The sequence below is a fragment of the Sutcliffiella horikoshii genome, assembly GCF_021991925.1.
Lineage (GTDB): Bacteria > Bacillota > Bacilli > Bacillales > Bacillaceae_I > Sutcliffiella_A > Sutcliffiella_A horikoshii_F.
The window spans coordinates 230,687-461,372 of sequence record NZ_RXZI01000002.1; the positions used below are offsets into that span (position 1 = coordinate 230,687).

219 protein-coding genes, 4 pseudogenes and 1 riboswitch (2 of these 224 cut by a window edge) are annotated in these 230,686 nt (G+C 42.1%); of the genes and pseudogenes, 192 read left to right on the forward strand and 31 right to left on the reverse strand.

Annotation, left to right across the window (positions count from 1 at the left end; genetic code table 11):
• The 6 genes from EKQ44_RS06535 to EKQ44_RS06560 all read left to right on the forward strand — a co-directional run.
• Window positions 1-637: the 3' portion of an acyl-CoA dehydrogenase gene (locus EKQ44_RS06535; protein ID WP_237662764.1), read on the forward strand. 500 nt of this gene lie to the left of the window's left edge; the window shows 637 of its 1,137 coding nt (coding positions 501-1,137); its start codon lies off the left edge, out of view; the stop codon is at window positions 635-637.
• Between the two features lie 450 nt (window positions 638-1,087).
• Window positions 1,088-2,227 carry an acyl-CoA dehydrogenase gene (locus tag EKQ44_RS06540; RefSeq protein ID WP_237662765.1) on the forward strand — a complete coding sequence of 380 codons (1,140 nt, stop codon included), beginning with the start codon at window positions 1,088-1,090 and terminating at the stop codon, window positions 2,225-2,227.
• A gap of 19 nt (window positions 2,228-2,246) precedes the next feature.
• Window positions 2,247-2,903, forward strand: coding sequence for a TetR/AcrR family transcriptional regulator (locus EKQ44_RS06545; protein WP_237663309.1), 657 nt, complete (start codon window positions 2,247-2,249; stop codon window positions 2,901-2,903).
• Window positions 2,881-6,132, forward strand: a complete 3,252-nt coding sequence (gene icmF, locus EKQ44_RS06550) for a fused isobutyryl-CoA mutase/GTPase IcmF (protein WP_237662766.1) — start codon at window positions 2,881-2,883, stop codon at window positions 6,130-6,132. Before EKQ44_RS06545 ends, icmF begins: the two co-directional genes overlap by 23 nt.
• A gap of 258 nt (window positions 6,133-6,390) precedes the next feature.
• Window positions 6,391-6,963, forward strand: coding sequence for a DNA-directed RNA polymerase subunit delta (rpoE, locus tag EKQ44_RS06555; protein WP_331254650.1), 573 nt, complete (start codon window positions 6,391-6,393; stop codon window positions 6,961-6,963).
• A 920-nt stretch (window positions 6,964-7,883) separates the two neighbouring features.
• Window positions 7,884-9,497 (forward strand): CTP synthase, encoded by a 1,614-nt coding sequence (locus EKQ44_RS06560; protein ID WP_237662767.1) that lies wholly within the window; start codon window positions 7,884-7,886, stop codon window positions 9,495-9,497.
• A gap of 53 nt (window positions 9,498-9,550) precedes the next feature.
• On the opposite strand, the gene EKQ44_RS06565 is transcribed toward EKQ44_RS06560, so the two are convergent.
• From EKQ44_RS06565 to EKQ44_RS06575, 3 genes are all read right to left on the reverse strand, one after another.
• Window positions 9,551-9,829, reverse strand: coding sequence for a toxin-antitoxin system YwqK family antitoxin (locus tag EKQ44_RS06565; RefSeq protein ID WP_237662768.1), 279 nt, complete (start codon window positions 9,827-9,829; stop codon window positions 9,551-9,553).
• Window positions 9,830-9,831: 2 nt separating this feature from the next.
• Window positions 9,832-10,377, reverse strand: coding sequence for a GNAT family N-acetyltransferase (locus EKQ44_RS21545; protein ID WP_237662769.1), 546 nt, complete (start codon window positions 10,375-10,377; stop codon window positions 9,832-9,834).
• 282 nt (window positions 10,378-10,659) lie between these two features.
• Complete coding sequence (locus EKQ44_RS06575) at window positions 10,660-11,202, reverse strand: DUF2529 domain-containing protein (RefSeq protein ID WP_237662770.1); 543 nt, start codon at window positions 11,200-11,202, stop codon at window positions 10,660-10,662.
• A gap of 338 nt (window positions 11,203-11,540) precedes the next feature.
• On the opposite strand from EKQ44_RS06575, the gene EKQ44_RS06580 reads away from it, so the two are divergent.
• The 11 genes from EKQ44_RS06580 to prmC all read left to right on the forward strand — a co-directional run bounded on the left by EKQ44_RS06580 (window position 11,541) and on the right by prmC (window position 23,057).
• Window positions 11,541-11,915 carry a response regulator gene (locus EKQ44_RS06580; protein ID WP_237662771.1) on the forward strand — a complete coding sequence of 125 codons (375 nt, stop codon included), beginning with the start codon at window positions 11,541-11,543 and terminating at the stop codon, window positions 11,913-11,915.
• A 259-nt stretch (window positions 11,916-12,174) separates the two neighbouring features.
• Complete coding sequence (locus tag EKQ44_RS06585) at window positions 12,175-13,032, forward strand: class II fructose-bisphosphate aldolase (protein ID WP_064099593.1); 858 nt, start codon at window positions 12,175-12,177, stop codon at window positions 13,030-13,032.
• Window positions 13,033-13,318: 286 nt separating this feature from the next.
• Complete coding sequence (fsa, locus tag EKQ44_RS06590) at window positions 13,319-13,963, forward strand: fructose-6-phosphate aldolase (RefSeq protein WP_237662772.1); 645 nt, start codon at window positions 13,319-13,321, stop codon at window positions 13,961-13,963.
• A gap of 260 nt (window positions 13,964-14,223) precedes the next feature.
• Window positions 14,224-15,516: a UDP-N-acetylglucosamine 1-carboxyvinyltransferase gene (locus EKQ44_RS06595; protein ID WP_237662773.1), complete on the forward strand. Its 1,293-nt coding sequence runs from the start codon at window positions 14,224-14,226 to the stop codon at window positions 15,514-15,516.
• 304 nt (window positions 15,517-15,820) lie between these two features.
• Window positions 15,821-16,789, forward strand: a complete 969-nt coding sequence (glpX, locus tag EKQ44_RS06600; protein ID WP_226681864.1) for a class II fructose-bisphosphatase — start codon at window positions 15,821-15,823, stop codon at window positions 16,787-16,789.
• Between the two features lie 646 nt (window positions 16,790-17,435).
• A complete protein-coding gene (gene rho / locus EKQ44_RS06605; RefSeq protein ID WP_237662774.1) occupies window positions 17,436-18,707 on the forward strand; it encodes a transcription termination factor Rho in 1,272 nt (423 codons plus the stop codon).
• 566 nt (window positions 18,708-19,273) lie between these two features.
• Window positions 19,274-19,519, forward strand: coding sequence for a type B 50S ribosomal protein L31 (locus EKQ44_RS06610; RefSeq protein WP_010200435.1), 246 nt, complete (start codon window positions 19,274-19,276; stop codon window positions 19,517-19,519).
• 130 nt (window positions 19,520-19,649) lie between these two features.
• Window positions 19,650-20,255, forward strand: coding sequence for a thymidine kinase (locus EKQ44_RS06615; RefSeq protein WP_237662775.1), 606 nt, complete (start codon window positions 19,650-19,652; stop codon window positions 20,253-20,255).
• A gap of 243 nt (window positions 20,256-20,498) precedes the next feature.
• A complete protein-coding gene (locus tag EKQ44_RS06620; protein WP_237662776.1) occupies window positions 20,499-20,936 on the forward strand; it encodes a hypothetical protein in 438 nt (145 codons plus the stop codon).
• A 172-nt stretch (window positions 20,937-21,108) separates the two neighbouring features.
• The gene (prfA, locus tag EKQ44_RS06625) at window positions 21,109-22,179 is read left to right on the forward strand and encodes a peptide chain release factor 1 (RefSeq protein ID WP_414491254.1); all 1,071 of its coding nucleotides are present in this window, start codon (window positions 21,109-21,111) and stop codon (window positions 22,177-22,179) included.
• Window positions 22,180-22,187: 8 nt separating this feature from the next.
• Window positions 22,188-23,057, forward strand: coding sequence for a peptide chain release factor N(5)-glutamine methyltransferase (prmC, locus tag EKQ44_RS06630; RefSeq protein ID WP_237663311.1), 870 nt, complete (start codon window positions 22,188-22,190; stop codon window positions 23,055-23,057).
• 128 nt (window positions 23,058-23,185) lie between these two features.
• Here the strand turns inward: prmC and EKQ44_RS06635 are convergent, their stop codons facing one another.
• Window positions 23,186-23,497: a hypothetical protein gene (locus tag EKQ44_RS06635; RefSeq protein ID WP_237662778.1), complete on the reverse strand. Its 312-nt coding sequence runs from the start codon at window positions 23,495-23,497 to the stop codon at window positions 23,186-23,188.
• Window positions 23,498-23,853: 356 nt separating this feature from the next.
• On the opposite strand from EKQ44_RS06635, the gene spoIIR reads away from it, so the two are divergent.
• The 3 genes from spoIIR to EKQ44_RS06650 all read left to right on the forward strand — a co-directional run bounded on the left by spoIIR (window position 23,854) and on the right by EKQ44_RS06650 (window position 26,379).
• The gene (gene spoIIR, locus EKQ44_RS06640) at window positions 23,854-24,549 is read left to right on the forward strand and encodes a stage II sporulation protein R (protein WP_237662779.1); all 696 of its coding nucleotides are present in this window, start codon (window positions 23,854-23,856) and stop codon (window positions 24,547-24,549) included.
• A gap of 66 nt (window positions 24,550-24,615) precedes the next feature.
• On the forward strand, window positions 24,616-25,056 hold the full coding sequence (locus tag EKQ44_RS06645; RefSeq protein WP_237662780.1) for a GNAT family N-acetyltransferase: 441 nt from the start codon (window positions 24,616-24,618) through the stop codon (window positions 25,054-25,056).
• A 267-nt stretch (window positions 25,057-25,323) separates the two neighbouring features.
• A complete protein-coding gene (locus EKQ44_RS06650; protein WP_237662781.1) occupies window positions 25,324-26,379 on the forward strand; it encodes an L-threonylcarbamoyladenylate synthase in 1,056 nt (351 codons plus the stop codon).
• A gap of 115 nt (window positions 26,380-26,494) precedes the next feature.
• Here EKQ44_RS06650 and EKQ44_RS06655 read toward each other — a convergent pair whose 3' ends face one another.
• The gene (locus EKQ44_RS06655; RefSeq protein ID WP_237662782.1) at window positions 26,495-26,821 is read right to left on the reverse strand and encodes a hypothetical protein; all 327 of its coding nucleotides are present in this window, start codon (window positions 26,819-26,821) and stop codon (window positions 26,495-26,497) included.
• A gap of 331 nt (window positions 26,822-27,152) precedes the next feature.
• On the opposite strand from EKQ44_RS06655, the gene EKQ44_RS06660 reads away from it, so the two are divergent.
• From EKQ44_RS06660 to EKQ44_RS06860, 41 genes are all read left to right on the forward strand, one after another.
• Complete coding sequence (locus EKQ44_RS06660; protein WP_237662783.1) at window positions 27,153-27,707, forward strand: manganese efflux pump MntP; 555 nt, start codon at window positions 27,153-27,155, stop codon at window positions 27,705-27,707.
• 94 nt (window positions 27,708-27,801) lie between these two features.
• On the forward strand, window positions 27,802-28,080 hold the full coding sequence (locus tag EKQ44_RS06665) for a hypothetical protein (protein ID WP_237662784.1): 279 nt from the start codon (window positions 27,802-27,804) through the stop codon (window positions 28,078-28,080).
• 140 nt (window positions 28,081-28,220) lie between these two features.
• Window positions 28,221-28,649 (forward strand): low molecular weight protein arginine phosphatase, encoded by a 429-nt coding sequence (locus tag EKQ44_RS06670; RefSeq protein ID WP_237662785.1) that lies wholly within the window; start codon window positions 28,221-28,223, stop codon window positions 28,647-28,649.
• Between the two features lie 59 nt (window positions 28,650-28,708).
• Window positions 28,709-29,998 carry a methyl-accepting chemotaxis protein gene (locus EKQ44_RS06675; RefSeq protein ID WP_237662786.1) on the forward strand — a complete coding sequence of 430 codons (1,290 nt, stop codon included), beginning with the start codon at window positions 28,709-28,711 and terminating at the stop codon, window positions 29,996-29,998.
• 515 nt (window positions 29,999-30,513) lie between these two features.
• On the forward strand, window positions 30,514-30,951 hold the full coding sequence (rpiB, locus tag EKQ44_RS06680; RefSeq protein ID WP_237662787.1) for a ribose 5-phosphate isomerase B: 438 nt from the start codon (window positions 30,514-30,516) through the stop codon (window positions 30,949-30,951).
• Between the two features lie 99 nt (window positions 30,952-31,050).
• Complete coding sequence (locus EKQ44_RS06685; protein ID WP_237662788.1) at window positions 31,051-31,620, forward strand: TIGR01440 family protein; 570 nt, start codon at window positions 31,051-31,053, stop codon at window positions 31,618-31,620.
• Window positions 31,621-31,856: 236 nt separating this feature from the next.
• On the forward strand, window positions 31,857-33,098 hold the full coding sequence (locus EKQ44_RS06690; protein ID WP_237662789.1) for a serine hydroxymethyltransferase: 1,242 nt from the start codon (window positions 31,857-31,859) through the stop codon (window positions 33,096-33,098).
• A 168-nt stretch (window positions 33,099-33,266) separates the two neighbouring features.
• The gene (upp, locus tag EKQ44_RS06695; protein ID WP_237662790.1) at window positions 33,267-33,896 is read left to right on the forward strand and encodes a uracil phosphoribosyltransferase; all 630 of its coding nucleotides are present in this window, start codon (window positions 33,267-33,269) and stop codon (window positions 33,894-33,896) included.
• 284 nt (window positions 33,897-34,180) lie between these two features.
• On the forward strand, window positions 34,181-36,520 hold the full coding sequence (locus EKQ44_RS06700; RefSeq protein WP_237662791.1) for a S8 family serine peptidase: 2,340 nt from the start codon (window positions 34,181-34,183) through the stop codon (window positions 36,518-36,520).
• A 449-nt stretch (window positions 36,521-36,969) separates the two neighbouring features.
• Entirely contained in the window at window positions 36,970-37,191 is a 222-nt protein-coding gene (locus EKQ44_RS06705; protein ID WP_063559278.1) for an AtpZ/AtpI family protein, read from the forward strand.
• Between the two features lie 2 nt (window positions 37,192-37,193).
• Window positions 37,194-37,580 carry an ATP synthase subunit I gene (locus tag EKQ44_RS06710; protein WP_237662792.1) on the forward strand — a complete coding sequence of 129 codons (387 nt, stop codon included), beginning with the start codon at window positions 37,194-37,196 and terminating at the stop codon, window positions 37,578-37,580.
• A 2-nt stretch (window positions 37,581-37,582) separates the two neighbouring features.
• A complete protein-coding gene (atpB, locus tag EKQ44_RS06715) occupies window positions 37,583-38,335 on the forward strand; it encodes a F0F1 ATP synthase subunit A (protein WP_237663312.1) in 753 nt (250 codons plus the stop codon).
• A 58-nt stretch (window positions 38,336-38,393) separates the two neighbouring features.
• Window positions 38,394-38,606, forward strand: a complete 213-nt coding sequence (gene atpE / locus EKQ44_RS06720; RefSeq protein WP_010200387.1) for a F0F1 ATP synthase subunit C — start codon at window positions 38,394-38,396, stop codon at window positions 38,604-38,606.
• 134 nt (window positions 38,607-38,740) lie between these two features.
• Window positions 38,741-39,286 (forward strand): F0F1 ATP synthase subunit B, encoded by a 546-nt coding sequence (gene atpF, locus EKQ44_RS06725; RefSeq protein WP_237662793.1) that lies wholly within the window; start codon window positions 38,741-38,743, stop codon window positions 39,284-39,286.
• Entirely contained in the window at window positions 39,283-39,825 is a 543-nt protein-coding gene (locus EKQ44_RS06730) for a F0F1 ATP synthase subunit delta (RefSeq protein WP_237662794.1), read from the forward strand. Before atpF ends, EKQ44_RS06730 begins: the two co-directional genes overlap by 4 nt.
• Window positions 39,826-39,843: 18 nt before the next feature.
• Entirely contained in the window at window positions 39,844-41,355 is a 1,512-nt protein-coding gene (gene atpA, locus EKQ44_RS06735; protein WP_237662795.1) for a F0F1 ATP synthase subunit alpha, read from the forward strand.
• Window positions 41,356-41,468: 113 nt separating this feature from the next.
• A complete protein-coding gene (locus tag EKQ44_RS06740) occupies window positions 41,469-42,329 on the forward strand; it encodes a F0F1 ATP synthase subunit gamma (RefSeq protein ID WP_237662796.1) in 861 nt (286 codons plus the stop codon).
• Window positions 42,330-42,378: 49 nt separating this feature from the next.
• On the forward strand, window positions 42,379-43,797 hold the full coding sequence (gene atpD, locus EKQ44_RS06745) for a F0F1 ATP synthase subunit beta (RefSeq protein ID WP_060664610.1): 1,419 nt from the start codon (window positions 42,379-42,381) through the stop codon (window positions 43,795-43,797).
• Between the two features lie 25 nt (window positions 43,798-43,822).
• Window positions 43,823-44,224 carry a F0F1 ATP synthase subunit epsilon gene (locus EKQ44_RS06750; RefSeq protein WP_237662797.1) on the forward strand — a complete coding sequence of 134 codons (402 nt, stop codon included), beginning with the start codon at window positions 43,823-43,825 and terminating at the stop codon, window positions 44,222-44,224.
• 884 nt (window positions 44,225-45,108) lie between these two features.
• Entirely contained in the window at window positions 45,109-45,483 is a 375-nt protein-coding gene (locus EKQ44_RS06755; protein WP_010200369.1) for an NADH-quinone oxidoreductase subunit A, read from the forward strand.
• Window positions 45,474-45,986, forward strand: a complete 513-nt coding sequence (locus EKQ44_RS06760; protein ID WP_010200368.1) for a NuoB/complex I 20 kDa subunit family protein — start codon at window positions 45,474-45,476, stop codon at window positions 45,984-45,986. Before EKQ44_RS06755 ends, EKQ44_RS06760 begins: the two co-directional genes overlap by 10 nt.
• 2 nt (window positions 45,987-45,988) lie before the next feature.
• Window positions 45,989-47,395, forward strand: coding sequence for an NADH-quinone oxidoreductase subunit C (locus tag EKQ44_RS06765; protein ID WP_237662798.1), 1,407 nt, complete (start codon window positions 45,989-45,991; stop codon window positions 47,393-47,395).
• Between the two features lie 3 nt (window positions 47,396-47,398).
• A complete protein-coding gene (locus tag EKQ44_RS06770; protein WP_237662799.1) occupies window positions 47,399-48,499 on the forward strand; it encodes an NADH-quinone oxidoreductase subunit D in 1,101 nt (366 codons plus the stop codon).
• Entirely contained in the window at window positions 48,499-49,509 is a 1,011-nt protein-coding gene (gene nuoH, locus EKQ44_RS06775; protein WP_237662800.1) for an NADH-quinone oxidoreductase subunit NuoH, read from the forward strand. Before EKQ44_RS06770 ends, nuoH begins: the two co-directional genes overlap by 1 nt.
• A 222-nt stretch (window positions 49,510-49,731) precedes the next feature.
• Window positions 49,732-50,151 carry an NADH-quinone oxidoreductase subunit NuoI gene (gene nuoI, locus EKQ44_RS06780; RefSeq protein ID WP_047970231.1) on the forward strand — a complete coding sequence of 140 codons (420 nt, stop codon included), beginning with the start codon at window positions 49,732-49,734 and terminating at the stop codon, window positions 50,149-50,151.
• Entirely contained in the window at window positions 50,148-50,687 is a 540-nt protein-coding gene (locus EKQ44_RS06785) for an NADH-quinone oxidoreductase subunit J (protein ID WP_237662801.1), read from the forward strand. Before nuoI ends, EKQ44_RS06785 begins: the two co-directional genes overlap by 4 nt.
• Window positions 50,684-50,998 carry an NADH-quinone oxidoreductase subunit NuoK gene (nuoK, locus tag EKQ44_RS06790; protein ID WP_010200357.1) on the forward strand — a complete coding sequence of 105 codons (315 nt, stop codon included), beginning with the start codon at window positions 50,684-50,686 and terminating at the stop codon, window positions 50,996-50,998. Before EKQ44_RS06785 ends, nuoK begins: the two co-directional genes overlap by 4 nt.
• Before the next feature lie 308 nt (window positions 50,999-51,306).
• Window positions 51,307-53,175, forward strand: coding sequence for an NADH-quinone oxidoreductase subunit L (nuoL, locus tag EKQ44_RS06795; protein WP_237662802.1), 1,869 nt, complete (start codon window positions 51,307-51,309; stop codon window positions 53,173-53,175).
• Window positions 53,172-54,710 (forward strand): NADH-quinone oxidoreductase subunit M, encoded by a 1,539-nt coding sequence (locus EKQ44_RS06800; RefSeq protein WP_237662803.1) that lies wholly within the window; start codon window positions 53,172-53,174, stop codon window positions 54,708-54,710. The genes nuoL and EKQ44_RS06800 overlap by 4 nt, the downstream gene beginning before the upstream one ends.
• A 7-nt stretch (window positions 54,711-54,717) precedes the next feature.
• Window positions 54,718-56,247, forward strand: coding sequence for an NADH-quinone oxidoreductase subunit NuoN (nuoN, locus tag EKQ44_RS06805; RefSeq protein ID WP_237662804.1), 1,530 nt, complete (start codon window positions 54,718-54,720; stop codon window positions 56,245-56,247).
• Window positions 56,248-56,381: 134 nt separating this feature from the next.
• Entirely contained in the window at window positions 56,382-56,612 is a 231-nt protein-coding gene (locus tag EKQ44_RS06810; protein ID WP_237662805.1) for a DUF1146 family protein, read from the forward strand.
• 285 nt (window positions 56,613-56,897) lie between these two features.
• A complete protein-coding gene (locus tag EKQ44_RS06815; RefSeq protein WP_237662806.1) occupies window positions 56,898-57,746 on the forward strand; it encodes a YwmB family TATA-box binding protein in 849 nt (282 codons plus the stop codon).
• Between the two features lie 32 nt (window positions 57,747-57,778).
• Window positions 57,779-59,083 carry a UDP-N-acetylglucosamine 1-carboxyvinyltransferase gene (murA, locus tag EKQ44_RS06820; protein ID WP_237662807.1) on the forward strand — a complete coding sequence of 435 codons (1,305 nt, stop codon included), beginning with the start codon at window positions 57,779-57,781 and terminating at the stop codon, window positions 59,081-59,083.
• A gap of 437 nt (window positions 59,084-59,520) precedes the next feature.
• Window positions 59,521-60,549 carry a stage II sporulation protein D gene (gene spoIID, locus EKQ44_RS06825; protein WP_237662808.1) on the forward strand — a complete coding sequence of 343 codons (1,029 nt, stop codon included), beginning with the start codon at window positions 59,521-59,523 and terminating at the stop codon, window positions 60,547-60,549.
• A gap of 248 nt (window positions 60,550-60,797) precedes the next feature.
• Window positions 60,798-61,649 carry a M23 family metallopeptidase gene (locus tag EKQ44_RS06830; protein WP_237662809.1) on the forward strand — a complete coding sequence of 284 codons (852 nt, stop codon included), beginning with the start codon at window positions 60,798-60,800 and terminating at the stop codon, window positions 61,647-61,649.
• A gap of 505 nt (window positions 61,650-62,154) precedes the next feature.
• A complete protein-coding gene (locus tag EKQ44_RS06835; RefSeq protein WP_237662810.1) occupies window positions 62,155-62,751 on the forward strand; it encodes a transposase in 597 nt (198 codons plus the stop codon).
• A gap of 58 nt (window positions 62,752-62,809) precedes the next feature.
• On the forward strand, window positions 62,810-64,426 hold the full coding sequence (locus tag EKQ44_RS06840; protein ID WP_237662811.1) for a gamma-glutamyltransferase family protein: 1,617 nt from the start codon (window positions 62,810-62,812) through the stop codon (window positions 64,424-64,426).
• A 98-nt stretch (window positions 64,427-64,524) separates the two neighbouring features.
• Window positions 64,525-65,088 carry a chromate transporter gene (locus EKQ44_RS06845; RefSeq protein ID WP_237662812.1) on the forward strand — a complete coding sequence of 188 codons (564 nt, stop codon included), beginning with the start codon at window positions 64,525-64,527 and terminating at the stop codon, window positions 65,086-65,088.
• On the forward strand, window positions 65,085-65,612 hold the full coding sequence (locus EKQ44_RS06850; RefSeq protein WP_237662813.1) for a chromate transporter: 528 nt from the start codon (window positions 65,085-65,087) through the stop codon (window positions 65,610-65,612). The genes EKQ44_RS06845 and EKQ44_RS06850 overlap by 4 nt, the downstream gene beginning before the upstream one ends.
• Before the next feature lie 83 nt (window positions 65,613-65,695).
• The gene (gene pcp / locus EKQ44_RS06855; RefSeq protein ID WP_237662814.1) at window positions 65,696-66,310 is read left to right on the forward strand and encodes a pyroglutamyl-peptidase I; all 615 of its coding nucleotides are present in this window, start codon (window positions 65,696-65,698) and stop codon (window positions 66,308-66,310) included.
• Window positions 66,311-66,480: 170 nt separating this feature from the next.
• Window positions 66,481-66,975 carry a hypothetical protein gene (locus tag EKQ44_RS06860; protein WP_237662815.1) on the forward strand — a complete coding sequence of 165 codons (495 nt, stop codon included), beginning with the start codon at window positions 66,481-66,483 and terminating at the stop codon, window positions 66,973-66,975.
• Window positions 66,976-67,108: 133 nt separating this feature from the next.
• Here EKQ44_RS06860 and EKQ44_RS06865 read toward each other — a convergent pair whose 3' ends face one another.
• Window positions 67,109-69,715 (reverse strand): calcium-translocating P-type ATPase, PMCA-type, encoded by a 2,607-nt coding sequence (locus EKQ44_RS06865; RefSeq protein ID WP_237662816.1) that lies wholly within the window; start codon window positions 69,713-69,715, stop codon window positions 67,109-67,111.
• Between the two features lie 644 nt (window positions 69,716-70,359).
• On the opposite strand from EKQ44_RS06865, the gene EKQ44_RS06870 reads away from it, so the two are divergent.
• From EKQ44_RS06870 to EKQ44_RS06885, 4 genes are all read left to right on the forward strand, one after another.
• Complete coding sequence (locus tag EKQ44_RS06870) at window positions 70,360-70,662, forward strand: DUF4212 domain-containing protein (protein ID WP_237662817.1); 303 nt, start codon at window positions 70,360-70,362, stop codon at window positions 70,660-70,662.
• 169 nt (window positions 70,663-70,831) lie between these two features.
• A complete protein-coding gene (locus tag EKQ44_RS06875; RefSeq protein ID WP_237662818.1) occupies window positions 70,832-72,484 on the forward strand; it encodes a sodium:solute symporter family protein in 1,653 nt (550 codons plus the stop codon).
• Window positions 72,485-72,553: 69 nt separating this feature from the next.
• The gene (locus EKQ44_RS06880; protein ID WP_237662819.1) at window positions 72,554-74,524 is read left to right on the forward strand and encodes a DUF294 nucleotidyltransferase-like domain-containing protein; all 1,971 of its coding nucleotides are present in this window, start codon (window positions 72,554-72,556) and stop codon (window positions 74,522-74,524) included.
• A 27-nt stretch (window positions 74,525-74,551) separates the two neighbouring features.
• On the forward strand, window positions 74,552-75,196 hold the full coding sequence (locus EKQ44_RS06885) for a 3'-5' exonuclease (protein WP_237662820.1): 645 nt from the start codon (window positions 74,552-74,554) through the stop codon (window positions 75,194-75,196).
• Window positions 75,197-75,241: 45 nt separating this feature from the next.
• On the opposite strand, the gene EKQ44_RS06890 is transcribed toward EKQ44_RS06885, so the two are convergent.
• On the reverse strand, window positions 75,242-75,580 hold the full coding sequence (locus tag EKQ44_RS06890) for a BsuPI-related putative proteinase inhibitor (protein WP_237662821.1): 339 nt from the start codon (window positions 75,578-75,580) through the stop codon (window positions 75,242-75,244).
• A 513-nt stretch (window positions 75,581-76,093) separates the two neighbouring features.
• On the opposite strand from EKQ44_RS06890, the gene spoIIID reads away from it, so the two are divergent.
• Entirely contained in the window at window positions 76,094-76,357 is a 264-nt protein-coding gene (gene spoIIID / locus EKQ44_RS06895; protein ID WP_063559319.1) for a sporulation transcriptional regulator SpoIIID, read from the forward strand.
• A 58-nt stretch (window positions 76,358-76,415) separates the two neighbouring features.
• Here spoIIID and EKQ44_RS06900 read toward each other — a convergent pair whose 3' ends face one another.
• Window positions 76,416-76,952: a zinc ribbon domain-containing protein gene (locus EKQ44_RS06900; protein ID WP_237662822.1), complete on the reverse strand. Its 537-nt coding sequence runs from the start codon at window positions 76,950-76,952 to the stop codon at window positions 76,416-76,418.
• A gap of 334 nt (window positions 76,953-77,286) precedes the next feature.
• On the opposite strand from EKQ44_RS06900, the gene mreB reads away from it, so the two are divergent.
• From mreB to EKQ44_RS06940, 8 genes are all read left to right on the forward strand, one after another.
• Window positions 77,287-78,288, forward strand: a complete 1,002-nt coding sequence (gene mreB / locus EKQ44_RS06905; RefSeq protein WP_237662823.1) for a rod shape-determining protein — start codon at window positions 77,287-77,289, stop codon at window positions 78,286-78,288.
• A gap of 234 nt (window positions 78,289-78,522) precedes the next feature.
• Complete coding sequence (locus tag EKQ44_RS06910; protein ID WP_237662824.1) at window positions 78,523-87,318, forward strand: leucine-rich repeat domain-containing protein; 8,796 nt, start codon at window positions 78,523-78,525, stop codon at window positions 87,316-87,318.
• A 62-nt stretch (window positions 87,319-87,380) separates the two neighbouring features.
• Window positions 87,381-87,635: a hypothetical protein gene (locus tag EKQ44_RS06915; RefSeq protein WP_237662825.1), complete on the forward strand. Its 255-nt coding sequence runs from the start codon at window positions 87,381-87,383 to the stop codon at window positions 87,633-87,635.
• Window positions 87,636-88,151: 516 nt separating this feature from the next.
• On the forward strand, window positions 88,152-88,973 hold the full coding sequence (locus EKQ44_RS06920; RefSeq protein ID WP_237662826.1) for a flagellar hook-basal body protein: 822 nt from the start codon (window positions 88,152-88,154) through the stop codon (window positions 88,971-88,973).
• Between the two features lie 29 nt (window positions 88,974-89,002).
• Window positions 89,003-89,839, forward strand: a complete 837-nt coding sequence (locus tag EKQ44_RS06925) for a flagellar hook-basal body protein (protein WP_237662827.1) — start codon at window positions 89,003-89,005, stop codon at window positions 89,837-89,839.
• A 31-nt stretch (window positions 89,840-89,870) separates the two neighbouring features.
• On the forward strand, window positions 89,871-90,173 hold the full coding sequence (locus EKQ44_RS06930; RefSeq protein ID WP_237662828.1) for a DNA-directed RNA polymerase subunit beta: 303 nt from the start codon (window positions 89,871-89,873) through the stop codon (window positions 90,171-90,173).
• Between the two features lie 79 nt (window positions 90,174-90,252).
• Window positions 90,253-90,684: a 3-hydroxyacyl-ACP dehydratase FabZ gene (gene fabZ, locus EKQ44_RS06935; protein WP_237662829.1), complete on the forward strand. Its 432-nt coding sequence runs from the start codon at window positions 90,253-90,255 to the stop codon at window positions 90,682-90,684.
• Window positions 90,685-90,803: 119 nt separating this feature from the next.
• Window positions 90,804-91,016, forward strand: coding sequence for a hypothetical protein (locus EKQ44_RS06940; RefSeq protein ID WP_237662830.1), 213 nt, complete (start codon window positions 90,804-90,806; stop codon window positions 91,014-91,016).
• Window positions 91,017-91,097: 81 nt separating this feature from the next.
• Here EKQ44_RS06940 and EKQ44_RS06945 read toward each other — a convergent pair whose 3' ends face one another.
• Window positions 91,098-91,562 carry a hypothetical protein gene (locus tag EKQ44_RS06945; RefSeq protein WP_237662831.1) on the reverse strand — a complete coding sequence of 155 codons (465 nt, stop codon included), beginning with the start codon at window positions 91,560-91,562 and terminating at the stop codon, window positions 91,098-91,100.
• A 290-nt stretch (window positions 91,563-91,852) separates the two neighbouring features.
• Between EKQ44_RS06945 and EKQ44_RS06950 the strand changes: the two genes are divergently transcribed.
• The 22 genes and pseudogenes from EKQ44_RS06950 (at window position 91,853) to EKQ44_RS07055 (ending at window position 113,678) form a co-directional block, all read left to right on the forward strand.
• On the forward strand, window positions 91,853-92,602 hold the full coding sequence (locus EKQ44_RS06950; RefSeq protein ID WP_237662832.1) for a YveK family protein: 750 nt from the start codon (window positions 91,853-91,855) through the stop codon (window positions 92,600-92,602).
• Complete coding sequence (locus EKQ44_RS06955; protein ID WP_269151578.1) at window positions 92,592-93,302, forward strand: CpsD/CapB family tyrosine-protein kinase; 711 nt, start codon at window positions 92,592-92,594, stop codon at window positions 93,300-93,302. The genes EKQ44_RS06950 and EKQ44_RS06955 overlap by 11 nt, the downstream gene beginning before the upstream one ends.
• A 93-nt stretch (window positions 93,303-93,395) precedes the next feature.
• Complete coding sequence (locus EKQ44_RS06960; RefSeq protein ID WP_237662833.1) at window positions 93,396-95,231, forward strand: polysaccharide biosynthesis protein; 1,836 nt, start codon at window positions 93,396-93,398, stop codon at window positions 95,229-95,231.
• Window positions 95,232-95,246: 15 nt separating this feature from the next.
• Window positions 95,247-96,140 (forward strand): annotated as a pseudogene (galU, locus tag EKQ44_RS06965) (UTP--glucose-1-phosphate uridylyltransferase GalU).
• 236 nt (window positions 96,141-96,376) lie between these two features.
• On the forward strand, window positions 96,377-97,057 hold the full coding sequence (locus EKQ44_RS06970) for a PIG-L deacetylase family protein (RefSeq protein WP_237662834.1): 681 nt from the start codon (window positions 96,377-96,379) through the stop codon (window positions 97,055-97,057).
• A 21-nt stretch (window positions 97,058-97,078) separates the two neighbouring features.
• The gene (locus EKQ44_RS06975; protein ID WP_237662835.1) at window positions 97,079-97,903 is read left to right on the forward strand and encodes a formyltransferase family protein; all 825 of its coding nucleotides are present in this window, start codon (window positions 97,079-97,081) and stop codon (window positions 97,901-97,903) included.
• Window positions 97,903-98,562, forward strand: coding sequence for a sugar transferase (locus EKQ44_RS06980; protein WP_237662836.1), 660 nt, complete (start codon window positions 97,903-97,905; stop codon window positions 98,560-98,562). The genes EKQ44_RS06975 and EKQ44_RS06980 overlap by 1 nt, the downstream gene beginning before the upstream one ends.
• Entirely contained in the window at window positions 98,559-99,434 is an 876-nt protein-coding gene (locus tag EKQ44_RS06985) for an NAD-dependent epimerase/dehydratase family protein (RefSeq protein WP_237662837.1), read from the forward strand. The genes EKQ44_RS06980 and EKQ44_RS06985 overlap by 4 nt, the downstream gene beginning before the upstream one ends.
• 1 nt (window position 99,435) lies before the next feature.
• Window positions 99,436-100,683 carry a glycosyltransferase family 4 protein gene (locus EKQ44_RS06990; RefSeq protein ID WP_237662838.1) on the forward strand — a complete coding sequence of 416 codons (1,248 nt, stop codon included), beginning with the start codon at window positions 99,436-99,438 and terminating at the stop codon, window positions 100,681-100,683.
• The gene (locus tag EKQ44_RS06995; protein ID WP_237662839.1) at window positions 100,673-101,692 is read left to right on the forward strand and encodes a nucleoside-diphosphate sugar epimerase/dehydratase; all 1,020 of its coding nucleotides are present in this window, start codon (window positions 100,673-100,675) and stop codon (window positions 101,690-101,692) included. The genes EKQ44_RS06990 and EKQ44_RS06995 overlap by 11 nt, the downstream gene beginning before the upstream one ends.
• Window positions 101,692-102,801 (forward strand): capsular polysaccharide biosynthesis protein CapF, encoded by a 1,110-nt coding sequence (locus tag EKQ44_RS07000; RefSeq protein ID WP_237663314.1) that lies wholly within the window; start codon window positions 101,692-101,694, stop codon window positions 102,799-102,801. Before EKQ44_RS06995 ends, EKQ44_RS07000 begins: the two co-directional genes overlap by 1 nt.
• A gap of 3 nt (window positions 102,802-102,804) precedes the next feature.
• Window positions 102,805-103,932: a non-hydrolyzing UDP-N-acetylglucosamine 2-epimerase gene (wecB, locus tag EKQ44_RS07005; protein WP_237662840.1), complete on the forward strand. Its 1,128-nt coding sequence runs from the start codon at window positions 102,805-102,807 to the stop codon at window positions 103,930-103,932.
• A complete protein-coding gene (locus EKQ44_RS07010) occupies window positions 103,929-105,131 on the forward strand; it encodes a glycosyltransferase family 4 protein (protein ID WP_237662841.1) in 1,203 nt (400 codons plus the stop codon). Before wecB ends, EKQ44_RS07010 begins: the two co-directional genes overlap by 4 nt.
• 360 nt (window positions 105,132-105,491) lie before the next feature.
• On the forward strand, window positions 105,492-106,454 hold the full coding sequence (locus EKQ44_RS07015; RefSeq protein ID WP_237662842.1) for an O-antigen polymerase: 963 nt from the start codon (window positions 105,492-105,494) through the stop codon (window positions 106,452-106,454).
• 37 nt (window positions 106,455-106,491) lie between these two features.
• On the forward strand, window positions 106,492-107,745 hold the full coding sequence (locus EKQ44_RS07020; protein ID WP_237662843.1) for an MATE family efflux transporter: 1,254 nt from the start codon (window positions 106,492-106,494) through the stop codon (window positions 107,743-107,745).
• A gap of 98 nt (window positions 107,746-107,843) precedes the next feature.
• Window positions 107,844-109,070, forward strand: coding sequence for a nucleotide sugar dehydrogenase (locus EKQ44_RS07025; protein ID WP_237662844.1), 1,227 nt, complete (start codon window positions 107,844-107,846; stop codon window positions 109,068-109,070).
• A gap of 83 nt (window positions 109,071-109,153) precedes the next feature.
• The gene (locus EKQ44_RS07030; protein ID WP_237662845.1) at window positions 109,154-109,390 is read left to right on the forward strand and encodes a hypothetical protein; all 237 of its coding nucleotides are present in this window, start codon (window positions 109,154-109,156) and stop codon (window positions 109,388-109,390) included.
• A 206-nt stretch (window positions 109,391-109,596) separates the two neighbouring features.
• Window positions 109,597-110,148 (forward strand): ATP-binding protein, encoded by a 552-nt coding sequence (locus EKQ44_RS07035; RefSeq protein ID WP_237662846.1) that lies wholly within the window; start codon window positions 109,597-109,599, stop codon window positions 110,146-110,148.
• 67 nt (window positions 110,149-110,215) lie between these two features.
• Complete coding sequence (locus EKQ44_RS07040) at window positions 110,216-111,157, forward strand: DUF4268 domain-containing protein (protein WP_237662847.1); 942 nt, start codon at window positions 110,216-110,218, stop codon at window positions 111,155-111,157.
• Between the two features lie 231 nt (window positions 111,158-111,388).
• A complete protein-coding gene (locus tag EKQ44_RS07045) occupies window positions 111,389-111,775 on the forward strand; it encodes a hypothetical protein (protein ID WP_237662848.1) in 387 nt (128 codons plus the stop codon).
• Window positions 111,776-113,172: 1,397 nt separating this feature from the next.
• A complete protein-coding gene (locus EKQ44_RS07050; RefSeq protein ID WP_237662849.1) occupies window positions 113,173-113,322 on the forward strand; it encodes a hypothetical protein in 150 nt (49 codons plus the stop codon).
• A gap of 65 nt (window positions 113,323-113,387) precedes the next feature.
• On the forward strand, window positions 113,388-113,678 hold the full coding sequence (locus EKQ44_RS07055; RefSeq protein ID WP_237662850.1) for a hypothetical protein: 291 nt from the start codon (window positions 113,388-113,390) through the stop codon (window positions 113,676-113,678).
• 254 nt (window positions 113,679-113,932) lie between these two features.
• On the opposite strand, the gene EKQ44_RS21625 is transcribed toward EKQ44_RS07055, so the two are convergent.
• Window positions 113,933-114,232 carry a competence protein ComK gene (locus tag EKQ44_RS21625; RefSeq protein WP_414491281.1) on the reverse strand — a complete coding sequence of 100 codons (300 nt, stop codon included), beginning with the start codon at window positions 114,230-114,232 and terminating at the stop codon, window positions 113,933-113,935.
• Window positions 114,233-114,580: 348 nt separating this feature from the next.
• Between EKQ44_RS21625 and EKQ44_RS07060 the strand changes: the two genes are divergently transcribed.
• From EKQ44_RS07060 to EKQ44_RS07070, 3 genes are all read left to right on the forward strand, one after another.
• Window positions 114,581-114,961, forward strand: a complete 381-nt coding sequence (locus EKQ44_RS07060; protein ID WP_237662851.1) for a hypothetical protein — start codon at window positions 114,581-114,583, stop codon at window positions 114,959-114,961.
• A gap of 396 nt (window positions 114,962-115,357) precedes the next feature.
• Window positions 115,358-116,899, forward strand: a complete 1,542-nt coding sequence (locus EKQ44_RS07065; RefSeq protein ID WP_237662852.1) for a YifB family Mg chelatase-like AAA ATPase — start codon at window positions 115,358-115,360, stop codon at window positions 116,897-116,899.
• Between the two features lie 17 nt (window positions 116,900-116,916).
• The gene (locus EKQ44_RS07070) at window positions 116,917-117,675 is read left to right on the forward strand and encodes a transposase (protein ID WP_237662853.1); all 759 of its coding nucleotides are present in this window, start codon (window positions 116,917-116,919) and stop codon (window positions 117,673-117,675) included.
• Between the two features lie 241 nt (window positions 117,676-117,916).
• On the opposite strand, the gene EKQ44_RS07075 is transcribed toward EKQ44_RS07070, so the two are convergent.
• Together EKQ44_RS07075 and EKQ44_RS07080 are read right to left on the reverse strand one after the other, a co-directional pair.
• Window positions 117,917-118,111: a hypothetical protein gene (locus tag EKQ44_RS07075; protein ID WP_237662854.1), complete on the reverse strand. Its 195-nt coding sequence runs from the start codon at window positions 118,109-118,111 to the stop codon at window positions 117,917-117,919.
• A gap of 71 nt (window positions 118,112-118,182) precedes the next feature.
• Window positions 118,183-118,713, reverse strand: a complete 531-nt coding sequence (locus tag EKQ44_RS07080) for a hypothetical protein (RefSeq protein ID WP_237662855.1) — start codon at window positions 118,711-118,713, stop codon at window positions 118,183-118,185.
• A gap of 426 nt (window positions 118,714-119,139) precedes the next feature.
• Between EKQ44_RS07080 and EKQ44_RS07085 the strand changes: the two genes are divergently transcribed.
• Window positions 119,140-120,306, forward strand: a complete 1,167-nt coding sequence (locus EKQ44_RS07085) for a nucleotide sugar dehydrogenase (RefSeq protein ID WP_237662856.1) — start codon at window positions 119,140-119,142, stop codon at window positions 120,304-120,306.
• A 513-nt stretch (window positions 120,307-120,819) separates the two neighbouring features.
• Here the strand turns inward: EKQ44_RS07085 and EKQ44_RS07090 are convergent.
• Both EKQ44_RS07090 and EKQ44_RS07095 read right to left on the reverse strand, forming a co-directional pair.
• Window positions 120,820-121,875, reverse strand: coding sequence for a YcxB family protein (locus EKQ44_RS07090; RefSeq protein ID WP_237662857.1), 1,056 nt, complete (start codon window positions 121,873-121,875; stop codon window positions 120,820-120,822).
• Window positions 121,876-122,294: 419 nt separating this feature from the next.
• Window positions 122,295-123,167 carry a helix-turn-helix domain-containing protein gene (locus tag EKQ44_RS07095; RefSeq protein WP_237662858.1) on the reverse strand — a complete coding sequence of 291 codons (873 nt, stop codon included), beginning with the start codon at window positions 123,165-123,167 and terminating at the stop codon, window positions 122,295-122,297.
• Between the two features lie 175 nt (window positions 123,168-123,342).
• Between EKQ44_RS07095 and EKQ44_RS07100 the strand changes: the two genes are divergently transcribed.
• The 3 genes from EKQ44_RS07100 to EKQ44_RS07110 all read left to right on the forward strand — a co-directional run bounded on the left by EKQ44_RS07100 (window position 123,343) and on the right by EKQ44_RS07110 (window position 125,697).
• Entirely contained in the window at window positions 123,343-123,495 is a 153-nt protein-coding gene (locus EKQ44_RS07100; protein WP_237662859.1) for a hypothetical protein, read from the forward strand.
• A 361-nt stretch (window positions 123,496-123,856) separates the two neighbouring features.
• A complete protein-coding gene (locus EKQ44_RS07105) occupies window positions 123,857-124,495 on the forward strand; it encodes a YiiX/YebB-like N1pC/P60 family cysteine hydrolase (protein ID WP_237662860.1) in 639 nt (212 codons plus the stop codon).
• A 131-nt stretch (window positions 124,496-124,626) separates the two neighbouring features.
• Window positions 124,627-125,697: a hypothetical protein gene (locus EKQ44_RS07110; protein ID WP_237662861.1), complete on the forward strand. Its 1,071-nt coding sequence runs from the start codon at window positions 124,627-124,629 to the stop codon at window positions 125,695-125,697.
• A 51-nt stretch (window positions 125,698-125,748) separates the two neighbouring features.
• Here the strand turns inward: EKQ44_RS07110 and EKQ44_RS07115 are convergent, their stop codons facing one another.
• Entirely contained in the window at window positions 125,749-128,073 is a 2,325-nt protein-coding gene (locus EKQ44_RS07115; RefSeq protein ID WP_237662862.1) for a glycerophosphodiester phosphodiesterase family protein, read from the reverse strand.
• 545 nt (window positions 128,074-128,618) lie between these two features.
• Here EKQ44_RS07115 and EKQ44_RS07120 point away from each other — a divergent pair.
• The 24 genes from EKQ44_RS07120 to EKQ44_RS07235 all read left to right on the forward strand — a co-directional run bounded on the left by EKQ44_RS07120 (window position 128,619) and on the right by EKQ44_RS07235 (window position 152,848).
• Window positions 128,619-129,641, forward strand: coding sequence for an extracellular solute-binding protein (locus tag EKQ44_RS07120; protein WP_237662863.1), 1,023 nt, complete (start codon window positions 128,619-128,621; stop codon window positions 129,639-129,641).
• A 27-nt stretch (window positions 129,642-129,668) separates the two neighbouring features.
• Complete coding sequence (locus EKQ44_RS07125) at window positions 129,669-130,793, forward strand: ABC transporter ATP-binding protein (protein ID WP_237662864.1); 1,125 nt, start codon at window positions 129,669-129,671, stop codon at window positions 130,791-130,793.
• Window positions 130,790-132,556, forward strand: a complete 1,767-nt coding sequence (locus EKQ44_RS07130) for an ABC transporter permease (protein ID WP_237662865.1) — start codon at window positions 130,790-130,792, stop codon at window positions 132,554-132,556. The genes EKQ44_RS07125 and EKQ44_RS07130 overlap by 4 nt, the downstream gene beginning before the upstream one ends.
• A 12-nt stretch (window positions 132,557-132,568) precedes the next feature.
• Window positions 132,569-133,354: an HAD-IIA family hydrolase gene (locus EKQ44_RS07135; protein ID WP_237662866.1), complete on the forward strand. Its 786-nt coding sequence runs from the start codon at window positions 132,569-132,571 to the stop codon at window positions 133,352-133,354.
• A gap of 17 nt (window positions 133,355-133,371) precedes the next feature.
• Window positions 133,372-133,941 (forward strand): glycerol-3-phosphate responsive antiterminator, encoded by a 570-nt coding sequence (locus tag EKQ44_RS07140; RefSeq protein WP_237662867.1) that lies wholly within the window; start codon window positions 133,372-133,374, stop codon window positions 133,939-133,941.
• A 98-nt stretch (window positions 133,942-134,039) separates the two neighbouring features.
• Window positions 134,040-134,987, forward strand: a complete 948-nt coding sequence (rbsK, locus tag EKQ44_RS07145; protein WP_414491259.1) for a ribokinase — start codon at window positions 134,040-134,042, stop codon at window positions 134,985-134,987.
• Window positions 134,988-135,251: 264 nt separating this feature from the next.
• A complete protein-coding gene (locus EKQ44_RS07150) occupies window positions 135,252-135,650 on the forward strand; it encodes a DUF2512 family protein (RefSeq protein ID WP_237662869.1) in 399 nt (132 codons plus the stop codon).
• Window positions 135,651-135,886: 236 nt separating this feature from the next.
• Window positions 135,887-136,579, forward strand: a complete 693-nt coding sequence (locus EKQ44_RS07155) for an EcsC family protein (protein WP_237662870.1) — start codon at window positions 135,887-135,889, stop codon at window positions 136,577-136,579.
• 181 nt (window positions 136,580-136,760) lie between these two features.
• A complete protein-coding gene (locus EKQ44_RS07160) occupies window positions 136,761-138,548 on the forward strand; it encodes a T7SS effector LXG polymorphic toxin (protein WP_237662871.1) in 1,788 nt (595 codons plus the stop codon).
• Entirely contained in the window at window positions 138,549-139,103 is a 555-nt protein-coding gene (locus EKQ44_RS07165) for an SMI1/KNR4 family protein (protein ID WP_237662872.1), read from the forward strand.
• 260 nt (window positions 139,104-139,363) lie between these two features.
• The gene (locus EKQ44_RS07170; RefSeq protein WP_237662873.1) at window positions 139,364-139,573 is read left to right on the forward strand and encodes a bacteriocin immunity protein; all 210 of its coding nucleotides are present in this window, start codon (window positions 139,364-139,366) and stop codon (window positions 139,571-139,573) included.
• An 87-nt stretch (window positions 139,574-139,660) separates the two neighbouring features.
• Window positions 139,661-140,134 (forward strand): DUF600 domain-containing protein, encoded by a 474-nt coding sequence (locus EKQ44_RS07175; RefSeq protein ID WP_237662874.1) that lies wholly within the window; start codon window positions 139,661-139,663, stop codon window positions 140,132-140,134.
• 93 nt (window positions 140,135-140,227) lie between these two features.
• Window positions 140,228-140,458 (forward strand): hypothetical protein, encoded by a 231-nt coding sequence (locus EKQ44_RS07180; RefSeq protein ID WP_237662875.1) that lies wholly within the window; start codon window positions 140,228-140,230, stop codon window positions 140,456-140,458.
• A 722-nt stretch (window positions 140,459-141,180) separates the two neighbouring features.
• On the forward strand, window positions 141,181-142,536 hold the full coding sequence (locus EKQ44_RS07185) for a trypsin-like peptidase domain-containing protein (protein ID WP_237662876.1): 1,356 nt from the start codon (window positions 141,181-141,183) through the stop codon (window positions 142,534-142,536).
• A gap of 162 nt (window positions 142,537-142,698) precedes the next feature.
• Window positions 142,699-143,454, forward strand: a complete 756-nt coding sequence (locus EKQ44_RS07190) for an NERD domain-containing protein (protein ID WP_237662877.1) — start codon at window positions 142,699-142,701, stop codon at window positions 143,452-143,454.
• A 399-nt stretch (window positions 143,455-143,853) separates the two neighbouring features.
• A complete protein-coding gene (locus EKQ44_RS07195; protein WP_237662878.1) occupies window positions 143,854-144,006 on the forward strand; it encodes a DUF1540 domain-containing protein in 153 nt (50 codons plus the stop codon).
• A 303-nt stretch (window positions 144,007-144,309) separates the two neighbouring features.
• A complete protein-coding gene (gene licT, locus EKQ44_RS07200) occupies window positions 144,310-145,140 on the forward strand; it encodes a BglG family transcription antiterminator LicT (protein ID WP_237662879.1) in 831 nt (276 codons plus the stop codon).
• A 141-nt stretch (window positions 145,141-145,281) separates the two neighbouring features.
• Window positions 145,282-147,231, forward strand: coding sequence for a beta-glucoside-specific PTS transporter subunit IIABC (locus EKQ44_RS07205; RefSeq protein WP_237662880.1), 1,950 nt, complete (start codon window positions 145,282-145,284; stop codon window positions 147,229-147,231).
• Window positions 147,232-147,303: 72 nt separating this feature from the next.
• The gene (locus tag EKQ44_RS07210; protein ID WP_237662881.1) at window positions 147,304-148,740 is read left to right on the forward strand and encodes a 6-phospho-beta-glucosidase; all 1,437 of its coding nucleotides are present in this window, start codon (window positions 147,304-147,306) and stop codon (window positions 148,738-148,740) included.
• Window positions 148,741-148,755: 15 nt separating this feature from the next.
• Window positions 148,756-150,195 (forward strand): glycoside hydrolase family 1 protein, encoded by a 1,440-nt coding sequence (locus EKQ44_RS07215; RefSeq protein ID WP_237662882.1) that lies wholly within the window; start codon window positions 148,756-148,758, stop codon window positions 150,193-150,195.
• Window positions 150,196-150,347: 152 nt separating this feature from the next.
• Window positions 150,348-150,920, forward strand: a complete 573-nt coding sequence (locus tag EKQ44_RS07220) for a TetR family transcriptional regulator (RefSeq protein ID WP_237663315.1) — start codon at window positions 150,348-150,350, stop codon at window positions 150,918-150,920.
• Between the two features lie 70 nt (window positions 150,921-150,990).
• Window positions 150,991-151,326: a DMT family transporter gene (locus EKQ44_RS07225; protein ID WP_237662883.1), complete on the forward strand. Its 336-nt coding sequence runs from the start codon at window positions 150,991-150,993 to the stop codon at window positions 151,324-151,326.
• Window position 151,327: 1 nt separating this feature from the next.
• The gene (locus EKQ44_RS07230; RefSeq protein WP_237662884.1) at window positions 151,328-151,642 is read left to right on the forward strand and encodes a DMT family transporter; all 315 of its coding nucleotides are present in this window, start codon (window positions 151,328-151,330) and stop codon (window positions 151,640-151,642) included.
• Window positions 151,643-151,750: 108 nt separating this feature from the next.
• Window positions 151,751-152,848: a plasmid pRiA4b ORF-3 family protein gene (locus tag EKQ44_RS07235; protein WP_237662885.1), complete on the forward strand. Its 1,098-nt coding sequence runs from the start codon at window positions 151,751-151,753 to the stop codon at window positions 152,846-152,848.
• 115 nt (window positions 152,849-152,963) lie between these two features.
• On the opposite strand, the gene EKQ44_RS07240 is transcribed toward EKQ44_RS07235, so the two are convergent.
• Together EKQ44_RS07240 and EKQ44_RS07245 are read right to left on the reverse strand one after the other, a co-directional pair.
• Window positions 152,964-153,734, reverse strand: coding sequence for a TerC family protein (locus EKQ44_RS07240; RefSeq protein ID WP_237662886.1), 771 nt, complete (start codon window positions 153,732-153,734; stop codon window positions 152,964-152,966).
• A 578-nt stretch (window positions 153,735-154,312) separates the two neighbouring features.
• On the reverse strand, window positions 154,313-154,657 hold the full coding sequence (locus EKQ44_RS07245) for a DUF3889 domain-containing protein (RefSeq protein WP_237662887.1): 345 nt from the start codon (window positions 154,655-154,657) through the stop codon (window positions 154,313-154,315).
• A 196-nt stretch (window positions 154,658-154,853) separates the two neighbouring features.
• Between EKQ44_RS07245 and EKQ44_RS07250 the strand changes: the two genes are divergently transcribed.
• Entirely contained in the window at window positions 154,854-155,531 is a 678-nt protein-coding gene (locus EKQ44_RS07250; RefSeq protein ID WP_237662888.1) for a hypothetical protein, read from the forward strand.
• 402 nt (window positions 155,532-155,933) lie between these two features.
• Here EKQ44_RS07250 and EKQ44_RS07255 read toward each other — a convergent pair whose 3' ends face one another.
• Window positions 155,934-156,860, reverse strand: a complete 927-nt coding sequence (locus tag EKQ44_RS07255) for a S66 peptidase family protein (RefSeq protein ID WP_237662889.1) — start codon at window positions 156,858-156,860, stop codon at window positions 155,934-155,936.
• 191 nt (window positions 156,861-157,051) lie between these two features.
• Here EKQ44_RS07255 and EKQ44_RS07260 point away from each other — a divergent pair, with 191 nt between their 5' ends.
• The 36 genes and pseudogenes from EKQ44_RS07260 to EKQ44_RS07435 all read left to right on the forward strand — a co-directional run bounded on the left by EKQ44_RS07260 (window position 157,052) and on the right by EKQ44_RS07435 (window position 182,369).
• Window positions 157,052-158,503 carry a spore germination protein gene (locus EKQ44_RS07260; RefSeq protein ID WP_237662890.1) on the forward strand — a complete coding sequence of 484 codons (1,452 nt, stop codon included), beginning with the start codon at window positions 157,052-157,054 and terminating at the stop codon, window positions 158,501-158,503.
• A gap of 103 nt (window positions 158,504-158,606) precedes the next feature.
• On the forward strand, window positions 158,607-159,155 hold the full coding sequence (locus tag EKQ44_RS07265) for a hypothetical protein (RefSeq protein ID WP_237662891.1): 549 nt from the start codon (window positions 158,607-158,609) through the stop codon (window positions 159,153-159,155).
• Window positions 159,156-159,187: 32 nt separating this feature from the next.
• Window positions 159,188-160,099: an RHS repeat domain-containing protein gene (locus EKQ44_RS21550; protein ID WP_237662892.1), complete on the forward strand. Its 912-nt coding sequence runs from the start codon at window positions 159,188-159,190 to the stop codon at window positions 160,097-160,099.
• Window positions 160,100-160,114: 15 nt separating this feature from the next.
• Window positions 160,115-160,219 (forward strand): annotated as a pseudogene (locus EKQ44_RS21630) (RHS repeat-associated core domain-containing protein); the annotation flags it as partial.
• An 84-nt stretch (window positions 160,220-160,303) separates the two neighbouring features.
• Window positions 160,304-160,942: a hypothetical protein gene (locus tag EKQ44_RS07275; protein WP_237662893.1), complete on the forward strand. Its 639-nt coding sequence runs from the start codon at window positions 160,304-160,306 to the stop codon at window positions 160,940-160,942.
• Between the two features lie 17 nt (window positions 160,943-160,959).
• The gene (locus EKQ44_RS07280; protein WP_237662894.1) at window positions 160,960-161,415 is read left to right on the forward strand and encodes a hypothetical protein; all 456 of its coding nucleotides are present in this window, start codon (window positions 160,960-160,962) and stop codon (window positions 161,413-161,415) included.
• A 297-nt stretch (window positions 161,416-161,712) separates the two neighbouring features.
• Window positions 161,713-162,705 carry a GH-E family nuclease gene (locus tag EKQ44_RS21555; protein ID WP_414491282.1) on the forward strand — a complete coding sequence of 331 codons (993 nt, stop codon included), beginning with the start codon at window positions 161,713-161,715 and terminating at the stop codon, window positions 162,703-162,705.
• Window positions 162,706-162,712: 7 nt separating this feature from the next.
• Complete coding sequence (locus EKQ44_RS07290; protein ID WP_237662895.1) at window positions 162,713-163,243, forward strand: ankyrin repeat domain-containing protein; 531 nt, start codon at window positions 162,713-162,715, stop codon at window positions 163,241-163,243.
• Window positions 163,240-163,560 (forward strand): immunity protein Imm33 domain-containing protein, encoded by a 321-nt coding sequence (locus EKQ44_RS07295; RefSeq protein ID WP_237662896.1) that lies wholly within the window; start codon window positions 163,240-163,242, stop codon window positions 163,558-163,560. Before EKQ44_RS07290 ends, EKQ44_RS07295 begins: the two co-directional genes overlap by 4 nt.
• Before the next feature lie 404 nt (window positions 163,561-163,964).
• Complete coding sequence (locus EKQ44_RS07300; RefSeq protein ID WP_237662897.1) at window positions 163,965-164,318, forward strand: hypothetical protein; 354 nt, start codon at window positions 163,965-163,967, stop codon at window positions 164,316-164,318.
• A gap of 196 nt (window positions 164,319-164,514) precedes the next feature.
• The gene (locus EKQ44_RS07305) at window positions 164,515-165,495 is read left to right on the forward strand and encodes an RHS repeat-associated core domain-containing protein (protein ID WP_331254652.1); all 981 of its coding nucleotides are present in this window, start codon (window positions 164,515-164,517) and stop codon (window positions 165,493-165,495) included.
• A 1-nt stretch (window position 165,496) separates the two neighbouring features.
• The gene (locus EKQ44_RS07310; RefSeq protein WP_237662898.1) at window positions 165,497-165,847 is read left to right on the forward strand and encodes a transposase; all 351 of its coding nucleotides are present in this window, start codon (window positions 165,497-165,499) and stop codon (window positions 165,845-165,847) included.
• A gap of 480 nt (window positions 165,848-166,327) precedes the next feature.
• Window positions 166,328-166,942 (forward strand): annotated as a pseudogene (locus EKQ44_RS07315) (RHS repeat-associated core domain-containing protein); the annotation flags it as partial.
• Window positions 166,939-167,226, forward strand: a complete 288-nt coding sequence (locus EKQ44_RS07320) for a hypothetical protein (RefSeq protein WP_237662899.1) — start codon at window positions 166,939-166,941, stop codon at window positions 167,224-167,226. The pseudogene EKQ44_RS07315 and the gene EKQ44_RS07320, both read left to right, overlap by 4 nt.
• Window positions 167,227-167,239: 13 nt before the next feature.
• Window positions 167,240-167,467 carry a DUF6572 domain-containing protein gene (locus tag EKQ44_RS07325; protein ID WP_237662900.1) on the forward strand — a complete coding sequence of 76 codons (228 nt, stop codon included), beginning with the start codon at window positions 167,240-167,242 and terminating at the stop codon, window positions 167,465-167,467.
• A 304-nt stretch (window positions 167,468-167,771) separates the two neighbouring features.
• The gene (locus tag EKQ44_RS21560) at window positions 167,772-168,743 is read left to right on the forward strand and encodes an AHH domain-containing protein (RefSeq protein WP_414491260.1); all 972 of its coding nucleotides are present in this window, start codon (window positions 167,772-167,774) and stop codon (window positions 168,741-168,743) included.
• Window positions 168,727-169,326, forward strand: a complete 600-nt coding sequence (locus EKQ44_RS07335; protein WP_237662901.1) for an imm11 family protein — start codon at window positions 168,727-168,729, stop codon at window positions 169,324-169,326. The genes EKQ44_RS21560 and EKQ44_RS07335 overlap by 17 nt, the downstream gene beginning before the upstream one ends.
• Window positions 169,327-169,617: 291 nt before the next feature.
• On the forward strand, window positions 169,618-169,773 hold the full coding sequence (locus tag EKQ44_RS07345) for a hypothetical protein (RefSeq protein ID WP_237662902.1): 156 nt from the start codon (window positions 169,618-169,620) through the stop codon (window positions 169,771-169,773).
• Window positions 169,774-169,920: 147 nt separating this feature from the next.
• Window positions 169,921-170,565: an rRNA methylase gene (locus EKQ44_RS07350; protein WP_237663321.1), complete on the forward strand. Its 645-nt coding sequence runs from the start codon at window positions 169,921-169,923 to the stop codon at window positions 170,563-170,565.
• 244 nt (window positions 170,566-170,809) lie between these two features.
• The gene (locus tag EKQ44_RS07355) at window positions 170,810-171,382 is read left to right on the forward strand and encodes a HEAT repeat domain-containing protein (protein ID WP_237662903.1); all 573 of its coding nucleotides are present in this window, start codon (window positions 170,810-170,812) and stop codon (window positions 171,380-171,382) included.
• A 537-nt stretch (window positions 171,383-171,919) separates the two neighbouring features.
• On the forward strand, window positions 171,920-172,543 hold the full coding sequence (locus tag EKQ44_RS07360; protein WP_237662904.1) for a S16 family serine protease: 624 nt from the start codon (window positions 171,920-171,922) through the stop codon (window positions 172,541-172,543).
• Window positions 172,527-172,937: a DUF3221 domain-containing protein gene (locus tag EKQ44_RS07365; RefSeq protein ID WP_237662905.1), complete on the forward strand. Its 411-nt coding sequence runs from the start codon at window positions 172,527-172,529 to the stop codon at window positions 172,935-172,937. Before EKQ44_RS07360 ends, EKQ44_RS07365 begins: the two co-directional genes overlap by 17 nt.
• Window positions 172,938-173,068: 131 nt before the next feature.
• A complete protein-coding gene (locus tag EKQ44_RS07370) occupies window positions 173,069-173,578 on the forward strand; it encodes a HEAT repeat domain-containing protein (protein ID WP_237662906.1) in 510 nt (169 codons plus the stop codon).
• A gap of 77 nt (window positions 173,579-173,655) precedes the next feature.
• Complete coding sequence (locus EKQ44_RS07375) at window positions 173,656-174,084, forward strand: Imm26 family immunity protein (RefSeq protein ID WP_237662907.1); 429 nt, start codon at window positions 173,656-173,658, stop codon at window positions 174,082-174,084.
• Between the two features lie 381 nt (window positions 174,085-174,465).
• On the forward strand, window positions 174,466-174,741 hold the full coding sequence (locus tag EKQ44_RS07380) for a hypothetical protein (RefSeq protein WP_237662908.1): 276 nt from the start codon (window positions 174,466-174,468) through the stop codon (window positions 174,739-174,741).
• A gap of 18 nt (window positions 174,742-174,759) precedes the next feature.
• Window positions 174,760-175,137, forward strand: a complete 378-nt coding sequence (locus EKQ44_RS07385) for a hypothetical protein (RefSeq protein WP_237662909.1) — start codon at window positions 174,760-174,762, stop codon at window positions 175,135-175,137.
• Between the two features lie 60 nt (window positions 175,138-175,197).
• The gene (locus EKQ44_RS07390) at window positions 175,198-175,668 is read left to right on the forward strand and encodes an Imm26 family immunity protein (protein WP_237662910.1); all 471 of its coding nucleotides are present in this window, start codon (window positions 175,198-175,200) and stop codon (window positions 175,666-175,668) included.
• A 104-nt stretch (window positions 175,669-175,772) separates the two neighbouring features.
• A complete protein-coding gene (locus EKQ44_RS07395; protein ID WP_237662911.1) occupies window positions 175,773-176,447 on the forward strand; it encodes a hypothetical protein in 675 nt (224 codons plus the stop codon).
• Complete coding sequence (locus tag EKQ44_RS07400; protein WP_237662912.1) at window positions 176,440-176,919, forward strand: ankyrin repeat domain-containing protein; 480 nt, start codon at window positions 176,440-176,442, stop codon at window positions 176,917-176,919. Before EKQ44_RS07395 ends, EKQ44_RS07400 begins: the two co-directional genes overlap by 8 nt.
• A 78-nt stretch (window positions 176,920-176,997) precedes the next feature.
• A complete protein-coding gene (locus EKQ44_RS07405) occupies window positions 176,998-177,507 on the forward strand; it encodes a nucleoside triphosphate pyrophosphohydrolase family protein (RefSeq protein ID WP_237662913.1) in 510 nt (169 codons plus the stop codon).
• Window positions 177,508-177,525: 18 nt separating this feature from the next.
• Window positions 177,526-178,227, forward strand: a complete 702-nt coding sequence (locus tag EKQ44_RS07410) for a hypothetical protein (protein WP_237662914.1) — start codon at window positions 177,526-177,528, stop codon at window positions 178,225-178,227.
• A gap of 103 nt (window positions 178,228-178,330) precedes the next feature.
• Window positions 178,331-178,705 (forward strand): hypothetical protein, encoded by a 375-nt coding sequence (locus EKQ44_RS07415; RefSeq protein ID WP_237662915.1) that lies wholly within the window; start codon window positions 178,331-178,333, stop codon window positions 178,703-178,705.
• A 44-nt stretch (window positions 178,706-178,749) separates the two neighbouring features.
• On the forward strand, window positions 178,750-179,553 hold the full coding sequence (locus tag EKQ44_RS07420) for a nucleotidyltransferase domain-containing protein (RefSeq protein ID WP_237662916.1): 804 nt from the start codon (window positions 178,750-178,752) through the stop codon (window positions 179,551-179,553).
• Window positions 179,554-179,580: 27 nt separating this feature from the next.
• Window positions 179,581-180,144 (forward strand): thioredoxin family protein, encoded by a 564-nt coding sequence (locus EKQ44_RS07425; RefSeq protein WP_237662917.1) that lies wholly within the window; start codon window positions 179,581-179,583, stop codon window positions 180,142-180,144.
• 184 nt (window positions 180,145-180,328) lie between these two features.
• Window positions 180,329-180,895, forward strand: a complete 567-nt coding sequence (locus EKQ44_RS07430) for an RNA polymerase sigma factor (protein WP_237662918.1) — start codon at window positions 180,329-180,331, stop codon at window positions 180,893-180,895.
• Window positions 180,876-182,369 carry an anti-sigma factor family protein gene (locus EKQ44_RS07435; RefSeq protein WP_237662919.1) on the forward strand — a complete coding sequence of 498 codons (1,494 nt, stop codon included), beginning with the start codon at window positions 180,876-180,878 and terminating at the stop codon, window positions 182,367-182,369. The genes EKQ44_RS07430 and EKQ44_RS07435 overlap by 20 nt, the downstream gene beginning before the upstream one ends.
• 264 nt (window positions 182,370-182,633) lie before the next feature.
• Here the strand turns inward: EKQ44_RS07435 and EKQ44_RS07440 are convergent, their stop codons facing one another.
• The 3 genes from EKQ44_RS07440 to EKQ44_RS07450 all read right to left on the reverse strand — a co-directional run bounded on the left by EKQ44_RS07440 (window position 182,634) and on the right by EKQ44_RS07450 (window position 184,592).
• Window positions 182,634-183,344: a MerR family transcriptional regulator gene (locus EKQ44_RS07440; RefSeq protein WP_237662920.1), complete on the reverse strand. Its 711-nt coding sequence runs from the start codon at window positions 183,342-183,344 to the stop codon at window positions 182,634-182,636.
• Between the two features lie 80 nt (window positions 183,345-183,424).
• Window positions 183,425-184,246, reverse strand: coding sequence for a hypothetical protein (locus tag EKQ44_RS07445; RefSeq protein WP_237662921.1), 822 nt, complete (start codon window positions 184,244-184,246; stop codon window positions 183,425-183,427).
• 199 nt (window positions 184,247-184,445) lie between these two features.
• On the reverse strand, window positions 184,446-184,592 hold the full coding sequence (locus tag EKQ44_RS07450; RefSeq protein WP_237662922.1) for a hypothetical protein: 147 nt from the start codon (window positions 184,590-184,592) through the stop codon (window positions 184,446-184,448).
• 323 nt (window positions 184,593-184,915) lie between these two features.
• Between EKQ44_RS07450 and EKQ44_RS07455 the strand changes: the two genes are divergently transcribed.
• The 16 genes from EKQ44_RS07455 (at window position 184,916) to EKQ44_RS07530 (ending at window position 200,013) form a co-directional block, all read left to right on the forward strand.
• Window positions 184,916-185,524: a hypothetical protein gene (locus EKQ44_RS07455; protein WP_237662923.1), complete on the forward strand. Its 609-nt coding sequence runs from the start codon at window positions 184,916-184,918 to the stop codon at window positions 185,522-185,524.
• Window positions 185,524-187,128: a DUF6792 domain-containing protein gene (locus tag EKQ44_RS07460; protein WP_237662924.1), complete on the forward strand. Its 1,605-nt coding sequence runs from the start codon at window positions 185,524-185,526 to the stop codon at window positions 187,126-187,128. The genes EKQ44_RS07455 and EKQ44_RS07460 overlap by 1 nt, the downstream gene beginning before the upstream one ends.
• The gene (locus EKQ44_RS07465; RefSeq protein ID WP_237662925.1) at window positions 187,125-187,445 is read left to right on the forward strand and encodes a hypothetical protein; all 321 of its coding nucleotides are present in this window, start codon (window positions 187,125-187,127) and stop codon (window positions 187,443-187,445) included. The genes EKQ44_RS07460 and EKQ44_RS07465 overlap by 4 nt, the downstream gene beginning before the upstream one ends.
• A gap of 113 nt (window positions 187,446-187,558) precedes the next feature.
• The gene (gene rarD, locus EKQ44_RS07470; RefSeq protein WP_237662926.1) at window positions 187,559-188,497 is read left to right on the forward strand and encodes an EamA family transporter RarD; all 939 of its coding nucleotides are present in this window, start codon (window positions 187,559-187,561) and stop codon (window positions 188,495-188,497) included.
• Window positions 188,498-188,647: 150 nt separating this feature from the next.
• Window positions 188,648-189,562 (forward strand): nuclease-related domain-containing protein, encoded by a 915-nt coding sequence (locus EKQ44_RS07475; RefSeq protein WP_237662927.1) that lies wholly within the window; start codon window positions 188,648-188,650, stop codon window positions 189,560-189,562.
• A 780-nt stretch (window positions 189,563-190,342) separates the two neighbouring features.
• On the forward strand, window positions 190,343-190,720 hold the full coding sequence (locus EKQ44_RS07480) for a nuclear transport factor 2 family protein (protein ID WP_237662928.1): 378 nt from the start codon (window positions 190,343-190,345) through the stop codon (window positions 190,718-190,720).
• Window positions 190,721-190,788: 68 nt separating this feature from the next.
• Window positions 190,789-191,244, forward strand: coding sequence for a hypothetical protein (locus tag EKQ44_RS07485; RefSeq protein WP_237662929.1), 456 nt, complete (start codon window positions 190,789-190,791; stop codon window positions 191,242-191,244).
• Window positions 191,245-191,337: 93 nt separating this feature from the next.
• Window positions 191,338-192,276, forward strand: a complete 939-nt coding sequence (yhfZ, locus tag EKQ44_RS07490) for a GntR family transcriptional regulator YhfZ (RefSeq protein WP_269151605.1) — start codon at window positions 191,338-191,340, stop codon at window positions 192,274-192,276.
• Window positions 192,277-192,420: 144 nt separating this feature from the next.
• Window positions 192,421-192,768, forward strand: coding sequence for a PRD domain-containing protein (locus EKQ44_RS07495; RefSeq protein ID WP_237662931.1), 348 nt, complete (start codon window positions 192,421-192,423; stop codon window positions 192,766-192,768).
• A gap of 24 nt (window positions 192,769-192,792) precedes the next feature.
• Complete coding sequence (locus EKQ44_RS07500; RefSeq protein WP_237662932.1) at window positions 192,793-193,152, forward strand: DUF2620 domain-containing protein; 360 nt, start codon at window positions 192,793-192,795, stop codon at window positions 193,150-193,152.
• 21 nt (window positions 193,153-193,173) lie between these two features.
• A complete protein-coding gene (locus EKQ44_RS07505; protein WP_237662933.1) occupies window positions 193,174-194,472 on the forward strand; it encodes a YhfT family protein in 1,299 nt (432 codons plus the stop codon).
• Between the two features lie 26 nt (window positions 194,473-194,498).
• Window positions 194,499-195,425: a phosphotriesterase family protein gene (locus tag EKQ44_RS07510; protein ID WP_237662934.1), complete on the forward strand. Its 927-nt coding sequence runs from the start codon at window positions 194,499-194,501 to the stop codon at window positions 195,423-195,425.
• Window positions 195,422-196,531: an aminotransferase class V-fold PLP-dependent enzyme gene (locus EKQ44_RS07515; RefSeq protein ID WP_237662935.1), complete on the forward strand. Its 1,110-nt coding sequence runs from the start codon at window positions 195,422-195,424 to the stop codon at window positions 196,529-196,531. Before EKQ44_RS07510 ends, EKQ44_RS07515 begins: the two co-directional genes overlap by 4 nt.
• A 6-nt stretch (window positions 196,532-196,537) precedes the next feature.
• Complete coding sequence (locus tag EKQ44_RS07520) at window positions 196,538-197,701, forward strand: YhfX family PLP-dependent enzyme (protein WP_237662936.1); 1,164 nt, start codon at window positions 196,538-196,540, stop codon at window positions 197,699-197,701.
• Between the two features lie 3 nt (window positions 197,702-197,704).
• A complete protein-coding gene (locus EKQ44_RS07525; RefSeq protein ID WP_237662937.1) occupies window positions 197,705-198,889 on the forward strand; it encodes a phosphopentomutase in 1,185 nt (394 codons plus the stop codon).
• 377 nt (window positions 198,890-199,266) lie between these two features.
• Window positions 199,267-200,013 (forward strand): coiled-coil domain-containing protein, encoded by a 747-nt coding sequence (locus tag EKQ44_RS07530; RefSeq protein WP_237662938.1) that lies wholly within the window; start codon window positions 199,267-199,269, stop codon window positions 200,011-200,013.
• Window positions 200,014-200,078: 65 nt separating this feature from the next.
• On the opposite strand, the gene EKQ44_RS07535 is transcribed toward EKQ44_RS07530, so the two are convergent.
• Window positions 200,079-200,357: a hypothetical protein gene (locus EKQ44_RS07535; RefSeq protein ID WP_237662939.1), complete on the reverse strand. Its 279-nt coding sequence runs from the start codon at window positions 200,355-200,357 to the stop codon at window positions 200,079-200,081.
• A gap of 548 nt (window positions 200,358-200,905) precedes the next feature.
• Between EKQ44_RS07535 and gloA2 the strand changes: the two are divergent.
• Both gloA2 and EKQ44_RS07545 read left to right on the forward strand, forming a co-directional pair.
• Window positions 200,906-201,291 (forward strand): annotated as a pseudogene (gene gloA2, locus EKQ44_RS07540) (SMU1112c/YaeR family gloxylase I-like metalloprotein).
• Between the two features lie 669 nt (window positions 201,292-201,960).
• Window positions 201,961-202,386: a DUF4064 domain-containing protein gene (locus EKQ44_RS07545; protein ID WP_237662940.1), complete on the forward strand. Its 426-nt coding sequence runs from the start codon at window positions 201,961-201,963 to the stop codon at window positions 202,384-202,386.
• A 347-nt stretch (window positions 202,387-202,733) separates the two neighbouring features.
• On the opposite strand, the gene EKQ44_RS07550 is transcribed toward EKQ44_RS07545, so the two are convergent.
• On the reverse strand, window positions 202,734-202,910 hold the full coding sequence (locus tag EKQ44_RS07550) for a hypothetical protein (RefSeq protein ID WP_237662941.1): 177 nt from the start codon (window positions 202,908-202,910) through the stop codon (window positions 202,734-202,736).
• Between the two features lie 41 nt (window positions 202,911-202,951).
• Window positions 202,952-203,045: riboswitch (cyclic di-GMP riboswitch) on the reverse strand.
• 106 nt (window positions 203,046-203,151) lie between these two features.
• The gene (locus EKQ44_RS07555) at window positions 203,152-204,183 is read right to left on the reverse strand and encodes an SEC-C metal-binding domain-containing protein (protein ID WP_237662942.1); all 1,032 of its coding nucleotides are present in this window, start codon (window positions 204,181-204,183) and stop codon (window positions 203,152-203,154) included.
• 472 nt (window positions 204,184-204,655) lie between these two features.
• Between EKQ44_RS07555 and EKQ44_RS07560 the strand changes: the two genes are divergently transcribed.
• Window positions 204,656-210,409 (forward strand): pullulanase, encoded by a 5,754-nt coding sequence (locus EKQ44_RS07560; protein ID WP_237662943.1) that lies wholly within the window; start codon window positions 204,656-204,658, stop codon window positions 210,407-210,409.
• 165 nt (window positions 210,410-210,574) lie between these two features.
• Here EKQ44_RS07560 and EKQ44_RS07565 read toward each other — a convergent pair whose 3' ends face one another.
• From EKQ44_RS07565 to EKQ44_RS07585, 5 genes are all read right to left on the reverse strand, one after another.
• Window positions 210,575-211,795 (reverse strand): ROK family transcriptional regulator, encoded by a 1,221-nt coding sequence (locus EKQ44_RS07565; RefSeq protein WP_237662944.1) that lies wholly within the window; start codon window positions 211,793-211,795, stop codon window positions 210,575-210,577.
• 68 nt (window positions 211,796-211,863) lie between these two features.
• Complete coding sequence (locus tag EKQ44_RS07570) at window positions 211,864-212,526, reverse strand: DUF624 domain-containing protein (protein WP_237662945.1); 663 nt, start codon at window positions 212,524-212,526, stop codon at window positions 211,864-211,866.
• A gap of 3 nt (window positions 212,527-212,529) precedes the next feature.
• Window positions 212,530-213,363, reverse strand: coding sequence for a carbohydrate ABC transporter permease (locus EKQ44_RS07575; protein WP_237662946.1), 834 nt, complete (start codon window positions 213,361-213,363; stop codon window positions 212,530-212,532).
• 17 nt (window positions 213,364-213,380) lie between these two features.
• Entirely contained in the window at window positions 213,381-214,310 is a 930-nt protein-coding gene (locus EKQ44_RS07580) for a carbohydrate ABC transporter permease (protein ID WP_237662947.1), read from the reverse strand.
• A gap of 67 nt (window positions 214,311-214,377) precedes the next feature.
• Window positions 214,378-215,634 (reverse strand): ABC transporter substrate-binding protein, encoded by a 1,257-nt coding sequence (locus EKQ44_RS07585; RefSeq protein WP_237662948.1) that lies wholly within the window; start codon window positions 215,632-215,634, stop codon window positions 214,378-214,380.
• 363 nt (window positions 215,635-215,997) lie between these two features.
• On the opposite strand from EKQ44_RS07585, the gene EKQ44_RS07590 reads away from it, so the two are divergent.
• The 8 genes from EKQ44_RS07590 to EKQ44_RS07625 all read left to right on the forward strand — a co-directional run bounded on the left by EKQ44_RS07590 (window position 215,998) and on the right by EKQ44_RS07625 (window position 226,342).
• Window positions 215,998-217,035 carry a family 43 glycosylhydrolase gene (locus EKQ44_RS07590; protein WP_237662949.1) on the forward strand — a complete coding sequence of 346 codons (1,038 nt, stop codon included), beginning with the start codon at window positions 215,998-216,000 and terminating at the stop codon, window positions 217,033-217,035.
• Between the two features lie 126 nt (window positions 217,036-217,161).
• Window positions 217,162-218,262, forward strand: coding sequence for a M24 family metallopeptidase (locus tag EKQ44_RS07595; protein WP_237662950.1), 1,101 nt, complete (start codon window positions 217,162-217,164; stop codon window positions 218,260-218,262).
• A 14-nt stretch (window positions 218,263-218,276) separates the two neighbouring features.
• On the forward strand, window positions 218,277-220,049 hold the full coding sequence (locus EKQ44_RS07600) for a glycoside hydrolase family 2 protein (protein ID WP_237662951.1): 1,773 nt from the start codon (window positions 218,277-218,279) through the stop codon (window positions 220,047-220,049).
• 1 nt (window position 220,050) lies between these two features.
• Window positions 220,051-221,469 carry a glycoside hydrolase family 43 protein gene (locus EKQ44_RS07605; RefSeq protein ID WP_237662952.1) on the forward strand — a complete coding sequence of 473 codons (1,419 nt, stop codon included), beginning with the start codon at window positions 220,051-220,053 and terminating at the stop codon, window positions 221,467-221,469.
• A 28-nt stretch (window positions 221,470-221,497) separates the two neighbouring features.
• Entirely contained in the window at window positions 221,498-222,670 is a 1,173-nt protein-coding gene (locus tag EKQ44_RS07610; RefSeq protein WP_237662953.1) for a galactokinase, read from the forward strand.
• Window positions 222,671-222,685: 15 nt separating this feature from the next.
• On the forward strand, window positions 222,686-223,675 hold the full coding sequence (gene galE, locus EKQ44_RS07615; protein ID WP_237662954.1) for a UDP-glucose 4-epimerase GalE: 990 nt from the start codon (window positions 222,686-222,688) through the stop codon (window positions 223,673-223,675).
• A 31-nt stretch (window positions 223,676-223,706) separates the two neighbouring features.
• Window positions 223,707-225,242 carry a UDP-glucose--hexose-1-phosphate uridylyltransferase gene (gene galT, locus EKQ44_RS07620; RefSeq protein ID WP_237662955.1) on the forward strand — a complete coding sequence of 512 codons (1,536 nt, stop codon included), beginning with the start codon at window positions 223,707-223,709 and terminating at the stop codon, window positions 225,240-225,242.
• A gap of 167 nt (window positions 225,243-225,409) precedes the next feature.
• Window positions 225,410-226,342, forward strand: coding sequence for a DMT family transporter (locus tag EKQ44_RS07625; RefSeq protein WP_237662956.1), 933 nt, complete (start codon window positions 225,410-225,412; stop codon window positions 226,340-226,342).
• Between the two features lie 98 nt (window positions 226,343-226,440).
• Here EKQ44_RS07625 and EKQ44_RS07630 read toward each other — a convergent pair whose 3' ends face one another.
• Complete coding sequence (locus EKQ44_RS07630) at window positions 226,441-229,272, reverse strand: leucine-rich repeat domain-containing protein (RefSeq protein ID WP_237662957.1); 2,832 nt, start codon at window positions 229,270-229,272, stop codon at window positions 226,441-226,443.
• A 317-nt stretch (window positions 229,273-229,589) separates the two neighbouring features.
• Window positions 229,590-230,114: a competence protein ComK gene (locus tag EKQ44_RS07635; protein ID WP_237662958.1), complete on the reverse strand. Its 525-nt coding sequence runs from the start codon at window positions 230,112-230,114 to the stop codon at window positions 229,590-229,592.
• Window positions 230,115-230,389: 275 nt separating this feature from the next.
• Between EKQ44_RS07635 and galU (EKQ44_RS07640) the strand changes: the two genes are divergently transcribed.
• On the forward strand, window positions 230,390-230,686 hold the start of the coding sequence (gene galU, locus EKQ44_RS07640; RefSeq protein ID WP_237662959.1) for a UTP--glucose-1-phosphate uridylyltransferase GalU. Its footprint extends 588 nt past the window's final position; the window shows 297 of its 885 coding nt (coding positions 1-297); it begins with the start codon at window positions 230,390-230,392; its stop codon lies beyond the right edge, outside the window.

Consider the following 230,686-nt stretch of genomic DNA (forward strand, 5'->3'; position numbering starts at 1 on the left):
TTTCGCATCTACCAATCCCGAGCTTGGAACAAAGGGAGTTTCCGCATTCATCGTGGAAAAGGACACTCCTGGATTTGTCATCGGAAAAGATGAGCACAAGATGGGCTTGCACGGCTCGAAAACGGTCCAGCTGACGTTTGAAGACGCGAAGGTTCCTGCGGCGAACCTGCTTGGTGCGGAAGGGGAAGGCTTCAAAATAGCGATGGCTAACCTTGACGTCGGCCGGATCGGCATCGCGGCACAGTCCCTTGGGATCGCCGAAGCGGCAGTACAGGCGGCAACGGCCTATGCAAAAGAGCGCGTCCAGTTCGGCAAGCCGATCGCAGCACAGCAGGGTGTTTCTTTTAAACTGGCAGACATGGCGACGGCGGTGGAAAGTGCGAGACTATTGACATACCGCGCTGCCAACCTACGTGCTTTGGGCAAGCCTTGCGGTAAGGAAGCCTCCATGGCAAAACTTTTCGCATCACAGACGGCGATGAATGTGGCGATCGAGGCGGTCCAGGTGTTCGGCGGCTACGGCTATACGAAAGATTATCCGGTCGAGCGCTATTTCCGTGACGCGAAGGTTTGTGAGATTTATGAGGGAACGAGCGAGATTCAGAGAATGGTGATCGGGAAGCATTTGATGAACTAATGGGGGACGGCCGTTGAAAGGTGGGGCGGCTTTTGCGAGTGTTAGTGAGTGAATTTTGCATTTTCTCAAGCCGTTCGAGGCCAAATGTCCGAAGATTTCCGGAAGTTGTCCAAAGTTTTTGAGAAGTTGACCGAAGATTTGGCAAAGTTGGCCGAAGTTTCAACGAAAGTGTCCGAACCAATTTTTCAAATGGCCGAACCACCCATCAAAGTTGTCCGAACACGCTCAAAGGGTGTCCAAACCACTGGTAAAAAACCATAAAAAGTGTCCAAAAGACCTTTTTAAATGTCCGAACGTTTTTTAAGTGCACGTAAACTAGCAAAAAAACCATAAAAAGTTGTAAAAACGACCACTAACGCCTCGTCCGGCTCCGCCCCGCTATTAGCGAAGCCCAGCCTATGGCGAGTGTGTGCGACGTCCAAAAAACTATATCATCGGGGGATGAAAAATATGAACTTTCAACTATCTGAAGAGCATGAAATGATTCGCAAAATGGTACGCGATTTTGCCAAGAACGAAGTGGAGCCGACAGCAGCGGAGCGTGACGAAGAAGAGCGCTTTGACATGGAAATTTTCAAAAAGATGGCAGACCTAGGACTTACGGGAATTCCGTTTCCGGAAGAGTACGGTGGGATCGGCAGTGACTACCTGGCGTATTGCATCGCGGTAGAGGAATTATCCCGAGTATGTGCGTCCACTGGTGTCACCCTTTCCGCGCACACATCACTTGCGAGCTGGCCGATCTACAAATATGGAACAGAAGAGCAGAAGCAGAAATACTTGGTGCCACTTGCGCAAGGAACGAGTATCGGCGGCTACGGCCTGACAGAACCGGGTTCCGGATCTGATGCAGGTGGAATGCGTACGACGGCAAAACTAGATGGTGACCATTATGTCCTGAACGGTTCGAAAATTTTCATCACAAATGGCGGAATTGCCGATATCTATGTGGTGTTTGCGGTGACAGATCCGTCCAGCAAGCATAAAGGAACGAGCGCGTTTATCGTGGAAGCGGACTTCCCTGGCTTCAGCGTTGGGAAAAAAGAACAAAAACTAGGCATTCGTTCCTCACCGACGACGGAAATCATTTTCGAAGACTGCCGCGTGCCAAAAGAAAACATGCTTGGAGCGGAAGGTGAAGGCTTCAAAGTGGCGATGACGACGCTTGATGGCGGTCGTAACGGGATTGCTGCACAGGCAGTGGGGATTGCACAAGGTGCACTTGATGCGGCTGTAGCTTATGCAAAAGAGCGCGTTCAGTTCGGGAAGCCAATCGCGGCACAGCAGGGTGTTTCTTTTAAACTGGCAGACATGGCGACTACGGTGGAAGCTTCAAGACTGCTTACCTACCAGGCTGCTTGGAGAGAATCCGAGGGCTTGAGCTATGGCTTGGAGTCTGCGATGTCCAAATTGTTTGCTGGTGACACAGCGATGAAGGTGACGACAGAAGCGGTTCAGGTATTTGGCGGCTATGGCTACACGAAGGACTACCCGGTAGAGCGCTATATGAGGGATGCGAAAATTACGCAAATCTATGAAGGAACACAAGAAATTCAACGTCTCGTAATCTCCAGAATGCTTACTAAGTAAGTAGGTGACGGACAGGATGATGAAAAAACGTCAAGTACATGCATCCGTAAAAGACGAGCGGCTGATCGAGAAGCGCCGTGACCAGATGATCAAAGGGGCGGTGAGCCTTTTTAAAGAAAAGGGCTTCCACCGCACGACAACAAGGGAAATTGCCAAAGAAGCCGGTTTTAGCATTGGCACACTTTATGAATATATCAGAACGAAGGAAGATGTCCTCTATCTTGTCTGTGACCGGATTTATGACCAGGTGGGGGAGCGTCTGCAGGAGGAGCTCGATATGAAGCGGGGGAACCTGGAGAGCTTGAAGTCTGCGATCCGGTACTATTTTCGCGTCATGGATGAAATGCAGGATGAGGTCCTTGTCATGTATCAGGAGGCAAAGTCGCTATCAAAAGATGCGCTTCCTTACGTGCTGAACAAGGAGCTTGCGATGGTGGCCATGTTTGAGCAGGTCATCCGTAACTGCATGACAGCAGAGGACATCGACATGAAAGAGCAGCAGATTCAATTGGTTGCCCATAATATTTTCGTACAGGGCCAGATGTGGGGATTCCGGCGCTGGGTGCTGCACAGGCACTTTGAGCTGGATGCCTACATCGAGGGCCAGATTGAAATTTTAGTGCACGGACTTACAAAGGGGGAGAATGTGAAACATGGAAGTATATCGTCCAACTAACCATATTCGTTTTGTGACAGCTTCAAGTCTATTTGATGGGCATGACGCCTCGATCAACATCATGCGCCGCATCATCCAGGCGAGCGGTGCCGAGGTCATCCACCTTGGCCACAACCGTTCCGTGGAAGAGATCGTGAACGCGGCGATCCAGGAGGATGTGCAGGGGATCGCGATTTCCTCTTATCAAGGGGGACATGTCGAATATTTTAAATATATGTATGATTTGCTGAAGGAAAAAGGTGCCTCTCACATCCGCATTTACGGCGGTGGCGGCGGGGTCATCATTCCTAGTGAGATAAAAGAACTGCATGCATACGGGATCGCGCGCATCTTTTCACCAGAGGATGGCCGCGAGCATGGATTGCAAGGCATGATCAACTCGATGCTGAAGGAATGTGACTTTGTGACGGTCAAATCCCTTGGTGATGAAGTGGAGCTTCTTGATGCCGATAATCATCAGGCGATTGCGAAACTGATTACGTTGTCCGAGCTTCAGGTGACTTCTGACGAAGAGGTGGCCGCAACGGCCCAAACAGCCCTTGCAAAGGTAAAAGAAAAGCAGAAAACCGTGCCGGTCCTTGGGATCACAGGTACAGGTGGTGCGGGGAAAAGCTCGCTTACCGATGAACTGATCCGCCGATTCATAAATGAAGTACCGGATAAGAAGGTAGCGATTCTCTCCATCGATCCGACGAAGCAGAAAACAGGTGGCGCATTGCTTGGAGACCGCATCCGCATGAACGCCATATTTAACCCGCGTGTTTATATGCGTTCGCTTGCAACCCGTGGTTCTCGTTCCGAGCTTTCCTTGGCGATCCAAGATGCGATTGCTGTGACGAAAGCGGCTGGTTTTGACTTGATCATTGTCGAGACGAGCGGAATCGGGCAGGGCGATGCCGGGATCACAGAGATCTGCGACATCTCGATGTATGTGATGACAAGCGAGTTCGGGGCACCTTCCCAGCTGGAAAAAATCGATATGATTGATTATGCAGATTTGATTGTCATTAACAAGTACGAGCGCAAAGGCTCGGAGGACGCGAAGCGCCAGGTGCAAAAGCAGTACCAACGCAGCCGTCTTTTATGGGATAAAGAATTGGATGAAATGCCGGTGTATGGCACGATTGCGAGCCAGTTCAATGACCTTGGGACGAACACGCTTTTCGCCGCGTTGCTTGAGTTGATGAATGAAAAGACAGGTTCTTCGTACGCGTCTAGCCTGCCGACTTCTAAAGATGTGGAAAAGCAGAATGTGATCATTCCGAATGATCGCCGCTATTATTTACGTGAGATCAGTGACACTGTCCGCAACTATCATAAGATGGCTGCTGAACAGGTCGAGTTAGCACGGAAATTGTTCCAGTTGGATGGGGCGATGGAAGCTGCCGGTGGTGCTGGAAACGAGGAGCTCGTTGCTTCACTAGCGGAGCTTCGCCGTGAATACGAGGAAAAACTGACGAGTGACTCCCGCAAAATTTTGGCTGGCTGGGAAGAGAAGAAGGAGAAATACTCCGGTGACCAGTTTGTCACAAAAATCCGTGACAAGGAAATTATCACAAAACTTACCACGAAAACCCTGTCCGGCTTAAAAATTCCAAAAGTGGTCCTGCCAAAATATGTGGACTATGGGGAGATTTTGAAGTGGGTATACCGCGAAAATGTACCTGGAGAATTCCCTTATACAGCAGGGGTGTTCCCGTTCAAACGTGAGGGCGAGGATCCGAAGCGCCAGTTTGCTGGAGAAGGCACACCTGAGCGCACAAACCGCCGCTTCCATTATTTAAGCAAGGATGACGATGCGAAGCGCTTAAGTACAGCATTCGATTCGGTTACCTTGTACGGGGAAGATCCGGCAGAACGTCCGGACATCTACGGGAAAGTCGGGAACAGCGGTGTGAGCATCTGTACCCTTGATGACATGAAAAAGTTATATGCAGGCTTTGACCTGTGTGCGCCTAGTACGTCTGTTTCGATGACCATTAACGGTCCGGCGCCTGTTATTTTGGCGATGTTTATGAACACGGCGATCGATCAGCAGGTGCAAAAGCGAGAAGAGGAGCTTGGACGTGTGTTATCGGTGGAAGAGTTTGCTGAAGTTCGTGCTGTGACCATGCAGACGGTGCGCGGAACGGTGCAGGCGGATATTTTAAAAGAAGACCAAGGCCAGAATACGTGCATTTTCTCGACGGAGTTTGCGCTTCGTGTGATGGGCGATATCCAGCAGTACTTTATCGATAAAAAAGTGCGCAATTACTATTCTGTTTCGATTTCTGGCTACCATATTGCTGAAGCTGGCGCGAATCCGATTACACAATTGGCGTTCACACTTGCCAATGGCTTCACCTATGTTGAGTACTACTTGAGCCGTGGCATGAAAATTGATGACTTTGCACCGAACTTATCGTTCTTCTTCAGTAACGGGCTTGATGCAGAATACACGGTGATCGGTCGCGTGGCACGCCGCATCTGGGCAACGGTCATGAAAAATAAATATGGTGCCAATGAGCGCAGCCAGAAGCTGAAGTATCATATTCAGACGTCCGGTCGTTCCTTGCACGCGCAGGAAATCGACTTCAATGATATCCGTACGACGCTGCAGGCCTTGATGGCGCTTCAGGACAACTGTAACTCGTTGCATACAAATGCCTATGATGAGGCGATTACAACGCCGACAGAAGAGTCTGTGCGCCGTGCGATGGCGATTCAGATGATCATCACAAAAGAACACGGATTGGCGAAAAATGAGAATCCATTACAGGGTGCCTTTGTGGTGGAAGAGCTGACAGATCTTGTGGAAGAAATGGTGCTGCAGGAGTTTGAACGCTTGAATGACCGCGGTGGCGTACTTGGTGCGATGGAAACGCAATATCAGCGTGGGAAGATCCAGGATGAGTCCATGTACTATGAGATGAAAAAACATACAGGGGAGCTTCCGATCATCGGGGTGAACACGTATAAAAATCCGAATCCACCTTCTGAAGACGATTTGAATGACATCGAGCTTGCCCGTTCGACGGAAGAGGAGAAGCAAACGCAGATCCGAAACCTTGCAGCGTTCCAAGAGCGAAATGCCGCGGAAGTGGAAGAGGCCTTGAAGAGATTGAAGCAGGTGGCCATAAGCGGAGGAAACATCTTTGAAGAACTGATGGAAACCGTCCGCGTCGCAAGCCTCGGCCAGATCACCACAGCCCTCTACGAAGTCGGCGGCCAATTCAGACGGAATATGTAATTAAGAAAAAAAGAAGCTAGGGAGACACAGGCTTCCCTGGCCAGGCTAACTATATAGAATTCGACGTGGAGAGAGAAATACCTTTGGGGGTCTGACCCCCCTTTGTTGTTTTTTTCTCTTTTTTATCCGTTTTTCAATTTTTTGAGGGAAAGATTTATTTTATGCTGGATTAAACATTGGTATTTTGTTTATAATGAGTGGTATGGATTTTTCTAGGAATTGCTATGATTATTGTCTTTTTACATATATAGAAAGGATGTGCAGACATTGGCATTAAACCATTTAACGGCAGAAGAAGTGCAAGAGATGTCATTGATCGAAATCGCTACTGCTTTATTTAACGAACAGAAGCAGTCTGTGACTTTTGGCGAACTAATTACGGAGATCAAGAAAATCACCGGTTTTACAGATGAAGATCTTAAGGGCAAGTTGTCTCAGTTCTATACGGACCTGAACATTGACGGCCGTTTCATTTGTATTGGAGAAAACCAATGGGGACTTCGTGCATGGTATCCTTATGATCAAATAGAAGAAGAAACAACCCCTCAGGTTAAGGCGAAGTCCAAAAAGAAGAAGAAGGCTGCAGATGAGGACGATATCGATGCAGACGAATTCGATGAGTTGGATGAAGAAGAATTGGAATTCGACGATTTGGATGATTATGAAGAGGATGAAGTCGAAGAGGAAGACTTTGACGATGCCGATGATGATGATGCAGACGAAGATGATGACGAAGAGTTTGAAGAAGACCTGATCGAAGACGACGAGTACGAACTTGAAGACGATGAGGAAGAAGAAGAAGTGGATGAGGATGAGGAAGAAAACCTTTAATCGCCACTAAAAAAACACTCCCCGGGACGAAACGCGGGGAGTGTTTTTTTAGGCTCTTTTCTCAAAGATTGTTGTTATTCACTAGTAAAAAGTCGGCAGTTGGACTTTTTACTGCTTAGATACTTTAAAAAATGGAACAAAATTTAGTGCGGAAGGGAAAAGAGCACGACATTAAGGTATATAACGAGTTGGTTCATAAGCGTAAAAGCAACAAAGTTTACGAAAAGAGCCTTTTTCTATTGAATCCACCAACAGTGGGAACTTTTTCTTTCATCATACGTAGAAAAGAAAAAGTAACCAAAGAGGGGGAGTATGGTGAAAAAACATACGACGTTAGGAAAAGTGACGTATTGGATTGGTTTTCTTTTTTTTATATTTGGTTTTTTTATCAGGTTTGAGATGCTGGACTACTTTGTCCTTGTCCCGAGCAGCTCGATAGCTACCGCGTATATTTTTATCGGCATTTCGCTCCTTTTATCGTCGAATTTCATGATTAAGGGGAAGAAGAGTGAAAATTCGTAAGTTGATTACAGTCCTTGACTTTTGCCCCTCAACTAGGTAGAATCTTTTTTGGGCTCCTTAAAAAAGGACACGTATGATTTGTTAAACATATACACGCTCCCCTTGCTGCAAATGCTGGCAAGTGGGGCGTTTTTTATTTTATTAGTGAATAAACATCCATATGCTGTACCTGAGAAATTAGGGGCAGCTTCATTTTTTAATGGCTGTTTTCGTAAACTTTATTGCTATTACGTATTTTTAAATCATCTAGTGAATAGCAACAATCTTTGAGAAAAGAGCCTTTTTAATAAATGAATTTCGTGTTTTTGACTAATGATAAAAATGTTAAATGCCTCTCAAGAAGCATGTTCGTTACTTATTACTATTTTTAAATAAAATTATTTCGAGGGGGAGACAGCATGACAAAGTATATTTTCGTAACAGGTGGCGTTGTGTCATCTCTAGGTAAAGGGATTACTGCTGCATCTTTGGGCAGATTGTTAAAAAATCGCGGATTGGACGTGACGATCCAGAAGTTTGATCCATATATCAACGTGGACCCAGGTACGATGAGTCCTTATCAGCATGGTGAGGTATTCGTGACAGGTGACGGTGCGGAAACAGATTTGGACTTAGGTCACTATGAGCGTTTCATCGACATCAACCTGAACAAATATTCCAACGTGACTACAGGGAAAATCTATTCCACTGTACTGAAGAAAGAGCGCCGCGGCGACTACTTGGGCGGAACAGTTCAGGTTATCCCACACATCACAAACGAAATTAAAGAGCGCGTGTTCCGTGCTGGCCGTGAGACAAATGCGGACGTAGTCATCACAGAGATCGGCGGGACAGTGGGGGACATCGAGTCACTTCCATACCTAGAGGCAATCCGCCAAATCAAGAGCGACATCGGTCGTGACAACGTGATGTACATCCACTGTACGCTTGTTCCTTACATCCGTGTGGCAGGCGAGTTGAAAACAAAGCCTACACAGCACAGTGTAAAAGAACTTCGCGGTCTTGGAATTCAACCAAACATCATCGTATTGCGTTCAGAAATGCCGATCTCCCAAGATATGAAAGATAAGATTGCCTTGTTCTGTGATATCGACGAGAAGGCAGTTATCGAATCTATCGATGCTGACACGCTTTACGAAGTGCCACTAGCTTATCAGGCGCAAAACATGGACAACATCGTGGTGGACCACCTGAAGCTGGAGGCAAAGGGTGAGGCAGACATGACCGAATGGACGGCACTTGTGAACAAGGTGAAAAACCTTTCCAAGAAAACGACAATCGCCCTTGTCGGAAAATATGTGGAGCTTCAGGATGCTTACCTATCTGTTGCAGAAGCGTTGCGTCATGCTGGATACGAGTACGATGCAGATGTGAAGATCAACTGGATCAACTCTGAAGAAGTAACAGCCGACAATGTGGACGAGCTATTGAACAGTGCGGACGGAATCCTTGTACCAGGTGGTTTCGGCGATCGTGGGGTAGAAGGGAAAATCGAAGCGATCCGCTATGCGCGTGAGAACAAGGTGCCATTCTTCGGTATCTGCCTTGGCATGCAGCTTGCTTCTGTCGAGTTTGCGCGTAACGTTCTTGGATTTGAAGGCGCACATTCCGCTGAGCTTAACCCGGAAACGCCATACCCAGTCATCGACCTTTTACCTGAACAAAAAGACATCGAGGACCTTGGCGGAACATTGCGCCTTGGATTATACCCTTGTAAGTTGAACGACGATTCCTTGGCACAAAAAGCTTACGCGGACGAAGTGGTCTATGAACGCCACCGTCACCGCTATGAGTTCAACAACCAATATCGTCAACAAATGGAAGAGCACGGATTCATCTTCTCCGGTACAAGCCCTGACGGCCGCCTGGTAGAAGTAATTGAGATCAAAGACCACCCATGGTTCCTTGCATCCCAATTCCATCCAGAATTCTCTTCCAGACCAAACCGCCCACAACCACTATTCCGCGACTTTGTGGCAGCATCTTTGAAAAATGCTGAGGTAATGGCGTAATTCTAAAGACATACAAAAAGCTCAGAGTTCCTATGCTCTGAGCTTTTTTCATATTATTTATCACGATTCGTGACTTTGTATTTCTCACCTTTGCCATCATAGGTGATCCATTCCCCAACAGGCTCGCCCTTCTCAAAATACCCAGACCGCTTGATGGTCCCATCGGCACGATACCACTCCCAATAGCCTTCTGGTTGATCCCCAGACAGTTTCCCCTTAGACCAAATGGTTTTGCCGTTTGCATGGTACTTTATTGTGTACCCATCGATCACTTCTAATGGTTTTTCTATTACTCCATTTTCCGTTTTTATATCACACTTTTTGTTTTCCATCCTTATCGCTTTGCCTCCCATTCATATAAACAATGCGCATCCACTATGTCTAATAGCTTAAACTCGTGCGTCTCATAAAACTCTCGGAGCTTCTCACTGCCCGCCACACAATCTAACCGAATCTTGTCATAGCCTAACTCTTCCACATGCTGCTTGATCCATCCCACGAGGTAGTCTCCAAGTCCCTCGCCTTTATATTCAAGAGCAACAGCTAGCTTATGTAGATAAACCGTACCCTGGGCATCCTCTTGTCCCCACAGGTGAACATCCCACTCTTCCTGCGTATCTGACAGCATAAAGGTAGCCGCCGCTTGAGGCGCGGGTGCAGCCTGATTCAGGTGGTTGCTCGTTACGTTTACCTTATAAAATGACCCCTTTGCCACGAGCTCTAAAATCTCCTCGTCCTCTTGTCCAGTAAGGAGGAAGCCCCACTGTTTGGAACCCTTCCGTTGTAAGTCAATAGCGCGGCTTTTCAGCAACTCTACTATTTGCGGCCCATCTCCGGGTGTCGCTTTATCTATTAACAAATATTGATTTAAATTTAACACTCTCGAAACCTCCCATGAAAAAATAACTTATGAGTTGTTTCGATAAATTTGGCCAATATCCTTTAAAATTTTTTTAAGATTACTCCCGGAGCATAGGACTGCCAATCCGAACGCCGCCTTACTTAGGGGGGAAACTAAGGAAACTGTCATCGTTGAGGCCAAACGGTGACAGAATAGTGGAGGAAAGTAGAGAGTGTCACCGAAGGAGCCGAACGCCGCCAAAGTAGGGGTTAACCTAAGAAAACTGCCACCGTACTAAATTGCGCTACCCAAAGTCTCTTCCTACTCCTGCTCCTCCAAAATCTCTGTTAAGGTAAAAGCCACCCCGTGGTAAACATATAAAGCCACCATACTGGAAGGGAAACCGAAACGTTCCCCATCATCACCAGGGATCAAAGGCTTCTTCAGTTTCATGTCGATATGTACATCGGCCAAATTTTCCAAGGTTTCCGCTTCTGTCGATTCCGTTGCATCAACCACCGTCGAAATTCCGACAATCTCAATGCCAAGCTCCTTCAATGCCTTTGCAGTACTGATTGCTTCTTCATCTGTCGAAAAACGGGACACAATCAACGCACGATCTGTATCCGTAAGATCGTGATAGCTGTCCAGGTCTGATAAAAGTTTAGCCCCTGCAAGCGGCTCCGCTCCCTCTGTCGCCTCCGCCTCGATCGCTTTCATTTCTTTCACTCCATGCACATAAATCCTTCCATCCCCGACAGCCGCCTGAGCAAGCAACCTAGCCGCATCCTCAAAGGCAAACTCCTCACTCGAACCAATCCTATTAAACACACCCTGCAACTGCGTCGTAAAAATCTTCAACATCCTAACCATCACACTCCATCACCAAATAAAATTACCTAAAATATCACTATTACCATTCCCCAAAACCCAACAAAAAGAAGGCAGTACGACATAAAGGGCAAAAATCCTAGAGGGGTCTGACCCCTTTTCGTTCCTCTTATTCCTACAAATTTCGACAACAACCAAGTCGGCCGGGGCCTTCTATGTCAAGGGGGAAAGTCCTGCCGGGGTCTGACCCCTTTTGAAAATTTCCTCACTCCCAAAAAATTTCCCGGTCGAAAAAGGAGGAAATAAGACTATTATAGTAGAATTAGGTGGGTGGATGGAAACGGATTGATTATTTTTAGAGATGGGGTGTTATGGTGGGTCAAAAATTACTGATTGTGGATGACCAGTATGGGATACGGATCTTGTTGAATGAAGTGTTCCAGAAGGAAGGTTATCAAACGTTTCAGGCAGCGAACGGTTACCAAGCATTAGATATCGTGGAAAAGCATTCACCGGACTTAGTATTGTTAGACATGAAGATCCCCGGGATGGACGGAATTGAGATTTTAAAGAGACTAAAAGCGATCAATTCCGATATCCAAGTCATCATCATGACCGCTTATGGAGAGTTGGATATGATTCAGGAATCCAAAGATCTCGGAGCGATTACGCATTTTGCCAAACCATTCGATATTGACGAAATCAGAGATGCGGTACGCAAAAACATGCCGCGTCACTCGGTCTGAAACGCAAGAATTCTTACTGAATATTAAAACATTTTAGGTGTTATCGCTTACATGGGAAAACGGCATGCTACAACAGTTGCCGTTTTTCTTCATAGTTGATATGCTAGGTGTTGGATAAAAATCAACCGTCAAGTTTTGACTTTGTTCCTCCCTTATACATAACTGGTTTTCCATTTGGTCAAGCTAGTTTTGATATGGGTGATATTTTACAAACGGAAAAACTTTTCGGAGTGAATATAATACGAAGGAGGATGTTATTATGCCTTTAGTTTCCATGACAGAAATGCTGAAAAAAGCAAATGCAGAAGGCTATGCGGTAGGTCAGTTCAACCTGAACAACCTAGAGTTCACACAGGCAATTCTACAAGCGGCACAGGAGGAGAATTCACCAGTTATCCTTGGTGTTTCTGAAGGTGCGGCTCGTTATATGGGTGGCTTCAAAACAATCGTAGCATTAGTGAAAGCGTTAATGGAAGAGTACGGTGTGACTGTACCTGTAGCGATTCACTTAGACCACGGTTCAAGCTATGAGTCTTGTGCAAAAGCGATCCACGCTGGATTTACTTCTGTAATGATCGATGCTTCTCACCATCCATTTGAGGAGAATATTGAAACAACTTCCAAAGTTGTAGAATTAGCACACTTCCACGGAGTTTCTGTTGAGGCAGAGCTTGGTGTTGTAGGTGGACAAGAAGATGACGTGATTGCGGATGGCGTAATCTATGCAGATCCACAAGAGTGTGAAGAGCTTGTAAAGCGCACAGGTATTGATTGCCTAGCTCCAGCTTTAGGTTCCGTCCACGGCCCTTACAAAGGCGAACCGAACCTTGGCTTCAAAGAGATGGAAGACATCAACAACCGTGCTGGTGTTCCTCTAGTACTTCACGGTGGAACTGGAATCCCTACGCATGACATCCAAAAAGCGATCTCTTTTGGGACAGCTAAAATCAATGTAAACACAGAAAACCAAATTGCATCTGCAAAAGCAGTTCGTGAAACACTTGCTGCGAAAACAGAAGAGTACGATCCTCGTAAATACCTAGGGCCTGCTCGCGACGCAATCAAAGATACAGTAAAAGGCAAAATGCGCGAATTTGGATCTTCCAACAAAGCGTAAATCTTAGTTCCCCCTGTTGATTGAAGAGCAAGGTGTGAGACTCCTGAGGGAGATAGCGGTAGCTTGAGACCCCGCAGGCGCAGCCGAGGAGGCTCAAGCATCGCCCCTAGGAAAGCGAGCACCTGGAACGGAAATCAACAGGAGTAACAACTGATACATTTATGTTTCAACCAACAAGATAATTCAACCAACAACAAGGCAACCATCACAGAACCGCCACACCAGGCGGTTTTGTTCTATTTCTCAATGAAAGCGTAAACAATAACGGCAAAAGGGAGAGACAAACATGAAATTTTTTATCGACACAGCGAACCTGGAAGAAATTAAAGAAGCGCATGCACTGGGGCTACTTGCGGGAGTAACGACAAACCCAAGCCTTGTGGCAAAAGAAAACATTTCCTTCGAAGACCGCCTACGCGAAATCACGGAATTCGTGGAGGGTTCTGTCAGTGCGGAAGTCATTGCACTTGATGCAGAAGGCATGATCGAAGAGGGGAAAGCACTTGCGGCAATCGCACCGAACATTACGGTGAAAGTGCCGATGACGCCAGATGGGTTGAAAGCGGTAAAAGCATTCAGTGACCTGAACATCAAAACAAACGTGACCCTCATTTTTAACGCCAATCAAGCATTGATGGCAGCGAGAGCGGGAGCTACTTATGTTTCTCCTTTCCTTGGACGCCTTGATGACATCGGACAAAATGGAATGGACCTTGTTTCCACCATTGCTGACATTTTCGCGATCCACGATATCCCAACGGAAATCATCGCAGCTTCCATCCGTCACCCGATGCACATTACGGAGGCTGCCCTAAAAGGGGCGCACATCGCGACCGTTCCTTACAAAGTGCTGATGCAACTCTTCGGACACCCGTTAACAGACCAAGGCATCGAGAAGTTCTTGGCTGACTGGAATAACCGCCAGCAATAAATTTTATAAAATAATTCGTACGCCCCTGCTGAAAATGAGCAGGGGTATTTTTTTATCTTTTTTTCGACAAAAAGGTTGTGTCGAATATAGGCGTATGGTATCAAATATTACGATTTCATAAAGAATCATGCTTTTTCATATATGAAAATAAATATTTCGTGTAAACTAATAGGTAACGTAAAATTTTACGATTGGTAATAATTGTGTATAATAGACAATAGCACTTTTGGAAACCAACCTCGCCTTGAAGGGAGAACTATATGGAAAAGTTAAAGATTCTTGGTGGTAATAAGTTAAATGGTACCGTACGCGTTAGTGGAGCGAAAAATAGTGCAGTGGCCTTGATCCCTGCAACCATTCTAGCGGACTCACCCGTTACGATCGAAGGGTTACCGCAAATATCAGATGTTGAAATTTTAAGCAGCCTGCTTGAGGAAATCGGCGGAAGCGTATCATTGGAAGGGGAAGACCTTACAGTCGATCCATCCAAAATGATTGCGATGCCTCTACCAAGCGGAAAAGTGAAAAAACTCCGTGCTTCCTATTATTTGATGGGAGCGATGCTTGGCCGCTTCAAGAAAGCGGTAGTCGGCCTGCCTGGTGGCTGTCATTTAGGCCCAAGACCGATTGATCAGCATATAAAAGGCTTTGAAGCCCTTGGAGCAGAAGTAACAAACGAACAAGGCGCCATCTACCTTCGCGCTGAAGAGCTAAGAGGGGCACGCATTTACCTTGATGTGGTAAGTGTCGGTGCAACGATCAACATCATGCTTGCAGCAGTAAAGGCAAAAGGCAGAACCATCATTGAAAATGCTGCAAAAGAACCTGAAATCATCGATGTGGCAACACTTCTAAGCAGCATGGGCGCAAAAATCAAAGGTGCCGGAACAGATGTCATCCGTATCGATGGCGTGGAAAACCTGCATGGTTGCAAACACACGATCATCCCTGACCGTATCGAAGCTGGTACATACATGATCATGGCTGCTGCAACCGGCGGCGAAATGATCATCGATAATGTCATCCCGACTCACATGGAGCCGCTGATCGCCAAGCTTCGTGAAATGGGCGTGAGCATTGATATCAACAACGACCAGGATCAGGTACTTGTCGTTCCTGGCGAAAAACTGAAGGCGGTTGACGTGAAAACGCTCGTCCATCCGGGCTTCCCGACCGACCTCCAGCAGCCGATGACAACCCTGCTGACAAAAGCAGAAGGCACAAGCATCGTGACCGACACGATCTATTCGGCCCGTTTCAAACACGTGGATGAACTGCGTCGTATGAACGGCCAGATCAAAGTGGAAGGCCGCTCTGCCATCATCAACGGCCCTGTCCAACTTCAAGGCGCCAAAGTAAAAGCAAGCGACCTCCGTGCAGGAGCGGCACTTGTCATTGCAGGCCTCTTGGCTGACGGACTGACGGAAGTGACTGGTCTTGAGCATATCGATCGTGGCTACAGCCACCTTGAAGAAAAGCTAGAAGGACTAGGTGCCACCATCTGGCGCGAAAAGCTGACAGAAGAAGAAATCGAGCAAATGCAGAATTCATAAATTTTTAGGAGAAAGAGGGAATCCAAGTGGGTTCCTTCTTTTTTGCGTTGCCACCTGTGCAATGAATTGCGGGGTGAAGGACTCTGTCTGGATGCTCCGCGAAAAGTGAACACCTAGGACGGAAGGTACCCGGAGTTGTCTATAAGCATCAAGTTTTGTTTTTTCACAATTCCACTTTCAAATCCCGACAAATGTGATATACTATTAACGAAAAGTATAGCACAATGCCTTTGGTTGCACAGACAACCTCCAGGCCTACCATAAAAAATAACTAGATTCATAGAACACAAAGGGAGTGGGACAAATGGAAAGAAGTTTATCCATGGAATTGATTCGAGTGACAGAAGCGGCGGCTTTATCATCTGCACGCTGGATGGGACGCGGAGACAAAGACAGTGCGGACGGTGCAGCTACTTCCGCCATGCGTGACGTTTTTGACACGGTGCCGATGAAAGGGACCGTCGTGATTGGTGAAGGGGAAATGGACGAAGCACCTATGCTCTATATCGGCGAAAAGCTTGGTACCGGCTATGGACCACGCGTCGACGTTGCTGTTGACCCGCTAGAAGGGACTAGCATCGTAGCATCAGGGGGCTGGAATGCACTGGCGGTACTTGCGATTGCCGATCATGGAAACCTGCTTCATGCACCGGATATGTACATGGATAAAATAGCCGTAGGTCCTGCTGCGGTCGGGAAAATTGATATTAACGCTTCTGTCACAGATAACCTGAGAGCGGTCGCAGAAGCGAAAAACAAGGATATCGAAGACGTAGTGGCTGTCATCTTGAACAGACCTCGCCACGAAAAAATCATCGCAGAACTTCGGGAGGCAGGCGCTCGTATCAAGCTGATTGACGATGGAGATGTTGCTGCAGCCATTAACACAGCGTTCGATCATACAGGTGTAGATATCCTGTTCGGTTCTGGTGGCGCACCGGAAGGCGTGATCGCTGCCGTCGCACTGAAATGTCTTGGAGGCGAAATCCAAGGAAAATTACTACCACAAAATGAAGAAGAATTAATTCGCTGCCGCAAGATGGGAATTGAAGACATCGATGCGGTCCTAAGAATGGAAGACCTTGTCCGCGGTGATGACGCGATTTTCGCTGCCACAGGCGTAACCGATGGCGAACTTCTTCGCGGAGTCCAGTTCAAAGGGACCAATGCAACTACCCACTCCGTCGTCATGCGTGCAAAATCAGGAACCGTCCGCTTCATCGATGGCCAGCATAACATTAAGAAAAAACCAAACTTGGTATTTAAGCCTTAATAAATAATAAGCGGTCAAGCAGAGTTACCCAGTCGATTGCAGTGCAAGGTGTGAGACTCCTGCGGGAATAAAGGTAGCTTGTGACCTCACAGCGAAGCGAGGAGGCTCAACCACCTTCCCGCGAAAAGCAAACACCTGGAACGAAAATCAACTGAGCGTCAAAGCGAAACCTTAATAAAACCGTAAATGGAACCTCCCATTTACGGTTTTCCAATATAAATACGTCAAAAAAACTTCCCACTCCTCGAATAGTGTACTAGAGATGACCTACCATTATCGACAGATTTAGAGGAAATACAAGAATATTCCCCAGAAAATAAACGGGACAATCAAAGCTTGTCTATAGAAAATAGTTGCTTAAAAGGGCATTTTGTGGGTAAAATAAACAATACTACGAGTATTTATGCAAAATCTACCTTATATCTTCCTAGCGATTCTTCTACATTTTCTTCATAAGGAGAGTTTATCCCACAAACACGAGGGAATCAGTCCTCACTTGGCATCCAATCCATTATCCAAACAAAGTGAAGCGACTCGCCGTATTTCCCATCCTTCGAACTTAAATTCAGCTTGAATCAGTGTTGGAAGACTTACAATTCATACGACCGTTACAACAATTAAACGAATAGAGTGGTGTTTTCTTTTTATGGATTTAACTATTTCTCACTTAGAAAATTTAAAACTAAAAGAATTATACGAGTTTGCCCGTCAGCACAAGGTTTCCTACTACAGCAAGCTGACCAAAAAAGAACTTATTTTTGCTATTTTAAAAGCTCAGGCTGAAAAAGACGGCCTGTTGTTCATGGAAGGGGTTTTAGAGGTCATCCAATCGGAAGGCTTCGGTTTCCTACGTCCAATCAACTATTCTCCAAGTTCAGAAGACATCTATATTTCCGCATCACAAATCCGTCGTTTTGACCTTCGAAATGGGGACAAGGTATCTGGAAAGGTGCGTCCTCCAAAAGAGAATGAGCGCTATTACGGACTTTTACATGTAGAAGCGGTGAACGGGGACGATCCGGAATCTGCAAAAGAACGTGTGCATTTCCCAGCTTTGACGCCTTTATATCCGGATCGCCAAATTGTGTTGGAAACAAAGCCTAAAGGCCTTTCCACACGTATCATGGACTTGATTGCACCGGTAGGTTTCGGTCAGCGAGGTCTAATCGTTGCCCCTCCTAAAGCTGGTAAAACGATGTTGATCAAGGAAATTGCGAACAGCATCACGACAAATCATCCGGAAGCGGAACTGATTGTCCTTTTGATCGACGAACGTCCTGAGGAAGTAACAGACATCGAGCGTTCCGTTGCTGGAGACGTGGTAAGCTCTACATTTGACGAAGTGCCTGAAAACCACATCAAAGTGGCTGAGCTTGTATTGGAGCGTGCACTTCGCCTTGTAGAGCACAAGCGTGACGTAATTATCCTGATGGACAGCATCACACGTCTGGCACGTGCGTACAACCTGGTCATCCCGCCAAGTGGACGTACACTTTCTGGTGGTATCGACCCAGCAGCATTCCACCGTCCAAAGCGTTTCTTCGGTGCTGCACGGAATATTGAAGAGGGTGGAAGCTTGACGATCCTTGCGACCGCACTTGTGGACACTGGTTCCCGTATGGATGATGTCATCTATGAGGAATTCAAAGGTACAGGTAACATGGAGCTGCATCTTGACCGTCAACTTGCAGAACGCCGTATCTTCCCGGCCATCGACATCCGTCGTTCCGGTACGCGTAAAGAAGAGCTTCTTATCCCGAAAGATCATCTGGATAAGCTATGGGCCATCCGCAAAACGATGTCCGACTCTCCGGATTTTGCAGAAAAACTATTGCGTAGACTTCGCCAGTCCAAGACAAATCAGGAATTCTTCGAAATGCTGGAAGAGGACCAAAAGGCTGGAACGGCAAAACGCTAACAATATAAAACTAATGCGCGCCCTGCTTCGGCGGGGGGCGTTTTGTATTTTTGTGAGGGAGGAGCGGAGTGTGTGAAAACGGAAATGTCCAAAGATTTGCCGTTTCTGTACAAACATTTTGCATTCTTGTCCAAAGATTTCGGTTACTTGTCCGAAGTTTCCTCTCAAATGTCCGAACGGAATTTTAAAATGTCGAAACCACCTGTAATTTTGACCGAACGTTCCTGTAGAATGTCCGAACCGACGTAAAAAGAGCTCTATGAATGTCCGAACAAGCGAGGTAAATGTCCGAACCCAGTTCCACCACCTCAAAATCGAGTAAAAAACACGAATATAATGCTCTTCCGCAAAAAAATGTCCGTCCAACCATCAACATCCCCCACAAGGAAAACATTGGCTACCCCACCTTTGCATATAACTCCAAAAGTAATCTTGCAAAACGTGTCATAAGTTGATATAATTTCATCAGTGTGTTTTTAAGATAAGTGATGGCGACCCAAGTGGTTGGTATCATTTGAATGATAACTCTGTTTCGAAAGACTCAGGGCGAAAAGGAGATGACAAGAATGAAAGCTGGAATTCACCCGGATTACCGTAAAGTTGTATTCATGGACATCAACACTAGTTTCAAATTCATCACAGGTTCTACGATGAAAACAAACGAAACTATTGAATGGGAAGACGGTACTACTTACCCTCTAATCAAAGTTGAGATCTCTTCTGATTCTCACCCATTCTACACTGGACGTCAGAAGCATGCTGCTGCTGATGGACGTGTTGAGCGTTTCAACAAAAAATACGGCCTTAAGTAATAAAGTAAAACAGGCAGGTTATCCTATATCTTGCCTGTTTTTTTACTTCTATTTTTACATAATTCAGTGCTTAGGTTCAGGTCGCTAAGCACTTTTTATACGTAAAATTTTCAAAAAGGAGAGGCCGTTTATGTATGTAATGAAGCATTCCGGTTGGGTGGAAGCGATTTGTGGCAGCATGTTTTCGGGTAAATCCGAAGAACTGATTCGCCGCATGAGACGTTCCCAATTTGCCAAGCAGGAAATTCAAGTATTTAAGCCAGCCATCGATAACCGTTATAGTGATGAAGCTGTTGTTTCCCACAATGGAACCTCCATCATTGCCATGCCAGTTCCAACGTCGCAATCGATTTTGGATCAGGTAGAAGAGAATACGGATGTTGTCGGCATTGATGAAGTGCAATTTTTCGATGATCAAATTGTGGAAGTGGTACAGGAATTGGCCAACAAAGGCTACTGTGTCATTGTTGCTGGACTAGATCAGGACTTCCGTGGAGAGCCGTTCGGAAAAATGCCGGAGCTTTTGGCAATAGCAGAATCCGTGACGAAGCTGCAAGCGGTTTGTGCCGTCTGTGGATCCCCTGCAAGCCGTACACAACGTTTGATCAATGGTGAACCGGCTTGTTACGATGACCCAATCATATTGGTGGGCGCTTCGGAATCATACGAACCTCGCTGTCGCCATCATCATGAAGTTCCTCACAAAGTGTCCGTACTGCAAGCAATGAAAAAATAATGAAGCTCTTTTCTCAAATATTGTAGCTATCATCAAGAAAAAAATTTACCGCTTTAGTTCATCCAATATGCAAGTGTTCTGATTCATACAAGCAGGAAAATAGCACGACAGTAACGTAGTCAACGGATGATACTAACATATTTATAAGCAACCATGTTTGCGAAAACAACCAATAATATTTCCTAAATTTAGTCCGTAAGATATAAGAAAAAGAGGATACGCTAAGAAACAGGAGGTGTTTGCATGAAACATGCAGTCCTGTTACTGGTGGTATGCTCTTTTTTTATTAGTGGATGCAGCGGCGAACAGCGCTTTGGCGCGAAGGAAGATTTCGATGGAGAGCGATTGATTGGTGTGAGGAACGATGATCAAGAGGGCTTTTATAGACGAGACCTCGATACAGAGGACTACAACACCAACCAAAATCCAAATTTCCTTGATCTCTCAGAAGACCGTCTCGACTATGGAGACGATCAAAATAAGTTTGTTGAAGTAATTGAGATGAACAGCGACCTTGAACCTGGACCCGTCTACATAACCGGAGACACGGCAAGAGTCACTGCCTATGCGCCAAGTGGCATCTCAAAAAAAGAAAAGAAACGTGTGCAAAAAGAGCTCAACGAAAAGTTTCTTGAGGTCACACCCCGCTACCACGTCAAGCTGACAATTAAAGAAAGATAAGCATGACTCGTTCTGAATTTTCGGGACGGGTTTTTCTTTTATAGGTGGGACTTCCAGCCAGTTCCGGCGATGATGGTTTTGACGCACTACTTAACGTATACTATAATTAGAATGTTGTAGATATAAAAATAATTACAGAATTGTTCTGTATACATTATAGAGGTGAATGCACGTGTTTGATCGTTTGCAGGCAGTAGAGATGCGTTATGAGAAATTGACGGAGCTATTGAGTGATCCGGAAGTCATCAGCGATACGAAAAAGCTGCGCGAGTACTCAAAAGAGCAGTCCGATATTCAGGAGACGGTGGAAGCATACCGTGAGTACAAGGCTGTCAAAGAACAGTTGGACGATGCGAAAGCGATGCTTGAAGATAAATTGGATGCCGATATGCGCGAGATGGTGAAAGAGGAGATTTCTGAGCTTGAAGAGCAACAGGAAAGCTTGGCAGAGCGCCTACATATTCTTCTTTTGCCAAAAGATCCGAACGACGACAAGAACGTAATCATGGAGATCCGCGGAGCAGCGGGTGGAGATGAGGCGGCGTTGTTTGCAGGCGATCTATACCGCATGTACAGCCGATATGCCGAGGCTCAAGGCTGGAAAACAGAAGTGATGGAAGCGGCGTCCACAGGGGTCGGCGGCTACAAGGAGATCATTTTCATGATCTCTGGTAAAGGGGCATACTCCAAGCTTAAATTTGAAAATGGCGCACACCGTGTGCAACGTGTTCCGGAAACGGAATCTGGCGGACGGATTCACACTTCAACTGCGACGGTTGCTGTATTGCCTGAGGCGGAAGAAGTTGAAATCGAAATCCATGACAAGGATATCCGCGTAGATACATTCGCATCGAGTGGGCCAGGTGGACAATCCGTTAACACGACGATGTCTGCCGTTCGTCTGACACATATCCCGACAAACACGGTGGTTTCCTGTCAAGACGAAAAATCACAGATCAAGAATAAAGAAAAAGCGATGAAAGTCCTTCGTGCCCGTGTGTACGATAAGTTCCAACGCGAAGTACAAGCTGAATATGATGCGAACCGTAAGCAGGCGGTAGGTACCGGTGACCGCTCCGAGCGAATTCGTACGTACAACTTCCCGCAAAATCGTGTAACCGATCACCGTATCGGCCTGACCATTCAAAAACTTGATCAGATCCTTCAAGGAAAGCTTCAAGAAGTCATTGACGCACTGATCATGGAAGACCAAGCGCTAAGAATGGAACAGATGGAGAAATGATGAAGGCCATGAAGGTGTACGAAGCCCTGAACTGGGCTTCTTCTTTTTTAAAAAAGAACGATCGCGACGAAAATGCGGGAGAATTGTTGTTGCGACACCATATGAAACTGGATCGTGCCCAGCTTTTTAGTAGAATGCAAGAAATGATGCCGATGGAGATGCAAAGCTCTTTCATTTTCAATGTGCATAAACATGTAGCTGGAATTCCAGTGCAGTACTTGATGGGAAAAGAGGATTTCTACGGCCGCAGCTTTTTTGTTAGTGAAGAAGTATTGATTCCAAGGCCGGAAACAGAAGAGCTTGTCGTCGGCGTGTTGGACCGGGTGAAAAAGCACTTTGGTGCTGGTTTTGAAGCTGATGCTGAAAAATTGAGCGTTGTGGATGTCGGGACAGGTAGTGGTGCCATTGCGATCACATTGGCGCTGGAAAATAGTCGCCTTTCGGTAAAGGCAACAGATATCGCCGGTGAATCCCTCGAAGTGGCGATAGATAATGCGGAAGCATTGGAGGCTGATGTAGAGTTTCTTCAAGGTGACTTGCTGCTTCCATTCATCGAACAGGATATCAAGGTGGATGTGGTCGTTTCCAATCCACCCTATATTCCGCAAAAAGAATACGAGGGGTTATCAACGGTCGTGAAGGATTTCGAACCTTACCGCGCATTGGTCGGCGGCGTGTCAGGCTTGGAATTCTATGAGCGTTTCATGGACGAGCTTCCAAAAGTGCTGAAAGAGCGCGCAATTGTGGCGTTTGAAGTAGGCATGGGACAAGGTGAAGACGTGAAAGGGTTGCTGGAAAAGACATTTCCTCATGCGACGGTGGAGGTTGTGCTGGACATCAACGGAAAAGATCGGATGGTATTTGCTGAGATAGGCTAAGTGAAGATAGGTTGTCTGAGTAGGTTCAAGTGAATAGAAGAAGGGAGCTGCACCTTGCTGCGGCTGGATTGGGCAAGGTGTGGTTGTTTATCGGTCGGCGGAAGCGTTTGGGTTTTTACGCCCCAGATTTATGCTTCCATCATAGCTCCGTCTTCCTGCTGGGGTCTGGCAAGTGTCAGGCCTCTATTTGTTTTTTCTTCAACGAACTTCACAAAAGCTTGGCGGATTTCTTCCTTTTTTTCCGCTGTGCACAAATTTATCAACTGGGACAGGTTCGAATCATAAGAGATGGAGCGATGGTAGTGATGGTAAAATGCTTTACCCGTCATCCATCTGCCGCCTACCAGAATTTCGAAAACGATAGGAATGCTGATGTGATTGAACGCACCCTTCATTTCTCCAATGCGAAATGCTTCAATGTTGCAAGTAAACGATCTCATAAAGCTATTCTTCCTTTCCAAAAATACATAAAATCTAAACTAACACGTCCTATTCATATACCCGCTCCCACCACCCTTAAAACCTCCAAACTAGCAAACTACCAAAACCAGTGAACTGGTGAATGGGGTTTCGACGTGGAAGGGAAAAATCCTTTGAGGGTCTGACCCCTTATTTTTCGACATCATCAATCCCGTCATCCCACTGGATTCCGCGTTCGACATGGGCGAGGGAATTCCTTCAGGGGTCTGACCCCTTTTTTAAATTTTTTTAGTTTTATCTCTCAACTTTTTGCATTTTAGTAGTTTAGGATTTTTGGTTTTTGCCTAGACTGTTTGCTAGAGGGGAGTTGGGGGATATGTTGAAGAAAAATAAAATTACTTTATATATAGTATTACTTTTTGTGGGGGCTTATCTTTCGCTTTTGGGAGAGCAGGCGACGGCTGGAGCGGACGTGAAGAATGGTGCGATGGTGATTCCGGATGAGGCGATCAGGCTTCGCATCCTGGCCAACAGTGATAACGAGCAGGATCAGGAGTTGAAACGGAAGATTCGTGACCGTGTAAACGAAGAGATCACGGTTTGGGTGGAAGGATTGACTTCGATGGAGAATGCTCGCGAAGTGATCACTGGCAACATGGATGAGATCGAACAGATCGTAGAAGAAGTTATGGCGGAAGAAGGCATGGTTCAGTCCTATAACGTCGATTTTGGCAGAGTGGACTTTCCAACAAAAATGTACGGCAAATTCATTTATCCTGCTGGGGATTATGAGGCAATCTTGATTACTCTTGGAAAAGGCACGGGAGCCAACTGGTGGTGCGTGCTATTCCCTCCATTATGTTTCTTGGACTTTTCAAATGGAGAGGCAACAGCAAGTCCTTTTGAAGAAGAGGAGACAGCGGAAGTGACGACGGTTGCAACTACAGTTAAAGCAGATGCTGCTGCAGAAAGTACACAAGAATTTATCGTGGACGAGGAACCAGAAGAAGTAGAAGTACAGTTCTTCCTAGTAGAACTTCTATCTTCTCTATGGAATAAAATTGCCGGATAAGGTTCTACTTTTTCACCTATCTCAATAGAGTAGTAATAGAAAAATTACTAGATGAGGTGAAAAAGTATGAAAATATTACGGTCTGCAACACAGGACGACCTTTGGGCATTACTGGTGTTTTTACGAAGAGCCAATATACATGTGGCTGGTTTGGAAGATAAAATAGAAGATTTTATCATTCTGGAAGAAGAGAATGAGGGTATTTGTGGAACAATAGGAATAGAAACGTACGGAAAAGCAGGGTTGTTGAGATCTCTCGTCATCGGGCCGGCTGTCAAACAGTTTCAGCTGTTGCAGATGTTCGAGCACACCCAACAGCACGCAAGAAAAAAGGGGCTTGAGCAGCTCTACCTAGTTACCAACAAAAACAACTTCATACAATTTTTCGAACTGCTCAACTTCTATCCACAACCTATACACACAGCACCACCAACCATGCTCGAATCCGACTTCTTTGCTGAAATCACCCAACAAGCGGACTGCACCTTGATGGTATGTGAACTTTAAAGGGGTCAGACCCCTTTCATCAAGCTAACGCATTAACGTATAGCGGGTCAGACCCCTTTCATCAAGCTAACGCATTAACGCACAGCGGGTCAGACCCTTTTTAAAACCCCTTTTTATCTTTAAATCCACAAAGTTATCCACGGAATGGACAGGCTTTATCCACAGTTTGTGGATAAGGCTTGTGTTATTTGTGGAAGTTCTTTATACTTTCAGGAGAAAAACCTTACATATTCACATGTTAATAGATTGTAGAATGAGGGATTATTTATGAATACGAAATTATGGGCTGTGGATAAAGAGAATCCGATTAAACATAGTTATCCACAGATCAAGCAGGCTGCTGACCTTTTAGAGCAGGGGGAAGTGGTGGCATTCCCAACGGAGACGGTATATGGACTTGGTGCGAATGCCTTGTCCGATCAAGCTGTATTAAAGATTTTTGAAGCGAAGGGACGTCCAAGTGACAACCCATTGATTGTGCATATAACGAAACAAGAGCAACTGACAGGACTTGTGGATAACTTGACGCAGACTGCCCATAAGTTAATGGACGCTTTCTGGCCTGGGCCGTTGACACTGGTTCTTCCTAAAAAGGAAGGGGTGTCTCAATATGTGACGGCTGGCCTTGATACACTTGCGGTCCGGATGCCGGATCACCCGGTAGCACGGGCGTTGATGGAGGTTTCTGGTCTGCCGCTGGCTGCTCCGAGCGCCAACTTGTCCGGTAAGCCGAGCCCTACTACTGCTGCACATGTGGCTGAGGATTTAACGGATAAAATAGCTGGAATTGTGGATGGAGGAGCAACAGGTGTCGGTCTCGAATCCACAGTTGTGGATTGTACAACAGAAATACCGGTTATTTTACGTCCGGGCGGGGTCACAAAGGAACAGCTGGAAGGGGTTGTGGGTAAGGTGGACGTTGATCCAGCACTGCTCACAGAATCATCCACAAGCAAACCGAAATCACCGGGGATGAAATATACCCACTACGCGCCGGTAGCGCCTGTGTTTTTGGTTGAGGGCAGTCAGCAGTTCCTGGAAGAGACTATCATCAAAGCTCAAAATGAAGGCAAAAAAGTAGGTTTCCTTGCAACGGAAGAGACGATTCTTAAAGCTGCTGGAATTAAGGAGCTTACTAGCATCGCATGTGGTACACAAGCGGACTTAACCACTGTGGCCGCGCGACTTTATGATGCACTGCGAGCGTTCAATTCAACAGACGTAGATATCATTTTCAGTGAGACGTTTTCAAAAACAGGAATGGGCACTGCAATCATGAACCGTCTGGAAAAAGCGGCTGGTCACAAAGTTATTAAAGAATAACCAAGGACATTCTAAATGCACTTTATCTCATTAATAAATGCACAAACTAACTTAAAAGCAAACAACGCTCAGAAGAACATTTTCTGGCGTTGTTTTTATTTCTCCAACTATTTAATTACCGGAACAATTTCGGTGTTGAAGCCCTTGACTCTAATTCATTTTTATTCTTATTTTTCAATAATGAATTCTGCTGTGTGCTTTGACTAGATGGTAAAGTAATATTTTTTGTAACGCAACTCGCTTGGAAATTATCATTAATTGTAAGAATGCCTTCCGTTATTAAAGGTACTCTTATGGTAAGGTTTTTAGTTTCAAAATCAAAATCTGTCTCTAGAGCACACTCATTGCATTCAACATTAGAGGATATAATTGCTCCAGAAAAAACATTGTAGATAAGGGTTAAACAAACTGGTTGAGCTAAATCATTTCTTATACAAGGCATTTAATCTCACCTCCTTTATTTATTACTTTTTATATATATTCATAATGGACAAGGTTGTATAATTCAGGCGACTAGAAACATAAAAATGTGTGAATGTATATAAAGAACCCAACTGGGAGTATGAAAAAAGTTATTGCCAATTTATATAGATTTCTCCACAATGTGGAACTGACTGATTACTAGGAATTAGTAGGTTCCTTTTTTTGTAGGGGAAAGGATCAGTGTCCTGTTTGTATTGCAAAAGCGGCCACTCCATGTGTCGCTCAATTTCCCATTCTAATCCGGATGGCTTGTGCATATCTTGAAGTAGACAAGTCCAGGGGGGCGGAGCATGACGATCATGGTTGGGGAATTCATGACACTTTTATTGATGGCAATAGCACTTGGGATGGACGCTTTTTCGGTTGGGCTTGGGATGGGCATGATCAAGCTGAGGCTCAGGCAGATCTTTTACATAGGAGTTACAATCGGGGTTTTTCATATTGTGATGCCGCTTGGCGGGATGGTGATCGGGAAAGTGCTGTCGCAGGAATTCGGTTCGATCGCGACGCTCATTGGCGGTTTGTTGCTGGTGATGCTCGGGCTGCAGATGATGTTTTCTTCTTTTAAAAAAGAGGACGGGCCGATGATCACGCCGGTCGGTGCGGGCCTGTTTATTTTTGCGTTGAGTGTGAGCTTGGATAGCTTTTCCGTTGGGCTGAGCCTTGGCATCTACGGGGCGAGGACGATGTTGACGATTCTGTTATTCGGTGCGGTGAGCATGCTGCTGACATGGATGGGTCTAATATTTGGAAGAAAGCTGCAGGGCTGGCTTGGATCTTATAGTGAGGCACTTGGGGGGAGCATTCTGCTGGGCTTTGGGATCAAGTTGTTATTTTTCACCTGAATCTGAAAAATTCTGTCGCAGGACTTTTTTACTAGGAGGAATATTTGTTCTCCGTGTAGAAAATAATGTATAGAAAAAGAAAGCGGGTGATCTCTTGGTCAACAATTGGAGAGAGGCTTATGCGAAAAGGGTTAAGCCGGTATTTTTCATACAGGCAATCGGGAGTGCTTTGATCCTTGGTCTGTTGGCAGTCAACTTTTTGGTGGAGTTCAATATGATGCAATTCAAGATAGTGTTCTGGTTGCTGGCTGTGATCAGCTTCGCCTTGGCAATGGAAGATGTGCAGCTGAAGAAGCAGAAATCGGTATATATTTTCAAGTTTTCCACGACACTTGTATATCTTGTTTTCCCGTTTTTATTATTTGGTACGTAAGAGGACCTGTTGTAGGTCTTTTTTTCGTTTTAGGCTTAAAAATTTCAGGCATCATGCCGACATAAGAAGGGAGAGTGTCTTTGTAACTATTTCTTCTTCTTTCTTTTTGTCTATAATAAGGAAAAAGGAGGAGTCAGGATATGAATATATTATTTGTGTGCACAGGCAATACGTGTCGGAGTCCAATGGCTGCCGCTATTATGGCAGGGCGTGATATAGAGGGTGTTGAGGTGAGGTCGGCTGGTGTGTTTGCCATGCCGGGGAGTGAGGCTTCAAGCCAGGCGAGGGAAGTGTTAAAGGAAAAATCCCTGCCGGTGGACCATCGTTCCTCCCAAGTTTCCAATGAACTCGTTGAGTGGGCGGACTATATTTTCACGATGACATCCCAGCATAAAATGCTATTGGAAAACAGTTATCCGCAAAGTGTGGGAAAGACGCATACACTAAAAGGGTTTGTAGAACAGCCGGGAGAGATATCAGACCCATTCGGAGGTTCTGTGGCCACATATCGCGAGACATTCGAGGAGCTTCAAGAGGTTATAGAATCAGTTTGGAAAAAAATAAAATAGCACTCATGCAGCGGGCGATGTAAAAAGAGAAAGCGTTCCTGCGTGAAGGAGGAACGACGATGGGGGAAAACGGGAAGTATAAGTTTGGTTTGCGCTACAAGCTCGTGTTGTTTACCACGATCTTAGCGGTCATCACCTATACGGTGAGTGGATTTTTCATTTATTTTTTAATCGATTATGTGGATGGGATTATGGGGGCGAACCTATTTACCGTCCTAACCTTGATTCTTGGGATCGTCTGGTCTGGGATCCTGGCGTTCTTCGCAGCGGGGTATATCACAAAACCGTTGCAGTCGCTTGAGGCAGTGGCACAAAAAGCAGCAAACGGAGATCTGTCAGAAGATGTGCCGGTATCCAATTCGCGGGATGAGATCAGCGCGGTCGGGACTGCGTTTAACCTGATGCTACATAACTTGCGGGATATGGTAAAAACCATCAACCAGACGTTTGAGAAAACGAATGAGAAGGTGGAAGAGATCAGTGAAGTGTCCATGCAGGCCTCCGAGCAGGCGGAAAGCATCTCCTTGACCATTGAAGAGATTGCCAAAGGTGCCGAAAGCTCTGCTTCAGCCATTCAGGACACGGCGGAATCAGTGGAAGAAGTCATCAAGATCGCGGATGAAGTCCATGAAAAAGCAACCTCTTCCCAGCAACTTTCAGAAGAAATGGTAAAAGATCTCGAAGAAAGCAAAGAGGTCATCCATTCTTTAGTATCCGGCATCCAAAAGCTGGCCGGTGAAAACCAGACATCCTTAAAGACAGTCGAGCGTCTTGAGAAAAATGCAAAAGAAGTAGAAAACATCATTTCACTTGTCGGCGATATTGCGGGTCAGACGAATCTATTGGCATTGAATGCCTCTATCGAAGCGGCACGTGCCGGTGAACATGGCCGTGGATTTGCCGTAGTTGCCGAGGAAGTGCGATCCCTTGCAGATGAGAGCGCCAAGGCAGTACAAGGCATTTCCGAACTTATCAAAAACATCCAAGAAGAAGTAAAAAATGTCGTCACGCAAATCACGGGTCAAGTAAAGGCCGCGAATGTCGAAGCGGAAAAAGGAACAGCCACGAACGAAGTGATCGCGGAAATGACCAACTCCGTATTGGAGGTGGCAGCTTCCGTCAAGCAGATCGCAAACCTTGTGGACCGCCAAATGGACAGCATCCAAACGACCGCACGCCAATCACAAGAAGTAGCGGCGATCGCAGAAGAAACCTCCGCCGGTGCAGAGGAAGTCACCGCGACAACCCATGACCAAGCAAGCATGATAGCAGATGTGGAAAAAATCTCTCAAGAACTTGCAGGACAAGCAAGCAACCTGAAACGAATGATCGCGAAGTTCAGGGTGTAGTTTTTATATGATAAAGGAAAGCCCGGGCGCCGCTGAAAAGGTGCCTGGGTTTTTTTGAGTTGTGATTGTATTTTGGGGAGATTCTACGGAAAAATACCTAAAAAAATGCGGGCTTTATGATAAGAAAATTCGGTTCGGACACTTTTCTACGTACTTCGGACATTTAACCGTACATTTAGTGGTATGTTCGGACAAAGTAGCGGTGAGGTTCGGACAATGATTTTTGTGGTTCGGTCAATTATCTGAAAACTTCGGTCAAGTTTCGAAATTCTTTGGACAACTTTCGGAAAACTTCGGTCAAAATCCTGAAATCTTCGGACATTTGGAGAACTCACTAGTTATAGTATGAATAAAGCAGCCCAACAATCATTCCCAAACCCGGCCCAGCGGAAAGCGAACACCTGGAAAGAGACAAGGGGTCAGAACGATACTAAAATGATAAACAACACAATGGATTTTTTCCCTGCTGGGGGGTAAGATGTACATATAACATCAAACGGACAGGGGATGAAAACATGAGAGTGGCTATTGCATCAGACCACGGTGGAATGAAAATCCGTGAAGAAATCAAAAGTTTATTGGAAGAGTTAAATATAGAGTTTGAAGACTTCGGATGTGAGTGTGAAACGTCCGTGGATTACCCAGACTACGCACAGCCAGTGGCTACAAAAGTGGCGGAGGGCGAATATGACCGCGGAATCCTGATTTGCGGAACAGGCATTGGGATGTCGATTGCGGCCAATAAAGTAAAGGGAATCCGTTGTGCGCTTGTGCATGATATGTTCAGCGCAAAAGCGACACGTGAGCACAATGACAGCAATGTGTTGGCAATGGGAGAGCGTGTGATTGGACCGGGACTGGCCCGTGAAATCGCAAAAATCTGGCTGACTACAGAATTTGAAGGCGGCCGCCATGAGAACCGTCTGAACAAACTACATCAGCTGGAAGGCTAATGGACTTAACTTAGTTGAAAAATAACAAAATGCCTATGGATGTGAGAGTTACTTTGTACTCAATGTTCATGGGCGTTTTTTGAAAAGAGGGGTAATGAAATGATGAATAATATGTGGAGAGAGCAGTTGCAACAGGTGTTGGCAGATCTGCAGGAACAGGCACAGCTAAAGAAGGGACAAATCTTGGTTGTAGGGTGCAGTACAAGTGAAGTGATCGGGGAAAGAATCGGTACAGCAGGGACGGAAGGAGTGGCGGAAACTCTTTTTGCTGTGCTAAATGAGTTTCGTGCAAAAACAGGTGCCGAGCTTGCGTTCCAATGCTGTGAACATCTGAACCGATCGTTAGTGGTGGAGCGGGAAACAGCTGATAGACGGGGGCTTGATGAGGTGACAGTCGTGCCGGTCCGGCATGCGGGGGGCGCAATGGCATCATATGCCTACCATCAGCTTGAAGATGCCGTCATGGTGGAGCATATTAAAGCGGACGCAGGAATCGACATCGGAGACACCTTGATCGGCATGCACATCAAGCACGTCGCAGTCCCAGTGCGCAGCTCCGTCAAATCCGTCGGAAACGCCCATATCACCATCGCCCGTACCCGCCCCAAACTCATCGGCGGCGCCAGAGCAATCTACGAAATCGCAGCACTTGAAGAAGCAAAAAAATAGAAGGTTTTCGCCCTTCGACGTGAAGGGCGGAAATCCTTTAGGGGTCTGACCCCTTTTTTTTCTTTTTTTCTTTTCACGAAAGTTTTTAAAGGTAAGCGCTATCAATCTTCCTTTTCTGTTTCTATCTTTTTGGTTGCGTGATAAAATGAAGGAGGTAAAGGTTGAAAAGCCGAATATATTGGTTTTTGTTTAACATTTCAAAATCTGATGTTCATACTCAAAGGGGGATTCCGAAAGTGAAATTAGCGCAACAGGATCAACAAGTGTTTCAATCAATCCAGGATGAATTGGGAAGACAACGCTCGAAAATCGAGTTGATTGCTTCTGAAAACTTCGTGAGCGAAGCTGTAATGGAAGCTCAAGGATCTGTACTGACGAATAAATATGCAGAAGGTTATCCAGGCCGTCGTTATTATGGTGGTTGTGAACACGTGGACGTAGCAGAAAACATTGCCCGCGACCGTGCGAAGGAAATTTTCGGAGCCGAGCATGCAAATGTTCAGCCGCACTCTGGCGCCCAAGCGAACATGGCGGTTTATTTTACCATTCTAGAACAGGGCGACACCGTTCTTGGGATGAACCTTTCCCATGGTGGCCATTTAACACACGGCAGCCCAGTGAACTTCAGTGGTATTCAATATAATTTTGTGGAGTATGGAGTGGACCAAGACTCTCATACTATTAACTATGAAGATGTAGCGGAAAAAGCAAGACTGCACAAGCCGAAGTTGATCGTTGCTGGTGCAAGTGCATACCCTCGTCAAATCGACTTCGCGAAATTCCGTGAAATCGCGGACGAAGTGGGAGCATACTTAATGGTGGATATGGCGCATATCGCCGGACTTGTTGCAGCTGGTCTGCACCCGAACCCGGTCCCTTACGCTGACTTTGTCACAACCACGACGCATAAAACGTTGCGCGGACCTCGTGGCGGAATGATCCTTTGTAAGGAAGAATGGGCGAAGAAAATTGACAAGTCCATTTTCCCTGGACTTCAGGGTGGCCCGCTGATGCATGTGATCGCAGCAAAAGCGGTAGCGTTTGGTGAAGCGTTACAACCATCCTTCAAGGACTATGCACAAAAAATCATCGACAATGCCAAACGTTTGGCAGAAGCATTAAAAGGCGAAGGCATTTCCCTCGTTTCTGACGGAACGGACAACCACCTATTGCTAGTGGATGTACGCTCTTTGTCCATCACAGGGAAAATTGCGGAGAAAGTGTTGGATGAGGTTGGGATCACGGTAAACAAAAATACCATCCCATTCGATCCGGAAAGCCCGTTTGTCACAAGCGGTATCCGTATCGGTACAGCGGCAGTTACCAGCCGTGGATTCACGTTGGAGGACATGGATGAAATTGCGTCCATCATCGCCTTCACACTGAAAAATCATGAAGATGAAGCGAAACTGGAAGAAGCAAAAGCTCGCGTGGAAGCAGTTTCTGGAAAATATGAATTGTATCCTTCTTTAGGATAAAGGTTTTCATGGGAGAGGTCTGAGGTTAGACCTCTCTTTTTTTGTGCAAAATAACTTGAATCAAGAAAGCTTTTTATGTAGAATCAATGGAAGTGTGATTTGAGAGCCAGGCCCGTTAGAACGAGAAGGCCGGACGCTATCTAACATGACAAAAAGGAGAGATTTCGAATGGCAAAAGTGTACGTATTTGATCACCCGTTAATTCAGCATAAACTTACATATATCCGCGATGTAAATACAGGTACAAAAGAATTCCGCGAACTAGTGGATGAAGTGGCAAGCTTAATGGCATTCGAGATTACCCGTGACCTTCCACTACAGGAAGTGGACGTGGAAACACCAGTTTCTGTTTCAAAATCAAATGTGTTAGCAGGTAAAAAGCTTGGAATCGTTCCAATCCTTCGTGCCGGCCTTGGCATGGTGGAAGGGATGCTGAAGTTGATCCCGGCTGCAAAAGTTGGACATGTCGGCTTATACCGCGACCCTGAAACGCTGCAACCTGTTGAATATTATGTAAAATTACCATCTGATGTAGAAGAGCGCGACTTCATCGTTGTGGACCCTATGCTTGCAACAGGCGGATCTGCCGTGGAAGCGATCCACTCCCTGAAAAAGCGCGGCGCGAAAAACATCAAGTTCATGTGCCTGATCGCTGCTCCAGAAGGTGTGGAAGTCATCAAAGAAGCGCACCCGGATGTTGATATCTACATCGCCGCACTTGATGAAAAGCTTAATGAAAAAGGCTATATCGTCCCAGGCCTAGGCGACGCTGGCGACAGACTTTACGGTACAAAATAACGATCTATAGCTTGAAATTCTTTTAACAAATTAATCTTTTTTTAATATAAGCTGTCCAAAGTCTGATCTTTGGGCAGCTTATTTACGTTTTGTCACCTGAATTATAGGTAATATATGGATTGTCGTTAATTTGAGTTGATTTATTGTATACTTTCCTGTTTTATTGCTTACATCCCCTGATTTACCTCAAACATTTCTATCACGCAATTAACCTAAGATCAAACACATCAACCCATGCATAATCCCACCCTAATAACAAATGCTAGTTAGCAGAGGTGAAGGACGTGAGAATAGGTAAAATTTTAATAGGCTTGGGCCTTACGATACTGCTACTGACAGCTTCATTAACTGAAACAATACGCCCGCTGTCCAATAATAATACAGTTGCTGCAGCCACCACCCCAATGACAAACGCAAGAACAAACGACTCTTTACATACAACAAATGCAAATACAGACTCCACAAAATACCCAAAAAGGCCGCCTCTTCCTGCTAGTAAAACAGGCAACCAGGAGCAAACGGTTATTTTAATTGTGGAGGACAATAGCCAAAACGCAGTCCAAACGATCATTGAACAAAAATACCCCAAGCTAACCATAAAGCGTACCTATACCGCTGTGTTCAAAGGGTTTGCCATCCACGGGCCACTCAAAGACCTTGAACAACTGCAGAAGGAACCCGGCATCCTGGAGGTTTCCCCTGTCACCAATTACACTCAACACATTGATGAAAGTGTCCCTTTTATTGGTGGAGAGGAGATGCGCCGTTTTTATGACAAGGAGGGGGACCGCCTCACCGGCAAAGGGGTAAAAGTCGGCATCATTGATACGGGTATCGATTACACGCATCCGGACCTCCGTAACAACTACGGTGGTGGTTATGATTTTGTCGATGAGGACGAGGATCCGATGGAAACGAAGCGGTCACAGGGGATGCCTACCCTCCATGGCACACATGTCGCCGGGATCATCGGGGCGAATGGACACCTTCATGGCGTGGCGCCCGATGCTGAATTGATTGCTTACAGAGTGCTTGGTCCAGGTGGACATGGTTCAAGTGAGCATGTGATTGCGGCGATCGAGAGGGCCATTCATGACAAGGTGGATGTGCTAAACCTTTCCCTTGGAAACACGATAAATGGACCGGATTGGCCCACAAGCCTTGCGCTGAACAAAGCAGTGGAACATGGGGTCGTCGCGGTCACATCGAGCGGGAATTCCGGGCCGAACCTTTGGACGGTCGGATCTCCGGGGACGTCCACTGAGGCAATCTCTGTCGGGGCTTCCACGCCGCCACTTCACATTCCACATCTGAAACCAATTTTCTCAAGAAGGGAAATTGAAATGCTTCCGTTACAAGGGTCCATGCCTTGGGACTTTCCAACGAAACCAATGGCCATGGTGTATGTGGGACTTGGGGAAGAGGATGATTGGGAAGGAAAGAAGGTGGAAGGGAAGATCGTGCTGCTTGAACGCGGGAAGATCCCCTTTTCGGAAAAAGCCCATCATGCAAGGTTGCGCGGGGCGGCCGGCGTGGTGATTTACAACAATATGGACGGGAATTTTACAGGCACCCTGGAAGTGGAAATGGATATGCCTGTGGTTTCCATTTCGAAAGAGGACGGGGAGTTTTTACAAAAGCATCTGAAACGGAGCTTTTCGATGGTAAAGACCACCTTCAAATGGCACAAGGACGACATTGCGAGTTTCAGCTCCCGTGGGCCAGTGACACATACATGGGAGATCAAGCCTGATGTCGTCGCGCCAGGTGTGGCGATTGATAGCACCATTCCAAACGGGTATCTCGCGCTTCAAGGGACAAGCATGGCGGCACCGCATGTGGCAGGGGCCAGCGCGCTCATCAAACAGGCCCATCCGGATTGGACGCCTGCTCAGGTGAAGGCCGCCTTGATGAATACGACCAAGCCGCTCATAAAAGAAGACGGCAGCGGCTATTCTGTCCTTGAACAAGGAACGGGACGCATCCAGCTGGAGGAGGCCATCCAGACGAACAGCCTCGTGTATCCGGGTTCCCTTAACTTCGGGATGCTTGAGAAAAAAGAGACCAGAACGCAGAAGGAGATTCCGATCACCGTCGAGAATGTCTCGGACCGGGAAGTTACCTATTCCTTCGATCAGCCAAAACAACAAAAAGGCATCCAGTGGAAGACGCCGATCACCTTCACGCTAAAACCGAAGGAAAAACGCGAAACGAAGATAACCCTCGACATTACGCCAAACCAGCAGAAGCCTGGCATGCATGAGGGAGAGGTCGTCGTCAACGCCAACAGCCAACAAATCCGTTTGCCTTTCCTCTATATAATAGAAGAACCGGATTATCCTCGGATCATGGGATTCCAGTTCGGCTACGGGGACAAGGAAGGCGAGTACCAGTACGAAGTCTATCTCCCGGAAGGTGCGGAAGAGTTGGGGATTGCGCTTTATGAAGTGGATACCCTCCGTTTCATTGATTATCTTGACTGGGAGCGGGACCTTCCCCGCGGGCTCTATAAAAACCAGATTCCCGCAGACCGGGTGAAAGTGAAAGGGCTCGTGAAAGCAGTCGTCTTTGCCAAGAAGCTCGACAAGGAAGACACCGTGGAAGCCGACCTTTACTTTGAGTGAGGCAGCGTGCCGACCAATCATACCCCTAAGGGACATTTTTGTCGAAAGGTGTCAAGCAACTAGCCCTGAAACGAGCGAATAGTCACATAATGTTCACAATCGACAAACTTAAACTCTATGCCATATATGATAAAATAATGTTATACAACAGCCGAATGAGGAAAAGTGTTCATCATTTGGCTGTTTTTTTCTGGGTAAAATTCAATGCGGAACACGGCCGGTTTCAAGCATCGTTGAAGGGTGAAAAAAGAGAGAAATCTTACCATCGAAAAGATTGTCGATTTTTCCTTTGAACACATTGACATTGACAAAGTGCTATTGTATGCTTACAAAGGGTATAAAATGATAGGGTTTTCATAGGTTTTTAAAAACCAATTTTATACATATTTAGCATCGATTTATAAGCAAGACCTCAAGCTTTTTACCGCATGTAAAACGGGGTGTTTTCTATGGAAGATAAACGCCGCCCATTCCAAGCAATGGCTTTGATGTCCGGAATCCTTTCCTACTTAGTCGGTCCCACCTTAGTTGGATTATTTGCAGGAAGATGGCTGGATGGCAAGATTGGTACAGAACCATTGTTCCTTATCATTGGACTTCTTTTAGGACTAGCAGCAGGTGTGATGGGAGTATTATACCTTGTCCAAAAATTCTTCTCAGGAGAGTCATGAATATGCCTGAATCAACCGAAAAGTTTATGAGGCATATGAAGTATTTCTTATTTTTTCTTGCCTTTTTTGTAATAGGATGGGGATTCACCTCCCATCAAGAGTGGTTCGCAGGATTGATCCTGGGGACAGTGATAAGCGTGTACAACCATTGGCTGTTGCATTCGAAAGTGAAGAAGTTCACGGAAGCGGTTGCCGAGGGTCGGAAAGCTATCACACTAGGTTCTTTTTCAAGAATGGCCGCAGCCGTACTAGGGGTGGTCATCGCTATGAGATTTCCGGAAACTCTGAATCTCTACGGCGTCATCATAGGGATTATGACATCCTATATTGTCATTATCATAGATTCATTTGTAACACTCTTTAAAGCAGTGGGGAAGAGAGGTGAGTAGTGTTGGGTCACAGTGCTCCAATTAGGACGGTTGACTTGTTCGGTTACGACCTGCATTTCAACTTGTCAAATATTATGATGACTATAATAACAGCCTTAGTTGTGTTCCTGATTGCATACTTGTGCACAAGAACATTGGCATTGAAACCTACCGGAGCCCAGAACTTCATGGAATGGTTGGTGGACTTCGCCAAAGGCATTATTAACAGTACGATGGATTGGCAAACAGGAGGTAGATTCCTTGCATTAGCTCTGACAATTATGATGTATGTATTTGTCGCGAATATGCTCGGATTGCCATTTGCGATCATCCTTGGTGACGACCATACGTTATGGTGGAAATCGCCGACAGCAGATCCTGTTATTACGCTTAGTCTCGCGGCAATGGTAGTAGCATTGACGCATTATTATGGGATTAAGATGAAAGGCTTCAAGCAATACGGGAAGGACTTCTTCAAACCGATGGCGTTCTTATTCCCACTTAAGATCATTGAAGAATTTGCTAACACATTAACGCTTGGTCTGCGTCTTTACGGTAACATCTTCGCAGGGGAAATCTTGCTAGGATTGCTTGCTGGACTAGCAGTTAACGGTTATCAAATGGGCTTCATGTCTGGAATCATTGGAACAGCGGTTGCAATCATACCGATGTTGGTATGGCAAGCGTTCAGTATTTTCATTGGAACCATCCAAGCATTTATCTTCACCATGTTAACAATGGTTTATATGGCACACAAAGTGAGTCACGACCATTAATTTATAAATTTTTAATAACCACAAAAAACTTTTTTTAAACATAAGGAGGAAATTATCAATGGGTCTTATAGCAGCAGCAGTTGCAATTGGTTTAGCAGCACTAGGAGCAGGTATTGGTAACGGATTAATCGTAAGTCGTACAGTAGAAGGGATCGCTCGTCAACCTGAGCTTAAATCCACTCTTCAAACTACAATGTTCATCGGGGTTGCACTAGTTGAGGCGATTCCTATCATCGCAGTAGTTATCGCGTTCATGGTTATCGGTGGTTAATTAACTGCCCGAATAATTCTTAGGTTCCATAATGGCGAAGTCCGTCTCACACGAGAACCTTCGCCTTTCCTTTAGTATGAACAATTTTTTCGAAAATCTAGCCAAGGTGCCCTTTAGGTGCTTGTGCTTTTCTTATGTATTCCTCGAAGGGAGTGAAAGCATTGTATAGCTTAGATCACTTAGTGCTTGGTGCAGGATCCCTAACTTTAGGAGATGCACTATTCCAGTTAATCACATTTTTAATCTTACTATATTTCCTTAGAAAATTTGCTTGGGATAAGCTTGTTGGAATGATGAAGCAACGTGAAGATCACATTGCGAACGAAATTACAGCTGCTGAACAAAGCAATGTAGAAGCGAAAGCTCTTGTAGAAGAGCAGAAGTCTCTATTAAAAGAAGCTCGCACGGAAGCTCAGGCTTTAGTGGAAAGCGCGAAAAAAGTGGCAGAAGATCAAAAAGCAGATATCGTAAGAGCTGCTCAAGAGGAATCTGCACGCCTTAAAGAAGCGGCAAGAAAAGAAATCGTTCAGGAAAAAGAGCAAGCAGTTGTTGCTTTGCGTGAACAGGTTGCATCCTTGTCCGTATTGATCGCTTCTAAAGTGATTGAAAAAGAACTAAACGAAAAAGATCAGCAAAAGCTTATCGATGATTACGTGAAACAGGTAGGCGAAGTGCGATGAGCAAAAACGGAGTAGCAAAGCGTTATGCATTAGCTCTTTTCGAACTGGCAAAAGAAAACAATCTTTATGCACAGTTTGACGCGGAGCTTGCAGAAGTAAAAAAGGTGTTCTTGAACAACAAGGAACTTGATGTTGTTCTGAGCAACCCGAAAGTACGCAAAGACTCTAAAAAGCAAATCGTCCGTGAGGCATTTGCTTCTGCATCACCATTTATCGTAAACACGTTACAGCTTTTAATAGACCGTCACCGTCAAGGTATCGTAGTAGATATGATTGACGAGTACAAAGCACTTTCCAATGAAGCCCTTAATGTGGCAGACGCGAAAGTGTACTCTGTTCGCGCATTATCTGAAGCAGAACAGGCTCAACTTTCCACTGTTTTCGCAGCGAAGGTTGGAAAAGCTTCACTTAACATCAGCAACATCGTAGATCCATCTTTAATCGGTGGTGTGAAGATCCGCATCGGCAACCGTATTTTTGATGGAAGTGTCAGTGGAAAATTAGAACGTCTAGGACGTCAACTTACAACGAATAGATAGTAGATAGGGGTGAAATTCATGAGCATCAAAGCTGAAGAAATTAGTGCGCTGATAAAAAAGCAAATCGAAAATTATCAGTCTGAAATCGAAGTTAGCGATGTTGGTACTGTTATCCAAGTTGGGGATGGTATCGCTCGTGCTCATGGTCTCGACAACGTCATGGCTGGAGAGCTAGTTGAATTTTCTAACGGAGTTATGGGTCTTGCCCAAAACTTAGAGGAAAACAACGTCGGTATAGTAATCTTAGGACCTTATACTGAAATCCGCGAAGGCGATGCAGTTCGTCGTACAGGCCGTATCATGGAGGTACCGGTAGGTGAGCAACTTATCGGCCGTGTAGTAAACGCATTAGGACAACCAGTTGATGGTTTAGGTCCAATCGAAACAAACAGAACTCGTCCAATCGAAGCGCAAGCTCCTGGTGTTATGGATCGTAAATCCGTTCATGAGCCACTTCAAACAGGTATCAAAGCGATCGATGCGCTTGTACCAATCGGACGTGGACAACGTGAGTTAATTATCGGAGACCGTCAAACAGGTAAAACATCTGTTGCGATCGATACGATCCTTAACCAAAAAGACCAAGACATGGTGTGTATCTATGTTGCCATCGGTCAAAAAGAATCAACCGTTCGTGGAGTGGTAGAAACTCTTCGTAAGCACGGTGCACTTGATTACACAATCGTAGTAACTGCATCTGCATCTGCACCAGCTCCAATGCTATTCTTAGCACCTTACACTGGAGTAACAATGGGTGAAGAATTCATGTACAACGGCAAGCACGTTCTAGTTATCTATGATGACTTAACGAAGCAAGCTGCTGCATACCGTGAGCTTTCCCTGCTATTAAAACGTCCTCCAGGGCGTGAAGCATATCCTGGTGACGTATTCTACCTTCACTCCCGCTTACTTGAGCGTGCAGCGAAGCTTAGTGATGCAAAAGGCGCTGGATCTTTGACAGCTTTACCGTTCATCGAAACGCAAGCTGGTGACGTATCCGCCTACATCCCGACAAACGTTATCTCCATCACAGATGGACAAATTTTCTTACAATCAGATCTATTCTTCTCCGGTGTTCGTCCTGCGATCAACGCTGGTCTTTCCGTATCTCGTGTTGGAGGATCCGCTCAAATCAAAGCGATGAAAAAGGTATCAGGTACATTGCGTCTTGACCTTGCATCTTACCGTGAGCTAGAAGCGTTCGCGCAATTCGGTTCTGACTTAGATAAAGCAACTCAAGCAAAACTTAACCGTGGTGCTCGTACGGTTGAAGTACTTAAGCAAGGCTTGAACAAGCCACTTAAAGTAGAAAAGCAAGTTGCGATCCTTTACGCTCTTACAAAAGGCTTCATCGATGATGTTCCTGTACAAGACGTAACTCGTTTCGAAGACGAAATGCTAACTTGGTTAGAGCACAACCGCAAAGAACTTTTAGAAGAAATCCGTACAACTAAAGGATTACCAAGCGACGAAACAATGGCTGAAGCACTTAACGCTTTCAAAAAGACTTTCGTAGCTACTGAAAAGTAATAGATCGACATAGTGAGTTACACCATGCGATGGAGGAAGCCGAACCAACCTTCGATTCCTCCTTTCCATGTGTCTAACCGCTCTGAATAGGGTTAAAAAGGTGGTGAGATCCTTTGGCATCATTACGCGACATTAAAACGAGAATTACCTCGACGAAGAAGACTAGTCAAATCACAAAAGCCATGCAGATGGTTTCCGCATCGAAACTGAATCGTGCCGAATCCAATGCAAAAGCTTTCAATCCTTACATGGATAAAATCCAAGAGGTTGTGGCAAGTATCGCACTGGGAAGTACCGATGTATCGCATCCAATGCTAGAAAGCCGTCCGGTAAAACGTACAGGCTACATCGTAATCTCCTCTGACCGTGGTCTTGCAGGTGCCTATAACAGTAACATCTTACGTACGGTTCATCAGACGGTTCAACAACGTCATAAGTCTCAAGATGAATACGCAGTAATTGCCATCGGACGAATCGGCCGCGACTTTTTCAGAAAGCGTAATGTCCCTGTATTCTCTGAAATTACTGGTCTAGGCGACCAAGTATCCTTCTCAGACATCAAGGATATTGCGAATCGTGCAGTCAGCATGTACGCGGATGGAACGTTTGATGAGTTATACGTGTATTACAACCATTTCGTAAGTGCAATCTCCCAAGAAGTAACAGAGAAGAAGCTTCTTCCTCTTACTGACATTGCACCTACAACCAACAAGATTACATCCTATGAGTTCGAACCTTCCCAAGAAGGTATCCTTGAAGTATTGCTACCGCAATATGCGGAAAGCCTGATCTACGGTGCATTACTAGATGCAAAAGCAAGTGAGCACGCTGCTCGTATGACAGCGATGCAAAGTGCGACAGATAACGCAAAAGAGCTTATCCAAGGCCTTACACTTTCTTACAACCGTGCCCGTCAAGCAGCAATCACACAAGAGATCACCGAGATCACTGCGGGAGCTTCGGCTTTAGAATAGAACGATTACTGAATCAAAATTTTGCAAAAGTAAGTTAGGAGGGAATACGATGAAAGGTCGCGTTACTCAAATCATGGGTCCAGTTGTCGACGTAAAATTCGACAGCGGACATCTTCCTGAAATATACAACGCTCTTCATATTAATCATAAAGCGCGTAGCGGAAATGAAGTAGACATTACTTTAACGCTTGAGGTTGCTCTTCACCTTGGAGACAACACAGTGCGTACAATCGCTATGGCTTCTACAGACGGTGTCGTTCGCGGCATGGAAGTAGAAGATGCTGGTCACCCTATCTCTGTACCAGTAGGGGACGTAACACTTGGTCGTGTTTTCAACGTACTAGGAGAAAACATTGACTTAGATGCTCCAATCCCAGCAGGTTCTCGTCGTGATCCGATTCACAGACAAGCTCCTACATTCGAACAACTTTCAACAGACGTTGAAATCCTTGAAACTGGTATCAAAGTAGTAGACTTACTTGCTCCTTACATCAAGGGTGGTAAGATCGGTCTATTCGGTGGTGCCGGTGTAGGTAAAACGGTTCTTATCCAAGAATTGATCAACAACATCGCACAAGAGCACGGTGGTATCTCCGTATTCGCAGGTGTTGGTGAGCGTACTCGTGAAGGAAATGACCTTTACCACGAGATGACGGATTCTGGCGTTATCAAGAAAACTGCCATGGTATTCGGACAAATGAACGAGCCGCCTGGGGCACGTATGCGTGTTGCACTAACAGGTCTTACAATGGCTGAGTTCTTCCGTGATGACCAAGGACAAGACGTTCTATTCTTCATGGACAACATCTTCCGTTTCACACAAGCAGGTTCTGAGGTATCCGCCCTACTAGGCCGTATGCCATCTGCCGTTGGTTACCAGCCGACACTTGCTACTGAAATGGGTCAATTACAAGAGCGTATCACGTCTACATCTGTAGGTTCTGTAACGTCTATCCAAGCGATCTACGTTCCTGCCGATGACTACACGGATCCGGCTCCAGCAACAACTTTCGCTCACTTGGATGCAACAACTAACCTTGAGCGTAAGCTTTCCGAGATGGGTATCTACCCAGCGGTTGACCCTCTAGCTTCCACTTCCCGTGCATTGGCACCAGAAGTAGTTGGAGACGACCACTATGCAGTAGCACGTGAAGTGCAATCCACTTTACAACGTTACAAAGAACTACAAGATATCATTGCTATCTTAGGTATGGATGAGTTAACGGATGAGGATAAATTAACCGTTCACCGTGCTCGTCGTATCCAGTTCTTCTTATCTCAAAACTTCCACGTAGCCGAGCAGTTCACTGGACAAAAAGGTTCTTACGTTCCTGTTCAGGAAACAGTGAAAGGATTCAGAGAAATCCTTGACGGCAAATACGACCACCTTCCAGAGGATGCATTCCGTCTAGTTGGACGCATCGAAGAAGTTGTGGAAAAAGCGAAGCAAATGGGTGTAGAAGTTTAATTAAAGGGACCTAGGAGGGAATGAAATGAAGACATTAAAAGTCAGCGTAGTTACTCCCGATGGCCCGGTTTATGAATCAGACGTAGAAATGGTAGTAGCCCGCGCTCAAAGCGGTGAGCTCGGAGTTCTACCAGGACATATCCCGATGGTTGCTCCACTTCAAATCGGCGGCGTCCGTATGAAAAAAGACGGCAAAACCGAACAAGTGGCAGTAAACGGAGGCTTCCTGGAAGTGCGTCCTGATAAAGTAACGATCCTTGCTCAAACTGCAGAAGCAGCTGAGGAAATCGATCTTACACGTGCAGAAGAAGCAAGAAAACGCGCCGAGCAACGTCTACAGTCCAAACAGGACGACATCGACTACCGCCGTGCCGAACTTGCCCTTCAACGCGCAATCAACCGCATCAACGTAGCCAAAAGAGGGTAACAATACCCTGTGCATATAAGAATGATAAAACCCCCTCTCACCAAAGCAGACGTGCTTTGGAGGGAGGGGGTTTTTGTGATTTAGAGGATTAAAGGGGGTCTGACCCGCTGTGCGGTGATGTGTTAAAGGGATAAAAGGGGTCTGACCCGCTCCGCGGTGATGCGCTAAAGCAAAGTGACCGCACGCAAGGTGGAAGCATGGTTACTTTGAGGGTAGGGGACTGATGATATCGAGTTGACTCGATTTGTGGTAATTTCATGATATATTTTAGAATTTCATGATATATTTTAGAATTTCATGATAAAATCCCAGATTTCCGGATATAATTGGATTTTTCATGATATATTTCATTTTTTCCTGATAAAACGCAATATTTCATGATATCCGATAATCCCTAATTACCTACTTTTAAGTGAAACCCCACAGAATACCCAGTTCTTAATAATTCTATCAAGCAACCAAGCACGCACTTTATGAAAAGAAGGTAATTTTCTTTTGAATTTTGCATAAAGTGGTCTTCTTGAGGCTCTTCAAAACAAAAAATTTAATCAAAAACCTAATTTGCTTCTTTTAGAAAACCAAAGAGCTACCGAATGATTGAGATTGGTTGATATAACGAAAACTTGGTTGATAAACCACAACCTCGCCAAAAGTATCCAAAACTCCCCAGATCTCCTTCTCACCACCCAACCCTCCAACCCTCCAACCCACAAAATCCCACCACTCAACAAAAACAATTCCCTTCGCCCCCCTAAAAACAATAGCCATAATAAGGATATCTGCTGTCGACACAGATATGGGTATTTGATATAATTGTTATCGGTTACATTTTTAAATATTGTGAGCAGTCTGAAAATGATTGAGAGACTTCGGAGGGGGCGGGCATGAATCTACTAAACTTATATCAAAATAACTATTTGATAGTGGTTGTATTCTTGGCTCTAGGGGTATTGCTTCCGGTCGTGGCGCTTGCTATTGGACGGGTTTTGCGTCCGAATAAGCCATCAGCAGCAAAGCAGACGACCTATGAAAGTGGAATTGATCCCTTTCATGATTCACGTGTTCAGTTTAATGTTCGTTATTACATATTTGCCCTGTTGTTTGTCATTTTCGATGTGGAGACGGTTTTCTTATATCCATGGGCGGTGGCATACGAGAAGTTGGGGATTTTTGCACTGATTGAAATGCTTATTTTCGTAGTTTTACTACTGATCGGATTAATTTACGCATGGAAGAAGAAGGTGTTGAAATGGATCTAAATCTTGAGAGTATATCACCAGAGGAGATGGAAGAGCTGAAACAGACAGTCTTCCTGACAACATTGGAGGAGCTGAAAGCATGGGCCCGCAGCAATTCGATGTGGCCGATGACTTTCGGTCTAGCTTGCTGTGCAATCGAGATGATGGGGGTGGGATCGTCCCATTACGACCTCGACCGTTTTGGATCCTTCTTTCGTACATCTCCGCGTCAGTCCGACTGTATGATCGTATCTGGTACCGTGACGAAAAAAATGGCACCAGTGTTGAAGCGCTTGTATGATCAAATGCCTGAGCCGAAGTGGGTCATTGCGATGGGATCCTGTGCAACTGCGGGTGGTCCATATATCAAATCCTATGCCGTTGTCAAAGGAGTGGACCAGATTGTACCCGTTGATGTGTACATACCGGGATGTCCACCAAACCCAGCGGCTCTTATTTATGGAATCAACAAGCTCCGTGAAAAAATCCGCTACGAAGCCAAGACAGGGAAGCAGGTGATCTAGCAGTGAGCGATGAGAAAAGCCTGGAAGAGAAAAAGAAAGAGGCTGCAGCCAAAGCAAAAGCTGCCGCACTTGCAAAATTAGAAGCAAAAAAGAAGATGGAAGCGCAGGCTTCTCAAAATAAAGAAGAACCAACCGAAACACCGGCTGGTGACGACGCGAAAGAGCTAGCCAAAAAGAAAGCAGCCGCAGCAGCCAAAGCGAAGGCCGCTGCACTAGCCAAACAAAAAGCAAAAGAACAAGCCGCTTCCGAGCCGGAAACCACCGACACAGACGATGCAAAAGAGCTAGCAAAAAAGAAAGCAGCCGCAGCAGCCAAAGCGAAGGCCGCTGCACTAGCCAAACAAAAAGCAAAAGAACAAGCCGCGTCTGAGTCGGAAACCACCGACACAGACGATGCAAAAGAGCTAGCCAAAAAGAAAGCAGCTGCCGCGGCAAAAGCAAAGGCCGCCGCACTAGCCAAACAAAAAGCAAAAGCAGCAGCCGAAGCGTCAGAAGAAGGCACAGACTCCACGACGGATTCCTCCGTCACTGACGATGCAAAAGATCTAGCGAAGAAAAAAGCAGCTGCTGCGGCAAAAGCAAAGGCCGCCGCACTGGCCAAACAAAAACGCGAGGCAGGCGAAGCACCAGCAACCGACGGGGGCGATGCCAAAGCAAAAGCCATCGCAGCAGCCAAAGCGAAAGCCGCAGCCGCCGCCAAGGCCAAAGCCGCCGCACTAGCCAAACAACAGCGAGACGGCGCAACAGAGGGCACCCAAGCAGACTCAGACTCAACAGACCTGCAAGACGAAAAAGCCAAAGCCATCGCAGCGGCGAAAGCCAAAGCAAAGGCAGCCGCAGCAGCCAAAGCAAAAGCCGCCGCTGCTGCAAAAGCCAAAGGAGCAGCATCAGGCACAACAGGAGATGGAACAGAAACACCAGCCCAACCATCACCAAACCAGAAATATCTAGATAAATACGTAAAAGTAATCAACGACAACCTCGGTGAAAACACATTGGAAGACGCATACATCAACCCGCTTTCCAAAGATGTGCCGACACTTGTCGCGAAACCGGAGAACTATTTTAAAGTAGCATCATTCCTGCGTTACAATGAGCAGCTGACGTTTGAATTTCTATCAGAAATGCACGGCACGGACTTTGAGACGCATATGGAAATCTATAACCACTTATATTCTTATAAAAACAAGCAGTCTGTCGCCTTGAAGGTGAAAATAGATCGGGAAAACCCGGTCATCCCGTCCTTGCAACCATTATGGGAAGGGGCAAACTGGCCGGAGCGGGAGACATTCGATCTGCTTGGCATTCAGTTTACAGGACATCCGAACTTGACGCGCATCATGATGCCGGATGATTGGGTTGGTTATCCGCTGCGCAAAGATTATGAGCCGTACGATGTGGAGGTGTAGCAGATGATCCGCACAGAGGAAATGCTACTGAATGTCGGACCACAGCATCCGAGTACCCACGGGGTGTTCCGACTTGTCATAAAAATCGATGGGGAAATCATCAAGGAAGCGACACCGGTCATTGGATACCTTCACCGCGGAACCGAAAAGCTCGCGGAGAACCTCCAATATACACAAATCATCCCGTACACGGACCGGATGGATTATCTATCCGCCATGACCAACAACTATGTGCTTTGTCACGCAGTGGAAACGATGATGGGGCTTGAGATCCCAGACCGTGCGGAATACCTCCGGGTGCTTGCCATGGAGCTTGGGCGTGTTGCTAGTCACTTAGTTTGGTATGGTACATATTTGCTAGATATCGGGGCGGTCAGTCCGTTCCTATATGCGTTCCGTGAGCGCGAAATGATCATCAATCTATTAAATGAGCTGTCAGGTGCCCGCCTTACCTTCAACTATATGCGTGTTGGAGGGGTGAAGTGGGATGCGCCTGAGGGCTGGATCGAGAAAGTGGAAGAGTTTGTCCCATATATGAGGGAGCAGCTGAAAGGCTACCATGACCTTGTAACAGGCAATGAAATTTTTATGAGCCGTGTGAAGGGAGTCGGCCGTTACACCAAGGAGGATGCCTTTGCGTACTCCCTGAGTGGCGCGAACCTCCGATGCACCGGCGTAAAGTGGGATCTTCGCAAAGATGAGCCTTATTCCATCTATGATCGTTTTGACTTTGACGTGCCGACCCGTGAAGGCGGGGACGCATGGGCGCGTTACCATTGCCGCATGGAGGAAATCGAGGAATCCCTGAAGATCATAGAACAAGCAGTCGCTCAGTTCCCGAAAGAAGGTGAGATCATGGCAAAGGTGCCAAGGATCATCAAGGCGCCAAAGGGAGAGGCATATGTACGAATCGAATCCCCACGCGGTGAGATCGGCTGCTACATTGCCAGTGACGGTAAAAAAGAACCTTACAGACTAAAATTCCGCCGTCCGTCCTTTTACAACCTGCAGATTCTACCGAAGCTTTTAGAAGGCGAAAACATGGCGAACCTGATAGCCATTTTAGGGGCAATTGACATTGTCCTTGGGGAGGTGGATGGCTAATGATGGAAGGATTACTGCATTCATCACCATCCTGGACGAACTTTTTCATCTTTTTCGGATTGGCAACGGCACTGCTGCTTGCCGTCCTAGGCTTCGTAACCTACGGAATCCTTGCCGAGCGTAAAGTAATGGGCTTCATGCAAGGACGAATGGGACCAAATCAGGTCGGGGGCTCCTGGGGCTTGCTCCAGACAGTGGCCGACGTCCTGAAGCTTCTATTAAAAGAAGACACGATCCCGAAACTTGCGGATCGACCGTTATATATCATTGCACCAGTCATCGCCTTCACACCGGCGTTCATGGTGCTTGCCACCATCCCGTTCACCGACCGCTTCCAATTTGCGGACATCGGGGTGGGCTTGCTCTATTACATCGCCATCTCCGGTATCACAACGGTCGGCGTCGTAGCGGCAGGCTGGGCATCAAACAACAAATACTCCTTGCTAGGAGGCATGCGTGCAGCGGCCCAAATGATTTCCTATGAAGTGCCGCTTGTCATGTCCGTAATCGGGGTTGTCCTCCTAGCGGGAAGCCTTAACCTAAATCAAATCGTCGCCGCACAAGGCGAAACATTCTGGTTCATCGTCTTGCAACCAGTCGGCTTCCTTATTTTCGTCATCGCTTCTGTAGCAGAGTTGAACCGTACACCATTTGACTTGCCAGAAGCGGAATCAGAGCTTGTCGCAGGTTACCATGTCGAATACTCCGGCTTCCGCTGGGCATTCTTCATGCTTGCGGAATATGTGTATCTATTCGCGATGGCATCACTCACAACCGTCCTATTTTTGGGAGGCTGGCTGCCACCATTCGAGTTCCTCGGATTCATCCCAGGCGCCGTCTGGTTCGCGCTAAAATTCAGCGTCGTCGTATTCGTGCTCATCTGGATCCGTGTCACATTCCCGCGTCTGCGCGCAGACCAACTCATGGAATTCGGCTGGAAAGTACTACTACCAGTAGCACTGGCGAACATCTTTTTCTCAGCGATCATGAAGGAATTGTTTTTTAAATAACTCCAGAATTTAGAGAGGTCTATAGCTGGTGATTGGAGCACAGGGCGAAGACTCCTACGGGAGGTAGCGCTTAGAGGAGACCCCGCAGGCAAAGCCGAGGAGGCTCCACAAGCGCCCCGTGGAAAGCGAAGCCCGGTGCGGAAATCACCAGCGGTGTTTAATCAATAACAAAACTCACTTTCATTACTAAAAAGGGTAACGGAAGAATAGGGGTGAAGCGAAATGCGCGGTCTTGCAAAAGGTTTAAAATATACCCTACAAAACTTAACCAAGAAAAAAGTCACCTATGATTACCCAAACGAGCCGCTCCCACTACCGGACCGGTTCCGCGGCATCCAAAAGTTCTACCCGGAAAAATGCATCGTCTGCAACCAATGTGCCAACATCTGCCCAACAGACTGCATCCAGCTTACCGGAAAAAAACATCCGGATCCAACGAAAAAAGGGAAAATCATCGACACATACGATATCAACTTCGAAATCTGTATTCTGTGCGATCTCTGTACAGAGGTCTGCCCAACAGAAGCAATCATCATGACCAACAACTTTGAGCTTGCCGAATACAGCCGTGATCGACTTTTCAAAGACCTGCAATGGCTCGATGAAAATGATACGAACATCAGAAGGGAGAATAAAGCATGACCATAACCGGTGAATTCATCGCATTTCTATTCCTTGCAATCGCTGCGATCGCTGGTGGAGTGCTCATGCTGAACCTGACAAAGGTCGTACACATGGTTGTAGCCCTAGTGTTCACTTTCATCAGCATTGCCGGCATCTATGTCATGCTCTCCGCTGAATTTGTAGCGGCTGTCCAGATTCTCATCTATTCCGGAGCCATCACCATCATCATGCTGTTCGGAATCATGCTGACCCGTCACAACGACGAATCCGAAACATCCGGACTCGGCAGAAAAATACTCGTCGGCGCAGGGGTGCTCGGCTTTGCGGCAGTCATGTATTTCGGACTGTACAGCCTTGACCTTGGTTCCCAAGAATCAGCCGACCTGCATGTGAACAATACCGAACAGATCGGTGTAGCCATCTATGCAAAATACGTCATACCATTTGAGCTGACATCGGTAATCCTGCTCGTGGCACTTGTCGGAGCGATCATCCTGGCAAGAAGGGATGATGAAGACGAAGACGTTGTAAAAGAGGAGGCGACCAAGGAATGAGCGGAGTTCCATTATCAGCCTACCTGGTACTAGCACTTATTTTATTCTGTATCGGACTTTACGGGGCACTCACCAAACGCAACACCGTCATCGTCCTGATCTGTATCGAACTCATGCTGAACGCCGTCAACATCAACCTTGTCGCATTCAGCAAATTCGGCATCGCACCGTCCATCACAGGGCAAGTATTCTCCCTGTTCACCATCACCGTCGCAGCAGCAGAAGCCGCAGTAGGCCTGGCTATCCTCATAGCCCTCTACCGCAACCGGCGCACCGTCAACATCGACGAAATGAATACGTTGAAGAACTAATAATCTAGCTGATGGCTGCAAATGTGATTTATCTTCAAAGATTGTTTAAGAAAAATAGATACCAAGAATTCTATGCCAGTTCACCCTGTTGATCGCAGTGCAGGGTGTGAGACTCCTGCGGGGAGGTAACGGTTGCTTGAGACCCCGCAACAAAGTGAGGAGGATCAAGCACCGTCCCGCGGAAAGCGAACACACGGAACGGAAATCAACAGGGAGTCTACCAGATAACAAAACGTACCTCCGCAACCAGCTTGCACAAAAACGCAGCCACAAACACAAAGCTGCGTAAAAGAAGGGGACTTGATACAATGATGGAAAATGCCTGGATCATCCCGCTTTTTCCGCTGATCTCCTTTATCCTACTACTGCTAGTCGGCAAAAGAATGAAAGAATCGAGCGCATTCCTCGGAATCGCACTCATCAGTCTATCACTCATCTTTTCCCTCATGGCACTATGGGAGCGGTTTTCAGCACCAACCTTCAAAGCCACATTCGACTGGCTCCAAATCGGAGACGTCGTACTGACGGCGGGATATGAAGTCAATCAATTAAACGCCTTGATGCTTGTCGTAGTATCACTTGTCAGCTTACTCGTACATATTTATTCCAAAGGGTATATGGACGCCACCGAAAGGTACCACGTGTTCTACGCCTACCTGGGCCTGTTTACCTTTGCCATGCTGGCACTTGTAATGTCACCGAACCTGCTTCAGCTCTACATCTTCTGGGAGCTTGTCGGAGTAGGGTCGTTCTTGCTCATCGGGTTCTATTTTCATAAAAACGAAGCAAAAGCCGCTGCCAAAAAAGCGTTCATCATGACGCGTATTGGGGATGTCGGATTATTCATCGGGATCATCCTATTATTCTGGCAAGTCGGCAGCTTCGAATATGATGTCATTTTTGATGCAGTCAATGCTGGCGCAATATCCGCAGGCATGCTGACCCTCATCGCCATCCTTATTTTCATCGGGGCCATGGGGAAATCAGGTCAATTCCCGTTGCATTCTTGGTTACCTGATGCGATGGAAGGTCCAACACCTGTCTCCGCCCTCATCCACGCCGCGACCATGGTTGCAGCAGGGGTCTACCTAGTGGCAAGCTTGTTTCCGCTATTCAACGCCAGCGAAACAGCCATGATGACCGTTGCGATCGTCGGTGCGTTCACCGCGATATTCGCGGCATCAATCGGCCTTGTGCAAAAAGATATTAAGAGGGTACTAGCCTACTCCACCGTCAGTCAGCTCGGTTTCATGATGCTCGCGCTCGGTTCTGCAGGCTATGTGGCAGGGGTTTTCCACCTTACTACACACGCGTTTTTCAAAGCATTGCTGTTCCTTGCAGCAGGAAGTGTCATCCATGCCGTCCACAACCAAAACATCGACGAGATGGGCGGGCTTTGGAAAAAAATGCGCACCACCGGCATTCTTTTTCTAATCGGAACGCTTGCCATCACTGGTGTTCCATTGTTCTCAGGCTTTTTCAGTAAAGAGGAAATCCTCCTTGCAGCCTGGGTGAACGGAAATCCGTTTCTATTTTTACTGGCACTGATTGCCGCATTCTTCACGGCATTTTATATGTTCCGACTGTTCTTCCTTGTTTTCACAGGCGAAGCGCGCGGAGACCAGCGACATGTCCATGAATCGCCGTCTGTCATGACCATTCCGATGATCGTGCTTGGCGTTCTCGCAGTGGTAGCGGGTTACATGAACACACCTTGGTTCGGCCATTTCCTCGGAGACTGGCTGACAGAAGGGACCAGCCTATACGGTCCGTCACACATCGAAGGACCTCTCTGGATCATGATCGCCGCCATCCTTGTGTCGGCTGCCGGAATCGGAATCGCCTACCTGATCTACTTCCGCCGCTCCATCGCGCGCGAAACATTCAGCCAAGGCGCACCGCATCTATACGGCATTTTGCGCAACAAATATTTTGTCGATGAATTCTACAAAATGACGTTCGTCTACGGATCCCGCGTCATCAGTCTTTTCCTGAAATACATTGACGAGTTCCTTGTCCACGGAACGATGAAGGGAATCGCCGCGGCGTCCCAACAGATCGGTAGACTTGGAGCCAAAGTGCAGAACGGCCAAACCCAGACATACGGAACAGTCGCGTTTGTCGGGCTCGCCATTCTCATCATCATTTTCGTCTTCACAGGGGGGTACATCGGATGAACAGCATATTTTTGACAGCGTTGATCTTTGCCCCTCTTTTAGGTATCTTGGTACTTCTTTTTACACCAAAAACAAACGTGGAAGCCATCAAAATCGTCGGTTTCCTCGCAACCCTGCCATCCTTGGTGCTCGCATTAATCGCGTTCTGGCAGTACAAGGCGGGGGCAGGTCTTGAGCAATTTGCAGTCAAGCGCGAATGGATCACATTCGGCAACAAAGGGCTGACCAATGACATCTATGGCGCACAAGTTTACCAGCTAATCTCCTTCGAGCTTGGAATCAACGGCTTTTCACTTGTCATGATCCTGCTTACGGCAGTGCTTTCCACCCTTGCCGCCATCGCAAGCATCCATGTAAAAAAAGAATGGAAAGGCTACTTTATCCTCTTCCTTCTATTACAAATTGGGATGCTCGGCGTCTTTGCAGCGGAAAACCTGCTCTTATTCTTCTTTTTCTTCGAGCTCACCTTAATCCCGATGTTCTTCCTCATCGGTAAGTGGGGCTATTTTGAAAAAGAAAGTGCAGCCTACCGTTTCCTTATTTACAATGGTCTCGGTTCTGCCATTCTACTAATTGTGTTCGTTGTTCTTTTCACCAAAACAGGAACGATGAATATCGCCGAAATCACGGCCATGTTCACCGGCAACAGCGACGCCATGTTCCTCGGTGAAGTGTCAGATGACTTGCGCATGGGGCTTCTCATCGCATTGCTTGTCGCATTCGGCGTCAAGCTTCCGATTGTGCCACTGCATAGCTGGATGCTGAAGGTCCACGTGCAAGCACCGCCATCCATCGTGATGCTGCACGCCGGCGTATTATTAAAAATAGGAGCTTTCGGTCTCATCCGTTTCGGAGTGGGAATCTTCCCGGAACAATTCGACCAGCTCGCTTTCATTCTAGCAATCTTGGGGGTTGTGAATCTCCTTTACGGAGCGTTTCTCGCACTCATCCAAACAGACTTCAAAATGGTGCTGGCCTACTCCAGTATCTCGCATATGGGGATCGTGCTGATCGGACTTGCGGCCCTGAACGAAGCGGGAATCCAAGGCGCGATCTTCCAGGTTGTCTCACACGGCTTCATCGCGGCACTTCTGTTCTTCTTGATTGGAGTCATGTATGAACGCACCGGAACCACCGATATCGGCAAGCTCGGAGGCCTCGCAAAAGCGATGCCACTCACAGCCGGATTCTTCCTTGTCGGCGCCATGGCCTCACTCGGCCTGCCTGGCATGTCCGGATTCATCAGCGAATTCCTTGCCTTCATGGGACTTTTCAAAGAAATGCCGATCGTCGCGGCAGTCGGGACCCTTGGCATCATTTTAACAGCGGCTTACCTCCTGCGCGCCGTGCTCGGAATGACATTCGGCACGAAAGCGGCAGGCTATGGCGAGAAAGTGGTGGACCTGCGCGGAGTCGAATACATTCCCGTATTCGCCATGCTATTCTTCATCATCCTGATCGGAGTATACCCAAGCATTCTCGCAGCATCGTTGCAAGATACCATCAAGACCATCATTTTAGGGATAGGGGGGTGAAAAGGAGATGGATTTAGAAACCTTACTCAGCTTTGATTGGAGCGTCATGGCACCGGAATTCATCATCCTTGGTGTAGCAACCCTTCTCTCACTACTGGACTTATTTTTACCGAAAAAAATAGACCGGAGACTGCTCGGCTGGCTCGGATTCGCTAGTATCCTTGTAGCCCTCGGATTCTTGGTGGGCATGTACGACAAAGATCCAATGCAAGTCACCACCATCCTTTACGAAACTTACCGACTCGACAGCTTCGCGATGGCATTCAAAACTTTGATACTAGTCGGAGCAGCCTTCGTGATGCTCATGGCCATCAGCTACGAGCCAAAAGAAGGATTGCGGGAGTACAGAGGGGAGTTCTTCTACCTCTTGTTACTCGGCGTCCTCGGGGCCATGATCATGTCTTCAAGCGGCGACCTTATCACACTTTTCGTCGGACTTGAATTATTGTCCCTGGCTTCCTACATATTGGCAGGCCTGCGCAAAAAGAACCTGCAATCAAACGAAGCGGCCATGAAATATGTCATCAACGGCGGAATCGCCACCGCCATCACCCTGTTCGGGATGAGCTACGTGTACGGTCTGACCGGCACCACCAACCTACAGGAAATGTGGATGGCACTTTCACAAATCAACGCACGCGACATGCAATTCCTACTTGTCATCGCCTTCATGATGATGTTCGTCGGCTTGTCCTTCAAGCTTGCGACCGCACCATTCCACATGTGGGCACCGGACGTCTACCAAGGCGCGCCGACACCAGTAACGGCATTCCTTGCAGTCGTATCCAAAACAGCAGGCTTCATCATCGTCCTGCGCCTGTTCGTGACTCTATTCTTCCCAACCCGCTCAGCAGAAGGCTCATCCATGCTGTTCTCGATGGGAGAATTCATCGCAGTATTGGCCGTGGCCTCCATGGTAGTAGGAAACTTCGTTGCTCTGCGCCAGCGCAACGTCAAGCGGATGTTCGCCTACTCAGGTGTGGCCCACGCCGGTTATCTTTTAGTGCCGCTGGCAACTGTAAACTTCATTTTCATATTTGAAGCCATGTGGTTCTACCTGGTTGCTTACCTGTTTATGAACATCGGGGCGCTTGCGGTATTGCAGGTGGTCACTGCACGAGATGACTCGGAGGATCTGAGCCGATTTGCTGGACTGTACCAGCGCTCACCACTGCTTGCAGTGTTGATGTCGGTATTCCTGCTTTCGTTGGCAGGTATCCCGGGAACAGCCGGATTCATCGGAAAACTATCCATCTTCGTCGGAGCCGTTTCCGAACCGAACAACGCCTACGTCTTGGCATCCGTCTTGATCCTGACCACCGTCGTCTCATACTTTTACTATTTCGGTATCATGACACAAATGTTCTTCCGCCCAGCGGCAAGCCAAGAAAAGATTCACGTTCCTGTTGGAATCTGGATCACCGTCATTGTGTGCGCGGTTGCTACAGTGGTGCTCGGAATCCTTCCAGGCCTTGCCATAGATATGTTCGGCAACAACTTTGACATCCTGTTGGATATCTTCGTAACAGACAACTAGCCAATTGTCACCACATCGGGGTATATGATTTAATAGAAAAGAAGGAGTCGGGGAGCTCCTTCTTTTTCATGTGTATTATTATAGGAAGAAACTAAAACACTTTAGTGGAAAATAAAGAGGAGGCTGCTTTCACAATGATTGATATCGGAGTACAAGCACTCGTCAGCATCATCTCCCACCTACTATTCATCAGCATCACATGGTGGGCGCTCCAAGCCATCCAATACGAAAAATGGATGAAACCAAACAAAGTCGTCCAAATCAGACTGCTACTCATCCTAGTCACCATCGCCATCGGATCCACAGTAAGCAACTTCTTCTTGGACTACCTGTTCCTGTCCCAGAGGCTACCAATGATCTGGTGAAACTAGAAAAATATGATACCCGATCTGCCAGGGGAAGGGATCCCCTGGTTTTTCTAGTTGTCCGGGTGTATGACATAGATGGAGAAATCCCTTCAAGGGTCTGACCCTTTTTTTATTTTCTTTTTCCCCCTCCTCGGCGGGCAGTTTCGACATCCTTACAGAAATTCCTGCCGGGGTCTGACCCCCTTTTAAAAAAAATCTCAAAAATTTTGACGAAGAAACCTATGTATCTCTCATCGCCAACCTGGCCACACTGTTATTAACAAGCAAAGGGGCGTGGGGGATATGTGGAACGGGCATCAAACACACAATGGTGAGAGCCATAAGGACATAATAACTAATACTAAATGGGCAGAAAAAAAGTGGAAACTTTATATTAATAGATTGCTAGGACTATTTTTTATTTTATTAATATGTTTTACGGGGGTAATTCTTGGGAATGAAAGAAGCAGAGCTCAATTACCAAACGATATCAGTACTGAGATACTTGAAATCGCGGAAGTTTTTCAAAAGGAAAAAATAAATGTTCAGGAATGGAAACTTTTTGGGCGCACGAACGTCTATAAAATTAGGGATTTAGTCGCTTTTCAAAAAGAGGTAAATCGTTTAAAACAGAATATGGGCCATCTTACGTGGAATGTGATAGAAGAAGAGGGTCAGTGGAAGGCAGTTGGGACTTATTATAACGATTCATTAAAACAAGAAGAGACTCTTCAGCTCATCACTACCCACACAAAGACATCCCCAAGCTCGTACTTATTATATGAGGTTACGGGGTATGGCTGGAAAGATGACGCAGCAACAGAGATAATAAACCATTTCCATTCGAATCTTACCAGTATTTCTCAGGAAGACTTTGAAATATTTAGTTGTATGATCGGCGATTTCAGTGATAAAATTGAAGATGGTTTGCAAAATACGACAAATATTTTGCTAGAGTCATTTTCAGCACAAGTGGTGGAAGAGATTCAGGAAGATACGTTTGTTTCTGTTTCGGCATATACTGAAGCGTGGAATAATGTTCTTCCGACACATCAGGGAAAGATGAACTTACAAATTGGGTTACGAACACAAGGAATGGGCGATAAGACTACCGTGATTGTAGGCACGCCAATTATTACTGTTGAATATTAATATATAGAATATAAGACGCGGAGGGGAACATTTTGGAAAAAATCATCGTCCGCGGCGGACAAAGGTTAAAGGGTACTGTTAAAGTAGAGGGAGCAAAAAACGCAGTACTACCTGTCATCGCCGCAACTTTATTAGCTAGCAAAGGCAAATGCGAAATCTTAGATGTACCTGAGCTCTCCGACGTTTATACGATTAACGAGGTTTTGCGTTATTTGAATGCCGATGTTGAATTTGAAAATAATCGTATAATTGTCGATGCAACAAGAGAGCTGCACACGGAAGCACCGTTTGAATATGTACGAAAAATGCGTGCATCAGTCCTAGTAATGGGATCATTGCTTGCGCGTAACGGTAAAGCACAAATAGCTCTACCTGGAGGATGTGCGATCGGTTCAAGACCTATCGACCAGCATTTAAAAGGGTTCGAAGCGATGGGTGCGAAAGTGAAAGTTGGTAATGGTTATATCGATGCCGAAGTAGACGGAAGATTACAAGGCGCGAAAATATATCTGGACTTCCCAAGTGTGGGAGCAACAGAAAACATCATGATGGCTGCAACCCTTGCTGAAGGTACAACAATTATGGAAAACGTTGCAAAAGAACCGGAAATCGTGGACTTAGCGAACTTCTTGAACTCCATGGGAGCGAAAGTTCGTGGAGCAGGTACTGGAACAATCAGAATCGAAGGTGTTTCCGAATTACACGGATGCCAACATAACATCATCCCTGACCGCATTGAAGCAGGTACATTCATGGTAGCAGCTGCAATCACAGGCGGAGACGTTATTGTCGAAGGAGCAGTGCCGGAACATTCCAGCTCATTAATCGCGAAAATGGAAGAAATGGGCGTTAAGTTTGAAGAAGTCGAAAACGGATTACGCGTTATCGGACCTGAAAAGCTGAAGTCAATTGATATCAAAACAATGCCTCATCCTGGATTCCCAACAGATATGCAATCCCAGATGATGTCCTTATTATTAGCGGCAGAAGGCACTAGCATGATTACCGAAACAGTATTTGAAAATCGCTTTATGCATGTAGAAGAGTTCCGTCGTATGAACGGCGACATCAAGATTGAAGGACGTTCCGTTGTCATCAATGGACCATCCAAACTACAAGGCGCAGAAGTGGCGGCAACAGACCTTCGTGCAGCAGCAGCATTAACCCTAGCAGGATTAATTGCAGACGGATACACTCGTGTAACCGAGCTAAAACACTTAGATCGTGGATACGTAAACTTCCACAACAAACTGGCAGCACTAGGTGCAGACATCGAACGAGTAAGCTCCATGGAACAAGAACAAACAGTTATCCTAGAACAAATCAAAGAAGCCTAAACACACCAAAACAGCCAATCATATATCTATATTATTCTACAAAAAGGGTCAGATTCCTTTAGGGGTCTGACCCTTTTTTTGCAATTTTCTGTGATTTTTTGGGCCCCTTCGACGTAAGAGAGGAAATTCCTTCAGGGGTCTGACCCCAAAAGGGAATTATTTTTCTAACTACTTAATAATATTCCACCTATTTTTCTGTCAGACCATTTTTTTCGGTACTAAGGAAGTATTTTCTGAAAGTGGTGGCTTATGCATATATAATATAGAAGTTTGTAGGCATTTTGGGTTTCATTCTTCCTTGTAATCCACGTTATGAAACTCTATCAATCCGCCCATTTTTTAGTCATAATTGCTTGTCCACTCCCATAAGAATGAAAGAGTAAAGGTATCCAACCATCAACAACCTACTACTTTATTGTTATCGGAGGCTCGGCGCTATGAGAAACTTGAAACCAATTATCGTACTCACTTCTGTCCTTTTTGTCATGGTATTAATGGTACCAACATTGTTAGTCATGCCGTTTGTCGACAAGGAAAGCGGCCAGTTGGCGGAAGAACTCCAATCAAAGCAAGAAGTCCAATCACAAGTGGAAGTGGCTGAATCCCCGATTGACGTGGCCGTGTATCGACACAAGCAAGAGATGATCGAGAATATCCCATTGGAAGATTATATCGTTGGAGTGGTGGCTTCTGAAATGCCAGCCGACTTCGAGTTAGAGGCTTTAAAAGCCCAGGCCCTCGCTGCACGTACGTATATTTTAAGGCAGCTGATGGCTGATGAAAAGCTAGGGACGCCCAATGGCGCCGACGTAACTGATACGGAGCAGCACCAAGTATATAAAAGCCCGGAAGAACTTAAAGCTATATGGGAAGCAGATGATTTCGACTGGAAAATGGAGAAAATAAAACAGGCGGTGACCGAGACAGCAGGATCCGTCCTTACCTATAATAATGCACCGATCGATGCGAGTTACTTTTCCACAAGCAATGGCTACACTGAAAACTCTGAGGAATATTGGCCAAATGAAATTCCATACTTGCGCAGCGTCGCAAGCCCATGGGACGTTGACTCCGAAAAATACTTAAGCCAGGTAACCCTAACAGTTCAGGAATTCCAATCGATGCTAGGGGTAACGCTTGGAAACGATGGAGCGGTGGGGAAGATCATCGCCCGTACGACAGGTAACCGGGTTAGCACCGTCGATATAAACGGTAAGCAACTTACAGGCAGGGAAGTGCGTGACACCCTCAAGCTACGCTCCAGTGACTTTACCTGGGAACGCAAAGGAGATAACATCATCATCACCACAAAAGGCTTCGGCCACGGTGTTGGCATGAGCCAATACGGCGCCAACGGCATGGCCCTAGAAGGCAAAAGCTACACCCAAATCATCTCCCACTACTACAAAGACGTCCAAATCGCCAGCGCCGACCAATACCTCAACAAAGTGACCGCGAAGCAATAAAGGAGGGGGGTGGAAAAAATTCACTTTGGGGGTCAGACCCCCAAAGGATTTTCCCCCTCATCGTCGAATAGAGGTTCACCCGTCAGACCCCGGCTCCTGCCGGGGTCTGACCCCTTTACAAACTTTTTTCAATCCCCATGCATAAAACCCGCACCAATGAAGGAAAATAAGCATTTCAAAAATTTTTTTACACCAGATGTATATTATTCTCGGAATCTGTTCAGAATGATTGCTGAGGTGATGATACAATGAGAGAGGAAGAAAAGAAACGGACTTCTCAAAATTCAAATTGGCAACGCTTAATGAAAAAGCGTTGGGTGTTCCCAGCAATCTATCTTGGGTGCGCAGCAATCATTTTGACAGCGGTTTTAATGTTCCAAGCAGGTAATGACACAGAGGTTCCAGGTAACAATGCAGAAGGGCAAGGACCTAATACTTCTTACGGCGATCAAGAATCCGTCGAAGTAAACAGCCCGGTTGAAAACTTTGTAATGCCGGTAACAGATGTGAACTCATCTTTGATCCAAAAGCCATTCTGGGATGAAAATGGATCCAAAGAAGAGCAAGAAGCTGCTTTCATTGAGTACAATGGAAGATACCAACCAAACACAGGTATCGATATCGTAATGAAAGACGGCGAAACGTTCGAAGTAGTCGCATCCCTAAGTGGAACTGTAACGCATGTTGAAAATGATCCATTACTAGGAAATGTCGTTGAAATCGAGCATTTAGATGGTGTGAAAACAGTCTACCAATCACTGACTGATGTAAAAGTGAAAGTCAATGACTTTGTAGAGCAAGGCGACACTATCGCAAAAGCGGGTACAAACCAACTGAACAAAGACTCTGTCCATGTTCACTTTGAAATCCGCAAAGACAATGTAGCAGTCAATCCAATCAGCTTTTTTAACAAACCAGTCACTTCCCTATTAGAGGAAGAAGGACAAGCTTCTGAAGAAGGAAGCGAGCCAGCTGGTGAGCAAGAAAAAGAAGAAACTCCTGCAGAAGGCGAAGACAAGCCTGAAGAAGGAGAAGACAAAGACGGCGACGAAGGCTCTTCTGATGAAGAACAAGAAGAATCTGTTAGCTATCTAACATAATACAAAGTCTCATTTGTAAAATAAATGCTAGAACGATAAACTCTATTGACCCAAAGAGCAGCTTACAAACGGGAAGAGCTTCCCGGAAAGCTGCTCTTTTTCTATTCAATTTTTTTTGCTACTTTCCACCCCACCTAGGAATAAAACCAAGCCTACCTGGGTATACTAACAATACCGATACACAAACAACACAACAGCGCACAAAATCAGAGAATGTCTCAACCGCCAAACGTAGGTACCGTTTGGCGGTATTTTTATGTCCACTAATAAGTGGACATAAAAAAATTTCAAAAAGGGGTCAGACCCCGGCAGGAATTTCTCCCTCCATCACGAATACAACCAAAGTAAGGAAATGTGTCGGAATTTGGCGGACGAAAAGGGGTCTGACCCTCAAAGGATTTCCACCATCACCGTCGAAGCATCTCTCTGCACCACCAACCCCATCTCCCACCCAAACCACCCACACGCATCCAAAATCCCACCCCCGAAAGGAGCACCACCCACTATGCCACGAAACCCAAGAATCTGGTTCCCAGGAGCCAAGTACCACGTCACCACAAGAGGAAACCGCCGCAGCATCATCTTCTTTGAGCCCAAGGACTACCAAACCTACAAGCGCATCCTCTTCGAAACGAAACTCAAATACCCGTTCAAACTGCATGCCTACTGCCTCATGACCAACCACACCCACCTGCTCATCGAAACCGAAACCACCCACATCAGCCTGATCATGCAAAAAATTAACACCAAATACGCCCAGTACATCAACAGCAAATACCGACTCACCGGCCACCTCCTAGAAGGAAGGTTCAAATCCAGTCTCATCCATGATATCGACTACCTGATTGACGTCAGCAAATACATCCACCTCAACCCAGTCGCCGCCCAAATGGTCCACAACCCCGAAGACTACCCATACAGCAGCTACAGACAATACTACTATAACAACCATCACGACCCACTCGTCACCACAACCGATATCCTAAATTACTTCTCCACCACCCACCACGAAGGCTCCTACCGACAATACGTCAACACCCCGAATACTAAAATCCATTTCACCCCCACCAACAAAGTAAAATTTCTTATTTTGAAAAAATAAAGAAAATTAAGTATAATAGAAAATAATTCGCATAACGAAATAATAGGGGGATCAACACATGACACTTAAACTCGACTATCTCAACAACCCATATCCATCACAGCGCAACACGGTATTCGCCAAAAATGGCATGGTTGCGACATCTCAACCACTAGCCGCACAAGCTGGCCTCGATATTATGAAAAAGGGAGGGAACGCCATCGACGCGGCCATCGCCACCGCGGCCTGCCTGACCGTCGTGGAACCAACCTCAAACGGAATCGGCGGCGACGCATTCGCCCTCGTCTGGACAAAAGGGGAGCTCCATGGACTGAACGCAAGCGGACCTGCACCAAAATCCATCTCGATAGAAGCGGTAAAAGAAAGAGGCCATGACACCATGCCGAAAATGGGGCTCATTCCAGTGACCGTTCCCGGAGCACCATCCGCCTGGGCAGAGCTATCCAAGAAGTTTGGCAAACTACCACTCTCAGAAGTGCTGCAACCAGCCATCGACTACGCGGAAAAAGGCTACCCAATCTCGCCAACACTCGGCAAGTACTGGAAGGGCGCCTATAACGCTTGTAAAAAATTCTGCACGAGCGAAGAATTCACTCACTGGTTCGAAACCTTCGCCCCAGAAGGTCGTGCACCTGAAATCGGTGAGGTTTGGTCCTCTAAAGGCCATGCCGACACCTTAAGACAAATCGGGGAAACAAACGGAGAAGCTTTCTACCGTGGAGAATTAGCCCACAAGATCGCTGATTTCTCCAAACAGCACAAAGGCTTCCTTACATATGACGACCTTGCAGCCTACCAACCGGAATGGGTGCAGCCGATCAAGGTCAACTATCGCGGCTATGACGTCTGGGAGATCCCACCGAACGGCCAGGGAATCGTCGCCCTCATGGCACTTAACATGCTAAAAGAAGACACCTTCACGGAGCGCGACAGTCTCGAAACCTATCACAAACAAATCGAGGCAATGAAACTGGCATTCGCTGACGCCAAGAAATACGTCTCAGATACAACGACCATGACCCACACAGCAGAAGAATTGCTCTCTAGTTCCTTTGCAAAAGAAAGAAGAAGCCTCATCACAGATACGGCACTCACGCCAGAGCCAGGAACCCCGCCAAAAGGAGGAACCGTCTATTTGGCCACTGCCGATGGGGAAGGGAATATGGTATCCTTTATCCAGAGCAACTACATGGGATTCGGATCAGGTGTCGTCGTACCAGGAACCGGAATCGGTCTGCAAAACAGGGGGCATGACTTCTCCCTCGACCCGGAACACGAAAACGCGCTGGCACCAGGGAAGAAGACATACCACACAATCATCCCTGGCTTCCTGACAAAAGACAACGAAGCCGTCGGACCATTCGGCGTCATGGGAGGCTACATGCAGCCACAAGGACACATGCAAGTCGTCATGAACACCGTCGACTTCCACCTGAACCCGCAGGCTGCTCTGGACGCACCAAGATGGCAGTGGATGGAAGGCAAAACCGTACACGTCGAGCACCACTTCCCGCAACACCTGGCCCAAGCACTCCAACGCAAAGGCCACAACATCCAAATCACACTCGACGGAGGCAGCTTCGGCCGCGGCCAAATCATCTGGCGCGACCCACAAACCGGCACCCTCACCGGCGGCACCGAACCAAGAACCGACGGCTGCATCGCATCTTGGTAAAGCGGTAAAGGAGTAAAAGGGGTCTGACCCTCACTCCATTAAAGTATTAAACAACTAAAAAGGGTCTGACCCTCATCAAAGGAGGAAACCACCACACCATGAAGCAATGGGACTTATTCATCGCATTCTTCCGTGTCGGGATGCTGGGCTATGGCGGAGGTCCGTCCAGCATTCCACTTGTACATAAAGAGGTAGTGGGCAAGTACAAATGGCTATCTGATGACGATTTCTCGGATATACTCGCACTCGCCAACACCCTGCCCGGACCGATCAACACCAAGATGGCCGGCTATATCGGCTACCGCGTGGGGGGCTATACTGGCATGATGAACGCTGTATTAGCCTCTACCATCCCGACCATTATACTCATGATCGTCCTGCTCACCACCCTCACAAGTTTTAAAGACCAAGGGTGGGTGCAAGGCATGACCAAAGCAGTCCTGCCAGTCGTGGGCGTCCTGCTCGCCGTCCTGACCTGGGACTTTCTATCAAAATCACAAAAGGGGCTTGGCTGGACAGCAGCGATCCTGTTAATCCTAGCTAGTTTCCTATTCATCGAGATTCTCGGCATCCATCCAGGAATCGTCATTGCCCTGCTACTTGCAGCGGCTGTCCTGAAAAAAGACAAACCAAAACCAGAAAAAGGAGGGACCCCATCATGATCTATTGGGAGATTTTCCTCGCCTTTTTCATACCAGGCATACTCGGGTACGGGGGAGGCCCCGCTTCCATCCCGCTCGTTGAGAACGAAGTCGTCCACCGCTATGGATGGCTGACCGTCTCCGAATTCAGTGAGGTCCTCGCTCTCGGAAACGCCCTGCCAGGACCGATCGCAACCAAAATGGCCGGCTACATCGGCTACGAGCAAGCAGGAATCCTAGGCGCGGCCGTTGGCGTATTCGCCACCGTCGCTCCATCCCTGATCTTGATGGTCGCCCTCATGAGCCTGTTATACAAGTTCAGAGATTCACCAAAAGTAAAAAGAATGTCCAACTACGTGCGACCAACCATCGCACTCCTACTAGGAGTCATGGCCTACCGCTTCTTCGCCGAATCCTACCAAGATTCCGGAGCAGCCCAAACCATCCTCCTCATCATAGCCAGCTACCTCCTCCTAGAAAAATGGAAAGTCCACCCCGCCTACGTCATCGGCGGCGCGCTGGTCTATGGCGCATTAATACTTTAAATAACTAAAAGGGGTCTGACCCTCACTGCTCTAAAGCACTAAAGCTCAGACCCCACACCCACCCAAAAAAGGAGCATCCACCAATGAAAACCAAAACCCTACTTCTAACAGGTTTCGTACCATTCTTAAAATTCACCATCAACCCAACCGAGCAAATAGCAAACGAACTCGACCAGCAAACCATCGGCCACTACAAGATTCATAGCCGCATTCTACCTGTCGATTTCCATCAATCCGCCACCCAACTGCTCCACCACATCTACGAAATAAAGCCAGACGCCATCATCTCCCTAGGCCTTGCCGCCGGTCGCGCCCACATCACACCCGAGCGGATCGCCATCAACTGCAAGGACGCAGGTGGCGCACCGGACAACAACGGCGTCATCCACCAGGACGAACCTATCGACCAATCAGGGCCGGCAGCATACTTTTCCACCCTGCCAATTCGAGCCATGGTCAACCATCTGACAGAAAACCACTATCCTGCCAAAGTATCCAACACCGCAGGAACCTATCTGTGCAACAACGTCATGTACGCGGCACTGCACCACCTAAAGAACGATCAAACAAACATCCCTGCCGGCTTCATCCACATCCCGGCCTCACACGAACTGTCCGTCCAGCTCGCAAATACACCAAGCTGGTCCCAGCAAGACCTCACAAACGCAATAAAACTATGCATCGAAACTTTAAATTAATCCACCAAAAAAAGGACCCTCACACCTACCACGTGTCAGGGTCCTTCACGTTCCAAACCAAAACCAAACCAAGCCAAATCACCACTAAATTCCATCCCACTGTCATAAGACAAATCCATTCCGAAATAGGGTAAGAGGTAGAATCCATCCAACAAGGAGGCAACACAACGTTGAAAAGACAACTCTGCCTGTTTACCCTTCTATTCGTCATGCTGCTGTCAGCCTGCTCAAGCACCGACTCGGAAAAAGACGACCTCATAAACTATATAAATACCGAACTGCCAAAGGTAGCTGACTTGGAATTTGAAGCGATCGACTCCTACAGCAGCGTCTCCGGCCAAAACTATACAGATGACTGGACCATGTACGAAATCATCGACACCATCACCATACCAGCCTACGAGGAATTCATCACCGAGCTAGAAAATATCCGCCCAAAATCTGAAGCCGTCAGGGAAATCCATGAAATCTATATCGAAGGCAGCAACTCCCAGCTCCAAGGCTTCAAAATGATCCGGGTCGCCCTCGAACAACAGGACTACGATAAAGTATTTGAAGCAAACGAGCACCTAGACAAAGGCCGCACCAAAATACGCCAATTCCAAACCAAACTCGAAGACCTCATGCATGAACACGGGGTAGAGTACGAAGACGAAACACTATAAAACCCCCAAACCCAACCGAGCAGCACTGCTCGGTCATTTTTATTGAACCGTCCTCTCTCATTAATTTACAAAAACACGCAAAAAACCTGTATTCCTCAGGATAACGGAATACAGGTCATTGCAGATACCTCTTTCAATCTTTCACAAAAATCAACTTATACAGTTGAATAAGCACAAGCGGCATAAGTGCCAGAGCATAGACATAGCCGAACTGGGCAGAAGTTAGGGTGGCAACTTCAAAAAGTCCTTTTAAAGGATCAACCAGCAGAACAAGCTGCAAGAGTGCGATGCCTATGACGACTGCCCCTATCAAGTAGAGGTTTGAAAACAATCCAACTTTGAATATCGACTGCCTGGAACGTGCGTTGAAGCCATGAAACAGTCGGGCAAGACATAGTGTGGAAAAAGCCATGGTACTGGCTGTCAGAGGGTCGTCCATGGTTAGTCCGATATGAAACGCAATAAGGGTGGCCATGGCAATCAGGAAACCTTCACTAAGGAGCCGGGCTGCAAACACTTTATTGAGAAGCGGGGTTTCCACATCCCTCGGTTTTTCATCCATCACTTTTTTATTATGAGGTTCAAGTCCAATCGCAATCGCCGGCAGGCTGTCTGTCAGCAAATTGATGAACAGCAGATGCACGGGCGCAAATGGAACAGGCAATCCGCCTATAGCAGCATATAGAACAGATAGAATTCCTGCGGTGTTACCGGCAAGCAGGAACCGGATGGAATTTTTGATGTTGGCATAGATGCTTCTTCCATTGGCAATCGCCTTAACGATGGTGGAAAAGTTATCATCTGTCAAGACCATGGACGAGGCATCCTTGGCCACTTCCGTTCCTGTGATTCCCATGGCGATACCAATGTTCGCCTGTTTTAATGCAGGACCATCATTGACTCCGTCGCCGGTCATGGCAACGATATTCCCTTTTTCCTGCCAGGCTCGGACAATTCGTATTTTATGCTCTGGAGATACTCGTGCATAGACGGAAATGTCCTCCACCATGCCTTTTAAGTCCTCGTCACTTATCTTTTCGAGCTCAAATCCTTCAATCGCTTTATCGCCATCTCTGAAAATCCCGATCTCCTTTGCTATCGCAGAAGCGGTTACTTTATGGTCGCCTGTGATCATCACCGGTTTGATGCCTGCTGAAATGCATCGTTCGACCGCTTCCTTAGACTCCGCACGGGGAGGATCCATCATGGCAGTCAATCCGACAAAGATTAAGTCATGTTCATCCTTTGTCGAGATATTCTCATAATTCTCCACCTCTTTATAAGCAAACGCCAGCACACGCAGTCCGCTTTCCGAAAAGGAATGATTCACTTCCTCGATTTTCTTCCTGTCCTCTTCTGAAAAATTGGATATGCCATCTGAAGTTTCTATTTTCACCACCCTATCCATTAATACATCGACGGCACCCTTAGTAATCAGTACCTGTTTGGAATCTAGGGTATGGACAGTACTCATCAGCTTTCTGTCAGAATCAAATGGAACTTCCTTCAGTCTAGGGTAGGATCTTCTTGTTTCCATTTCGTCCAATTTATAAATTTCTTCCCCAAAATCCACCAAGGCTATCTCGGTGGGATCTCCAATTTCCTTATCCTTGGTGGTCTCAGCATCGTTACACAAAAGCTGCATAAGAAGGAATTTTTCATGCAGCGTCTGGTCCAGCCTCAATTTGTCATGCTCATGGATTTCTGAATCCAGAAACACTTTCTGCACGGTCATTTTATTTTGTGTCAGTGTCCCGGTCTTATCTGAACAAATGACAGAGATGCTTCCAAGGCTTTCTACTGCATGAAGTTTTCGAATAATGGCATTTTCCTTTGCCATCTTTTGTGTGCCAAACGCAAGCACGATTGTCACGATGGAGCTTAATGCTTCCGGTATGGCAGCGACTGCCAGGGCAACGGCGAACATGAATGAGTCAATCAGTGTCCGTCCCCGAATGATATCAATCGCAAAAATAAGAACAGCAATGATGATAATAGCAATGGCAAGCTTTTTTCCGAAATTATCAAGGTTCATCTGAAGCGGCGTTTTCTTCTCTTTAGCATTTTCCATCAAGTTGGCGATTTTACCGATTTCCGTTTTCTGTCCGATTTCAGTAACCACAATGACAGCTCTTCCATATGTAACAAAGCTGCCGGAGAATACCATATTCGTCTTATCACCAATGGAAACATCGTCCTCATTAATCGGATCAAGGGTTTTAAGAACACTGATGGATTCACCGGTCAAGGAGCTTTCATTTACCTGAAGGCTATGGGTTTCGATGATTCTGCCATCCGCACTTATGTAATCCCCTGCATCCAGGTAAAGTATATCTCCAACCACGACTTCCTTGGATGGTATTTCAATTTTATCTCCATTTCTTAAAACTTTGGCAGTGGGCGAGGACAAGTTTTTCAGGCTCTTTAGCGATTGCTCCGCTTTTACATGCTGAACGGTTCCAAGAATGGCATTGATGATAACCACGACCACGATTACGATGGTGCTTTCGAATTTCCCTAAAAAGGCAGATAGTAAAGCTGCTACTATAAGAATAATGACAAGAAAATCCTTGAACTGTTCCATAAAGACCTGAAAGGTGCTTTTTCGCTGTTCTTCTCCAAGTTCATTAAAACCATACTGCTCCTGTCTTTTTTTCACTTCCGAATCAGTAAGGCCATCCTTTGTAACCTCAATAGTCTTCATCACTTCTTCAAAGGGTAACTTATAGAATTTATCCATATATAGCTCCTTTCTTAACAGACTTCTACTGTCTATACCCGAACTTTATTCACTACATACTATTCCTTAAAAAAATACTGTTATACACGTATGAAAATGGTGTAAACGAGACACTTTCTACCGATGTTCAAAGTTCAATCACCTCCGTAATCACATTAGTTGTACTAATACACGATCAAAAAAACTTCTCGAAAAATGTAGAACTCTCTTTGGAAATTAACAGTTGACTTCAAACAACCCTTATACCATAATCTAATTATTAGAATTATTATAAAATTCTGTTTTAATACAGAATAACCCCAAGCCAAAAAGGAGGGAGATTCGACACAAAAGCTTAAGCGCTTACAAAAGGAGAGAACCAAACAATGCTTTTATTCTATCTATTCCTAATCATCACCATCACAAGCATCTTCCTGGCAATCAAAAAACAAAGACCCATACTACTCTCAGTCCCAATAGCAGCCCTATTCACCTACGCCGTCGTGGAAATCGCCCTAGTACCGGCGCCCTTCCTCGACACCGTCAAATTCATCTTCAGCCTTAGGTAACAAAAAATTTTTTCAAAAAAGGGGTCAGACCCCTACAGGAATTTCAACACCAACGTCGAAACCCCAACACCAACAAATTTCAAAGGAGGCAAACCCTTGAAGAAAATCGAAAAATCCGTTGCGGATGCCTATTTTAGAGAGAAAAATAAATACATCCTAATTTATTTGGCTATCTGGCTTGGCGTATCGTTTGGCATCGTCCTGTTCGCTGAATCGCTGCAATTCACCATTTTCGGAGGCTTCCCATTCCACTACTATATGGGCGCCCAAGGCTCCATCATCACCTTCATCATCCTGCTCTTTGTCAATGCCAAAGTGAGCGACAAAATCGACGCAAAATACGGCATCGACGAAAAAGCCAACGAAGTCCTTAGCGCTGGTAAAACATTTGATCACTAATAAACCAACCCACATCCAAGACTCTCACACCTAACCATTCATACCCGAAAATCTCACAACCGAGATTTTCGCCCAAACACACACACTCACACCAAGACTCTCACAAATAACCAACAACACAACCAAACACACAAATAAAATAACACGAAACCCAAAGGGGGACCCACGATTGGATAACCAGTTTCTCGTCTCACTCACACTGATCCTGATCACATTCGGACTCTATATCGGAATCGCCATCTACAACAAGGCGCGCCAAACCTCCGACTTCTACGTAGCAGGCCGCGGCGTACCACCAGTATTTAACGGAATGGCCATCGGCGCCGACTGGATGAGTGCGGCGTCATTCATCGGGATGGCCGGAACCATCATGCTACTCGGCTATGACGGACTAGCATACATAATGGGTTGGACAGGCGGTTACCTGCTCCTGACCTTCCTCCTAGCACCACAACTCCGAAAATACGGCCGCTACACTGTACCTGAGTTCATTGGCGACCGTTTTGACAGCCATACCGCCCGCGTCATCGCGGCCATCTGTACCATCATCATCAGTTTCACCTACTCCATCGGCCAGCTTTCCGGCTCCGGAGTGGTAATCGGCCGCTTACTGGAAGTGGACGCAAGAATCGGAACCATGATCGGGGTTGTCCTGATCGCATTCTACGCTGCATTCGGTGGTATGAAGGGGATCACCTGGACACAGGTGGCACAATACATCATCCTGATCATCGCCTACCTGATCCCGGTTATTTTCATGTCCCTGCAACTAACAAACAACCCATTGCCATGGCTATCCTACGGGCAAATCGTCCAAACAATGGGGGAACTCGACCGGGAACTCGGAGTATCCGAATACTTTGCACCATTCACCAACGGCACCAAATGGCAGTTCATGGCCCTCATGTTCACACTCATGGCCGGAACCGCAGGACTGCCACACGTAATCGTCCGTTTCTACACTGTCTCTACTATGAAAGCAGCTCGCTGGTCAGGCGCATGGGCCCTACTTTTCATCGGCCTACTTTACCTATCTGCACCGGCATACGCAGCATTCTCCCGTTTCATCCTGATGAGACGTGTAGCGGGACAACCTATCGACCAGCTACCAGCCTGGACAGAATCCTGGGTGAACACAGGCAAACTGCAAGTCGCTGACACAAACGGAGACGGCATCCTTCAATGGAACGAACTTATCATCGCAAACGATATCGTCGTTATGGCCACACCAGAAATCGCCAACCTTGGCGTCTTCATCATTGGACTCGTAGCGGCAGGCGCTATGGCAGCAGCACTTTCCACAGCAGGTGGACTGATGATCGCCATTTCGTCCTCATTTGCACATGACATCTACTATCGTGTCATGAGACCGAATGCAACCGACAAAAACCGCCTCATGGTCGGCCGTGTCACCATCGTCACAGCAACCGTCCTTGCGGGTCTTGTAGCGCTTAACCCACCAGGGGCCATCACACAGATCGTCGCATGGGCCTTCGCGCTCGCATCCGGAACCTTCTTCCCGTCACTCCTCCTTGGAGTATGGTGGAAGCGTGCAAACGCACAAGGTGTCATCGCCGGAATGCTCGTGGGACTAGGTGTCACCCTTTCCTACATCTTTGCGGCAAAATACGGCGGCTTCACCATCCTTGGCATCATCGACACAGGAGCAGGTGTCTTCGGAGCGGCAGCAGCCATCATCACGATCGTCGTCGTATCCTTAAGAACGAAAGCACCATCACAAAAAATCCAAGACGAAGTTGTCGACCTTCGTTATCCGGAACAAATGTCCTACAAAAATGGGGACGTCTGGATCGACAAATAAACCAAATAGCAGGGAGGGGCAGTGCACACCGCATTGCTCCTCTTTCCTGCAAAAAAAGGAGCCACCAACATGTTGCACCTACTAACCAAAAACTTGACTCAAGACCAAGCAACCCAAATAGAAAACCAATGCCAAACCTTCCATTACAATCAAAACGACATCATCCTCCACGCCAACGAAAACAGAGAAGGCATCTTTCTTGTGCTCTCCGGCATGGCAGAAGTCTACATCCCATCCCAAAAATCCCAAGACGAAGTCCTTGAAATCATCAAACCGAACGAACTCATCGGCCTGTCCAACCTCCACCATTTCCTCACCACCAATTTTCCTCAAACCCAACAACCAGACCCAACCACACCCCTATACCCGGATCAGCTCCCAGGTCAGCCGACACAACACAATCCGACCCTGATCCAAGTCCGCGCCATCGACGATACAGAAGCGCTTTTCATTCCCTATACGGTGCTAAAAGAAAGATGGAGCGAACCTGCCCTCCGAGACTACCTATTAGACCAGATCAGCTCCCGACTTCATGATGTCTATCACTCACTCGCCGAGCAAATTAACATGAGCACCACCATGGGCCCGACCGCAGACCCGACCATCCTCCGGGTCCAAGACATCATGCAAGCGAACCAAGCAACCATCCAAGCAAAAACAACCGACACCATCCAATCCGTCGCTGAAAAACTATCTAAAAAAAGCAGCACAACCGCCGCCGTCATCCTAGACAACGAAAATATCAAAGGCATCGTCACCATGCACGACTTCGTCAACAGAGTCATCACAAATGGCAAAAGCACCCAAGGTCAAGTCCAAAACATCATGACTCAAAACCCGATCACTATCCAAAGGACCGCCTATTACTACGAAGCACTCACCACCATGCTTCTAAACGGCATCAAACACCTACCAGTTACAAGCGAAAAGAACCAATTGGCGGGACTCGTCACCCTGACAGACCTACTGCAAGCCAAACAACCGACAACCATGCTCCAAAACACAGAAACACTCAAATCAGCCACCAAAGAAGAACTACCCCAGATCAAACAGCAACTATACGCTACACTTACCACCATGCTACAACAACAAGTACCGATCCTGACAACACTTGAAGTCATGAACACACTTTACGATCAACTCATCAATCGTTGTATCGAGCTTTCCGTAAAAGAAATGCCAACCGCACCACCTACAAAATTCTGTTTCTACCTCATGGGAAGCGGAGCCAGAAAGGAACAATTCCTCCTCACCGACCAGGATCATTTCCTCGTCTACGAGAACCAGCCAGACCTAGACAATCAACCAAACAGCACCACCCATAGCGGCCATATCGCCACGCGATACTTCGCCGATCTATCACAAAAAATTGTCGAAAACTTAGAACTTGCCGGCTACAAAAGGTGCACAGGCGATATGATGGCATCCAACCCAATCTGGCGCGGTACACTTGAGGAGTGGGGGTCCCGCATCCATGAATGGACACTAAAGTCCACCAATGACCGCCTGCTCCTAGCCCAGAACTTCTTTTCATATCGCCATATAGCGGGCGACGATACACTAAACCAGCAGTTCCAACAAACAGTTACCGATTCACTCGACCGAGCCAAAATATTTCTATACAGACTCTCCCAGCTAGAACGGGAAAACCCAATTCCAACCTTAGAGCAACCAATCCGATCCATGTTCCGCCGCAACAAAAAGCAACTTGACCTAAAAAAAGAAGTCCTGTTCCCATACCATCACAGCCTGCAAATACTCGCACTCATGCACGGCATCACCTATGGGACACCAATCGAAAAGATAGAACAACTCCATCAAAAAAAGATCCTCTCAGAAAATTTTCAAAAGGATCTCAAAGCATCAATCAGTACCATACTCAACTATTACGTTCGAAACCGGCATCAACAGCATCAAAACGGAGAGGAGCTCACATCAACCTTAATGCTGACAACCCTCACCACCCGTGAAAAAGAAGAACTCATGCTCAGCATCCGTCTCATCAAGGAGCTCCAAAGCCATATGCTTTCCTACTATTAACCAGCAAGAAGGAGGTACCTACAAAATATGTTCCCTTTCGCAAAAAAACATTATTTCCCGAGCAATTTAGCAGAAAACATACCGCTTTCCACACCTGTCGACAAACTCGAATTCACTGTATTCGATACGGAAACGACTGGCTTCAACGTGGCAAAAGAAGACAGACTCATAGAACTTGGCGCCGTTAAAATAAAGAACCTGCAAGTCATAGAAGACAGCACATACCAAACCTATATCAACCCATATCGACAAATTCCTCGGGAAATTACGGAGCTTACTGGTATAACACAAGAACAGACAGAGGAAGCACCTACAGCGTTGATGGCAATTGAAGATCTGAGGGATTTCGCGGCTGGACAGTCCGCTTGCTTTGTCGGTCACTACATAGCCTTTGATATGCAAGCGATACAGGCAGAATTAAAACGACACAATTTGACCTGGAAAAACCCTAAAGCCATTGATACGCTCAACCTTATCGGCTATATCGCCCCTAGCTACGACATGCGCGATCTTGAAAAATACGCCAGGGACTTCGGTACAAGAATCTACCAACGCCACTCAGCCCTAGGCGACGCGCTAACCACCGCATTCCTGTTCACCGAGCTGCTTCAAATCTGCCATGAGCGGGGAATTAAGACATGGGGGGATCTGATGAATATTGGGAGGAGCTAAAGAAGAAGTCAATATAAAAAACCCGTCACTCAGACGGGTTGAACCTTAAACATCAAACTCCAAGCGATCCCTCACTCCAGGCCAATCCGAATCAGCCAGCCACACAATCACCTTATGCCGACCAGGCTGCAGATTCTTAAGAGGGATATCAAAGCTAAGTTCCTGCCCGGCCTCCACCATAATCTCCTCATAAATCATTGTGAACATCTTGCCTTCTGAAAATTGCTCAACCCGTGTTCCATCCCGATATAAAATATAGTCATATCGCTGGCCGCTACGGAAGGTCACTTTTTCATTGGAGCCGCCAGTGTTTTCAACGACAAAATGCAACATAACAGAATTCGGCCCGCTTTCAGAATACGTCAACTTTGCTTCCAAACCCATGCTCCAACACTCCCATCCCAATCATATCCTTTACTAACAATATTCGACGTAAAAGGGGGTATACCTCTAAATAGATTAAAACCTCTTCCTCAAATACCTCATAATCCTGCGTTTAAGATCTCTCTGAATCAACGACCGCACGAGACTCAATAACATATTTTGCACAGGTCACCCTCCATTCCTTCATACAATAATTATAGCAAACATCATACTTCCGTCCGGCATAAAGGGTTTTTATCAAGTAAATCGAGTAAATTTCAAAAAAATCAAACAAAACCCTTGTCCCTCTTGACATTATTGGCATAAACAACCAACCAAGCTAATAAACTGATACAAACCAAACATACAAAGAGAGTGTTTGAGGTGAGGGATCGTAGATTGTCTCGAAGAATTACACCAGCCATCCTACTTTTGTTTTATATACAACTCTAATTATATGCACTTCGTTACATCGAAATAAGCGGGTCTCATTTCACACTTCTCAACATCCACAATTTAGGGAGGGCGAGTGGTGTGCACGATTACATCAAAGAGAGAACTATCAAGATTGGAAAGTATATCGTGGAGACGAAGAAAACAGTTCGCGTGATTGCGAAAGAATTTGGCGTTTCCAAAAGTACTGTCCATAAGGACTTGACCGAAAGACTGCCGGAGATCAACCCAGACTTAGCGAATGAAGTGAAAACAATCCTTGATTACCATAAATCCATCAGGCATTTACGGGGCGGCGAAGCAACCAAGATGAAGTACAAGAAGGAAGAGGAAACGGTAAAATAATCATGGGTACCAGAGCGAAGAGAAAGTGACTTTGTTCTGGTATTTTATTTATTGCATGTTATCCGATATGTCCGTATAGTTTCAAATAAATAAAGAAATAGATGAAAGAAAGAATAAGTCCTGCAATTCCCATCCAATAGTTTTTTTCTTTGAAAGAATTGAACTTTACAAGTCCAATTATGTTTATAATTATTCCAGCTATAGGGATGATACCAATGAATGCTAAAAAAACTGATGCTAATCCCAATATAAACCCAGTCGTTAAGTATCCATTGTTTTTTTTGACCCCCGTGGAATGATCTAGAGAAAAATTACTGTTTAAAATTTTAGAAGAGGTGGGTGAAATGAGACCTCCAACTCTGACTTGAAAAGTCTGACCCTTATCATCTGTTACCAAATAGTTTTTTTCATCAATTATTGTAACTTGTTCAACAGCGCTATCATATCTAAATCGTACGTGCTCCATTATTTCCTGTGTATCCCGTTCACTCACTAAGTGTGAGGTTAGGGTAATGGATTTAAAATCGAATGAACATTCCCCACAGAAATTAAAATCATTATGTCGTTCTGTACCACATTTCGGACAATATTTCATAATTACACTCCTGAATAGAAAATTAAATACATGAATTGTTAATTCAGAAAAATTATATCATTTATCTAGTAGTTTTAAAGGTGCATAATATAACACGATACTATTCGACAAATTTCTTAAAAAAATGACAGGAAACTACTGTTAAATTCCCCCTTAATTTTGTAAAATGTGATAGAATATACAATTAGGACTAAAGATAGTGTTCAAAAGCATTTCATAACAATCAACGAACATTCACATAAAAGTCGCCAACGCAACAAAACGCATTACAACACAGCCAAAAAAATCATTTAACAAAAAAAGCAACCCACAAAGCAAGGAGGAAAAAAGTAAGATGTTTGCAAGGGATATTGGAATTGACCTGGGTACGGCGAACGTACTCATCCACGTAAAAGGGAAAGGCATCGTCCTAAACGAGCCATCCGTAGTCGCACTAGACACTAACACAGGAAAAGTATTAGCGGTAGGGGAAGAAGCACGTAAAATGGTTGGGCGTACGCCTGGTAACATCGTAGCGATGCGTCCCCTAAAAGATGGAGTCATCGCAGACTTCGAAGTAACAGAAGCAATGCTCAAACACTTCATCAAAAAACTAAATGTAAAAGGCTTCCTATCTAAACCACGCATCCTCATCTGCTGCCCAACGAACATCACATCCGTTGAGCAAAAAGCGATCAGAGAAGCGGCAGAAAAGAGCGGCGGTAAAAAAATCTACTTAGAAGAAGAGCCAAAAGTGGCGGCAATCGGAGCGGGAATGGACATCTTCCAACCTAGCGGTAACATGGTAGTCGACATCGGAGGTGGAACAACAGATGTAGCCGTCCTATCCATGGGCGACATCGTAACGGCATCATCTATTAAAATGGCCGGCGACAAATTCGACGCCGAAATCCTTCAGTACATTAAAAAGAAATACAAGCTTCTGATCGGTGAACGCACAGCAGAAAACATCAAGATCGAAATCGCAACCGTATTCCCAGGCGGCCGTAACGAGTCCATCGATATCCGCGGACGCGACATGGTTAGCGGACTTCCACAGACCATCACCGTGAAATCTGATGAGATCGAAGAAGCACTAAGAGAATCCGTACAAATAATTGTCCAGGCAGCAAAAAGCGTCCTGGAACGCACACCACCTGAGCTATCAGCAGACATCATCGACCGCGGTGTCATCCTGACAGGTGGAGGAGCACTCCTACACGGAATGGACCAACTTCTGGCAGAAGAACTGAAAGTACCAGTCCTGGTGGCGGAACAACCAATGGACTGTGTAGCAATAGGAACAGGCATCATGCTTGACCACATCGATCGTTTACCAAGCAAGAGCTTTGCCTAAACAACATACTTACACTAAAAAAGAACAACCACCATTGGTTGTTCTTTTTTTACACCTATAAACCAAAAGAATCAAACGTTCCTTTGAAACTAAAACTTTCAACCTAAAATTATTACTAATATTGTAATTTTAAAACAAATATATACAAACCTATATTCCCAAACTAGTAATTTAGAAGTATAATAGATTTTGCGTTAAAAGTATACATTATTTGTAAGTGGAGGTTGATACTGGTTGAAACGGTCTTTTAGAAAGCTTATTCATGTTTTTGTAGTAGTAACATTAGTTTTATCATTATTTAGTCCCGCAATTGCAAAAGCAGAAACAGTTACACAAGAACCACCCAAAACGTTTGTGTCCATAACAAACGCAGTAGAAAAGGAAGAAGGCATAGAGATATCTTTCCAGACTTCTACAATAACTGAAATCGCACCAGAATCTTTCATGCTAGAAAAAAATGGGGTGGAACAAAGCATTTCGCCTGTATTAATAGCTGAGGATATAGGGGAAGAATTCACGAACCGTACTTATACATATCTTGACTCCTCCCCGCATTTAGATGTAGATACGATTATCTATGCGTTAAGTGTAATGAAAAATGAAGAAATCATAATGAGTAAACCTTTTACTTTACCATTGATTTCTAAAGAAACAACTGCTGATGCCTCCTCTGAAGATGAGCTAGTGACGGAAGAGGCTACCAAAACTGAAGCAGAAACTGAAACCGAGAATGAAATAGAACCTCAGACTTCACCAAACAGTGTAGAAAATAGCACAGAAACAGACCAGCAATTAAATGAAGAAGAAAGCACTGTGGAAAATACAGAGTCATCAATCGATGATGAAGAAGTAGTTACAGTTCCCGATCCAAATTTAAAAAACGCGCTTAAAGACTATTTGGGCCTTTCACGTGATGAAATTTACAAAAGTGATATGGAATCTTTAACTGTTTTTAGTGCAGTTGATCGGGATATTAAAGACTTACAAGGATTAGAGTGGGCTATTAATCTAGAAGAGTTAAGTATTTTTTATAATCAAATTACTGACGTAAGTCCTTTGGAAGGTTTAACTAAACTGAAATATTTGGATATAGAAGTAAATAACATCCAAGATATCACTCCATTATCAAACCTAACTAATCTGGAAACACTTTGGATTAGCAGTAACCCAATTGAAAGTATTAAAAGCTTAGAAACTTTGAAAAGCCTTGACACGCTTTATATACATAATACTCCAGTAAATAGTATTGAGGTATTATTACAGTTGGACGCGTTAAGTAACGTGACTTTATACAATATGATTAACTTGGATATAAGTAAAGGTTCCGTTTCCAAGATGATAATTAACGAACTAGTGAATAAGGGTGTATCGGTTGAGCTTGGTGAGCAAGGTGAATATATTTGGATTTACACGGATCGAGTAACCGACTCTAGCATCATCATTTCATATGAGTATTCCGGACAAGAAACGGTAGAAGCGTATCAAATTTATCTTGATGGAAAATTGATATCGACTACGAAGGAAACTTCATTTATCTTTTCAGATTTGACTCCAGAAACAGGATATGAAATTACTGTAACAGCGTTAGATTCCGAAGAAGAAGAAATAGTGAGCAGTACTTCGTTCGAGGAAACTAGAATGACGCCAACAGGAGCGGAAATCAAATTTAGGGATTCTGCTTTAGAGCAAGCTGTAAAAGACCATCTTGGTATCACAGATAGACCTGTCGTAACATCTGATATGAACTATTTATGGTACTTGGATGCAAGTCATCTAAATATTGTTAATCTTGCTGGTTTGGAACAGGCAAACAACCTTCAAGAACTTAATCTAGTAGGTAATAATATTGTGGATTTGTCTCCGTTACAAGACTTGAAAAATGTAATGCATCTTTACCTAAGAGATAACAATATAGAGGATATTTCCTCTCTAAGTGATAAAAATATTTCTTGGTTAGATATAAGTGGCAACCCAATTCTGGATATTTCGCCACTTTTAAGCATGCAGAATCTTTACTATGTTAATGTAGCGGATCTACATGAACTGACTTTTGCAGAAAATTCACTGGAATTGTCGGTAGTATTAGAATTGCGTGATAGAGGGGTAGAAGTTAATACAGAAACCCACTATGAATCCAATCTTGATGTATGGGCGCACGTTACTGATAATACAATAACATTACAATGGGATTATTACGGAAACAAGGACCTTGTTCACTATTATGAAATTTATATGAATGGGCAAATAGTAGAAACAACAGGGGATAACAGCTTATTCATTGATAATCTTGAAGCTGATACAGAATATGAGATTCAGATAATTGCTTATAACGAAGAAGGAAATGAATTAGATTATATCTACATTAACTGTTGGACAGCAATGCCGCCGAGCGGTGAATTAGTGATTTTTGAGGATCCAAATCTTGAAGAAGTAGTAAGAGCTGAACTAAGAGTTATTAACCGGGATATCTACGAATCCGATATGGAGAATCTTGAATACCTTAATATCTATGACCAAGGTATTAGTTCCCTTGTTGGACTAGAAAAAGCTATTAATTTACGTTATCTTGGAGCGGGCTATAATTCGATAGAAGATATCACACCATTAAGTAATTTAAGCAACTTATATGATGTATCTTTGTATTCCAATTATATAAAAGATATCCGTCCATTATTAAGTATGCCGAATCTTGGCTATGTGGATATTGATGATAATCCAATTGATTATTACAAAGGAAGCCAATCCTATGATGTAATAGAAGAATTGGAGAGAAATGGCGTAGTTGTCTATTATGCAGATCAGGATACCTATAAGCCAATAGATATTAAATTGTATCAGAAGCATGAAAGTGCTATCTATTTTGAATGGTGGTACAACAGTAGCATGTTGGATCACTATAAATTATATGTTGATGAAGAATTTGTAGCCCAGCGTGAAAGCTATTACTCTGGTTGGTTTGACTTAGAGAATCTTCAACCTGAAACGGAGTATGTCTTTACTGTAAAAGCATTTGATTCCAAAGGCGAATTGTTGACGGAAGGTACCTATCATGTGACGACAGATTCCATTCCATCAGGGGAGATTGTGCAGATAGGGGATGCTAATCTCCATCAGGCAATAAAAAATCACTTAATGGTGCATCATCGCGAACTGTATGTAAGTGATATGAACAAAATAAAAGAGTTATGGGCAGCTTATTACGAAATTGAAAATCTAAATGGGATTGAGCTTGCAAGCAATATGGAGTCATTAGATTTAGTAGCCAATCTCATTAATGACCTTACCCCATTAAGCAAGCTGGAAAACCTTAAAGATTTGTATTTGAATCAAAATCCGATCGACGACATAGAAGCATTAGAAAATCACAAGTTAACGCTTGTAAATCTAAGCTTATCGTATACGGATATTTCAAACATCGATGTCCTTCTAACCCTTGAGAACTTACAATGGGTGTCATTAATTAACACCTATAACCTCGACATATCCGAAGGAAGTCAAGCGTGGAATGTCATTCAGGAATTAAAAAATAGAGGTGTTTACGTAGACTATGGAACGTATGATGAATTCTGGTTGGACCTCTACCTTGAAGTAGTAACCAACAATTCTATCCGTTTCAGCTGGGATGTGAGCGGTAATCTGGAAGCGGCTCGTTATAACATCTATGTGAACGGTGAATTGTATGACTCTGTCTCAGGCCAAACCTCTTATCTTTTAGAGGGGCTGACAGAGGGAGAAGAATATGAAATTGAAGTGGAAGCCTTGGATGAGGAGTCTAATTATCTTGATTCCGACAGGATATGGGTCGTGCCTTATTATGACGGGGGCGAGGGAGAAGGAGACCTGGTCGAAATCCAAGATCCTAATTTAGAGGAGAAGATCCGTTCGGTCCTGAACATCTACCATAGAGACCTGACAACAGGGGATATGGCAGAGGTTGAAATGCTACATGCTGGACACCTCGGGATTCAATCATTAGAAGGATTGCAACATGCGGTAAATCTTGCATATTTGGATGTTCGATACAATGAAATTACCGATGTCACTCCCTTAAAAGATTTAACCTCATTAATTAGCTTAGAATTATGGGGGAATAGCAGTATTACGGATATTTCTGCTTTGGAGAACTTGACCAATCTAACCTATTTGGATTTAGACGACACTGCAGTGGAAGATATTCGTCCGCTAAAAGAAATGGACGATCTTGAAATACTTTATATGTCTAATACATCAGTAACGGACATTTCTGTACTACTTGAGTTAGACTCCTTAAGATCAGTGTATATGTCTGGAATACCTGCAGATTTTAAGGAAGGCTCAAAGGCATATGATGTAGTCGTACTATTGCAAGAGAATGGTGTCCACGTGTACTATGACCACCAAGAAGAACATCGAAGTTTTACGGTGGTTCCTTATCTTATCACACATGATTCCATTGCCCTGGAATGGTGGGCAACAAATGTGGACCCGGATGAGATTGAAAGCATTGAACTAGCGGTTAACTTTGGAGAACCAATGGTATTTGGACCAAGCCAGTCCTCTTACGTACTGGAAGGACTCGAAGCAGATACCCATTATTCTGTTGATGTAACGTGGCACACAACGGACGGATCATACATGGTTTCCCTAGAGTTATGGACACAAGTGGAGCCAACAGAGCCTACTTTCTGGATGGACCTCTTCACAGAAGAAGTAACAGCAGATTCCATCAGCCTTTACTGGGATATCTATGGGGATCTAAGTGTGGATAGATATGAAATCCTTGTGGATGGTGACTATGCTGGCACTACATTGGATAATCATTACTATATAGATGGCTTGATATCTGGCATAGAATACGAAATCCAGGTAATTGCTTACGATAACAATGGAAATGTCCTTGATTCTTCTACTATCTATGTCACTCCATTCGGAAATGATGATGGAGAAGGAGAAGGAGATCCCATTACGATTGAAGATGAAAATCTAGAGCAGGCCATTAGAGATGTTCTAGGAATTCACCAGAGAGACCTTACCACGGGAGATATGTTAGGCTTGGAATATTTGAATGCTCCTGGTTATAACATTACAAGCCTTGAGGGTATGCAATACGCCAGCAATTTAATACATCTAAACGTTGCACATAACAATATTACAGACATCACGCAACTGAAAGACCTAACAAAACTAACAAACTTGACTCTCTGGAACAATAAAATATCGGATATATCCAGCCTGGAAAACATGACAAATCTAACCTACCTGGATCTTGATACAAATAATATCAGTGATATCACTCCTATGGAGAATATGTTAGGCTTGGAAATCTTATGGCTTAAAGACAATCCAATTACAGAAATATCGTTGTTAGTCAAATTCGAATCTTTGCAAAACCTTTACATGACAGGCATCTCTGTAGATTTCTCAGAAGGGACAGAAGGTTACCGAGTGGTGAAGACCCTTCTAGAAAGAGGAGTAAATGTTCACTATGATAATGATGGGGAACTAACCGAGTTTCATGCATATCTTCCACAAGTTACAGATAGTGAAATAGCACTTGAATGGTGGACAAACTTGGATGCGGAGCACATTGACCGTTTCGAAGTGAAAGTGGACAATGACGAACCACATATCGTATCAAGTGAGGCAAGCGAGTATCGTTTGACCGGCCTTCAATCTGGCACTACGTATCAGGTGGAAATCAGCATGTTCACAACGAATGGAGCACAGTATATCAGCTATCTGGAAGTAACAACTTTGCAGCCTGCTGGTAGCTATAATGATGTAAAATTTGTTGCAAAAGATAGCGAGTCGTTAACGGGAATTCAAGGGCTTTACTACTCCATAACAGGAATAGATGCCAATACGGCAAATGAATTCCGTTACGGATACACCAATCCAAACGGAACCTTACGCGATTACAATAACCCATCAGGAATCCTGTCTTTACCTGTGGGGACATATGAAGTGATCCTTTACGGTCACCGTGATTATGTAGAAGAAATCTTTGAAATTACCATCAAAAAAGACACAGACTACGTCACAAAACCAATCGAATTGCAACTAGAAAAGATTCAAGTGGAAACAGCTGATGTAGAAGTGAAAGTAACGGATCAAGCAGGAAATCCGATTACAAAGCTAGAATACATCTCCTTTTACAGCAGTAAGATGGTCAGTCAGTTCGGATATCAGTATGGTTATTACACGGACTGGGGCTTAACTAGCAAGGACGGAGTGTATTCTTTAGGCAGCCTTGCAATAAGTGATGACTATAATTTAAATCTGCAAGCAACCAATTATAAAATCCATGATCAGTACAAGATCACCCTTGTAGGAGGAGCCAACACGCTTGAAGTGGAGCTTTCCGAAGGGGCAAAAGTAACAGCTAAGATTGTCGACGGTAATAATAACCCGTTACTCGGTGCGTCTTATTATGCATATGGAAACACATCTTATGCTTATGGACAAACAAAGTCTGAAGGAGATTTGACACTAGCTGGAATCTCCGTGGAAAATATGACACTTGATATCAGTATGCCTGGTTATCAAACGAAGCAACTATCCATCAAAGCGGAAGATTTTGAGGGAGAAACGCTAAATCTTGGTAACATCATCATGACCCCAGAACAATATGTACATGGGAAAGTATTGAATGAAAAAGGGGAACCGGTTCGTCAAGCATATGTCTACCTTTACGAAGAAAACGCAAGGTGGAGCTCCTACTGGTCTCGTACAGATGCGAATGGCTACTTTAAAGTGAGAAATGTCGAAGCTGGCAAAAGCTATACTTTGAAGACAGAAGCGTATAATCAGCCGCAAGCGGTAAAAGAAGTAACCGCATCAACAGAAGAGTACACCATCATCTTGGAAAAACCGGCAACAGGAAGCTTTGTTGCTGAAGGAAACGGCATCTCAACCAACAAGCAAACAGTAACAGCAGGCTCTCAAGTGGAATATCGTATCAATTACAAAAACAATGGCAACGCTGCTGTGCAAAACGTTGAAATTGACTTCACTTTACCAGAAGGAGTATCGCTGATTGAGGAATCCATCCTTCCAAGTGATAGAGAAGGTTCTAGCATCAACAAAACGACTGTCACAGTGGCAGAAGTGGGACCAGGTAAAGCTGGTACAGTATCCTTTAAAGCAACTGTGGACGCAAACTTCCAAGCAGGAAGCTTTGTTACAACTGCTGGAATCACTGCTGGAGTGGACAGAACAACCCTATCAACAACCACAAACGTATACTTTGTTACTCTTTCTGCACCAGAAGCCACCGCTTCCTCGACTGTAAAAGTATATGGAGCGGCCAAGGCTGGATCAGAAGTGGAAATTTACGATGGCAATACCCTTATCGGCAAAACAACCGCACAAGGACGCTGGTGGTATGCGGACGTACAGCTACGTACAGAAGCTGGCGTAGATAGTGAACATACCCTGACAGCAAGAGTGAAAAATGGCGAGCAAACAGCTTATTCTAGTCCTGTTAAGGTGAAATATATCCCGGCCATCCCGGCAGTGACCGATGTGACCATCGATGCAGGCTGGAACCAGGATATCAAGCTGAATCCTTACACAGGTGTGGCAACCTTCGCCATAGTCGAATTCACACCGATTGATGTGGAAATCGCTTTTGATATGGATATCGAAGAAGGTAAAATCCTCTTCCTTGGGGAGGAATATCCACTTGAAAAGTCCGGAGATGTTTACAAAACACACATCGAAGGGACATGGAGCTCCTATGGTGAACAAATGTTTGAGTTGGAATATAAAGTGGGCGAAAATACAATCCGCCTGCCATTGATGGAAGTCATCGTTCTTATTGACCCATCTGGTTATGTATTCGAGGGCAGCATGGACTACCGCCTGCCGGGAGTGACAGCAGAGGTATTTGAACGCGACAAGCAAAATGATCAACTATGGAAACCTTGGAACGCTGCATTCTTCGGCGGCCAGGTTAATCCACAAATTACAGATGAAGACGGCCGCTACGGCTGGGATGTTCCAGAAGGATTCTGGATGGTAGAATGGACAAAAGAAGGATATGAAACATACCAAAGTCGAATTGTCGAAGTACCACCTGCAGAGACAGAACTGAATGTTCCGATGGTCCGCAACTATGATCCTGTACTTGAAGCGATTACCACGGGAGGTTCCACCCAAGACGTCGAACTTGATAGCAGCGTGACCGTGGAATTCGACCGACTCATGAACCAAGCAAACATTCAAGACTTCATTAAAGTATACAAAACTGAGGACAATTCCGAAGTGGAAGGCGCCTTCACGTTAGAAGGCTACAATGGATATCGTGAAACAGCCCCTAACTCCGGATATTTTGAAGAAGATGAAAGCATCAAGCTTTCCAAGATCTTTGTATGGACACCTACAAATAACTTAGAAGCTGAAACAGAATATCGCGTGGAAGTATCCGGTCTTCTGTCAGACTATGCCGGCAAACAGCTAGGAGATGCACAAACCTATCTGTTTGAAACGGTAGCAGCTGAAGAGGAGCCAGGTGATGGAAACGAAGAGCCAGGTGATGGAAACGAAGAGCCAGGTGATGGAAACGAAGAGCCAGGTGATGGAAACGAAGAGCCAGGTGATGGAAACGAAGAGCCAGGTGATGGAAACGAAGAGCCAGGTGATAGAAACGAAGAACCAGGCGATGGAAACGAAGAACCAGGCGATGGAAACGAAGAACCAGGCGATGGAAACGAAGAACCAGGCGACGGAAACGAAGAGCCAGGTGACGGAAACGAAGAACCGGGTGACGGAAACGAAGAACCGGGTGACGGAAACGAAGAGCCAGGCGACAACAACGAACAACCAGGAAACACTCCTGGCAAACAACCATCCGACAAGGACAAAACTCCTGCAAAAGATAAAGATAAAAATAAAGGTGACAAAAACGTGAAAAAGGAAGAAAAGAAAGAGCAAAAAGGCTCCAAACTTCCTAACACCGCAACACCGTTATACAATTATCTTATCCTCGGAGCAATCCTGACAGCAGCAGGCGGGATCTTCCTGCTTGCAAACAGAAGAAGAAAAGCCTAACCAAAACGAGAGGGGAACACTACCCGTTCCCCCCTCATTAAAAAAAGGAGAAACACAAAACCATGACAAAAAAACTAACAAACCTACTACTAATAAGCGCCCTCACCCTAACACTAGCAGCATGCTCCAACAACGCAAACAAAACGGACGCCAAAGCTGAAACCCAAACAGAAACAACCCAAACAACCGAAGAACTACAAGCCCAAATCAAAGAACTAAAAATCGAAAACAGCAAACTCAAAACCGAAAACGCCAAACTCCTAAAAAAAATGGAACACCAAACCAAACAAACCCAAAAATCCACCACCAACAACTAACCGAAAAGAAAAGGGGGGGCTAGGGTCTGACCCCCAAAAAAGAACCCACTCATTACTCAAAACCCCCTTGCGGGGGTCTGACCCACCATTCAAACTCCCCATCCACCCCCACCCTTAGCACCAAAAACCTAGTCCTTTCATCTTAAATGCCTATGTGGGCCCCTTAAAAGTTACAAATTCTCCTCGAAGGGTATAGTGAAAAGTAACTATTCAAATCCGGAGGTGTCCCAAAATGATCAAACAGCTAATCATAAAGTGGCACACATTCAGAGCAAACTATCACGAGATCCTCATAAATGACTGTTTAGACGAAACAATGAAACTAAGCCTCACTAAAAAACTCGATTATCATAAACAACAACTACAAAAACACTACCAAATAAGCGCCTAACAGGGTGCTTTATTTCTTTCTCTCGAATTATTCACAAAATTACATATATCGACAATTCGAAATATATACTATAATAGAAAGTAGATAAATATGTACGTTACCAAATACAAGAGGTGAACCCAATTATGTTACGTGGATTCCACACAGCAACAGCCGGTATGATTTCGCAGCAGCGCCGTATGGAAATGCTGTCTAACAATCTGTCCAATGCCAACACACCGGGCTACAAAGCCGACCAGTCATCCTTACGGGCTTTCCCTGAACTACTACTGAAAAAAATGGACCAGGGAAACATCCCGATATCTAAACCAATTTCATTCTCCCAAAACCAAACAATCGGGACTCTACATACAGGCGTCTACCTGCAAGAAACGGCACCAAATCATACCCAAGGCGATATGCGCCCAACAGGCAACCAAACAGACCTTGCCATACTCAACCAAACCCTTCCTGAAGGAGCGGCCATCTTTTTCACTGTGGAGAACCAAGACGGCACTCCAAGATACACAAGGAACGGAAACTTCAACATTGACCAGCAAGGCTACCTGACCACCAACAATGGCCTTTATGTCCTTGATGAAAATAATACAAGGATCCAACTGCAGTCCGACACATTCGAACTCCAGCAGGATGGAACCATCATTGAAAACGGCGTCATCAATACACGTATCGGAATTGCGCTTGCACCTAACGCCAATGACCTTACACGTGACAATAACGGCTTGTATAGACTCCAAAACGGCCAAGCGCTCCCAAGCGCCGTCAATAATCCAGGCATAGCATTCCAAGTGCTCCAAGGCCATATTGAACGCTCCAATGTCGACACGGCTCAGACGATGGCAGACATGACTGCCGCTTTCCGTGCTTTCGAGGCAAACCAGAAGATAATCCAGGCATACGACATGAGCATGCAAAAAGCGGCCAACGAAATCGGACGGATCAACTAACCTAAAATAGAAAGGAGGAACCCATAACCATGAGCAGAATCATGCTAAACGCAACCAATACGATGAATCAGCTGCAAAGACAATTGGACACCATCGGCCACAATATCGCCAATGTTGATACCATAGGATATAAAAACAGACAATCCACATTCCAGGAATTACTTGTGCGACAAAGCAACAACCAGACACTGAACCAATACGACTCCGTCAGGAACACACCACTGGGCATCCGTATGTCCTCAGGTGCGGGCCTTGCCCAAACAAAGCTAAACCTGACACAAGGCGCTTTGAAAAACACGGATCGTATGCTAGACTTTGCACTAGCAAAAGAGGATCAATTCTTCACCGTTCAAGTGACCGAAAACGGACAGACAAGTACACAATTCACGAGAAATGGTGTATTCTATTTATCACCAATCAACAACAACGAAGTGATGCTTGTGACAGCTGAGGGACACCCTGTTCTTGACAGTAACGAACAACCGATCGTCTTGCCGGAAAACGTGAAGGATATCAAGCTTCAATCAGAAGGCATCATCCTAGCGGAATTAAATAATGGACAAGCAATCGCACGAGAGCTCGGAATGGCCCAGGTCATCCGTCCACAGATGCTCGAAGCAAGACCAGGTTCCCTATTTGCTCTTCCTCCAGTGGAAATTGCCAACCCACAAGATGTGGTCGGTTTCATCCAAGGAGCCGCACGTCAGGACATTAATTTAAGGCAAGGGATGCTTGAGCAATCCAATGTGGACCTGGCATCTGAGATGACCGAAATGACGCTCATGCAGCGCTCATACCAATTTAACGCACGATCTGTCCAGTTCGCCGACCAGATGATGGGGCTTGTGAACGGATTGAAATCTTAAATATAACTTTAGCCTAAGAGGAGGTTGCGCAATGGAACAAAAAGAACCAAAAAAGAGCTTAACAAGGGAAGAATTGCGCAAAGCTCAAAAAAATAAAGCAAAACAGCAAGAGGAACTAGCGGCATCTGAAGAGCAAGAGAAGCCGAAAAAGCTTAAATGGCGAATCCGTCTGATTCCTATATGGTTACGTGTCATCATCATCCTTGCCGTAATGGCTGTGGCAATTATCGCAGGGGCGATGTTTGGGTACGGTGTTCTAGGTGGGGGAGATCCAATGGATGTGCTCAACAAGGAAACATGGCAGCATATTCTCGACCTTGTTAACAAAGAATAAGGGAGTCCACAAAGGGCTTCCTATTTTTTATGCCTTCCTATATAATTGGAAGTAACTATTAGTAGGAGGTCACAAAAACATGCTTGATATTAACGAAATCAAAGAAATCATTCCACATAGATATCCATTCCTTTTGGTCGACAGAATCATCGAAATCGAAGAAGGCCAGCGTGCCATCGGCCTGAAAAACGTTACTGCCAACGAAGAATTCTTCAATGGACACTTCCCACAGTTCCCGGTCATGCCTGGGGTCCTGATTGTGGAAGCACTTGCTCAAGTCGGAGCGGTAGCGATGCTGAAAAAAGAAGAAAATAAAGGACGCCTGGCTTTCTTCACAGGAATTGACAACTGCAGATTCAAAAGGCAAGTAGTACCTGGGGACCAGCTTCGCCTTGAAGTCGAAATGACTAGGGTGCGTGGCAGCATTGGTAAGGGCAAGGGAACGGCGACGGTAGACGGTCAACTTGTCTGCGAATTGGAAATGATGTTTGCTTTAGGTCAAAAGCAATAAAATAAAAAAATGCAAAAAAACATGCAAACTTTCTCGAAAGTTGGGGAATATAAAAAGGGACCACGCAAAATGAGTAAAACAGGTCTTGAAATTCCATATACGAAAGGAGAAGGTTTAATATGAACAGCAAATGGTTAATTAAATTATCTGGTACAGCTTTAGCGGCAATGTTAATTACAGGATGTGCAGCAAACAATCAGGATGTTCCTCCGCCAGAAGAAAACCCACCAATGGAAGAACCTGCAGATCCTGAAATGGAAGAAGATCAAAACATGGAAGAAGACATGGAACAAGATGACGAGAACATGGAAGAGGAAGAAGATCAACAGTAATCTCTTTCATAAAGCGGGGACAGTGTATGCTGTCCCTTTTAATGTGGTTTACAACCCCTTGGGAGTTGTAGTGATGCAAGTTTACCTCTTATAATCCCACAAAATTCTCCACTCCCCATCTTCCCTTACCACATAAACATATTGCACAAAAACAAAATGACCATACTTCCCATGATAGTCCTGCTTCACTTCAAATTCATAAACAGAACTAAAAGTCTCTCCCTCTTTCTCCATCCTCCAATTCTTTCTCTCCTTTGCACCTGATATATCAAAGGTAAAAGTATCCGCTCCAAAGTGTCCATTAAACACATGAGCACGATCCTGAACATAAGCACCGCGTCCAAACTTTGCCTGCATATCCGTATGTAGCAATTCCCAAGAGCGGCCGAAATCTGCGATGCTTTCGTATTCATAGAACTCATGAACTATATTCCTTGCTTTTCTTTCTGATCCCATGAAAATGGAAGAGAATATATAGACCAAAATGACTGTAAGTGTAAGACCGATTAATATTACCAATACGGGATTGCCTCTTCGTCTCCGCATAAAAAATCTCCCCTATGTTCGTCCACTAGATATAACATTTATATGCAGAAAGTTCCAACTTATTATCCATTCGACAAACTTCAGCCCTCATTCGACAAAAACCGATTTAATTGTAAAAAATTACTCGAAAATAAATAGCGCTTTCAAGGAATTGCCTCTTTTATTACAGAGAATTTACAATTAATATGTAGATATGTATTCCAATCTAAACTATAATAGTTTCTGTATGACAGAAATTGAAAATATATGTAGAATCATAAAACTTTACCAACTATCATTCGGAGGTCGTCATGGAAGAAACTATTAGTCTTAAAGAACTATTTCAAACCATAAAGAAACGCCTATGGCTCATCGTACTCTTAACCGTCCTAGCAACTACAGTCAGCGGAGTCGTGAGCTATTTCTTATTAACGCCAATCTATCAATCTTCCACTCAATTATTGGTAAATCAGGCGAAAAATGATCAAGGCACCGTAGATGTCAACCAAATACGTTCTAACGTGGAAATTATCAGTACATACAATGTCATCATCAAAAGTCCTGCAATTCTGGATAAAGTGAGCGAAGAGCTTAATGGACAAGAAACATTTTCAACGTTGAATTCAATCATAACAGTTGGTCCAGAAGGTAATTCACAAGTTCTAAAAATAACGGTTGAACATCAAGACCCAGTGATGGCAGCTAATATTGCCAACACCACCGCAGAAGTGTTCCAAAGTGAAGTGACCACACTGATGAACGTTGATAATGTAACCATCTTATCGTCAGCACAAATAGGGGAAAACCCTTCTCCCATTAAACCGCAACCAGTCCTGAATATGGCAATTGCCTTTGTAATAGGGTTGATGGCTGGAGTGGGCCTTGCATTTCTGCTAGAGTTCCTTGATAACACCATTAAGAACGAGCAAGATGTAGAAAAGTTGCTTGAATTACCGGTTTTGGGTTCCATTACGGTTATTGAGGACAAGGACATCCAGCAAGCGATCAGGCAACAAAGGCAAGCGAAAACGAGAACAAGGGGTGAGACGGTTGGCTCTTAAAAAAAATAAGTTAATGAATAACGCAAAAGGGACGACTAGCCGCCACTTGATCTCTGATAAATTACCGAAATCACCTATCTCTGAACAATATAGAACCATCCGAACCAATATTCAATTTTCTTCAGTCGATAACGATCTTAGATCCATCATGATTACGTCGACAGGTCCGTCTGAAGGGAAGTCTACAACAGCGAGCAACCTGGCAGTAGTGAATGCACAACAAGGGAAGAATGTGTTGTTCGTGGATGCGGATTTAAGAAAACCGACCGCCCATTATACGTTTCAGCAGGATAACTTCAAAGGGCTGACGACCGTATTGACCAAACAGTCAACACTGAGGGAAACCGTGGCACCTACAAAAATCGCCAACCTGGATATCCTGACAAGTGGGCCGATTCCGCCAAACCCCGCAGAGTTACTGAGCTCGAGAATGATGGAGGAGTTGCTTGCCGAAGCCTACCACGACTATGATCTTGTGATTTTTGACACGCCGCCTGTACTTGCCGTGACGGATGCGCAGATATTGGCCAATCAATGCGATGGGACCGTACTTGTCGTGGCAAGTGGATCGACAGACAAGGATAGTGCCGTAAAAGCAAAAGATTTATTGAGCTCCGCCAAGGCAAAGCTGCTTGGTGTTGTATTAAACATGAAAAAACAAAAAGATAGCCAGTACTATTACTATTACGGTGGAAAATAAGGGGATGTTTCATCCTCCTCTTTTTCAACCAAATAGCGTGACTATATTACTATAATCTTTACAATTAATTCAAAAGAAAAGGAGGGTCCACATATGACATACAAAAAAAGGCTATCATTTTTAATCATAGTTGATTCGTTGATTGTCCTATCATCCATCTATTTGAGTTTCTGGATGCTTATCCCGGATATTAATATCCTTAGTTCCAACACGGTGCTTCTTAGCTCTTTAACCTTAATTATCTGGCATCATTTATTCGCTTATACATACAAGCTTTACCATAAGGCGTGGGAATATGCGAGCATAGGGGAATTGATGGGGATTACCAAAGCAGTGACATATTCCGTGACGGTGGCTGGATTTGTGCAGTTGCTTGTTGTTGGGAATGTGTACACCCGTGCACTGATCATCACGTGGATGTTGCATATGATCCTGATAGGTGGATCCCGATTTTCTTGGCGTGTATACCGTGATTTCTACCATAAGAAAAACAATAACAAAAAGCGCACATTGGTAGTTGGGGCGGGAGCGGCTGGAACAATGGTCGCGAGACAGCTTTTACATAACAGAGACGCAGAACTTCTGCCGGTTGCGTTCGTGGACGATGACCCGAAAAAACAGAAGCTTCAAATTCTCGACATTCCAGTTCTCGGTGGAGTAAGGGATATCGTCACCATCGTCAAGCAACAGGAAATCGACAACATCATCATTGCCATTCCTTCCTTAGGGAAAAAAGAAATCAACACGATCTACCAAGAATGCGTCAAAACAGATGCAAAAACAAAAATCATCCCAATGTTAGAAGACCTAATGTTAGGAAAAGTCTCCGTTAACGAGTTCCGTGACGTAGAAGTAGAAGACCTTCTTGGAAGAGATCCTGTAAAGCTAGACATGGACAGCATCTCCGAATCCATCACAGGAAAAACAGTTCTCGTAACAGGGGCTGGAGGGTCTATCGGATCGGAAATCTGTCGTCAGATATCAAACTTTACTCCTGAAAACCTGATTTTGCTTGGTCATGGGGAGAACAGCATTTACTCCATTGAGTTGGAGCTACGTTCAAAATATGATACTACCATCAACATCTATACAGAAATTGCGGATATACAGGATAGAAGCAAGATTTTCTCCATCATGGAAAAGTACAAGCCAGATGTTGTTTATCATGCAGCGGCGCATAAGCATGTACCGTTGATGGAGCGTAATCCGGAGGAAGCGGTGAAGAACAACATATTTGGATCGAAAAATGTGGCGGAAGCGGCGGATACCTTCGGTATTAATACATTTGTGCTTGTTTCTTCGGATAAGGCTGTTAATCCTACTAACATTATGGGATCTACGAAACGGTTTGCGGAAATGGTAGTTCAGCAGCTGGCGCAGGAAAGTAAGACAAAGTTTGTTGCGGTGCGGTTTGGTAATGTGCTTGGGAGTAGGGGGAGTGTTATTCCTCTGTTTAAAAAGCAAATTCAGGCTGGTGGTCCGGTTACGGTGACGCATCCGGATATGACACGATATTTCATGACCATACCAGAAGCATCTAGACTGGTAATCCAGGCTGGTACTTTGGCGCGTGGTGGAGAGGTGTTCGTGTTGGATATGGGCGAGCCGGTTAAGATTGTCGACTTGGCGAAGAACCTCATAACCCTTTCGGGTTATTCTATTGATGAAATCGGGATCAAGTATTCCGGGATTCGACCTGGAGAGAAGATGTATGAAGAATTATTGAATGAAAATGAGATTCATAAGGCGGATGTTTTTCCGAAGATTCATATTGGGAAAGCGCCGTTGAAGGATGAAGAAATATTGGCTTACTTCTTGAGGAATTTTGAAACGATGAGTGAACCGGAATTAAGGAGATATCTTCTGTCTGTTGCGAATAACAAAGAAGAAGAGTTAGAGCATTTATATAGAAGCAAAGTATCGGTGTAAGAGGAGGATGACGATATGCAAAAGGTGAGAAAAGCGATTATTCCTGCGGCAGGGTTGGGAACTCGCTTCCTTCCGGCAACGAAAGCGCAGCCTAAAGAGATGTTACCGATTGTGGATAAGCCGACGATACAATTTATTATTGAAGAGGCTGTTGCTTCTGGGATTGAAGATATCATCATCGTCAGCGGTCGTGGAAAGCGCGCGATTGAAGATCATTTTGATAAGTCCTATGAGTTGGAAGAGACTTTAGAGAAAAAGGGAAAATATAATCAGCTAGAGGAAATTCAAGAAATCTCTAAGCTGGCGAATATCCATTATATTCGTCAGAAAGAGCCTCTCGGCCTTGGGCATGCGATCGGGTGTGCGAAGCGCTTTATTGGGGATGAGCCATTTGCGGTGTTGCTTGGGGACGATATTGTCTATTCTCCCGACAAACCATGTACGAAGCAATTAATTGAGGTATATGAGCGTTTTAATTCTTCGGTCTTAGGCGTATAGCAAGTGTCAAATGAAGATGTATCGAAGTATGGTGTCATCTCCAAGAAGAATGGAGAAATTGATGAGCATTGTTTCCATATTGATAGTTTAGTAGAAAAACCGAAAATGGAAGAAGCGCCATCTAACCATGCGATTATGGGAAGATACATACTGCGCCCTGAGATTTTTGACATTTTAGAAACACAAGCACCTGGTGCTGGTGGAGAAATCCAGCTTACAGATGCAATTAAAGAGTTAAACGAAAAACAAATGGTCGTTGCTTATGAATTCAGTGGAGTACGCCATGATGTTGGAGATAAGTTTGGATTTATTAAAGCCCAGTTGGACTTTGCATTAGAGAGAGAAGATTTACGAGATTCAATCGTAGATTATATGGAACAATTAGTAGAAAAAGCGAAGACGGGTGTTTAAATAAAAAAACTAACAAAAACAAGGTGATGTCTCCTTACCTTTATCAATGGAGGCACTCGGTTGCACTGTGGGTGGGGAAGGATCTCCACCTTAGATACGAGAAGTTATCAGTGGTGTGGTGTGAGGTGGGGTTAAATGCCCTGTTTTTTTATGTTTTGGAAGTTTAGTAGTTCGTTGGATTATATATTCCGAATAAGTACTAAGCTACTAAAAGAAATAGAAGTGAGGTAAATCAAATGTCATATTTAGTTGTAATTGCACATCCAGATGATGAAGTGTTAGGTGCAGGGGCTACCATGTACAAGCTTGCACAGGAAGGACACTCTGTAAATGTTTGTATTCTTTCTGGTGATGTGAATGCGAGAAACCATCGTCCTAGCACAGAAGAGTTGCATGCAGATGTAGATAGTTCTATGGAGATTATCGGTGTAGATAAAGTAATTTATGGAGATTTCCCAAATATAGAGTTTAATATGGTACCGCATATAAAACTTGTACAATTTATTGAAAAAGCCATTATAGAAACGAATGCCGATGTTATCTTTACACATCATCCTGCAGATTTAAATAATGATCACTTACATACATCGCTAGCATGTCAGGCGGCAGCAAGGTTGTTCCAACGCCGAAGTGATGTTAAACCTTTAAAGGAATTACTCTTCATGGAAGTTCCATCATCTACGGAATGGGGACTAAACAAAACGATGAATCAGTTTTCACCAAACACTTTTATTGAGGTTGGTGAAGAGAGTGTGGATAAAAAGATAGAGGCTCTAGCGCAATATCGTGGTGTAATGAGAGATTATCCTCATCCTCGAAGTAATGAGGCAATCAAAGGGTTAGCAGCCTACCGTGGTGGGCAAGCTGGAATGGTTTATGCTGAGGCCTTTGAAAGTGTATTTCGACGTGGATTCTAGATAAAGAGAGGATGAGATAAGTTGAAGAAAAAAATAGCTTTTGCTACTTGTGTACAATTAGGTCTGAGTTGTATTGAAGAAATATATCGCATTGGTGGTAAATTAGATTTACTTATCACGCTTAAGGACAAAAAAGCGAAGAATAAGTCGGGAAGAATTTATTTAGATGAAATTGCAACTGAACATAATGCGCCCCTCTTGAAAATAGATAATATCAATGATCAAGAGGTTCTTAGTGCTTTAAAAGAACACCAGATTGATTGGTTGTTTATTATTGGTTGGTCACAAATTGCTAGGAAAGATGTACTCGAAACACCTACGTATGGTTGTATAGGTATGCACCCAACTTTATTGCCAGTCGGTCGAGGAAGAGCAGCAATACCTTGGGCAATTATCAAAGGTTTAGATGAAACTGGTGTTACTATGTTTAAGTTGGATGAAGGTGTCGATACCGGTGATATTATCGGACAAGGGGTTATTAAACTAGCTCTGAACACTACAGCAACTGAGCTTTATCAAAAAGTGGACGATATGCACATTACCCTAATTGCAAAGTATTGGGATGATATCGTAAAAAATAATATTACACTTACGAAGCAAAATAACGCAGATGCTACTGAATGGCCAGGAAGAAAGCCAGAAGATGGTGAGATTCTAAGCAGCATGACTATGGATGAAGCTGGTAAGTTGGTCAGAGCTGTTACACATCCGTATCCAGGAGCTTTCTATAAAGACGGATCTAATACAATTAGAATATGGTCAGCAAAAACAGATAAAAACGATGGTGGAATAAAACTTAGTGATGGGTATTTAAATCCTATTGATTATGAAGTTGAGGGATTGTAATGGAAGGGAAAATGTTTCAAAGGATTATAAAGCGTCTATTAGATATTGTGGTTTCATTAATAGTTCTATTAGTATTTTTACCACTGTGGATTATAGTATCTGTATTAATTAAGGCCACTTCAAAAGGACCTGTATTTTTCTTACAAGAACGACCTGGATTAAACAAACAAATCTTTAAAGTTTATAAATTTCGTACGATGAAAACGGGATCGGACAATATGGTTAAGGGTCAAGAGGTAATGAAAGACGATGACCGGGTCACTGGAATTGGAAAACTGCTTAGAAGAACGAAGATAGATGAAATTCCTCAAGTACTAAATGTATTAAAGGGTGAAATGAGTTTAGTTGGGCCGAGACCTGAACGAATTGCATCCCTTGCAGATTACGATGATGAAATTTCAAAAAGGCTTAACATGAGTCCAGGAATGACAGGGTTAGCACAAGTGAGCGGCAATATTTATCTTTCCTTAGAAGATAGATATAAGTTTGATGTTTATTATGTAGAGAATTTTACAATATGGCTAGATTTAAAGATAATTTTAAGAACTTTTGGCGTCGTTTTATTAGGTGAAGATAGATACGTTAACAAGTGCTTAGTTGACATTAATCAAGGGGCTAAAGAGGTAGCTGCTACTAAAGAGGAGACTGTTTCAAAATGAAAAAAGTACTTGTAACTGGTGTTAATAGTTATATAGGTACGTCTTTTACTAAATGGGTATCACAATATCCTGAAAAATATTTAGTAGAATCAATTAGTTTGCGAGACGAACAGTGGAAAGAACAATCATTTAAAGGTTATGATGTAGTATTTCACACCGCTGCAATTGTTCATATTAAAAAAAATGAAACGGATCAGTATTATAAAGTGAATCGGGATCTCACTATAGAGTTGGCTAAAAAAGCGAAAAAAGAAGGAGTAAAACAATTTATATTTTTAAGTACGATGGGGGTTTATGGTACGGAGACAGGACACATAACAATTAATACGATTCCTGTACCAAAGACACCTTACGCAAAGTCAAAATTTGAAGCTGAGCAACTCCTTGAAAAACTAGGTGATCATAACTTTCACATTGCAATCTTAAGACCACCAATCGTATATGGTAGAAATTGTCCTGGGAACTATGGCAGACTTGCTACCCTGGCTTTAAAAGCACCATTCTTTCCTAATATAAATAATGAGCGTAGCATGATATATATTGAAAATTTATCAGAATTCATAAGATTATTAATCGTTCACGAAGCAAGTGGGTTGTATTTTCCACAAAATAAGAATTATGTAAATACAACCGAGTTAGTAAAGACTATTGCAGAAGCTCATGGAAAAACATTAAATGTAACAAGCATTTTAAATTGGGCTGTTTCAATAGGCCTTAAACAGTCAGAGACATTTAGAAAGGTCTTTGGCTCTTTTGTTTATGATAAAGAAATGGCTGGAAGTCCAGGGACTTTGATGAACAGTCAGAGTATAGATTACGAGACTATATCTTTTAAGGACACTATTATAAGAACTGAAGGTAGGGAGCGATGAAATGAGTAAAAAGAAAGATGTTTTATTTTTATGTCAGTATTTTTACCCTGAATATGTTTCGTCTGCTACACTACCTTTTGATACTGCAGAGGCTCTTAAGAAAGCTGGGTTTTCAGTCGGAGCGTTATCAGGTTATCCAAAAGAATATAATTTAAATGATGAAGTACCGTTGAAAGAAACTTATAAGGGGATAGAAATAAGAAGGTTAAAATATATTCAACTTAAACGAAGTAACATTATTGGAAGGCTAATTAACTATTTTTCTTTCACTTTTTCTGTTGCTTTGCGTATTAATGAGTTAAGAAAGTATAGGGCGGTAATTGTTTATTCTAACCCACCAGTATTACCGTTAGTTGCAGCTCTAGCTTCAAAGCTTTTTGATACTAAAATTGTTTTCGTAAGCTATGATGTTTATCCGGAGATGGCTCATATAACAAATAGTATTTCAGAAGGTAGCATTATAAGCAAAATGATGAAATTAGTTAACAAGAGTGTTTTCAAACATGTAAATAAAGTAGTAGCTTTATCGAATGAGATGAAAGCATATCTACTTAACCATAGATCAATATTATCTAAAGAACAGGTTGAAGTAATCCCTAATTGGTATGAGGATAAAGGAATATCTGATGCAAAAGATGCATCAAAAAATAAATTATTTCAATCGATAAAAAACGATGGCAATCTTATAGTTTCCTATTTTGGGAATATGGGAATTTGCCAGGATCTAGATACGCTAGTCGATGCAATTCGCCAGTTCAAAGATGATAGAAAAGTTCAATTTTTATTTGCTGGACATGGAAATAAGATGGATATCTTAAAGGAGATAGTACAAAAAGAAAAATTAAATAATGTAAGTATTTTTGATTTTTTACATGGTCAAGACTTTCAGGATGCACTTAATATTAGTGACTGTTTCGTAGTAAGTTTAGCTAAAGGGTTAACGTGCTTAGCTGTTCCTAGTAAGACCTATAGTTATATGATGGCAAGCAAACCTGTTATCGCCATTATGGGCGAGGATTCTGATATAGCGAAGGACTTAACAGAAAATAATGCTGGCTATGCCATGGAAGTTGGAGAAACCTCAAAATTGGTAAATTCAATAAAAGAACTTCGTAATGATAAAGAAAAATGCAGAAATATGGGCGAGAATTGCAGGAATGTTTTCCTTAGAAAGTATACTAAAGAACATTGTACTCAACAGTATGTGAATATGTTGCGGAAAATATTGGAGGATAAATATGTTAAATGATAAGACTTTACTGATAACGGGTGGTACGGGTTCATTTGGGAACGCTGTTATGAAGAGATTTTTGAATTCTGATATAAAAGAAATCCGTATTTTTTCACGTGATGAGAAGAAACAGGATGATATGCGAAAACAATATAAGAATGACAAACTTAAATTCTATTTAGGTGATGTAAGGGATCTTGCTAGTGTAAAAAATGCTATGTATGGCGTTGATTACATTTTTCATGCAGCAGCTCTGAAGCAAGTCCCCTCTTGTGAATTTTTCCCTCTAGAAGCCGTGAAAACAAATGTTTTAGGCACGGAAAATGTATTAACTGCTGCTATTGAATGTGGTGTAGAAAAAGTCATTTGTTTATCTACAGATAAAGCAGCATATCCAATTAATGCAATGGGAATCTCCAAGGCAATGATGGAAAAGGTGTTTGTAGCAAAGGCAAAGACAGTAGATTCTGATAGGACGTTAATCTGTGGTACACGTTATGGAAATGTAATGGCTTCAAGAGGCTCTGTAATTCCTCTATTTATCGAACAAATAAAAAGTGGACAACCATTAACGGTAACAGATCCAAACATGACAAGGTTTCTAATGAGTCTTGAGGATGCCGTTGAACTTGTGGCATTTGCTTTCGAAAATGCTGAAGCAGGGGACATTATGGTTCAAAAATCACCCGCATCAACAATTGCTGATTTGGCACAAGCACTAAAGGAACTATTCAATGCAGATAATGAAATCAAAATAATTGGAACTCGTCATGGTGAAAAGCTCTATGAAACTCTCCTTACCAGAGAGGAGCATGTAGTATCAAAAGATATGGGGGGGTTTTACCGAGTACCTGCAGATACGAGAGATCTCAACTATGATAAATATTTTGTAGAAGGTGACCAAAAATTATCAACTGAAGAAGAATACAACTCTCATAACACTGAGAGATTAAATATTGAACAAATCAAAGATAAACTATTAATGCTTGATTACGTTTGTGAAGAGTTGAAAGGTTGGAATCAGTAATGAAGATACTTGTTACTGGTGCCCAAGGCTTTGTTGGTAAAAATCTTATAGCGGAACTTAAAAATAGAGATTTTTCTGAAATTTTAGAGGTTAATAGAGAAACGGAAAAATCTACACTAGATAAATATTGTAAAGAAGCTGATTTTGTGTTTCACCTTGCTGGTGTTAATCGGCCTAAGGATCAGTCAGAATTTATGGATGGTAACTATGGATTTACTTTAACACTTCTTGAAACGCTGAAAAAGCACCAAAATACTTGTTCAATATTGATTTCTTCTTCCATTCAAGCTGAACTTAATAACCCATATGGGATAAGTAAAAAAGCAGGTGAAGGCTTGCTTTTTGAATATAGTAAAGAAACTGGTGCAAAAGTACTTGTCTATCGTTTACCAAATGTTTTTGGGAAATGGTGTAGGCCAAATTACAACAGTGCAGTAGCAACATTTTGTCATAATGTAGCACACGACTTATCTATTAATGTGAACGACCCGAGTGTGGAGATGAACTTAGTCTATATAGATGACCTAATAAGTGAATTTATCAATGCATTATATGGTAAAGAAAACACCAGTGGGGATTTTTGTGAAGTTCCAGTTGTTCATGTTACTACTCTAGGTGAAATTGTTGAAATGATATATTCATTTAAGGAAAGTCGTGAAAAACGTACTATTCCAGATATGTCTAAAGCTTTTACTAAAAAATTATATAGTACTTACTTGAGCTATTTGCCGAGAAATCAGTTTAGTTATGACCTTAAGATGAACGTAGATCATAGAGGATCATTCACAGAGTTTATTAAGACTCCTGATAGAGGGCAAGTCTCCGTAAATATTTCTAAACCCGGTATAACAAAAGGTAACCACTGGCACCACACAAAGAACGAAAAGTTCCTTGTTGTAAGTGGAAAAGGAGTTATCCGTTTTAGAAAAATTTATACAAATGAAATCATTGAATATTTTGTTAGTGGAGAGAAATTGGAAGTTGTTGATATACCTACTGGCTATACACATAATATTGAAAATCTCGGTGATACCGATATGGTGACTATTATGTGGGCAAATGAGTACTTCAATCCTGATAGGCCAGACACATACTACTTGGAGGTATAACTAATGAAAAAATTAAAAGTTATGACTGTTGTTGGGACTAGACCGGAGATAATCAGATTATCGGCAGTTATAAATAAATTAGAAGAGTCAAATGCAATCGATCATACTCTCGTTCATACTGGTCAAAACTATGATTATGAATTAAATGAAGTGTTTTTTAATGATCTTGCTTTAAGGAAGCCAGATTATTTTCTTAATGCAGCGACTGGAACAGCAGTTGAAACAATTGGCAACATTCTTGTTAAGATAGATCCTATTATGGAAAAAGTAAAACCGGATGCCTTCTTGGTGCTTGGTGATACCAATAGCTGTTTATGTGCAATCGCAGCAAAGAGAAGACATATCCCAATCTTCCACATGGAAGCAGGGAATAGATGCTTTGACCAAAGGGTTCCAGAAGAAACGAATAGAAAAATAGTAGATCATACAGCTGATATAAATTTAACTTATAGCGATATTGCTAGAGAGTACCTTCTTAAAGAAGGTTTTCCAGCAGATAGAATTATTAAAACAGGAAGTCCAATGTTTGAAGTTCTTATTTCTCGAGAAGATGATATTGGGAAATCGGATGTGTTAGAAAGGTTGGAATTAAAAGAGGGAAATTATTTTGTCGTATCTGCTCACAGAGAAGAAAATATTAACTCTGAAACTAATTTCCTTAATTTAGTTGATAGTTTAAATGGAATTGCAGAAAAGTACAGCATTCCAGTAATTGTAAGTACACACCCTAGAACACGAAAAATGATTGAAGTTAAAGAGGTTGAATTTAATCCGTTAGTAAAAACATTAAAGCCTTTAGGTTTTAATGATTACGTTAAGCTACAAATAAAAGCTAAAGCTGTTCTTAGTGATAGTGGAACTATTAGTGAAGAGTCTTCAATTCTCGGATTTAATGCACTTAATATTAGGCAAGCTCATGAGAGACCAGAGGCGATGGAAGAGGCGTCGGTCATTATGGTCGGTCTTACTAAAGAGAGAATCTTGCAAGGATTAGAGGTTTTAGAAACGCAAGAAAAAGGAACTCTAAGACTTGTTAGGGATTATAGTATGCCAAATGTATCAGAGAAAGTACTTCGAATAATATTATCATATACAGATTATGTAAATCAAGTTGTATGGAGGAAAATATGAGAATAGTACACTTTGATCAAATGTTTCATCCCGAGTTTGGAGACCAAATAAACATCCTTCCCAAAATTCAAGCGAAATTAGGATATGAAGTTTTTATAATAACTGGTAGTGCGGATGTACCGCACCCAAGGTTTATTGATTTTGCAGATAATACCAATATGGATCAGAAAGATAAAGTCTATGAAGAAGCTACCGGTGTAAAAATTGTAAGAATTGGAGTTAAAAGATTTATCTCGGGAAGGGCTATTTTCGAAAGTGGTTATAAAGATATAATTGATCAGCTTCAGCCTGATATTTTGTTTTGTCATTTTAATGATACATTAGTAGGGATGCATTACACTCTCATATCAAAGAAACTAAATTATCCTGTTATCTTTGATTCACATATGCTTGACATAGCTTCTAAAAATAAATTTAAAAAACTATTTAGGTTAGCCTATAGGACTATATTAACTCCTACTATTAAAAAGAATAACCTAATTATTATAAGAACTCAAGACGATGACTATGTAAATAAAGAGCTAGGGATACCGAAAAAATTAACTCCGTTTATATCTTTTGGATCGGACACAACTTTATTTCACCCAAATTTAAATGAGCGTAATTTTTTTAGAGAAAAACATAATTTAAAAGAAGATGATTTCGTTGTATTATATACGGGGAAATTAAATGAAGATAAAGGAATAAATATACTAGCAGAGGCATTTAAAGATAAATTTAATAGTAAGCGAGATATCACTTTAGTCCTAGTAGGGAATGGATTAAAAGAATATGAGGATTATTTATTTAAGTCCTTTTTACAAAGGTCTCCAAATAAAATAATAAGATATCAAACACAAAAGTACGTGGACTTACCAAGGTTCTATCAAATGGCAGATGTCTGTGTGTTTCCTAAGCAATGTAGTTTAAGTTTTTATGATGCTCAAGCTTGCGGTTTACCAGTTATAGCAGAACAAAATAAAATTAATATGGACAGGCTTTCTTATAAAAATGGAGAATTATATAAAGAAAATTCAGTAAAAGATTTAAGGGAGAAGATAACCAACTTAGCTAATCTAAACAAGAATATATATTCAACTTATAAAGAAAACTCAGTCGAATTTATTAAAAATAATTATGACTATATAAAAATTACTAAAGAGTATAACAGTTTGATACAAGCTGAATATAAAAGATTTCATTCAAGAAAGAAAGATTAATTTTTACAAATATTATTATCTAGTTTGTGGGGTTTTATATTGAGAACTAATAATGAGAGTATTAAGATTATAGAAAAAATATTTTATTTATTTTTGTTTAAGTTGAGCTTAGTCTTGGTGTATATATTTAATATTTCTAAAATTTATAGTTACATGGGTCTAACATTAAATATTAATAATTATAAAATGATAATTTCAATAATTTTAATTATTCTACTTTCTATTATCTCGCCAAAAGATAAGAGTAGACCCTCCACATATATATATATTACTATAGAGTTCTTTACTTTTATTCCACTAATCTCCTATTTTTGGCTAAACAACAAAGATTTTACCTACTTGTTTTATGTGTTTACTTGTATGTCAATTATTGCTCTTATACTTAAGATAAAACTTAAATATATTACTATTGAAAGCAATATATTTGGAATATCTTTAAAATTTCTTTTTATATTCTATATTATTTTAAGTGTATTTTTGATAATTCAAAGAGGTGGAATAGATTTTCGAGCTTTTAATTTTGATACAATTTATGATCTTCGTGCTGAAAATAATATTTCAGGCTTTTTAGGATATATGGTTAATTGGTGTGCTAAAGTACTATTTCCATTTTTCTTTATGTATTATTTATATAAGAAAAATATAAAGATGATATTATTGGTTTCATCTTTGCAGTTACTACTTTACTTGAGTTTTGGAAATAAAGCATTTTTGTTTTCAATAGGAATAGTAATACTATCTGCAATATTTATGAAAAAAAATATTTATTTAAAAGGCATGGGTATCTTTCTTACAGTAATAAATGTTTTTTCATTGTTATTAGTTTATGTTAATTTAACTGATATATTACACAGAGCCATACCCTATAGAATGCTTTTTATACCTGCACAAATACAATACCAGTATTATGAGTTTTTCAGCTCTAAAGATAAAATGGTTTTTGCGGAGGGTTTTATTGGCAAAATCTTTTTGTTGGAAAACGATTATCAGATACCTATTCCAGTTTTAATTAGTAATTACTTTCTTGATAACGATTCCCACTCAAATACTGGTTTGTTTGCAGATGCTTATTATAATGGAGGTATACTAGGCATGCTTATTATTGCTAGCATATTTGCATTGATATTAATATTGATAGATTCATTTACATTTAATATCCCTCCATTTTTCGTTATTGGTTCATTAAGTTATATATTATTTGTTTTAAATGATACAGGATTACAAACAACTCTTTTAACTGGTGGATTAGGATTAATGATAATGTTATTTGTGCTGCTAAATTGGACAGTAAGGGGCCAAAATAATTGGTTAACATGTAAATAAGGTTTTAAAACTATGTTTCGTGGTTAGGAAGATTAAGATGTTTAAAACGGTCAAGTTTAATCGCAATATAATCAATGATTTTGCACTAAATATTCTTGCGTCAATTCTTTTAACCTTTACAACTCAATTAATTGCATTTCCGTATATTAGCTCTATAACTACAATAGAACAATACGGGCTAGTTTTATTAATAATGGGGCTTGTTAATATAATTGGAGTTTCTATGGGGAACTCATTAAATAATTCTCGTCTCCTTATGCAAAAGAAAAATGATAGCAAAAATCTAAATGGCGACTATAATATTATTTTTGTTTTCCTTGTAATTATAGTTACATTAATTTCTTCCGTGATTGCAGTATTCTTTTATAGAGAAATAAATCTAACAGTTATTGGAATTGTTTTAACATCTGTTTTATTATTATTTAGAGCTTATTATATAGTGGATTTTAGAATAAATCTAAATTACAAAAAAAATCTATTAGTAAGCCTTTATGCGGTAATTGGTTGTCTGTTAGGGATAGCTATCGCTAAAATGACTGGAATTTGGATTGCAATTTTTCTATTTTCAGAGTTGTTTGCCTTTATTTATCTTTTATTTAGTGTATCCATAATAAAAGATAAATTTAGTATTTCACCATTATTTAATAATAGCCTTAATAACTATTTTTACTTATTCCTTGCAGGTATGATATCGGCGATTATGATGTATATAGATAGATTAATTATATACCCTTTTTTAGACCCTCAATCTGTATCAATTTTTACAGTTGCATCTTTTTTAGGGAAAACAGCGGGCATTGTGATTGGTCCTATTGCTGGAGTTCTATTAAGTTACTACGCTAGAGAAATAAATCTTACTTTAAATATCTTTTATAAACGAATTACTTTCTATATGATTGGTACTATATTAATAATGATAGTTATCATTACTTTTGGGGAGTTTTTCATTGAAATGCTCTATCCATCAATTGCTCCTTTTGTTTCTCAGTATTTTATTGTAGCAAATTTAGGAGCGGTTATTTTCATCTTAGGAAATTTGATACAGCCAATTCTATTGAGTTATTGCCATGAAAAGTGGAACCTTATTCTTCAAATTATATATTTTATACTGTATGGGATAATCTGTACACTATGTTTATTGAATTTTGGGTTAATGGGTTTTTGTTATGCTGTCATTTTTGTTAATTCATTACGTGTAATGTTTATGATTTATTCAATAAGGTACTTCATCATATTTAATACTAAAATAAGCTTGATTAATCGTAATGCAAGATTAAATTCAACTAGTTAAAGAAGCACTCTCTATATTATTACTAATATGCAAGCAAAGCGGAAATGAAAAAAAGTTTAATATAGAAAATAAAAATCTTGTAAGTAAGGTGGAGTATAATGTCGAAAATTAATATAGTTGGACTAGGATATATAGGGTTACCTACAGCCCTTATGTTTGCAAAAAGTGGAATTAAGGTAGTGGGCACTGATTACAACACTAATTTGGTACACTCCTTAAATGCAGGAAAACTTACGTTTGAAGAGATAGGTTTAGAGGATTTATTTCAAGAAGCACTAACTAATGAAATTGAATTTTCAACGGAATATCAGAAAACTCATACTTATATTCTTGCAGTCCCAACACCTTATATTAAAGAAAGTAAAAAACTTGATCCGAAATATGTTATTTCAGCAGTAAATAGTGTTCTTGACGTTTGTGAGAAAGGCGCAGTGATAATAATTGAGTCAACTATATCGCCGGGAACAATTGATAAATTTATTCGTCCTGAAATACAAAAAAGAGGCTATGTAATTGGAGAGGATGTTCACTTGCTGCATGCCCCGGAAAGAATTATTCCTGGAAACATGATATATGAACTAGAGCACAATTCTAGAACAATAGGTTCAGATAATCTTGAAATTGGAGAAAAGATTAAAGGCTTATACTCAAATTTTTGTAAAGCTGAAATTGTTGTAACAGATATTAGATCAGCAGAAATGTCTAAGGTTGTAGAGAATACTTACAGAGATATCAACATAGCTTTTGCTAATGAGTTAGCAAAAATTTGCCGCACTGATAATATGAATGTCTACGAGATTATCAGAATAGCTAATATGCACCCACGAGTTAATATACTACAACCTGGTCCAGGAGTTGGAGGACATTGTATTTCTGTAGATCCATGGTTTTTAGTTGGAGATTACCCAGACTTAACAAATATGATTTTAACTGCACGGAAGACAAACGATTCCATGCCAGGTCATGTATTAGGTCGTATCAGAGATATTATGAGAGAGCATGGCATCAAAGATATTTCCAAAGTTGGACTTTATGGTTTAGCATATAAAGAAAACGTAGATGATACTAGAGAAAGTCCTACACTCCAATTATTAGACAGAATGGACGAGCACTTAGCATTTGGGGTTAAGGTATTTGATCCATTAATAAAATCTCGAATTGTAGACCATCAGTTTATGAACTTTGAAGACTTTCTAAATGAAATAGAAATTTTGGTGGTTATGGTTGGACATAATCATATAAAGGAAAATATGGATCTAATTAAGGGCAAGTTGGTTCTTGATACTAAAAACATTTGTACATTTGAGGGTTCATATAAAATATAGGAATAAATTTGGTAATAGGAATACAGAGAAAAAATATAAGAAAGCGTCTTGAAAGCGCTATGGTCAAGTCAGGAATAAATTTTATGTTGGCACAATTAATGGGCGATGAAAGATGGATAACACAAAGTATGAGTAATTTTACTCATCGTACTGATGGTGATTTAGTAGAATTTAATATTTCTCATGAACAAGAATTAGAAGATGATATGACGATTGTATATGCCGATTTCACCTTCAACAATGGACGAAGAGAGACCGCAGAACTGGCAATGATTAACGAAGATGGAGCATGGAAAGTATTTGCTTTTAAAAGCTATTGACTGAATATAGGGGACAGGAATGCAACCCATTTGTGCTTTAAAGTTTAGGTCCCTCTACCCATTTCCCGTAATTGAATATGGGTGAGTTGTAAGGCAGGTGGTCAAGAAATTGTGGCTACCTGTCTGTTTCTATAAAACCATATAAAACCCCTTTTATCCCCCCATGCCATAATAATCCCATTTCCACCCAACAAGAAGGCATCCCCATGACCCCAAGGTCATTCCGCGGCATTACTAATTTCTTAATATATCGCAACCTGCTTAGTCAGCTAGACCGTGAACAAAATGAATTGTACCGGATGTTAATCTATCAGGTAGAGGGAATGATTGCTGCGGTTCTTGCAGCGAAGAAGTTGAAAATCCTTAAGTTACTTCTCCCCTATGACCCCACCATTTCCCTTGATGTCCCCTGTGTAGAACTTATCTACATAGAAACACTTCAAGATGTCATCGACCATTTAAGCGGGCAGCCGACCCTTTTCTTCATCCAATCTAGCAGCCGAATAGAAGAACCAATAACAATTAAAAAAGATTTTAGTCAAATGTTAGGTGATGAATTTGCTAAGCGCGCACTTGAAATTGCAGTAATAGGAGAACATTATATGCTGATGTATGGTCCGCCAGGTTGTGGGAAAAGCTTACTGGCAGAAATATTTCCCTCCATACTTCCGTCTTTAAGACAAGAGGTACAATTGGAGAAACTAAGTCCATACCAGTTAGCTAAAGCCACCAATCCAACAATACGGTTTCTTTTATGATTATAAAGGTATTTGGATTTCAATCTAGAAATGTAAATAGAATATCTACAGGAAGTGGGTTTAAGAAATGCAAATTAAAAAACCGGAACTACTGAATGTCCGAGCTGTTTGGATAAATGAACCGAGAAATTTTACTAGATGGTTGGCAGAAAACATAGACTTTCTAAATGATAAGTTAGACATGACCCTAAATGTAATTCAAACCGAGAAACAGATTGGATCTTTTAATGTAGATATCTTTTGTGAAGATGAGCATGGGAATAGTGCTATTATCGAAAATCAACTTGAAAAGACAGATCATACGCACTTGGGACAACTATTAACCTATGCAGTGGGAACAGCAGCCAAGACGGTTGTTTGGATTAGTCCCGAACCTAGGGTTGAGCATCTAGAAGTGATAGAGTGGCTGAATGAAATCACTCCAATGGACATTAGTTGGTATCTATTTAAGTTAGAAGTTATCAAATTAAGTGATTCAGCAGTATCTCCTCTTTTCACAAAAATTGTGGGCCCTAGTCAAGAGGTGAAAAATAAAGGCAATGAGAAGAAGGAGATTGCTGAACGACATCACAAAAGGTTAAATTTTTGGGAGACTTTACTCCCACATCTCAACAAAAAATTACCTCACTATAAAAACGTTAGTCCTTCTATGGATAATTGGCTATCTGCGGCAACTGGTATAGGAGGTATATACCATTCTATAATTGTCCGTCAAAATAATTCTTCTCTTCAACTGGTAATTGAGAAAAATAGTACAGAACTGAATAAAAAAATCTTTGATTACCTATTATCTTTTCAAAGTGAAATCGAAGAAGAATTCGGGGAAGCGTTAATATGGAGAAGAATGGATCAAAACAAATCTAGTCGGATTCAATTTGATATTAAGGAATGCAATATTGATAATTCTACATGGAATAATGGGATGCCAATGATCGTGGAAAGTTTCATAAGGTGGCATACAGTATTTAGTTCGCATCTACAATATATTGGTCAACAAAACTGGAAATAATCGTTAACAGGTACTATATTTTAACATTTCCCTAACATCTCTCTGATACTCTAAAACTAAGAATACATAGACATTTAATTGATATAAAAAAGGGTATGAAAATTATCGTAGCTAATACGGGGTCACGAAAGATCTATTATTTATTTCTGAGTAAAAACACCAATTTTTCCCTTTAAGGATATATAATAATTATATATCCTTATTTCTATATACAGAAGGGAAGATTATATTATGACAGAATACTCTTTCACTCGAAATATGATGCTTGCCATTACAAAAGATATATTAAACTTCTTTCTTATTCCTACCAATACCTTATCTGAAATTGCGGATAGAGTAAGCTTTAAATCTGGCACTGCTGTCCAAAGGCACCTTAATTGGGATATGGAAAGCTGGAGTAATTATTACGGAGAACAATTAGATTTAATTGGGCTTTACAGAAATAAAGATATCATTTTATTACCTCAAGTATTAGTGTTGGATAATACATCTCAAAAATATAGGAAACAAGATATTTTATTTCTGCACTCAGAAGAGGTTTTTGTCCCTGAAAAAAATGTTATAGCCAGAACAAATTGGGCTTTTGAAGAAATTAAAAAAGAGCACAGTAACCTATAGAAGGGTCGAGGGGACAGGTTCCTCGACCCTTTAATAATTTAAAGTGTTAATTTAATGTTGTATCTTATTTTAGTTCAAAACAAATATCCCAAAACGCTCACATAAATTCCCATGTGAACCTAATCCTCTCTCTGGTTCCACAACTTTACCTCACAACCAACATGATACATCGTATTACTGTATCAATAACTACATAATCTTCTTTTTCAAATGACTCTCTACAAACAGGACATAAAATACTAATCCTTCATCCCGAAAAGTATATTATTCATTAATGTAATCCTTCTTCATCTTGAATATTGTAATCATCTTGTTCACTTGCTGAATGACATAACTTCCCAGTAAAGGTGGACTGCTAGGTTAAAGTCGGAGGGTCGAGGGGACAGGTCCCTCGACCCTTTATTGATTTAAAGCGTTAATTTAAGGTTTAAATGTTGTCTTCAGCTAAAAGACCGTGTTGGTTAAGAATATTACATATGCCGTTATAGATTACCAGTCCTTGGCGACGTACCTATCCCTAAGAAAAACAACCTATATTCTACAGCGTTCGAACAACCTGCTATAACCATGGAAACCCATAGCATAAAAACCACTAATATTCTCCACGGTAATCCCCCTTTTTTTAAAGAAATAGAACCTTTGTGATCCTATGATCCGATAAGTTTCAAAGGGACGGACCACCGCTTCAAAATCGATTAACGTCCCTGTCCCCTCAACCAGCAACATGGTATGCTAGAAGTAAAGGAAGAAATTAGTAGGGGGGCGTAAACACGGTGAAACAAGGTTTTCTATTAACCATCACAATAATGCTTTTGATGGCTTGTTCTCCTAAAGTGGATCAAGAGTTAAGGGTCGAGGGGACAGGTCCCTCGACCCTTCATTGATTTAAAGCGTTAATTATAAGGTGTGAATGTTATCTTTAATTTAGAGCGTAAGGGTTCATGAGTATTTTACATATACTGTTATAGGTAAAAGCATTGGTTACTTATTTGAAAAATATATTGTTATCGGTGCGGTTGCTTTTACGAATGTGTAGTTCCTTCCGAATTCTATCTATATCATAAAGAAATCACAAGTCATGAGATCCATTCTATATCCATTTTTGCATTACTTATCTCGTCTTGCATGAGATTGTATGACTTGACGGGAATGGAAAAGCATTTCTAACACCTATACCCCTCCTAATATCCTCTTATGTCCTAATCTAAGTATCGGTTCCACTATCACTATCACTATCACCCAATATCCAAAAACAAGTTATCATTACTCTGAAACTACTTGATGCAAACGGGCCATTACAAGTTCTGAATTTTTCAAGACAACTGTTTATATCAAAGTAAATAATAAAGGGAATTAACCGATATTAGAATAAGTAGGATTGTATTGAGGAGGAAATTATGAAATTATATTTGCGTTTTCTAATAAGTATATTAATAATCTTTGTTTGTATAGGATGTGAGAAAGAGGCCGAAAAAATTGATTTTCAAAATGAAATTAATGAGGTTGAAAAGTATCTGGGACTAGGGAATGGCAGAAAGCTAGAGTAACCCTTGATGGCATATTAGTAGAAAATTCAAAAGTTAATGCACTAAATAAGTATATTGAGGCAAGAATGATACTTAATAATAGTAATGAGAGTGAATTTGATAAGGAAAAAAAGGCACTAGAGCTATTAGGGGAAGTTGAGATTCTTAATGAAGAAGAGATTTTTGGTGAAATTAAAACTCTTCGAGACCAATTAAGAATGAAAGTGAATAGTATAATTAAAGAGGCAGAAGTACCAGAACAAGCTTTGGTAAACGAAGCATATGAATTATGGAAAAGTTCTTCATATAAAGAAAGTGCTGAAGTAAACCATATGAATTATGGAAAAGTTCTTCATATAAAGAAAGTGCTGAAGTAAACGATAAAATCCAATCGTTACTAGCTGGCAAGGGTCGAGGGGAAAGGTCCCTCGACCCTTCATTGATTTAAAGCGTTAATTATAAGGTGTGAATGTTATCTTTAATTTAGAGCGTAAGGGTTCATGAGTATTTTACATATACTGGTATAGGTAAAAGCATTGGTTACTTATTTGGGAAGCGTAGGGACGGTTCTCTGCTTCCTAAAGGGGCGAGTTGAAATTTTCTCGTCCCTTTATTAGATTGTAACGCATCTTTATCGAACCGGACGCTTTCTCCCATCCGTGATAAAACTGTAACTAGTTTTCTGCTCTGTACAAAAGATAGAATAAATAACAGCAGCTTTATGAATCTGCTGCCTCATTGTCTGTGAGGAAACGGAGACTTGTATTTCTGTGTAGTTATGAAATGTAAGATAACAGGAAGTCTTTTTCGTATGGATAACTTCTCTGATTTGGTGGTACATGATCCATGCACATTCTGGGTGGTCTGAGGAGTGGGTGGGAAGGGCAATGATACCACGAGGGTCGAGGGGACAGGTCCCTCGACCCTTTATCGATTTAAAGCGTTAATTTTACGTGGGCTGAGGGGACATGGAAGTTCCGGGACGGTTTTCTGCATCCTAAGGGGCGAGATGAAATTTTTTCGACCCTTTATTAGATAGTAACGCTACTTTTTTGAACCGGACGCTTTCTCCCATCCGTTATAAAAACTGTAACTAATCATTTGCTCGGTACTAAAAATAGAATAAATTGTTTATGGCAGTATAGAAATGTAGTTAATGGCACTTAATTTATGTAAGGCCCGGAGGGTCGAAAGAAAAAAGAAAAAACCACTTGTCAACAATCCAAAATACACATACACTTCCTGTTGGGTACATTGAGTGCAGGAGGTATTTTAGGAGATGTTGGCAGTGGCCGAAATTAATTATTATATCAGAGAAGAGATAAACAATAAAGATTGCTTATATACAGATGTAGCAAGAAGGATGAATAGAGATGTAAGGACGATCAAGAAATATGCTGACATGGAGGACTTCAACGAACAGCCCAAGAGGAAACAAACCAGGAAGTCACCAGTCTTAGGTCCTGTAAAAGAGATTATTGATCTGTGGAAAAAAGAAGATTTGAAGCAGAAAAAGAAGTTTCGTAGAACCGCAAAAAGAATGTGGGAGTTGTTAAAGGAGCATCATGACTTCGCAGGTTCTGATCGTACAATAAGAGAATATGTTTCTATGAAAAAAAAGAGCTCCTTAAAAAAAGGGTCGAGGGGACAGGTCCCTTGACCCTTTATTGATTTAAAGCGTTAATTTTAAGGTGTGAATGTTACCTTTAACTTAGAGCGTGAGAGTCCATGAATATTGTGATCTTAACGGGTGTGTAGTTTGTATAAGGTAAGAACTACTGAACACCTTTTTCCTGCCCGAATCTATCTATATCAGCAAAGAAATTATAAGTAATGCGATCCTTTTACATCCAGCTTCGCATTACTTATCTAGTAAGGAATGATATCGTTTAATTGACTAGCATGGGATAACACTTTATAATAATATAGAACATACGTTCTGTATTATTCGCAATAGTTACTGCTCCGCAAGTTCATATGACTTTAAACATTCTCAAACTCTTCACTTCTATTTCATGTTTAGAACTCAATATCATTATGGAGGAGGAACAAGAATATGACCGTTAAAGTAACCACAGTTGGGTTAAAGGGGATGGATGGTTATCGGGTTTCTGTAGAGGTAAAGGTCATGCATGGACCAGAAAGTGTGGTTATTGTGGGGCTACCTGATGCTTCCGTGAAAGAGGCGAAGGAAAGAGTGGCTGCTGCATTGCGATCATGCCGTTATGAGGTGCCGGACCAAAAGGTAATAGTCAACTTATCACCTGCAGAGCAAAAGAAAAATGGCCCGATGTTTGATTTGGCGGTGGCAATTGGCCTATTAGGGGCAATGGGTGCGGTAAAAGAGGAGATTAAGGAGGATACGGGATTTATTGGTGCATTATCATTGGATGGCAATGTTCAGCCTGTAGAGGGGATGCTTCCGGCCGTATTAGCAGCAAGAAAAATTGGATTGAAGAAACTCTATTTACCCTATGATCCGAACTTACCAGCGATTGACTTTGAAAATGTAGAGTTAATCTATGTTACTTCTATACAGGATGTACTCGATCATTTAGCAGGCCAATCCATATTTTCCTTTGTTCCTTCTGAAAAAGAATCTTCCTTCCAAGAAACTACTTCTCCTGTAAGGTTTGAACAGATAATAGGTCATTCTTATCCTAAGCGTGCCATGGAAATAGCAGCTGCTGGTGGACATCACTTTTTTATGATTGGCCCTCCAGGCTGTGGAAAGAGCATGCTTGCTGAGAGTTTTACATCCATATTACCTGCGTTATCCAGCGAGGAAAGATTAGAAGTAATAAGTTTACACCATTTGAGTGGTGTTCCTCTATCCAATCAACATTCCCGCCCATTACGAGCTCCACATCATTCTGCATCCAGTGTATCTATTATTGGCGGAGGACAATATCCAAAACCCGGAGAAATTTCACTGGCACATCATGGGGTCTTGTTTTTAGATGAAATGGCAGAGTTCTCCAAAAAGACGTTGGACATGCTTCGTCAACCAATTGAAACAGGTACCGTTACCATAAGTCGAGCAAATGCAACGGTTAATTATCCGTCGCAGTTTACCTTAATTGGTGCAATGAATCCTTGTCCGTGTGGGTATCTGGGATCTGATAAATATTATTGTACATGTAGTCCCAAACAAATTTCAGCCTACCAGAATCGCCTATCCGGTCCCATCCGTGACAGATTGGATATCTTCTTAGACATTCAACCAGTTAACTTCCACACTACCATGCCTATTGGAGATACATCTGACATGGTATTAAAAAGGGTAACGGAAGCTAGAACACGTCAATACAACCGGTACGGAAACCAAGTTCTGAATGCATTAGTTTCATATGATACACTCCAGTCTGCTAGTCCATTAAGTTCCAGCCAACAACAGCTGCTTCGTCAAATTTCCTCAAAACAACACTTAAGTAACCGCGCCCAAGTCAAAATCATCCGTTTAGCCAGAACAATCTCTGACCTAGAAAATTCCGACACCATCACCGAGCAAAGTATCTGGGAGGCATTAAAGCTTCAAAATAGAAAGCAAAAAATGAATCATACCAAGAAAAGTGAAAAAATAACTCAGCTTTTATGAGGGGGAGTGCTTTTCCGTTGCCTAGAGAAGCAAGGAAGACAAGCAAAACTCATATGTATCACATCATGATAAGAGGAATCAATCGACAAACAATCTTTGAAGAGGAGGAAGATAAAGAAAGATTCTTGCTGACCTTAAAGAAATATCAAGAAAAAAGTAGCTATAAAGTCTATGCATATTGCCTAATGGATAATCACATCCATTTACTGATAAAAGAATCAGAGGACGAGCCTCTCTCCCTCGCAGTTAAGCGGATAAGTTCCAGCTACGTTTTCTGGTATAACTGGAAGTACCAACGAATTGGACACCTTTTTCAAGAGAGATATAAGAGCGAAACCATAGAAACAAAAGCCTATTTCCTAACAGTGCTTCGCTACATCCATCAAAACCCATTAAAAGCTGGCCTTGCTTCCTGCGTGTTCACCAGCAAGTGGACCAGCATCACAGAGTACCTTTCACACCCATCCATCATAGATACAAAACCAGTTTTCAAGCTCTTCTCCAAGAACCATCTCAAAGCACGTCACCTTTTCAAACAATACATGAGCAAACCCAATGACGACCAATGTCTAGACTATACATATAAATTAACCGATTCAGAAGTACGAGTGTACTTAAATGAACTGGGAATTACAAACAAAAATAAACTACAACATATGGATCCGTATGATCGAAACAGCATCTTAATTCAGTTAAAGAAAAAGAAAGGGATCTCTAACGGTCAAATCGCCAGAATTACCGGTATTTCAAAAAGTGTGATTCAGCGGCTGCAGTAAGATAAGGGGGGGAAGGACAGGTCCGTCGACCCAAGAAGGAATAAAGGGTGCAGGCTATCTTATTCATACCGCTTATACAGGAAGAAAAAAGTGAAGTATTTATTTTCTACTAAAAGGAACTTTCTTTTGAAGGTTCTTTTTTTATCTTGAGGGATGTAGTAACATAAAGCAATTCATAAATGAATCTGCAACAATTACAAAAAACAATGAATATTTACATGATGAAGACTATGAAACTCTATTACTTCAACTTCCCTTGTTGCATAATGAAACTGATGATAGGGGAGTTTTCGTGATAGACAACAGTACTATTTTTCTTAGACAACTTGTCCTTCACTTCTATTAATGCAACAACCTCTGCTTCATTAATAAGGTCATTATACTCATAAACTATATTACTACCATGTATTTCAATATCAACGGGTTCGTTTCCCAAAAAACTGATATCCAGTAATGAAAAGTATTGAGCTGAATAATAAAAATCCAATCAATTTAAATGATTTCATATCATTTACCCCCCTTTGCTTTTAAACTATCTTTGTCATAAGTTTTCAAATCGTAATAATTTAATACCCCTTGTTGCATGACAGCGACTGTACTACTTGAAGTTGGATGTGCCACACTAAGGGCATGTCGAAATTCATGAGTTGCAGTTTTTGTTCTTTTAGTAGTGGTATCAAGTAATGAATTTTTATATTGATAGACAATTGCCTTTACCCATCTATCACTAGTTGTTGCAAGTGAAGCCGAGGTACCAGTGTATGTTTTATATGGATACATCTTACCAAGGGCTCCAGAAGTTGGTGGTGCTGTAGAATTAAAATGAGTAACTACATTTGCTGTAGAACCATATTGATTTGTTGCACTTGAATAAGGTAGAGATGCTTTAGAACTAACCCCATTCCACTGTTTAGCAGCAGTACTTGCTCTGGATGATGACCCAGAGCCTACACCATAGGTTAGATGTCCAGTTCCAAATCCCCTGAAAAATGAGATGCATTCGATTGAGTTACAAGCGTTAAAGAAATAGTTGCGCAAAAAATGACACATAATAAGAGTGTTTTTCTAAATTTCGACATGTGTTAACCTCCAAATGATAAAATTAATATCTTCTCTTCAACCACTAAAAAACTAAAATAGTTAACAGTGAAAAAGTCTATATCTTGTTTTCTTCACTCCTTCACTGTTACTTTAGACTCCCAACGAAAAAAAATCATAGCATAATGATTTTAAAAAATACGTAAATATTCCTAAAATAATAGAAAATATTTTACAATATATTAATAAATTCAAGTTTATAATAAGTAGTTCACATGCTTAATTAAGAGAGTGGTAGAATAATCAAGCTAGCCTATCTCATTACTTCCGACCATTTATCAAAAAATTTACATTGGATTCATTTTTTACTAACATCTGCTTGATATGCTTGTAGTATAAAGACTTAAAGTTAAGGTGGGGGTTTGTATGAGGATAGCTGTAGCAGGTACAGGTTATGTAGGACTCTCCAATGCGTTGTTGTTAGCTCAACATCATGAGGTCATTGCAATAGATATAGATAAATCAAAGGTAGAGCTTCTAAATAAACGAATGTCTCCAATTGTTGATAAGGAAGTAGAAGACTTTCTTACAAGGCCAAATATCAAACTAAGAGCAACAACAGATCCAGAAATTGCTTACAAGGAAGCAGAATTCGTTATCATCGCCACTCCGACAAATTATGATTCAGAAAAAAACTATTTTAATACTAGCTCTGTGGAAACTGTTATAGAGACAGTTTTGAAAATAAACAAGGATTCCGTTATAGTCATTAAATCGACAGTACCTGTAGGATTTACAGCTAATACCAAACACAAATACAATACAAAAAATCTCATTTTCTCACCTGAATTCCTAAGAGAAGGAAAAGCTCTCTATGACATTTTATACCCTTCAAGAATCATTGTTGGTGAAAGGTCGGATCGGGCCAAGACATTTGCCGCCATCTTAGAAGAAGCATCTTGGAAAAGAAACGTACCTTTGTTGATGACAGATTCAACTGAAGCAGAAGCGATAAAACTTTTCTCAAACACTTATTTAGCCCTTCGTGTTGCCTACTTCAACGAACTCGATACATTTGCGGAAACAAAAGGCCTTGATACTAAGCAAATAATAGAAGGGGTCAGTCTTGATCCAAGAATAGGTAACTTCTACAATAACCCATCCTTTGGATATGGCGGTTACTGTCTGCCAAAAGACACTAAACAACTGAAGGCAAATTACAAAGACATCCCCAATAATATTATTGAAGCCGTTGTCTCAGCCAACAAAACTAGAAAAGACTTTATTGCCTCTCAAATATTAGAGAAAAAACCTCGTACAGTCGGAATTTTCCGGCTAACCATGAAGACGGGATCTGATAACTTCAGAGCCTCCTCTATCCTTGGAATAATGAATCGATTAGCCTCACAAGGAGTAGAAATCATTATCTATGAACCAGTTCTAAATCAAGAAATCTTTAAAGAATATGAAGTAATTAAGGAAATAGAGAGATTTAGAGCAAGAGCGGATATTATAATAACCAATAGAATGGAATCAGCTCTTAAAGACGTAAGTGAAAAAGTATATACACGAGATATTTTTTTCAGGGATTGAGTCTGTAGGGGATGCGGAGTTAATTTTCTTTCGGTAAAAACAATGGCTTTCCTAGGGAAAATGTTAGTTTGTTGAATTTTATTAGTATCTAACTCGATAATAAGCCCAGATTGTAATGATATGAACAATAAAAAAACAGGGTCAAGGGAACAGGTTACAGATCCCTCGACCCTCTTTCATTATAAAGCGTTAATTAAGGTATGGATATTACATTTGATTTAACGGTTGGTACATGGATACTACTCATCTCTCTCTCATATGCGTAATTGGTCAACAGCATTGGTTACTATTCTATAAGTTTTAAACTGTACCTAAGTAAGTTGCAATTTCAAATTAAAGTAGACCCTTATACGCCGCCACAAAATTCTCCAACACCAAAATCTGTATAAAAATGTGAATACTTCAAACCTGAACTCAACTGAACATACTCATTTCCTTTTGTAACTATCTAGTTATTTGACCTCCATCCACCCAAAAAAACACCTGTTTTTTCAACAGATGCTTCCCGGTTTATCAGCTTGCTTTATCCAAAAATGCCACCTTTTTCGTTTTTGCATTTTCACTAATGATGCTTTTAATTTTGGATCGTTCATCGGCATTAAGATACGCTTGCGGAAGTAAAATAGCTTTATTTTTTGAAACGAAAAATAATAAGGTAGTCTTGGTTTCATAGATTGAGAGGATATTATTCCAGGAGTAATGGGATTGGGCGCTTTCCAGGGTTTGAGTAATTCCATCCGGGCTTACCTCTAAATGAATGTCGTTGTGCATGCGCCGGTCACTCCTGTATTCTATTGCAGCCTTCCAATTAATAACGGTTAATAACAAAAACCAGGTGGCTATGATGACAATTACTGCAAACGATGCGATGAAAATGGTTATTTCCTTGAACAACAGCAGTGCTAAAAGAAGATAAATCACACCAACCCAAATCGGAAACAATACCTTTGCTTTTCTTGCGAGGAAATGGATATGGGCAATGAACATCTTTTCACTAATGAAGATGGTAAAGCTTATACCATCGGGGTTTTCTGGTTGTTTTCTTGTAATCGGCTCAGTGTGTTTAAGGGCAGCACCCTGAGAATTCCCATTTTCCTTAATGAGCTGACGCAAGCGCTGCATCTCATTTTTCAAAAGGAATTTTTGCGGAATGACGATTGCTTTGTTTTTTGATATGTAAAATAAAAACAGGTTTTTTGTTTCGTGGATGGAGAGAATGTCATCCCATCTTGTCAACATTTCTGACCTTCCCACTATTTGATATATTCCCTCTGCATTGATCGTGTAGAATACTTCTTGTTGCATGAGCGGATCACTTCTATATTCTTTGATCCCTTTCTTTGAGTACTTCTTCGATACCATAAACCAAACAATGGTGCCCATAAACAAATTGGCAAATAGCATGAAAATGATGGATACATCAGGTATTGCTATACGTAGTAAGAAAGAATAAAGTAAAATCGATATAATCACATACCAAATTCTTGTTTTGTTCGAGTGAAACACCATATATTCCTTCATTGCATCTTCACTTATTAAGCCACTTACTTTTATTTCGTTATTTTCCAAAAAACCACCTCTTTCCTATTAATTATAGCATGGTGAGGAGAGCGGAAGCAGGGCGACGGGCCACTACTTCCTCGCTTCCATAAAGTGACAATATAATTTGATTATCATTACCCTTCCTGTTAACATGAAAGTTATATGTAGAAAACTATTTTTAAACAAATGTTTGTTTAATCTTGTTTTTGGCATTGATATGTAAAGGATGAGGGGTGTGTGAGTTATATCGACTATTTTCGCATGGTATTGCGAAATAATTTTAAGGAGGCTGAGAGAATAGGGGGAGTGGACATATAGATCCAAAGAGGTAGCATAGCTTCGGAACCCACACTACCCAGAACAACCAAGGTTCTTACCACAGCACAACTCTTATACAAATCCATTTTTGGGTAAAGGTGCCTGTCTCCGTGACACCCTTGGCACTTTTAAAGCATTTGCTTCAGTTTCTCCACCACTTTTATATGGTCTTCTCTGTTATAAAGTTGAAAGATAAATGTTGCATTGTGATAGTGTTGCAGTATTTTTATTTTGTCACCATTTTGACGGAACAGGCTTTGGCCAGCCTGAACATATAGTGGCCCAAGGACAGATAAATCCTCCATTTTTAGAGATATCCGAATCCCTTCTAAGGCATAATGATGGGACTGCCCGTAGTCTTCCATAACGTAATATAGTTTGGAAATGTTAAAGTAAACCTTTAATTTCATTCTATGGTAGCCTTCCATATTAATTTCCTCCTTTAGGATTTCATTAAATATGGCAAGAGCCTGGGGATATTGTTCATTGTTTGCAAGTACGTTTCCTATACTATTTTTGATGCGGATATTCATAAATTGCTGTTTAACAGAATGATGGTTGCTATTCAGAAGGGCTTGTAATTGCTCGATGCATTCCTCCCAGGTTAGCCGCTTTAGTTCATAACTGGAAACTGCCAGTTGCCATTTCAAAAATAATTCCAATGATTCGTCCTTGTATCCTGTTTCTCTATTCAATTCATAGTTAGTGATTTCCAGTATATCTTCAAATTTATCCTGCTTAACCAACTGTTTAATGTAGGAATATGTATCGTTTATATATTGTTCCTGCCTGTAGGTGATTTTTTCTAGAAAATAATCCATTGATACCTGCAAACGCAATGAAAGGTAATATAAGATGTCGATGCTGGGAAACGTTCTCCCCGATTCAACCCCACTGATTGTTGCCTGCGTGCAAATTCCATCAGCCAAATCAGCTTGAGTAAGACCTTTGTTTTTGCGAATTCTCTTAATTTCTTCCCCAAGTAGCCTACTGTTTAGCAAAACCCTCACTCCTCCAAAGAAAAATATAACAAATTTTATATTTTTGAAGATTTGCCATGCCTAGACCAACATATTCCAAGAAAAACAGAAAGAAAGTACAGTTTTTTAAAAAATCAAACAATTTAACTTGCTATTATAATAATACTAGATAGAAGTAAAATTTTGGAGGGGTGTTATGAAAAATTTAGTAGCAAGTTTAGTCATATGTGCCATGATTTTTGGAGGAGTTATAAATGCAGGTAGTATTTCCCCAGATTTAGGAGCTCATGCAATTGATGGAGACGGACGTGACCATAAAGATGATCCAGGCATAGGTTGGAGATATTAAATACTAACTTCCCCCAAAAAGGGGGTTTTTTTATTTTTCGGTTTTAACTTATAAAAAAATATAAATAATCTTATATTTTACTATGATAATGAATGAATCACCTAAATATTATCAACAAAACTCATTTATTAGCCAGTAATTAGGAATTTCATGCAAAATCTTAATATGATAACTTATTTTCAAGAAGCTAACGCTATCGTATTTAGCTTTATTAAAAAGCGAAGGGAGGGAAATTTAGAGGTTTATGTTAGTGAGGAGAAGGGATGAATTTTTGTCACATCTCCGCTAAGAAGTCTAGAAGGGAGCCTGCTATAACCCTTCTAACAAAATGTTTAATATTTGATGAAAAGGAGGAGTTCAAATGAAGAAAATTTTAGTATCATTATTTTTCTCTGTCATTCTATTAGCTGGTGGTTTAATTCCTAGTGTGTCACATGCAAGCTCTGAATCGGTTGAAGAGGAAAAAATCGTTTTACAACAGTTAGAAGCTTTTGACAAGATTGATCAAGAAATTAAATCCAATACGATGGAGATTCAAGCTGATAAAGGGGTAAAAGATGGGGATGTAACTGTTATGGCTGGAACATATCCCACAAGGAAAGGTGTCATTTTAGTTACAAAAGATGGTAAATATGGCTCTTTAGTGGGGCATGCAGGTATTATATACTCTTCTACATCAACTGTAGAATCTTTCCCAAGTGGGGGGGTTGGTACGTATTCTAACAATTGGACAAAATACAGTACTGTGTATGGAGTAACTACTAGGGGAACTACTGCTACACAAGATGCAAATGTTGCGAACAGGGCTTATTCACACAGAGGAAAAGCTTACAACTGGGACTTTACAAATATCAATACAACTTCAAAATTTTACTGCTCACAATTAGTTTACGAGGGCTATAAGACTATTACAGGTTTGAACTTAAATCAAGGCGGAGGTATTGTATTTCCAATTGATTTAGTACAATCTTCACATACTTATACAATCTATTCTAAGTGAATCTGACTTCATTGAAATGAAGTTCATAGCTTGTAGACATAGTTTTGGTCTACAAGCTATGAATCTTTCTGAATTTACTAACTTTCATCTAGATATAATTTATCATTAATTCTTTATAGGGGGCAGACGGCATGTTCTTTGGACATTCTTCAAGTTTACTGGGTAAACTTTTTTTAAGCATCAGTTTGCTATTCCTCGTCACTTATTTGCAGGGATGCAGTCAAAAAGAAGTTAAAAGTATGGAAAAGTATGCGTATGGAGCCGTTTATACGGATATGTTTAATAAATCTGAAGTACATCTGTACGATAAAGATGGGAATTTTCTTCATAAACAATCGACTCCGTATAAGGGAATAACGATGGGAGCCTTTATGGAGGATTCCGTTACCTTGAATAACAAAATTTACTATACAAATCCGTTATCAGATAACGATTCCAATGATTTTATATTAGAGTTTGACAAAAAGAATTTGGAAGTTAAAAAGGTTGCTAACGGAAAAAAAGTTGCCCCTACTGTTTGGACTGTTGATGAGGAGTTTGCCTACATGGCTGGAGGGCCGTTAGAACAAAGTGACCTTACGAAGACGAACATCTCCACAGGTAAACAAATCGCTCACGTAGAGATAGAGGGTCAAGCTATTCATATACTGGAAGATTCTAACGTATTGTACTTATTAGCGATTATTCATACTAATCCCAACGATATTTATGGAATGATTAATGTAATAAATAAAGAAGATTTGTCTGTAGTAGACACGATTAAAATAGACAATCTAATGTTTTCATCTAGTATGAAGCTACTAGAGAACGATCTTTTTCTAGTTAAAACAAGTGACGGGATGGACAATGCCTCCAACGAGTTAATAAAGGTGAAGGTACAGGATCATAGTGTGGAAAATATCACGCTGCCAATAAACAACTTAAATGATATTCACATCCATGAAGAAGCAATTTATATCACACAAGGAAATATTAGAAGAGAGCCCTCCGACAAGAAAGTTGCAAAATATAACCTAGATTCCGGAGAAATAGATGTATTCACAACAGAAAATGAGAACAGCGTATCCTATATCCATGAGGATAAATTCGTTACATCCGATGGTAATGAATTGCAAGTCTATTCCTTAAAAAATTTCAAGAAAGAAGAAGATTTTCAATTGGAAAAATCGGATAAATATTTTGCATCTTTTTTTATCTATTAAGGAGTCGAGGGGAGAGGAGGGTCGAGGGGACAGGTCCCTCGACCCTAACCATCACTCCGAAACCTTCACTTCAATCGGCTCCGCAACCAAATTCCATTCCTGTCCAAGCATCGTAAAGGTATGTTTTACAAACACCTGTGCCGTACCTGGTGCCAGAGCAATAATCTCATTTCCTTCAATCCTTACTACCCCATTATCTCCAACGGTATAAAGTTCCGTCTCGATATTCACTTTCTCACCTGTCCGGTAACTTAGGAAGGCTTTAGCCTGGATGTTACGGGACTTGCCTACTTTCAAATTCGCTTTCTTAATAGGTGACTCAAGACTGATAGGCGATTCCGTCAGCCATTGCATGTAATCGGTAATTGGTCCGATCAAACCTTCTTTAAGCTTGTCCGCAAATGGATCTTCCTCCCGGAACGTCCAGTGCATGCTTAACATTCCTCGTTGTCTCATATAAGTAAGGAATTCTTCATATACACTGCCATAGCTTGCATTAAGGGTTACGTTTGCGCTAGTTCCGTAGTCTACAAGCTTCTTCGCATTGTCCAATTTAGCTTGTAGGGATCCTGGCACAGCGGCAGAGAATAAATAACCTGTTGCAAGGTTTGGCTGTAACTGGTTGAAGATCTTCATACTGTCTAAGCTAAAGTTCTGTACGACAACCTGATCCAGCATACCCTCTTCCAGAATCTCCGCATTAACCTTTTCCTCCATACCAGCAGCCTTCAATTCCACCAGAAGCACAACATCCTTACCTTTAAACTCCTGTAGAAACTCTCTAAAGGTCGGCACTGGTTCACCTGCAAACTCTTCACCAAACTTAATTCCTGCATCAAGCTGTTTAATTTCATCTAGTGTCAAATTGGCAACGGCACCTGTTCCGTTAGTGGTCCGATTAACCGTCGTATCATGCATAACAATAATATGGCCATCCTTTGTTTTATGAAGATCCGTTTCAATCATGTCCGCTTCCAGATCGTACGCTAATCGGTATCCGACCATCGTATTTTCAGGAGCAAGGGAAGGGACCCCGCGGTGGGCAGCGACCATAGGACGTTGAACGATCGTGTTTTCTGGATACTGGCTAAACGCCTCCGTAGCATACTCCGGATAATCTGTAATCATTCCATCCACACCTAAATGGATAAGCTCATGCGTGGAATTTAATGAATCTGCTCCAATCCCCCAAACGGCAACCATCCGGTTATGCAGGTAATGGACGATTTCCTTCGTCAGTAATTTTTGTGGGATTAACACAACCTTGCTTTCACTCGAATGCACTTGAAATGGCAATTCCCGCAAGTCATTCTTATTCAAAGAATTACCGCTATACACCAAACCACCACGGATTTTAGGGTTTAGGAATTTTATTTCCTCTATTATTGCAGCATTCGAGGAAACAACATGAACATCCGTTGTCTGGGTGGCATTCAGATTTTCAATGATCTGCTCCCCATATCCTTCTTGCTCCACCTGCAACACAGGAATCTTCTTATTTTTTATCTGCTGTAGTTGATCATGTAACGAAAGGCCGTTTGCTGTTAACTCCCCGTCAGCATTGCGTTCCACCACTAATAGGCTGGAAGCACTTTGGCTAGCATCACCTGTAAACCCCGCGCCAGTAATGATGGTAGGAGGGTTAATGATATTTGTCTCCGCTTCAACAGGAAGAAAGGCACCAGAATCTTCTATAGGTGGAAGAGCTTGCTTATATGTAGTGACCTGGACGTTGTCAAACTGCACAGTTGAGCCGCTTACCTGGAACCCCACATCCCCATTCATCCACTCCGTCGCATCCGCACTATCAATCACCAGCTCATTATTTACAAACTGCTGTACCCTGTTGCCACTAACTACTACTTTGAGGCGATAACTCTTATTGTAAACAAAGTTCACAGGATAGAAATTCGTCTGGGCAACAGCCCAAGCGTTGTTAAGTCTCTTTGCAAACTCCAACCCATTCAAAGCGCTTGTCCCTTTTCGTGCAGCAAACTGATAATAGTTATTAGCATCTTGAATCCGGAACATAATGGACGCCCAGCGTGCATCATTAACAGAAGAGAGGAAGGTTACATCCGCCTCCATCGTATAGTCTCCATACTCAGGATCAATTGGCGCTTTTACCACTGACGGGCTGGCAGTGGCAGGAGAGCTTAATACAAGCTTACCGTCTTGAACCTCACCACTACCCACGACAACCTCCCAGTTCTCAGGCAGCTGTCCATTTGAAACATCATCAAATGTTTCGTTTAGTAATTCACTATGATCCTGCTCGGCATGAACGCTCACTTGCGGCTGAAAGTTTATCAAACTAAGGGCTAGTGCGGACGAAACGACAATACTTCCGAAATTCTTAAAAGATTTCTTCTTCATGTTATTCCTCCTCTAACATAATGTAAGAGGGCAAATAAAAAGAGAAGAGCCGACCACGAAAATCCTTACTATAAGGATTTTAATGGGGTTCTTCTCTGTGTCTCTGCCCAATATTCATTTACATACTAAACTATATATAGTTATTTGAATTTTCTCAATAATTAATTTTACCTATGTTACCAACCATCTTCTCCTACAAAAGTAATATTCTTCAAATTATTTGCCATTTTTTGAAGGGGAAGGGCGAGCGATGTCGAATTGTACTATTATCAAAATAGAATGCTACATGCATCAGTGAGGGACTGAACTCTTTTTAAATAAATTCTTCATTACACTATATTTCTACTTCTATTTGTTGTATAATTTAGAAAAGTAAAATAATTTGGGTAGAGAATATAAGAGAAACCCTCAACGGATGCGCCTGCTATAGGCTTCTTTCGTTGTGTGGTTTCTCTTTTTATTTTGCCTGGAGGTGAAAGCGTATACAATACTAACTTTGCTAATCTTTGACCAGCTAAATGAAAAATTATGAGGGGGATTATTTTATGAAGAAAACATTATTAATCTTGATGGCATTAGTGTTGAGCGTAGGGCTTGTAGCCTGTGGATCGGATTCAAGCTCTTCTGATGGAAGTGTTGGCGAAGTAACATTGTACTCACCGGAAACACCTGATATGACCCGCGAACTTGCAGAAGCGTTTGAAGAAGCAACTGGTGGAAAAGTAAACGTACAATATGCTGGAACAAATATCTTAGTTAACCAAATGATTGCCGAAATGGATAACCCACAAGGCGATCTATGGTATGGCGGTGGAGGAATCCTTCCGTTTGAATCCGCGATCAAACACGGCTTCATTGAAAGCTACACACCGGAATCCGTGAAAGACTGGGAAGTATATGAGAATGGCATCAAAGTAAGACATGAAGACTGGAACTGGGTGGGCTTGGAGGTATTCGTACTTGGACTGATCTACAATACCGACCTAGTGGATGAAGCAGATCTACCGGAAACTTGGGATGATCTTTTAGACTCCAAGTGGGAAAAAGAATTACAGATTCCAAACCCTGCAGCATCTGGTACAGCGACACTGTTAGTGCTTAGTCAATTGATGGAAAAAGGCGAGGAAGAAGGCTGGAAGTATTTTGAGAAGCTGGTTCAACAGACAAATGCGATGCCAGATTCCGGTGGTGCACCTGCCAATGCCGTAGCTTCCGGGGAAGCATCCATTGGAGTGGGCTTTGACTTTATGGCCTACCAAATGAAAGACCGTGGGGAATCCGTTGATTTCCACATCCCGAAGAACACTCCTATTCTAGTAAACCCTGTTTCTATCGTAAAGGATGGACCTAACCCTGAAGGCGCAAAGAAATTCGTAGACTTTATGCTATCCAAGGAAGGACAACAAATCAAAGCGGATTGGTTCCACATCCCGATGCATCCAGAGGTTGAAGGTAAATCACCATTGACGCTTGAGGGACTTAAAGACAATGCCATGGAGCTTGATATCGACTGGGTAGTTGAAAACTACGACCGCGTACGTAACGAGTGGAGAGAGAAATTCCAATAATCTAAAGACAGACGGGGAGATAATCATATGGGTTCAGTACAGGTAGATAGATTAATCAAAAAATATAATGATGTGACAGCACTTAAAAACGTGAATATTGATATCCAAGAAGGCGAATTTTTCGCGCTTCTTGGCCCTTCAGGGTGTGGGAAAACAACAACCATGCGCTGTATCGCCGGATTTGAAAATCCTACTTCTGGAAACATCTATATCAATAACAAAGTAGTCAATAAATTGCCTGCAAACAAAAGAAATTGCGGGATGGTCTTTCAAAGTTATGCCCTTTTTCCTCATTACAATGTCTTTGAAAATGTCGCTTATGGATTAACCGTACGAGACTTTAATACGGGAAGCTTTTCCAAAAAGATCAATAGTTTTGCTAGGCTGATCAGCAAAAGACTTGCCAAGCCATCCAAAGAGGTAGAGAAAAAAGTGTTGGAAGCACTGGACTATGTGGAGCTTGGGCATCTGGCCGAGCGTGGAGTGAATGAACTATCAGGCGGACAACAGCAACGTGTGGCACTTGCAAGAGCGCTTGTGTTGGAGCCTTCCGTTTTGCTGATGGACGAGCCATTATCTAACCTGGATAAAAAGCTTCGTAACACGATGAGGACCACGATTAGAAGAATCCAGCAAGATGTCGGCATCACCACCATCTTTGTCACCCATGACCAAGAGGAAGCCATGAGTATGGCAGACAGAATTGCCGTCATGAAAGATGGGGAGATCATACAGGTTGCCACACCAACAGAGCTATACAGCAACCCGCGTTCCACCTTTGTCGCGGACTTTGTAGGGTCTTCCAACATTTTTGATGGAACGATAATCGGCTCTGATGAAAAAGGGACTGTGGTGAGAATAGGGGATTGGACCTTGCATTCTTCTGCCAAGACATCAAAGAAAGATGTGAAAGTCCTTATCCGCCCAGAAGGCATGAAACTTCACCGGATAAGCGAGGATCTCATCCATGGAAACGTCATGGAGGGGAAAGTCCTTCTTCATACGTATCTAGGTTCCAACATCCGCTACGATGTGAAAGTGGGCCACGCTGAGCTTGCCATTGAACATGTATACGTACCAGGCGACCCTATTTTAACAAGCGGGGAAATGGTGAAGGTGACAGTGGATTCGGAGAGGGTGCTATTGTTATGAAACCAGAACTGCAGGATCCATTGAAGGTCCAGACCCAGCCGCCTTCTCCTAAAAAAGAGAGACGCTCCATTTTTGAGAAAATTGATGGCCTATTCTTTATGAAGCTTCTGGTCATCCTTTTTTTCACACTCTTTTTGGTGCTTCCATTACTATCGGTTTTCCTTGTCAGTTTTACGGGCGCGCCGGTAAATATACTCGGCTCTCTCGTAAATCCTGATATACTCGCAACTAATATCGAGCGTTTTTCCAATGCATCACTTGATCACTACAAGAAGCTTTTGTCCGGGGGTACATACTTTAAAGCGCTCACTAATAGCTTGACCTTATCCCTTGGGGTTTCCACGTTGGTCATTTTTCTCTGCATCCCCATAGCCTATGGCTTTGCTAGAACAACCATGCCTTTCAAAAAGACATTTGCGGCCCTATGTACGATGCCGATCATCGTCCCGACCTTTATTTCCGCTGCAGGCTTTATCATCATGTTCGGCCGGACCGGATGGGTCAATACGATCTATCAGGAGCTCGGTGGAAGCGGCGTCCTGTTCAATGTCTATTCCATGACAGGGATTGTATTGGTTCAAATTTTCTTCTTTTTCCCATTCGCCCTGTGGCCAATGGTTGCAGCATTCAAATTGAGTGATATTTCCCTTGAGGAAGCATCCCAGAACCTTGGTTCAAGCAGCTGGATGAGCTTGGTGTTTGTGACATTCCCGCTTGCGATCCCGGGAATCATCTCAAGTGCTCTGCTGATATTCACCGTAAGCTTTTCTGATTTTGGTACGCCGATCATCTTGGCACCTGAAGGGCTCAACCTGATCGTGGTGGAAGCCTACAGGGAAATTTCCGGATTCTTCAACTGGGCTGGGGCCTCCATTTTAACCGTCGTAATGGTCTTGGTAGCTGGGGTCTTCTTCTGGATACAACGAAAAATCACGAAGAAGATGAATTACGGAACCTTATCGGGCAAACCTAAAGCCATCAAGCTAAACGACAACAAATGGGTAACAACAGGACTTACAATCTACACTGGCTTCATTATTTCCATCCCGCTGCTAGCGGTCCTTTCTGTCCTGATGCAATCTTTTGCGACCACTTGGGGAGCAGACCTTCTTCCAAGAGGTTTCACATTGGATCACTACCGGACTATTTTCTCAAGATCGACTAGTAACATCATGAACTCGATTATTCTTGCCATTGGTGCACTTGGCATCAGTGTGGTGGTTTCTACACTTGTCTCTTACTTTGTAGTACGACAAAATGCCGCAAAGCTGGACTTCATGTCCTCCATTCCGCTGATTGTACCTGGAATCGCACTTGGTATCGCCTATATCCAGACCTTCAATACCGCACCATTGCAACTGACGGGAACAGCAACGATCCTAATCATTGCTTATGCGATCCGACGTATGCCATATATGATCCGCTCCACAATGGGGACGATGATGTCCATCAAACCGGATATTGAAGAAGCATCCATCAACCTTGGGGCTTCCAGACTTTTGGCCATCATCACCGTCATTGGTCCATTGATGCTTCCGGGGATTGCTGCAGGATCCATCCTTGTGTTTGTAACAGTCATCAAGGAAACGAGTATCACGATCCTCATGGCGCCATCAAGCTGGGCACCGATGAGTTTAGTCGTATTCCAGAATCTACTCCGTGGAGAGGTCTATACCGCTTCTGCCATGGCCATTCTTATCATTGTCATCGTGCTTTTCCTGCAATTCCTTGCAACAAAAATTTCAAGGAATTCCTTGTACTAGGTGGTGTTAGGCATGAAAAAAGGATATATTTTCGACCTCGACGGCACTGTTTACCTTGGGGATAAAGAAATTGATGGCGCAGCAGAAACGATTCAACTGATAAAAGAGAGGGGAGACCAAGTAGTCTTCCTCTCCAATAACCCTGCCAATTCAAGACTTGCTTATAAAAGAAAGCTAGAAAAAATGGGCATAGATGTGGACCTCTATGAAATTATCAATTCAGGCTACGTTACTGCTAAGTACTTAAAGGAAGTCATGAAACCGGATGAAAGAGTATGGGTAATCGGCGAATCCCCTTTATATGAAGAACTGGATATGATGGAAGTGCCAATCACCCATGACCCCACAAAGGCAACGTATGCACTAGTGTCATGGGATAGGGACTTTACTTACGGAAAACTGACACAGGCCTTTCTCGCTTGGAAAAACGGAGCCAGCTTCCTTGCGACCAACCCGGACCGCACCTGCCCGGTTCCAGGAGGTCAAATTCCAGATTGCGGAGCCATTATCGGAGCGATTGAAGGTGCGACAGGGGACGCCATATCAACGATCATCGGAAAACCATCCCGAATCATGGCACAGGTCGCGGCAGATCATCTGAATATGGAATTGTGTGATTGTATCATGGTGGGAGACAGGCTAGAAACAGATATAAAAATGGGGAATGACGTGGGCATGCAAACGATTCTGGTCCTGACAGGGATAACGAAAAAAACGAGCATCAACTCGAACGTAGCTCAGCCCACTTACATTCTTAACAGCATTAAAGATATACCAAGACTAAAAGTAGAAGTATAAGGAAGGAAGGTGAAAAGATGGCTATCAATATCGTAGACATGGTTGATTCACAAGTGATTGCCGCAATAGACGCACCTGAAAAGATCCAAGAAGCCATTAACAGCAAAGCGAACATCGCCTTCCTCTTAACCGGCACTATCTTTACACTCCCAGACTACATAAAGCAGCTAAAACAAACAGGCATGTACGTGTTCCTACATTTAGATTTTATAGAAGGCATATCAAATGATAAAAGCGGCATCCAATACATCGCCCAAGTCCTACGACCGACAGGAATCATCACCACCAAGAACCACCTGATCAAATTTGCAAAGGAAGAGGGGCTGAATACCATCCAACGCCTCTTCCTGATCGACCACAACGCCATCAAAAAAGGCCAAAGAATGGTCGAAACATCCCAACCTGACGCAGTCGAAGTCCTGCCAGGCATCATGCCTCGAGTCATCTACAACCTGACCGAAACATTCCCCACCCCCATCATCGCCGGCGGACTCATCGAAAACGAAACCGAGATTCATGATTCCCTAAAGGCTGGTGCCTTAGCTATCTCCGTGGGTAACCCTGATTTGTGGAGGTGCGGGGTTTAGGGGGAAGGCACGCCGGTCAATTTTAGCTTTAAATTTGTAAATAGAAATTGGTTTTTTGGTGTAGGAAAGGAACGGTAAACGAAATCAAAACTCGGTAGGTGATCAACTTGTCAAAAATCGTAGTAGTGGGAAGCTATGTCGTAGATTTAACAGCAAGAACTCCCCACATGCCTAAACCAGGAGAAACCGTGTTGGGTGGCCCGTTTAAAATGGGTCCCGGTGGAAAAGGTGGAAACCAAGCAGTGGCTGCCGCACGATTGGGAGCCCAAGTTACCATGGTCACCAAGGTGGGGAAAGACCTATTCGGGGATGATGCGATTCGAAATTTTAAAAATGAAGGCATTGATTCGCGATTTATCAACCAAGTGGAAGACGAATCTACCGGCGCAGCCCTGATAGCAGTGGATGACTCAGGGGAAAATATGATCGTCGTATCGCTCGGTGCTTGCGGTACCATTACGGAAGAAGAAGTCCTAAGAGCAAAAGCGGCCTTTCAAGAAGGGGATATCATTCTCGTACAACTGGAAACTTCAATGGTTGCCATCAGCACCACCATCAACTTGGCAAATAAACTTTCAAAACCAGTGATCCTAAATCCGGCACCATTTCAAAAAATATCAGATGAACTCCTAGCAAAAGTGAACTATATCACACCTAACGAAACCGAAGCCGGACTACTTACAGGGGTGAAAGTGACAGACTCAGAGTCAGCAAGAAAAGCTGCAGAAATACTGCTAACTAAAGGTATAGACACGGTTATCATCACTCTCGGGAAACAAGGCTGCTACCTTATACAAAAAGGAGAGAGCACCGGCAAAGTCATACCAGGCTACCAAGTCCAAGCCGTTGACACAACCGGCGCAGGAGACGCCTTCAACGGCGGATTCGCCCACTTCCTAGCAGAAGGCAAATCCGTAGAAGCTGCGTGCCAAAGGGCCAATGCAGTAGCAGCCCTATCTGTCACCAAATCCGGCACATCCCCAGCTATGCCATATGGTGAGGAAGTGGAAAAGTTGGTAGGGGAGTCGAGGGGACAGGGGCACTGACCCCCGTCTTGGCTTTAGAGGTTGAAAGTATACAGGGACGGAAAAAAGAAAGAAGGGTGTGAGGGATGCCTCCACCCTTCTTTGTGTGTGGAGAATTATCTAATTGTGAAATAAATAGATAGCGAATATATAACAATTCTATAAATCTCATTAACATCGTTTAACTGACTAAAGCCTCAAAAATAACGTGAAATGTTTATGTATGTTAATCGAGGGAATTTAAGAACAAAAGTCGAAAATACTCAATAAAGGAGTGCATGTAATATGGCAAAGCTGTTAACTGCAATAGGTATCAAGTTTGTGGCAACCTTAGTTCTGTTGTATGTAATCCTCGGGGCAATTGGAGGTCTCTCTTTTGGAAGCGTTCTCTTGATTGCCGTTGTTCTTGGACTTGTTTCCTATATGGTGGGGGATATGCTTATTCTAGCTAAAACGAATAATATAACTGCTACCATAGCTGATTTAGGACTCGCATTTGTACTGATATGGTTGATGGCTACAAGCTTCTCAGATGGAGGAATCATCGGAACAGCAATCATTGCCGCCATTGCTGTTACGGTATTTGAATTCTTCTTCCACGAATACCTCTTAAGAAAGGTATACGATGGCAGATCATCTGATAGAGTTGCCCCTCATAAAACCGAGAAAAGCTACACTAATTAACATAAGGCTAGACAGAGGGTGTCCAAGTGGGGGCACTCTTTTTTTTGAGGGTCCAAATAAAAAACTTTTTGGTATAAAGGTAGGGAAGCTCCCCCTTCTATATATAGTATAGACATCACTTTTTTAGTAAGATTAAAAGACCATATTATGAATTTTTTGGAAGTTAATATATCTTCGAGCTAATTTATGAAGTATAGTAGAAATATAGACTATATACATAAAAGTGAGGTTAAGACATGGTGACGAGAAACAAATCATTAACCGAAGAAGCTATTATGAAAGCTCTAGATTGGTCTTACGACAAAGCAGTAAACGGTGGAATACCTGGTATGGACACCGCTATCGAGTTGGCACAAAATTATGAAAAGAAAAGTGGCTCAATAATAGAAAATGTTAATAGTTTAATTAAATGGCAGAACACTAAGAGTGCTACAAGTGGGTTCTTATTAGGTCTTGGTGGTGTAATTGTTATGCCTGTTGCAATTCCAGCTAACATCACAAGTGTAATTTTAGTACAAATTAGAATGGTGGCTGCTATTGCCCATATGGGAGGCCATGACTTAAAGTCAGATGAAGTAAAGACATTCGTGTATACTTGTTTAGCAGGGAATGGAGCAAAAGATCTTCTAAAAAATTCAGGTATTCAAATAGGAAAAAAACTAGCTATTAGTGGTATAAAAAAGATTCCAGGTGAAGTAATAAAGAAAATTAATCAAGCTGTAGGCTTTAGATTGCTAACTAAATTTGGAGGCAAAGGGGTTATAAATTTAGGGAAAATGGTCCCCTTAGCTGGTGGGATAATAGGTGGAACGGTAGATGCAGTCTCTACGAATACAATTGGAATGGTAGCACGTAAGTTATTCATAGACGATTCTAACGTGGATAAACCTTACAAAGACAGTGAGCCAATTATTATAGATATGAAGTAGGTTTTTTTTAACACAAATAGTTTTGATCACAGAGAGGCGAACTAATCATTGTCTCTTATTTTTATTACCTCATAGGCCAATCCTCCCATTTTCCAATTCCATGCAGGAATTTCTCCATTTAAGTCGAAACGTGATAGTTTTGCATATACAGATTTTGTAAAATGATGGAGAGAGGAGGGGAATGATGAAGGTTTTAGATGTATCATCCCTGCATGAGGGAATCAAAGGGATGAGCCGGCAACTTTCCGAATTGGAGAACCAACTAAATGCCGTGGAGAATGGGATTCGATCCTTTGTTGCCTCAAAGGATTCCTTCCGCGGCAAGGGTGCCAGCGCAATTAGGCGGTTCTATGAATATGCGCACCTCCCATTTCTGCAATTCTTCCAAACGTTCCTCGCGAACTTTCAAACTAAGCTTCAGCAGTTGCAGTATGAGTTGGATGGACTTGAGGGGAATACGCACGGATTTATCGATGAGGGATTCCTGACAAGTGAACTGGAGAACGGATTGAATCAAATTAACCGAATGGTGGCAGAACTGACAGGAGAAACGAATTCCCAACTCAGCCGAGTGGGTGACATCGTGTACCTCCCAAGGCTGCAGGATCATCAGTTTCATGAGGGCATCCAGCAAGCCAAGCAATCTGCCAGACAAACGGTGGACAAGTTGCACCAGTTCGACTACCAACAAACCCAGTCGTTCACTGGTTTGGTGGAGGACTTGTCGCTAATCAATAGTTACATAGAGGAAATGAGCCAGCAGTTTGCATCTGGTAAGATAAATATGAAGAGCTTTTCGCCGGTGATGCTACAGGATTTGGAGGCGTACGGGAAGTTGCAGACGAGGCTATACAACCAGACCGTCATGCAGCGATGGAACAGCGAGCATTATCCGGAGCTTGGGGTGTTCTATCCAGTGAGGCATGCGGCGTCGTTTGATCAGTGGGTTAATCCGAGTTGTGCGAAACCGGAGCCGAAGAAAAAGTCCATGGGAGAAGCATTGTGGGACTTTAATGTAGGTTTTGGCGAGGGAGTCATTTCAGCTGTTTCAGACACTTGGGACGGGATTAAACGATTAGCAACAGAGCCCGACCAGGTGGTGAAAGAAACAATCGAGTTCATAGATGCTGTAGCCTCGGACCCAGCTATATTACTAGAAATAGGCCACGAGCTCTATAACTCCTTCAACGAATCCGTCATCCACGGAGATGCGAATAGCCGAGGCGAATGGTTAGGTTACGCGACCACTATTATCGGAACTGCAGTAGTTGGGGACAAAGGGATCTCTAGAGTAGGTAGTACCATTGGAAGACTTGGTAGCCGAGTGGAAGCAGACCTGAATATCAAGCTAAAAGATCAGCAGGTAAAAGCGTTGAGTTCCGCTAAGCATTCATCTGCCGCTGGTTTGGAGCGGGTGCGTGAGTTGATGAATGGCGTGCTCCCGAACAAACAGTGGACACCGGCCTTTGCGGGTGTTCCTTCAAATGTATTGAACAGTTTTCGGATTTATGACAAGGTTAATGATGTAAAACAAAATATTATAAATAGGATCGAGTTGTTAGCTGGTAAGGATAACCCAAGGACACGGTTGCCAAAAAGTAATGGTCATTGGAAAGGTGAACCTGGTAATGGAACATGGTATTCAGATAAACCGGAGGTCAAAAGAATTACAAATGGTGAAGGAGTAGAATTTAATGAAGGTAGACCTAACTTTACCCCTTGGTCAGAAGGTGAAATAGTATTTGAAAAAGGCCAACTTAGTGGGACGATTAATGATTTTTCATTAGTATATAAGCAAATACAAGAGCAATATAATTTGCCTTCAAAAAATGCTGCAAAGAAATTATTAAAGCAAGCAGGTGTTACACCACATCATAAGTCGGATACAATAATTGAGTTAATTCCAACTGATTTGCATATGAATATCCCACACATTGGTTCTGCATCAGATTTAAGAGGAGGCTATTAGATGGAGAAATTAAAAGCAAAGTTAGAGCAAATTATTGATTTTGATTTAAGAGATACCAATACAATATGGAACGATGACGAAATAAAGAAAATTGAAGAAAAATTTAATATAAATTTTCCTAATGACTATTTTTATTATTTAAAATATTTCGGCAATGATTATATCAAAGAAGATTTTCGACTAATCCCATCTTTAGAATTTCAGAAATTAAAAAAACAGTCTCAATTCGAAATCGATTCTTTATATGGGTTAAATAATGATGAAAATAATTTGGAGGACAAGATATTTAGTTACAAAAAAATACTGCCAGATAATATGATTCCTATTGCTGATTTACCAGGTGGAGATTTAATTTGTATTGGTGATGAAGATAAAGTATATGTTTGGTTTCATGAAATGGAAGGTGAAAATATATTTTTAGTTTCAAACTCTTTTAAGGATTTCATATTTAGTATTAGTAGAGTACAACATCAAGAAAGTAATATGAAGAACGTTAAAGTAAACTTAGGGAATAGGTTAAATGCATTTTTAAATAATGCTTCAAATAAAAAGTAACTTGGTCTAAGAGATAACTTTCAATATAATTTACTTTTAGTCGAGAAGATGAAAACTCTTTGCCCCATCTTATAATCAGGTGGGATGAATTCAGCAAGAAAGAAATTAAGAGGTATAGTTCTTTTAATGAGTACTTAGAGGACAGCTTAGAGGTAATTGAAAACTGGTAGAGTATTTAAGGTTTGAGGATTAAAATCTTCAAGCCTTTTGTTTTAATATTTTTTGAGAAGGAGTTCTAATAGAATGGAGTCAAAACTTTAATGAAGTTAACTAAAGAGGAATTAGTCATTCTTGTACAGAAGATATTAAAAGCTGATGGATCAGAAGAAGAATTGGATAATATGATAGATACGGTAGAACAGAATGTTCCTCATTCCAATGTGAGTGACTTAATTTTTTGGAATGAAGAAGGGTTAAGTGCAGAAGAAATTGTTAATAGAACACTTAACGATCAATCTAAAATCTTTTAATGAGTAGATAGGAATATTTGCACTAAGCCAAGGGAACCATCCTCGCTACTGATTTTCTAGAAATTCATAAAGTGCTAGGGGGATAATATGGAAGTATTTGAAGATTATTTCTCAGGACTACAAGCAGACATGGTGGCTATTTGTCTAGAATACGTAGCCAATAAAGCAGATGATATTTTTATTTATTGTTCATATGAACCTCAAATGTATGTCATTGACTTTTTTTATAAAATTAATGGAGAAGTTGTTCATAAACATCAGTTAAACAAAGCTGTAAAAGGAGTAGATAGTCAAAATAATCAAATTTATGATGTTTCAAGAGGTAGGCAAAAGACAGCCCTTAGAATAGGTAATGAAGAATTAAAGCTCATTCATAAGAAGTGTAAAGAGTACAAAAAAGAGATGCCAACAGAAATGAAATTACATTATAATGTAAAGCAAAATAGCCTAAAAGGTGAATATAAATATGAATTGGTTTATTCGACAGAGTCAGAACTACTGCCAGATGATATTTTTGAATTGTGGTTTAAAGAAGTTAAGGGAATAGCCTTTAAAAATTGACCTTGGTTGGGTTAAGCAACCAAGGTCTTTCTTCAGAAGGAAGTTGTAGGTATGTTGATTTATTTTGTGTGAATAAGGAGATATATAAGGAATATGAATAAACAAGAATTACAGCAAACCTTAGATAATGAAAATGTTCCTTGTGATTTATACAATTTAAATGGGGGATTACCTAATGAAGCTTTTTGCTTAAACAAAAATCAAAATACATGGGAAGTATATTATAGTGAAAGAGGTCTGAGGACTCAAATAAAGAGATTTCGTTCTGAAGAAGAAGCCTGTGATTATTTTTATAAAACTGTACTAGAAAATTGTAAGTATTAAATGTTGAGAGAAAGAGATGGAAAAAAGCTTCAGCACGCCTTGCCAATTAGAGGGACAACTTTCAAGAAACAATTGATAACTGGTAGAAGAGAGTTGTGGTGACAGGAGCGCTGAGCCGTCTTCACTTTAAAAATATTTTATCAAGGAAAAAGGACCCTTGAACCTTGAACCTTTTACCATTTTTATGTGTGTTAGCGAGGAAAGTCATCTTTTGTAACCCAAGAGACTATTAGAAATAAAAGGGAAGAAATGGAGCCAAAAACCAACACCTTTATATTTTGGACACCATTTGATAATTGTTCAATACAGATGCCTAAAGATACAATGGTTGCAGAACTAAACCACCATCTTATGTGGATAGAAGTGCTGGAGAATAATTGTTTATGCTGTTTGTTTATGATAAAGCCCATATAGTAGAGCATCACGGATATACATAATACCCAATAAAACATACAATCACCTCGATTTGAAATCACCTAAATCCATTAATTATCTCCCCTAATATTAACATCAAATTCCAAGAAAACTTGTAATGAAATTTAATAATCCCTCAAATATGAGTACTAGAAATCTTCAAAGGAGAAATGGGGTAAGGTTCCTATTCTCTTAACCATTTAGGCTACAAAATTTATAAAAACATCCCTACGGATAGGAGTTTAGGAGTATAATAATGTTATATTATTCCTTTTTATCTTTACTCAACAGTTTCGAGGGGGGACTTTATGTACTGTCCAAAATGCGGCACAGAAAAACAAAAGGGTGATCGGTTTTGTAGTGGATGTGGAACAGGAAAGGGTAACTGGAAGCTTTATTTGATTTTTACAATGGTGCTTCTTCTATTTTTCACGGTAAGCGGACTGGTCTTTATAAAGGTTACGGACATATTGGAAAGCAAGCAGGTACCCGTACAGACTCAACCTACACAGACACAGCAAACAAAAGAAGTGGTTAAGCATGAGGAAGAAAAGCAACAGCCATTGCAGCCTGTGGTGAAAATAGAGGAACCAAAGGCAGAAGAAGTCAAAGAGCTCACTGATATTATTGCGGAGGCCCAGCAGCAGGTCTACACCATTTTTACTGATACAAGTCAGGGGTCTGGTTTCCTATACAATAAGGAAGGTATTGTGGTGACAAATGCCCATGTTGTGGAAGGGAGTGTGAATGTAGTTGTTCGCACCATACAAGGCACAGAGCATCAAGGAAAAGTAATAGGGTATTCAAATGAGATTGATGTCGCAATTCTGTCCGTTCCCGATTTCACCAACAGGGTGCCAATAGAAATGGAAACAGAAGATACCACTGTTATCGGTGAAGAAATCATTGCCTTGGGGAGCCCGCTTGGACTAGAGAATACCGCGACTATGGGCTATATAACTGGGACAAACAGAGACTTTTACATAGACAATTTCATCTATGAAGACCTTTACCAAATCTCAGCACCAATCTCTCCAGGAAGCAGTGGAGGCCCATTATTATCCCAAAAAACGGCCAAAATCATTGCCATCAATTCCGCTGAAGACACGAGAGACACCAATATTGGGTTCAGCATTCCCATCTACACGATTGTAGAGCTAATAGAAGCATGGATCCAAAATCCAATGTCCGACCAAGAAATTGCTTCATTATTTTATTATGCTGATGGAATTTATTATTACGACTATCTGTGGGAGTTGTTTGAATACGGCTACTTCAATGGGGGCTATTACTCCGACGAATCTTCTTACTATGAATACTGGGAATATGACAACGACTGGCTCTATGACTGGTACATCGACGAAGGGTACTATTATGACGAAGAAACAGACTACTGGTACTACGACTACAATGAAGAAGAGGCCGAGTATGAGGATGACTATTGGTATTATGAGGAAAACGAAGATTATGAATACGAGGAAAGTGACTGGTACTGGTACGATGAAGAAGAGGTGGAGTACGAGGAAAGTGAGTGGTATGAAGAAGAATCTGAGTACGAGGATAGCGAGTGGGACTATGAGTATGACGAGAGTTTAGAAGATGAAGAAGATGATTGGTACGATGAGGAAGAGAATGATGAGGAATATAATGAAGAAGAGGGTTGAGGCCTCCGTGGGTCGCGGTGCCTGTCCCTATGACTCAGAAAGGGAGGTGCCTCTTTGTCCAATCTCCAGAAATTCGTAGTTATTTTTGTAGGTAGCATAATTTTATTACCAGTGTTATATTTTTTAGTTCCTATCGTTTTACCTTTTCTTTTTTTAGCAGGAATGCTCTATTTAAAAGCCAACTATTCCATCATAAAAGGGGCCGTTGGGGAGAGGGCAGTGAACAACGAGTTAGAAAAACTGGGACCAATATTCACTGTGTATCATGATTTATATGTACCAAGTGTAAATGGTCGTACATCTCAGATAGATCATGTAGTGACTTCTCCGACCGGAATCTTTGTTATTGAAACAAAGCATTATGAAGGATGGATCTTCGGGAAGGAGAACCAGCGCAACTGGACCCAGGTAATCTATAAGCGAAAAGAGAAATTTTTGAATCCGATTTGGCAGAACTATGGGCATATCCAAGCATTAAAGGATTACCTTGGAGAGCACCATACCTTCCAATCTATCATTGCTTTCTCAAGCAGATCTACGTTGAAATTTGAAGACGATTTCAGCTCTGCAAGGGTTATCCAAATCCCGCAACTAAACAAGGTCATAAAGGAATCGTTAAATCGGCAAATAAGTGAAGTAGAGCTGCGAGGAATTAACAAAGCCTTAGAGAAATTGGTCATCCAAGATCCGAAGCAAAAGAAAATGATACATAAGCAACATGTGCAATCGATAAAAGATAAACAAAAGGAAAAGAAAACGGCGGCTACAAACCCGACTGTCAAGAAACAGACTCTTAACCAAGCCATAGCTGAATTATGCCCGAAATGTGGTGGGCAGCTTACTATCAAAAAAGGTAAATATGGATCTTTTTATGGGTGTAGTGGATTTCCAGTTTGTAGGTATACTCGGACGGGATGATGAGACAGGCCTCAGATCTACTTTTCTCTGAATTTATGATAATGCCCAGAAGGCCGTTACCTAAAAACCCGAGGATTAATCTCGGGTTATTTTTGAGCTTAGATCTTCGATTTCCCCTTTAATCTTCCACTATAACTTTTTTCACCTTCTCCTTATTAAAACTAATTGTTATGTCAACACCGAACTATGTGCAGAACTTAAAAATGAACCAATTATTCCAAACAGCACCGACCCTGGACCCAAAAATAGTGAACAACTTTTCTAAGAAGAATAGGATTGCATTCAAGCATACGGAGAGGTGGAGATGTGGTAAGCGACAGTTCCATCGATTCCATGTTATTTAATAGAAAAAACGGGTAGTAAATAATAAGAAATATTTACAGGGAGGTGAATAAAATTATGGCACAGGATGTACTATGTGAAGTAAACAACTGTGTATATAACAAATCAGGAAACAAATGCGGAGCTCCTCAAATTTACGTAGCCAGCAACAAAGGAAAAGAAGCGGAGACAAGTCATGAAACAGACTGTAAAACATTTAAACCCGAATAAATATTGGAAATATAGATGAAGCATGGGTGCGATTCCTATGCTTCTTTATTTGGTTAACAATACATCCATAAATAGACTCATAACTTCTTGTTAATTGAAGAAAAAAGGGATGTAAGGAATCTCTTAGGTGAAAAGTTGGAGACATACCTTCAATCCAAAGAAAAAATGGTTGCACATGGATAAAAAATGTTGTAAGATACTAAGTAAGCGCATACAGAACGGATTGTTACTGTTAATTCAGGCAAAACCGAATCCCTTGACAGAGGGAAGGTTTTGCCTTTTTTGTTATCGGAGGTGGAAGAAGTGAAGATTAGTAAAATACTGAACAATAATGTGATTGTTTCCATGAAAGATGATCAGGAAGTGATTGTCATGGGCCGCGGGCTTGCCTTTAACAAGCGTGTTGGAGAAAACATTGAGGAAGATAAAGTAGAAAAAATCTTCACTTTGGAAGACCAGGATATCACAAAGAAATTTAAAACCCTGATTGCGGATATACCAATGGAATATATGGAGCTGTCAGAAGACATCATACTTTTTGCTAAGCAGAAGCTTAGAAAAGAACTGAATGACAGCATTTATATCTCTTTGACGGATCATATTCATTTTGCGATAGAGCGTTATAATCAGAATCTGCCTATTAAGAATGGGTTGCTCTGGGAGACGAAGAACCTTTATAAAGAGGAGTTTGAAATTGGTCTGGAGGCTCTGAATAAGATTTGTGAAAAATTTGATGTTATTTTACCTGAAGATGAAGCGGGATTTATTGCCCTTCACATCGTAAATGCTCAATTTAATGAGGACATGACCAACACGGTGGATATGACGAAAGTAATCCAAGATGTGTTAACCATCGTGAAGTACAGTTTCAAAATCGAATTTGATGAGTCCTCCTTACATTATCATCGGTTCATCACTCATCTGAAATTCTTCGCTCATCGCTTGGTCAGGGGCGAGCACCATAGAAATGGGCAAGAAGATGATCTGTTAAATGTCATTATCAATAAGTATCCGGATGCTTATCAATGTTCATTGAAGATCAAGAAATTTGTAGAAAAGCAGTATCGATATAAACTTACTGAAGAAGAATTGCTATATTTAACGATTCATATCGAACGTGTCGTGAAAAAATAAATATTTTTTTCCGTTTAGGATTGTTACTCTATGAGGCTAAACCTGAATTACGGGAATGACGGGCGACTAATGTCTTGTCTTCACGTAGTTTGGGTTTTTTCTTTTGGGAAATGGTTTGAAAATTATTGGGGGTGTAAGAAGATGAAACATAAAGAGTTAGCAAAAGAAATATTGGAGTTGGTAGGCGGTAAGAAAAATGTTAATAGCGTTTTTCATTGTATTACTAGACTTCGCTTTAAATTAAAAGACGAAGCAAAAGCCAAAACGGAAGAACTGAAAAATTTAGATGGTGTTGTAACTGTTATGAAAAGCGGTGGACAGTATCAAGTCGTTATTGGGAATCATGTCCCAGAGGTTTATAAGGAAGTTGCAGCGATTGGAGGCTTCTCCTCGAATCAAAGCGAGACGGATGAAGAAGAAGGCAGGGATAAGGGCAATTTAATGTCCCGTTTCATCGATTTGATTTCTGGTATTTTTACCCCAATTTTGGGTGTGTTAGTAGCTGCAGGTATGATCAAAGGATTTACCGCATTATTTGTTGCGCTGGGTTGGATAAATAATACAGGCGGAACGTATCAAATATTGAATGCAACTGGTGACGCACTGTTCTACTTCTTACCTGTCATTCTTGGTTATACAGCCATGAAGAAATTTGGCGGAACACCATTTTTAGGAATTGTCATTGGTTCTGCCCTTGTTTATCCTAATCTTTCTACATTAACTGTTGGTGAACCGTTGTACACATTATTTGCAGGTACTTTATTCGAGTCACCGGTATTCATTGAGTTCTTAGGAATTCCAGTTATTTTGATGACCTATTCATCCAGTGTTATTCCTATTATCTTAGCATCTTTCTTCGCAGCAAAGGTAGAAAGGGGATTTGCTAAAGTTGTGCCAAGTGTTGTAAAAGCGTTCTTAGTTCCAACACTGACTTTGCTAGTAGTTGTACCTTTAACATTTATCCTAATTGGACCAATTGCCACCTGGGCAGCTAATTTTGTTGGTCAAGGAACGATATGGGTATATGATCTAAGCCCGATTATCGCAGGGCTTTTCCTTGGGGCTTTCTGGCAAGTATTTGTAATTTTCGGTTTGCATTGGGGACTTGTTCCTGTAGCTTTTAATAATCTGGCGACCCAGGGTTATGATCCTATCTTAGCAATGATATTCGCAGCTTCTTTTGCTCAAACGGGTGCTGTGCTTGGAGTCTGGTTAAAAACAAGAAATCAAAAATTAAAAACACTGAGTGCTCCAGCATTTATCTCTGCTATTTTTGGTGTGACAGAACCAGCAATCTATGGAATTACACTTCCTAAGAAAAAGCCATTTATCATCAGCTGTATTGCAGCTGGGATTGGCGGAGGTTTAATAGGTTTCTTTGGAACAAAATTGCACGTCATGGGTGGACTTGGGGTATTTGGTTTCCCAAGCTTTATCCATCCTGAAGAAGGAATGAATACTGCGTTCTGGGGCTTCCTTGGGGCAATACTACTAGCCACTATTCTAGGTTTCGTTTTAACATACTTCTTTGGAGGAGTGAACAAAGATGAAGCTCCATTAGAAAAAAACGATTCTACAGCAAAACAAGGTGTCACCATTAACAGCCCGTTGAAAGGCCAAATCGTTCCATTAAGTGAGGTTCCTGACCAAGTGTTTGCTTCTGAAGCAATGGGTAAGGGAATAGCTATTTTACCCACTGAAGGACGTGTGGTTGCACCAGTCAGTGGAACCATTACAACCTTATTTAAAACAAAGCATGCAATCGGTCTTACTTCAGATGAAGGAGTAGATATCCTGGTTCATGTCGGGATTGATACCGTACAACTTGATGGTAAACACTTCGCTGCTCATATAAAGCAAGGAGATAGAGTGAATGCAGGGGATCTTCTTGTAGAATTTCAGATTGAGAAAATTAAAGAAGCTGGCTATGAAGTGGTAACACCTATCATCATTACAAATCACAGTAATTTTGCAAGTATAGAAGGAACGACAGTGAAAGCTGTTAACGCTAATGATCCGTTAATTAAAATCAAAGTACCAGAAGAGAAACATGCAGAGGCTAGTGAAAACATAGCAGATGTAAGAGCTTAGTAATGGAATAGATATGGTTGTTTGAAAAGTAAAAACCATATCTTTTCTTTTTATGAATAGGGAGGTAGTAGGATGGAAAAAGTTAATGGATTTTCAAGCGGCTTTTTATGGGGCGGCGCTATTGCGGCAAACCAGACTGAAGGTGCATACCTTGAGGGTGGAAAAGGGTTAACAATTGTCGATTTACTTCCGACAGGCAAGAAGCGATGGGACATAATGAATGGAAATATTGAAAGTCTAGAGCCAGAGGAAAATGAATTCTACCCAGGCCATGAGGCAATTGATTTCTATCATCGGTATAAAGAAGATATTGCACTATTTGCTGAGATGGGCTTTAAAGCGCTGCGTTTATCTATTTCATGGGCAAGGATCTTCCCTAATGGTGATGATGAAGCACCAAATGAGGAAGGCCTGAAATTTTATGACGATGTATTTGATGAACTGCTTAAATACAATATCGAACCTGTGGTCACAATTGCTCACTTTGATGTTCCGGTCAATCTGATAGAAAAGTACGGAAGTTGGAGAAATAGAAAACTAGTTGTTTTTTTTGAGCGATATGCAAAAACGATTTTTAAACGCTACAAAAATAAAGTGAAATATTGGATGACATTCAATGAAATCAATATGCTGCTTCATTTACCTTTCATCGGGGCAGGCCTTGTTTTTAAAGAAGGAGATCACAAAAAACAAATTCAATATCAAGCGGCTCACCATCAGTTGCTTGCCAGCGCACTGGCTGTTAAAGCAGGACATGAGATCAATCCCGACTTTCAAATAGGTTGCATGTTAGCTGCGGGGATGACCTATCCATATAGCTCAAATCCTGATGATGTTTGGGATGGGATGGACAAGGATAGAGAATCTTTCTTCTTCATCGATGTTCAAGCAAGAGGGACATACCCTGGTTACGCAAAACGCTATATGAGTGACTTTGGCATTGAAATTGAAATGAAGCCTGAAGATGAAGAAATTTTGAAAAACGGATCCGTCGATTATATTGGATTTAGTTATTATGCATCACGCACGACTAGTACGGATCCTGAAGTTCTTAAACATCAAACATCAGGTAATGTATTCGGTTCAATTGAGAACCCTTATCTGGAAAAATCAGAATGGGGATGGACAATTGATCCAAAAGGATTCCGCATTACCATGAATCAATTACATGACCGTTATCAAAAACCTTTGTTTGTTGTAGAAAATGGATTAGGTTCCCAGGATGTACCTAATGAAGAGGGAGATATTCCGGATGATTATCGAATCGATTACTTGCGTAAACATGTTGAACAAATGAAAGAAGCAGTTAAAGATGGTGTGGAACTTATCGGATATACAAGCTGGGGACCAATTGACATTGTGAGCGCATCAACGGGTGAGATGAAAAAGCGTTACGGTTACATCTATGTTGATAAAGATAATGAGGGTAATGGAACAATGGAGCGAAAGAAAAAGAAGAGCTTTTACTGGTATCAAAATGTAATCAAATCAAATGGTGAAGATCTATAAATTGGAGGTAATAGTATGAGTAAAACATATCAATTTCCAAAAAACTTTTTATGGGGCGGCGCAACAGCTGCCAATCAAATGGAAGGCGGGTTCCACGGTACTGCAAAAGGACCGAACCTCGCTGACGTATTACCTGGTGGCAAAATCCGTATGAAGCTTTTATCACAATCTGGTTTTGACTTTGAAATGGATACAGCAAAATATACGTATCCTAACCATGAAGCAATTGATTTCTATCATCGTTATAAGGAAGACATTGCGTTGTTTGCCGAGATGGGCTTCAAAGTGTTCCGCATGAGTATCGCATGGAGCCGTATTTTCCCGAAAGGCGATGAAATGGAGCCAAGTGAAGAAGGATTAGCGTTCTATGATAGTGTATTTGACGAACTGCACAAACACGGAATCGAGCCATTGGTGACAATTGCTCACTATGAAACTCCGTTACATTTGATAAAAGAATATGGTGGATGGAAAAACCGTAAATTGGTGGAATTCTTTGAGCGTTATGTCACGGTTCTATTCAACCGCTATAAAGACAAAGTGAAGTATTGGCTGACATTTAATGAAATCAACGGTGCTACACACTTCCCATTATTCGGCCTTGGATTCTCTGCAACGAGTGACGAAACACGTCTGCAGGAAAGCTTCCAAGGATTGCACCATCAATTTGTGGCAAGTGCCATTGCAGTAAAACTTGGCCATCGAATCATTCCAGGTTCACAAATTGGCTGCATGCTTATCTATGCACCAACATACTCCTACGATGCCAATCCCGAAAACGTGATGCATGCCTTGGCAGATGGAAGGATGTTCAATTTCTACTGTGGGGATGTCCAAGTTCGAGGGGAATATCCGACGTTCTCCAATAGATTCTTCAAAGAAAATGATATTGTGATTGAAATGCAAGAAGGTGACCTGGACATCATTAAAGAAGGAACGGTTGACTTCATCTCTTTCAGCTACTACATGTCCAGAACGGAGAAAAAGAATAAGACTGCAGAAGAAATCGGGGAAGGAAACCTGATTGGCGGGGTGAAAAACCCATTCCTTAAAGCGAGTGACTGGGGCTGGGAAATCGACCCGACTGGTCTACGAGTTGCCTTAAATGAATTATACGACCGCTATCAAAAACCCCTTATGGTCGTTGAAAACGGATTGGGTGCTTATGATAAGGTGGAGGAAGATGGCAGCATCATTGATGACTATCGCATTGATTACCTGCGTGATCACATTAAAGCGATGGGAGAAGCGGTGGAAGATGGTGTCGACCTCATCGGGTATACTTCATGGGGATGCATCGACCTGGTGAGTGCATCATCAGGAGAATATTCCAAGAGATATGGCTTCATATATGTTGATAAACATGATGACGGAAGCGGTACAATGGAAAGAAGCAGAAAGAAATCATTCTTCTGGTATAAAGATGTTATCAGCAGCAATGGTGAACAATTATAAGGGTAGAATAACCAACCTGGGTTTATCAAATGAACGCACGAAGAGGGGGCATCCTTTTTCCGTGCGTTTTTGCATTTTGAAACTTCCTTGACATACTACCTCTCCCAAGCTAAAATGAATGATATTCAGTCATTATGATTGGAGGAGTTACTATAGTGGATAAAAAAGAAAAAATCGTTCAGGCCTCCATTGAGGTTTTTAAAGAGAAGGGTATAGAAAAAGCGAAGATCTCGGATATTGTAAAGAAGGCGGAGATTGCTCAAGGAACATTTTATTTATATTTTCCTTCTAAGCTTTCGGTTATGCCTGCTGTTGCAGAGCAGATTGTCTTGAATTTTATGAGAAGAATTGAAGAGACTGTTTCGATTGACGCTTCCTTAGAGGTGCAGCTCACCCAATTGGTGGAGGCCATTTTCTACGTAACAGGTGAGTTCCGCGATGTTTCTGCCATTGTCTATGCAGGTATATCCACCACGGAACATATCAGCAAATGGGAAACCATCTATACACCGTTATATGAGCAGGTAGCTTCCATATTGGAGGAAAATAAAAGCCGTAAACTTATCAGGGATACGGTTGACCCAAATCGGACCTCCCAATTATTGCTTGGAATGATTGAATCTGCAGCAGAGCAAGTCTTCTTATTTAATGATTATGAAGCTGATAATGAGGCAAAACAGAAGGCAGAATTACTGACTTTCTTGGAGCATGCTTTACGTCCGTGAAGTGTGTTTTTATTTTTTGGTATAAAAATGAATGAATGTCATTCATATTATCTACAAGAGGTGAATCAACATGAACAAGTATTGGATTTATGTAATCATAACCTGTGCGCTGGAGATGGTGTGGGTCTATGGCTTTAGTACAGCTCAGGCTGTGTGGCAATGGGCGCTCGTCATCCTGGTTATTGGGATAGACTTTTATTTTCTGGCAAAAGCGTGTGAAGGGTTGCCGACTGGAACCGTGTACGCGGTTTTCGCGGGAGTTGGTGCTATCGGAACGGTTTTGATGGATTATTTCCTTTTCCAAGGGAGTATGAATATGCTCAAACTACTTTTCATCGGGGTACTTGTAGCTGGTGTCATCGGGCTAAAGCTTGCTGATAACAAAACAGAAGAAAGGGTGCAGTAAAATGGGTTGGCTATTTGTGACCTTTGCAGCAATAAGTGAAATTATCGGTGTCATCGGCCTCAAGCTGTTCAGCACCAAAAAAAATATCAAAACGGGCTCGCTCTTCCTAGGGGGATTCGGGTTGTCCTTTTTCCTTCTTTATCAAGCATTTGCCTATCTACAATTAAGTATCGCCTATGCTGTATGGATTGGGATCGGAACAGCCGGAGCCGTCCTTATAAACATGTTCTTCTTTGGCGAATCCAAAAGTAGTTCCCGTATCTTCAGTTTGATACTGATCATCGTTGGGGTTACTGGTTTGAAGTTGGTTTCTTGAGTAAGGGGTGAAGGGGACAGGTACGTCGATCCAATTAGGACGCGGTGCTTGTCCCTTTCGTCCATCCCTATGATAAAATCAAAGTAACAAGATTAAAGGAGAGCCCATATGTTAATTCAATGTACGAAGAAACTGTTTGACGAGTTGAAAATTACACCTGGGGAAACTAACAAAGAAAGTAATCCGCTGCTGGGGTGGCACGCTAATTTTTTGAAGTTTGGTAGAGAAAAGTTCTTTGTCCTCGTTAATGATAAAAATCGGTATGCCATTGTGCTATATGGCTTGAAAGCGAAGGATAAGAAGAATTTTGACACATTGATCAAGGATGCAATCTGTGAGGTTTTTCAGGCGGAGTCTATCAAGGAAGAGGTCATTGAAGCATATTTCAATTCCTCAACAGAGACGATCTTCACCAAAACGAAGGACCGTAAGTTGGTTGCAAGGCTGAATAAGGCATGTGAAGCTGTGCACTTTGGAGAAAGTTTTTGGGAACCGGATTCAATCGTGCAAGTAAAAATGAGCAAGTGGATCAGTTCCATGTTGGTCGGAGACGGGAAGAAGGCTTATTTATACCCAAATGTTCAAATGTATAAGGATTTGGAGGAATTTTCAGGACAATCTGTATTTAATACAGAAGCATTGGTGCTGAAGGTCACACTGGAGCTTGAAAAATACAATGTGTGGAGGCGGATCACCGTTCCTGTAGGCATCACCTTCCCAGATTTACATGACATTTTGCAGACTGCTTTCTCCTGGCAAAATAGCCATCTTCATAACTTTGAAATTTTTGAAAAGAAGGAAGACGGTTCCGGATGGCATGATCGACCAAGCCTTAACCTGGTTTGTAATGATGAGGCCCTTGCCTATCAGGGAGGAGTTCCTATGAAAATGGAAACAGGGGAAAAGCTCAAGGATTATGTGGAGGCAAAAGTTGTGTATAATTATGATTTCGGTGATGGTTGGAAGCACACAATTGAAGTAGAAGAGACTATCAATGACTACACGGCCAACTTCCCCATTTGCAGTGACGGTGAAGGCAATGCCCCGCCTGAAGATGTTGGAGGAGAGCTGGGCTATGAGACATTCCTCTCTATTATAAACGATCCATCCCATGAAAATTACCAACAAACAAAAGAGTGGGGAGAAATGCAGGGGTATGAGGAGTTTAATATGCGTGATGTTAATTGGCAATTGAGGAAGCTGTGAGGGGGTTTAAAGTTGGTGGAGTGATTGGCAAGCTGACCAACTTTGAAAGAGCGTTCCCTTTAAACTAAAGTAAAAATGGGTCGAGGGACCAACCATGTCCCTGCGACCCATCCAATTAATGTTCCACCTGTGGTACCTTCGTTTTCTCTTTAGACAACATCCATCCCAGCACCCCGATTAACACAAGTACAGACCAGAATGTGATTTTCCATGGAGCTCCTTTTGCAAAACCTTCTGAAAGGATCGCCAACTCCGGGTGGGAAAGTGCGTACACCCCAAGTTTTACCCCTACCCAACCGACCACAAAGAATGCAGCTGTCTCAAGTCCGGGGCGCTTTTCAAGCAAGGTGACAAAATAGCCGGCCGCGAATCGCATGATGACCAAACCAATGATCCCACCTGTGAGGATAACAGCAAAATGTCCGCCGTCTAAGCCACCGATTGTCGGAAGGCTGGTTGTCGGAAGCATGACGGCAAGGGCAACGGCAGCTAGGATGGCATCTACTGCAAAGGCAATGTCAGCCAGCTCCACTTTTATAACGGTCATCCAGAAGCCGGAGCCTTTCTTTTTCTCGGCATGCTTCATGAGCTTAGGCTTTAATACATGCTTTTTCAGAAGGTGATATACAGCAATCCCCAACAGATATAATGCTCCTACAGCCTGAACCTGCCATATGTGTACAAGGTAGGAGATAAGGAACAAAGATCCGAATCGGAACACAAATGCCCCCGCCAATCCGTAAAATAAAGCCTTTTTCCGTTGATTCTCCGGTAAGTGCCTTACCATTGTCGCAATAACAAGCGCGTTATCCGCAGCGAGAATCCCTTCCAGACCAATCAGTATGAGCAACACCCAACCGTATTCAAGCAATAATCCAACATCCAATTATTATCTTCCTCCGCTCCATTGATCTATTATTTATGCTCATCATGCAAAACAAGGTTCATTTAAATACTTGGTGATGGTAATGCCAATGATCTTGGCGGATTATGAAGATCCAAGGTTAATATGGAAACGGCATACAATTTCAAGGTGACAAAAAAGGTTAACCAGATTAAAATATTTTTCTCAGAAAGATGATTCAATTACGTTCGTTTTTCTCCTTTTACGTTGAGTTTTTGATATAGGTAGTTTTTTGCAAGATTTTGTTGTTTAGATGGTCATTCCCTCCTTGGAAAATACAAAAAACCTTTACCAAATGCATGGTAAAGGTTTGGAAATGCACAAATATATCCCTTTACCATCATGGCAAAGGTCTCGCAAACAACGTTTAAGTTGCCAGTTAAGCCGGTGATATTGCTACCACGTATTGTCGACATAACTGTCAGCTACTCCCCTTTGGAGTATATAGGCTCAAGTTGAGCATAACACTAACTCACGTGCTATTGAGAATATAATAGTATGTTTTGAAGTGATTTGCAAGAGAAATGTTTGCAATAGACAGGTTATTTTTTGACATCTCTTTACCGGCGATCTTCTTTTTTCAACTTAACCTCTTTAACAGCCTCACTCTTCGAATAAAAACTAATTGTAACCTCCACTCCGAACTCAGCATTCCCCTCTTTTAGCCACAACTTGAATTTTTCCGTTGTTAATACTGGACCTTCCTGTCTACCTACATGAAGATAATCGACTATATCCGCTTTAGGATAGGCTTCCTTTGTCCGTTTCATCGCGAGTTGGCCCCATTTTGCATAGCTTGGTGTTTGTTCCCTTGATTCTTGTATGGCTTCTATAAATGGTGCTGGTTGAAATCCCAATAGCAGTAGACATGCTATACATGAAAATAGTGTACTTTTCCTCATCATAATCCCTCCAATTATTATGTATAATGCCCATTTGTTGTGGGATTAGTTTGTAAAAGAGAGTATGTTTGGAAAAATAAGGATAGAGAGAGGTTCTGAAGAAAATAGTAGGGTAGGAGGCAAGCAGTATTTTAATATGTTTTTATGAAGGTTGGGGTGGGGCGCGACGCCAACACCAATGATACAAGGAGGGGAAGCTATGCGACATTCATCTTTCGTGTTAATCCTGTTTGGTATTTTATTCCTTACTGCTTGTGGATCTCAAGCAGTGGAATATGAAGAGAGCACTTACTCACATTTTGAAGATAATAAAATGATCGGAAATGTATGGGATGTTAGTACGGGTAGAGTTGAGGTTGACATTTCCGAATGGGAAAAACGAGATAGGAAAGGGCCAAATGGAACAGATGAGGGTTACTTATACATCGCTAAGGTGGGGGAAGAAACGACAATTAAGCATGAGGACGGAACCGAGGCATCTATTGAAGACCTAAAGAGGGGGCAAAAAGTATTGGTGACCCCACCTAGGGGAGGGAGCTTTGAAGGTACACCAGAAGAGATTATCCTTTTAGAGATGACCTACGAAGAAAAATATGCAAGGCTGTTATCACATGTGGACGGGTATAATCTAGTTGTTATGTATGAAGAAGGTTCTACCTTACCTGCAGAGTTGCAAGAGAGTCTTTATGAAGAAATCCTGGATATCACGGATGAAGAAGTGGTTGCTACTTGGAGGCCTTACGATGAGGAATATGTGGTGGATTACAAAGAAGAACTTGGGATTCCCGAATTTCCGATTATGTTGGTCTTTGATAAAGAGAAATTGGTCTATAAGACGAATGATGTGGAGGAATTGTATGAGTTTTTTGAGTATTGACTTATAGATTTTTGGAGTGATTTTTAGGCTATTATTTTTTTAAGATAGAAATTTTCAATCAAACGTTTGATTAAATGAATTTTTGGTGGCTATGTATTAGGGATGTGAGGACAGTGCCAAGTATCGACTAATCTCGAATGGTTTATCGAAATAACTTCAGTTGAGCAGAGAGGTTACCTTGCAGGGGTGGCCACTATTACACCGAGTTAGATTAGTGAAGTGAATTAGTCAATAAAGTGGATGAATTATTCAATAAAATGGCGAAAGTATACAATAAAACCTCCTAATTATACAATAAACTCGTTCAAATTAACGACAATCCATATATTTACATAAATCTCGCTATATTCTCAATCAAGTGATCTTCCTGTTTTGATTACGGGTATGCCTCTGCGGTCCAACCTACTCCCATGATACCGTTGGTTCCAACACCGTCAACGTATTATTCGTCGTATTCAGATTGACGCTGGCGCCAATTGGGATGGCCGCTTTATATCTGCCGTGTCCGGTGGCGAGGTTGATCATCAGTGGTTTATTAAAAGGAACAAGAAAGTAATTGACTAGGTCTGAGTATGTAGTGTTGTAGGAAGCGGGACAATCCGTGCATTCACCCATGATGATGCCGATACAATCGTTGAATTTTCCTGCCATGGACAGCTGGGTAAGGAAGCGGAAAATCATCGTAGCAGGTGCATGGACTTCTTCAAGGAATAAAATTTTCCCTTTCGTATCAATTTCATAGGGAGTGCCAAGGGTATTCACGATGGAGGTCAGATTGCCTCCAACGATGGGACCCGTCACATTTCCAGGCGTCACACTCATCAGCGTCATTTCTGGTGGATTTTGAATAGTGCGTGGTGATGTGAACGTGGAGGTGGCTGCGAAAAATTGATTAAAATTATAAGCAGGCGTTTCCGCTCGAAAATCAATTAGCATCAAGCTATGAAAGGTAGTTAGATCACTGAATTGATAGAGGCTATTCAACAGGACCGTGTTGTCGCTGTATCCTGAAATGAGCTTAGGATTCTCCTTGATCACATTAAAATCTAGAAAAGGAAGGATACCTTGCACTCCTGTCCCACCACGTGTCGGTAGGATCATCTTCACATCAGGATTCTGGAACATATCCATAATATCCTCGGCCCTATTGTCAGCAGGGGCAGAAACAATCCCATCAATAGAATACACATAATTGCCAAACACAACGTTAAACCCCATATTCCTCAAAAACTGCACCCTCGCATCTATAATCGCTGCATCTATGGGACTTCCTGGAGTAACCAATCCAATCGTATCTCCACTTTGTAGAACAGGTGGTTTAATGGCCATTATCCTCGCTCCTCAAAATTCATCTTACTTCTATATATATGATGGGAATTATTTTTGAGAAGGGGAAGGGGGAAGCAACTTAAAGTAAGGCCCATATCAGTATAGTTTCACTTTTTACGAGCATATTAGTTAACGACCCAATGCACTCCTAAAGGGAGAAACATACTAATATATGCAAGGTGAATGATAAAATGAAGCCCATCCATCCTAATCTCGAAGATACTATCAACAACCTTAAAACTTGTTTTCATCATACATCCTCTCTTTCCATAAGAAAGCTTCAAGCTGGTACCGAAAGTACTTTATATATGTCGCTTGTTTATATGGAAGGACTAGTGAATACAGATAAACTGGAGACTCATATAATTGAACCTCTGTTAGAATTAGATGATGAAATAGAGCGGGATGATTCCTTCATGGATAACGTTTCCCAAAGAATCATAAGAACAGCTGGTACTAACATAGCCAACACACTGGAAGAATTGATAGATGCTCTTCTTGATGGACACACCGTGTTATTAATCGACGGATATGCCAAGGGGATTATTGCTAAGACGGTTCAGATGAAAGAAAGAAGTATAGAACAAGTAGTTAGTGAGCGTTCCCCAAGGGGCGGGATGGTAGGATTAACTGAAAAACTAGATACAAATATAGGGTTATTGCGTGGCATGTTAAAGACTTCAAGTTTTTGTACAGAATCCATGAATATCGGAACTATATCCAAAACTGCCATATCCCTACTATACATTCAAGGTGTCGTGGATCAAGATGTGTTATCCGAAGTTAAGCGGCGTATAGATAAACTGAAAGTTAACTATGTATTAGAGGCAAAGCTGATTGAAGAAGCTATGGAGAATCCATATAAAGATTTTTTATTTACTATGTCTGAAACCTCTGAACGACCTGATGTTATTACTTCCTCCTTATATGATGGAAAAGTAGTAGTGCTAGTTGATGGGAATCCCTATGGAATCATCTTACCAGGCTTATTTATATCTGCCCTCCACGCACCAGATGAATATAATCAGAAACTGGGCCGTTTTAGCATTCGTTTTTTGAGGCTAATCAGCTTTATTATGACAATCTATATCCCGAGCGTTTATGTTGTCATGGAGAAATTCTATTCTGATAAGTTACCCAAAAATGTTGCGGAAACTTTGTTTAAAGGGGATGAGCTGCTTTCCCCTTTTTGGAGTATGATTATTTTATTCTTTTTATTAATGGTTTTAGTCGATGCCATTTTCAGGATTCCTCAAAGTGCGATCATACTTGTTTCTTTGTTGGCTACCATCGCAATTGGAGAAACAGCAGTTTCTGCAAAAATAATACACCCGGTGAGCCTCATATTAGTGTCCATCACCTATTTAACAAGCCTTTTACTAGCATCGAAACAAATGGCAGCCCCTACAAATACACTGCGATTTGCATTTTTATGGATTGGAAATTATTTCGGACTTCCTGGCATGCTTATTGGTACAACCATTTTGCTCATCTATATGGTTACACTTCGTTCTGTTGGAGTGCCGTATTTAGCCCCAATTATCCCCTTTCGAATGGAACAGTTTAAGGATACATTCTTCAGAGGTAGATTAGAAAGGGTGAATAATAGTAAACATAGTTTTCCTAATGTTGACGGAAAGTAAAGTGAGGGACGAGGGAGTAGATTACTCGTTTCTTTTATAATCTAAGAGTATAAGATTACTGCATCAGAATTAACACACACTTAAGCGCAAAGGAAATCTTCCTTTGCGCTTTAACATTATAAACTATACATACACTCAATTCTCAACCTGCCCAGCCGTTTTGACAAGCATTGAATATCGTTATGATGACATGGGACAAGTCACAGGTAAGGTATTTAAAAGCAAAGAAGGGTCAAATCCCGAAACAGTCAGAGAGACGACCTTGGTTTATGATGAACTGGGCCGACTTGTAAAAGAAACCGGATTGGCTGATGGGTTAATTACAGAGAATCGCCATTTCTATGATGAAAATAATAACATCTTAAAGAAATGGATCTACGATCAAACAGTAAAAATTCCGTCTAATTTTGACCCAGATGGGGACGGTATCTTCGACAGTGTTACCGTCTATCAATACGATAACAATAACCGTTTAATCAAGGAATCCATCTCTCATACAGGAACCGAAACAATTAATGAATTCAACGACAGGAACGATTCAGAGACATTCAAGAACTTCCTGGGAGATACAGTCGTTTACTATGATGCCAATGAACGTGTCAAAGAAATAACGACACCGAATTTCGACTCTTTCAATACGAGTATCAAGTAGATGATTCCATTACGAAAGTACTGGCACCAGGCGTGACAACCGCGCTGACATACAATGGGGATTCGAAAGTAGCAACATTAAAAGGGACCAACAACAGTGGCTCCCAGATAATCAACCTTGCATATCAGTACTCGCCAACAGAACAAATCACTCAGATAACGGATGGCAACAAAGTCAGAAAATACACGTATACACCGTCCGGAAATTTGGAGACAGTGGAAGCAAACGGAAAGAGATACAAATACACCTATGACGGCAACTCCAATGTCACCAAAGTAGACAATTTAACTACAGGAAAAACGAAGGAAACGTATACGTACACAACCGGAAACCGACTGCTTCAACAGAAAGTTTATAATGAAAGCACGGGAGCGTTAGTTCGAACCAATAATTTCGAATACAACACAACAGGTGCCATTTCGAAAAAGACAACAATAGAAGGTAGCACCACGACCATCCAGACCTACGGCTACAATAATATGGATCAGCTGGTTGCCGTAAAGAAAACGGTTAATAACCAAGTAGTCGAGCATTTTGAGTATGAGTACGATCAAGATGGGAACCGCCTGGCAAAAATCAATATCCTGGCAAAGCAACATTTTCACTATCACCGCGATACGAATGGAGAGATTTTCTCCATCACAAAGGAAACAGGCGGCGAACCTGAAGGTGTGTCCAACTTCTACCGGGATGCAGATGGCAATTTATTAAGCATGCGCTATAATAATATTGTCTACTACTATCAATTCAATGCCCGCGGAGACGTCATCGCCCTGACCGATTCAGCCGGGAATATCGCGGCAACCTATGAATACGACGAATGGGGTAATGTCACTGCTATCACAGGCAACCAAGCCCTGGCCGATGCCAATCCATACCGATATGTCGGAAAATATGGGGTCCTTTATGATAAGGACATCAACCTATATCTCATGGGCTGGTAAGACTATGATCCTTCCACCGGACGTTTCATCGTTCCGGATGAATACGAAGGAGAAGAGGACGAACCAACATCTCTGAACCGTTACCTATACGCCGATGCCGACCCAGTCAACAATATCGACCCGGACGGTCATGCACCAAAATGGCTGCAAAAAGGCTGGAAGTCCACCAAGAAAATCGCCAAAAAAGGCCTGAAATTCGGTGTCTTGGACGACATCAACACCCTGCGCAGCCCGAACTCCAAGTGGTATCATAAAGCAGGAGCTGCGGCTAGCCTTGCCTCCAATTTTGTGCCGGGAGCGGGAGTGGCTAAGCTTGGAGTAAAAGCTGTCGCAAAATACGGTGTGAAAAACATCCAAAAAGGAGCCAAAGGACTCAAGGCGAAGAAGTTTGTTGCTACTACGGTGAAGCAGAACCGCACGGTGAAGGCGAAGAAGCAAGCTGTGAAGGCTAAAACCAAACCGAAACCGGTACAGTCGGTAAGTAAGGGGAACAATAGGAAGAGTAATAATAGCAAGGGAAGTGTTTCTAAAAGGTGGAAAGTTGGTGATGATGTTTATAAACCAACATCTAAAGGTAAAGAGCCAGCATGGAACACTGTGAGATCAAGATATTGGAAAAATGAAGCGGCAAGTGCTAATGCAATAAAAAAATATGGTGCAGAAAACGTAGCAAGGATGAAAAAAGGGAATGCTCCGCAAAGATATAATCCTGATAAGGGTGGTATGGAATCAAAGGAATTGAGTCATGAACCTATTCCCAAAAGAGATGGCGGAAAAGATTTTGTTCCAAGGTGGCCACAAGACCATGCGAAAGTTGACCCGTTTAGAAGACCGGGCTATTAAGGGAGGGAACAAATACTATGAGTTTAGGTGAGATGTTTATTAAAAATAAGGGGGAGGCATTAAATATCAATGGTAGCCAGGTAGTTATGTCAAAGAGGTTTGAGGTTAAACTAGGGCAAGATATCAAAATTGAATTTATTAGTTGTAGAAATGAATATAGACAAGGTATTGAACTATCACTTGACAAAAGAAAAGGCTATATTGAGATTAATAGTCAAAGAATAAAATCACCTGTCTTTTGGCAAGATAGTGCTCCATCCAGCTTTATTATTAAATGTTTCCCTCATAATCAAGTAGGTCAATTGAATCTATGGAATATATGGGATTTTGATGGAGGGGTTGAAGCTTGGGTTGGAAATGCCGGAATAATAGTTGAGCAAGAAGATGACAATAACTTTCTGTTTCGATGTAGTAACGGTATTGGTGATATTGACTTTAACGACTTAGTTTTCAGACTTACAGTGATATATTAATTAAATTTTCTTTAGAAGCACGAGACTGCTGAAAAATGATTATTTAACTAATGGAAGATTAAAAAAATGTCTATATAATTCAAAATAATCAACCTTGGTTGGCTCAATGTTTTTCAAGGTTTTTTATGACTAGCTGGAAAGCAGGGGACGGTCCTCTGCTTCTTTTTATTTTATTTCCTATATTCATGTCCAAAAATTCCCATATAAGACTAATAAACACGCTATAATAATATTACCTACTTTTATCAATTCAATGCCCGTGGAGACGTCATCGCCCTGACCGATTCAGCCGGGAATATCGCAGCAACCTATGAATACGACGAATGGGGTAAAGTCACAAGCATCACTGGCAACCAAGCCCTGGCTGATGCCAATCCATACCGATATGTTGGGAAATATGGGGTCCTTTATGACAAGGACATCAACCTATATCTCATGGGCTGGAGAGACTACGATCCTTCCACCGGCCGTTTCATCGTTCCGGATGAATACGAAGGAGAAGAAGACGAACCAACATCTCTGAATCGTTACTTATATGCCGATGCGGATCCAGTCAACAATATCGACCCGGACGGGCATGCTCCAAAATGGTTGCAAAAAGGCTGGAAGTCCTCCAAGAAAATCGCCAAAAAAGGCCTGAAATTCGGTGTCCTGGACGACATCAACACCCTGCGCAGCCCGAACTCCAAGTGGTATCATAAAGCGGGTGCTGCGGCTAGCCTTGCCTCCAACTTTGTGCCAGGAGCGGGAGTGGCGAAGTTTGGAGTGAAACTAGGAGCTAAAGCGATTTCCAAAGGTGCCAAGGGCTTAAAGGCGAAGAAATTCGTCGCAACAACCGTCAAGCAGAACCGTACGGTGAAGGTGAAGAAACAGGCCGTGATGGCTAAGGCGAAACCGAAGCCGTTGCAGTCGGTGAATAAAGGGAATACGAGGAAAAGTAATAATCATACCAAGGGAAAGGTAAATTTTTCCAAAAAACCATATAATAAAAGCAGACCTAGTTATGGAAAGGGTCAAGTTGAACAAGTTTGGGAGAGTGCTAAAGATCCTAAGAATGGAAAAGTCTATGATCCTTCAGGTGCGGAGATAATTTGGGATAAATCTAAGCCAAGGAACGGACAATGGGATATGGGCCATATACCAGGAGAAAAGTATTCTGAAGTTCATGAATTGTATATGAAAGGTATAATTTCAAAGAAAGAATTCTTAGAGTGGTACAGGAACCCTAAAAACTATAGACCAGAATTACCAAGTACTAACCGAGGTCATAAGTATGAAAAAAGGAGGTAATAAAGTAATGGATATAAATAAAGCTGATCTTTGGACTATTATAAAGTTCGGAAACTTTGAAGATTTTTTGGGGAAGTTAAAAAACGGAAATAAGTGTATTGAAGACGTAATAAACTCTGTTGATATAAATGGAATTAGTTTACTTGAGAGATCATTAATTAGTAGAAAGTTTGATATTGCAAATTTCTTACTAGACAATAATGCAAAAGTTAATATCATTTCCAATGAAGGGTGTAATGAATTACATTATTTAGCAGCAAATATTAATTGTACAGGTGCTGTTGATTTGGCAAATAGGTTGGTTGAAACGGGTGTTGACTTGAATTTGAAAGATGGTAAATTTTCTAATTCTGCAATAATGACTCTATGTCAAGAAGTATTAAAGGAACGTACAAAGGAAGGAAACGAACTAATAATTAAATGTTTAGGAAAACGACCGAACATTAATGATTTAAATAGATATGGTTATTCATTAAAGCGAATAATTGAAGAACGTGGAACGGAGGATATGAAAGAAGCGTTGGAGGCGATTAGTTGAAAAAGAGTTTAGGGTTAGGAGGTAGCGTTGTATCCAAAAATATTCTCAAAAATCTAGGGGAATTGAAATGGTGTATTAAAGAAGAACCAATAAATGAGGTTGATAATGGGTGGAGATTCTTATCTGACATAGATACAGAAGAATTTCTTGCAGATGCATCGAATATGTCAATTTGTGACTGGGGGACGATCCTTGAAATAGAACCTGCAATAATTAAGATTTTTGATATGCCGATTGGCACAGAGATTACTTTATTAACCGAAAATAATAAAAAGTATTTTGTTTATACTGAATCGGGAGAAAAGGTATTTTTCTAAGAAAGGATTATAAGTGTGAAGTACAGATTAATATTACTAGCATGAAGTTATAATGAAATTAATCTGTATTGCATGAAGCGGGGGACGCTCCCCTGCTTTTTTCTATTTATCTCAATTATTTTTATAGCAGTAAAAACATCTGATCAATTTATAAACCAAAATCAAACAATTGCTATAATAAAATTGTTTACTATTATCAATTCAATGCCCGTGGAGACGTCATCTCCCTCATCGATTCAGCCGGAAATATCACGGCAACCCAGGTATGAAAAAATAAAAGGGAGGTATCTCAAATAGATATCACTACCAGTAATATATATAGTGAAGTAAATAGTTATTTCTCTGTAAGTCATAAAGTGGATTTGATAATTAGGGAGGAGCTAAATAAATTTCTTAAGGAGGACTTGCAAAAAGTAGTTGAAAATGATGAAGTCCTATATTTTAACTTAATTGTATCTACAAATAAAAATACTATTAGTGTAGAGGTAAAGGGGCCTGACTTTGATTCAAAAGAAAAAATGATTAACTGGGGTTTATGGTTAACCTATGAAGAAATAACAAATCAACCTGTACAAAGTAAAGAATATATTAAATATTATTTTGACGCACTCGTGCTCATTTTTAAATACTATGGACTCTCAGATGAAAAAATAAGAAATATACAGAAGAGTGTTGAAGAGGAGGTTATTGGTAATAAACAATATGATTATGAAGAGGAGACTTTACATTTAGACTTTTCTGACTTAGACTTCGAGTAGTATAGTTAAATAAAATAGTAAAGAACTAGAGGAAGAATATTAGGGAGCAGGGGAAAATTCTCTGCTTCTTTTTTATATCCATTTTAGTCCAAACTCACCTTATAAGACTATCAAAAAAGCTATAATAATATTACCTACTATTATCCATTCAATAGCCAGCGGAGACGTCATTGCCCTCACCGATTCAGCCTGGAATATCGCGGTAACCTATGAATACGACGAATGGGGGAATGTCACAAGCATCACAGGCAACCAAGCCCTGGCTGATGCTAACCCATACCGATATGTCGGAAAAGATGGGGTCCTTTATGACAAGGACATCAACCTGTATCTCATGGGCTGGAGAGACTACGATCCTTCCACCGGTCGTTTCATCGTTCCGGATGAATACGAAGGGGAAGAAGACGAACCAACATCCCTGAACCGTTACCTATATGCCGATGCCGATCCAGTCAACAATATCGACCCGGACGGACATGCACCAAAATGGCTTCAAAAAGGCTGGAAGTCCACCAAGAAAATCGCCAAAAAAGGCCTGAAATTCGGTGTCCTGGACGACATCAACACCCTGCGCAGCCCGAACTCCAAGTGGTATCATAAAGCGGGTGCTGCGGCAAGCCTTGCCTCCAACTTTGTGCCAGGAGCGGGAGTCGCGAAGTTTGGTGTGAAACTAGGAGCTAAAGCGATTTCCAAAGGTGCCAAGGGCTTAAAGGCGAAGAAATTCGTCGCGACAACTGTCAAGCAGAACCGCACGGTGAAGGCGAAGAAGCAAGCCGTGATGGCTAAGGCAAAACCGAAGCCGGTGCAGTCGGTGAATAAGGGGAATACGAGGAAGAGTAATAAGGATACAGGTAAATATCAAGTTGGAGCATATAAAGATATTAAAGGAGTAAAAGGACTTGATGCCCATCATGTAGGACAGAAGGCAGCAATGAAGAAATTAGTAAAAAATTATGATTTAAATACGGCACCTGCAATTAATGTTCCAAAGGTGGGGCACACCATTAAAGGACCTAATGGAATAGTTTCTAGAAGTGCAAAAGGAATAGATAATCCTAGACAGTTATTGGCAAGAGATATTAGGGAACTTAGAAGAGTCTATGATGACATACCGAATTCTGCTTTAAAAAAACTTATTAAATTAAACAAAAAAATGTATCCAGAAATGAGGAAGTAAAATGAGTGATATTTTTGTGAAATCACTTTATGAGACCATCGTTAAAGAGAACCTTCAACTATACAAAAACTTGTATGAAACAACGAATGTTACTTCTAAAACAGATGATTATTGGAAAAAAGCTATTGGTTTTTACAATAGTTTAACTGGTGAAAATAAAGATACCTTAATGAGAATAATTGAACAAACCATGATCGATACCACTTCAAACATGCTAGGTGTAATAGATGGAAGCTCAACTTTAAATGATTGTTCGTTAGAACCCAAATTACTGCTTGATTCTAAGGATACAGAAGGAGAACTACAAGATTTGTTTTTAGAATTCATAGAAGATCGAGATAGCAACAACTAATTGAAAGTTTGATTACAGAGGTTATATTAATATTACAAAAGATAATTATATAATTTAAATCAAGTTTTAAACCTTGATTGGCTAAATGCCATTCAAGGTTTTTTTATGCTTTAACCTTCTTACGATTAAATCAGCCAAAAGTATATTATGAAGATCCCCAAATTAATTCCCATATTGAACCTTTTACAAACCATCAAATATCTTGGATACGAAAGAAAAGAAGCAATAAAAGTAGTTGGTAAATAAGAAAGGTAGGCTCATAACTTACCAAACCAATCACTAATGGCTCAAAATTTGGGAAGAAGGCGGCTGTACTATGCTTCTTTTTGTTTTATATTAGAACCAAAAGAACATAATTAATCTATCAAACACGCTATAATAAATAGTCTACTATTATCAATTCAATGCCCGTGGAGACGTCATCGCCCTGACTGATTCAGCCGGTAATATCGCGGCAATCACTATGAATACGACGAATGGGGTAACGTCATAAGCATCACTGGCAACCAAGCCCTGGCCGATGCCAATCCATACCGATATGTCGGAAAATATGAGGTCCTTTATGACAAGGACATCAACCTATATCTCATGGGCTGGAGAGATTACGATCCTTCCACCGGCCGTTTCATCGTTCCGGATGAATATGAAGGGGAAGAAGACGAACCAACATCTCTGAATCGTTACCTATACGCCGATGCCGACCCGGTCAACAATATCGACCCGGACGGGCATGCTCCAAAATGGCTACAAAAAGGCTGGAAGTCCACCAAGAAAATCGCCAAAAAAGGCCTGAAATTCGGTGTCCTGGACGACATCAACACCCTGCGCAGCCCGAACTCCAAGTGGTATCATAAAGCGGGTGCTGCGGCTAGCCTTGCCTCCAACTTTGTGCCGGGAGCGGGAGTGGCGAAATTTGGAGTGAAAGCTGTCGCCAAATACGGTGTGAAAAACATCCAAAAAGGAGCCAAAGGACTCAAGGCGAAGAAGTTTGTTGCTACATCTGTGAAGCAGAACCGCACGGTGAAGGCGAAAAAGCAAGCCGTGAAGGCTAAGACGAAGAATAATACTAAGGGTAGTAATCAGTTACAAAAGTGAAATCTAACCCGAAAAACTCTGTAGTTGTTCAACAAATTACAGTCAAAACAAAAAGCGGGGTTAAAACAAGAATAGATATAATGCACAGGGATGCAAAAACAGGTAATATAAGTTGTATAGAATGCAAGGCTTCTCAGACTGCTCCGCTAACCAAAAATCAAAAAATTGCATTCCCTGAAATATCCAAAACAGGTGGAGTAGTTGTTGGGAAAGGTAAGCATCCATTTAGTGGTGGAACAGTAATACCTCCAACACAAATAAATATTATACGTAAGAAGAAGTGATAGGAGGGACATAATGGGGTTGAAGCAAACAGATGAGGTAGATGTTATTAGTTTTAATAAAGATGATGGTGTAGTTACCTTAGGGATAATTGATACTATGGATTGGAATGCCATTGACGAACACCTTATGCTTCTTCAAGAAAAACTGAATGTATATTTAAGTTTTTTAGAGAGTGGAGAGATTTATTCCCAGTATGAAGTTGCAAATGGAAGTGAATTTGAAATAAAGATATATTTTTAAAAAAATCCTCCTCAGTCAGGTGAACTTTTCATTGAACAAGTTTCCGATATTATAAATAGAGCTGGGTTCAAATTCAGTTATGAAGTTGGTTTATGAGTTAAAAAACCTTGATTGGCTAAAAGCCTTTCAAGGTTCTTAACTTTGTTGAAAGCAGTGGACGGTCCTCTGCTTTTTTTATATTCCTTATTCTAGTTCCAAAAGCTCCTTTTAAGACTATCAAAAAATCTATAATTATATTGTCTACTATTATCAATTCAATGCCCGCGGAGACGTCATCGCCCTGACCGATTCAGCCGGGAATATCGTGGCAACCTATGAATACGACGAATGGGGTAACGTCACTGCTATCACTGGCAACCAAGCCCTGGCCGATGCCAATCCATACCGATATGTCGGAAAATATGGGGTCCTTTATGACAAGGACATCAACCTATACTTGATGGGCTGGAGAGACTACGATCCTTCCACCGGCCGTTTCATCGTTCCGAATGAATACGAAGGGGAAGAAGACGAACCAACATCTCTGAATCGTTACTTATATGCCGATGCGGATCCAGTCAACAATATCGACCCGGACGGGCATGCTCCAAAATGGTTGCAAAGAGGCTGGAAGTCCACCAAGAAAATCGCCAAAAAAGGCCTGAAAATCGGTGTCTTGGACGACATCAACACCCTGCGCAGCCCGAACTCCAATTGGTATCATAAAGCAGGAGCTGCGGCTAGTCTCGCCTCCAACTTTGTGCCGGGAGCGGGAGTGGCGAAGTTTGGAGTGAAACTAGGAGCTAAAGCGATTTCCAAAGGTGCCAAGGGCTTAAAGGCGAAGAAATTCGTCGCAACAACCGTCAAGCAGAACCGTATTATTAAAGTTAAGAAAACTGTAGCAAAAGTAAAACCAATTCAAACAGTATCTAAATCTAACAAAAGAAAAGTAAACAGTAAAGCTGCAAATCTAAGAAAACAAGGGTTTCAGGAACACCATATAATTAGTGATAAGAATAAATTAACCCAAAATCATAAATTGCTAAAGGAAGCTGGATTTGACTTGCAATCTAGAAGCAATAAAATGTTCTTGCCAAGCAAAGCTTCCTTACATCCTACAAGAAGTATACACAAAGGAAAACATACCAATAAAGTCAGTGAGAATCTAGCAAGGCAAATGGATCAAGTACTAGAGATTGGAACTGCAAATGGTTGGTCTCAAAAGCAATATAATGATGCATTACGAGGGATAATTAGCGGAGAAAGACAATTGTTAAGAAATGGAAGCAGAGCTTGAAATAAGAATAAACGCCAATGGGCAAAATAAGAAAGAGGTGTATTTAGTGTTTTGGATTTGGTCTGTACCCGAAGATTACCCTAACAATAGAATAGGAGAGTATATTGAAGGTAGTGGAACAGATAGGTTTCTTTTTAGAGAAGGAAAGAAATTATTAAAAGAAGAGGTGGTTTCCCCTAAAATAATTTTTGAATGTGATGAAAAATATTTATATGATGTTTTGCCTAATAATGGTTTCCTTTTAATTGTCTCGGAAAAAGTAATAGAAATATTAAATGAAAACTGTCCGGATGATATTCAAATTTTCGAAGCAAGTGTTTATGCTAAAAATGGTAGAGTTCCTAATTATTTTCTATTAAATGTCCTGAATTCTATTGAAGTACTAGATAAAGTCGAATCGAAGTACACTACTATTAGAGGAACGGATGCAATTCTTAGCCTAGATAAAATAGTTTATAAAGGAAACTTAGAACATCACTATCATATTCTAAGAAATAAAGATTATAAATCTCATGTACTGGTATCTGATTCTATCAAAACTGCATTTGAGAAAAAACGGGTTAAAGGTGTTCAGTTTGAATAAATAAACTATTGAGAAGCAGGGAACGGTCCTCTGCTTCTTTTTTATATTCTTTATTTTTTCTTACAAAACTATGAAACACGCTATAATAATATTGTCTAATATTATCAATTCAATGCCCGCGGAGACGTCATCGCCCTCACCGATTCAGCCGGGAATATCGCGGCAACCTATGAATACGACGAATGGGGTAATGTCACACGACATCAACACCCTGCGCAGCCCGAACTCCAAGTGGTACCTTAAAGCGGGTGCTGCGGAAAGCCTGCCTCCAACTTTGTGCCTGGAGCGGGAGTGGCAAAGTTTGGAGTGAAACTAGGGGCTAAAGCGATCTCCAAAGGTGCCAAGGGCTTAAAGGCGAAGAAATTCGTCGCAACAACCGTCAAGCATAACCGCACGGTGAAGGCTAATAAGCAAGCAGTGAAGGCTAAGACGAAACCGACTAAGTGATAGACAACGTATGGAAAAATATGTATGGGATGTAAAGAAAAACTTCGGGAGGAAATATAATGAAGGTTTAAAGGAAGCTGTCAGGTACGGTCAGCAACTTTATCGGAAGCCGCCAAAAAAATAACTTGAGGAGGAAGAACATTGGGAGTGCCTGGGTATCGAGTTGTGAAAGGGTCAGGAATCTTCAACCATTCATTTGGTGGAGATTCCTGGACTACACCAATTTGTCCTAATTGTAAGACTAATTCACATCTAATCTTTTGTTTTAACTTAACTGATTCAAGACTAAATCAAATATACAATAGGTCTTTAAAAGATTTACCGCTAGTTTCTTGTTTGAATTGCTCTTCATACTGGGAACGTCAAGTCTTTAAAATTGATCCAGTTAATAGAAAAGTAAATATTGTAAAACAGATCGATAATGAAAGATGGGTTAGTGAAGAGGAAGACCGATTGCCTTATCCACTTCCTGTATCTGCTATGACATTACAACAGTTCCAAAAAGTTGATACACCTTCTACCGACGAACCATCTGACCTTGCTTTTGAGGCATTTGGTTCGGAATACGTATGTAGGATTCTTGGGAAACCACTTTATGCTGTTGATAACATTAATAAAAATTGCGAATGTTGCAATAACCCGATGGAATACGTAGCTACAATATGTAGTGAGGATTTTAATTCAGAGGGATTAGTACATGAAAATTTCTCGTTTAATTTCGGTGAATCTTTTCTCTATTTCTATCTATGCAAAGTTTGCAATATATTAGAAACTGAAATGCAAAGTACCTAAGCATAGTGGAAGAATTTGAAAGTAAACCTTGAAAGGTATAAATCTTTCAAGGTTTTTTGGTATTTCAAAATAGGTGATCTAAAGATGTAAGGGTTTTTCCTTTCTTCAGAATTAATAAGGTAAATATTTTATAAATGACAAATTTTTGATACCCTTAGCTTTCGGAATTAAACAAGTAAAAACATCATTTCCTTTTTTATGGTCCGTTAAATTAAAAAAGCTTGTTAAATAAGTAGGTGATAAAGTGATAAGGAAACTTGAAAAAGAAGTGTTATCAAAAGAGATTAGATTTAAAGATATACAAATCTCAAACATAAATGACTTGATGAAAATAGACAAAAGTTTCAAGGATGTTGTGCCGATCTTGCTTAAGCATATTCGAGAAATAGTTGATGAAAGTGATAAGCAATTCCTAGTAAGATGCTTAGGAGTAAAGGGGTTTACTGAAGCTACTGAGGACTTAATAACTGAGTTCAAGAACTCTCGAAATCTATCTTATAAATGGGCAATTGGAAACACACTATCAATTATTCAAGACAAATCAAAAGTAGAAGAATTACTCGAGATTATTCAAGATAAGAAACATGGAATAGCTAGACAAATGTTGATTATTGCTGTTGCTAAAATGAAGGAGAAAAAAGGAATTCCAATCTTGTTAGACTTACTTAATGATGAAGAGGTAAATGGTCATGTAATAAGTGGGTTAGCATATTATAAAGATCCCAAATTAATTCCCTATATTGAACCTCTTACAAATCATCCAATATCTTGGATACGAAATGAAGCAATAAAAATAGTTGGTAAGTTTAAAAGGTAGGTTTATAACTTACCCACCCATTGACTAATGGCAATAAAATTACGGAAGCAGAGGGACGGTCCACTGCTTCTTTTTTAAATTCTTACTTTTATATTATAGCCAGAATAGTACCTTAATAGATTAACAAATTGAGGACAAATATGCGCATTTTCCACTTATTTACCATTAAATGCACATGGAGATGTCATTTGTGTTTCTGACGCCTATGGAAAAAAGAGGATAATAAGGTAATCTGCCGAATAGTAATAGAGGATAGTGGGAAGGGGGCCAAGGGGCAATATGTATGGTTTAGATAAAAGAAACAGGCTTCTACTATTGCCTTTTACCGGAGTAGGATTTCTTTATCTTAGTTTTCTCTGTTTATACTTGTTCGATTTGTTATCTGGGGCCTTTTTTGTACTCCTTTTACTTATGTTAATAGTTATGTGCGCCATTTTTATAGGAGTTTCCATAAATGTCCGACCAACTTGCAGATCGTTTATCCTCTCTTCCATTTTTATCAGTTTCCTAGTTTTATATGAGTATCCCTTACTGTTTATGGATGATTCAGAGTCCATTCATTATTTATATTATCCGACACATGAAGTGGTGGAAGGTTCAGGCATATTTATTGCTAGTGTTTTAACAGCTTATGTGATGGAAGGGGCAGATACGGAGTTTCAAAATGGTATCAATCAATATGGTGTCATTTATATAGATAATCGTCTACGGTATAAAGATAAGGTCGATTCTTTCTATGGATTATTCTCCACCAGAGAGAATATGGATGTGACGATGGGTGAAAATCTATCCTTTTTACTTGAGGAAATCCCTCTTGAAATTAGCGACTATTTGACAAGGGAGGATCGGAGCGGAGATAGTTCAGGTTTGGCCTTGACTCTTTCATCGCTTTCGAAAGAGGACAATTGGAACAATGAAGTGCCTATCGCTGTAACGGGGGCAATTGATAAGGATGGGAATGTATTGGAAGTCGGACTTATTCAAGAAAAGGTCCAAATTGCCGCAAGAGACGGTCACACCCATATGATTGTTCCACAAGACAACTTGTCAGAGGCTGAGAAGATACAACAAGAATACTCCTTATCAATTAAAATATCTGGAGTGAAAAATGTAGAGGATGCCATAGAGATAATAGAAAAATGGAATGAAGAAGCGAATTAATAGAAATGATATTTCAAGAAGGGAGGAGGCTGGCATTCGATTCATTGCCTTATTAGTAGTAGGTTTTCTCGTTGTTCTTGCTGTAAACAGGGAAGAAACACCAACGTTTAATTTTAGTGAAGACACCACAGGGGATGCCCACCATCTAGGGAAGGTACTTCAGAAAAAGGGAGAAACTATCCTCTTAGAAGAACAATACAATCACTACAACCAGCCGCTCTCCAAGCTATGGGTTACGGTTAATGAAGTAACCGAAATTCTAACGGCGGAAGGGGAGGAAACGACGATTTCTGTGGTAAGAAAAGGGGACATGGTGGAGGTTTGGAATGATGGAGTGGTTTTAGAGTCTCATCCTGGTAAGACAACGGCTTTGAAACTAAGAAAGTTACCGTAATTAGCATGCAACAGCTAGATACGAAGAAATGGTGTAATGTCACAAGCATCACAGGCTAACCAAGCCCTAGGCGTTGCAAATCCATACGGAGTCGGAAAATAGAAGAAGGTATTATAGTTGAAGTCAAAGTAATGAATCTAAGTGAGGCTATAGATTTTTTAGAAAAAAATCAACCTCTTCCAGATGATAGCTCATTGGAAGGTAATCCTGAGATACTCAATACATATAATGAGGTTAGAAAATATTTCTTAGATAATCCTAATCCAATTTGTATACCTCTGTTTTTGAACTCATTTGGAGAAGGCAGTGGTTTTGGAGCTTACCAACTAATAGAGGACGTACTTTTGAAGTATTTACCAGAACAAGTAATGCCTCATTTAATTGAAGGATTAAATAGTGCGCAATATGAGATAAGATATTGGAATACGCAAATTGCTTCATCCTTTCCAGATGAAGATTTAATTGAACCGTTGGCAAAATTATTATCAGACAATTCACCAGATATTAGATATATGGCTGTTGTAGCCTTATCAGAAATTAATGATCAAAGGGTTATAAGTCTAATTCAAACAGCTCTAAAGGAAGAGGAAGATACTGAAGTGATGGAACTTATAGAGGATGTTATCAAAAAATCGTGCTAAATAATGAGAAACTAACCTTTGATTGGCTGATAGGCAGAAATATTTAAACGCTGCTGAAAGGAGTTTGGGAAATCTAGATGAAATGTAAAGGAATAAAATTAGGTGATGTATATGCAATCCCCCTACCAGATGGTAAATTTGCATTTGGTAGGAGATTTAAAGACGCAGGCATTGCGATTTATAGCTACATTGGGATTTCAATAGCAGATATTCCTCGTAATGAAGATTATCAATTTATTGTTGGAGTATATGAAGATATACTTAAATCAGGGGAATGGACATATATTGAGAATCGTCCATTTCATAATGAAGAGGAAGCATGGCCTCCACCAGCATGTTTAATCGATTCAATAACAGGTGATTACTCTATCTATCATAGGGGAGAAATAAAAGATGCTAATAAAGAAGAATGTGTTGGTCTTGAAATAGCAGCAGTATGGGAGGGTAATCAAATCATCGATAGAATCATGGGTGATGACAAGTGGCATAGGGATCCTTTGAAATAGACTGCTAACCTAAAAAACCTTGATTGGCTAAACGCTTATCAGGGTTTCTTTTATTGGGGAGATAAACTCGAAAGAACATCTTATACGAAAGCGAAAAGGATATGTGCTTCTTCATAACGAAATATAACAATGGTAAGACTTCCTGATATAAATTTGTTAAGTAATCTAGAAATAGAAAAGGTCTTTTTATATATACTCTATCTAAAATAGAAACAAGGTGATCATGTGGATATTATGAGTTCACTGGTAATGTATGGAGATATTGGTATAAACAGTAGCAGCTTGGTATCTCGAAAATTAATAAAGACTCAAATTATGAAAGTCAAAAAGATTACTGAGTTCGGAAATAAGTTAAATAAAAATTTGATAAGGAGGGTTTATATGAGAAAGTTGAGTTCTAGTCAGGAATTATTTTTCCAGACACTACATGAAATTCAAGACGAAGCAGTTCAGGGTGCTTTGAGCAAATATAATTGTGTAAATGCCGAGAAGGTATTATATGAAGTTACTTATGAAACCATTTATGGAATCTTGGAACTTATTGATGGTTATATGAAGGATAACCTACAGCTAGATCTCATTGAAAAGGAAAGTAATAACTCTTTGAAGCAAAATATTCAATTACACGATGTTTGTGTAGATTTTATTAATAAATGAACTAGGGGAAGGTGAATAATGAATAGTGAAGAATTTGTAAAAAGCATTATAGATGTAGTTCGTGATGCAAGTATTTCAGATAGTATAGAAGATTTAGTTGATCCGCCTGGAAGAAAACCTAGTAGTGAGGACCTTGAACTTTCTAACTGGTTTTTGCATCTAAACGATAAAGAAAAAGAAATAGTCGTTAATATTATTAGAAGGGCTGTGGATACTTCCATTTTTGGGTTTTTTACTGTACTTGATGGTGTTCGACCAATCGTGGATTCCGATAAAGGTATTTTGGAGCTATATTATAGGGAAAATGATAATAATCATTTTCTAAACACTAATCAAGAAGAATACCTACACGATATTTTTAATAGAAAAATCGAAAACGATAACACACGCTTGTAATTGTGGAAATGATGAGATGTTTGAAAGGGTAAATCCTATGAGCATATGGTGATGATAATAGTGAAAAAGAAAAAAGTTAAGGTTAATACTGGCGACGTATTTACCATTAAACTTGATCATAATTTATATAGTTATGGTCAAGTAGTAGGCGAAGGAACATTCTGTGACTGTATCGTTATATACGACTTGATTTCGAGGGAACATCCCCCAGTAAATACTATAATTTCAAATTCAGTAATTCTATTAATTCAGACGGTAAACTCGAGGTTAGAGAATGGTTTATGGAAAATCATTGGAAATGGAGAGATTCCCGAATTAAACTTACCGATTTACAAGGTCGAGACTGAAGAAGGATATATGTTGGCCAATTATAAAGGTGAAATAATTGATGATTCTCCAGACCAAGACCAAGTAAAAGATTTTAAAGAACTTGAATCCTGGTCCCCAGTTTCTTTAGAGAATGCAGTAAGAGCAAAGTTTATTACTGGTGAATGGGATGACTACTACAACGACCTTATTTATATTGGTTGAATTCAACTTTCCAATTATAGTAACGCGAAAGATCGAATGAAAAGTTGCTTCCAAATCTGTGGTTAAGCCTTAAAACTACAATATAATCGGATGTGAAATAAAACTTGGAAAAGAATAAAACAAAGCAGCTTAAATATGCCTTATTACAGGATCTCTCTGAACGTTTGAATATGCACAGTTTTGAAAAAAGGGTGATTGGGCAGTCGGTTATTAAAAAAATGGAGAAAGGTTTAATCAGCATCCATTTAATGTATATCGAGCACCAAGAAGACCTAGATGTGACCGTTGATTTTGGAATAAGGTTCGATGAGGTCGAAAGCATGGGGCATATGGGGAACGCATTGCTTACAAAGAAAGAGAAAAAAGGGACGTTTACCATAGGTGCGGAGTTAGGAAATGTAAGGGATGGAAGACAGAGGAGATGGACCATCATTAGGGAAGGAGATATTCCAGCTATTGCTGAATCTATGTTTCAAAGTATAAAGACAGTTATTCTCCCACTAATTGATAGATACTTAGAGAAAGAAGCCGTTTATAATCTATGTCTTAGAGATGATGAGAAAGCTGTTTTGCTTTGTCCAATTAATTATAAAAGGGCCATTAATGCGGTGGCTCTGGCTGTTATTATGAAAAAAGACTTAGATGTCATTTCACTCATTATAAAGCAAAAACAAGATTATTTGCGAAAACAGGATGAATTTGGGTTGGAGATATTTAATAGTTTCATAGAGAATTTAGAATTGAATGGCTATAAGAAGAAGGAGAAAAGAAATGACTGAAATAATGAAAGCCATTCTTTTAGAAGATACTGTATTATTGGTAAAGATGTTAGAAGCAGGGCATGACGTAAACTTCCAGGATGATGATGGTCGAACTCCGTTGATGCAGGCAGTTATTGATCAGCATATAGAAATGGCAACATTACTCATTCAGTATGGTGCTCACGTTAATATGCAGGATTACTTGGGAGAAACAGCAGCTTTACATTTTGCTGCCCAAAATAATTCTGCTGAAATAACAGAAGTCTTGTTGAAGAACGGAGCGGAAATCGACTTAGAAGACATAAATGGAAACACACCATTATCCGATGCCATATTCTATTTCAGGGGTGATGAAAAGGTAATTCAACAATTACTAAAACATGAAGCCGACAGAGAGAGAAAAAACAAACATGATGTTTCGCCATTAGAGTTAGCTCGGAGTATAGGAGGAACGGTACTTTCACTTCTTTTAGGCGCTGATTCAAAGTGATTGGAAGGATGGCCTCTTATTTCTTATTTCTTTAAAAACAGAAACGGTTGAACCAACTCTTTGGGAAGGAGCGATACTATGGGGCAGCAGATGTCCTTCATATTGGATGAAGAAACTGAAATGGATTTTTTTGATTTTTTAGTGAGAGAGGCTGGATGTAAGGTCCTTTTTGAAGGAGTACATAGTTTACCGGTTGAGGTGAGTGAGTTACCTCACCCTTTTTCTAGTAAAGGATGGTTTAAGGTCTATGCTTATAAAGAAAGTCTAGGAAATTATCAACTTGAGGAACTAACCAATGGAAGAAAAATAATGAACGCCATTTCTTCTCCAGTTATTGAATTTTCGAGGACTACCATAAGAGAAATGGATGTTTCAAAAGGGAGGCTATGGGTTGAAACCAAATACTATGATGATAATCAATTGATCCAAAAGCCAACTGAATTAAAAGAACTTTATAAGGAATGCTGTAAATGGATACGAGGAAGAACAAAGAGATTAGATGTAGAAATAAACGGATTTATTTCTAAAGAATATGTGAGCCTAAAGTTAGAAAAGGGGAGGGTTCTTCCATTTCTAAAATTTTTTTAGTTAGTGAAGAGGAAAGAGGTGCTGAACTTGGTTGGAGACATTGAAAAAAAAGCTATTTTAAGAGAAGGATGGGACTATCAACAATTATGGAATGGTTGCATATTGGCGTCCATTGCTCATGCCATGATGGTAGCTCATTACCCTGAAATATCTAATGAGCATTCTTGGGATGGGTTCAATTATAGTGTTCAAGATAATCAAGGCACCAGGGGCACGATAACATTCTGTCAGAATAGTGTGGTGGCTGCATTTAGAAATGACAATATAGAGACCATAAATCAGCCAGCTATAGAATTATTTCAAGGTTCCCCAAAAAAGATTATCGAAATAGCCAGTACAGAAACGCTGCTATATTTATATGAAAGTATTGGAGGCAGAGATACCCCTGTCATCACAACAGGTTTTTGGGGTGAGAGGAATCAGAATCAAATATACTCTTCTCACCCTATTAATACAATGATTGATAATGGTGGCGCAATTTTGAAAAGGCAAGTTATGGAGTTTTCATCGGCCATAAATGCTTGGCAAGAATACTATGAAATGAATGATGAACAAGTACTCTTATTGAAGGGTATATACAAGCGTAAAATAGCTAACCCCAGTAAAAAGATGTATCTAACGATGAATGAAATAAATATGATTGGCACAGTAAATGAAGAGGGGTTGGAAGAAAGTAATATCTCATTCGGGGAATTAGGAATTTTCAGGACTTCTTTATAATGTCGTGTGCCATGCGCCAAGGGTGGGAATACATTCCATAATGTATAATTCATATTAATTGAGCAGCAAGCAATAGGGGATTTTTAGAATCGAGGTCAAAATCATGCGAAAAATATCCATAGCTTACTTAATAATCTTCACTATCAGCACCATTCTAACAATCTTCATCGTTTACAGGGATGTAAATCACCCATTCGTAACTGTGATGGTGAGCGGTTACGCAATTTTTCTAATAGCTTCATTGCTTTACTTTCTCTTTGCAATCTTATGGAAAGCAAGGAAATTACCGCGTCCAGAACTACAAAGGAGAGCTGGCCGATTCATTCTTTATTTTGCCATATTCTTCGGCCTGAGCTTTCTCATAAACATCGGTGATCCTAATTACTATAAATCTATCTCCATTGCTTTGGGCATGTCGCTTGGTTTATCTTTTTTTGACTTGGCCTTTTTACCGAAAAACACTGAATCAAGTAGATAATGAACCTTGAGAATTGGAAGAAATCATTAGAGAGGGGAAATCTAATGAACCATCTGCGTAAAGGATATGGACTTGATGAGAAGGGATTCATTGTTCGGGATGTGGGAGTGGAAAAAATAGCACTCGTTTATCAGAAATGTGTCCAAGAAACAATCGAAACCCTTCACTTACAGCTTCCTAACCTACTACATAGTGTTTATGTGTACGGAAGCGTAGCCAGAGGTGATGCGGAAAAAGGTAAGTCAGACCTGGACATACTAGCTATATTCAAGCGAGATCTACATAACAACGAAAACCAAAGAGTGAAGAAGCTAGGTGAGAGTTTGTCCCGTAAGTATCACTCGCTGGTCCGCGAGGTAGGGATTGCGAAAACTACTCTTGATTATTGTATGGATCCAAATAACTATTACGAACAGGCATTCCTACGTGAACTTTGTGTTTGTGTAGATGGAGAAGACCTTCGCGAACGTTTCGGACCTTATAAGCTGACAGAGGACATAGCGATAAGTTTTAATGGAGATATAGCTGAGGTTTCGGAGCGATATTTGAAAAAGCTAAATGGAGCGTCTGACGATGAATTCAACGCAACCACACAAGGCTTCGCCAGAAAACTGATAAGAACCTTCTACTCCATGGTCTTGGCCCGCTCGCAGATATGGTCGACAAAGCTTGGGGAACAAGCTGAAATCTTTCTTCAATATTTTCCTGAAAAGAAAGATGTGGTACAGACACTTCAGGAATGGACTAATAATGCGCCTCAAGACAAACTCAATGCATTAGCGATATTGGACAAGGAAAGTAAATGGGCAATTGACCATTTTACTAAGGAAGCAAAGAAAAGAGATTGACCATCAAACTTACAGGAGGATCCCACAATGAAAACCGAAGAAAAATTTTTCCAAGAAGGCAAATCCATACAGGCATATATGGATGAAATGAGTACACTGAAAGAAGAAAGCTTCACTGTCTATGAAAAATTCCGATTGCCTGCCGACGGATTGGTAGAAAAGTTGCAACATCAGTCCCTGCACTTTCTGACGATAACAGAAGATTGGTGCGGCGACGCGATGATGATCAACCCGGTCATTCGCAAGTTGGCTGAGGCAGCAGATATTGATGTTCGAGTAGCCTTAAGGGATGCCGACACAAGCCTGATTGACCGCCATTTGACAAATGGGGGCCGAGCGATTCCAATGATTCTAATTTTGAGCGAACAAGGAGAACTTTTAGGCAAATGGGGACCGCGAGCACCTGAAGTGCAACAAATCGTGGATGAACTCCGCGCGGCGCTGCCACCTAAGGAAGATCCTACTTTTGCAGATAAACAGAAGGAAGTCATTGCTACTTTAAAGGAGAGATATGTAGCGGATGTAACTCTATGGACATATGTCTATGAGAGCTTTAAAGCTACATTGTTGAACGTTTTGGAAAAGAGATAGATATCGAACACTAAAGTGGCCCGAGGTTATGTAAATTAACTTCGGGCTACTTCTATGTAATCCCCTTGTATTTCCTCGACGCCCTAAAAATCTTTTTTCACTTCTTGAAATTTTCTCCACAATCAACACGTTATAATGAGTAGGTAGCACTATCAGAGCATCAAGGACAAAGGGAGATGGGTTTTTGGAACAGCAGGACGATCTTTATTTTGTGGAGCAGGTGCTTGCGGGGAATAAGCAGGCATTTGCGTTTATCATAAATCGGTATAAGAACAGACTTTATGGGATGGTCCTCCGGATGGTGAAGAATCCGGAGGACGCGAAGGACCTTGTTCAAGAGTGCTTTATCAAAGTGTATAGGCAACTTGAGAAATATGACCGAAAGGGGACCTTTGCAAGCTGGTTGTACCGGGTTTCGGTCAATCATTGCATGGATACTTTTCGAAAAAAGAAAGTAGAAACGGTGGAATATTCGGATGAAACAGGGAGCGGGGGTCTGACCCCGGAAGTCGTTTATCTTCAAAAAGAAAAATACAGGCAGTTGGAAAACTTATTGACCACATTAAAAAAGGAGGATCGCCTCATTGTCCTTCTGAAATATACGAACGACTTGAGTTATGAGGAGATTGGAGAAGTGCTGGACATACCCGTACACACGGTAGCCAACAGAATTCACCGGGCAAAAAATCGATTGAGGAAAAACATGAAACAGGAGGAAGGGGGCTATTTTCATGAAATGTTTCGAATTTAATCAGCTGGCTGCTTATGTGGATAAAGTGCTGTCTCAGGAGGAAAAGAAGCATGTGGAAAAACACTTGGAGTTCTGCCCATCCTGTCGCGAAGTGGTGAGTGCACTACAAAAAGAGGATGCCTTCCTCCAAGAAGCAATTCAATCCCCGGTACTGCCCGCTGGATTTGACGGTGAAGTGTTAAGCAAGCTCGAGCCGTATCAGGCGAGAAAGAAAAAGCGCAACTGGCCCTATCAGTTGTTAACTGCTGCAAGCATTGTCCTTGCATTAGGAGTAGGAGCAGCCTTCTATAGTGGTATACAAGAAAGTGATGGGGGTAATGCTAGCCTACCAGTAATCGAAGAAGAAAAAGAAGCTTTGTTTTCGGTGAAGGACGAAGGTATCTTATTGGAAGTTACCGATATAAGTGCCAGCCCTCTAAAAATTGAAATTTTTTACCGATTAAAGCCGGAAGAATGGGTGTTAGAGGATTACTTAAAGAAACATAATGTGGAATACCTTAGTCAAATTAATGAGGCTTATGAAGATATACCGTCAAACATTAAGACAATTGACGAGAACGGACAGGAATTCCCATTTGGAGAAGCATCATGGAGAGGTAAAAGCTTTTTCGAAAAAACTATTGTGATAAAACCCGGTGAAGTAGATAATTTACCTGATGCGTTTAAGGTGCAGGTTCAGTTTAGAGAGCTATTTTGGCAGAATGGTGTGTGGAACTTGGAAATTCCTATTGATATCAGGGAAGCGAAAGCACAAACTAGCAAACATGCCATTCAAAGTGATTTTAAATTTGAAGACTTTGAGACCAATTTTCTTGATTGGGAATCTTCGACAAATGCACATAGATTAACATTAAGATCGGAGTATTCTGATTCAGAGAAGAAACGACTCGTCGATATTATGAGGGCTAGAGGAGAAAACGATGAGCAATATACGATGATAATGCCAGAATTTTTGGTAGTAACAAAGGATCAAAAGGAACATCTTATTCAAAGTGGTACAACTTCTCAGTCGTATATGGGTCAGTCCTTTACCACAGAATTTGAGTTCACTAACCGAACAATGGGAAAGGAGGCAAATAAGAATCTCTCTGGGGACGAAGAGTTATTACTATTAATAGAGGGCTTCCGACTACACGAACCTGAAAACACCCAATTCGAATTGACTGAACAATCCGAGAATGTTATAGCTAATAAATGGATCATTGATTCCATAACAACAGAACCTGTAACAGCCAACTCCAAAATGGTTACCATTAGGGGGAGGACTTCAATAGAAAACATGGAAGACTTCACTGTGGAAGTGAAAGGCGATAATAAAATTGTTAACACAGAAATTATTAGTAACCGTGTTACCCCAGAAGGCACATTTGTCTTCCAAACCAATATGCCAATTAGTACCGAAACCTATAATTTAGATATACAGAATATCACTAAATGGGTTCCATTTGAAAAAGAAGTACCATTAAAGAGATAAATGGATTCGTCTGTATTTGTCGACATTCAGTCATCTTATGTAATATTTCTCGGGAAATTGTTGAATAATGAAAGCTGACAAATCAAGATACGACACAAAAATCAGTAATTAATTAAAAATCGCCTATGATAACACTACCATGTATCATAAGCGATTTTTCTATCGTATCGTGCACCAAAATATTGAATATGTATTAGCTCTAAACGTATTTGTTAGGGCTACCACTTGTATATCGCCCCCCGATACGATACTAATAACAGTACTTTATTTCTTGAAAAGCGAAAACAGCCAACTCCAATTCCCACCATTACGCTTTTGCATTTCTTCCTCTAATCGTCTATTAAAATCATTCTGGGATACCCACTCTTTTTTCTGGTCATCCCGCATTTTTTGTATTTCTTCCTGTAAGAGTTCCGTTCTTTCTCTTTCTTGTTCTAGCAAAGCTTCGTAGTTAGCTCTTTGCTGTTCTGTTAATCTTTCAATCTTGTTATTGGTCCGTTGTGCAGAGTTACCAATGCTGGAACTAATCACATGATGGTCTTGTTGAAGCTGAGCCACTGTTGTTTTAATATGTGTCATATCGTTTTTGAGCTGAACATTCATCTCACGTGCGGCTGCTAGCTCATTGACTAAATATCTAAAAGCTTCTTTAATCTGGTTTGGATCGCTCGGTAGAGTATCGGTCGTATCGGGTAGCGCTATATCCGTTTCCGTTGTGTTTTCTAACCGTTCTTTTTGTAGCCCCACAATATCGCGTGCCGTGCTGTCGAGTGGCTTGTCCGTATCGCGCAGCGCTATAAGTGCTTCAATATCCGTTTCAACAAAGATCCGTCTGTCACCATCTTTTAAAAACTCGTACCCATTCCGCTCTAATATCTGTCCATACTTACGTACTGTAGGTGTGGCAATCCCCACTTCTTCTGCAACTTCTTTGGTCGAATATGCCCGTTCATTTGGTTGTATATCGTTTCGCATATCGCACCTCCTACCTTTTAATATGATACTTTTATCGCATTTTTGCAAGGGTATATCGCCTATAAATTTAGAAAGGGGGCCTACTTCACTCCACGAACTTTGAATTTTATCCATTTCGAGAAAAGAAACCCGATAACAGCGGCAACAATAAGTGGAAAAGGGTTAAACAATGATCCTAACTTGTAATAATAGGTTGCAAGATAAATGAAAAAGCATCCCCATACTATCCAAGCCTTATCCAAGCTAGCTTTTCCTTTTCTTAATAAGGTCAATCCGAGATAGATTCCCATTATTCCACAGATACACCCAGATAAAAGCTCGATTATTGTTCCATTTTGAAAGGGGAAAATAATGCACCCTGGTAGGAGAAACAGGTATATGAATTTTACAGAACCGTACAATCTTTCAACCCGTGGCCCTGCGATTAGAAGAAAGACAATTCCCATGAAGAGAAGAACAAAGCCACTAGAGGTCTCTATATCACCTTTACTATATTGAACGCTATTTGAGGAGGGGGAGAAATCTTTTACTAAAACCTGATAGATGGTATAGAGGAGTAGTGAGATTATAAGTAACGAAGTTCCCGCAAATTGAATAGAAAAATGAGAACTAAAGGATTCTGCATAAAACGTTTGTTTTTGATGAACGGACTTCATTCTTTCGATGTGATAGTGCAGTTCTAGCTCGATCAACCTCTCAATTTCTGCATCTTCAAACCTATCCCATACCTGATAGTTTCTTAAGTTTAAGAGTATTTTCTCCTTTAAACTCGTTACTAGCGCGTGGTTAAGGGCAGAGTTGGAATGATAGTCTTTTATGATGTGTTCGATTGACTTTGGATGTGAGTGGAAGTGTTTGAGTATGTGGGCTCTGAGGTTTCGTTCAGGGTTATAGATTCCCATATGTAGAGGTGCTCCTTTTGTTTATTTTAGGGAATAAGACCTATTCGTCTGTATTATATCATTTAGTGGGCTCTGGTGTTAAAAGATTTTAGAGACCAATCACACATGATAGCTAGATGCGACCTACCCCTCTTAAATTCTCATATATACTAAAATTTACAAGTGTGATACCATGAAAACCATATTAAATAATAGTCAGTTAGGGAGCATTAAAGATGGATTTAATAATGATACTTTTTGTTTTTTGCATACTAATGGCTATTACTTCCACTGCAAATATATTACTGAAAACGACAAGGAAGAAAGATTGGTTAATATCCTTATCCTTAAGTGTTGTGCTTTCCATAGAATTTACAACCTTGTTGAACGGCTAAGGAAGGTGGGCAAGTTCCAGACCTTCCTTAGGTGCTCCAGCCAATATTTAAAATTCCACCAAAATATATTTAACCCCTCCAAAACCTTTAAAACTAATCTCCTAGGGTGAATTTTAGCTTTCTTACTAGGCCTTTTGTGCTAAATTCAAGCAATAAACAAAACCGAAAGAACCTTCATAGAACTTCATGGTATAATTTTGAAAAAAGCTCTTATAGAAAGGAGCGATTATATTTGTATAAGAAATGGATAGTGCTCGGCTTTATTGGAATTTTACTGATTGGAGGGGGTTTCGTGGTGAGAGGGATGCAATACGATACTCCTGCATTGAAGGATTCCTTTACAAGGGATTTTATAATGCAAGAGGAACAGGCGCCTGAAGGGTTCCATGTGTTTGAATCGAAGATTGGTACATATACGATGTTGTTTCCTAGTGATTTTCAATTGATTAGTGATCCGCCTGAATTTTATGGGAGACAGGGAGATTTTTATGAAGTTTGGGTAGCTGAGAAAGAGGATGAAGAAAAGAAAATTTTCGGCATAAAAAACACCTACAAAGAAGTTGATGGTGACCAAGTCCAGTTTCAAATAGATTTTCTTAAGGATGAAAATGATAGAAAAAAATATTATGAATTATATGAAGCAAATAACCTAATTATTTTCTTGGAAAAAAAGGTTGAACACTATGACACTAATAAAAAAGAGTGGATTTTAGGAAACCCTGACCATGAAGGGGCAAATGTTTATTACGGCTTTGTGGCGGACAAAACTACTAACCAAACAATGGAATTGGACTATTCTATCGTCTGTCCAGAAGGGTGTAACATTGATACAAATGAACAAGTAGAATTCATGAAAACTATGTTGGAAAGTGTACAGTTTGAAACTGTAACGGGGAACGATTAATGAGCGGGAAAGCCTTTATATCGGATGATGCAAGAAATGAATTAACAAAAATACAGTACGACGTAGTAATGGTTGAAGAGGTTTTAGCAATTGTTCAAAAAGATACCGGATTTTCATTAAGTAGTGAAAATGTTACTTTATATGACAGTGAATCCTTACAAATTGGAAATGGATCAGGTATGGATGGTTTAGCGATACACCTCCATTTGCCAGATAAACAGATTGATCAAGTTTACTATATTTATAGAGGAACTCACGACGGTAATGATGCCTACTATAATGCAACAGGAATAGCCGCAGCTTCCAATACATTACAACTAGATGACGCAGAAGATTTCTTTAAAAGGGTAAATAGCACTATTTTAAATCAAGGGTTTGAGCCAACCAATTTTGGAGATGGACATTCTTTGGGTGGTCATGTGGTTATAAACCTAGCTTTAAAAATAAACACTTCTTCAAATTATGTAAATACATCCTTTGTTAATGTCAGGGGTTTAAATGATGCACCAATAAATACTTATACTCTTAGCCTGTTTGATGAAGGATTTAATAGACATCTTAAGAATAACCTTGGAATTAAAAATCCACTAATCCTCCCAGAAAAAGACCTAATCCAATACACCAAAGAGTACTACAACGAACCTTCCCAAATCATCGAACATGTTCGCGTCAAAGGGGAGCCTCTGTATGCTCAAGATTTTAGGGGGAAGCTTTACATAGGTTCGCAGATTCATTATTTGGGTGACTTGGAGACGGAGGAATTCACGAATGTTGCGAAGTATCCTTTTTCCCATCTGACGTGGATGCCTTTTTTTAAGTTGCAGGAATTACGGTATAATGCTGGGGTTTCTTCGTTTATTGAAGGGTTTGGAAATTTTGATAGGAAGATAGGGTTAGAAAAGGCGAAAGAGATGTATGAGAGTCCGTTAGGGAGGTTCATTTTAGGAGTAAATATTGCAAAAGAGGCAAACCAGTCTGCAAAACCTTTAATGTTTAACCCGTATTTTGGATATCAGTTGCTTCAAGGTTACCAACAGCGTGATCAGCTAGAGTATCATGGAATTGCACATTTGACCGAATTATACAAAACAGGTCATATGAAGACATACTTTAATATGCTTGACCCAATTGGTGGTATGCCGATTCTTCTTGATAGGGAAGAATTATTATTGTTCATGGAAAAATGCCAGAATGGTGTGGGGGATAAGCAGCAGATCATCCGAGAGATAAGGGGCTATATCCATGGTGAACTGGAAGAGATTTATTCAGGTGTGAAGTTCGACATAGGAATGGGGATAAGTGCTTTGGAGGCCAACCCGAGTGTACTACTCCCTAAAAGTAGGATGTCGAATTTCGGAATCCTTGGTGGGATTCCGAAAGAGCGAAAAGCCAGAAGTGTTGTGTTTGATGAGAGCTTCGATCCAATCGAGCATGGGGTGTTGGGGCCGCTTGAAGAAATCATACAAACGGTTGAACATGAGATCAAGCATCTGGAGAAATTCATTCAAGATGTGGTGGTGACACTGGATGTTCTTTTTGATAGAGACAAGGAACTAGCCAGTAACATTCGTTCCGCTCAGATTGTGACAGGAGGAAGCAGATGAGTCCAGTAATGAAAGATACATATAAATTTCCGTTTTCCTCCGGTGAGTTTCTGCATAACGCTTCACCGACCTTGAAAAACCTACTGCGTAGAAACGAAGAAATAAATGAAAGCATTGTGCAATCCAAAAAGCACCTATCCAATCAAGCAGGCGAATACATCGATTCACTGGAACAATTCCTCGAAATGTACCGTCGCATCACAACTTCTCAAGCCCAAGATCAGCATCGTCTACTTTTTGAACACCATTCCCGTTTCGCTGCATTTCTAAAAGAAGCCCATGTGAGGGACTATACGCTTTATTATGAAGAAGAGTGAGAGCGGCATGTTGCCCCTCGCTTTTTTTTCGTATCCCGAAACATTTTCGTTGCAATTTGGTTGCTGCCCGCCTAAACTAATTACAAACATTCTTAGAATAAAGAGGTACTGTTATGAATCATACATCAGAAAACAGGGAGTTTGGGTTAGGGGTTATCTGTGCGGGTTTGTCCTACATATTATGGGGAATTCTCCCTTTATTTTGGAAGCTGGTGGACCATGTCCCAGCCGGTGAGATCCTTGCACATCGAATCGTTTGGTCGCTTGTGTTCATGCTGCTTATTTTGGCTGCGTTGCGAAAAATCCCTTCCTTTACATTGGAGCTCAAGGGTCTTTTGAAGAATCGGAAAAGGCTGATCGGAATAAGCCTTGCCTCCATCTTCATCAGCATTAACTGGGGTCTCTACATTTGGGCGGTGAATGCCGACCGCGTCATCGAAGCGAGCCTTGGCTATTACATCAATCCGCTGGTAAGCATCTTGCTTGCTGTCATCGTGTTAAAAGAAAAGCTGTCTGGATTGCAGACATTGTCTATCATTCTAGCAGGGGCAGGTGTGCTCGTGCTGACTTTCAGCTTTGGAACCTTTCCGTGGGTGGCGATCATGCTTGCATTGAGTTTTGCTTTTTATGGTTTGATCAAGAAAATGGTTCAGGTGGGAGCGTTGGTCGGGCTGGCGATTGAGACATTGTTGATTACACCTTTTGCGTTGTTGTTTTTGAGTTATGTGCATGGTGCGAGTGGCGGTGGTGGAGCGTTTGGTGGAGAAGTAGCGGTGACGTTGCTCCTGTTGCTGTCCGGTGTGGTCACAGCCATCCCATTGCTTTTATTTGCAAGTGGCGCAAAGAGGATTCCGCTTTCCATGGTCGGTCTCTTGCAGTATTTTGCCCCGACCATCAAGCTGATCATGGGTGTGTATTTGTTCCATGAGCCGTTTACGGACGCTCACCTTGTAGCCTTTATGTGTATTTGGGTGGCGCTTGGGATTTATACGTATACGCTGATGAGAGGTTGGCGGTTGAAGCGGGCAGTTGTGGTTGGTAAGGGGGTTTGATGGTTGAGTTGATTGTATAGGACTGGATGAAGACAATTTCGTAGAGGAAAAGAGTGCGGGATTGTCTTCATAATATAAAACTAGAAAAATGAGTAAAAATTCACACTACTTATTCTCGATCTGTTATATTTATACAGAAAGGAGTGTGTCATGTTATATAAATCTCGATCCATGCCACGTGAACTGAAGGTATATCAATACTTAAACACCCGAGTTAAGTTGTCAGAAAAGGAGAGGAAGCACCTATACAACCTCCGTAAAGGATATGAAGGGGAAGTACAATTTGATAGTTTAACCGCCACCCTTCAGTCTGACTGTCTAATTCTCAACGATCTGCTTCTACTGCAAAATAGAAACACCTTTCAAATAGACACTTTAATTATTGCCCCTGACACTGTTTATCTATTTGAAATCAAGAACTTTGATGGTGACTATTTCTACGATTCAGACCGCTTATACACTCGAATTCCTCCGCAATCAGAGGTAACCAATCCCTTAATCCAACTAAACAGGACTGAATCTTTGTTACGTCAGCTTCTCCAAAAGCTCGGCTGCAACCTGCCTATCCAAGCATTAGTCGTTTTCATCAACCCTAAATTCACCCTATACCAAGCACCCGTCAATAAGCCTTTTCTTTTTCCTGGCCAAATTGATAGATACCTACAGCGATTCCAATTTGACTCTCCCAAATTGAACAATAACCACCATATATTAGCCAATCAGCTTACCTCCCTTCATATTCAAGAAGCACCCTTTCATCTCCCACCAAACTACCAATTTCATGAACTTAGAAAAGGATGTACTTGTATAAAGTGTGGAGCATATGAGATGAGTGTTATGGCAACTAAATGTATATGCAATAGTTGTGGGGAGAAAGAAATATCGGAATCTCTCATTATGAGAAACGTGAGAGAGCTTACCATGTTGTTCCCAGAAAAGAAAATTACCACGAATAATATTTTTGAGTGGTGTGGTGAAGTGTTACCAAAGCGGACGATAAGTCGAACTTTAAAAAGACATATGCAATGTAAAGGAACGAAACAATGGCGTCACTATGAATTTTAATTCATTTTTCAGGAGTCTTTTATTGCGGAGTGGCTGAAGACAATCTCGAGAGGATATGCAGGTTGAGATTGTCATCATAGAGTGGATGACAATCTCAAGGAAAACCAAAGTGAGATTGTCATCATAAGGTGGATGAAGACAATCTCAAGAGGAAAACCAAAGTGAGATTGTCATTATAAGGTGGATGAAGACAATCTCAAGAGGAAAACCAAAGTGAGATTGTCATCATAAGGTGGATGAAGACAATCTCAAGAGGAAAACCAAAGTGAGATTGTCATTATAAGGTGGATGAAGACAATCTCAAGAGGAAAACCAAAGTGAGATTGTCATTATAAGGTGGATGAAGACAATCTCAAGAGGAAAACCAGCGTGAGATTGTCATCATAGAGTGGATGAAGACAATCTCAAGAGGAAAACCAGCGTGAGATTGTCATCATAGGGTGGATGAAGACAATCTCAAGAGGAAAACCAGCGTGAGATTGTCATCATAGGGTGGATGGAGGCAATCTCAGGAGGAAAACCAGCGTGAGATTGTCATCACATTCATCAGCAATCATGAACGGTGGTGTATACTTAGTTGTCTAGGGCGAAAAAGTCCATCAGTAAGTACATAGTATTCACAGGCTCCTTTGCTGTTGTAGCAGAGGAGTCTTTTTATTTTTAGGTTGCTGAAGGACTTATGCTAGCCAAAGACGAAGTTTATGAAGAGTATCTATTATCATTCTTCAGTAGAGATAGCTGTTAAGGTAAGCAATATACTACATGAAAGGTTGAGATAAAATGATTAGTACTATAAACAAAGAGGCAGCCATCTCATTTCTTCAAATGGTTGCTTCCGGAAAAATCCGTGAAGCATTCGAACGCCACATTGCCACTGATTTTTGTCACCACAACCCCTATTTTCGTGGGGACGCTGAATCGCTCATGTTAGCAATGGAAGAAAATGCGGTTCAAAGCCCCAACAAAACACTTGAAGTGAAGCATGCTATGGAAGATGGAGATAAAGTTGCTATTCACTCTCATATTAAACAGAATCCTATGGACCTCGGGGCTGCGGTGATTCATATTTTTCGTTTTGAAGGCGAGAGGATTGTGGAATTGTGGGATGTAGGCCAGGAAATTCCAGAAGAAACGCCGAATGAATATGGGATGTTTTAATATGTTGATGGTGAAGGGTAAAGTACCTTGTTAGACAGTGTGAAATTCCAAGAAAGCAGGCGATCTCCATGGATTTTTTCGAAAAAGTAAAGAATGGTATTAATCGCGTCAAAGACGCCAATGGCATTCCGGTGCCAATCACTGCTACCATGCTGCAAGAAGTGCTACGAAGAAATGATAAACTCCAGGAAGTCACTGTGAAAATTAAGGAGGGGGAGATTCACATCGCTGGAAAAGCGCAAGCGGACCTAAAGGTGGCAAAGAAAGATCTCTCCTTTTCCATCACCCTCCAACCAGTCAGGATAGAAGGTAGAGAGCTGATCTTCAAGATTGCGAAACTAAAACCCTTAAACCTCAGTATTCTTAATAAGCGTATATTCGATAAGCCGCCCCACCTTACCTATAAGAGTGGGCATATGAGAATTGATTTTAATAGTTGGGAGATTGTTCGTAAGATTCCAATCGGTAAAATTAAGAATTACAAAATGGAAGAAGGGGGAATCATCATTGTGGTGGGGGTTTAACGCTTTTACCTGAACCCCTCCCTTAAAAGAAAACGCTTGCAACCAACCCTGCCACATGTTACCATCACAATATACAACAAATTGTATATTGCGATGGTGAAGCTATTGAAAAAGAGTGTAAATTTGTATTTAAAAAGCGGGATTATTTTGCAGAAGCTAAGTGAGAAGCTGCTTTTTGTGGAAGTGAATGAAAGAATACCGCGAGTGGAGGATCTTTCAAAAGAGCTTGAGGTCGGACGGGGGACCATCCAGACAACTCTTCAAAGGCTTGTAAAGCTTGAGGCTATTTCCTTGGAGTCACGGGGGCATCTAGGAACGTTTCTCCGGTATAAGGATACGAATGAATTATTAAAATGTGCAGGGGTCAATCAGGTAACAGCGGTTATGCCTTTGCCGTATTCCAAAAAGTATGAAGGGATGGCCACTGGTCTGACCTTTGCCTTTGAAAAGCTGAATATTTTCTTTAACATTGCTTTCATGAGAGGTTCAAGCCTTCGGGTCGGGGCACTCCGTGAAGGAAGATATGACCTTGCTTTGGTATCGAGGTTTTCAGCCAAACAGCATATGGTTGAAGATAACAACCTAGAGCTGGGACTGGCTTTTGGTCCCCATTCATATGTATCCAATCATGCCCTAATGTTTGCCGATGAAGCTTCCGAATCAATCAAGGATGGGATGAAGATAGGGGTTGACCCTTCATCTACTGACCAAAAGACGTTGATACTTGCAGAAACGGAAGGGAAAGACGTGGAGTTGATTTCGCTGAACTATATGCATCTATTATCCAATCTGCAAGCAGGGAAGATAGATGCGACCGTTTGGAATGTAGATGAAAGGAATCAAAATCAAATCAACATCCGCCCACTGACTACTTCTGCTGCTCTGCAAATGGAAGAGGAAATGACCGAAGCCGTATGCTTGATGAACAGAGGAAATAGAAAACTGGAATATCTATTAAAGCTTATTTCAATGGATGAGGTAAGGGAAGTTCAGAAGCAAGTAGAGAGAAATGAAGTTATTCCGAGGTATTAAAACTATATAAATCGCGGAGTCTTCAGTAAAAATCTCTAGAAGACCCCGCCGTTTGCTTGAAAAAAAAGCTTTCCAACTACTATAATCCTAAAATACAATTTTTTGTATTTTGCTACTAACCTAATAGAAAGGTCGTGAAAAATAATGAGCATGCTTAAAGAACGAGTCGATATCCTTATGTCGACGGAAACCATTACCGAACGTGCACAGGCTATCACACTTAAAACAATGGAAGCTTTTGTGAATTCCACTCAAGAAGAAGAGAAGTACCAAATGCTCATTACCCATTTGGCAATGGCTGTGACGAGGATGGACAGGGGAGAAGAGCTCTCAGCACCACCCGAGATGATAATGGAAGAGGTGCAACAATCTCCTTATATTAATGAAGCAAACAAACGGGTGGAATGGATTGAACAGCAACTGGGGGAGCCTTTGCCACAAGAGGAAAAAGCCTTTTTACAAATGCACTTTGTAAGCGTTTTAACCAATTAATCTATAAATCTGGAGGGATTCACTATGAAAATCGTAATTGGCGGGCAAGTAGAAAAAAGTGAAATTGAAAAGCTGGTCATCGAGCATGGCAATGGAAAGGTGGAAACACAAGTCAAGCCGGATTTGGAAGCTGCCATGATGTTGAAGAATGGACAGGCAGACTATTATGTTGGGGCTTGCCATACGGGTGGAGGCGGTGCACTTGCGATGGCCATTGCGCTTCTTGGGAAAAACAAATGTGCCACCATCTCCATGCCAGGCAAACCGCCGGTGCAGGGGAAGGTACAGGAGGCAGTGGAGCAAGGGGCAACAGCTTTCGGTTTTACAGGGGATCACAAGGAAAAAGCGGTGGAGCTACTATTGGCTGAGCTTTTAAAAAAGTAGGGAGAAACGGGGGAGTTTTTCATGGTATTAGAAGCAGGAATATTAATTTTACTAGGGGTAGTAGGAGCCGTCATGGCGAATATGGGGATTGCTGTTTTTAATGACGGCTTGAGACCGGTTGTACCGGAAAATCTGGAAGGGCGCATGTCGCGGAAAGAACTTTCTGTGACGGCATTTGCGATGAGTTTTGGACTTGTCATCGGATTTGGAATACCAATCTCCATCGCTGGCGGGATCTTGTTGATCCATAGTATTTTGCTAGGAACGGATATTATCGGGCTTTCTTTGAACAAGGGGAAAGTATCGACTGCTGTAGCCGGTCTGATTGGTGGACTTTACGGTGCTGGGGTTTATTTTGGCCTTCAGTTTGTGGTGGCAGGGTTTGAAAAGCTGCCGCTGAATTTCGTTGATGGGTTCAATCTAGTAGGCGCGCCGGTTGTCGTATCCTTCATGGTCTTCCCGGCGATTGCGATTGCGCTGCAATTTGGTGTGAAAAAAGGGATTATCGCATTTTTAGTTTCCGCTCTTGCACGACAAATCATTGTTTTCACCAACACAGAGCAGCTTATTTCTATCGGAGGAACGCCGGTGGTTTTAAGTCCGGAAGGGATCGCACTTGTCGTGGGAATGATTTTCTTGATGACGTTTGCCATCCGGGAGAAATCGGATGATACGAGTTTGTCCACACTTGCGAGTCTGTTTGTGGACCGTGTGAATCGAATTAAAAAACATGTTTGGATTTTAATGGTCAGTGGGGCGCTTATTTCTGCAGCTGCCAACTATCTGATTGTTGCGGGAGATCCAATATCTCTTAATCTATTGTCAGAAGGAAAAATCTCTGAGGGTGCGATTGCTTCTTTTGCAAAAGCAATCGGATTTGTACCGCTGATTGCTAGTACTGCGATTGCAACAGGGGTGTATGGTCCTGCGGGATTCACATTCGTCTTTGGGGCAGGAATCCTGTCACCTAATCCAGTGGTTGCTGCCATTGCCGGCGCGCTGATTATTTTTGCGGAAGTTTGGCTGTTGACGTACTTGGCTAAGTTTTTGGATCGCTATCCTGGAGTACGTGCCTCAGGTGAAAATATCCGTACTGCCATGACACGGGTGCTTGAAGTGGCATTGCTGATTGGTGGAGCGAACGCGGCCAATGCGATTGTACCTGGTTTCGGGTTCTTCGCCATCGCCGGTATTTACTTGCTCAATGAAGCGGCTGGACGCCCGATTGTCCGAATGGCGGTTGGACCTCTTGGTGCCATTGCAGTAGGTATCATCGGAAACATTTTAGTGTTACTCGGTCTCTTTACACCGCCACAATAAACCTTGATTAGAAGGAGACGATCTACATGTATATTCAAACTATCTTTGGCCCGATTGCTCCGGAAGAGTTGGGGGTATGTGCGTGTCATGAGCATTTAAGCATTGACCTAAGCAGGATCAAAGGCGATCCGGATACAGCGCTGCAAAATGTGAGGCTTGTAACGGAAGACCTTAGAAGCTTTAAAGCACACGGAGGAAAAGCGGTTATTGAGGTAACCAATTATGGAATGGGCAGGAATATCCCTGCCCTTCTTCAAATAGGCCGTGAGCTGGATTTGCAGATTGTCGCAAGTACTGGCTGTTATAAAGATCCTTTTATCCCGGAGGACAGGACAAGCTACACACGGGATGATTTTTGCCAATGGATGATCGATGAAATTAAGCATGGAATGGACGGGACGGATATACTGCCAGGTGTCATTGGGGAAATCGGCAGCAGTCATAATAAATTCGAGCCGATTGAGCTGGAGCTTTTCCACGGGGCAATAGAAGCAGCAAAAGTTACGAAGCTTCCATTGTCCACTCACACCACACTTGGAACGATGGCCTTGGAACAGATCGACCTTTTTGAAAAAGAAGGACTGCCACTGCACCAGGTAATTATCGGTCACCAGGATCTGAATGAACAGGATGAGGTCGTCCTGGAGGTACTTGCTTCTGGTGCTTTTGTTGCACTGGACACAATCGGCAAGGAAAACTACCGGACAGATGCAGACCGCCTCGCGTCCCTCATGAAATTTTTAGAAAACGGTTATGAAAACCAGTTGTTACTATCAAGTGACCTGACACGCAATTCCCATATGCGGGCAAAAGGTGGACAAGGTTATGACGTGGTGCTCCGCAGCTTCATCCCAAGGTTAAGGGAACAGGGAGTGGAGGATAATGTGATCGAAAAACTACTAATAAAAAATCCTCAGCAAGCATTCAGCATACGAAAAGAGGCGAGCTTATGAGATATGCAGATTCCATTTTGCCTAATTTGAGCATGAAAGAGGCGCAGGCACTACAATTCCGTTTAATAGATGAGATTACGAGAGAATTTGCAGATAATGAATTTTTCCAGACAGGGGATGTGGGACTTCATCCAGCATATAACCGTCCATATGTGACCGCCCGGGTGGAGCGGGTGCTTGCCCAAACCTTTGATGCGGAGGCATGCGCCTTGGTCAGGGGGAGCGGGACTGGAGCAATCCGGATTATCTTAAGCCAGCTGTTGGAGCCAGGTGATACGTGCATCGTTCATACCGCACCGGTCTATATGACAACCAAAGAAACATTCAGGATGATGGGAATAAAGCAAAAGCAAGTAGATTTCAATAACTTGGATAAGTTGCGCGAGCATTTACATTCTGATAACGATTCCAGGGTCTTTTATGTACAGCATGCAAGGCAACAACCAACAGATACCTACCAATTGGATGAAGTCATTCAACTTGTAAAAGAAATACGCCCAGACCTTCCCATTGTTGTGGATGATAATTATTGTGCGATGAAAATGCCAAAGATTGGCGTTCAGTATGGCGCGGAGTATTCCACTTTTTCCGGCTTCAAGCTGCTTGGGCCACAGGGGATAGGGATTCTTTTGGGCAAAAAGGAAGCAATTGAACAGATTCATCACCGTAATTACTCAGGTGGCGGCCAAGTGCAAGGATTTGAAGCACATGAATTGCTAAGGAGCCTTGTTTTTGCACCTGTTATGCTTGCTACTCAAAACGAGCAGGTGGAAGAGTTGCGGGAAAGAATCGCTTCAGGCGAAGTCCCTCATGTCAAAGAGGTGTATATCACCAATTCCCAATCCAAAAATGTCATCGTGGAACTTGAACAGCCGATCGCTCAAGAAGTAATCAAGGCAGCTTCGGAGTTTGGTGCGGCTACTTACCCGGTCGGAGCCGAATCTCGCTTTGAATTGATACCGATGATTTATCGGGTTTCTGGGAGCTTTTTGGAAAGTCAGCCTGAACTGAAAGAGTATGGTCTGAGAATCAATCCGATGAAATCCTCGGCAAGCACGGTCATCCGTATCCTGAACCGTGTGCTTGAAAAAGTGGCGATGAGGTGATCAAACATGTTTCTTGATATGACACTGAAAAGAAATGAGGAGCTGGTGAGGACCGCGACAATACTTCACCGCAATGGCGATATTCCGGCCAATACCTATGTGCTGGACCTCGACCAGATCGAGGAAAATGTCCAAGCACTCTCTCGCTCCGCTTCCGAACATGGCATCACGCTTTATTATATGACCAAACAAATAGGGAGAAGTCCATTCATTGGTCAGATCATCGAGCAGAATGGGATGGAAAAAGCTGTCGGGGTGGATATCGATGAGGCGGCCATGCTAAAGGAGGGTGGCTGTAAGATAGGAAACCTCGGCCATCTTGTCCAGCCATCCAACAGCCAGTGGAAGTACGCCCTTGAAGAGCTCCAACCAGAAGTGATCACGTTATTTTCCTATGAAAGGGCCCAACAGTTATCAAAAGCAGCAATGGAGCTTGGGATACGGCAGGATGTCATTTTGCGTGTCATCAAACCAACGGACCAGGTGTTCCCAGGTCAGTTCGGCGGGTTTCTGTTGGAAAAGCTGAATGAGGAAATCAAGCGACTCACCACGCTACCTGGGATCCGGATCATCGGGATAACGAGTTTTCCGGTTTTTCAATTGAATGAAGAAAAGAATGGCATGGCGTTCACCTCCAATATCCAGACACTTCATCACGCAAAGGCCATCTTGGAACAGCATAATCTCGAAGTCTTGCAAGTGAATGCCCCAAGTGCCACAAGCTGCTATACCATGCCACTATTAAAAGAAAGCGGTGTGACACATGGGGAGCCTGGACACGCCATAACAGGGACCACCCCATTGCACGCGTATAGGGAGGACCTCGAAGAAGTGCCATCCATGGTGTACGTCTCGGAAATCTCCCATATGGACGAAGAGTTTGCCTATACCATTGCTGGCGGATTTTATGCGAGAGGGAACATGGAGTCTGCTCTATATGGAAGCGATGAAACAGCGATTCTCACTCAACGCACCCATACAGCCCTTGTTTCGCCTGAGAACATCGACTATTACGGGGCTCTTGAGAAAAAAGAGAACATGAAGGTCGGGGATACGGTGGTGTACGCTTTCCGCACGCAAATTTTTGTCACCCGAGCCCATGTGGCATTTGTGCGAGGGGTTCGCACATCAAACCCTGAAGTGGTCTATTTTCAGAGAAGGGGGCTGTAAGCGATGAAGAAAGTCACACTATTGATCCTGGACGGTTTTGGAGTAGGTGCAATGGAAGATTGCAAGACTGTCAAACCGGAGGACATGGAAGCAAACACGTATAGAAGCATTTGTGAAACAGTAGATTTAAAGATTCCCAACCTTCAAAGGCTTGGACTGGAGAAAATAGCGGATGGTACTGGGGTGCCTATTGCGGCACATGGAAAAAGCAATCTCGCCCATTATGGGGCGGACACCTATATGGGCCATCAGGAGTTGATGGGTAGCAAGCCAGGCAGGCCTCAAGAGAGATTGATGAAGGACATTGCCCCTGGATTGAAGGAAGCTTTGGAGGCTAACGAGTATAAAGTGGAATATCCAATAGAGGGAGTGCCTGTCCTTTTAGTGGAGGGTTCCGTGGTGATTGGAGACAATCTCGAATCTCAGCTCGGCAATATCATCAACGTGGTATGTGACCTTAACCAGATTACTTTTGAGGATGCCTGTGAAATTGGAAAAGTGGTGCGAAGCAATGTAGACACTAGCAGGGTCATCGTCTTCGGCAACACGACAACCTCCACCGAAATCATCCTATCCACCGTCCAGGAAAAAAATCCGGGACAATGGGGAGTGGACTCACCAAAAGCTAAAGTCTACGGCCCGGGCTATCATGTATTGCATCTCGGCTATGGTGTCGACAGCACGAAACAGCTCGCCTATCTTGCGGAAAAGAAGGGGCTACCAGTTTTCCGGATTGGAAAAACGGCAGATGTCATCCAGGCGGGTGGCTATGCAGACGGTGTGGTCGAAACAAAAGAGGTGTTACATCATTTCCAGGATAAGTACAACACAACAAAAGAAGAGGCTCTCTTCCTTGTGAATGTCCAGGAAACAGATCTTGCCGGTCACAAAGAAGACAGTACTTGGTACAAAGAAGTACTGGAAGAGGTGGATCGGTTTCTTGCTGCGTTCATCCCCACTTTAGGGAAAGAGGAGTTACTGATCATCACCGCCGACCATGGCAACGACCCAACCATTGGCCACTCCAACCACACCCGCGAACAAACTCCGATACTAGTTGTGGGAGAGGGGATATCTCCAGTCGATCTAGGAACCAGAGATACCATGGCAGATATTGCAGCGACCATCGCAGAATATTTAGACGTGGAACAACCGGAATTTGGGGAGAGTTTTTTAAAGTTGATGTAGTGTGGATGTGGGGACGGTACTTTTGCTCCTTTGCTTGGATGGCGAAGCAGCAAAAGTTCCGTCCCCACTTGAAGTTCTCTTCCGATATTTTTTGGCGCGTTTACCTTTCCATTTGTTTTTCAGAAATACCTTTATTTAAACAAACGTTCGATTAAACGAAGAAAACCAGTTGATAGATTGGGTGCTTTTCTTAGTTGTTTATTAATCAACTTTTCTTGATGGGTATATCACAATAGCAACTTCTACTTGATACCATAAAATAAAAATGGAAGAAGAATACCATCTAGATTCCCCCATATAATGATATGAACTTCATTTTGTAGCTACCCCGTAGGACCGCTGTAGTGAATATTCATCATGGAAATGGGGGAATCAAGTTGGATAAAAAGAAAGTATTAAAGATTGTTGGCATGGTGGTAGGAGCTGTATTGATCTTCTTTATTGGTGCGGCGATTGGCACTAGTGGGGCGAAGATAACGTTGGAGGAAAAAGTGTTGGAGCTCCGTACAATCGATCAAGAAATAGAAGCAATGGCAGCGGACCGTGATCAGCAGAAGACTGATATCGAGGAGGAAATCGCTTCACTGGAAGAGGCCAAGAAGGGTGTTGCAGAGGAGATTTCCGCCTTGCAAGATGAGAAGAGCGCTACAGAAGCACTGATCAAAGACAAAAAACAGATTGAGGACGACTTAACCGAGGCAAATGGTAAGCTTTCCGATATTGAGGCAGAGTTGGAAAAAGAGTTAGCGGAGGGAAGGAAAGAAGTAGAGGCTGAACTGGAGAGCTTGAATGGCGACCTTACTTCCTTAAAAGAAGAGATTGCCGGGAAACAAGCCGAACTTGATACCATTGTTGGTGGTATCAAGGAAAAGAAGGATGCTCCTAAAATTCTTCCTGCCGGCTACTTCGTCGTTGGTGTTGATATTCCCTCTGGCAGGTACAAGGTGACAACAAATGGCACAAGTGGAAGCAACTTTGTGGTGTACGGATCAAATGGTAGCCTCGAGGTTAACACCATCATCAGCAATAGAAATGACTTCGGAGTAAAAGAATACGTCGTCTGGCTGAACGATGGCATGATCATTGATGCAAGTGATACGTTTAAGTATGTGCCAGTAGAATAAAAGGACAGTTCTTCCGCTTCTTCCCCACTTAATAGAAGGGTGGCGGGAGCGGAAGAGCTCTCCCTCTATATCCTCTCTCTTCCATTCCGTTCAAGCTCCATTCGTTCCTGCTGTTGGTGGTGTAGGGCAAGTGGGTCTGTATAGATGCCATATATGTCGCCTTGTTTATATTTCTCTTCCGTTTTAGATCTCTGTATAGGCGAGGTCCGCTTTAAATCATGTGTTTTTCTCCTACCAATCCCTGGAAGTGCTACAGCAGTCATCAAAATCACCACCATGATCCCCCATATATTCCCCTGCACCACAAAATATAAAAATAAAAGTCCCATCAATATCAACCACATAGTAACCTCCAAAAGTAATGACCACATCACTACATATATGGCGATAACCTGTGAAATATGAGCGGAACGAGCAGGTCGGGTTCACGCACTCAGGAATTCACGAATCATTAAGACAGAGGGTAATCTCTCTGCTTTTTCTATTAATCTATCAAATTCCACACACCCAATAGGACACAAGTCCATGCATCCCAACGCATTATTCATAGAATAATAGAAAAGGTAGAGAGACGGGTCTCCGACTCTTCTCCCTTTAAAAGGAGGTGCAACAACATATGAAATGCTACTACTACGCAAGTTCAAGACATGACCATAACCATAACCATAAAATACACTGTAAACCAAAGCATAAAGAAAAGTGCCATTGCAAAAAGTGCAAGAACAATGTCAACATCAACCTCTTTGGAATAAGTATCAACATTGGAGGCAAAGGTCATTGCTAAGTGAATGGTGAAAAGTGTAAGGAATTGTTTACACCTCAAAGGAGGGCAGTGAAAACTGTCCTTTTCTATTTGTTTTTGATAAGGTAGGATAAAAAGGGGATCATTCCAATGAATCTGAGCGGCATACACCATATCGCCATCATCTGTTCCAACTATGAAAAATCCAAAGATTTTTATACCAATCTGATGGGGTTCCCCATCATCCGTGAGGTGTATAGGGAGGAGCGGAACTCCTATAAACTGGATCTTAGCCTCCCCGATGGTACCCAGCTTGAGCTATTTTCTTTTCCTAATGCTCCGAAAAGGCCAAGCTATCCCGAAGCGCAGGGCCTCCGCCACCTGGCATTTAAAACTTCAGATATCATAGCGACAGTAGAGGAGTTGGAAGAAAAGGGGTAAAGGTGGAACCCAAAAGAATAGACGAATACACTAACAACAAGTACACATTCTTTTCCGATCCAGATGGCTTGCCAATTGAACTCTACGAGGTGTAGATTCCAACGCCAACACAAAAAATGCCAAGTACCGTAATGATATTCCGGCACTTGGCTTTCTTCAACAGGTCACAAAAAAGCAGATGAACTCGATGGTCGTACTCTTAAAGGTAAACATAACGAAGCTAAATACCAGAGGATAGAAGTTGGAAGAGAGACCTGCGCTTTACCTGACTATCCGTTTCTTACGCACTAACTTTTACTTGGGACTGGCGGCTAACTGCTTTTAAAATAAACATCTTGTCCTGTGCCGTTAACATTCTCCAGCTTTTCACTTTAATTTTCATTTAAACTTCCCCCTTGTCATCTTTTTCCGATTAAACATCTATAGTTGAAAAATACCTTTTATTAACATGATATAAACAACAAAAAATCCAACATTTTCCGCAAATTATTGCTAGATTACTGGATGTTTTTATCGAATAGATGCAGAAATAAGTAGGTTTATGTAAGTTAGAGAAAAGTGGACATTTACAGGATTTATTTACCATTTTCGCTTTATGGGAAAATAATATAATATTTTACTATTTTATCCTGATGGGCATCATGATAAAATTAATACTTGTTGATAGGATTTTGTCATGGATTTTTTGAAACTAACCATGGCTACTATCCGTATAAACTACTAAAGCAATAAAACAACTACATAAACAAGAGGAGGAACAAAAAATGAAACGTACAGCAGAAATAGTAATGACTGTTATCGCAGTGATCATCAGTGGGATTACCGCACTTTTTGGATTATTGATGAACTTCGGCTTGTCCAGTCCTGAGTTTACACAGATGATGGAGGAAGAAATGGCAACCGACCCGGCGGTGGAAGAAGTGGACATGGCGGCATTCATGGACATGCTGGCATTAGCTGGCCCGACTTGGATCGCAGTAGGACTTCTCTCTTTAATCCTTGGTGTAATTGCTATCATCGCTCTAAAAGGCAACAAAAAGCCAGTGCTTGCGGGAGTCATGCTGATCTTGGCTGCACTTGTCATCGGAGTCGGGACATTTGGATTGGGATTCATTCCAGCCCTTCTTTACTTGATTGCAGGTATCATGGCATTTGCGCGCAAACCAAAAGTGACAGAACAGCATATCTAATGTTAATGAACAAAAAGATGGCAGAGAGGGAGACTTCTCTGCCATCTTTTTTGTGAAATGGGTAATAAAATGATAGTTTAGGAACTTTCTGTAGCTTTCATCCTGCGTAACTTCCCCCTAACGGAAGTTTATTTTCTGTTAGCCAAAAATACTTTCCATTCAACATCATTTATTTTCCGTTAGGCCAAATTTATTTTCCATTAAAAAAATATACGAGCCGTTCGACACATACCCCACTTATTCGACACACTTCCTCAATCCCTAAAACAACCTTAAAATCAACAAAGAGGCCCAAAATTCCCAGGGCCTCTTTCAATCTGTTTATCTTAGCTGCTGCTTCTCAAGATCTAACAAGTTAAATCTTGAATCTTCGTTCTGCATTGAATGGCTTCTGACTTATGTGCTTCCGCTTTTTCCACTAGTTGATGCTTCATGTCTTTATCCAGACAATCGTTGGCAATCACCGTGAAATAATGGGCTCGCATAGTATGCCAGAAGTACTGTAAGTTTCTTACGGTCTTCATAGCAGGACCTCCTTTTCGCTCATAAATCAACGGAGGTTGGTGCGGGTAACTGGCTAACTGGTTCACCACGGAAGGCAAACGGAAGTCCCTTTAGTTTTGCGTCACTAGCTTTCACTAGTTTTGCCTTTTTCCATGATTTATGAAAAGTACATACCTATTGTAGTCTTTTAGGAGGTGTAAGGACATAGGACTTATGGAGTGTTTTTGTCGTATTTTGTCGGCGGTGGGGGGCATTCAATTATCAATTCCCACAACACTTCTTATACTTCTTCCCACTCCCACAAGGACAAGGGTCATTCCTTCCCACTTTCTTTCCAGTGTCAAAACTTACCACGTTGTTCCGAGAAGGTGCTACTGTAGGCTTATCAGAAGTAATTTCATGGGGAGCATACCCTTTCAGGAACCACTGTTTCGTGTTGTTATAAAAATGCATCAACTCATTTATGACTATCTTGGCAGAGTCCATGCTTTCAAACACAACATCTTCAGACATTACTCTTACTACTTCATTTGGCATATATCCCTGCTTAAACATGGATTGGCATTCTATAGTGTGGAGATCTGCTTCCTTTTGGGAAAGGGAACACTCTTTCCTTAATAGGGCAGAGACCTTCTTAAAACTCGCTGTCCGTTCGACGTAACCTTCTTCCCCTGCACGGAGTAACTCTTTTTTGGTAAAAGGATAAAAGTTCTGGCTCGGTCTCATTTCTTGCTGCTCTAATATCATTTTAGGCTGCATTACTTCATAATGGGAAAAACCGTGTTCATCATGATAATGGGATTTATAATAGAGCTCCGCTTCCTTAATGGTGTAGAGGAAGCGACGAAAATCCTTCATCTCCACCAACTCTTCTTCTATCATATGGAAGAACTGATCATCGCTTAGCGTGCCGTAATAATATAGCATCCCATGGGTAACCTTAATCCATTCTGTATTTTGCTTCGTGATAGAAGACCATGTTGGATCCATTAAAATATCTTTTAAGGCCTCAGTCAATTTAGGGTCAGATGGGAGGGCAAGCTTATTTTGTCCTTCTTCTGATACTAGATAAATGAAGCCCGTAGCTTGAAAGAAATAGAGTTGATGGATTTCCAATGTTTCAGTGGAAGCTTGCCCATTATGGAAGACAAGTCCTTTCAGGATTTTCATACGATGCTCATCCCAAGTCAAAAGAAGATCTTCCAAACGCTTGGGGATCTCCTCCGCCAACAAGTCAACTAGCGGTCCCTTGTTCAGGCTGCTTGCATTCTCAATCCCATAATTCTTGCGCAAGGTGTGTAGGTCTTCTTTTGTTTTAAAAGATAAAGCATCCTTTAAGGTGAAAGGAAGAGAGAGATTAATAGTTAACTCATCCACCAGGTTCTGTATTTGATCCACCTCCAGTGGTTATTTTTTATCTAGTATAACCTTTTACGAGTAATTCTAACATGGGCGGGCCTTACAATATAGAGTTCTGCCTTAATAGCCAAGGTCTTTAGTCGGATAAAAGCAGTTACGCCCAGAAAGTTATTGATTATTAAGAAAACTCATAGTATCTTTAATACTAGATAGGTTGGTAGCGTTTGCATAGAAAGGCATAGTTTGCTAGATGTTTGGGAATCAATGTGTGCAAATTTGCGCAAACGATTTCACGTTTATAGAAACATCACCAACACCAAGCTAATTATTTTTCTGTGCAACTTTGTGCAAACGCTTCCGCATTTTAGCAAGACAAGAAAATCATAGTATTGAAAGGGGCAGGGATATGAAGAGAAGGGTTCAAAGGGGAATGGCTGTTTTACTTTCCGCTCTACTTGTTGTGTCCATGTTTGCGGGGTACCTACCTACTAAAGCGGTAGCCGAAACTGGAAATAAGAAGATAGTGTTCAGCTATGAACGGCCTGATGGGAATTATGAAGGATGGAATCTGTGGGTCTGGGGGACTGGTGTGAAGGATGACCAGATAGACTTTACAGAATTCAAGGATGGAAAGGCATATGCCGACATTGCAGTTAGTAATAATGCGGATAAAGTCGGTTTTATTATCCGAAAAGGAAATTGGGAAGAAAAGGACGTGGATAAGGATCGTGAGATAAAGGTCAACAAAAACGATGACATCACCAAAGTTCACGTAATAAGCCAGCAGGAAACATTCACGCAAGTTCCTGATGGAAGCGCACCTGTGGTCGCGGACGGAAGCGCAGATTTCTTTTTCCGTGATAAAGACCTGTACGCAGCAGGTGAAATGGACAAGGTCGAAAAGGTCGAGCTAGCGATTTTAGGTGAAACATACGAAATGAACGCCGAGCAGGATAAGGAGCGTTTTACTTATACAGTAAAAGACCTTCCTATAGGCGAGCATGAATATACTTATTTGGTGACAGTGGATGGAGAGACAAAGGAAGTAAGTGACCCATATAACACGGTGGATGGAAAGTCTGTTGTGAAGTATGTTACCTCCGACGTTACACTGACAGCATCTACTACGCCGGAAAAAGTAGATTACAACCAAAACGCAGTAGTGTCGGTGGATGTGGAATCGGAAGCAGGAACAAAAATCCGTGAACTATCTATCAATCTGTCAGAAATCGGCGGCAAAGAGAAAGTGGCCATCGATCCTGCACTGAATGAATTAACAGTCGCGGTCAAACAGAGTGTAACAGCAGGTGTGAAAACCTTGCCGATAACAGCGGTAGATGAATTCGGAAATCGCCACGAAGGCTCTGCAACCCTCGAGGTTCAGGCACGCACCTTCACTGGTGAAGAGGCGGATTTTGATTGGGATCAGTCGGTGGTTTATTTTATGCTGACAGACCGATTCTTTGATGGGGATGCCTCTAACAATGACCCACATGGAATTGGCTATGATACAAGCAAATCTGGTACATACCAGGGTGGGGATTTTAAAGGGATCACACAAAAACTTGATTACCTGGACGAGCTTGGAATCAATACGATCTGGATCAGTCCGGTTGTCGATAACATTAAATATGACGTGCGACACACCGACGGACCGGATACGCCATATTATGCTTACCATGGCTATTGGGCGGATAATTTCGGGAAATTGAACCCGCATTTCGGTTCCATGGATGACTTCCATGAAATGATTGACAAGGCACATGAACGCGGAATCAAAATCATGGTCGATGTCGTACTGAACCACACAGGTTACGGGTTGAAACCTGGTGACAGCAGCAGTGTGGCGAACTTCCCGACAGACGAAGACCGTGCGCGATTTGACGGAATGCTTCGAGATGGCGGTTCGGATACAATCCGAGGCGAGCTAGCTGGCCTACCGGATTTTCTAACGGAAAATGCGGATGTCCGTGAGCAGGTGGTTCAATGGCAGACGGACTGGATCGAAAAGTCCAGAACGGCAAAAGGCAACACGATTGACTATTTCCGTGTTGACACGGTTAAACACGTGGAAGACACCACTTGGATGGCGTTTAAAAATGCCCTGACAAAAGAGATGCCAGAGCACAAGCTGATTGGGGAAGCATGGGGAGCTAATGTCAATGACGACCAAGGCTACCTGAACAGCGGAATGATGGATTCCTTGTTAGATTTTGAGTTTAAGAACTATGCCCGTGATTTTGCAAACGGACAACTAGAAGCGGTTCAGCAAAAGCTCGAGGCACGCAATAGCAAATTGAATAACACAGCAACCCTTGGTCAATTTTTAGGAAGCCATGACGAGGACCGTTTCCTTGAACTGGTGGGTGGCGACCTTGGGAAGTACCAAGTGGCAGCATCCCTTCAACTGACGGCAAAAGGACAGCCTGTCATCTATTATGGGGAAGAGCTGGGCTTGCCTGGTAAGAACGATTATCCTTATTATACCAACCGTCAGAATATGCCATGGGACGACGTGGAAGGCAATGAAACATTAGAGCATTATAAAAAAGTTCTTGCGTTCCGTAACGAAAATCCAAACACATTTGCTAAAGGGGACCGTGAGAAGGTAGCGGGATCTGATAGTGACAAATTCTTGGTATTCTCCCGCACATATGGAGAGAATTCTGTATATGTAGGATTGAATACAGCAGCTACAGCAAGAGACGTTACCCTTAACTTTGGTTCCTCCGAAGCAGTGGTGACCGATCATTATTCTAATCAGGAGTACCAAGCAAATGAAAATGGACAAGTAACCTTCACGATTCCAGCGATGGAAGATGGGGGAACTGTCTTGCTTGAAGTGGAAGGAGCAGGGCCGCCTGTAGAGGAAGAGCCAACGGAACCGGGTGAAATCGGCGAAAACACGCTTCGCATCCATTATCAACGCACAGACAACAGCTACGAAAACCTTGGCTTATGGCTATGGGGAGACGTGGCGGCACCTTCTGACAACTGGCCATCAGGCGGTACACCATTTGAAGCTGGAAATGTCACGGATTATGGTGCATATATTGATGTAGAGCTGAAAAGTGGTGCACAAAACGTTGGATTCCTAGTCCTGAACAGAACAAACGGGGACAAGGACGGCGGAGATAAAGGGGTCGAGCTGTTCAGTCCAGACCTAAATGAAGTATGGATCAAGCAAGGCTCTGATGAAGTATTCTTATATGAGCCGGTGGACCTACCGGCAAATACGGTCCGCATTCATTATGAAAGAACGAACGCCGACTATGACGGTTGGGGTTTATGGAACTGGGAGGATGTCGAGTCGCCATCTGACGGCTGGCCGAACGGTGCCGCGGATGCTGCAGGAATTGGAAAATACGGTGCTTATTACGACATCAAGTTAAAAGAAGATGCAAACAAAATCGGCTTCCTTTTTGTTAACAAACAAACAGGGGGACAAACAGGAGATATGAGTTTTGATATGCTGAAGCAATACAACCAACTTTTTGTAAAAGAGGGCGAGGATAAGGTCTACACGAACCCTTATGGAACGGTACCATTGGCGCTTGTTTCCGGAGAGGTCTTGTCAGACAAACTGATTAGCCTTACTTTTACCAAGACAGATGGATTAAATGTAGAAGAATTAAAAGAGCAATTAGTAATAAAGGATGTTGATGGGAACGATGTGTCCTTCACGGATGTGACCATTGAAGGCCCGAAAACGGTACATGTACATGGTGAGTTTGATTTGGAAAAGATACCATTTGCCGTGACATATGGCGACAGGACTATTTCTGTAAAATCGGGTTGGAAACTGATAGATGAAATGTATGCCTATGACGGCAAGCTTGGGGCAGAATTGCATGAAGACGGAACGGCCACGTTAAAAGTATGGTCGCCAAAAGCGGACAATGTGTCTGTGGTACTTTATGACAAGGATGACCAGAACGAGATCGTTGACACGATTGAGATGGCGAAAGGGGACCGTGGTGTTTGGTCTGTCAAGCTATCAGAGGAAAATACAGGCTTAACTAGTTTAAAAGGCTACTATTATCATTATGAAATTACGCATGGTGATGTAACGAATCTAGCGTTAGATCCGTATGCCAAATCAATGGCAGCATGGAACAACGAAGCGGGAGACAAGGTCGGAAAAGCGGCGATAGTGGACATCGGCTCCATTGGGCCTGAGCTTGATTATGCTGACATCCCTGGCTTTGAAAAGCGCGAAGACACCATCATCTACGAGGTGCATGTACGCGACTTCACATCCGACCCGAATATCGGCGAGGACCTGAAAGCACAGTTCGGTACATTTGCTTCTTTTGTAGAAAAACTGGATTACATTCAGGAGCTTGGCGTCACCCACATTCAATTGTTGCCGGTGATGAGTTATTACTTTAGCAATGAATTTAAGTCTGGGGAGCGCATGCTAGAGTATGCTTCAACAGGGACGAATTACAACTGGGGCTATGACCCTCACAGTTATTTCTCCTTATCCGGTATGTACTCGGAGAACCCTGAGGATCCGGAATTGAGAATTAAAGAATTCAAGAATCTGATCAACGAGATTCATAAGCGCGATATGGGTGTGGTGCTCGATGTGGTGTTCAACCATACGGCACAGGTCCACATTTTCGAAGACCTTGTACCAAACTACTACCACTTCATGGATGCGGATGGAACTCCTAGAACAAGCTTCGGTGGCGGTCGCCTAGGAACGACACATGAAATGTCCCGCCGCGTGCTGGTGGATTCCATCAAGCACTGGGTCGATGAGTACAAAGTGGATGGATTCCGTTTTGACATGATGGGAGACCATGATGCAGAAAGTATCCAGATCGCTTTTGACGAAGCGAAAAAATTGAACCCGAATATTGTGATGATCGGGGAAGGGTGGGTAACATTTGCTGGGGACGAGGGCGAACCGGTCCAGGCTGCCGACCAGCAATGGATGAAAGACACGGAAGCGGTCGGAAGCTTCTCCGACGAATTCCGTAACGAATTGAAATCTGGCTTCGGAAGCGAAGGACAGCCCCGCTTCATCACAGGTGGCGCGCGTAACGTGCAACAAATTTTCGATAACATTAAAGCACAGCCGTATAACTTTGAAGCGGATCAACCAGGTGATGTGGTGCAATACATCGAAGCGCATGACAACCTGACGCTATACGATGTCATCGCCCAATCGATTAAAAAAGATCCAGAAATTGCGGAAAACGATTTGGAAATCCATAAGCGTATCCGAGTGGGTAATGCAATGGTGTTGACGTCTCAAGGGACGGCGTTCTTACATGCCGGACAGGAATTTGGACGTACGAAGCAATGGAGAGCGGAGGCAACGGAAGCGCCATACAAGTCTACGTATATGACGGATGCTAATGGCAACCCGTTCGTCTATCCGTATTTCATTCACGATTCCTATGATTCCTCGGATATCATCAATCGTTTTGATTGGGAAAAGGCGACAGATGCGGAGAAATACCCTGTCAATAACGTGACCCGTGACTACACGAAAGGCTTGATCGAGCTGCGTCGTTCAACGGATGCTTTCCGTTTGGGCTCTCGTGAGTTGGTAGATTCAAATGTAACGATGGTGACGGCCCCAGAAATCAAGGAGCAAGACCTGGTTGTTGCATACCGCAGCGTGTCGACTGCTGGTGTGGAGTATTACACATTCGTAAATGCTGATACCTCTAGTAGAACATTGACGTTAGAGAAGGGCTTAACGGAAGGTGTGGTAGTGGTTGATGCGGACGAGGCTAATGTTGCTGGAGTAACGGGGCCGACTGGTTTTGAGCTTTCTTCAGGCAGCATCACCATTGAGCCATTGACGACCGTTGTTGTCCGTGTAGGAGAACAGGAAGGAACGGACCCGGATGATGGGGACGGAGATGGTAACACTCCTCCGCCTGGCAACGGAAATGGCAACAAGCCGGGGACACCGCCAGGCAAAGGTGGCGAAAACCCGGGCAAAGGCAATGAAAAAGGAAATGGCAAGAACGATAAGACACCACCTGGAAAAGGTGGGGGGAACCCAGGTAAGGGGAACAAGCTTCCTCTCACCGCAACTTCTTCCTATAATAATATGCTACTTGGAACGGTAATGCTCGTTTTTGGTGGAGTGTTGTTCTTTTGGAGAAGAAGAGTGGAATTGAAAGAAAGAGCCTGATAAAATAGAAAAAAGTGTGGCAAGGGAATATCCCGCCACACTTTTTCATTTTTATCAGGCACTATTTATTGTAGATTTATGATCCACTATACGTTATTTTCCATACAGCCCATATTAATTTCCAAACTAACAAAATTCATGCCGTTCTCCACAATTAAAAATAACTTAAAATCCTCCTGGTTTAAACAAACTCCGTAATACCAAAGTGCAAGCACCAACGGCCATTCCCTTTTTTCCTAAAGTGGAGCATTCAATGGCTTCAGCGCCAGGGGAGCTTTTCAGGGTGCTCCTTTCCACCATGGTGCGGATCGGAGAAAGAATGAGATCTCCTGCATCGAAAAGCTTTCCTTCTAAGATAACCTTAGATGGGGTAAAGATATTAATGAAATTGGCGATGGCCAGACCAAGGTAGCGACCTGATTCCTCAAGGGATTCTAGTGCCAGTTGGTCCCCTTTTTCAGCCGCCCGGAATATCATTTCAATATCCCACTGGGTGTCTTCATTCATTTCTGCAGCCAATATAGAATCGCGCCCTAACCGTATGCCGCGCTTGACACGCTCGAGCACTGCCGCCTCTGAAGAGAATGCTTCTAGGCATCCATAGTTGCCGCATTTACATCTGGGACCATTCACATCGACGATGGTATGGCCGATCTCTCCTGCGCTGTTATATACGCCATTATAGATTTTATGATTCAGGACAATGCCTGAACCAATCCCTCTTCCTACACTTATACAGATAAAATCGGATACATCTTTGCCTTTACCGTACCAACTTTCCGCCAGTGTCAGAGCCCTTACATCGTTTTCCATAAGTACCGGAATGGAGAACTTTTCTTCTAAGGTCTTCTTAATCGGGATATTCGACAAGTTTAAATGAGGTGCGAAAATGGCTATTCCGTTCTCTGGATCCACTAGGCCGTGCATGGCCACACCGATACCGATGATGGAGGAGTGGAGGAGGTCATTTTCATCTAAAGTGATTTGAATGCATTCTTTTAGCATGGTTAGAAATTCTACCTCACTTGGAGTATTCCAAACCTCTCTATCTTTACTGTAAATAATCTCCCCATCAAGGTTGGAGATGACAGTGGTGATGACCTCAGCAGATCCATATATGCCAATAATAAAGTAGTTTGATGAATTAAGGGTTAGCATGATCGGCTTTCTTCCACCTTGTGATTTCGCGAAGCCGGTTTCTTCTTTAATAAAGTCCGCCTCCAGCAGTTCCGAAACGATGCTGCCAACTGTAGGAGGAGTTAATTTTGTCAGTTTTGCAATTTCGGCTCTGGAAATCGGTCCCTGTAAACGGATCAAATTCATAATGGCAGACTTGTTAAGTGATTTCATTCCTTCAAAGCTACCAGTTTTCGGTATAAAAGACATATTTGTTCCTCAATTCTATAAAAATTCTTAAATGCTTTTAAAAAAGCGATTGGCTGCACGTGGAGCTCCTAGTTGTTCCAAGGTCTGATTAACCCTCTCCACTTAACATTATAATCAAAACTGTATTCATTCGGATTATATTTGTGTAATAAAAAGGAAAGAGAATTATAGGAAATTAAAGCCAACAAGCCGCTCCATGCAATGAGCATGATGGTCAAAACGCTGCATATAAAGGTAGTGATTAGAATATATAATGCGATATTAAAGGTAAACGAATAATTCTCCGTTACTAGCTTCCAAGACTGTTTGACAATGGTGGTCAAATCTTGCTCTTCCTGTATGATCATTAAAGGGAACATATACAGGACAATGAGGTTCCATATAATCAGTATATATATGAGAAGGATTCCAATAATATTGGCCGCAACACTTCCATTTGTAAAGAGGATAATAGTATAGACGGTTCCAGGTACCATGATAAATAGATACAGGAGAGATAACTTCATCCCAATCCCAATGTGTTGATGAACTGCTTGGAAATAGTCCTTTACAGTTATACTGTGACCTTTCTTTCTTTTAATTATAACGGAGAACAGCCCAGCGGTTGCTGGGCCAAAAGTCAGGATTGGCAGCATACAAAGCCACCAAAGGATAGTGAATTTAATGATCGTGCCCAGCTGTTGATAGCCTTCAAATACAGAACGGTTAAAAACAATCCATGCATTCTTCATGGCTTATCCTTTTATTCCTGATAACGCAATACCTTTTACAAGGAAGCGCTGTGCAAAAATAAACAGAATAATAACCGGAAGGGCAGAGAAAATCGTAGCGGCCATCAACTTGGCAAACTGTATATTGAATTGTCCTTGCATGATAGCAAGTCCTACTGGTAATGTCCTCATTTCTGCACTTGAAGTCACGATCAATGGCCATAAATAGTCATTCCAGTTCCCCATGAATGTAAATAGGGCCAATACAATCAAGGCAGGTTTAGCAAGTGGAAGGATAATCTTCCAATAAATTGTGAAGCTTGATGCTCCATCAATTCTCGCCGCTTCTTCGAGTTCCATTGGGATTCCAATGAAAAATTGGCGAAGAAGAAAGATGCCAAATACACTCGCAAGGCCAGGGAAGATCATGGCTGCATAGTTGTTGGTCCAGCCAAGTGAACTTACAAGTCCATATAAAGGAACGAGATTCATGACAGGAGGAATCATCATGGTTCCCATCAAAGCCCAAAATAACACGTCTCTCCCTTTAAATTTCAGGCGGGCAAAGGCATATGCAGACATGGAATTGAATAAAAGCATCAATCCTGTATGAATGGTTGCTATGAAAAAACTGTTCCAAAACCATCGTAGTATCGGAACGTCATTTCTAGCAAATACATCTGTGAAATTTTTGAAAGTAATGGTATCCGGTATCCAGCGGATCGGCCAGGATATCGCTTGGCTCTCAGGCTTTAAAGATGTGGAGATGACCCAAAGGAAAGGGATGATCCAAAATAGAGCCGCGATAGATAAAAAGAGGAAACTGAATCTTTTGGATGATTTATCTTTTATTGCCATTTTCTTCGCCTCCTGTCTTATTTCTCTTTCATCATCAGTTTAAATTGAATCATGCTGATACTCAGAAGTATCAGTCCAAGCACAACAGACATGGCAGCCGCCAAACCTGCCCTTGGATTTCCGCCTGTGAATCCTACTTCATAAATATATAAAATTAATACTCTCGTTTCATACCCTGGTCCACCGCCTGTGGCAAGCTGCGGCTGTGCCATGACGTTGAAGGAGGCAAGAGTCGTGATGATCAGGACAAAGGCCATCGGTCCCCTCAAACCAGGCAAGGTTACATGAAAAAATTGCTGGATCTTGTTCGCACCATCGATTTTTGCTGCTTCATACAAATGATCCGGAATTTCACCCAAGGCAGCCAAGAACAGAATCATATTGGTCCCGATCGTCCACCATATCGTCATGACCACCAGTGAAACCCATACCCAAGGAGTCCTTGTGAGCCAAGGGATATTATCAAGACCCAATTGCCCTATGTAGTAGTTCACTAACCCTGCATTTGTATCAAGTAGCCAAATCCAGATCAATACTACAGTGACAACAGAAAATAAACTTGGGGCATAGAATAGTGCCCTGAAAAAGTTATGCCCTGGAGGTCGCGCGTTAATCGCTACTGCGATGAATAAAGGAATGATAACTAAAAATGGAACGGAAATTATAACGAATAGCAATGTGGCCCGGAAGGCAGACCAGAAATACGTAAAAAAGAGGCTATCCTTATTCCACAGGATGTTCGCATAGTTTTCCAATCCTGCAAACCTCATGTCGGTAAAGAAGTTCCAATTGTGAAAGCTGATATAAAGTCCGTTCAAGGTTGGATAGGCAAGGAAAATGATAAAAAAGAATAGATGAGGACCTATAAATAATAAGGGGATTAGTTTTTCTTTCCAACTTTTCCTTTTACGGAAAGGCTGGCTGTTTTTGGCTTCCAATGTATTCATTTGCAACCCTCTCCCATGAATAATGAATATAAGGAGGGGGACCCTCCTTATACATTAGTGATGATTATTATTGTGATGCTTCTTTCGCGTTGGCTTCTCCCTCTTTTGCTGCTCGTTCCAAAGCGTCCGCAGGAGAAAGTTGATTTAGCATCGCTTCATCGACTGCAGGTCCTGTAGGTCCCCAAGCATCTCCATAGAAAGGAGTGGCAGGAGGGAAGACGAAGTTTTGTTGTGATGCTTTGTATTGATGTTCAAGGGCTTTGAATTCTTCGCTCTCAAGGACAGAATATTTTGCAGGTACCTGTCCGGCTTTTGCCCATTGTAAACTGTTTTCGGATACATACTTGATAAACTTCATCGCAGCTTCGAGTCTTTCTGGATCTTCGTCTTTTTGGGCCGGTATAACAAAGTTATGAGAACCTGCCCAAACTGCTTCTTGATCTCCGAAAGCCGGAACTGGTGCCGTTGCAAAGTTAAGTCCATCTTGCTCTTCAAACCCTGCAATCATCCAGATGCCGTTCAGATGGAATGCGCTTTTCCCTTGGCGGAATAGTGTAACTTCCCCATCAGCTTGAACGTCTGAAGGTGATACTTTATGTTCATAAACAAGATCCACCATCTTTTGAAGCGCTTCTTCTCCCTCTGGTGAATTATAGAGAGGAGTAAGTCCGTCTTCACTCACAGATTGACCTCCATGAGACATTAAGGAAGTATAGAAGATCATATTACTTGGCCAGAAAACAGGCATCGCAATTCCCCAAGCATCTGTCTGTTCTTGCACTGCTAAAGACATTTCCAATAGTTCATCATACGTTTTTGGCGCTTCTGTGTAGCCTGCTTGTTCAAGTAGGTCTACATTATAAAACAAAGTCAGGGGATGTACATCCAATGGAATCCCATATCGCTGGTCTTCATAAACCCCTGCATCCCATACTTCTTCAATAAAGTCCCCTTCACTTAAACCTATGTCACCAGCCAGGTCATCTAATGGAGTCAACAGCCCGTATCTTGCATATCCAGCAATCGAATCTAAATGCATAATAGCAATATCAGGTGCTTCTCCGTTTGTTACAACAGTTCTATACTGATCGTAAAAATTCCCCCATGGCATCGTTTGTGTGTTAATTTTAATCTCGCCTTTGTGTGCTTCGTTAAACTCGTTGATGATTTTACCGATGTCCTCACCGTCCGGACCAGTAAACCCATTCCAGAACTCCAAGGTAATTTCCCCATCATTCCCGCCACTGTTAGCGCCATTGCTACAACCTGCAAATATCAACGACGAACAGATCAGTAACAAGAACATTACTTTTAACCCTTTCATCACATAACCCCCTATGTTCTTTTGGATAAAAATTTATGGAAGGATGAGAAGTCATCCGTATTCCCGGTAATAGTCCGTTTCGTAACCCAAAGCCAGCAAGCTTAAAAAAGTAGTTTGTAAAATAAATTTATTATCTTGGGATTTATGATAACGCATACATTATTAACTGGCAACATTAATTTACAAATAAATTTAAATATTATAAAAATATAAAGAGGATTAACTGTACTGTCTCTGCAGTTTCCTCCATAATAAATGAATTATTCACAATATTTAAATAATATCTTACAAAAGTCATGAGTACCTGTTATTATCTAAATTAAGTTTATTAATTAAATTTACTTTCTTAGAGGGGGTAGTTGAATGAATCGTAAGTGGTGGATTGGTAGTGGACTGATATTGGTTGTGTTAGCTGGGATCAGCTTTCTTGTAATCAATAATGTTTCCCAAACGAAAGGACTGGAATATCAAAATCCGATATTTGAACCGGTAATTGCGGATCCTTCCATTGTGGAAGGAGAGGACGGTTATTATTATGTGTATGGAACAGAAGACAATTGGGGAGACGGAATGGGTGCAAGGGTTGTCCCGATTGTACGTTCAAAGGATCTTGTAGAATGGGAATATGCGGGCGAGGCATTTACAGAAAAACCAGCCTGGAAGGAAGAGGGGGGGATATGGGCACCGGATGTTTCCTTTTTTAACGATAAATATTATATTTATTATTCTCAATCCACGTGGGGAGATGCAAACCCAGCTATTGGCGTTGCGGTAGCAGATAATCCTGAGGGACCTTTTGAAGATAAAGGAAAGTTATTTGATAGTAAGGAAATAGGTGTGAACAACTCTATTGATCCGCAGCTATTTGTAGAGGAGGATGGGACGGCCTATCTTTTTTGGGGGAGCTGGCATGGAATATGGGGCATTGAATTAAGTGAAGACGGCTTAACCTACACCGGAGACAAATTTCAAATTGCGGGAACTGATTTTGAAGCGCCTTATATTGTGAAACGGGACGATCATTATTACTTTTTTGGTTCAATGGGTTCTTGCTGTGAGGGACAATGGAGTACATATCGAGTGGCGGTTGGACGTGCTGAAACAGTAAATGGACCTTATTTTGATAAGGACGGCAAGGACATCATGGATACTAGTGGAACCCTCCTGTTAGAAGGGGGAGATCGTTTTGTTGGACCGGGACATAATGCCATTATAACAGATGGGGAAGGTCAGGATTGGATCATTTATCATGCGATTGATAAAGAAACACCGTGGATTGGCAGTGGAACAACGAGAAGGCCATTAATGTTGGATAAAGTGAAATGGGAAGACGGTTGGCCAAGTATAAAAGGAGGAAAGCCGGGAGAAGGAACCCTTGTGGGTCCAGTGACAAATAGATGATTTTTAATAGAATATTAAGAAAAATCTTGAAACCATTTGCCTGGTAGCGTAGTATGAAAACAAGTTAATAAATTTAATTTACTAACAGTTAATTTGAAAATATTCTTAGAGGGGGGACATCTTTATATGAACATTCAAATCTCCGCGCTTTCTCCAGAGCAAAAGGTGAAAAGTTTGCTTCAGCAAAAAGGGTATGATGGACTCTTGGTCCGCAAAAGGCAGAACTTCTCGTGGCTTACAGAGGGAAAAGTCAATCATATCGTCAATACCAGTGAATATGGTGTAGCTGATCTCTTGCTTTTGGATGATAAAAAATATTGCATTACTGTAAAAATGGAATCTAGAAGGATCATGGAAGAGGAATTAGAAGGGCTTGGATATGAACTGGTGGAATGTGAATGGTATGAAAGCACAACACCATTGATTAACAGGCTTTGTAAAGATAAAAAGGTGGTTTCAGACACCAATATGAAAGGCATGAAGGATGCTTCCTCAGAGCTGGTGCAGCTCAGGAGTCAATTATCTGAGAGGGAACGGGAACAATACCGCTGGCTTGGTCAATTCTCAGCAAATACCCTGGAAGGTGTCGCAAGGGAAATTCAGCCTGGCATGTCAGAGTTTGAAATAGCTTCTTTAGTCGCAACAAAAACGATAAAAGAGGGAGTGAACCCTCAAGTGATCCTTGTTGCAACAGATGAACGTATTTACAATTACCGTCATCCTATCCCTACCGAGAAAAAGCTTGATAAATATGCAATGTTAGTCCTTTGTGCAGAAAAAGGCGGACTTGTTGCAAATGTGACGCGTTTTGTACACTTTGGTCCACTGCAAGAGCATTTGAAGATAAATAAGGAGAAGCTTGCCAAGATAGATGTATGGATGAATGCCGCTACCCGACCGGGCAGTAAGGTGAAGGATGTGTTTCAGATTGGATTGAAAGCGTATGCAGAGGCAGGATTTCCTGAGGATTGGCGTCTTTTGCATCAGGGTGGATTGACTGGCTTTGCCTCTCGGGAATATTTAGCTAGCATGAACAGTGAAGAAGAGGTTGTTTTACACCAAGCATATGCCTGGAATCCTGCCATACGTGGGATTAAATCCGAAGATACGATTTTAGTAGAAGAGAAAGAGAACACTTTTCTTACCCATACCGGCAACTGGCCATATATAGAAGTAGAACATCAAGGCCGACATTATCAACGACCTGATATCCTAATACGTGACTAAAGGAGAATTACATTATGTCTATTCCAAGATCTGAATACCCAAGACCGCAATTTATCCGTAAAAACTGGGAGAACCTTAACGGCCAATGGCAATTTGATTATGATGACGCAAACAAGGGGCTTTTGGAAAAATGGTATCTTCAAAAAAAGTTCACTAAGGAAATTACTGTCCCATTCAGCTACCAAAGTGAACTGAGCGGAATCCATGAGACGGATTTCCATGATCTTGTCTGGTATAAAAGAAGCTTTGATATCCCGAAAGAATGGGAACAAAAACGCCTCATCCTTCATTTCGGGGCTGTCGACTATCGAGCATCTGTGTGGGTGAACGGGAAGTATATCGGTTCCCATGAAGGAGGGCATGTCCCTTTTCAATTGGAAGTAACCGAAGCGGTGGATGCTGGTAAGAATGAATTGGTGGTTCGAGTAGAGGATGTGACGCAGGATTTAGATCAACCACGCGGAAAGCAATACTGGAAAGAGAAATCTGAAGGAATCTTTTATACAAGGACCACCGGCATTTGGCAGACTGTATGGCTTGAGATGGTAGAGTCGTCCTATATTGAAAAAGTAAAGATGACTCCTGATATCGATAAAGATGAAATCATGATGGAATATGTTGTGAATGGGGGTTCAGATTCACAGTTCCTCGACATAGAAATTTCGTTTGAAGGGAATCTGGTAGCCTCTGAATCTCTTAAATTGATTAATAATAAAGGGTTACGCTCCATCTTTCTAAATGATTTTCATGTTCATGACGAAGGACGATTGTGGAGCCCGGAACATCCAAATCTCTATGATGTCGTCTTCAGGTTAAAAGATGACAGGACTGTCTTGGATGAAGTGAGCAGCTACTTTGGAATGAGGAAGGTCTCCGTTGAAAATGGGAAGGTCATGCTGAATAACCGGCCATATTATATGAAGCTCATTCTAGATCAAGGGTATTTCCCTGATGGACTTTTGACACCTCCATCTGATGATGCCATTCGTAAAGACGTCGAGCTTACGAAAGAAATGGGCTTTACTGGAGCGAGGAAGCACCAGAAGATTGAGGACCCCCGCTATCTTTATTGGACAGATAAACTTGGATTGTTGGTTTGGGGAGAAATGGCCAACAGCTATACTTATACCGAAGACGCCGTCCGCCGCATAACGGATGAATGGCAAAAAGCAATTGAGCGGGATTACAACCATCCATCCATCGTTGCATGGGTTCCTATCAATGAAAGCTGGGGCGTCCCAAAGCTTTTGGCAGATAAAAGGCAGCAAGACCACACCCTTGCCATGTATTACCTGACTAAATCGCTGGATTCTACCAGATTGGTGATTTCCAATGACGGCTGGGAGCATACAAAATCCGATATTTGCACCATCCATGATTATGAAAGCAACAAGGATGTGCTAAAGGAACGATATAGCACAGTGGAGAAAATTATGGAGGCAACCCCGGGTAGCCGTCTTATTTATGTACCTGGCCATCACTATGATGGAGTGCCGATTCAAGTATCCGAATTTGGCGGCATCGCCTATAAAAAGAGTGAATGGGAAGGCTGGGGATACTCTGGGGCATCTGATGACCAGGATTTTGCCAACCGCTATTACGATGTTGTTTCCGCTCTGTTGGAATCGCCTCTTGTCCAAGGGTTTTGCTACACCCAGCTGACAGATGTGGAGCAGGAAATAAACGGGCTATTAACCTATGACCGCAAGCCGAAAATAGATTTAGAGATTATCAAGGAAATCAATGAAGGCCGTTCCGTCAAACGTTTTTCTAGTGAGGTAAAGTAAGATGACATATCAAAATCCGGTTATTTCTATTGCGGGATTGGACCATGGAGATCCCGCGGTACTTAAATATAACGGCACTTATTATCTTTATCATACAGGACCAAGGGAAATAAGGGTTTATACCTCAACGGACTTAGTGAATTGGGAGGCGTGCGGAATTGCATTGCAGGCCTCTGCTGACCAGGACCATTGGGCTCAGATTGATTTATGGGCGCCGGAAATCATCCATGAAAACGGCACTTTTTATATGTATGTGACAGGTGCCGTCAGAAATGAAAATGGCCACGGGAATGATGAGATAAGAAGAATAGGGGTGGCTAAAAGTAAAAGCCCGACAGGCCCATTCACGCTTGCTAAAGAGCCACTGACAGATGAATGGTCCATCGATGCCCACCCTTTCAAGGACGAGGATGGAAGCTATTATATGTTTTATAATGTCCGCAACGAGTACACCAGGGGGCCAAACAATGTCATCGGAACCGGAAATGTGGTCGATCGGATGATAGATTTAGAAACGTTGAGCGGGAATCCAACCATGGTAGTCGCTCCTGAGCATTTGTGGGAAGGAAACAAAGAGCACAGCTTCTTTTGGAATGAAGGACCTTTTGTTTTGAAGAAAGATGGTACTTACTATCAGATGTACAGTGCAGGCTTCTTTGGAGATGATACGTACGGCGTCTATTATGCAACCTCTTCCAAACCGATGGGGGACAATGGGATGGAGGATAAGAGCTGGTCGAAATGGAAAGGCGGAGAGCCTATTTTAAAAACCAATGAGGCATGTCATGGGCCGGGACATCATGTCGTGGTGAAAGGCCCAAATGGCGTAGATGACTATATCGTTTACCACGGCTATGAACCTGAAGAGAATGTCGGGGAAAGAAGGGTCAGGGTTGGCCGCTTTCAATGGCAAGGGGACCACATATGGCTGGAGCCTCCAGTGAAAGGTGAACTGCCGCTCCCTGTCGTGCCGACTTATGATGGTCGATTTACTTCATCCATCAGTGATTTGAATGCTGGACTGTTAGCGCATCAACATCCAGATTTTCATTTTGAGAAAAATATCTCTCTTCCAAGTAGCGGTGTGAAACAGGTGCATTTCTTATCATTCCTCCAAAGCAACGGAAATAAGGTGATATGGTCATTTGATATGGAAAAATCCATTCTCAAAACAAAAATACATGGAGAGTCCGAACAGGTGCAGGATGAATACCCATTGCCTGATGCTCATGATTTTTCTGCTTATCATTTTGTTCAGGTCAAGAAAAGGACTTCTACCCTTTCTCTCTATTTAAACCAACTACTTGTCTGCTCCATTGAACTGGAGGGAGAGGCCGATGGTACTATTAATTTTCCTTTTCGCGAGGATGAAGGGCTTCAAGTGGAAGGTACAGTCTTGACATCCTTGAAGGGGAAATGATGCTTTAAATTGAAAGGAGGTGCCCTTGATGCTTGAAGGGTTAGTAAAGGATTTTGCAAAGGTGTTTGGTGATGCTCATCTTGTCCGGGCATTTTTCGCACCAGGCCGTGTCAATTTGATTGGAGAGCATACCGATTACAATGGAGGTCATGTTTTTCCTTGTGCATTAAGTGTTGGGACATATGCAATCGCAAGGCGAAGGGACGACAAGGAAGTGAACGTGTATTCCAAGAATTTTCCCGAAGAAGGAATCATTAATTTCCAGCTTGATCACCTAGTTTACAATGAAAAAGACAATTGGGCCAATTACCCTAAAGGTGTCATCCGCGAATTTGTGAAGAATGGTTATGAGCCGGATGATGGGTTGGACGTTTTATTTTTCGGAAACATCCCAAATGGTGCGGGTTTATCCTCCTCTGCATCCATTGAACTTGTTACCTCTGTCCTCCTGAAGTCATTGTTCTGCTTGCAGGTGGAAATGGTCGACATGGTGAAGATGAGTCAAAAGGCAGAGAATGAATTTATGAAGGTAAACTGCGGCATCATGGATCAATTCTCCATTGGAATGGGGAGAGCAGATCATGCGTTGCTGCTTGATTGCAATACACTTTCCTACACATACAGTCCAATCAGCCTCAAGGATGCTACCCTCGTTATTGGAAACACCAACAAAAGGCGTGGGCTTGCAGATTCTAAATACAATGAACGAAGAACAGAATGTGAACAGGCATTAAAGGAAATACAGGAGCACCACTCCATACAATCTTTAGGTGATCTGACACCAAGCCAGTTTGAAGAAGTGAAACATCACTTAACCAATGATGTCATCCAAAGGCGAGCAAAACATGCCGTGTATGAAAATGACAGAACAAAAGAAGCCGTACATTTGCTTGAAATGGGTGATATTAAAGGATTTGGCCAGCTGATGAATGACTCCCACCGTTCCCTTAGAGATGATTATGAAGTGACTGGCCTTGAGCTGGATGCTCTTGTTGAAGCAGCATGGAATCAACAAGGAACCATAGGAGCTAGAATGACTGGCGCTGGATTTGGCGGCTGTACTGTCAATCTCGTGGAGAATGCACATTTGGATGAGTTCCTGAAAAATGTGAAAAGGCAATATGAAGAAGTAACCGGATTGGTACCTGAATTTTACACAGTAGAAATTGGTGATGGGGCAAGGGAATTGAATATAGGCTAAGGAGATGATAAATAGATGGCTGTATTAGTATGCGGGGGAGCCGGTTATATTGGAAGCCATGCGGTCGTGGACCTGGTGCGAAGAGGGGAAGATGTCATTGTAATTGATAACCTTAAAACAGGGCATGCAGGCTCACTTCACGAAAATGTCCGCTTTTATGAAGGAGATATTCGGGACTTCGACTTTTTAGAAAAGGTCTTTGACGAAAATGAAGTCGATACGGTTATCCATTTCGCAGCAGATTCCCTTGTTGGAGAAAGTGTCCAAAATCCATTGGCTTATTATGACAACAATGTCTACGGGGCACTTTGCCTTTTAAAAATGATGAAAAAGCATCAAGTGCATCGAATTGTCTTCTCATCAACCGCTGCAACATATGGTGAACCCGAAAACATCCCTATCCTGGAAACAGATCCAACGAATCCAACAAGCCCTTACGGTGAAACCAAGCTTGCCATTGAAAGGATGCTGAAATGGAGTTCGGTTGCTTACGGATTAAATTTCATTGTCTTGAGATATTTCAATGTGGCGGGTGCTCACTTGGAAGCGGATATCGGGGAGGACCATACACCAGAAACCCACCTGATTCCCCTTATTTTGCAGGTAGCACTCGGGAAGAGGGAGAAGATCATGATTTTTGGAGATGATTATCCAACAGAAGACGGTACATGTATCCGCGATTATATACATGTCACCGACCTGGTCTCCGCTCATTTGCTTGCGGTGGATAAGCTGCGAAATGGTGGAGGGAATGGGACGTATAATCTTGGCAATGGAAACGGTTTTTCTGTCAAAGAAGTAATCGAAACCGCCCGGAAGGTGACACAAAAAGAAATCTCGGCAGAAGTTGCCCCGCGCAGAGCTGGGGACCCTGCTAAACTGGTCGCCTCCTCTCTCCGTGCAAAAGAAGAATTAGGCTGGAATCCACAGCACTCTTCCATGGAAGAAATGATTCAAAGCGCTTGGAAGTGGCATCAACAACATCCCGAAGGATACAAGAATTAAAGTTTTATCCAAATGAAGGGAGTGGTTTAACGTGACTGTAAATATTTACGGAAAGATAGATCAGCTTATTCAATATGGCCTGCAAAAGAAGCTGATAGAGGACCAAGATATAGCTCACACAAGGAATTCCATCCTATCCATTTTAAAGCTGGAGGATTATACACCAGCTCCAAATTCCGTGGAGGCTGGCGAGCTTCACTCTCCTGTCCCGATTTTAGAGAAAATTTTAGATTGGGCGGCAGACGAAGGTTTGCTGGAGGCCGATACTGTCACTTACCGTGACCTTTTGGATACGAAAATAATGGGCTGCTTTGTTCCAAGACCATCAGAAGTAACAAAAGAATTTAATCGGATCAATGAAGAGGAAGGGCCGGTTCAGGCGACAGAATATTTCTATAAACTAGCGAATGACTCCCATTATATAAGAAGAGATCGCATTGAAAAAAATGCGCATTGGTTGGCGGAAACGGAGTATGGCAATCTAGAAATAACCATTAATCTTTCCAAACCTGAAAAGGATCCAAAGGCTATCGCCGCTGCACGGAACATGAAAGAGACAGGATATCCATCCTGTTTGTTATGTGTGGAAAATGTGGGATACGGTGGTAGGGTGAATCATCCTGCACGTCAAAACCTCCGGACCATTCCTCTTTCCTTAATGGAGGAACAGTGGCATCTTCAATTTTCTCCTTATGTTTACTACCACGAACATGCCATTGTATTAAAAGGTGTACACGAACCGATGAAAATTTCAAAAAACACCTTTCACAGATTGGTAGAGTTCACTGACAAACTCCCACACTATTTTGTCGGATCTAACGCTGACCTCCCAATTGTAGGTGGTTCCATCCTTAGTCATGATCACTTCCAAGGTGGATTTCATGATTTCCCGATGGCCAAAGCAAAGATAGAGGAATCCTTTTCCTTATCAGGCTTTCCCAATGTGACCGCAGGGTGGCTTTCTTGGCCGATGAGTGTCATTCGTCTCAATGGCCTTGTAAAAGAGGAAATCATCGAGGCTGCAGATACCATCTATCAAGCGTGGAAAAATTACTCCGATGAGACGGTTGATATTCTTGCCTATTCGGAGGATACCCCGCACAATACTGTGACCCCGATTGCCCGCAGAAAAGGGGAACTATACGAATTGGATCTAGTACTGCGGAATAATCGAACAAGTGAAGAACACCATATGGGAATCTTCCACCCACATGAGGAAGTGCACCACATCAAAAAAGAAAACATCGGCCTTATAGAAGTAATGGGACTTGCTGTCCTACCCGGCCGCCTTCAGGAAGAGTTTCGGATTCTTGGGGAACTGATGGTATCTGATAATGGGTTGGACCGTTTAGCAGCTGATGACAATATGAAAAAGCATCTACATTGGGCTAAGAGAATAATAGAGAAATATCCAGAGGTCCGCACACCTTTAGGAGACGTGGATGTGCAGGCGATTTTGAAAAAAGAAGTTGGGTTGATCTTTGCACTGATCCTCGAACATGCTGGAGTCTTCAAACGCAACGAGGAAGGCAGGGAGGCATTTCGGAGGTTTTGCCAGACGTTGTAACTTGATGGTGTAGGTAGAAGGCTGGAATATGACAAGGAATTGGAAAACATCTAATGAAAAACTAGAACTTGCCACTATACGGTTGAATCTTCTTTATGCTACCATATGAAGAAACAAAATTACGGAAGGATTGATATCACTCTTCCGTACCAAGGAGCCCAACCGTAATGCACCACACTAAATACTACCTATCGCTCCTACTCATCATGATATTCTGGGGCATGAACGTTCCATTAGTTAAAATCCTTGTGGAGAACTTGAGCCCTGTCACCATGACCGCTTTCCGCATCATGACAGCAGGCCTCACCGTCTTTCTGATCCTCTCCATATTCAAGCTTGTCAGGCTTCCAACCAAAAGAGAATTCTACTATATCATTCTAGGAGCCTTCCTTAATGTAGTCTGCCATCATTACTTTTTATCGATAGGTCTAAAAGGGACATCCGGCACGAATGCAGGAATTATTTTAGGGGCAGGGCCAATACTGACTGCTCTGATCGCCACCGTATTACTTAAAAAGAAAACAAACCTCCAACGATGGACCGGCTTCCTCCTCGGCGGGGCAGGTGTTGCAGTCACCATCCTTGTAGGTAGCAATGGTGTATCTGAAATAAACATCGGAGATATTTATGTATTCTTGTCCATCCTTACGCAAGCCTTCAGCTTCATCCTCATCAGTAAACTGGCAAAAACCCTGGATCCACGCTTGCTGACAGGATACATGCTGATCATTGGCTCGCTCACGTTAATGATTATCGGTTTGATGACGGAACCAGGAGCAGTGAAGGAATTTACAACGATATCTTGGCATGTGTGGCTTGCCTTTTTCACATCAGCCATTATCGCCACCGCGCTTGGCCATATGTCCTATAACTATATGATTGGGAAAATTGGTCCCGCAGAAGCCTCTATTTTCTTGAATTTCACACCGTTTTTCGCATTAATTGGCTCGGTCTTTTTGCTTGGCGAAAAAGTGACAATCTTCCATCTGATAGGTCTCGTCCTGATCGTGGCAGGAGTGTTATTGGGATCTGGTGCATTGGATCGGAAAAAATTATCGAGACAAGAACCGGTCAATCATTTAAGGGGAATCGGGAGATAAGCAATATAACCTAATAGAAAACAGCCGAGCAGAGAATGGATCCCCGCTCGGCTGTTTTCTATTATTATAACACTTGTAAGACTGAGTCAATCTAATATTTATGCTACCACTCTGCGTCGTGTCCACCAGAATCCTGCTGTTCCAATCATCAATAAGGCCAATCCAACCAGGATGTAATTTAATGTGTTGGTGGCTGTGAAAGGAAGCTTATTCCCTTTCTTGGTAACTGGTGTTGGCTTATTATCTGTTTTGTTTTTGTCCTTATCCACCGGTTTTACTACAACTGGTGTTTTATCTTCTTTTTCTTTCTCTACAGGTTTTTCCGTTGCAGGTAAAGTTGTGGCTGTTATGGACTCATAATACAGCCAGTATTCTTCCTCTTCATAATTAACCGCAGGGGCAATGGCAAGGTCGTACGTAGTATCCGCTTCAAGGTCCGTATATGTGTAGGAAGTCGCATCAGTAATATCGATTACTTCTTCATTAAGAAGGATCACGTAATAATCCACGTCTGCATTCCACTTATATGTCCACTCAATCTCTATCGTACTCTCCGTTACATCCACCAAATCAATTGTTAATGGATTCGGTCCGTAGTAGTCTTCCTCAGATAGGTAAACCATTACGCCAAGTGCTCTCAGTTTTTCCACTACTTCAAGCTCTGGGGAGCCTTCTTCAAAAGTTAACCCCTCAATTCCGAAAAGGGTAACTTCCCATAGGTAGTCAAGTTCCAGGAGAACGCTTATATCTGTGATCTTTGTGTTATGCAAGTAAACAAATTGCAAGTCAAGTAATCCGCTCAAGCTGGAAATGTCCGTAAGTGGATTATCAGACAGATCAAGCATGTAGAGATATAGGCCATGCAAAGGTTTGATGTTTGTGATCAAGTTATCTGATAGATTTAAAGATTCCAAGGATTGAAGTCCCTTTAAGGGAGAAAGATCCTGGATATGGTTGCCGGTGAGTGCCAAGTCATACAGATTCACTGCATGCTCCAATCCATTCAACTTTTTGATATCCATCCATCCAGCAAATAAATACTCCAGTCTTTCCATATCTGATTGCTGAATTTCACGGTTGATAGATTGAAGTCCAAGTTCTAAACGAATCGCTTCTCTCAAACCTTCATCAGGAATGTTCACAACATCTCCGGTTGGCGGTGCTAGGGTCTGTGCCATTTCAAAAGTGTCATAGAGCAGCTTTCCGCTCGGATCATACATCTCTACTTTGATAATGTAATCTTTCACTGGATCAAGCCCAACAATGGTCAGTTCCGTCATTTTCGTCTCTTTATAAAGCTTATCATTTACATAGACTTTGTAAGTGTATTCTTTTTCATAGTCCTTTTCATTCTCGGAATAATACCACCAAGAGGCAGAAATGCTTTGTTCCGTCACACCATACAAGTACAACTCAAGAGGTTCGAAATAATCTTCCTCCAAAACATCCACATATACACCTGCTTCTGCCCAAACATTTAACAGTTCCCACACGGGTGCTCCAGGTGAAAAATCAATTTTCGTATCTGCAATTGTCACAAAAGTCAGGTTCAGCAGATTTTCCAGAATAGAAATATCGGTGATTTCTGTATTATGCAAGAATAAGCCTTCCAGGTTTGTAAGTCCCGCTAATGGTTGAAGGTTAGTGATCGGGTTATTAGCTAAGCCTAAGAAATATAGCTCCTTTAAATTGTTAAGAGGAGTAATACTCTTAATTTTATTCTCCTCCAAGTCTAGGAAGAAAAGCTTCGTTAAGCCTGCAAGCGGAGTAATATCGGTAATACTATTGGAGGATAAGAAAAGGAACTCCAAATTGACCGCCTTCTCCAATCCTTTTAGGCTTATGATTCCAAGGGAGCTTGCATCCATCATGGTCAGGTGTTCCATATCGCTCTCACGAATTTCTCTATCCAATTTCATCTGTGTTTTGAGGGCCTTTTTAAGATTTGCATCGTCAAATTTGACCACCTTACCAAACGGAGCGGGAAGTGTCTTGATTTTCAACGATTCTTCCACTAATACATCATTTGTTTTATTTAAAGCTTTCACCTTGACCTCATAAACAGTGTCAGGTGTTAAATTAGTAAACTCATAGTCTGATAATCTAGGTCCGCCGGCTGTGATAAGTGTGTCATTAAGATACAGCTCGTACGTGGAAATTCTACCAAGGTTCTTATTCACATAACCAAACCACATAACACCAAAGGAGTGTTCATTGACGAACAGTTTGTCGAGGAACATGAAAGCTTCCGCATTCTCATCAATTAGTGTACTTTTAAGATAATTTTCTTTTTCCGAAGGAACGAAATTCATTTCGGCTCCTTCTACTTCCTCAACGGAAACGGGAGCACTTTCATCGACTTCAACAACATCTTCGCTAGCAGTCGGTTCAGAGGAGGAATCTTCTGTTTGCTCCTCTTCTTTGACATTGGTGCTGCCTTCAGATACATCTTCCTGCACTGTTTCTTCCGGCGCTTGTTTAGATGAATCTACATTTTCTTGGTCATAAGATAATTCTTCCTCTGCAGGTGCTGCCGGTACCTTTGCAGTAAGTTCGTTACTCTGTTGAATTTCTTCAGCGTTTTTCCACACAACACTGTACACGATAGTGGTTGGTTCTTCTACCTTGTCCGTATATGTATAGACTTTCTTGCTTTCCGTAGCTAAGCTAGCCACTTCTTCAGGGGTGACTTCTACTTCTTTACCATTCCTTACTAGAAGGAAACTCTGAACACCAGCCGAAGATGTGAAATCCTCGCCATACGTTTCCCACACTAAAACATTGCCTTCTTCCGATGATACTGCTTCCGTTAATGATACCTTGGCAAGCACTCTTTCAGTTCCTTCCGAAAAAGTCTGTGCAGCAGGACTAAGTAAAGAAAGTAGTAAGGTGAATACAACTGTTACATTTAGCCAAAAACTTCTTTTCAACTAAAACAATCCCCCACTTCCAAATTTTATAATATTTACCCAACAAAAAGAGTATATCACTAAAGTTCGTTTTAGAGAACGGTAAAATTAAGTGATTCTGTATTTAAAGTGGAAAAAACGAAATAAAACTACTAGTTTTGAAAAGATGCGTGGTAGAAGTTGAAGACTTTGAATTGAGGTATATATCCGGGTTCTTGTTCCACTTCAAAGAACTGTAACGAGAACCTGGATTCCTGTCTATTAGTAACAGATTGGTGTAACCTTCCCCTATAAAGGTTGCAGCAATATCTTACTAATTCATGGTGAAGAAGTTCAGACTATCTGAAATCTTTACGAGTGCGCCTAACTTTTGGATTTAATGAAAAATTGTATTGTTTGTTGGAACAGAATCTTGTCAATACAACAGAAGCTTTTTTTACCTGCTCATAAACTGTTATGGCAGATACATCCAACTCTAGGTATTCATGATTATTAAAATAAACGATACATTTTGTGGAGGAAACAGATTCAACATGTGATAAATGTTGCAGGAACAGCCAACAGCATGCTTCCTGATCTGGTGAATGGGTTGGAATGGCTATAATTCCTTCCGTTTGGTCAATCAAGATTGGTGTCTTCTGAATATAATTGGTGAAATGAATGGTTGCGATCCTTCTCCCCTCGTAAGTGCAACTGTCATCCAAACAGCCTCTATGCAAAATTTCCCTTGTTGTCTCATCTGTCATAAATTTCCCCTCTATATCCATTATCTTTGTCTGATACTGAGGATGACGATGAGACAGCAAAGCCATCGTCGTAAGGCCAATCCGATATTGATGAATCACATTCAATTCGTTACCCATACTCCTAAATCCCTCCCATACAAGTTAAAATAAAGCGCTTACTTTATTTATTATAATGTATAGTGGTAAAAAATACCTAGTACTTTTATGAGAAAATTGTTCTTTTTTGTAAATATATGTAGGTATTGTATAGTGGTTAGATTATTAGTCCTATAAATCAGAGGATATATTAATTCTTTGTAAATTTAATATTTAAGAAAGGACATCCTCACATCAACTAGAATTAGTTTAAGAGTATGTGTAACTTTCAAACTCCATGAAAAGGTGGTAATTGTATGTCTGTAAAAAAAGCGATAATTCCTGCTGCAGGGATGGGAACGAGATTTCTGCCCGCCACCAAAGCTCAACCAAAAGAAATGTTACCAATTGTAGATAAGCCGACAATCCAGTATATCGTTGAAGAAGCAATTGCATCTGGAATAGAGGACATAATCATTGTCACAGGTAGAGGGAAAAGAGCCATAGAAGATCACTTTGATAAGTCCTATGAGCTAGAAGAGACACTATTGCGAAAAGAAAAGTATGAAATACTCGAAGAAGTACAGCAAATTTCCTCCATGGCCAATATCCAT

What these genes read in the sequence shown, in the direction of transcription:
- EKQ44_RS06750 (WP_237662797.1), top strand. Translation starts at nt 43,823, where the DNA reads ATGAAGACATTAAAAGTCAGCGTAGTTACTCCCGATGGCCCGGTTTAT.
- EKQ44_RS07250 (WP_237662888.1), top strand. Translation starts at nt 154,854, where the DNA reads ATGCGACATTCATCTTTCGTGTTAATCCTGTTTGGTATTTTATTCCTT.
- EKQ44_RS06940 (WP_237662830.1), top strand. Translation starts at nt 90,804, where the DNA reads ATGAACAGCAAATGGTTAATTAAATTATCTGGTACAGCTTTAGCGGCA.
- EKQ44_RS06540 (WP_237662765.1), top strand. Translation starts at nt 1,088, where the DNA reads ATGAACTTTCAACTATCTGAAGAGCATGAAATGATTCGCAAAATGGTA.
- EKQ44_RS06650 (WP_237662781.1), top strand. Translation starts at nt 25,324, where the DNA reads ATGAATACGAAATTATGGGCTGTGGATAAAGAGAATCCGATTAAACAT.
- EKQ44_RS06660 (WP_237662783.1), top strand. Translation starts at nt 27,153, where the DNA reads ATGACGATCATGGTTGGGGAATTCATGACACTTTTATTGATGGCAATA.
- rarD (WP_237662926.1), top strand. Translation starts at nt 187,559, where the DNA reads ATGAATCATACATCAGAAAACAGGGAGTTTGGGTTAGGGGTTATCTGT.
- EKQ44_RS06880 (WP_237662819.1), top strand. Translation starts at nt 72,554, where the DNA reads ATGTTGCACCTACTAACCAAAAACTTGACTCAAGACCAAGCAACCCAA.
- EKQ44_RS06885 (WP_237662820.1), top strand. Translation starts at nt 74,552, where the DNA reads ATGTTCCCTTTCGCAAAAAAACATTATTTCCCGAGCAATTTAGCAGAA.
- EKQ44_RS06950 (WP_237662832.1), top strand. Translation starts at nt 91,853, where the DNA reads ATGGAAGAAACTATTAGTCTTAAAGAACTATTTCAAACCATAAAGAAA.
- EKQ44_RS06830 (WP_237662809.1), top strand. Translation starts at nt 60,798, where the DNA reads ATGAGAGAGGAAGAAAAGAAACGGACTTCTCAAAATTCAAATTGGCAA.
- EKQ44_RS07400 (WP_237662912.1), top strand. Translation starts at nt 176,440, where the DNA reads ATGACTGAAATAATGAAAGCCATTCTTTTAGAAGATACTGTATTATTG.
- atpE (WP_010200387.1), top strand. Translation starts at nt 38,394, where the DNA reads ATGGGTCTTATAGCAGCAGCAGTTGCAATTGGTTTAGCAGCACTAGGA.
- EKQ44_RS06995 (WP_237662839.1), top strand. Translation starts at nt 100,673, where the DNA reads ATGTTAAATGATAAGACTTTACTGATAACGGGTGGTACGGGTTCATTT.
- EKQ44_RS06685 (WP_237662788.1), top strand. Translation starts at nt 31,051, where the DNA reads ATGATGAATAATATGTGGAGAGAGCAGTTGCAACAGGTGTTGGCAGAT.
- EKQ44_RS07185 (WP_237662876.1), top strand. Translation starts at nt 141,181, where the DNA reads ATGTACTGTCCAAAATGCGGCACAGAAAAACAAAAGGGTGATCGGTTT.
- atpA (WP_237662795.1), top strand. Translation starts at nt 39,844, where the DNA reads ATGAGCATCAAAGCTGAAGAAATTAGTGCGCTGATAAAAAAGCAAATC.
- icmF (WP_237662766.1), top strand. Translation starts at nt 2,881, where the DNA reads ATGGAAGTATATCGTCCAACTAACCATATTCGTTTTGTGACAGCTTCA.
- EKQ44_RS07040 (WP_237662847.1), top strand. Translation starts at nt 110,216, where the DNA reads ATGCAAATTAAAAAACCGGAACTACTGAATGTCCGAGCTGTTTGGATA.
- EKQ44_RS06915 (WP_237662825.1), top strand. Translation starts at nt 87,381, where the DNA reads ATGACAAAAAAACTAACAAACCTACTACTAATAAGCGCCCTCACCCTA.
- pcp (WP_237662814.1), top strand. Translation starts at nt 65,696, where the DNA reads ATGAAAACCAAAACCCTACTTCTAACAGGTTTCGTACCATTCTTAAAA.
- EKQ44_RS07035 (WP_237662846.1), top strand. Translation starts at nt 109,597, where the DNA reads ATGACCCCAAGGTCATTCCGCGGCATTACTAATTTCTTAATATATCGC.
- EKQ44_RS06980 (WP_237662836.1), top strand. Translation starts at nt 97,903, where the DNA reads ATGGAAGGGAAAATGTTTCAAAGGATTATAAAGCGTCTATTAGATATT.
- EKQ44_RS06850 (WP_237662813.1), top strand. Translation starts at nt 65,085, where the DNA reads ATGATCTATTGGGAGATTTTCCTCGCCTTTTTCATACCAGGCATACTC.
- EKQ44_RS07405 (WP_237662913.1), top strand. Translation starts at nt 176,998, where the DNA reads ATGGGGCAGCAGATGTCCTTCATATTGGATGAAGAAACTGAAATGGAT.
- EKQ44_RS07030 (WP_237662845.1), top strand. Translation starts at nt 109,154, where the DNA reads ATGTTGGCACAATTAATGGGCGATGAAAGATGGATAACACAAAGTATG.
- EKQ44_RS06930 (WP_237662828.1), top strand. Translation starts at nt 89,871, where the DNA reads ATGGAACAAAAAGAACCAAAAAAGAGCTTAACAAGGGAAGAATTGCGC.
- rho (WP_237662774.1), top strand. Translation starts at nt 17,436, where the DNA reads ATGGATTTAACTATTTCTCACTTAGAAAATTTAAAACTAAAAGAATTA.
- EKQ44_RS07180 (WP_237662875.1), top strand. Translation starts at nt 140,228, where the DNA reads ATGAATAAACAAGAATTACAGCAAACCTTAGATAATGAAAATGTTCCT.
- EKQ44_RS06560 (WP_237662767.1), top strand. Translation starts at nt 7,884, where the DNA reads ATGACAAAGTATATTTTCGTAACAGGTGGCGTTGTGTCATCTCTAGGT.
- EKQ44_RS07155 (WP_237662870.1), top strand. Translation starts at nt 135,887, where the DNA reads ATGGTGACGAGAAACAAATCATTAACCGAAGAAGCTATTATGAAAGCT.
- EKQ44_RS07105 (WP_237662860.1), top strand. Translation starts at nt 123,857, where the DNA reads ATGAAGAAAATTTTAGTATCATTATTTTTCTCTGTCATTCTATTAGCT.
- EKQ44_RS06865 (WP_237662816.1), bottom strand. Translation starts at nt 69,715, where the DNA reads ATGGATAAATTCTATAAGTTACCCTTTGAAGAAGTGATGAAGACTATT.
- EKQ44_RS07170 (WP_237662873.1), top strand. Translation starts at nt 139,364, where the DNA reads ATGAAGTTAACTAAAGAGGAATTAGTCATTCTTGTACAGAAGATATTA.
- EKQ44_RS06945 (WP_237662831.1), bottom strand. Translation starts at nt 91,562, where the DNA reads ATGCGGAGACGAAGAGGCAATCCCGTATTGGTAATATTAATCGGTCTT.
- EKQ44_RS07520 (WP_237662936.1), top strand. Translation starts at nt 196,538, where the DNA reads ATGTTTCTTGATATGACACTGAAAAGAAATGAGGAGCTGGTGAGGACC.
- EKQ44_RS07140 (WP_237662867.1), top strand. Translation starts at nt 133,372, where the DNA reads ATGGCTATCAATATCGTAGACATGGTTGATTCACAAGTGATTGCCGCA.
- EKQ44_RS07280 (WP_237662894.1), top strand. Translation starts at nt 160,960, where the DNA reads ATGAGTTTAGGTGAGATGTTTATTAAAAATAAGGGGGAGGCATTAAAT.
- EKQ44_RS06900 (WP_237662822.1), bottom strand. Translation starts at nt 76,952, where the DNA reads ATGAAATATTGTCCGAAATGTGGTACAGAACGACATAATGATTTTAAT.
- EKQ44_RS06785 (WP_237662801.1), top strand. Translation starts at nt 50,148, where the DNA reads ATGACCATAACCGGTGAATTCATCGCATTTCTATTCCTTGCAATCGCT.
- EKQ44_RS06730 (WP_237662794.1), top strand. Translation starts at nt 39,283, where the DNA reads ATGAGCAAAAACGGAGTAGCAAAGCGTTATGCATTAGCTCTTTTCGAA.
- EKQ44_RS07100 (WP_237662859.1), top strand. Translation starts at nt 123,343, where the DNA reads ATGAAAAATTTAGTAGCAAGTTTAGTCATATGTGCCATGATTTTTGGA.
- EKQ44_RS07365 (WP_237662905.1), top strand. Translation starts at nt 172,527, where the DNA reads ATGAAGAAGCGAATTAATAGAAATGATATTTCAAGAAGGGAGGAGGCT.
- EKQ44_RS07550 (WP_237662941.1), bottom strand. Translation starts at nt 202,910, where the DNA reads ATGAAGACCGTAAGAAACTTACAGTACTTCTGGCATACTATGCGAGCC.
- EKQ44_RS07610 (WP_237662953.1), top strand. Translation starts at nt 221,498, where the DNA reads ATGCTTGAAGGGTTAGTAAAGGATTTTGCAAAGGTGTTTGGTGATGCT.
- upp (WP_237662790.1), top strand. Translation starts at nt 33,267, where the DNA reads ATGGCAAAAGTGTACGTATTTGATCACCCGTTAATTCAGCATAAACTT.
- EKQ44_RS07065 (WP_237662852.1), top strand. Translation starts at nt 115,358, where the DNA reads ATGACCGTTAAAGTAACCACAGTTGGGTTAAAGGGGATGGATGGTTAT.
- EKQ44_RS06985 (WP_237662837.1), top strand. Translation starts at nt 98,559, where the DNA reads ATGAAAAAAGTACTTGTAACTGGTGTTAATAGTTATATAGGTACGTCT.
- EKQ44_RS07485 (WP_237662929.1), top strand. Translation starts at nt 190,789, where the DNA reads ATGGATTTTTTCGAAAAAGTAAAGAATGGTATTAATCGCGTCAAAGAC.
- EKQ44_RS06615 (WP_237662775.1), top strand. Translation starts at nt 19,650, where the DNA reads ATGTATGTAATGAAGCATTCCGGTTGGGTGGAAGCGATTTGTGGCAGC.
- EKQ44_RS07585 (WP_237662948.1), bottom strand. Translation starts at nt 215,634, where the DNA reads ATGAAAGGGTTAAAAGTAATGTTCTTGTTACTGATCTGTTCGTCGTTG.
- nuoI (WP_047970231.1), top strand. Translation starts at nt 49,732, where the DNA reads ATGCGCGGTCTTGCAAAAGGTTTAAAATATACCCTACAAAACTTAACC.
- EKQ44_RS07565 (WP_237662944.1), bottom strand. Translation starts at nt 211,795, where the DNA reads ATGTCTTTTATACCGAAAACTGGTAGCTTTGAAGGAATGAAATCACTT.
- yhfZ (WP_269151605.1), top strand. Translation starts at nt 191,338, where the DNA reads ATGGTGAAGCTATTGAAAAAGAGTGTAAATTTGTATTTAAAAAGCGGG.
- wecB (WP_237662840.1), top strand. Translation starts at nt 102,805, where the DNA reads ATGAAAAAATTAAAAGTTATGACTGTTGTTGGGACTAGACCGGAGATA.
- EKQ44_RS06815 (WP_237662806.1), top strand. Translation starts at nt 56,898, where the DNA reads ATGTGGAACGGGCATCAAACACACAATGGTGAGAGCCATAAGGACATA.
- EKQ44_RS06710 (WP_237662792.1), top strand. Translation starts at nt 37,194, where the DNA reads ATGCCTGAATCAACCGAAAAGTTTATGAGGCATATGAAGTATTTCTTA.
- EKQ44_RS07055 (WP_237662850.1), top strand. Translation starts at nt 113,388, where the DNA reads ATGATACTTAATAATAGTAATGAGAGTGAATTTGATAAGGAAAAAAAG.
- EKQ44_RS06925 (WP_237662827.1), top strand. Translation starts at nt 89,003, where the DNA reads ATGAGCAGAATCATGCTAAACGCAACCAATACGATGAATCAGCTGCAA.
- EKQ44_RS07160 (WP_237662871.1), top strand. Translation starts at nt 136,761, where the DNA reads ATGATGAAGGTTTTAGATGTATCATCCCTGCATGAGGGAATCAAAGGG.
- EKQ44_RS07415 (WP_237662915.1), top strand. Translation starts at nt 178,331, where the DNA reads ATGCGAAAAATATCCATAGCTTACTTAATAATCTTCACTATCAGCACC.
- EKQ44_RS06595 (WP_237662773.1), top strand. Translation starts at nt 14,224, where the DNA reads ATGGAAAAGTTAAAGATTCTTGGTGGTAATAAGTTAAATGGTACCGTA.
- EKQ44_RS06675 (WP_237662786.1), top strand. Translation starts at nt 28,709, where the DNA reads ATGGGGGAAAACGGGAAGTATAAGTTTGGTTTGCGCTACAAGCTCGTG.
- EKQ44_RS06705 (WP_063559278.1), top strand. Translation starts at nt 36,970, where the DNA reads ATGGAAGATAAACGCCGCCCATTCCAAGCAATGGCTTTGATGTCCGGA.
- EKQ44_RS07050 (WP_237662849.1), top strand. Translation starts at nt 113,173, where the DNA reads ATGAAATTATATTTGCGTTTTCTAATAAGTATATTAATAATCTTTGTT.
- glpX (WP_226681864.1), top strand. Translation starts at nt 15,821, where the DNA reads ATGGAAAGAAGTTTATCCATGGAATTGATTCGAGTGACAGAAGCGGCG.
- EKQ44_RS07600 (WP_237662951.1), top strand. Translation starts at nt 218,277, where the DNA reads ATGTCTATTCCAAGATCTGAATACCCAAGACCGCAATTTATCCGTAAA.
- EKQ44_RS07605 (WP_237662952.1), top strand. Translation starts at nt 220,051, where the DNA reads ATGACATATCAAAATCCGGTTATTTCTATTGCGGGATTGGACCATGGA.
- EKQ44_RS06800 (WP_237662803.1), top strand. Translation starts at nt 53,172, where the DNA reads ATGAACAGCATATTTTTGACAGCGTTGATCTTTGCCCCTCTTTTAGGT.
- EKQ44_RS07255 (WP_237662889.1), bottom strand. Translation starts at nt 156,860, where the DNA reads ATGGCCATTAAACCACCTGTTCTACAAAGTGGAGATACGATTGGATTG.
- EKQ44_RS06575 (WP_237662770.1), bottom strand. Translation starts at nt 11,202, where the DNA reads ATGTTGAAGATTTTTACGACGCAGTTGCAGGGTGTGTTTAATAGGATT.
- EKQ44_RS07290 (WP_237662895.1), top strand. Translation starts at nt 162,713, where the DNA reads ATGGATATAAATAAAGCTGATCTTTGGACTATTATAAAGTTCGGAAAC.
- EKQ44_RS07020 (WP_237662843.1), top strand. Translation starts at nt 106,492, where the DNA reads ATGTTTAAAACGGTCAAGTTTAATCGCAATATAATCAATGATTTTGCA.
- EKQ44_RS07505 (WP_237662933.1), top strand. Translation starts at nt 193,174, where the DNA reads ATGGTATTAGAAGCAGGAATATTAATTTTACTAGGGGTAGTAGGAGCC.
- EKQ44_RS07165 (WP_237662872.1), top strand. Translation starts at nt 138,549, where the DNA reads ATGGAGAAATTAAAAGCAAAGTTAGAGCAAATTATTGATTTTGATTTA.
- EKQ44_RS07370 (WP_237662906.1), top strand. Translation starts at nt 173,069, where the DNA reads ATGAATCTAAGTGAGGCTATAGATTTTTTAGAAAAAAATCAACCTCTT.
- EKQ44_RS07385 (WP_237662909.1), top strand. Translation starts at nt 174,760, where the DNA reads ATGAATAGTGAAGAATTTGTAAAAAGCATTATAGATGTAGTTCGTGAT.
- EKQ44_RS07060 (WP_237662851.1), top strand. Translation starts at nt 114,581, where the DNA reads ATGTTGGCAGTGGCCGAAATTAATTATTATATCAGAGAAGAGATAAAC.
- EKQ44_RS07190 (WP_237662877.1), top strand. Translation starts at nt 142,699, where the DNA reads ATGCTCTATTTAAAAGCCAACTATTCCATCATAAAAGGGGCCGTTGGG.
- EKQ44_RS06920 (WP_237662826.1), top strand. Translation starts at nt 88,152, where the DNA reads ATGTTACGTGGATTCCACACAGCAACAGCCGGTATGATTTCGCAGCAG.
- EKQ44_RS07420 (WP_237662916.1), top strand. Translation starts at nt 178,750, where the DNA reads ATGAACCATCTGCGTAAAGGATATGGACTTGATGAGAAGGGATTCATT.
- EKQ44_RS07000 (WP_237663314.1), top strand. Translation starts at nt 101,692, where the DNA reads ATGAAGATACTTGTTACTGGTGCCCAAGGCTTTGTTGGTAAAAATCTT.
- EKQ44_RS07515 (WP_237662935.1), top strand. Translation starts at nt 195,422, where the DNA reads ATGAGATATGCAGATTCCATTTTGCCTAATTTGAGCATGAAAGAGGCG.
- EKQ44_RS07545 (WP_237662940.1), top strand. Translation starts at nt 201,961, where the DNA reads ATGAAACGTACAGCAGAAATAGTAATGACTGTTATCGCAGTGATCATC.
- EKQ44_RS07580 (WP_237662947.1), bottom strand. Translation starts at nt 214,310, where the DNA reads ATGAATACATTGGAAGCCAAAAACAGCCAGCCTTTCCGTAAAAGGAAA.
- mreB (WP_237662823.1), top strand. Translation starts at nt 77,287, where the DNA reads ATGTTTGCAAGGGATATTGGAATTGACCTGGGTACGGCGAACGTACTC.
- nuoN (WP_237662804.1), top strand. Translation starts at nt 54,718, where the DNA reads ATGGATTTAGAAACCTTACTCAGCTTTGATTGGAGCGTCATGGCACCG.
- atpF (WP_237662793.1), top strand. Translation starts at nt 38,741, where the DNA reads ATGTATTCCTCGAAGGGAGTGAAAGCATTGTATAGCTTAGATCACTTA.
- EKQ44_RS07500 (WP_237662932.1), top strand. Translation starts at nt 192,793, where the DNA reads ATGAAAATCGTAATTGGCGGGCAAGTAGAAAAAAGTGAAATTGAAAAG.
- EKQ44_RS07625 (WP_237662956.1), top strand. Translation starts at nt 225,410, where the DNA reads ATGCACCACACTAAATACTACCTATCGCTCCTACTCATCATGATATTC.
- EKQ44_RS07310 (WP_237662898.1), top strand. Translation starts at nt 165,497, where the DNA reads ATGAGTGATATTTTTGTGAAATCACTTTATGAGACCATCGTTAAAGAG.
- EKQ44_RS07010 (WP_237662841.1), top strand. Translation starts at nt 103,929, where the DNA reads ATGAGAATAGTACACTTTGATCAAATGTTTCATCCCGAGTTTGGAGAC.
- EKQ44_RS07495 (WP_237662931.1), top strand. Translation starts at nt 192,421, where the DNA reads ATGAGCATGCTTAAAGAACGAGTCGATATCCTTATGTCGACGGAAACC.
- EKQ44_RS07425 (WP_237662917.1), top strand. Translation starts at nt 179,581, where the DNA reads ATGAAAACCGAAGAAAAATTTTTCCAAGAAGGCAAATCCATACAGGCA.
- EKQ44_RS07510 (WP_237662934.1), top strand. Translation starts at nt 194,499, where the DNA reads ATGTATATTCAAACTATCTTTGGCCCGATTGCTCCGGAAGAGTTGGGG.
- EKQ44_RS07195 (WP_237662878.1), top strand. Translation starts at nt 143,854, where the DNA reads ATGGCACAGGATGTACTATGTGAAGTAAACAACTGTGTATATAACAAA.
- EKQ44_RS07525 (WP_237662937.1), top strand. Translation starts at nt 197,705, where the DNA reads ATGAAGAAAGTCACACTATTGATCCTGGACGGTTTTGGAGTAGGTGCA.
- EKQ44_RS07465 (WP_237662925.1), top strand. Translation starts at nt 187,125, where the DNA reads ATGAGTCCAGTAATGAAAGATACATATAAATTTCCGTTTTCCTCCGGT.
- EKQ44_RS07635 (WP_237662958.1), bottom strand. Translation starts at nt 230,114, where the DNA reads ATGGGTAACGAATTGAATGTGATTCATCAATATCGGATTGGCCTTACG.
- spoIIR (WP_237662779.1), top strand. Translation starts at nt 23,854, where the DNA reads ATGTTGAAGAAAAATAAAATTACTTTATATATAGTATTACTTTTTGTG.
- EKQ44_RS06970 (WP_237662834.1), top strand. Translation starts at nt 96,377, where the DNA reads ATGTCATATTTAGTTGTAATTGCACATCCAGATGATGAAGTGTTAGGT.
- EKQ44_RS07025 (WP_237662844.1), top strand. Translation starts at nt 107,844, where the DNA reads ATGTCGAAAATTAATATAGTTGGACTAGGATATATAGGGTTACCTACA.
- EKQ44_RS06635 (WP_237662778.1), bottom strand. Translation starts at nt 23,497, where the DNA reads ATGAGATCGTTTACTTGCAACATTGAAGCATTTCGCATTGGAGAAATG.
- EKQ44_RS07130 (WP_237662865.1), top strand. Translation starts at nt 130,790, where the DNA reads ATGAAACCAGAACTGCAGGATCCATTGAAGGTCCAGACCCAGCCGCCT.
- fabZ (WP_237662829.1), top strand. Translation starts at nt 90,253, where the DNA reads ATGCTTGATATTAACGAAATCAAAGAAATCATTCCACATAGATATCCA.
- nuoH (WP_237662800.1), top strand. Translation starts at nt 48,499, where the DNA reads ATGATGGAAGGATTACTGCATTCATCACCATCCTGGACGAACTTTTTC.
- spoIID (WP_237662808.1), top strand. Translation starts at nt 59,521, where the DNA reads ATGAGAAACTTGAAACCAATTATCGTACTCACTTCTGTCCTTTTTGTC.
- EKQ44_RS06755 (WP_010200369.1), top strand. Translation starts at nt 45,109, where the DNA reads ATGAATCTACTAAACTTATATCAAAATAACTATTTGATAGTGGTTGTA.
- EKQ44_RS07210 (WP_237662881.1), top strand. Translation starts at nt 147,304, where the DNA reads ATGGAAAAAGTTAATGGATTTTCAAGCGGCTTTTTATGGGGCGGCGCT.
- EKQ44_RS06770 (WP_237662799.1), top strand. Translation starts at nt 47,399, where the DNA reads ATGATCCGCACAGAGGAAATGCTACTGAATGTCGGACCACAGCATCCG.
- EKQ44_RS06565 (WP_237662768.1), bottom strand. Translation starts at nt 9,829, where the DNA reads ATGGAAAACAAAAAGTGTGATATAAAAACGGAAAATGGAGTAATAGAA.
- EKQ44_RS07045 (WP_237662848.1), top strand. Translation starts at nt 111,389, where the DNA reads ATGACAGAATACTCTTTCACTCGAAATATGATGCTTGCCATTACAAAA.
- EKQ44_RS07260 (WP_237662890.1), top strand. Translation starts at nt 157,052, where the DNA reads ATGAAGCCCATCCATCCTAATCTCGAAGATACTATCAACAACCTTAAA.
- EKQ44_RS07245 (WP_237662887.1), bottom strand. Translation starts at nt 154,657, where the DNA reads ATGATGAGGAAAAGTACACTATTTTCATGTATAGCATGTCTACTGCTA.
- EKQ44_RS07570 (WP_237662945.1), bottom strand. Translation starts at nt 212,526, where the DNA reads ATGAAGAATGCATGGATTGTTTTTAACCGTTCTGTATTTGAAGGCTAT.
- EKQ44_RS07110 (WP_237662861.1), top strand. Translation starts at nt 124,627, where the DNA reads ATGTTCTTTGGACATTCTTCAAGTTTACTGGGTAAACTTTTTTTAAGC.
- EKQ44_RS07360 (WP_237662904.1), top strand. Translation starts at nt 171,920, where the DNA reads ATGGATGATTCAGAGTCCATTCATTATTTATATTATCCGACACATGAA.
- EKQ44_RS06545 (WP_237663309.1), top strand. Translation starts at nt 2,247, where the DNA reads ATGAAAAAACGTCAAGTACATGCATCCGTAAAAGACGAGCGGCTGATC.
- EKQ44_RS07150 (WP_237662869.1), top strand. Translation starts at nt 135,252, where the DNA reads ATGGCAAAGCTGTTAACTGCAATAGGTATCAAGTTTGTGGCAACCTTA.
- EKQ44_RS07235 (WP_237662885.1), top strand. Translation starts at nt 151,751, where the DNA reads ATGTTAATTCAATGTACGAAGAAACTGTTTGACGAGTTGAAAATTACA.
- EKQ44_RS07460 (WP_237662924.1), top strand. Translation starts at nt 185,524, where the DNA reads ATGAGCGGGAAAGCCTTTATATCGGATGATGCAAGAAATGAATTAACA.
- atpD (WP_060664610.1), top strand. Translation starts at nt 42,379, where the DNA reads ATGAAAGGTCGCGTTACTCAAATCATGGGTCCAGTTGTCGACGTAAAA.
- EKQ44_RS06810 (WP_237662805.1), top strand. Translation starts at nt 56,382, where the DNA reads ATGATTGATATCGGAGTACAAGCACTCGTCAGCATCATCTCCCACCTA.
- EKQ44_RS06620 (WP_237662776.1), top strand. Translation starts at nt 20,499, where the DNA reads ATGAAACATGCAGTCCTGTTACTGGTGGTATGCTCTTTTTTTATTAGT.
- EKQ44_RS07205 (WP_237662880.1), top strand. Translation starts at nt 145,282, where the DNA reads ATGAAACATAAAGAGTTAGCAAAAGAAATATTGGAGTTGGTAGGCGGT.
- EKQ44_RS07215 (WP_237662882.1), top strand. Translation starts at nt 148,756, where the DNA reads ATGAGTAAAACATATCAATTTCCAAAAAACTTTTTATGGGGCGGCGCA.
- EKQ44_RS06835 (WP_237662810.1), top strand. Translation starts at nt 62,155, where the DNA reads ATGCCACGAAACCCAAGAATCTGGTTCCCAGGAGCCAAGTACCACGTC.
- EKQ44_RS07135 (WP_237662866.1), top strand. Translation starts at nt 132,569, where the DNA reads ATGAAAAAAGGATATATTTTCGACCTCGACGGCACTGTTTACCTTGGG.
- EKQ44_RS07015 (WP_237662842.1), top strand. Translation starts at nt 105,492, where the DNA reads ATGTCAATTATTGCTCTTATACTTAAGATAAAACTTAAATATATTACT.
- EKQ44_RS07440 (WP_237662920.1), bottom strand. Translation starts at nt 183,344, where the DNA reads ATGCGAAACGATATACAACCAAATGAACGGGCATATTCGACCAAAGAA.
- fsa (WP_237662772.1), top strand. Translation starts at nt 13,319, where the DNA reads ATGAAATTTTTTATCGACACAGCGAACCTGGAAGAAATTAAAGAAGCG.
- EKQ44_RS06990 (WP_237662838.1), top strand. Translation starts at nt 99,436, where the DNA reads ATGAGTAAAAAGAAAGATGTTTTATTTTTATGTCAGTATTTTTACCCT.
- EKQ44_RS07535 (WP_237662939.1), bottom strand. Translation starts at nt 200,357, where the DNA reads ATGTGGTTGATATTGATGGGACTTTTATTTTTATATTTTGTGGTGCAG.
- EKQ44_RS06890 (WP_237662821.1), bottom strand. Translation starts at nt 75,580, where the DNA reads ATGGGTTTGGAAGCAAAGTTGACGTATTCTGAAAGCGGGCCGAATTCT.
- EKQ44_RS06645 (WP_237662780.1), top strand. Translation starts at nt 24,616, where the DNA reads ATGAAAATATTACGGTCTGCAACACAGGACGACCTTTGGGCATTACTG.
- rpiB (WP_237662787.1), top strand. Translation starts at nt 30,514, where the DNA reads ATGAGAGTGGCTATTGCATCAGACCACGGTGGAATGAAAATCCGTGAA.
- EKQ44_RS07590 (WP_237662949.1), top strand. Translation starts at nt 215,998, where the DNA reads ATGAATCGTAAGTGGTGGATTGGTAGTGGACTGATATTGGTTGTGTTA.
- EKQ44_RS07560 (WP_237662943.1), top strand. Translation starts at nt 204,656, where the DNA reads ATGAAGAGAAGGGTTCAAAGGGGAATGGCTGTTTTACTTTCCGCTCTA.
- EKQ44_RS07595 (WP_237662950.1), top strand. Translation starts at nt 217,162, where the DNA reads ATGAACATTCAAATCTCCGCGCTTTCTCCAGAGCAAAAGGTGAAAAGT.
- EKQ44_RS07230 (WP_237662884.1), top strand. Translation starts at nt 151,328, where the DNA reads ATGGGTTGGCTATTTGTGACCTTTGCAGCAATAAGTGAAATTATCGGT.
- prmC (WP_237663311.1), top strand. Translation starts at nt 22,188, where the DNA reads ATGAAGGTGTACGAAGCCCTGAACTGGGCTTCTTCTTTTTTAAAAAAG.
- EKQ44_RS06610 (WP_010200435.1), top strand. Translation starts at nt 19,274, where the DNA reads ATGAAAGCTGGAATTCACCCGGATTACCGTAAAGTTGTATTCATGGAC.
- EKQ44_RS06670 (WP_237662785.1), top strand. Translation starts at nt 28,221, where the DNA reads ATGAATATATTATTTGTGTGCACAGGCAATACGTGTCGGAGTCCAATG.
- EKQ44_RS06655 (WP_237662782.1), bottom strand. Translation starts at nt 26,821, where the DNA reads ATGCCTTGTATAAGAAATGATTTAGCTCAACCAGTTTGTTTAACCCTT.
- EKQ44_RS07435 (WP_237662919.1), top strand. Translation starts at nt 180,876, where the DNA reads ATGAAATGTTTCGAATTTAATCAGCTGGCTGCTTATGTGGATAAAGTG.
- EKQ44_RS07450 (WP_237662922.1), bottom strand. Translation starts at nt 184,592, where the DNA reads ATGGAAAGCACAACACTTAAGGATAAGGATATTAACCAATCTTTCTTC.
- EKQ44_RS07480 (WP_237662928.1), top strand. Translation starts at nt 190,343, where the DNA reads ATGATTAGTACTATAAACAAAGAGGCAGCCATCTCATTTCTTCAAATG.
- EKQ44_RS06580 (WP_237662771.1), top strand. Translation starts at nt 11,541, where the DNA reads ATGGTGGGTCAAAAATTACTGATTGTGGATGACCAGTATGGGATACGG.
- EKQ44_RS07325 (WP_237662900.1), top strand. Translation starts at nt 167,240, where the DNA reads ATGGGGTTGAAGCAAACAGATGAGGTAGATGTTATTAGTTTTAATAAA.
- EKQ44_RS07380 (WP_237662908.1), top strand. Translation starts at nt 174,466, where the DNA reads ATGAGAAAGTTGAGTTCTAGTCAGGAATTATTTTTCCAGACACTACAT.
- EKQ44_RS06960 (WP_237662833.1), top strand. Translation starts at nt 93,396, where the DNA reads ATGACATACAAAAAAAGGCTATCATTTTTAATCATAGTTGATTCGTTG.
- nuoL (WP_237662802.1), top strand. Translation starts at nt 51,307, where the DNA reads ATGATGGAAAATGCCTGGATCATCCCGCTTTTTCCGCTGATCTCCTTT.
- EKQ44_RS06760 (WP_010200368.1), top strand. Translation starts at nt 45,474, where the DNA reads ATGGATCTAAATCTTGAGAGTATATCACCAGAGGAGATGGAAGAGCTG.
- EKQ44_RS06585 (WP_064099593.1), top strand. Translation starts at nt 12,175, where the DNA reads ATGCCTTTAGTTTCCATGACAGAAATGCTGAAAAAAGCAAATGCAGAA.
- EKQ44_RS07120 (WP_237662863.1), top strand. Translation starts at nt 128,619, where the DNA reads ATGAAGAAAACATTATTAATCTTGATGGCATTAGTGTTGAGCGTAGGG.
- EKQ44_RS07225 (WP_237662883.1), top strand. Translation starts at nt 150,991, where the DNA reads ATGAACAAGTATTGGATTTATGTAATCATAACCTGTGCGCTGGAGATG.
- EKQ44_RS07575 (WP_237662946.1), bottom strand. Translation starts at nt 213,363, where the DNA reads ATGGCAATAAAAGATAAATCATCCAAAAGATTCAGTTTCCTCTTTTTA.
- EKQ44_RS07115 (WP_237662862.1), bottom strand. Translation starts at nt 128,073, where the DNA reads ATGAAGAAGAAATCTTTTAAGAATTTCGGAAGTATTGTCGTTTCGTCC.
- EKQ44_RS06845 (WP_237662812.1), top strand. Translation starts at nt 64,525, where the DNA reads ATGAAGCAATGGGACTTATTCATCGCATTCTTCCGTGTCGGGATGCTG.
- EKQ44_RS07375 (WP_237662907.1), top strand. Translation starts at nt 173,656, where the DNA reads ATGAAATGTAAAGGAATAAAATTAGGTGATGTATATGCAATCCCCCTA.
- galE (WP_237662954.1), top strand. Translation starts at nt 222,686, where the DNA reads ATGGCTGTATTAGTATGCGGGGGAGCCGGTTATATTGGAAGCCATGCG.
- EKQ44_RS07085 (WP_237662856.1), top strand. Translation starts at nt 119,140, where the DNA reads ATGAGGATAGCTGTAGCAGGTACAGGTTATGTAGGACTCTCCAATGCG.
- EKQ44_RS07445 (WP_237662921.1), bottom strand. Translation starts at nt 184,246, where the DNA reads ATGGGAATCTATAACCCTGAACGAAACCTCAGAGCCCACATACTCAAA.
- EKQ44_RS07335 (WP_237662901.1), top strand. Translation starts at nt 168,727, where the DNA reads ATGGAAGCAGAGCTTGAAATAAGAATAAACGCCAATGGGCAAAATAAG.
- EKQ44_RS06840 (WP_237662811.1), top strand. Translation starts at nt 62,810, where the DNA reads ATGACACTTAAACTCGACTATCTCAACAACCCATATCCATCACAGCGC.
- nuoK (WP_010200357.1), top strand. Translation starts at nt 50,684, where the DNA reads ATGAGCGGAGTTCCATTATCAGCCTACCTGGTACTAGCACTTATTTTA.
- EKQ44_RS07125 (WP_237662864.1), top strand. Translation starts at nt 129,669, where the DNA reads ATGGGTTCAGTACAGGTAGATAGATTAATCAAAAAATATAATGATGTG.
- EKQ44_RS07475 (WP_237662927.1), top strand. Translation starts at nt 188,648, where the DNA reads ATGTTATATAAATCTCGATCCATGCCACGTGAACTGAAGGTATATCAA.
- EKQ44_RS07175 (WP_237662874.1), top strand. Translation starts at nt 139,661, where the DNA reads ATGGAAGTATTTGAAGATTATTTCTCAGGACTACAAGCAGACATGGTG.